The organism is Rhodococcus sp. MS13, from assembly GCF_013277835.1.
Classification (GTDB): domain Bacteria; phylum Actinomycetota; class Actinomycetes; order Mycobacteriales; family Mycobacteriaceae; genus Rhodococcus_F; species Rhodococcus_F erythropolis.
The window spans coordinates 742,723-970,153 of record NZ_VBTL01000004.1 but is presented as its reverse complement, the minus strand read 5'-3'; the positions used below and the strand labels follow the sequence as shown (position 1 = coordinate 970,153).

Sequence of the window (227,431 nt, the reverse complement as noted above, 5' to 3'; positions counted from 1 at the left end):
CGACGTTGAGGTAGAACTCGAAACCCTTTTGTGCGGCGATCTTGTCGAACAAGCGAGTGACCTGCTTGGTCTTCTGATGGTCCGGAGCAACGCCGGCGCGAACCAAGCCGTAAGGCACAGGAAGGCGATCGAAGACGTTGACCTGCACGTCAGGCTGAGTCAGTAACTCGTCCGCGGCGTACATCGCCGACGGTCCGGAACCGACGATCGCAACGCGCAACGGCGGTCGGCCCTTGTCGACGTGGGCTGCCGGGATGACCTTGGCGAGAAGCGGCCTGGGCCGCTCTTCCTTGTAGAAGTCCGCATTGATGGACAGGAAGACTCGCTGCGGGTCGGTCAGCTTCGACTCGGGGACGATGGCGTCGACCGGGCAGGCCGAGACACATGCGCCGCAGTCGACGCAGGCCTGCGGATCGATGTGCAGCATCTCGGCGGTGAGGAAGTCCGGCTCGTCCGGCGTCGGATGGATGCAGTTGACCGGGCAGGCGTAGACGCACGAGGCGTCGCTGCAACAGGACTGCGTGACTACGTGTGGCATGGCGCTATGAGTCCGATCTCGACTGTCCGGGAGCTACGCGGCGGCGTTGTGCGAGCTGCGGTGAGGTTCGCTACGGAAACGTGATGCGCGGCCGTCCATCTTGCAGGACTTCCAGACCAGGCGCGAGGCACGGTTCATCAGGCCGGTGTCGGTGGCCAGCATGCGGACGTCACCGAAGTAGTTGCGCAGGGTCTGGCGCGACTCGGGCAGATCCCAGAACAGGTCCTTCTTCACGGACTTCGGGATGTCGAATTGCTTCCAGAAGGACTTCGGCGGGATGACGATGGCGTCACAGAGAATGCGCATGACGATCGGGAACAGCAGCGAGAGGACGAACCGGTTCGGGCGTGACATCAGCGGGATGCGACGGCTCAGAAGCTTGTGCGCGAACGAGATGTGACGCGCTTCCTCGGCTACGTGGATGGCCATGACCGACTGCATGATCGGGTGGATCTGGCCGCCGGCACGCAGGATGCTCTTCTGAATGTGGTCGATCGGCTCTTCACCGGCGAGGACACCGACGAAGAACAGTTCGGGGAACGGACCCGCAGCGAGGGGAATGAAGGGTGCAAGCATCTTCATCGGACGGCTCATGCCGGGAGCGTCGGCACCGATGCGGTTGACCATCTCCTGGAACATCATCGTGTGGTTGCACTCTTCGACCGACTCGTGCGTGCAGTAGCGCGCCTCGGCCGAATCGTTGGGCAGCGAGAAGACGTACTGCATCATGCCGCGGATCAGAATGTTCTCGAACTGGAGACCGACCTTCGCGACATTGGCCTGGCGCCACATGCCGATTTCGATCTGCCTGGCCTCGGACTGCGACTGGTACCAGGGGTGAGCACCCAGCGGGTCTGTCTCGGCCGGGAGGATCCAGCGGCGATCGTTCGGGACGACGGCAAACTCGGGGGAGTCCCAGTCGATGTCGAGGTACGGGTCGAAGTGCTTGTGCACCGAGCCCTCGGACAGGAGTCGAAGCGTCTCGTTGTACGAGTCGTCGGATGCTTCTCCGCGCTTGTCGAGCGGCGATGTGAGCGTCATGGCGTCTCCTCTTCGTTTCGGTCACCGCTGGTATTTCTCGCGGTGTTCGGTGGAATCGAGGGCCGGTTGTGTGATCGCTGGCACTCGGTCTGGGTTTAATGTAACCCGAGGTATCAGGAAAAGCTAGTGGCAGATACTCCTGGATCTCGACGAATTCTTGACACGGTCGAAACGGCGCCATAACTTACTTTTGAGTAATTTCCGCGGTGCGCTCGAAGTTGGCTGTTCAGGGATGGGTTCGCACCGAAACGCACGCGAAGATCGAACCGAGGCCGATGTGATCAGAACGCTGCTCAGCAATATTGCCTTGAGTCCGCCGACGCGTCTGCGCTCTCTTGTTCCGTCACGCGGTGTCACGCTCTCCGACAAGACGATCGTTCTGACAGGAGCTTCCTCGGGGATCGGCGAGGCGACAGCTCATCTCTTGGCTCGTCGGGGAGCCGAGATGATCCTGGTCGCGCGCGGTGAGGAAAACCTCGAACACGTACGGGACGAGATCCACCGCAGGGGAGGGTGGGCGCACATCGTGCCTGCGGACCTCTCCCGCGGTGAAGCCGTCGACGAACTCGCGGAGACGATCGCGGATCGATTCGGGTCGGTCGACATCCTCGTCAACAATGCGGGTCGCTCGATCCGGCGTACCGCGTTGGATTCGGTCGACCGATTCCACGACTACGAGCGCACTATGGCACTCAACTACTTCGGACCTACACGACTGACGTTGCGTCTGCTGCCCGCGATGCTCGAGGCGAAGTCCGGACACATCATCAACGTCGGAACCTGGGGAGTCACTGCCGGCGTGATGCCGAGGTTCAGTGCCTACCACGCGTCGAAGTCTGCTCTCAGTGCCTTCGGCCGAAGCCTCGGCGCGGAATGTCACGGCACCGGTGTCGATGTCACCACAGTGCAATTCCCACTCATACGAACACCGATGATCGCGCCGACGGCGGATTACGTGAGCCAGCCGGCGCTGACGGCCGATCAAGCTGCATCGTGGATCTTGAGGGCGATCAATACGCGTCCCGTCGAGCTGTATCCACGGTACGCGGGGCTGTTACGAGCGATTGACGTTGTATCCCCTTCTGCCACTGACGCTCTCGTGCGAAGGGCCGGCATCTGAGGGGCTGGGATCTGAGGGGCTGGGATTTGAGGGGTTGGGATCTGACCAGAAACGTGCGCCAGCACCGGGGCATGGTTCGTCCCCGGTGCTGATGTATTCGATTGTCGCGATTCACGCCGCTGTGGGTGGGCTGTTCCCGCCGATCGGATGCTGGTGCGGATCAACCGACATCGGTGGATAGAACACCGTCTTCCGATCCGGTCCGATCTCCACCCGCCACTCCGTGTGATGCATCGTCCGATGATGATGGCCGCACAACAAGATCAGATTGTCGAGATCCGTTGGGCCACCATCATTCCAATGAACAATATGATGAGCATCGCACCACCCCGACGGAGTCCCACACCCCGGAAACGCACACCCACCATCACGAACCGCCAACGCCCGCCGCTGCGGCACCGTTGCTGTTCTCGCTTCCTTACCGCAGTCGAGCGGAACACCATTCTCATCCAACAAAATTCGGGTGACGGTGCAGTCGCACGCCAGCATCCGTGCGGTATCGATACTGATCGGACCCACCCAATCCGTCCACGCGAACCCCAACTCCTCCGTGGACGGCAACAGGTCTTTCAACGCTTGCAGGTCCGTCATGTCTTTCGCGGACGCGGTCACCGTGATGTGTGGTTTCACGCCGCCCTCGATCGGACCCAACCCCGCCCGCTCGTAGCGGCTCAACAACTCGCAAAACCCATCGGCCCGTCGTAATGCCGGCGTGCGGGTGTCCTTGACACCGTCCTTCTCCGGTGTCGGAGCGGACAGGCCCGACAACAACGTGATCAACCGTGCCCCGTTGACCGCATCCAGATCACCCTTCACAGACACCCGCCCGTACAAGCCTTTCGAGGCGTAGAACTCGTTACGTTCGGAATCCTCGCCGACCGGGACGCCATCCTCGCGCTTGCCGTACTGCTTCTCGATTCGGCGGATCGCTGCCCGCACTGCATCACAATCCGCGATGTTCTTCGACGCCAGGCCGAGCAGAATCCTGCGGGCCTTGTCCACGTCCGCCGGGGTCATGTTCTTTGGTGGATGCTGACAAAACGACGCCACCTGACGCGCCTTCAACGCATCAACATCACCCCGGTGAAACGCATCGCCCACAACGGGTTCGAGCATCAACAACCGCGCCAACCCGACCAGCAGACTGCACTCACCGATCTCCAGATTCGTCGAACCGTGCAACCACTGCGCGATCGCCCGAAAACCCTTCCCGCCGAGAACCTCACGGGAAAACATCTCCACAATCAGCAACACCAACCGCGACTGCAACTCGTGCCGGGCGCGCACCAGATCGAGAACCTCACCCTTGAGGCCCTCACCATCCAGTTGCCACGCATCCCGACTGTCCATGCCGAAAGCTTAATCGAACAAAGTTTCGAACACAAGAGAATGTGGATCGAAAATTGCTGCTATCAAATCGATTTCGACATTTCGGACATTCGGTTATAGGCGGGTCGCCGACGTAGTCCACGTGCGCCGACGAGTGCGAGCGCCACCATCAACCCGGAGCGCAACAGCATCACGGCGGTCTCGATGAACTGAAAATGCCAGTACCGGCTCTGCGGGTGATAGGCCACGGCATAGTGATCGATTCCCTGTTCTCGAAGGCAGTTGTCTGTCCCCGGCAAGCGTATGGGTCCAGCCGAGCACCAGGCCCAGGCGTGTCATCGCCAGCGTGATGGGAACGAAGACCACCAGGACCGCAAGAAATACCCTCGAACACGGCCGGTGGATTCGCGAAGATCGACGAGTAGTGGAAGCGCCGGATACAACGGACACCGATTTGTTACTCATCGGTCTGGTGTCGAGTGCGCATCTGCAGTCCCGAGCCAGAACCAATCTTCAGCGCTTCCGGCGGCCGAACAATACGCCGACAGCCGAGATCATGATCAGCGCCACAAGAACGACGACGATGTACGACCTGTCCGCGGCCGGTGCCACCGTTTCGCTTTCTTTGGTCACTGCATCAGTGAATGTACAGCTTATGCCTGGAGGGAACCATCCCCAGAAGTCTGTAATTCCTGCCGCTACCCTCTCCGCCCGGTCGGGAAGGAGATTATTGAATCGTGATGGGATTCCATAGTGATCAATGCACCAGCTGGGCTGATGTTGGAGGCGCAAAGAAAATGCGTCCAACAAATAGACCAAGGTTAGTGCGATCAGCGATATTGCTAAAGACGCTTGGCTTGCTCGTAATAATCGAATCTTCACGACTCGCCCGCAACAGTCACGTCATCATGAGGTGACGATGGTATTGGTTGCTGCGATCCACCGAATCCGGCCGTGCTCAAAATTGACCTGTCGACTTTGGGAGTCGCCGAACTCTCCTGACATCGGTAGTTCAAATCGACCATCCTCGTAGCCCTGCCTCCCATAGTCAGCAAAGATAGCACCGTGGACACTTTCTCCGTGCCGAGAAACAATCGATCGTGAGATCGGGGAAGTGGTTACTGCTAGTCCGCGACAAACAGCTCGCTATTCTCATCGAATGGATCAGGCAGTGTCGAACTCGCAGGCAACGAGAAGGTCCGGTGCTCTTCGTTGGGTTGGTTTGGTAAACGCACTTATCGCAGCGTCGGCGTCGGCGATGTATGTCGCAGCGAAATGCCATCTCACCTGGCCCGAACCTGGGGATAGTGCACTCTCGATCGCCGGTGCGATCGTTCTCTGGGTCCTCACCGCGACTGTTGCAATCGTGCTGCTCGGAGTGTGCTGGTGGCAGCGACGCCGATGGTTGTGGTCCGTTGTCGCTGTTCCGGTTCTCGTGGTGATCGCGCTCGGGATCGCGGCCGCGGGGCAGCCACATTTCGATCAGTATCGGGCAGACTTCGAAACCGTTGCACAGCAACTACTTCAAGAACCTGACGATCCCTATTCCGATGGGTATCATCGTGATCTACGAATCGGCAGATTCGATATCTCCTATGCCAACGTCAGCAGTGAAGGCCACGTCTATTTCTATGACGCACGAGATGGATTGGACATCTTGGACAATCCAGGCTGGGTGTACGCACCCGATGGCGTGTCCGACAAGACCTTCAATCAGCTCCAGTTGGAAGACATCGGGGGCGGATGGTACCGATTCCCTCATCTCGTCGTTGACACGTATTGATCCTCAAACCACCAGACCAGCATTCCGGAGGCGAAGGGAAGTAGGAGTACGAAAAGCGTCGTGAAGGTCAAGGCGGTGTCGGTGCGGCAACTGCCACCTCCGTCGTACCAGCGCGAGCAGACGGCCCCGAAGTTCCAACCCTCGCCCGAACGCTGAACGAACCAACCTGAAATCGCCGTTGTCAGGATCAGAAGGAATATCACCGCCGATGACCATCCGATCTGCCCTCGGCATTGCCGCCAGGTCGCTCAAGTCATCGGCGAATGCAGCTCGGTGAAGCGTGGATGCGTCTCATGATGAAACAATACTGTTCTTCTGGTTATCCGCACGGATTCCGAAAGCCGATACCCCGGAGCTTTGCCCGAGGTATCGGCCTGAGGTCAGAGGCAGAAGAAACTGAGCGAACTGATTGCCGCGTTCTGCTCGAGCTGGCCTGCGTCTCCGACGTTGCCGGCGGCGACTGACAGATCTTGAAGGGAGAGAATAGCGTCCATTGTCATTTCCTTTGTTGATCGGCGTTCTTGCCGATGGATTTGATCGATCGAGTTTGCTTGCGGTGTTGATTTAATTCCAGGTTTTTTGCCTGGTACTTCTGTGCTCCAATCTGCCGTGGGTGATAACTTCCGAACAATTAGGCGATGTGGCAGTTCGACGCGCACATCAGTGGAAACGACTGTCGGGCAGTTGCCGATCCGGTATGTCGGAGCAACGCCAGTATTCCTGCAGATCCGGTTGCCCAGTCGGTCGAGAGTCTCAGGTTCTGTTCACCTGGAAAGTGCAGTCCTCCTGCGTGATTGAGGCTGTGTAAGCCCAGAAGCTGGAACTGCTGGGTAAGCGTCTGCTCGCAATCGGCGCCGGCATATGGACTCTTGGAGAGTTCGCCGAGGAAGAGAATCAGCCCGGCTCGCCCGTTGAGTAGTCCGGCTTGGGCAGTGAATTCGACGGCGGCAGCTCGGGATATGGCAAGTAGCGCAGACGCGTAGCGCGGCTCGTCGACATGTCGAACAAGTTGAAGAAGTACCAGGCCCACGCCGACGGATCCCGATCCGAGGTACGGCATTGTGCGGCGCTCTTCTGTCAGCTGCATCGAACCGTCAGGGCACATCTGCATCACGGACAGGTCGATGTCGACAAGCTGTCGCGCGTGTTCCAGCGATCGAGGATCACCGGTCCGTTCGTAGTGGCGAGTCCAGAACAGTGCTTGCCCGCTCGGCCCTCTCATCAAGCCTCCGCGACCCGTTGTCGCCCAGGATGTTCCGTCGGTGAAGCGGACGTGTGCGCGAGCAGCAGGAAGGCGATCCCGCAGAGTCTCGGTGACGAGAGCGAGAGTTGACGATGCCGCCGGACATGACTCCGATTCCTCGAGTAGAAGGCACCCGATTCCGGAAAGGCCGCCGAAGAGGCTGGAGTCGAGATCGTCGAGTGGGACTCGACGCAAAGTCTCGGCCCACCTGTCGGCAGTCGAGTGTCGTCCTAGTTGCCGAAAGGTATGCACCGCACCCGCGAGCCCGTCGAAGAAACCGAACCGTGGTTGCGTATCCGAATCAACTTGATGTTCAGTCCATTCCAGAACTGTCTCCAAGGTGTCGGTGGGAAGATCATCGGCGAGTAGGTTTCCGCACGAGCCGTGAGCAATGCCGTAACCGTTTACTTCGAACTGGGCGATGTCGCCGGGAAAGAGTCGATCAGCGCGGGAGAGATCAAGTGAGGTGAGGATGCCGCAGCGCAATCGAGCGTCCATACGTTGCAAGGTTTCCCTCGACGACGTGTCCCAACGATGCGGGTGATCCTCCGGTTCCGGCGGCTGTGCGTCGAGCATCGAATAGAGCGAGGCACAGAAGGCACGAGGAAGATCGAATCGAGACACCGCGTAGCCGATGAGTTCGGGAATCTTGTTGCGATCGAGGGGGAGCAATGTAGTAAGTGGAACAAAGAGTCCCAGCTCGATGCATCCCAAGGAGTATCGATCTGCCTCGATTCCTGTCAACTGTTGCGGTGCGGTGTGCCCGGGAGCCCCGGTGGACCGGGGCGGTTGCTCGTCGATGTTGTGGGCCATCTCGAAATCGATGATCCGAATACCGGACGGTGAGCACATCACGTTGCCGGGGTGAAGATCGGCATGAACGATTCCGGCGTTGTGGAAGCTCTCGACTGCTGTGGTCAACTGTTGTGCGATGTCGAGCGCCCAGGTTCTGTATTCCGTTCGGGAGCTGAGTGTCTGATCCGCGCGTATCAGCGGATAGCGGAGCGCAATCTCCTGATTCAGGGGAGCGCCGGGAGCGCGCTCGGTGACAAGAAAGTGGTGTCCTTCGCGCTCGAACAAGTTGAGCGCGGAAGGTGAGTACGGGTTGTCGGCAAGGTGAGTCAGCGTGTCGTACTCGTTGCGGATGCGGTCGATTGCGTACCGGCCGTTGGCGTCCGGGGCGGTGAAGGGTCGACCCTCTTTGATGACCAGATTGATGCCGGCGTCGTCCAGCGCTGAGTAGATCCCCCCGCTGTTGCTGAAGTGCAGGGCTTCAGTGATCGAATAGGGGAAGGCGTCGCGTGATTTCAGCTTGTCTTGCTGCGCGCGAACGAAGTCCGGGATTTGTACCCAGTCTGGAGTTCTGAAGGAAGTGCCGCGCAGATCGGGTTCGAGCGATCCGTCAGGGCGCCGTATTGCCGGGACGCGATCGCCGAATGAATCGTTGGTGTGCATGGGCAGGTACGCGCCGTACCGTAAGTACAGTGGTCCCCGGTTCCATCGCACATCGCTGAGGATGTATGGCCCGTCGGCAGCCGTGACAAGCTCGTCCAGTTCGGTGATGACACGTTGTGTGGCAACGCTATCCGCCGGATAGATCGTGATGAATTTTCCGCTGGATGTTCGATTGGCCTGCTTGCTGTTGGAGAACATGAGGTCTGCTGCCGTCCGAAGAAATTTGAAAGGCACCAGATTGTGGCCGCAATACGCGGAGACGGTATCGAGCAGCTCCTGCGCGTTGGCTTGGGTAGCGGAGCAGTGAATCTTCCATCCCTGTTCTGGCAGCACGCTGTCAGGCGGTTGGAAGTAGTTCCACGGTCCGCTTTGGGGACCGCGTCGCCAGAGTGACCAGTCCACCGACTTTGCAGGCTTAAAGTGCTGGTCAGTCGGTGCGTCAGGTCGAGTGGCCGTTCTGATTCGGTCGTAGAAATGCGAGTCGGCACGTATGAATGCAACGTATCGCAGGTCCACGCTCTACCTCCGGGTCAGTCCCCCTGCGGTTTGTCATCGATTGGTGCCACGCCCCGAATCCCCTGTGGCTTGGATTGCTTGTGGCGGAAGGTTATCCGATTCCGGACATTTCGGGCGAAGATTGAAAACCTATCATTCGAAAGTACTAATGAAGGGCGTTGGTCAGGGGTTCCTGATCGTCCAACTTTTTTGTCCGTCCATATTTGCTTCGAGTTCGGTAGCCCTCTCTTGACGGACGGTCCGACTCGGTGGTAAGTGTTTAGCGAGCGCTAAGTCAGGATGCTCCCACGATCTCGGTCCGGCATCCGGTGCCACGAACTCGGGTGCCGGACCGCCCCAGCAATGCACGTCCTCGAAGGGAACGAAGATGACCAAGGCAGTGATCGTCGATGTAGTCCGGATCGCGTCCGGCAAGGGAAAGCCGGGTGGAGCGCTGTCCGGGACGCACCCTGTCGAACTGATGGCCCACGTTCTGCGTTCCATCACCTCGCGAAACGGCCTCGACCCCGCCCTGGTGGACGACGTGATCGGCGGTTGCGTCGGCCAGGCCGGTGAGCAGGCGCTCAACATCACCCGCAGCGCGGTCCTGTCGGCAGGGTTCCCCGAGTCGGTACCCGCCACCACGATCGATCGCCAGTGCGGATCAAGTCAGCAAGCTGCGCACTTTGCGGCGCAGGGCGTGATCGCCGGGGCCTACGACATCGTGATCGCGGCAGGCGTCGAATCCATGAGTCGTGTCCCGATGGGTACCACGACGATGGGGAAGGATGCTTCCGGTCCGGGCATCGCGGCTCGCTACCCCGAAGGCCTGGTCAACCAGGGAATCTCTGCAGAATTGATCGCCGCCAAGTGGAAGCTTGACCGCGACGCTCTCGACGCATTCTCCGCGCAGTCCCACCAGCGGGCAGCAGAGGCAGCGGCGAAGGGGCTCTTCGACAAGGAGATTCTGCCGATCTCGGTGACCAACGCCGCCGGTGAGACCGTCTCGCATATCGTCGACGAGACGGTTCGCGCGTCTACTACCGCCGAGGGACTCGCCGGTTTGAAGCCGTCGTTCTACTCGGAGAAGTACGCGCAGCGCTTCCCCGAGGCGCAGTGGTCGATCACTCCCGGTAACTCGTCGCCGCTCACCGACGGCGCGTCCGCAGCACTGATCATGAGCGAAGAAATGGCGTCGAAGCTGGGGCTGACGCCGCGAGCACGCTTCCACTCCTTCTCCGTTGCGGGCGACGACCCGATCTTCATGCTCACCGCACCCATCCCAGCCACCCACAAGGTGCTCGCTCGCGCGGGTCTGAGCATCGACGACATCGACACCTACGAGGTCAACGAGGCCTTCGCTCCCGTTCCACTCGCCTGGGCTCACGAGTTCGGCGCCGACCCGGCAAAGCTCAACCCGTGGGGCGGCGCGATTGCACTCGGCCATGCCCTGGGGTCCTCGGGTACTCGACTGTTGACCACGATGGTCAACCACCTCGAGGCCACCGGCGGACGCTACGGATTGCAGACCATGTGCGAGGGCGCCGGCATGGCCAACGCCACCATCATCGAACGCATCTGAAACACATAACCTTTCGAAAGGAACTCTCATGATCGTCAACGACAGCGTCGCCGTCGTCACCGGTGGAGCATCCGGCCTCGGCCTGGCTACGACCAAAGCCCTTCTTGCCGACGGTGCCAGCGTCGTCATCGTCGACCTTCCGTCGTCCAACGGTGAAGCCATCGCCAAGGAACTTGGCGACCGGGTCCGCTTCGCGGCTGCAGACGTCACCGACGAGGCTGCGGTCACCGCTGCACTCGACGTGGCCGAGTCCCTCGGACCCCTGCGCGTGGCAGTCAACTGCGCCGGAATCGGCAACGCAGTCAAGACTGTCAGCAAGAAGGGTGCTTTCCCGCTCGACGCGTTCAAGAAGGTCATCGACGTCAACTTGATCGGCACCTTCAACGTTCTTCGTCTTGCTGCGGAACGTATTTCGAAGACCGAACCCATCGACGGTGAACGCGGCGTCATCATCAACACCGCCTCCGTCGCAGCCTATGACGGTCAGATCGGGCAGGCTGCGTACTCCGCGTCGAAGGGTGGCGTCGTCGGTATGACGCTCCCCATCGCCCGTGACCTCGCGTCGCTGCTGATCCGCGTCAACACCATCGCTCCCGGGCTGTTCAAGACCCCGTTGCTGGCCGGACTGCCTGAAGCAGCCCAGGCGTCGCTGGGTCAGCAGGTGCCTCACCCCTCTCGCCTGGGCGATCCCAGCGAGTACGGCGCGCTTGCTGCGCATATCGTCTCCAACCCTATGCTCAACGGTGAGACGATCCGCCTCGACGGTGCAATCCGTATGGCACCGCGGTAATTTCGGCTATTCATGACTGGCGAGGTGGAGCCCGTGAATTCGGTGGCAGTGGACTGGAGGACTTTCCCGCCGCTGGTGATGACCGACATCCTGATGGCTTCGCTCGAGCTGTTCGACGAGAACGGTTACCACGGCACGACGGTGCGGCAGATTGCCAACCGTGTCGGGGTAACCGTTCCCGCGCTCTACTATCACCACGCGAACAAAGAGGCAGTCCTCGTCGCTCTGTTCGAGATCTCGATGAGTGAGCTGAATACCAGAACCGAAGCGGCAGAGGTGGAAGCCGGCGAAAATCCGGTACGACGCTTCGCCTTGGTGGTGGAGGCAATTGTTCTCTACATGACCCACCGGTCGCGGCATGCTGCGTTGGACACCGAGATTCGGCATGTCTCACCGGAAAGCCGAAGTCGATACGCCGCCAGTCGTAAGCGGCTCGAGTTGCTCATGCGCAGGATCGTCGACGACGGTGTGGCATCGGGAGATTTCGCGGTCACCGACACCGAGGAGACCGTCCGGGCCATACTCGGTATGGCGCAGTCACTGCCGCGTTGGTTCCAGACCGGCGGGCCGATGTCGCCGACGCAATTGGCGCAGAAGTACGTCGACATCGCTTTTCACACGGTCGGTTATCGTCCGTAAAGTGCATTGCTCGTTAAACGAAGGTGGGCAACAGATTGAAAACCTGTTGCCCACCTTCAGTATTCATGCTTCAGCACTCACTCCGTGTCAGAGGCGAGTGACTTCGAGTCCGCCTTCGTGGTAGTCGGCCCTCAGGCGCTTCTTGTCGAACTTGCCGACGCTCGTCTTCGGAACTTCCTGAACCACAGCCCAGTTCTCGGGGAGCTGCCACTTGGCTACCTTGTCCGAAAGATATTGCTGGAGTTCGGACATCGTGGTCTCGGATCCGGCGCGCAGAACAACCGCGACCAACGGGCGCTCGTCCCACTTCTCGTCCGGCACGCCGATGACGGCAGCTTCGGTGACGTCAGGGTGGCCCATGACGGCGTTCTCGAGGTCGACCGATGAGATCCATTCGCCGCCGGACTTGATGATGTCCTTGGAGCGGTCGGACAGGCTCAGGAAGCCGTCGGCCGTGATGGATCCGACGTCACCGGTCTTGAGCCAGCCGTCGTTGAACTTGTCTTCCGCATCGACGCCGTAGTACGACCCGGTGATCCAGGGGCCGCGCACTTCGAGCTCGCCGACGGAAACGCCGTCGTGTGCAACAACTTTGCCGTCATCGTCGATTAGACGTGCCTCGACGGATGCCGGGAAGCGGCCCTGAGAGTAGCGGTACTTCCACATCGCGTCGCCGGTGACACCGGCCGGCGGGCGGGCAACGGATCCGAGTGGGGAGGTTTCGGTCATGCCCCAGGCGTGCAGGACGGAGACGTTGTGGTCGGCTTCGAATGCGTGCATGAGGGCAGGCGGTACAGCGGAGCCGCCGATCAGAACCTCACGCATCGAGGAGATGTCCTGTGGGTTCTGCTCGAGGTAGAGGTGCAGGCCCTGCCAGATGGTGGGTACGGCCGCGGCGAACGTCGGCTTCTCGCTGGCGATGATCGCAGCCAACGGAGCAGGCTGGAGGAAGCGATCGGGCATGATCAGCGAGGCGCCGATCATGAACGCGGCGTAGGGAAGTCCCCACGACATGGCGTGGAACTGAGGCACTACGGCGAGTGCACGATCTCCCTGCGCGAGGTTGGGGCCGTCGCTCATGCAGACCTGCATGGAGTGCAGGTAGATCGAGCGGTGGGAATAGACGACGCCCTTGGGGTCGCCCGTGGTGCCGGACGTGTAACACATTGCGGCAGCACTGAGTTCGTCGACCTCGGGCCAGTCGAACTCGGTTGGCTGATCGGCGATCAAGCCCTCGTATGTGTGAACCTGCACGCCCTCGGGAGCTTCGAGTCCCGCAGTGGAGGAGCCGGTGACGATGATGTGCTTGACGGTTGTCAGCGACGGAAGCTGCGGAGAGAGAAGCGGAATCAGGGACGGATCGACGATGATCACGCGGTCCTCGGCGTGATTGGCGACGTGGATCAACTGCTCGGGGAACAGACGAATGTTCAGCGTGTGGAGCACAGCGCCCATCGAGGGGATCGTCAGGTACGCCTCGAGGTGCTCGGAGTTGTTCCACATGAACGTGGCGACTCGCTCGTCACCCTCGACACCGAGTCCGCGCAGGGCGTGCGCAAGCTGTGCGCAGCGCTTGCCGACGTCTGCGTATGACACACGGCGCGGGCCGGACTCGGTCCACGTGACAACCTCGGAAGCGCCGTGAACGGAGGCACCGTGGCGGAGAAGTTGAGCAATGGAGAGGGGGGCGTCTTGCATGGTGCTCAGCATGGGCTGCTCCTGTGTGGTGTGTGAGACCGGTGCTTTTGCCCACGGGCCCTCACAAACGATGTGCTGTGGCTGCCAGATTAGTCACAGCTCCGAAGTGCTCGCTAGTGACCCACTGCACTAGCGAAAAACCACGCTATGAGTAGCGCTCCCGGATCGACCACTCCGCGAGCGGCTTCGCCCACATAACTTGCACGTCCGCGGTTCGCGAGCATGGTTTCGGTCGACTCCGCGCCGGCCGCCGCCGCTGCCGCTGCGCTGGCCAGAGCGGCGTCCCGATCGGCTCCCGAGTTCACGGATTGCTCCAACGACTCGACCGCCGGAACTATCGCGTCGACCATCGTCTTGTCGCCGACGCGTGCGCCGCCGAGCGAGGTGATGTTGTCGAGCCCCGCCCGTGCTGCAGTCGCGATCGCACCGAGGTCGAGTTCGGAGTCCGCTGATTCTGCGGCGACGCGGAAGAAATGCCGGAACCAGATGCCGAACAACGCGCCGGACGTACCGCCGGCGTGACCGAGGTACGCCTGGGAGACTGCATCGAATATCGTTGCAGTGGAATAGGTGTCACGGATCGCCGAGATATCGAGCTGATCCAGTGCGGCCACCATGTTGGTCCCGAAGTCGCCGTCTCCTGCTCGTCGGTCGAGATCGGTCAGGGCAGGTTCCTGCTTCAGTACCTTCGCGGCCCAGTCCGCAATCCAGCCGCCGACGAAGCTGCTTTCGGCAGTGCGTGAGGTGTCGGGTGTGAATGTGGGACCGAATGATTCACGCTTGCCCATGCCGCTGTACTCACGTGCCATAGCATTCGGCCAGGCGGGCGCTTTTGTTGGTGCGTCCCATAATTCGAGGATTTCTTTGTTTGTGCGAACAAGGGTGATGGATGCTCCGGCCATGTTCAATGCAGTGACGAACGTTCCGATCAGCGTCCGCTCGATGTGAATTCCCTGGTCGGCCAGATAATCTCCGAGTTCGGCGAACAGTAGTTGCAGCTCCATTGGGTGGGTGGCCCCCAGCCCGTTGACGACCGTAATGACGTGATCACCTTCGGCGAGACTCAGGGACTCGATGATCGGATCCGTCAGCCGTCGCACCAATTCCGGTGCGGGCAGGGCGTCCACGCGTTCTGTGCCGCGTTCGCCGTGGATTCCGATACCAAGTTCCATCTGCCCGTCCGGTAGGTCGAACGACGGCTCGTCAGCCCCCGGCAAGGTGCATGGGCGAAGAGCGACGGCCATGCTGCGAGCCGAGTGCGCGACGTGTTGTCCGATCCGGGTCACCTCGGCCAGGTCGTCACCGCGGGCGGCCGACGCGCCGCAGACCTTCTCCACCACGATCGTTGCCGCAGTGCCGCGTCGCCCCGGGCCGCTACCGTCTGCGCGTTCGGTCGCGACGTCGTCGTCGACCAAGACGACGTCCGTGTCGATCTTGTCCTCGCGGAGTAGTTCCCGTGCGATACCGAAATTCATCACGTCGCCGGTGTAGTTCTTCACGATGTGCAGGACGCCGCCACCGGCGTCGGCAGCTTTGGATCCTTCATGGATCTGCAGTGCGTTGGGTGAGCTGAAGATCAACCCGGGACAGACGGCCGTGAGCATTCCTTCGCCGATGAATCCGGCGTGCATGGGTTCGTGACCCGAGCCGCCGCCGGAGACGAGCGCGACTCGCCCGCGTGGAAGGGGCTGTGCACGAGTGAGGTATCCGGGATCGGGGTTCCACGCGATGTCGTCGGTGGATGCGATCAACCCGCGGAGTGCGTCGGGAACAAATGTCTTTGCGCTGCGCATGAACATCACTTCAGAGTAGGTCTAACGTCGACTTCGGGCACGGATCGTGATCGACGAGAGGTGGACGGCGTGAAATTGGGGTTGGTACTTGCCGGTGGCGGCGTTGCGGGAATCGCCTGGGAAACCGGTTTTCTGTTGGGCGTTCAGGACAAATCGCCGGACGCTGCCGCAGCGCTGCTGGCAGCGGACGTATTGATCGGCACTTCTGCAGGTTCCACCGTGACTGCTCAGATTGCGGGCGGCGCGAGACTTCAGGAGCTTTTCGACGCACAAACGGCCGCTGCGACCGGTGAGATCGATCCGGAGGTAGATGTCGAGGTCCTCGGTCAGATGTTCGTCGACGCGATCGCGGGCTCCGCGGATCGGTCCGAACAACTTCGTGCGCTCGGCGAGGCAGCGATGGCCGCCGACACCGTCGAACCCGCCGTGCGTCGTGCGGTCATCGAGGCAAGGCTGCCCAATCGGTTGTGGCCCGAGCGGGAGTTGCGCATCCCGGCGATCAACGCACAAACCGGTGAGTTGAGGGTGTTCGGCAGTGCTGACGGCGTAGAACTGATCGACGCAGTCGGAGCAAGTTGCGCCGTACCAGGGGTGTGGCCGGTAGTCATGATCGAGGGCGACCGGTACATGGACGGCGGAATGGCAAGTGGCTCGAATGTTCATTTGGCTGCCGACTGCGATGTGGTCGTGGTTCTTTCACCTGCTGCCGATCCCGCCCCGAATCTGCTGGGCGGCAGCCTACGAGAGGAAATCGACGCGATGACGCAGTCACGGGTACTGGCGATCTTCGCCGACGACGCCGTCGTGGAAGCGATCGGAACCAACTCTCTCTCGCCGGCGACAAGGCGCCCGGCAGCTGAACTCGGACGCGAACAGGGTCGCCGAACAGCTGACGAGATCGCTGCGTTTCTGGTGACGGCATGAGCGCCGCACGGATTGCGATGGTCCTGCGTCCGGAGCAATCCCCGGAGGATCTGATCCAGCTTGGCAAATATGCCGACGAAGTCGGTATCGACGAGGTCTGGCTGTGGGAGGACTGCTTCTTCGGTGGAGGAATAGCCACTGCTGCAACTGTATTGGCCGAAACCACGCGCCTGGGAGTGGCGATCGGTGTGCTGCCGACGCCGATGCGCAACACCGCGATTACGGCGATGGAGATTTCGGCGCTGGCCAGAGTTCATCCGGATCGACTGCGTGTTGGCTTCGGTCACGGCGTTCAGAGTTGGATGCGGCAGATCGGCGCCAAGGTCGAATCGCCGTTGACCCTCCTCCGGGAGCAGTTCGGAGCACTCGAGCGATTACTGCGCGGTGAGTCGGTGACGGTATCCGGTCGATACGTGAATCTCACGGACGTCAAGCTGGCGTGGCCGCCCGAGAAGGTGCCGCAGTTGCTCGTCGGTGCCACGGGGCCAAAGACTTTGGCGCTCAGTGGTGAGTTGGCGCAGGGCACCGTGCTCTCGGGTGGGACGACCCCGGAAGGCGTTCGCCGGGCGATCGCTCATATCGGAGCGCAGGATCTCGAGGTGGTCGTTTACGTCATCTGTGCATTTGGTTCCAGCGGTCGTGAGCGCGCCCTTGCCGAGGCCGCAGCGTCAGGGTGCGAATCGCCTGCGGAAGCGATTGCCGTGGGGACCGCGGCCGACGTTGCGGCAGCAGCAGTGCGATGGGTGGACGCGGGTGCAACCACCGTGGTACTCCAACCGACCGTTGACGAGCCGGACGTCCGTGAGTTCATTCGCCTTGTCGCGCAGGAGGTTCAACCGCTGATGGTGTAGCTCAGGCGGCTAGTCGGGACAGAACCTCGTCGATGTCGGCAGTGCTCACGTCTCGATGTGTCACGAACCGAACCTTCCCGGCGACGGTGACCGCACCGACGTCGACGGCGGCGAGCTGAGCAACGGTGGCCGACGGATCGGCTGTGGCGGCGAGAACGATGTTGGTTGCGGGTTCGTCGACAGCCCAACCGCGTTCACGAAGGCCCGACGCCAGGCGTTGCGCATTGTCGTGATCGTCGGACAGGCGAGCTTGTGAGCGAAGCGCGACGATGCCGGCTGCGGCAAGCACCCCGCCCTGGCGAACGCCGCCGCCGAGCATCTTGCGGATCCTTCGGGCTTCGGTGATCAATTCAGGTGATGCGGCCAGAATCGAGCCGACCGGCGCACCGAGTCCCTTGCTCAGGCACACCTGGACCGTATCGGCGCCGGAAGTCAATTCGGTGGGCGAAACATCGAGTGCAGCAGCGGCATTCCAGAGGCGGGCGCCATCGAGGTGAATCTTCAAGCCGCGTGATCTCGCCGCGTCGACCAGTTTCGTCCACTCCGTCGGATTCATGACGGCGCCGCCGGCGAAATTGTGGGTGTTCTCGAGACAGAGCAGCGTGGTGTTCAACGTGAAGTACGGGCCGGGGGAGCCCGCCGCCTTCACGACGGTCTCGGGACTGGGACGTCCGGGTCCGCCGTCGTGCGGCAGCGCCATCGGCATTCCCTGTGCGAGCCAAGCAGCGGTGCCCAACTCTGACCCCAAGACGTGAGAGTGTTCCGGTGCGAGGAACTGATCGCCGCGGCGAAGGTGCAGCATCAGCGCAATCAGGTTGCCCATCGATCCGCTCGGTACCCACAAGGCCGCCGGAAAGCCCAGAGTATGTGCGACCTCTTCCTCGAGCGCCGCCATGGTCGGGTCGTGATCGAGGACGTCGTCACCGACCTCGGCGTCAGCCATCGCCTTCCGCATCTCCGCATCAGGCTTGGTGACGGTGTCCGAGCGTAGGTCGATGTACGACGAAGTCATGGCTCATTCGATCAAGCCGCGTGTTCCGGCGTCAAACCGCGGCCTTTGCTGGACGGCTACTCCGGCCTGATAAATCAATATCGCCGAGGATGCCTTCCGTGTGATGATGGGCGCCGGCAATCGTCGGTGAAGAGAACAAGAAGTGGAAGGGGACAGGCATGCGCGACTCGAAGCAAGCGTTGCACCTGCGCGGGCACTCACCCCGCGGCATTTCCCTTCCTGCATTCGGGGAACAGAGTGGCGCTGGATATATGCCGTTCCCCGTTTCTTGCATTTGCTCCTGACCCGTCTTCACGTCCAGGAGTTCCACTCCTCGACATGAACTGAGACGTCTCATGCGGAACCCGAACCGCGCATCTACCGCCGCTTCTCACAGCTGGATGAACCGGTCCGTCCGGGTACTCAACGCAACGTACGAGTACCTCGGTGAAGTGAGCGCCGATCGTGCGGTCGTCCTGATCGCCACCGGTTCTGCGCAGTCCACCGAAGACGTGATCCCGATAATTCCGGTGCGCTCCAAGCACGTCGAGATCCCACTGCCTCGGACGATCCTGCTTGCCGAGTACGTGTATGTCGCCCACCGGGTTACGGTCACCGATTCCAGCCGAGCGACCTTCGCCGGCATCTTCGACCGGGACGGTCGTCAATGTGCGTACTGCGCCGCCAGAGCAACGACCATCGACCACGTCCAGCCGCGAAGCCGCAACGGGCCCAACACGTGGGGAAATCTGGTGGCGTGCTGCAGTTCCTGCAATCAGCGCAAAGCGGATCGCACACCGGCTGAGGCCGGCATGCGGCTGCTGTGGGAACCGAAGGCACCTCGACGCATCGAGAAAGTGCAGCAGAAGATCTGGCGTGAATTGAGTCGGACGTGACGGTCCAAAGGAGTAAGTGATGTGCGCTGACGAAATCTCGAATCTGGCTGAGCTTCTGCCGATCTCGGACGACCGAACCTGGTGGCAGGCGGAATGTCGAGGAGACCCCGAGCCGGACCGCTGGTTTCCCTTTCCGTCCGAGGGATACGACTACGCGACCGACGTGTGCAACAGGTGCCCGATTGCGGAATCGTGTCGTGAATTCGCCTCTGCCACTGGTCAGACCGGAATCTGGGGTGGAGTGAAGTTCGAGCAGGGCAGGATCGTCGCGGCGTGAGGGATCAGATTCCCGGCTCCGCGGCGATCGTACCGGCCGATACCGCCCGGCACAGAGCGTCGTGGTCACGTTCGGTTTGATCGGCGTAGAGCCGAGCAAACCGGGTGAGGGCGGTGTCGACCGTGTCCGAGGTTCCCAGGTAACCGGAAATCAGTGACGCGCCACTGGTTCGTGCATGTCCCTTGGCCAGTAGGCGACCGCAGATCGCGACATAATCGGTCAAGGCTGCTGCATCGATATTGTTCAGGTCCACAGAACCTTTCATGTTCCGGAACTGACGGACGTAGTACTGGCGGTCGTCCACGGTGCACCACCCGAGCAGTGGATCGCTGACTGTCTGGAGAGCCTGCTGGTATTCCGCGACGCGTCGTCCTTGATGGTCGTGCCAGGCCGAGTCACCGTGCACGAAGGGGGCAACGACGGATCGGCGAGCCTGCTTGAGCTGCAAGAAGATGACGTCGTCCGGGATGCTCCCTTCGCACAGGGCGACATACGCACGCAGAGCGACGCTTCCGACTCCGACAACCCGGTGCGCAACGTCGATGACGTTGTATCCCGAGACGACTCGGCGCCAGTGTGGTGCAAGGGTTTCGAGATACTCGTCCAGACCCTCCAGGAGGAAGTCGGTGTCCTTCGGCGTGAGTCGTGTTGTGAGCGGCGGGTTCTCGAGCAACTGGCGCCGTCCGTGATCCTCGACAGTGAACCGAGGAACCGCGTGATCGCTCGTACGCCGTCGTGCCCGCTCCGCGGCGCGGCGGATCTCGGCCAGCAACCCGGGATCAGTGACGTGGTCGGTCAGTCCGTCGAGATCGACCCGGTCGAAGGAGCGATCGAACAGTGGACGCTCGGACAGCTTTGCCAAGTGGAGGCGATATGCGGACACACACGAGGTTGTCGCTGTTTCGCATTGAGCTTCGGTGAGACCGTTCTGCCGCCCGGCCACCCAGATGCTCGCAGCCAACCTTCTCAGGTCCCATTCCCAGGGGCCCGGATGTGCTTCGTCGAAATCGTTGAGGTCTATGACAAGTTCGCGTTCCGGGGACCCGTAGAACCCGAAGTTTCCGACGTGCGCATCCCCGCAGATGACGGGAGTGATGCCGGTGGACGGGAGCTGCGCCATGTCCTCTGCCATCAAGCCGGCGGTACCGCGCAGGAAACCGTACGGTGAAGCGACCATGCGTCCCACACGAATCGGAACCAACCAGTCGAGTCTTCCCTCGTGTGCCGTGTTGACCTGATCGACCGGATCGCGTCGGTTGGGCGGGGGCGTCCAATCACCGAGCGACGATCGTGCTACTCGCTTGCGCAGGCCCTTCCCGATTTTGCGACGCTCACTGCGGGGCGTCTGACGCGCCCGCAAAGTCGCCCTGCCGTCCGGTTCGTTCTCGAGAGCCAGCTGACCGGCAGGCCTGTTCACCGGGTCCATGTCGGGCTCTCTTTCGTCGGGCGTGCGAAACTCGCGCTCGATCCTATGCCCGCTGGATTGCGCGCCGCGCGACGAGTTCCTTAACTACCCGCCTGGGCAATCAACTCGACAGCGCGGTCGGCGCACAGTTCCGGGTCCGGCATTCTCCCGATACCGAGGCATTCGACAACGGCGAACGACGTATCCGGTGTCGTTTCCACGCCGAGCGCCCACCCGAAGTAGTGATTCCAGGCGAGTACGGCTCGGTGGCCACTGTGCTGCGGAATCTCGCTGCCCAGAACGAGTACTGCGTCGAACGCGGGGCCGTCGCACCAGATGACCGATTCGGCGAAGGTGGAGCTGGCGACGGCGACTACGTACCTGTGACAAGTCGATTCACTCGGAATGGCGATGTGTGCACGCATGGTCGCTCCTCCGGCTCGGTTGCGATCGGAGGGTTCCCCGTTGCCGGCGCCGAAAAAACGCTTGGCAGATTACGTCCCGGCCACAGATCTACGACGCAGACGGTGTCTGAGATGTTTTTGTGCTGCCCGCACGACCGAGCGAGTCGAGAGATACTGCTCGGCGGGTATCAACCGGGAACCGAACAAGTAGAACCTTTGGGCTTCGTCGTGGTCATGTGTGGCCGCGGAGATGAGCAGACGTTCGATCGCGGTGAACTTTCGCCCACCGGCGTAACCGCTCATGTAATCGATGTGTTTCGTCATACTTGCTCTGGCACTGCGGTATTCGGTCAAGCCAGCGTTCACGTTCCGATGCGAGTCGAGTGTGTGTGACGTCGTCTCCGTCAGCATTTGGGCGGTCGCGTCGACCAGCATCTGAGCGGTCTCCAGTGCCCACGAGCATCCGATGCCCCATAACGGGTCGTTGGTTGCCGCGGCGTCGCCGATGAGTGCGAACCCGTTACCTACCGGGTCGGTGAGGGTTGTGGAGAAGTGTTTGGTACCAACGATCTTCCCGACGATGTGCTCTCGGCGAACTGGCGGAGCGCCGGGTAATGCGTTGGCGTACGCGAGGAAAGCAGTAGACAGGTCGTCAGCGAACGGGCCGAGTTTGTCGAGGGCAGGGAAGACGACCAGCACGCTGATTCCGCCGTCGTTGGGGAGCAGATAGGCGACGTCGGGATCCATGAACCACGACAATGAAGATTCCCCGTCGGGTCGTTCGAGTCCGGAGAGTTGAGCGAAGTAGCTGAAGCGCCCGTTGGACGCACTCACCGAGTCGCAACGCGCGGATCGTGCGACGGTCGAATCCTTGCCGTCTGCTCCGACGGTCAATCGTGCTTCGACAGTGAAGGCCGAACCCTGCTCGGTGCCGTAGACGCCTGCAGTAGTGCCGTTCTTGGTCAGTAGTCCGGAAACACGATGTCCGAGAAGAAGGTCGACGTTCTGGTAGTCGTTCGCGAGTTGGCGCAGGAGGGGGTCGAGAGTTTCCCTTCGGACGTTGAATCCAGGCGGCGGTGAGTTCTCTGCAGCATCAGGGGTGATCATTCCCCACGGGGTCCAGAATTTCGGAACGGTTTCCACCATTCCCAGGGCGAGCAGTTTTTCCGTGGCGCCGAGTCGTTGCAAGATCGGGGCACCGCAGGGTTGTAGGTGGTGAGTGCACAGGACTTTGTGCGCCCGGATGTCGGAGCGAGCGTCGAGAAGCGCTATCCGCAGACCTTGCTGGGCGTACATGATTGCGGCCGCGCATCCTGCGATGCTCGCGCCGACAATCACAACGTCATAGTTTTCCCGTGCCTTCGAAGTCACTCGATCAGTTTAATGCATAAGGTTATAACTTAAATTTGACTGGATTTAGTCATCGTGTTCGGGCGTTAAGTCCCGAACCGCGGCCCGGATGGACTGTTCACGAAGCTCGTTCTCTCTGCGCAGTTCACGACGCCGACGACCGGCCTCGAATCGCTGCCTCGCGATTGTTCCGGTCGGCCGGAGTTGGGGTACCTGGGCCGGTTTTCCGTCGCTGCCCGTTGCGACCATCGTGAAGTAGCAACTATTGGTGTGTCGAGATTTTCCGAGAAGAATGTCTTCGGTTTCGACGCGTATTCCGATTTCCATCGAGGTGCGCCCGGTGTAATTGACGGAAGCGCTGAACGTGACGAGTTCTCCGACATGCACCGGTTCGCGGAACACCACACGATCCACCGACAGGGTCACGACGTACGTCTGGGCGTATCGACTCGCGCACGCATAGGCGACCTGGTCGAGAAACTTCAGAATCGTTCCGCCGTGAACGTTGCCCGAGAAATTGGACATGTCCGGCGTCATGAGGACGGTCATGGACAAGGTTTGTTTCGATGCTTGCTGCGATGCTTGCTTCAATTCGGGCAGGGAGTTCGATTCGGACATCGAGCGGGCCTCTTCGGGTCGGTGGACGGTGAAGAGACCGTATCCGGCCAAAAGGGTTACCCGCGCGTTCGGAAGAGCGCGGTGTCAGAGTTCGGGACAGTGCCAACGTGGAGGATGTATTCGCTGGTGGCGACGGGGCCGGCCGCGCTCGACCTGAGATAGGGCTCGAGCGTCGAGCGGAGGTGCGCTGACATCGAAGCCCAATTCCCTGTGCTTCGAACGGCCTCGCGAAAGTTCTTCAACGCCGGTGCCTGGTCGCACAGTTCCTCGACGGGATCCGATCCGGCTGGTAGTTGCCACTCGAGCAGGTGGGAGGCCGAGCTCACCGACTCCAATCCAGCTGCTGCCTTCTCGAATTCGCTCGAGCTCGACCATGTCGTCGGTAGCGGTGTGATGCCATTCCACGCCGAGGCGGCCTCTCTGCGGAGTGCTGCTGCCCACCCGTTCTCCGACCACGTCGCGACGCAGATCTTTCCGCCTGGCCGGGTCACCCGCATCATCTCTGCGAGGGCAATCGAGGGGTCGGGGCAGAAGATGATTCCGAAGATGCTGACGCAGGCGTCGGCACTCGAATTCGGCCAGGGTAAAGACTGCGCATCGCCGATCGCGAAGGTGGGTTGGGTAGTGCCGGGGTAGGGAATCCAGCGTTTGCGTGCGACCTCGAGCTGGCTGGCGGAGAGGTCGAGTGCGTGGACCGTCATGCCTGACTGAGCCGCCGGGAGCGCAAAGTTCCCGGTTCCGGCGCAGACGTCGTACACCGTGCTCACATGCCCGATCGAGCGCAGTGTCTCCGTCGATGCCGGTGAGAGTTGCTCGGCAAGAGGCGAATACGTCGTACCGTTCCAGTTTCCCTGATTCACGCCAAGCTCCTTTCGACTGCGTCGATGACCGTATCGAGCGCTGCGCCCGCCGCGCGCGCTGCTTCGTCGGGGTTGCGTTCCTCGATGGCAGCGATCAAGGGTCGGTGCTCGTCGACGTGGAAACCTGGACCGACACTGACGGCGGACAGCGAATCCGTCACGGCGGCAAGGACTCCCCGGTAGACGTCGATCAGTGCGGAATTGTGGGACGCCTCGACGATCGAAAGGTGCAGGGCCATGCCGGCTTCGACAGTGAAGCCGCCGACGTGACCGGGGTGGGCATTCCAGGCTGCATGTATCCGCGCGAGATCTTCGGGGGTGTGGCGCTGCGCTGCAAGTCGCGCGGCTTCGACTTCGAGTCCGCGTCGCAGGCTCAGTACGTCGAGAACGTCACCTCTGGCGAGCCTGCGCCCGAGTAGTCCTTCGACCGGCGACGCCGCCATGACGTACACGCCGCCACCGTGACGAACGGACAGAACTCCGGCGTGTGCAAGCGCCCGTACCGCTTCGCGCATGGTGTTTCGGGCGACTCCCAATTCCTCGACCAGTGCGGTCTCCGGCGGGAGTTTCGATCCGACGGGCCATCGGCCGGTCGATATCGCGTCCTCGATTGCCGCAGCGACGATGTCTACCTTGCGTCCGGAGTCGGACATGTGTGCCACCTCGGGTAAGTGAGTCAATGACTTTGTCCGAGGTTAGCGTGCTCTCACGAGTGGGTCAATGACTTGGGAATTATCCGCGTACGTCCAGGCTGCGGGCGTAGTGCTCCTTGAAAACCTCGAGATGCGCCCACGATTCCAAGCCGCTGACACCGTCGATGCCCCGGATTCGCTCGGACAGGGCATGGAGGTCGTTGGACGAGTTGGCGGCGACCGTCGCGATCACGTCGTACCGTCCCAGGGTCCGCGCGAGGAATTCGATTCCGGGCAGGGACTCGATCTCCGATACCGCGTTGTCGTCCCGTGAGCCCAGATTGACGCCGATGCCCATCGCCAGCGTCCGGCCACCACCTCGCCGCTTGACGACAGCGCCGACGCGCAGTGCCGTGCTCGCGATCAGGTGATTGACGCGATTGCGCACAGCGCTCGGCGACAGGCCGGTGTGTTCGGCCAGCTCGAGAAATGGCATGCGCCCGTTGCGTTCGAGCAGTTCGATCAAGGTGACGTCCGTCGAATCGAGTCGGATGTCGGCTTGTAAAGCGGTTTCGGGCATGAAGATTCCCTTGATGACGTCGACGTAGACCAGCGTGCTCACGGATCTGACGCCACGCTGTGAGCGGAGTTCGGCGATGGCGCGGTACAGATCGTCGTGGCTGGGCACCCGAAGTTCTGCGATCACGTTGTACTGCCCGCTGACTGCCGAGATGTAGACCGCAGCCTCGGATTCGATCAACGCGTCCAGTACCGGGGTCATCGGTCCGGACACGGCGATCGACACGTGTGCGAGTGCCTTCAGGCCGAGAAGTTCGGGGTGTGCGACGGCAACCACGGACACCGTTCCCGAGTCGAGTAGTGCCTGCACCCTGGTGGACACTGCCGCGCGTGGGGCATCGACCGCCACGGACAGTTCGCGGTACGTCGCTCGCCCATTGCGTTGAAGAGCAGCTATGAGCTTGGAATCGAGATCGACCGTCATGGATGCCCCAACTTTTCCAGAGATTTTTCTGTATGAGCTTCCTATTAGAACAGTCGCATGTGGGCATAGATGATGTGGATAAGTGCAGAAATGCTCGAAAACTTGTACAAAAAAGTTGTGTACCACCTGGTCTGAAACTTTGATGCATTGCATAGCTCCAGGTCAGGGCGTAGTTTTCGCTCAACACGCAGTGACCTGCACCACCATCTCGACGAAGGACCACCATGCGCAAGTTGCACACGCACGAAGCCTCGCCGCTCGACGCCACCGCCACGATCTTCACCGGCGCCAAGATCCACACCGTTGACGACAGCACGGCGGGAGCCGAAGCGTTCCTGGTGTTCGGAAACCGCTTTGCCGCGGTGGGGACACTCGAGGAATGCCGCACGGAGGCGCGACGCCTGAGCACTCGCACGACCGCGGTGGTCGAACTCGACGGCGCCACCGTCGTCCCCGGATTCGTCGATCCGCACGCACACCCGTTGATGTACGGACAGATGCTCAGCTGGGTGGACTGCGGGCCGGAGAAGGCGCACTCGATTCCCGGAATCATTGCCCTGCTTCAGGAAGCGGCACTCACAGCGCCTGCAGGTGTCCCGATTCGCGGATACGGCTATGAGCACCGCAACCTGATCGAAGGGCGTCATCCGCTCAAGGAAGAGCTCGATCAGGTGGCCACTGATCGCGAGGTCTACCTCATGAACGCGAGCGGTCACGGCGGCGTCGTCAACTCCTTCACTTTCGACAAGCACGGCATCGATGCGAGCACTGAGAACCCGGCCGGTGGCGAGTTCTTCCGAGACGCAGACGGCGAGTTGACGGGCGAGCTGTCCGACGCCGCGTGCAACATCCTCACCGGTGTCAACGGTGTGAAGGTCGGCCATCACGGACCCAACTTCCATCTCGAGGACGAGCCGGAAGAGCACCTTCGCCAGCTGTCGGTCGCTCAGGACAAGTTCCTGGCCGGCGGCGTCACCACCATCGGTGACTGCCAGGTGACGCGTCGTGAATTCGACATGTACCTGCGTCTGGCCGAGCAGGATCAGCTCAAGACGCGCGTCAGCATGTACATGCTCAGCCATCTCCTCGATCACGTCATCGACACGGGAATGCATGGCGCCTTCGGCAATTCGCGGCTCGCGTTCGGCGGCATCAAGTTCTACGCCGACGGCACTCTCGGAGGCTGGACCGCATACTTCCCCGACGGCTACGTGGGCGACCCGTGCCGCACCGGGCAGCTCTACCATGAGCCGGCGGACTACTCGGAGCTCATTGCCAAGGCACACTCCGTGGGTCTGCAGACCGCCACGCACGCACAGTCGCCGACCGCCATCGACATGGTGCTCGACGCCATCGAAGCAGCGCAGAAGGCTCACCCCGACGCCGACGCGCGTCACCGCATCGAGCACTGCGGACTCCCGACGGCCGAGCAGATCGCCCGGATGAACCTGGCCGGTGTCTACCCGGTGAACCAGCCGCAGCACTACTACAACTGGGGTGAGGGCGTCACCGCGGCGATCGGCACTCCGGGCGAGCGGTTCAACCCGCTCGGGGAGTTCATCGCTGCCGAGGTTCCCGTGACGATCAGCTCCGACGCCCCGGTCGCAGAGCCCAAGCCGCTCGAGGCCATTCAGGCGGCCGTCACTCGTGTGACGCGTCAGGGCCATCAGCTCGGCTCCGATGCACTCCGCATCTCCGCCGACCAGGCACTGCAGGCTCACACGCTCAACGGCGCGCGTGCGCTGGGCCGTGAAGCGGAACTTGGCAGCATCTCGGTCGGCAAGCGGGCCGACTTCGTGATTCTGGGCGCGGATCTCCTCGAGGTTCCGGCCGACGCGATTGCGCAGATCGAGGTCCGGGAGACCTGGATCGACGGCGAACTCGCACATTCAGGTTATAACCACCTATTGTCGAGCACTTCGACCACCGAGGAAAAGTAATGAACCGAGAGCAACAGATCGTGAAGGCCCGCAAGGCGGGATTTGCAGCCTTCGTCGGTACAACCATCGAGTGGTACGACTTCTACGTCTATGCCACGGCAGCCGCCCTGGTGTTCGGTGACATCTTCTTCCCGCCCGGAACCGATCGCCTGACCGGCGTTGCGGCGGCGTTCGCGACGTACGCCGTCGGGTTTTTCGCCCGCCCCCTTGGTGGAATCGTGTTCGGCCATGTCGGTGACAAGATGGGCCGACGCACCGCTCTTGTTGTCACCCTGACGCTGATGGGTGCAGGAACATTCCTCATCGGCATGTTGCCCACGTACGCGTCGATCGGGTTCTGGGCGCCGCTACTGCTGGTCGTGCTCCGCTTCGTCCAGGGCTTCGCCGTTGGCGGCGAATGGGGTGGCGCAGTCCTGATGGCCGTCGAGCATGCTCCCGAGGACAAGAAGACCTTCTACGGCGGATTCGCTCAGCTGGGCAACCCGGCCGGCGCCCTTCTTGCCACCGGTTTCTTCAGCATTCTCTCCACCTTCGGCGACGACGCTCTGCGCGAGTGGGCCTGGCGTCTGCCGTTCCTGTGCTCGGCGCTGCTGATCCTCGTCGGCTTGGTCGTTCGCCTGAAGGTCGAGGAGTCCCCGGTCTTCGAGTCCGAGGTGAAGTCCGCGGACGTTCCGGAGATGCTGCCGCTCAAGTACGCGCTGGTGACCAACTGGCGTCCGATCATCCTTGGTATCGGCATTCTGCCGGTCGCAGTCGGCGGCTACTACCTCGTGACGACCTTCATCACGGCATACGCGACCGACCCCGACGTCGGCTTGTCGGAGACGTTGATTCTCAACGCGCTCAGTGTCGCTGCAGTGGTCGAGTTGATCGCGACCCTGGGAGTTGCGTGGCTCGGCGACAAGGTGGGGCGCGTCCGCGTGGTCATCTGGGGTCTTGCTGCGGTCGCAATACTCGCAGCGCCGCAGTTCCTGGTGCTGAAGTCCGGATCCGTGTTCCTGATCTTCCTGACGTTTGCGGTCATGCGACTGGTGCTTGCTGCCACGTATGGTCCGATCGCCGCCGTTCTCTCGCAGATGTTCAAGCCGCAGGCGCGCTACACGAGCATCTCGTTGGCGTACCAGGGTGCCGGCGCGATCTTCGGCGGATTGTCTCCGCTGGTCTCGACGCTGATGTACAAGGCAACCGGCAGCATCTGGCCGGTCATCGCACTGCTGATCGGCATGTGCATCCTGAGCATCGTCTGCCTGCTCTTCGCTCCGCAGCACGTGGACGAGGCGACCGACACCGACGGTGTGCGGCAGGGCCTGAACAAGGAATCGGCTTCCGCCTGACAACTGCAAACACGAGGCTGGGGCAGTACACGATTTCCGTGTACTGCCCCAGTTGTCGTTTCAGGTCAGTAGTCGTTCAGCGACTGTTACGCGCCGACGAGATGGCGGTGAAAGTGATCGCTGCGTCGGTGGGCCTGGCTGAGATTCCTGATCTCGCGAAGCCAGAAGTGAGACGCCAGCGCGTTGTTGCTTCCGTAGCCGGTGCCGGAGGTGTCCTCGTCGATCAAGGCGACTAGCGCCTTGATCAGGCTGGTGACCTTGAGGTTGTTGGTCTGAGAATGTCGTACCAGCAGGTCGGCGGCTTCGTCGGTGCTGCAGCGGTAGAGCGTGCAGACAATTTCGAGAGCCCGTTCGCGGAGACGGCCCGAATTGGTCGGGATCCGTAGTCCGTTTGTCGGGACACTGTTCGTCTGGTTGTTCGTGTCGTCGGGGTGAATCATGGTGTTGTACAAGGTATTCCTTTGAACCACATGGGTTTTGGACCCGTGCGGTGTGTAGCGCATGTTGATACTGGTGCAGTCGGTACGCGATTGGCGGCGGACTCTGTCGGAGCCTTCGGCCTGGTCAACAATCTGCGGGACTGATGAAAGTGCGTAGTGATCAAAGGCGCGGATTTGCACCGAACTGGAAGTCTGCCCCTGGAACGAATATTGGAACTGTCGTTCCGGGCGAAGCGACCGGCTGCCTGACTGACGGCTGCCCTCTGATAACCCCACCGTACGTCATGGAGTTGGTTTCAGCTAATCCTTTTGCGGGCGATCATGCTCACAGTAGGCGGTTTCACCTGCTCAAGGAGTGTTTACGTGATCGATTATTGCTTGCTTGGTGATAGCCCAGGCGTTGGTTGTCGGGTTTCCGAAGTCGCCGTGGCCGACGCCGGGAAGTTCGATCAGATCGACCACGTCGCCTGCTGCTCGTGCGGCACGGGCATAGCGCCGGCTCTGTTCGACCGACACGACCTTGTCGCCGAGTCCGTGGATCGCCGTGACGGGGAGCCCGGTGGGGAGATGTTCGATCGGTGACGCGATGCGGTAACGGTCAGGGTGATCGACCGGCATGCCGCCCAGAAGATTTCGAACAAATCGATCTTTGCCCGCGGTTGCGGCGAGTGTCATGTCGAAGACGCCGGCCATGATCGTCGCCGAACGAATCGGCACGGTGAGGTCAGGCGCGGGAGCATCCGTGTCCTGTTGTGGTCGTGACGCGACCCACGCGGCCAGTTGTCCGCCCGCGGAGTATCCGGCGATGTGCACGCGGCCCAAATCCAGTCGCCCGGAGGCCTTTTCCTGAACGATGCCGGCAAGCGCGTTGGTCGCCGCAACGGTATCGGAGAGAGTAGTCGGCCAACCGCCCTGCCCACCTATACGTCTGTATTCGATGTTCCAGACCGCAATTCCGTAGGGGGTCAGCGTTTTTGCCCACGCACCCGCGTACTCCAGATTGCTCTTCTGCGCCCAGCCGCCGCCGTGGATCAACACGACGACAGGCAGGTCGCCGTCCGATCCGGCCGGAAGATACAAATCGCCGAAAGTGTCTGCGGCAGCGGCGTAAGCGATGCGCACCGGAGGGACATCGCGGTCGAGACCGGAGGCGCTGGCGACCGAGATCACGAGCGTGAAGATGCAGACGAGCGCTACGGCGAGGTACCTGGCCAAGCGGTCGCGGGAGCGGTGCGCGATGGCTTGATTCCTCTCGGTCTGCGACGGACGATTGTCAGGAAATCAGTCTATCGGTGCCGAGTGAATTCATGGGGTGAGCGAATGCGCCGTGCTTGCTCGTATGCGTAGTTCGCTACGCGTGTGGGTCGGCGCAGAGGGTTCGTCACCGTCGATCAGGGCGAGCAGTGCATCCACCGCCAAAGCTGCTTGTTCTTCGGGGAAGAAGTCGACGGCGGTGATCGGGGGATCGGAGATCAGTAGAGCGGGCTCGTCACTGTCCTGGGCGATCAAGATACTTCCGGGAATTGACAGGCCGAGATCGAGCGCCGCTCGTGCAGCGGCGGGGGCGCAACCGAGGATGACCGAGAGAATCGCGTCAGGGGGATTCTCGGATGTCAGTGCTTTGTGAGTCGCCGCGTATGCCGCGGAGACGAGTTGTTCGACGGAATTGACGCCCTCGAACGACGCCAGGTCGTCGGTGGCTCGGGGCGACACGCCGTGGATGCGGCACCATTCGAGGTAAGCGATGGTCGTTGCGCGAGTCCATGCCGAATCCATTCCGGGATTGAGGACAAGGATATCCGTTGCGCCCTGTTCGGTGAGGTGGTTCAAGAGCGTTTCGGTCGTGGCGAAGAGATCCGGCGAAATACTCCATCCGAATTGCTCAGGGTTGCCGGGACCCACTACGACAGAAGGTATTCCGAGTTTCTTCAAGATGTCGACGCGAGGGTCGTGCATCATCGGGTCGACGACGATCACACCGTCCATCTCGATGCGACGCAGTCCGTTCGGGTCCTTCATCGACGGCAACAGCAGGAGTGAGTGATCGGCGTGGAACGCTGCCTGTGTGGCGGCGGTCGCCACACGGCCGTACCAGTCGAAGTTGAGGTACTCGGCCGAGGAAGGCTCGTCCGGAGCCGGGAGCATCAACCCGAGGGTGGCGGTTCGACCCGAGCGAAGGTTTTGTGCCGACCGATTGGCTCGGTAACCCAAGCGATCCGCAACCTCTTGAACACGCGCCCGGGTGGCAGAGTCGACTCTGCCCTTGCCGTTGAGTGCGTAGGAAACTGTGGACACGGCGACGCCGGCGGCTGTCGCGACATCGCGAAGCGTCGGGACGTTCGGCGTGATCATCGGGGTCGCGTCCTCTAGTTGCTGGGCGGTTTCTACTCAAGAGTAACGCCCAATCGTTTCGGCAGGGGGAACCTGGCGGACGATTGTTCAGTCGGAGAAATTTCGCCGAATCGTTTCATCAGAGCTATTGACTATGCCGAAACGTTTCGGCACTCTCGTAGAACACCGGGACAACTTCGAGTGAAATTCGGTCGACCTCGGGCACCCTCATTCCCAGTCCATGCGCCTAAATACGACGATCCACGGAGTTACCCCATGAGAGAGAAAACCCGTCCACGTCGCGCGGGTGCTGCTGCCGCGTGGTCGGCCACTGGTGGTTTGGTCGAACGGCCGGGATTGATTCCGGGTGCACCTGAGATCTGGGTCTACGCAGACAAGTTCTCCTACTTCGCCGGCGACACCGTCTCGGTGCGGGTCCACACCACCGCTGACGAATACGACATCGAGGTGGTCCGTGACGGCGCGCGCCCACAGAGCATCGTCAAGTACATCGGGCTACCAGGAAAACAACAGTCGACGCCCGACGACGCCTATGCGACCGGGTGTGATTGGTCGGAATCCGTTGCCTTCACCGTTGCACCGAATTGGGCTTCGGGGATGTACCTGATCCTGGTTCGAATGCGCCACGAAGGTGTGGTCGTCGAACGTGAGGGCTTCTTCATTGTCAAGGCACGTGAACCCGAGCACGCTGACATGGTCCTCATCCACACCACGAGCACGATGTTGGCCTACAACGACTGGGGCGGAGCCAACAATTTCCGTGGTGCCCCGGACGGTTTCGGCGACGTGGCGACACCGATTTCGTCGACGCAGCGTCCCATCGCGCGCGGGATGTTGCGCAAACCCGAAGGTGCAGCGCGAAACATTCACACCGATATGCCGGGAATCGGATGGGTTCCGCGGCACCCGCCGTACGAATGGGCTTGGGTGAACGGATACTCGCGCCATCACGCCGACGCATTCTGGGCGACGTACGAACGCCCGTTCACGGTGTGGGCGGAGGAGCAAGCGTTTCTCGTACACCACATCACCCAGCACGACCTACATGAGGATCCTTCAGCGCTGCGCGGATATTCGTGTGCAGTCGTCGTCGGTCACGACGAGTACTGGTCGTGGGAAATGCGTGATCGTCTCGACGCATTTGTCGAAGGAGGAGGCGGCCTGGCGCGATTCGGCGGGAACTTCCTGTGGCAGGTACGCATCGAAGGTGACGCGCAGATTTGTTACAAGAACCCCTTCGACGATCCCATACGAGAAGTAGACCCCACCCGCGTCACCACGGCATGGGATTCCCCCGAGATTGCTCGGCCGGGCGCGTGGACGATGGGTTTGACCGCGATGGCGGGGGTGTACAACCGTTACGGTGCAACAACTCCGAGGTCATCCGGCGGCTTTACCGTATACCGGCCCGATCATTGGGCATTGAACGGAACCGACCTGTATTACGGTGACAACTTCGGAATCGCGCCGGTCTGTATTGCCGCCTTCGCAATGGACGGTGCGGACTACACGTTCAGGAAGGGTCTGCCGTACGCCACCGGTGTCGACGGTGCACCAGAGGATCTGGAAATCATCGCAATGGCGCCGGCAGTATCGGGGTCACGGGACAACTGGAACGGCACCGCTCCGATTGGTGTGCCCTTCGCCGAGTTGTCGGGAATCTTCGAAAGTGCCTATGGGAGAGAACTCCCCGAGCATCTGCGCGAGTTCGAATACGGTTCGGGAATGGTGGCGACACATCAGCGCGGTCTCGGAACCGTTTTCAATGCCGGGACGACCGAGTGGGTCAGTGGACTGATTCACCGGGATCCTTTCACCGAACGAATAACCGCAAACGTACTGAATCTGTTTGCTGCGCAACTGTCGAGTTTCACTGAGGAGACAAACTGACGGCGACGACCAGCGGTAGAGTTTGTTGCCCCGAGGATGATGGCGAAAGAGGATCCATACGTACGTATGTATGGAGATCTGAAATCGACTTGACCAGGGTTTTTAATCCAAACTACCGTAGTCTTCGCCGTTCAGTTGGATGACGGGTGAGTGTGGGGAGCTGCCGAACTTTGGCAGTCACGTGCGGATCTCCACGATCAGATCCGCACGTGACCTGGCCGCTGCGATTACGTCGGCGTTCGGTTGATCCACCCGCCTCACCCAGTCCGCGGCCGCTTCGGAACTCCTCCCGAAGCGGCTGTGGCGTTTCACCAACCGCTGCGTGCGTGTCGCCTCCGGAACCTCGAGGTACCAGACGGTGTCGATCGCCGCTCGTACTTGTGGCCAGCTGCCGTTTGGTAGGAGGAGGTAGTTTCCCTCGGTGACGATCAACGGTGTTCGAGGCTCGACAGCGGTTGCGCTGCCGATTGATTCGTCGATCTCGCGATCGAAGACGGGCGCGTACACAATGGAGTCTGCCGATCGGAGGCGGTGTAGAAGCGCCGCGTATCCGTCGGCGTCGAAAGTTTCCGGAGCGCCTTTTTGTCCACGCCTGCCGAGTCGGTCGAGTTCCCGATTGGCAAGGTGAAAGCCGTCCATCTCGACGACGGTGCACAGTGAGTCCAGTTTCTGCGCAATTGCCTGTGAAGCCGTCGATTTCCCGGCTCCAGGGGCTCCCGCGATGCCGAGGATGTATCGGCCGTTGTCGGTGATCAGTGAAGCGGCGCGTGAGGCAAGTTGATCGAGCGTCAGCGAGACGGTCGGCGGTGAGGTTCTCACTTGTTGCTCCGATCAGTCCGAGGTCCGGTGGATCGAGGGTACGCCGGAGGTCTTCAACCGTTGACAGTCTGAATGGACTGTGAAACTGTGAGCCATGCCACTCGAGAGACTGGAGGTGTGACCGTGACCCTGCGTGACGCGCAGCGCGAAGCCACGCGCCACCGGATTCTCGATGCGGCAACGGATTTACTGATAGCGGACGGGTATTCGTCGTTGACGACGCAGTCGGTTCAAACGGCTGCCGGAGTCAGTCGGGGCGCTCTCCTGCACCACTTTCCGAATATGCAGGAGCTCACTGCCGCGTTGGTGTCGAATATCGTCGTGCGGAACGAGGCGGCGGTGAGGTCGGCGATGTCTCGACAAGACCCGTCGGTGGATACGATCGAGAATTCGATCTCCGCTTTGTATTCGGCGTTGACTCAGCCGCCGTTCCAAGCGGAACTCGAACTGTGGTCGGCGGCTCGGACGGATCCGGTGTTGGCGGAGGTTCTCCGCGAATCGGAGCGCGTCGCCGGGCGGGATTTGCAGCGAGTTGTCCATGACGCGTTCGGGCCTGAAATTGTTGCTTCCGAGAACTATTCGCAAATTGCAGATCTAACCGTGCTGATGCTCCGTGGTTTGGCGTTGTCCCGGGCGGTACACAAGAGCGATGCCTCTGCGCGTCGTTCGATCAGTCAATGGGCGGGCGTCGTTCGCCTGCTGCTCACCCAGAACTAGCGCAACTCGTTTCGTTCGAGATGCGCTCGATCGACAGGACCGATGATGACAGATTTTGCGACCCTGAAATACGAGACCTCTGGTGGTAAGGCGTACATCACCCTGAACCGCCCCGATCGGCTCAACGCAATCGACGATCGGATGCCGTCGGACATCCGAAATGCAGTTGCGGCGGCCAATGACGACGACGACGTTCGCGTGATCATCTTGCAAGGCGCAGGCAAGGCGTTTTGCGCCGGGTACGACCTCAAGAAGTTCGCCGAAGGAGATCTCGACGGAAAGTGGAATCAAGGCCCGGTGTGGGACCCCATCAAGGACTTTCGGGGCATGAAGCAGAACACCGATGACTTCTTCACCCTCTGGCGATCGCTCAAGCCGACCATCTGCAAAGTTCAGGGTCATGCAGTCGCAGGCGGAAGCGATATTGCGCTGTCCTGCGACATGCTGATCATGGCTGACGACGCCCGCATCGGATACCCGCCTGCTCGCGTCTGGGGTTGCCCGACCACAGCTATGTGGGTGTACCGCCTCGGGGCGCAACGCGCCAAGCGAATGTTGTTGACGGGAGACACCATTGACGGTGTCACCGCCGCCGATTGGGGATTGGCGCTCGAATCGGTGCCGGCCGACGAACTGGACGCTGCGGTGGAGGCGTTGGCGGATCGCATCGCCGGTGTCCCGCTCAATCAATTGGCAATGCAGAAGATGATGATCAATCAGGCGTACGACAACATGGGGTTGCAGGGCACCCAGGTACTGGCAACCCTGTTCGACGGAATTACGCGTCACTCGCCGGAAGGGCGCTGGTTCAAGGATTTTGCCGAACGCGACGGATTTCACGCCGCGGTGCAGTACCGCGATTCCGGCCGCAAGATTCCAGACGGAGGCGGGCCGCTTCCCGAATCCGACACCCCTTCCGAAAAGAAAGTGGATGTGAGATGAGCAGTGTTCTCGAAACGTCGTACTTCCCCGCGGACGTGTCGGACCCGATAGTGGAACAAACGGTCGGCGGGCTGCTCCGAGAGTGCGCCGCGGACTCGCCGAACCTGATTGCAATCCGAGAAGTGGTTCCGACGCAATCGCATTCGTTGTCCGGTGCCTCCGAGACGGATCGCACCTGGACCTTTGCGGAACTCCTGGGTGAAGCGGAGGGGTGCGCGCACTACCTCTTGTCGCAGTTCGACCGCGGCGACCGGATAACGGTCTGGGCTCCGAACATTCCGGAGTGGATGATTCTGCAGTACGGCGCCGCGCTCGCCGGAATGGTTCTGGTGACTGCCAATCCGGCGTTGGGCGCCGAGGAGTTGGCGTACGTCTTGTCGCAGTCCCAGTCCCGCGGGTTGTTCCACACCGGAAAGTTTCGCGGCGGTGACATGGCGGCGGTGGCATCCGAGGCGATTTCGATTGCGGGAGCAGAAGTTCTGGCAGTGAACTTCGAGGACTGGGATCGTCAGGTTCGAGGTTGGGCCGGCGAACGGGGCGCACTGCCGGAAGTCTCTCCTGACGACAATGCGCAGATCCAGTACACGTCGGGAACCACCGGAGTTCCCAAAGGTGCGCTGCTGCATCACCGAGGACTGGTCAACAATGCCGATTTCGTCAGTCGGAGAGGTCAATTCCCCGAACGGGGTTCGGTGGTCTCGGCGATGCCGCTCTTCCACACCGCTGGGTGCGGCATCCTGGTCCTCGGCGCCGCACAGCGAAGAATGTCCATCGGTCTGATCCAGTATTTCGATCCGACTGCGGTTCTCGATGCGGCGGAACGCTTTCGGGCCGACGTGGTCAGTGGAGTTCCGACGATGCTGATCGCGATGATCAACGACGCCAGCTTCGCGAGCCGCGATTTCTCGGCCTGTTCGGTGGTCGTGTCGGGTGGGTCGTCGGTCCCGCCCGAACTCGTGAGCACGGTGGAATCGGCCTTCGGTGCGGGGTTCAGCATCGTCTACGGACAAACCGAGGCGAGCCCCGTGATCACGCAGACCAGCCCCGCCGACACCCCTGAAGACAAATCGGAGACGGTCGGTCTCGCGTTGCCGCAGGTCGAGGTGAAGATTTCCGACGTGGTGACCGGGGACAGCGTGCCACTCGGCGAACAAGGTGAGATCTGCGCGCGCGGGTACCTCGTCATGACCGAATACTTCCGCAACCCGGAGGCTTCGGCCGCCACCGTGGACAAGGACGGTTGGTTGCATACCGGCGACTTGGGGACGATGGATCACCGTGGATACGTCCGGGTGACCGGCCGGCTCAAGGACATGATCATCCGCGGCGGGGAGAACATCTATCCGCGAGAGGTCGAGTCCGTGATCTTCACGCATCCGAAGATCCTCGATGTGGCGGTCGTGGGTGTGCCCGACGAGGTGTGGGGCGAGCGGGTGGTTGCCGTCATCAGGTGGAAAGACGAGTCCGACCAGCCGACCGCAGCCGAACTGGTCGAGTTCTGCACCGAGCGACTGGCACGCCACAAAGCACCCAAGGAGTGGTTCAGTGCAGAAGCATTTCCTCTGACCGGCTCGGGCAAGATTCAGAAATATCGAATTGCAAGCCTGGTCGGCGAGGGCGCCTACGGCGTCGTCAGCTGACCCGAGCGCATAGCACGTCGGAGCGATTCTGTCTGGGTTATCCCCGTAAATCGCTCCGATGTGCCCTGTTTATCCTGGTGGCGTGAGTTCAACCTTCGGTGAAACCGGACATAAAGCCACCTCCAGCCGCATTCGCGCCACAGCCTTTGCGTCGAAGGTGATGGCCGCGTCCGACGCTGTGAAGTTCATTCACCCCGGCGACACGGTCGCGATCAGCGGTTTCGCAAGCGCCGGTACTCCCAAGGTGATCATTCCGGCACTGGCCGAGCGCATTCACCACACCCGCGGCAACGGATCGAACTTCACGATCAATCTCCTGACCGGTGCTTCGGTGTCCACCGAGACCGAAAGGCTGCTCGCCGAGGTCGACGGAATCGCGCTGCGTATGCCGTATCAGTCCGAGGCCACCGCGCGTCGCCGCATCAACGACGGTCGCATGGACTACGTCGACATCCATCTCTCCCACGTTGCTCAGCAGGTGTGGGAGGGCTACTACGGCAACGTCGACGTCGCGGTCGTCGAAGTCGCCGGTATCACCGAATCAGGTGAACTGATTCCCTCCGCGTCGATCGGCAATAACAAGACGTGGCTCGACGTCGCAGACAAGGTCATTCTCGAAGTCAACTCCTGGGTGCCCGAGGCGATGGAAGGCATCCACGACGTCTACTACGGCACCGCGTTGCCGCCGCATCGCAAGCCTCTCGAGATCACCCGCGTCGAAGACCGGATCGGCCAGACGACATTCCGAGTGGATCCCGCGAAGGTTGTGGCCGTTGTCGAGACCGACTGCCGAGACAGCGCGAGCCCTCTCACTGCACCCGACGCCGTCAGTGAGGCGATCGCCGGCCACGTCCTGGAATTCTTCGACTTCGAGGTGCGCGCCGGACGGATGCCGGCGGATACCTTGCTTCCGCTGCAAGCAGGCATCGGCAATGTTGCCAACGCGGTGCTCGGCGGTCTCGATCGGGGGCCGTACCGCGGCCTGACCTGCTACTCCGAGGTCATCCAGGACGGGATGCTCAAGCTGATCAAGGACGGAACCGTCGCGCATGCGTCGTCGACGGCTTTGGCGCTCACCGACGAGGGCATCGAAGAACTGACCGCGAACATCGACTTCTACCGCAACCACATCACGCTCCGTCCGCAGGAAATCAGCAACCACCCAGAGGTGGTGCGCAGACTCGGAATCATCGCCATGAACGGCATGCTCGAGGCCGACATTTACGGCAACGTGAACTCGACGCACGTCATGGGGACGAAGATCATGAACGGAATCGGCGGCTCGGGAGACTTCGCTCGTAACGGCTACGTGTCCATGTTCCTGAGCCCGTCGACGGCCCGCGGGGGTGAGATCTCGGCGATCGTTCCGATGGTTCCGCACGTCGACCACACCGAGCACGACACTCAGGTGTTGGTCACCGAGCAGGGGTTGGCCGATCTGCGCGGTCTGTCTCCGCGGCGACGCGCGCGCCTGATCGTCGACAACTGTGCTCACCCGGAGTTCCGGCCACTGCTCCGCGATTACATCGCTCGCGCCGACGCTCAGCCGGGCGCGGGGCAGACGCCGCACATCCTGGGCGAGGCATTCTCGTTCCATCAGCGGTACATCGACACGGGTTCGATGCGCTTGTCCTGACCTTCCGATCGGTGCTTGTACGATCTTCGGACGCCGAGCAAATCAGGAGTGAAGAGCGACATGGCTCGACCGTCGAAACCGTTGATCAGCCGAACCACCGCAGTTGCCGCAGCAATCTCGATTATCGATGCCGAGGGCTTGGACGCTTTCAGCCTTCCGCGTCTGGCTAAGTACCTCGACGTCAAAGCTCCGTCGTTGTATCACCATTTCTCCGACAAGAACGAGATTTTGACGGAGGTTGCGCGAGCAATCGTGTTCGAGACCAGGATTCCGCGTCAGCCCGCGTCAGGTGATTGGCAGGACTGGGTTGTCGCGTACGGCTTGAACTTTCGGGATGTGATTCTGCGTCACCGCAATGCCGCGCCTGTGATGTTGCAGTTTCTTCCGCGAGACCTCGTGACTGACATGTTCGAGGCTGCAGCAGATTACCTCGAGGGTTCGGGAGTTCCTGTGCGGCTGCATGTTCAGATCCTCGACGGCCTCGAGAAGCTGACCTTGGGTGTCACCCTCACTGAGGCGATGAGGCCCGAGGCCAAGCGTTCCGCCGTTTTTGCCAACGTAGATCGAATTGCCCATCCGGTTCTCGACGCCGCGCTGAAGTCGAATCAACGTACGCCCAGGCAGTTGTACGAACAGATGATGCGAAGTTTCCTCTACGGGGTTCTTCACGCCGACCAGGTGGATAACTCGATCTGATCAAGCGGCAGGTACAGATGCCTTTTCGCCGTCGACGGCAAGGGCGACTGATTCCTTGGTATTGCGAACCTGCGCGTATGCGATCGTTGCGGCGGCGAGCAGGGTCGGTACGACGAAGAGGAAGAAGATGGATTCCGTCGTCCAGGATCGGTCGACGAGTAGACCGATCCCCAACGGCGTCACGATACTTCCGATGCGGCCGAGTCCCGCTGCGATTCCGAGAGCGGAGACACGTGCTTCGGGGCGGAAGAGGATCGGCACCATGACATACAGGCCGGTGTAGGCCGCGGTCATACACAGCCCGAGCAGAGCTGACGCCACCAGCGCGGGGCTGAGTTGAGTCGAGACCAGAGCGAGGACGCCGAACAGTAGCGAGCCGGCGAGGATGAAGCCCATGGTGATCCACATCGAGGCGAATCGAAGGGCCAGGCCGGCGAAGACCAGCGTTCCGAGCGCGCCGCCGAGCGAGAACATCAGTCCACCACTGATTCCGGCGTTGTTGGACATGCCGGCAAGCTTGAGAAGTTTCGGTGTCCAGGTATTGCCGAAGAAGTATGCGATGTTGACCAGGCCGAAGACGATGCATGTCGTCGCCAGGGCCCAGGACTTCAGGTGAGCCGATCCGGAGACGTTCGGTGACCGCCGCACAGGTGTCGTGTGATTACCCGTGGCCGGGACTCCGGTCAGTTTCATCTTGGAAATCAGTTCGTCCAGCTTCTTTCGCGACGACTCGGTTCCCTTGGCGGCGAGGAAGTCCGGCGATTCTGGGATTCCGAAATAGGCCACACCCGCCATTATTGCCGTGACGACCGCGCCGAGCAGGAATGCGGAGTGCCAGCCGTACGTCGACATCAGCACCGCTGCTCCGGCGCCGCCGAGTACACCCCCGAGTGGAATGCCGATCGCGAACAGCGCGATGAGCGTCGAGCGCTTGCGTGCAGGTGCGTACTCGCCGACGATGATCGGCGAACTCGGGATGATGCCGCCCATACCGACGCCGGCCAGCAGACGCGCAAGCGCAAGTTGTGTGACGTCGCCGCTCGCTGCGGACAGTAGAAGACCGACTGTGATGACGACCAGCGAACCGATCAGCAGGGGGCGGCGCCCGTATCGGTCGCCGACCGGTCCCAAGGCGATCGAGCCGACCGCCATGCCGATGAGGCCGGCGCTGAAAAGCATGCCGGACTGGGTGCCGGATATTCCCCAGTCGTCCGTGATCGGCAGTATGGCGAGTGACATCGAAAGGATGTCGTATCCCTCGGCCATGTTGACCAGCGTGCACAGAAGGATTACCCGTATTTGGAGTCTGCTGAGTGGAGACGCATCGATCAGTTCGCGTGCTGAAGCCATCGTGTTCCTTAGTCGGAAGGGGTGGTTGCGGGTGTGACTTGGCTTGTGCGCTCGGGTGATGTTCACCAGCAGCAGTTTTCGAGTGGACACTGAATCGATGTGCCTCAAGTCACATCGGTTAATCTAACGCAGTTCGGTTAAATGGTCAACGCATGCGCCTTCGGTAAACCTAATGGCGTATGGTTTAGTGTACGAGACGGGATGATTCTGCTGAGTCTGTTCGACTGTTAGCTCTATTCTGTTGTTGTGCAACAGTTTTGCAGTTGTCGATGGTTGACAGGTCGGCCGGGGGAGCTTACGTTTCGCCGAGATGTAAACAGTTACTGACAACTTCCTGGGACGCTGCGGCCCGCAGGAAGGAAGGAATGGTTTCCCATGGCCCTCTCCGATTTCTTCGACCAAGGGTGGAGCGTCGATCCCGCTGCCATCGCATATCGTCACGGCGACGTCGACTGGACGTTCGAAGAAGCAGGTTCGCTGTCCTGTCGTGTCGCGAACGCGTTGCTGCGAGACGGAATGAAGCCGGAAACGAAGATCGGCGTTCTCTCTCCCAATGATCCAGCGGCGTGGTTATGCGTCATCGCTGCCTGGCGTGCCGGTGGAACCTGGGTGCCTCTCAATCCGAACAGTCCGATCACGGACAGCATCGGATTCGTCAACCAGTTCGATTGCGAGATTCTCTTCTATCACCCTGCGCTTGCAGCAGCTGTAGACGAGATTCACGCTGCAGTCGGCGACCGCATCCAGTACATCCGCCTCGAAGGAGAAGCGGACGCCGCCGAGTGTGTTCGTGACTACGCCCGCGCATTGACGGACTGGCTCGGCGATTCTCCGTCGACGCATCCGAGGGTCGACGTTCCGCAGGATTCCGTGGCGATGATTTCGCCGACCGGCGGTACGACAGGCGCTCCCAAGGGCGTGATGAACACCCACCGCAGCTTCTCGATGTGTGTTGCGCAGCTGATGCTTGCCATGCACTATCGCGCCGACGAGAAGGTGGTCAACCTCGCGGCTGCCCCCATTACGCACTCCGCCGGAATGCTGACCCTGCCGGCAACTGCCCGCGGCGGCGCCGTCGTCGTGTTGAAGCGGCCGGATCCGGAGACCCTGCTCGAGTCGATCGACCGATACAACGTCACCGACCTGTTCCTGCCTCCCACCGTGATCTACCGGTTGATCGAACATCCGGATCTGGCGAACTACGATCTCCCGTCGCTGCGGTACTTCCTCTATGGTTCTGCCCCGATGTCGGCCGAGAAGCTGCGCAAGTGCTTGAAGGTTCTGGGTCCGGTGATGATCGAATGCTTCGGCCAGACGGAAGCTCCCGGCTCCATCAGTTTCCTGCGCCCCGAGCAGCACTTTGTCGACGGCGAGATCGCCGACGACGCCCGATTGCTGTCTTGTGGTCGGCCGTCGCCGTTGATCAGAGTCGAAATCCGCGACGACGAAGACAACGCGCTTCCGAGCGGTGAGCGTGGCGAAATCTGCGTACGCGGAGACCTGGTCATGAAGGGGTACTACAACAACCCCGAGGCGACCGCCGACACCATACGTGACGGTTGGCTTCACACCGGCGACATCGGATACCTCGACAACGAAGGGTTTCTGACGCTCACCGACCGCAAGAAAGACATGATCATCTCGGGCGGATTCAACGTCTTCCCAGCTGAGGTCGAGCAGGTGATCTGGTCGCACCCCGCTGTGCAGGACTGTGCCGTCATCGGCATTCCGGACCCGGAATGGGGCGAGGCCGTCACCGCTGTCGTCGAGCTCAACGAGGGCGCAGAAGTAGGTGCCGACGAGCTGATTGCTCTGTGCCGCAACAAGCTCGGAGGTGTTCGTAGTCCCAAGCGAATCGACTTCGTCGAACGACTCCCGCGCAGCGTCAACGGGAAGGTCCTCAAGAAGGATCTCCGAGAACTCTACTGGGCTGATCAGGCTCGACGAGTCTGAAGAACAGGACTGACGAATAATGCACCCTTCGTTCGACGATGCCGCCCTGCGATGTGAAGGCACGAGCATCAGACTGCTGGCTTCGCAGTGCAGTCGGTGCGAGAACATCAGCTTCCCTTGCCGTGAGCGTTGCGCCAAGTGCTACGCCCCGGCGACCCAGATCGAACTGGCCGAGTCCGGTACCGTCTTATCGCATTGCACTGCAGCATTTCCGATTGCCGGAGCGCAACCTCCCGTGACCATCGCGCAGGTGCGTATCGGTGACGCCGACATCGAAATTCTGGGAGTCAGTGCCGATCCCGTTCGAATCGGTGATGTGGTTTCCGTTGTTCCCCGGAGTATGGGCACGGAAGACTCACTGTTCACGACATACGGTTTCGAAAAGGAGTCGCGCGATGCGTGAGGTATACATCTCGGGCGTCGGAATGACGCCGTTCGTTTCCAAAACGACGACACCGCCACATGTTCAGGGTGGACAGGCGTTGAACGCGGCCCTCGGGGATTCCGGACTGGACTGGGCTGAAGTCGGCCTGCTCGTGGTCGGTGCCGTCGGTACCGGAATGTCGACCGCTCCGCTGGTTCTGCACGAAATGGCGTGGACCGGGATTCCTGCTGTTGCGGTAGAGAACGCATCAGCTACCGGCACAGCGGCTTTCGAGCAGGCCCGCGCTGCTGTGGCATCGGGGCAGGTGGAAACTGCCGCGGTGGTCGGAGTCGGAAGCCTCGGTGCTCTCTTGATGAGCCGCGCTGCCGAAGGGGAACGTGAACCGGACTTGATTTCTGTATCCGGCATGGCAGTTCCTGCTGTTCCGTTTGCGTTGATGAAGCAGGCCCGCATGCATCGACACGGCGAATCGGCCGACGCCAGCCTCCTGGTGGTGGAGAAGAACCTCTTCAATGCAAGCCGAAACCCGATGGCGCAGCGTAACAAAGCATTGACGATGGACGAGTTGAAAGCTGCACCGATGCTGGTGGATCCGCTCCGGCGCGTCGAATCCTGCCCGATCGGTGACGGCGCAGCAGCAGTCGTCATCACCAGCAGAAAACTCGCGAACGCCAGTCGGGCCGTCCGAGTGGCTGCCGCCGTAGCGGAGACGGACAAGTGGCACGGGGCTGCCGCGTTCATGCCTGATCTCGGTGTGACCAAGCGGGTCTCCGCCCGTGCCTACGAGCAAGCCGACATTCGCCCCGACAACGTCGACGTCGTAGAGGTTCACGAGGCTTTCAGCGTCGAAGAACTGCAGTACATCGAGGATCTCGGGTTGGCGGCGGAAGGGAAGGCGTCGTTCGCGATGGCAGACGGCGATTTCCACATCGGAGGCCGTGTCGCGGTCAGCCCCAGCGGTGGACTGATCGGCCGTGGGCATCCCGGTGGAGCGACCGGCCTGTCCCAGTTCGTCGAGATCACGCAGCAGATTCGTGGGCAGTCCGGGGTCCGTCAGCACGACGGTGCGCGGATCGGATTCGCGCAGATGATCGGAGCCGGCGGAGTGAGTTACGCGCACATCCTGGTCGGCGAAGACTAGCGGTTCCGGTACGACAGTCCCCCCGCCTTCGGAACGTGGTGGAAGAATGCGGGGGGTGAACACAACCGGAGTACCCACAGAAGTGCTTTCCCGGGTAGCCGCGGCAGGGGCGGACGACGCCGGTGGCCTACCCGTCGAACTGCTGGGTGATTTCCTGGACGTGCTCAGTGTCGCCGTATGCGAGGGGAAGCCGCTGCAGCGTCGTCAGCTGCATCGTTTCCGTGCCCGCGGTGAAGAAGCGGCGCAGCAGGGTGTCGCCCTGCGAGCCCTGCTCGATCTGTATCTCTCCTCGGCTTGGCGCCTGTGGCGTGAGCTCCCCGCTGTTATTGCGGCACAATCGGATCCGACTGCCGTGGTCTCGGCCGGCGAAGTCATGCTCCGCGCCGTCGACGATGCCGTCGCCGAACTGGCCGAAGGATTCCAGTTGGCCAGGCGATCTCTGGTCCGCTCGCAGGTATCGGCACGCCGTGAGTTCGTCGACGACTTGTTGACCGGCGGAGCCGATGTCGTCGGATTGTTAGGTCGTGCTTCGGGATTCGGGCTCCATCTCAGCGGTCCGCATGCCGTCGCGGTCGTGACCGCGACGCGCGAGTTCACCGACGACAATCCCTTGGTGCGGGCCGTCGAACGTGCCGTGCTCGGCAGCAAGGGTGACGCCGACGCGTTGGTTGCCAGCAAGAGCGGCAAACTGGTCGTCGTTTTCGCGGCGCCGGACCGTGATGCCGTCGACCACGTGCTGGCGGGTATTCGGTCGGCTCTCGGACCGGGAACCGATGACGACGGGCGAGTTCAGTTGCAGCGGCGTGCTTTGGACGGCACCTGGCAGATCGCTGTCGGGCGCCCTCGCACCACCGCTTCGGGCGTCGTGGCGTCGTACCGGGAGGCGCTCGACGCACTGGACCTGGCGCAGCGCCTGTCGTTGACCGCACCGATCATCGATGCTCGTGACCTGCTGGTCTACCGCGTTCTGGTCAACGACAGGCCGGCGGTCACCGACCTGATCCACACCCTGCTCACCCCGCTGCTCGAGGCACGCGGCGGCGCTGGGCCGATGATCGACACCCTGCTCGCGTACTTCTCCGCCGGCGGCAATACGGCAAAGACCGCCCGAGACCTGCATTTGTCGGTCCGGGCGGTCACGTACCGCTTGGACCGTATCCGTGAACTCACCGGCCAGAACGTCAACGACCCCAATGACAGCTTCGCGCTCCACGCTGCCGTGCTGGGCGCGAAGTTGCTCGACTGGCCGGCCACGGAGCTGGCCTGATCAGCTGGTGCGCGCCCGTTCCTCGTAGGCAGCACGGGCCGCGGTGTCGACGTCGCCGAGAAACTGCGTCTCGACGCCGAACAGTCGGCTCAATGCCTCGTAAGGCCGTCGGGGCACGAAACCCTGTGCCTGGACAAGCAGTCCGGACACTCGCGTAATGCGCACGCGTGGTCGAGGTTTGGTGATCGAGCCGACGATTGCTTCGGCGATTTCCTCCGGCTGAACCTCACGGAAACCCTTCATTCCCGAAGTCCCGGAAGTGAGTTGGGTGTTGGTGAGCGTCGGCAGTACGGACGAGACGTTCACTCCGGTGCCACGAACTTCCTTGCGGACAGAATCGGTGAAGCCCAACACCGCATGCTTGGCGCCGCAGTACGTCGACAAACCGGGGCACGGGAGTTCGCCGGCAAGCGAAGCGATGTTGATGACGTGTCCACGTCCGCGTGGAAGCATCCGTCGCAGTGCGAGTTTGGTTCCCGTGATCACGCCGAGGACGTCGATCTCGATGATGCGTCTGGTCACGGTGTCGTCCTCGTCGACGATCCGTCCGACCGGCATGATGCCCGCATTGTTGACCAGTACGTCGATCGGGCCGAGTTCACCTTCGACGGTGTCGAGGAAGTCGAAGAACGACGCGGGGTCGGTGACGTCGAGACGCCCGAACGTACGGATGCCCAAATCTTTTGCAGCCTGCGCGAGAGTGGCTTCGTCGATGTCGCCGATCGCGACCCTCGCGCCCAGGCTGATGAGCCGTTTCGCGGTGGCGTATCCGATGCCCCTGGCGCCACCGGTGATGACCACTACCTGACCGTCGAAAGGCTTGTTCATATCGCGAGCGTCTCCAAAAACTAGAGGGATGGGATTGCAGTGACGTAAATCTGCAGCGACGTGAAACTGCAGTGAGATGTGATTGTGGACCAGTTGAAGTTGGGTAGATAGGCCTTGTTGGCCGAACCAAGGCGATAGATTTATGACTAAGTCACAATTCGGGGAGGCGCCATGGAAACATCGGAGTTGGACGGCTGGATTGCGAATCTCGCACCCATCTATCTCCAGCCGGAGGTGATCGACGGTTTCGTCCAACGCATCGACGACGCCATTGCCGAGGCCAATCCCGAGGTAGCGGCTGATCGGGAGCTACGACGCGATGTGGATGCGAGCACCGCGGCGCAGCTCCGCGTCATCGTGGCGGCGATCGCGGGCGGTTCCCAAGAGGTCACGCCGCCGGCGGAGTCGGTTGCGCTTGCACTCACCGTCGCTCGGCGCGGTATGGATCTTCGGGTCCTGCTCAAGATCTACGGCGCCGGACGCCTCGCGATGCTGGGTTTCGTCGACGAGTCGATAGAGGCACTCCCGATCGGTCCGGAACTCAAACGCGCACTTCTCGTTCGAGTGTGGGGTTCGGCGATGAGATGGCTGGAAGTGACCACCGAATTGTTGGTCGCGACGTACGCGAAGGAGCGGGAGAGCTTGGCGCGCGGCGCTTTTGCGCGTCGGTCCGAGACAGTGCACGCGATTGTCGCGGGCGAAGCCCTTCACTCCGACGAAGCGTCCCGGATCCTGGACTATCCGATGCGGCGCCACCACACGGCGTTTGTTCTCTGGACGGACGACACCGACCCGGCTGCAGACGTATTGGCGCGGTTGGACTCGTACGCCCGTACCTTTGTGGACGAGTCCAATGGCGAGCGTGTTCTGACTTTGCCTTCGGGCGCGCGTGAGCTGTGGTCGTGGGTCGCGCATTTCGACGGCCAGGAGTGGGCGTCACATGTTGATGCCCGGCATTCGGATCTTCGCGTTGCAGTGGGAGCGAGCGGTTACGGAATGGAAGGATTCGCTCGCAGTCATCGCGAGGCGCTCGCCGCGCAGCGCGTGGCGGTCCGTTCCGGGGGCTCGCCGGGTATCACCGTCTACGAGGATGTTCAGGTTCCCTGTCTGCTCACCGAAGATCTGGGCGAACTGCGTGAGTTGGTGGCTCGGGAACTGAAAGGCCTGGCCGGCGCGGACGGCGTCACGACGCGCATCCGTGACACCGTCCGGGTCTACTACGAGAACAACTGCACCGCGGCCGCTACTGCCGCAGCCCTCGGCCTGCACAAGAACACCGTGCGGTATCGACTCGATCAGGCCGAAAAGCTACTGGGTCGCAGCGTCGACCAGCGTCGGCTGCCGACGGAGTTGGCCCTCATCGCACTGGAGAGCTACGGAGCCACCATCGCGCCGGCGCCGTGATTCGCTACTGCATGTCATCGAGTCCGGGGAGCGAGTAGCCGGAGTTGTCATCCCAATCTGCGGGGGTGTCGTCGAGTGAAACGTCCCAGTCGGCGTCGGGCACCGCTCGCCGGAGTTCGGTCAGTGCGTTGAACCAGTAGACGAGTGACGGAATCACCTCGGTCGGATCGCTCGAGATCTTGGTCGAGCCGTTGAGCAGAGTGTTGGGGATATCCGACGGGTAGAGGTCCAGGACCTCGTAGTCGAACGGAAATTCGTCGTTGTGGACGGCGATGAGTCGGTCGACTTCGGCCTTCTCGTCGTCGGTCAGCGGTGTGGAGCGGACGGCGGAGTAGTACAACGAGGTGCTCATGTTTGCCAGGCTAGAACAAGTTGCCTTCCAACGGCGGTTTCGGATGCAACACCTTTAGATTGCATGATCTCGGCAACTTTAGATACAAAAGTCGTCGATATTTCGACAGGGATGGATAGAAGTCGGCAAGGAACACTGGAGAAGACGGCGAGACGGCCGTCCGAACCCAGTGAAGGAGCTCCCCGTGACCGCAGTCATCAGTGCCATTCGGGTAGGTGGTCAGCGATGAACGTTCCCATGTGGGCGTGGGCCGCGTTCGCCGCAGTCATCGTCGTCATGTTGCTCATCGACTTGCTCGCCCACCGCGGCGCGCATGTCATCGGCTTCAAGGAAGCGGCCTGGTGGAGTGCACTCTGGGTCGGTTTGTCTCTCGTGTTCGCGGTGGTTGTCACCCTGACCTTGGGGGTGAACTCGGGCGTCGAATTCACAACAGCCTGGCTGTTGGAGAAGAGCCTCTCGGTCGACAACCTCTTCGTGTTCGCCCTGATCTTCGGTTACTTCAAGGTGCCCCGTGAGTACCAGCACCGTGTGCTGTTCTTCGGTGTCATCGGCGCCCTGATCTTCCGCGGAATCTTCCTCGCTGCCGGCGTTGCCGTGGTCAGCAAGTTCACGGCCGTCCTGTTCGTCTTCGCCGCCATCCTGCTCTACAGCGCTTACAAGCTGCTCAAGGACGACGACGAGAGCTTCGATCCGGGTACGTCGCTGGCAGTTCGCCTGCTGCGCAAGATCATGCCGGTTCGCGAGGAATACGCGGGAACCAAGTTCTTCGTCAAGGAAGCCGGAAAGCGCGTCGCAACACCGCTGTTCGCCGTCGTCGTCGCCATCGAAGCCGCCGACCTCGTGTTCGCAGTCGACAGCGTCCCGGCAGTCCTGGCAGTGAGCGACGACCCGTTCATCGTGTACTCCAGTAACGCGTTTGCGATCCTGGGTCTGCGTGCCCTGTACTTCCTGCTCTCGGGTCTGCTCGAGAAGTTCCACTACCTCTCCAAGGGTCTGTCGATCATCCTCGCCTTCATCGGCGTGAAGCTGATCATGCAGGCCAGCCACAAGGTGATCAGCACGTCGATCCCCGAGATCCCCTCGCTGGTCAGCCTCGCGGTGATCATCGTGGTCTTGGCAGGCTCGATCATCCTGAGCCTCAAGAAACCGCTACCGCAAGAGCCTGAGGCCGAAGAGGTTGCGTCCGGTGATGCACCGGTCGACCTCGAGAAGACAGGCCCGAATGGGGGCGTCGAGTCTTCCGACATCGCGCTTGCTGCCGGCGAGCACGACGACGATGACGACAAGGTGGATGCTCGCAGTAGGAGCTGACGCCTGATCGGCTGAACCGAATCGAAAAGGGAGACCACACAACGAGGTGTGGTCTCCCTTTTCGTTTCTCACGACTTCTCGTAACCAAACAGACCACTGATCGGGAAGGTGTGTTCTCACTCGGCCGCGCGCGATCTACCTTGGCGGATGCCCGACGTCCGAGATCAGGAGTGCACATGACAATTCACGCGGAAGTCATCACCATGCTGGCCACGCTCAACGCCGCATTTCCGGATGTCACCAGCTTCGAGCCGTCGGAGTTGCGCGCTCTGCTTCGGAATCGACGCGCCCCGTTGGAGCGGCTTCCCGATTTGCGTACGGTCGAAGATCTCGCAATCGAGGGCCCCGGTGGAGATCTGGCGATCCGCGTCTACCGCCCGCACACTTCCTCCGACGCCGGACCGCTGGTCGTCTTCGCTCATGGCGGAGGCTTCGTGTTCTGTGACCTGGACAGCCATGACGAATTCTGCCGGTCCATGGCGGAAGGGGTTGGCGCCGTCGTCGTCTCCGTCGATTATCGTCTGGCCCCTGAGTACCCCGCGCCGGCAGCACACGACGACGTCTACGCCGCATTGGAGTGGGCGACGAAACACGCGGCACAGTACGGCGCAGACCCGAGCAAGATAGTCCTTGCCGGCGACAGCGCGGGCGGCAATCTTGCTGCGACAGTAGCCATCGCCGCTCGCGATCGTGGGGGGCCGGCGGTTGCGGCGCAGGTTCTCATCTATCCGGTGATCGACGACGATTTCGACACCGAGTCCTACCGTCTCTACGGTACCGACCACTACAACACGACCACGGCCATGAAGTGGTACTGGGACCAATATGCTCCCGAACGCCGAGATGACGTGCGGGTGATACCCACTCGGACAGAGTCGTTCGCAGATCTTCCAGCTGCTGTTGTCGTGACAGCCGAGCTGGATCCGCCGTGCTCGTCCGGTGACGAGTACGCGAAACTGCTTGCCTCGGCCGGCGTCCCCGTGCAGCATCATCGCTTCGACGGGTTGTTTCACGGGTTCCTCACTATTCCGTCATTGTCGCTCACAGAGCCGGCACGCCAGAAAGTTTGGGCGATGATCCGCGAGGTATCAGCCGCCGCTCGATAGGATCTCGTCGCCCAGTTCGCCGAAGGTATGGCAGATTCTTTCCCGCACAATGACTTCGGTGCATTCAGGATCGAACCATCGATCAACGACGCCCCAGTGGATCGGATGATCGAGGTATTGGGTCTGCAGTGATTCGAGGTCGGTGAACTCCTGCTCCCACACATGGGTCCACGGTGCTTCGTCACATGCGGGTGTTGCGCCGGTCGCCGCACTCACCCGACTGAGTCGCCAGGCAGCGATCGAGGAGATATGCCCGGGCATCTTCAGCAAGTCGCTTTCGAAGCGTTCGATTTCGTCCTCGGAGGTAGTGGGTTCAACGCGAATCAGCAACGCTCGATACACCCCGTTCGGGCCCGTGGCGCGCGAGCGACCCTCGGTTCCGGAAACGTACTCGGCGCCGTGAAAGCGTTCGATGGCATCGTGGTGAAGTTCGGCGTCGACGGAATCGCTAACGGCCCGCCACGCGGCTTCATTCGCGAACTGAAGATAAACGATCAGATCTCCGCCGTTGATGGCGCCGGGCAGAGTAGCGGTGACGAGATGGCGAACTGCGCCCGACGATTCTGCCACTGCTGCAATGGTGTTCACCGCATTCGCCCAGCCGTCCGAGTCCGGGCTGTCGGCAGCAAAAACAACCCTCGTGACGTTATACATCGGCCAGTGCCTCGACGTCGTCGGCAGCAGCAGCCATGGTGCGGCTACGTTCGCAGATGAGTGGTTCCATGGCATCCCACCACTGCCGAAGCGTGGTGTCGCCGCGACTCAGGCGAGTCATTGCCCACCAACCGGAGGTTCCGTCGACGGTCCACGTGATAGTCACGACGTTGGGTTCGTACTCGGACCACAACGGCGGACTGACAAGTATGTTGTCGAGGGTCAGGCTGCGTCGCCGGGCGTTCGGCAGGTAGCCGGCACGCCATTCGTCGACGAACTTCTGCCCGCATCCGGGATTCGTGACGATCCGGTCGATCACGTAGAGAGTCTCACCTGCCATGTGCGCAGGCTACGGTGCACCTAACCCTCTGCAGTACTTCCGATCTCACGCAGCGGGAGGTTGTTCGGAAGCGGACGGGGAGTGTGCCGGTCGCAGCCCCAGCCACCCCACAAGTCCCACCAGAACGAAGGCAACGCCCGCGGTCGCGAACGTGACGGTGAAGGCAGATTCGCTTGGCATCGCCGGAACACCTTCGGGGAGGTTCGCGATTGTCATCGACGCCAGAATCGTTGTCACTACTGCGCTGCCGATGGCGCTGCCGGTGGAACGTGAGATCGAGTTGATGCCGTTGGCGATGCCGCTCTGATGATGCGGCACATTGGACATGATGATGGCGGGCATGGCTGCATAGCCGAGGCTGAGGGCGGCGCCGATCACCATGCCCGCACCGATGACCGACGCGGTGTGCGTGTGGTCGAACGCGAGCCACGCAAACGGCACCGCGCCCAGGATCGCAGTGAGTCCCAGAACGAATCGCGGCCCACGGAGTCTGATGAGACGACCGCCGATCGGGGCGGCGATCAGCGAAACTATCGCGCCAGGCAGCAGGAATTCGACCGACGCACGCAGAATGCTCGCGTCGAAGCCGTATCCGGTGAGATCGCGGGGAAGTTGTGCGAGATACGAGATCCCGAGGAAGTTCGCGAACATGCCGAAGCCCACCACGACGCCGGCAAGATTTGCCATCATCACCGGGCGGTGGACGAACATCCGCATGTCGACAAGCGGCTCGTCGACGATCTTCTCGATCCACACCCAGACTGCGAACATCACGATCGAGGCCACAAAAACACCGACGGTCAAGGGCGACAACCACCCCCATTGGTGGCCTTGAGAAATCGCCAGAAGAAGCAGAAGTAGTGCCGCGCCCAGACTCAGCGCACCGATGAGGTCCACGCGCCCACCGCTTTTGTGCGTGGTGGGCGGGACCAGCGTGGCGACGGCAATCAAGGCCAGTACTGCGAATCCGGTGGCCATCCAGAAGGCGTTGCGGTAGTCGGCATCCGGAGCCGATGTGAGCAGACCCGTGGCCACGAGGGCGAGACCGCTGCCGAACGCGAGAGTTCCGCTGACCAGGGCCATGGCGCCGGGAAGCTTCTGTGGTCGTATCTCTTCGCGCAAGACCGAGAGTGCGAGAGGGAAGATCGCGGTGGCTGTTCCCTGGAGTACACGGCCGAGGATCAGCAGTGGCAGATTGTGCGCCAATGCCGCGACAATCGAACCGATCACCATGACGACGAGGACGCCGACCAAGGTGCGCTTCTTGCCGTGCTGATCGCCGTAGCGTCCCAGCAGGGGAGTGAAGACGGCAGCGGAAAGCAGGGTCGCCGTCGTCACCCAACTGACGCCGGCGGACGAGGCTCCGAGGTCGGACTGAATCCGTCCCAGGATCGGAACCGGCAGCGTCTGCATCATCGAGACGATCATCGCTGCCAGGCTCAAAGCGCCGATGATCACGGCCTCCCGGCGCGGCGATCTTGCTACGGACTGGTCCGGGGAATCGGTGGCAGTTGGCGTAGCGCTGGGGCTCGCGGCACTGCTCGTCGTAACTGTGTTCGTCAACGGGTCCTTCTCGGGAACAACAAGAGAAAATGCTTAATGTGGCGAAGTAATTTTCTCTGGATGGTAAGTCCGCGAGATCGATCCCGTCAATGCTGGTCAGCGACCGAGTGGGACGTGCCCTGTGAATTCGTTCTAGAAGGGGTATACCGGGAGTGCACTTTGCGCCGTCACCCATTGTGTTTCCGTGAAGGCATCGAGGTTTGCACCGATACCGCCGACACGGCCGCCGTTACCCGAAGACGCCATGCCGCCGAACGGGATGACGGCTTCGTCGCCGACCGTCTGATCGTTGATGTGGACCAGGCCGGTGGGAATCTGTTGGGCGAGTTCGAGTCCGCGCATGGCGTCGGAGGTCAGAATGCCCAGCGACAATCCGTACTCGGAATCGTTGGCTATGGCGACGGCTTGTTCGACGGTGGCGAAGGAGGTCACCGGTGCGACCGGCCCGAAGACCTCGTCGGCGAAGGCCGGCGCGGTGAGTGGGGTGTCGGCTAGCACGGTGGGCCGGTAGAAGAGATCCTCGTAGGTGCCGCCGGCAGCCAGTTTTGCTCCGGCCGCGATGCTTCCGTTGACCAGAGAGTGGATGTGGTCGCGTTGTTTGGCGTCGATGATGGGTCCGAGTGCGACCTGACCGGTGAACGGGTCGCCTACCGGAAGCTTGTCGGCGTGTTCGGCAAGGAGTGCGGTGTAGTCGGCGGCGATACTTTCGTGGACCAGTTGGCGGCCGGTGGTCATGCAGATCTGTCCCTGGTGCATGAACGATCCGAAAGCGCCGACAGATGCGGCCTTTTCGAGGTCGACGTCATCCATGACGATCAGCGCATTGTTGCCGCCGAGTTCAAGATGAGCGCGCTTGAGATGGCGGCCCGCCAGTTCGCCGACCGCGCGTCCAGCTCGGGTCGACCCGGTGAATGCGATGACGCGAACGCTCGGATGAACCACGATTGCCTCACCGGCGTCAGCGCCTCCCGGCAGCATGCTGAACACTCCGGCGGGCAGGCCTGCTTCTTCGAAGATGCGAGCGAGAACCACACCGCCGCAGATCGCCGTGCGCGGGTCAGGCTTGAGGATCACCGAATTGCCCAGCGCCAGTGCGGGAGCGACTGCACGGATCGACAAAATGATGGGGAAGTTGAACGGCGCGATGACGCCGACGGTTCCGACGGGTACGCGACGAGAGAAGCTCAGCCGAGGTTGCTCCGAGCGCAGAACCTCTCCGACAGGGTGTGCGGCCAAAGCTGCTGCGTTGTAGCACTCTTCGGCAGCGGTATGGGTTTCCAGCCCGGCCTTGGCCGGGATGCTGCCGGCCTCGCGGATTACCCATTCGCCGATTTCGTCGGCGTACTGCTCGAACAGTTGACCGGCGCGGCGTAGAACGGCGGCTCGTTCGGTATATGGCCTTGCTGCCCAATCCTTCTGAGCTGCAGTAGCTTTTGTTGCAGCGGCTGCCACGTCGTCGGGTGTTGCCGTGCCGACCGTCGTCAACTGCTTGCCGGTGGCCGGCTCGACGACAATACGATCGTCGGCGCTACCGCGAACCCATTCGCCGTCGAAGATCTTCGATTCCCACACAGGGTCGCTCAGCAAACGCGTCATGGCTGCTCCTCGGTAAAGGGATGCAACCGCGCGCCGCATCACATGGTTGCTCACCACGTTGCTCTGTGAGGGGGTCGATCGCCATCACACTTTCACTCAGTGAAAGACGGATTCATGGCGTCCTTGAGTGCTTGGATCAGATCGGCGAACTCGGTGGAGTGGGTAGCGCCGCTGCGGGTCACACCCGAGACGGGAATGCGCAAGCGGCCGTGCGATTCTCGCATGAAGCTGATTCCAGCGCGTGGAGATTCGCCTGCGGTGATCGAATAGAGCAGGGTCCAGGCGCGCGGGTTGGTGATCACGTCCAGCGTGGCTGTGTGATCGCTCGGAATTGCGGGGCCCAGTTGGACGCGTCGATCGATCTCGCGGAATGCGTCCTCGACGACTTTGTGAATGAGCACCTGACTTTGGCGCGGCGGCAGGAGCAGGGGATATGCGGCCAGATCATTGAGGTCGACGCTTTGCTGGCCGGCTAGGGGGTGTCGGCTCGACATGACGACCAGCAGATCTTCGACGCCGAGGTCCAAGGGTTCGAGTCCGGGGCGGTCGACGCCGCCGCGAATCAGGGCGATGTCCGCGTCACCGGAGGCCACAGCATCCATGCGGTGGGCAAAGCTCTTGATGACGAACTCGACGTCCAGGTCCGGATGAAGTTCGCGCACGTGTGCGATGGCGTCCAGCGTCTGAGCGGCAAAGCTCATGTTTCCGGTGATTCGGATCCGGGCTCTCGGGTCTCGTGCGACGGAGTACGCCATCGTTTCGAGACTGAGGACTTGCTGCGCGATGGGCACCAGTCGCGATCCTGCCGGGGCCAAGCGAACCGCCCGGGTCGAGCGCTCGAAGAGTGTCGCCCCGAGCTCCTTCTCCAGTCGTGCGACCTGATGGCTGATCGCCGACTGCGAGATGAAGCAGCGTTCGGCAGCGCGACTGAAGCTCAGTTCCTCGCTCACGACGAGAAAGTACTTGAGTTGGCGGAAGTCCATGAGGACAGCTTACTTATGAGCAATCGAGATAACAGTCTTGCGAATACTCCAGCTAGCTGGACCCGACCCATGATCAGTCCATACCGTAATAGTCATACTTTCAATTTGGTTGAGGAGTTCGTTGTGGATAGAACAGCTGCGGGTCGCGCCGACATCGACGCGACTGGACACGAGAAGACTCAGGTTGTGATCGTCGGTTCGGGATTCGGAGCCCTCGCCGCGGCCAAGACCCTCGCGAAGTCCAAGACGCCGTTCGTTCTCATCTCCGCCACCACCGAGCACCTCTTCCAGCCGTTGCTCTACCAGGTGGCGACGGGTGTCCTGTCGGCCGGCGAAGTTGCTCCGCCCATCCGCACGATCCTGCAGAAGTACCCCAACGCCGACGTCCGCCTCGGTCGCGTCGTCGAGGTCAACGCCGAAGAGAACACCGTCGTCTACGAAGCCTCGGGCACCCGCCACACGCTCGGGTACCGCTCGCTCATCGCAGCCACCGGTGCCACGCAGGCGTACTTCGGGCATGACGAGTTCGAAAAGGTCACCTACAAGCTCAAGACCGTCGAGGACGCCGAGGTACTGCGTAAGCAGATCCTGCGTTGCTTCGAGGAAGCGCACACCACCAACGACGCGCTGGTTCGCCGTAACCTGCTGAGCTTCGTTGTCGTGGGTGCCGGCGCGACCGGCGTCGAGCTCGCCGGACAGATCAAGGAACTGGCGCGTCGCTACTTTGCGAAGGCCATCAACAACATCAGTGCCGACGAGGTCACGGTCACCATGGTCGAGGGCGCCGGCGTTGCGCTTCCGGCCTTCGGCGGCAAGCTCAGTGAGTACACGCAGGCCTCGCTCGAGAAGTCGGGTGTCGAGGTAGTCCTCAACACCATGGTCACCGCCATCGACGAGCATGGTGTCACCGTCTCTTCGGCAAAGACCAAGGAAGAGAAGCGCATCGACGCCGAGACCGTCATCTGGTCGGCCGGTGTACGCGCCAACGACTTCGCCGCAGTGCTCGGAGAGGCGACCGGTTGTGAGAGTGACCGCGCAGGTCGTCTGCTCATCAATCCGGACTTGACCGTCGGCGGGTTCGCCAACGTCTTTGCCATCGGCGACATGACTTCGCTCAACGGTCTGCCCGGTCAGTCGCCCGTTGCGATGCAGGGTGGCCGTCACGCCGCGAAGACTGTGAACGGAAAGGTCAAGGCCGGAACGCCTTTCAAGTACTTCGACAAGGGCAGCATGTCGATCATCAGCCGATTCAGCGCTGTATGTCGCGTCCGCAAGGTCGAGTTCAAGGGCACGATCGCCTGGTTCATGTGGCTGGCCGTGCACGTGATGTATCTGGTGGGCTTCCGCAACCGGTACGTCGCTGTGATGTCGTGGTTCGGTTCGTTCATCGGTCACCGTCGTCCGCACTTCCACTACGCGCAGGAACCGATGAAGATCGAGGCCGCGCCGCCGGTGACCGAACGCGAACCGGAATTGGCGCACTCCGCGTAGCTACGCACCGCCTGAACACGTTTCGCCTGATGCCAGTCACAGTGGATTCTTAGTGGCACTGCCCTGTCACACTGTGTGAATGGCATCAGGCGACCGTTCGTTGATCGGCCGGGCATTTATCGTGCTCGGTGCCTTCGACGCGAAATCGCCGCGGTTGACGCAGTCGGAGATCAGTCGTCGCAGCGGTTTACCTCTGCCCACCGTTCATCGGCTGTGTGGGCAGTTGGTGGCTGAGGGCGCACTCGAGCGTCGGAGTGACGGCAAGTACCAGGTCGGAGTGCGGTTGTGGGAGATCGGCGCTCTTGCTCCCGGCGCTCACGGCCTGCGGCAGGTGGCGTTGCCGTTCCTCGAGGACCTGTACGAGGTCACCCGGGAGAACGTGCAGTTGGTCGTTCGTGAGGGTACCGAGGCGCTGTACCTCGAGCGCTTGTCCTCGCGTAGCGCTGTCACCGTTGTCGGTCGCGCCGGGGGAAGATTGCCGTTGCACGCGTCCAGCGGTGGACTGATTCTCCTCGCGCACGGCGGAACCGAACTTCTCGACGACGTTCTCCAGGCCGGTCTCGAGTCGTTCACTCCCAAAACCATTACGTCCGAGCGGATTTTGCGAGCAACTCTCGACGAGATCAGACGCACCGGATTTGTCGTCTGCCGTGAGTATCTGAACGTCGGAACCCTTGCCGTCGCCGCTCCGGTCCGCGAAGCCGGCGGCAATGTCGTCGCAGCGGTCTCGACAGTTGTTCCGGTGGAGCAGGATCCGGCTCCTTTACTGCCGGCCTTGGTCGCGGCCGCCCGTGGAATTTCACGCGGGCTCGGTGGCGGCGGACTTGGATAGCTCGTATTCGGTCTTTCACTGAGTGAAATTACAGCTGTTCAGGGGCGTGATCGTGGTCGATGGTGGTCTCAATCGTCACTCACCTCAGGAGTTCTCTGTATGTCTTCTTCGCGCACCCAGGTCGGAATCGTCGGTGGTGGTCCCGCCGGGTTGATGCTCTCGCATCTGTTGCATCTGAAGGGAATCGATTCGGTAGTCCTGGAATGTCGCACCCGTGAAGAGGTAGAAGGCACCATTCGTGCCGGCGTGCTCGAACAGAACACGGTTGATCTCATGGTCGAGACCGGACTCGGTGATCGACTGAAGCGGGAGGGCCTCGAACATCACGGAATCGAGCTGCGATTCGGCGGGCGAGGGCACAGAATCGCGTTCGACGAACTGACCGACGGGCGCGCAGTCACGGTCTATCCGCAGCACGAGGTGCTCAAGGATCTGATCGCGCGACGTCTCGCTGACGGCGCGGACATTCGGTTCGGAGTGTCCGACGCGCAAGTACACGATCACGAATCGGATCGCCCGAGCATCACTTTTGTCGACTCGGACGGAAACGACCAGAAGCTCGAGTGCGCCCTGGTGGCCGGTTGCGACGGATCACGTACGCAAACGCGAAAGCTGATTCCCGAACCGTCGATCCGAACGGATCATTTCCGCCAGTATCCCTTCGCGTGGTTCGGCATCCTGGCCGAGGCTCCGCCGTCATCGGAAGAATTGATCTACGCCAACCATGAGCGTGGGTTTGCACTGATCAGCACGCGGACGCCCGAGGTGCAGCGTCATTATCTTCAGGTCGATCCGGACGACTCCGTGGACAACTGGTCCGACGATCGAATCTGGGACGAGCTGCACATGCGCGTCGACGGCGAGGGCGCAGAGATCAAGGACGGCAGGATCTTTCAGAAATCGATCCTTCAGTTCCGCAGCTTCGTTTGTGAACCGATGCAGCACGGCAACCTGTTTCTTGCCGGCGATGCGGCGCACACCGTGCCGCCGACCGGTGCGAAGGGTATGAATCTCGCGATCGCCGACGTTTACGCTCTGGCGAAGGCAATGGACAGTTTCTTCACCTCGTCCGACCGAAAGATGTTGGACGGATACACCGAAACGGTGCTGCCGCGTGTGTGGCGGACGCAGCACTTCTCGTGGTGGATGTCCTCGATGCTCCATCGCTTGCCAGGCGACAGCGGTTTAGGGCATCGCCGTCAATTGGCCGAGTTGGACATGGTCACGCGTTCGGTCGCCGGACGAACGCTGATCGCCGAGAACTACGTCGGAACGCCCTTGATCTAGAGAGTTGTCGCAGATTTTGCGGTGCGTAATCAGTGGAGCGGGGTGCCTTGATGGTGTACCAGTTGCCATCCGGCCGGGGCGCGGCGCCACAGGGATGTGCGCCGCGCACGATGTCGATCGTGATCATCGCAGAGGTGGGTGTCGAGTTTCCAACATCCGTTCTCGGAGACTGTCGTAGATAGGTGCCGACCCTGACGCGGTGGCGACGAATACCGCTGCCGCAGTGGCAGCGAGCATCGGAATTAGCGTCGACGTCACCGCTGTCATCTCGACCACGATCACGATGCCGGTGAACGGTGCGCGCACTACAGCGCCGAAGAAGGCAGCCATGCCGATGGTGGCCATGGTGACCGTGAGCCCGGCGTCCACTCCGGGCACGAAGCTCGACAGTCCGGTGAAGATCGACCCCCAGAGTGCGCCGAGTGCGAGTAGGGGAGCGAACAGTCCGCCGGGAGTTCCAGCGGCATACGAGAGCGGGCCAGTGAAGAACCGAACCGCCAAGTACAGCAGCAGGATCGGCAGTACGAAGGTCCTTCCGCCGACGATCATCTGTGCAAGAACGTCGCCGCCCCCACTGGCCAGCGGGTCGAGGAACAGCGTCAGGCCGATGGTGGCGCCGATCGTTGCGCCGATGACAGTCGGCGGGATCCTGTCGAGTCGCGCAACGGCGTCGAGTAGACCCAGAATCAAGCGGTTGTAGGCGATACCGAGTAGCCCCGTGAGGATTCCGAAGACGACAAACAGTGGCAAGAGTGCGAGTTGAGGCGTCGGGACGGTGCCGACCTCGAAATCGGGTTGGTCACCGATGACAAGTCGTGCACAGCCCACCGCGACCGAAACACCGAAAAGTGTTGGCAGCACGGTGCGCAGCCGAAATGAGTGCGTCACCTCCTCGCAGACGAACAGTGCCCCGGCGATCGGCGCGTTGAACGCGACGGCGAGTCCTGCTCCGGCCGTGGATGTTTGCAGCATGGCGACGTCCGGTTCGGCAAGGCGGGCCCGCCGTCCCGCTTCTGCCCCGATCGCCGCACCCATGTGTACGGTGGGGCCCTCGCGGCCGAGAACCAGACCGGAGCCGATCGCCAAGAGGCCGCCGATGAATCTGGCAGGCACGAGATTGATTCCCGGCGGCTTCGCTTCGCCGCGGGACACCGCCTCGACGTGCTGGATGCCGCTTCCCTTTGCGAGGGGTACTCGTCTGACGATCAGTACGGCCAGTACGGTGCACAAGGCCACCAGGACGACCGGCACGAGCCACCCGACGTACGGAACGTGATGCGCCCAGTTCACGATCGTCCGACGGAGTTCGTCGGCCCTGATCAGACACCAGCGGAATGCGCCGCCGACAAATCCGACCCCGACGCCCGCGACCGCAGCGAGTAGACACAGCAAACTCAGTCCGCGGTTGGAGTCACGCGGTTCGGTGCCGCCGTCGTCCTCGGTCATCGTGATCAGCCCTACCTGATGGTCACAACTCGCGACAGGTGAATTGAGCTTCCTCACCTTGGACGGTAACCCATTCCGATACCCGCAGTGTCGGATCGAGGTTGTGCAGCCGAGTCACAATTCGACAAGCAGGCTGATTCCGAGAACCGCCATCATCACGGCGATCAGAGCGTCGAGAATCCGCCAGGCGTTGGGTTTCGCAAAAAGCGGCGTCAGCAGACGTGCGCCGTAACCGAGGGCGCTGAACCAGACCACACTCGCGGTGATGGCACCGGCCGCAAACCACCAACGTCCGATTTCGCCGCGACCGTTGGCAATTGAACCCATGAGCACCACGGTGTCGAGGTAAACGTGTGGATTGAGCCAGGTGAGAGCCAATGCCATCGTGACGGCGGCCAGCCTCGAACCGTTGCCGTGCTGATCCGGCGCCAGCGTCTGGGGTCGAAGCGCCCGCTTGGCGGCGAAGATTGCATAGCTGAGGAGGAAGACCGCACCGGCGATACGAACGAACGTGATCAGCGACGGTGCGTGTTCGAGGAGGGTCCCGATTCCGCTGATGCCTGCAAGGATCAGAATTGCGTCTGACAACGTGCACACTGCGACGATCGGGAGTACGTGCGATCGCGTCAGACCTTGGCGAAGAACAAACGCATTCTGGGCGCCGATTGCGACGATCAATGACAGTCCGACTCCGAAACCGACGAGGGCCGACGCAGGGTCGTTGGTGCTGAGCATGTTGTCGAGCCTGCCGCTCAGATTTCATTCAGTCCAGCTAATGATTCTTAGGACGCATCAGAGTAGCTTCAGATTATGTTGGATTTCGAGCAACTGAGGGCATTGCACGCTGCGGTCGACGAGGGAACCTTCGAGGCGGCGGCGCGGAAGTTACACATCACGCCTTCGGCGGTCAGCCAACGAATCAAAGCTCTCGAGACCTCGGTTGGCCGGATCCTGGTGCAGCGCAGCAAACCCATCCAGGTCACCGATTCCGGGAGAGAAGTCCTGCGTCTTGCCCGTCAGATAGACGCACTGTCGCGTGACACCGTGCGAGAACTCGGTTTGGAAAACGGTTCGAACACCTTCGCCCGCGTCTCGATCGCGGTCAATGCCGATTCGCTGTCCACTTGGGTTCTCGGGGCCCTCGCGGAGTTCACGCAAGAAGTCAGTTTCGATTTTCATCTCGACGATCAAGACCACACCACCGAACTGCTGCGCGACGGTTCGGTCATGGCTGCTGTCACGTCTGTTGCGTCACCGATTCAAGGGTGTACCTCCAGTCGGTTGGGCATCATGCGGTATCGGCCGATGGCGAGCGCAGAGTTCTGCCGTCGCTGGTTCGCAGATGGTGTTACGGCCGAATCTCTTTCGGAGGCGCCGCTGGTGGTGTTCAATCGCAAGGATCTGCTGCAGGATCGGTACCTCGATCAAAAGGTCGGCCACCCGGCAGATCCGCCTCGCCATCTTGTTCCGTCATCGGCAGACTTCGCGGACGCCGTCAGACGGGGATACGGGTGGGGGTTGATACCGGACCTGCAGTGCGGCGAAGACGATCGCGGCGGAGTGCTGATCGGATTCGATCCGGACTTCGTGGATGACGTTCCGCTGTACTGGCAGCAGTGGAAACTGTCGTCACCCGTCTTGCGCCGGATCTCCGAAGTGGTGACCCGACGCGCTCACGAGGTGTTGCATCAGCCCTCGATCTGATGTTCGCCGCCCTTGCGGCGTTGTGCTCAGGGAACAAAGAACCTGGATAAGTTGATCCCCTGAGACCGTTTCTTCGGCCGCAGGACGCCGATAGTGTTTTGAGTCACACACGAATGAAAGGTGCTGACTCTCGTGGCGGACATCGGATATCTGGCTTGGGATCTTGCGGAGAAGTACGGGAAGAAGCCGTGCCTGCGGGACGACCACGTCGAACTCACGTATGAAGAGTTCGCAGAGCGTACGGAAGCTGTTGCCGCGCAATTGGCAGGACTCGGAATCGGACTCGGTGACGTGGTGGCGATCATGCTGCCCAATCGCGCCGAGTTGCTGATCGCGATCATGGCTGCCTGGCGCATCGGTGCTGCAGCTACGCCCATCAATCCGATGTTCACCGCGAACGAAGCGGATTACCAGATCGCGGACTCTGGGGCCGAGTTGGTCATCACCGCTACTGCCGATGCGCCCTCGGGTGGCCGTGCGGTGTTGGTCGTCGACGATCTGGCGACAGTGCCGCCGACCGATCCCCGACCCGGAATCGATGTTGCAGCAGACGATCTGGCGTTGCTCATCTACACCAGCGGCTCCACCGGACGGCCCAAGGGAGTGATGCTCACGCATTCCAACCTGCAGTTCATGGCTTCGTCGATGGGCAAGAACATCGGTGTTACCGGCGCGGATCACTGCCTGCTGATTCTGCCGTTGTTCCATGTCAACGCGATCTGCGTCAGCGTCCTGACGCCCTTGCTTGTCGGCGGACAGGTGAGTGTCACCGGGAAGTTCTCGGTTTCGAGATTCTTCGACGACGTTGCGCGGCTTCGCCCCACGTATTTCTCGGCGGTGCCGGCAATCTACGCGATGCTGACCTCGCAGCCGGAAGACGCCTCGATCAACACGTCGTCCTTGAGGTTTGCCGTGTGCGGTGCGGCGCCGATCAGCAAGGAACTCCTCGAACGCGCGGAGCAGCGTTTCGGTTTCGTGATCGTGGAGGGTTACGGACTCACCGAGGGGACCTGTGCGTCGGCCTGTAATCCTGTGGAGGGCCTGCGCAAACTGGGTACGGTCGGCCCGGCGTTGCCCGGCCAGCAGATTGCCATTCTTGCCGAGGACGGAACCTTTGCTCCCGTCGGAACTGCCGGAGAGGTGGTCATCAAGGGCGGCAACGTGATGCGTGGCTATCTGGGCAAGCCGGAGGAGACCGCGAAGACCGTCAAGGATGGTTGGTTGCATACCGGCGACGTCGGGGTCCTCGACGAAGACGGCTACCTGACCCTGGTCGATCGCATCAAGGACATGATCATCCGTGGGGGCGAGAACATCTACCCCAAGGAGATCGAAAATTCGCTCGCCACACATCCTTCCGTGCTCGAGGCCGCCGTCATCGGCGCTCCGCACCAGGTCTACGGAGAGGTGCCAGTTGCCTATGTCGTTGCCTACCCCAACGCGCCCGTCACCGAAGGCGAACTGCTCGAACATGTCACGGCCTTGCTCACCCGAGTAAAGGTGCCAGTGGCGATCTACGTCGTCGATACGCTTCCCCGAAACCCGGTGGGCAAGATCGACAAACCCGGAATGAGACGAGCTCTGAGCGCAACTCCCGCTCACTAGTCCCTTCCCCGTAATACCAGCACAACTCGACGACGTGCGTCGAGTCGATCCGTCATGCCCACATTCCGTATTTCAGGAGCACATCATGGGATTCAAAGAAGGAAACTTCCCTCCCGTCGATCCGGCAACCTTCATGGACAAGCCGTTTCTCGAGCGTCTGCGTGACATGTCCACGCACTGGGTGGATTACGGCTTCGGTACACCGAAGATGGTCCACACCGTCTACATCATGAAACTGTTGTTCCTCTACCTGGCAGCTGGAACAGCCGTTGCCACTTTGACTTCCGGCCTCTCGTGGTTCGACATCGGATCATGGTGGAACCAGCCGATCGTCTACCAGAAACTCATCATCTGGACCATGATGCTCGAAATCCTGGGCCTGGCAGGGTCTTGGGGTCCATTGGCCGGCCACTTCAAACCGATGACCGGTGGAGTTCTCTACTGGATCCGCCCCGGCACGATTCGCCTTCCACCGTGGCCGGGCAAGGTGCCGCTCACCTCGGGTGACACCCGCACGGTGTTCGACGTCTTCATCTACGTCGCCGTAGTCGCCAATCTTCTTGTTGCCGTAGTTCTTCCCGGCGTTCACACCGCAGGAATCGATTCGGCAATCGCCGACAATGCCGGACTGGTACGCCCGACGGTCTTGTACTCCTTCCTCGTGCTCATGGTGATTCTCGGGTTGCGGGACAAGGTGCCCTTCATCGCTGCCCGTAGTGAGCAGTACCTGCCGGCGATCTTCTTCTTCACGTTCCTGCCCTTCGTCGACATGATTCTGGCGCTCAAACTGCTGATCGTCATGGTGTGGATCGGTGCCGGTGTCTCGAAGTTCGGCCGTCACTTCTCGCTGGTGGTCCCCCCGATGCTCAGCAATACGCCGTGGATCCCGTCGAAGAAGATCAAGCGTGCGCACTACCGGAATTTCCCGGAGGATCTGCGACCCTCGCACCTCGGCGGCGGGGTCGCACACGTGGCCGGAACGATGGTCGAAATCGTCACTCCGTTGATACTGCTGTTCTCGACGAACAAGACACTCACCATCCTCGCCGTGATCCTCATGGTCGGATTCCATCTCTTCATCGCGTCGACCTTCCCGCTGGCCGTTCCGCTGGAATGGAATCTTCTGTTCGCTTACGCCTCGGTCTTCCTGTTCCTGGGCTTCCCGGCGTGGGACGGCTACGGCCTCGGCGCCATGTCTTCACCCTGGATCACAGCGGGAATTATTGCAGCCCTTGCTTTCTTCCCCATTCTCGGAAACCTTCGACCCGATCTGGTGTCGTTCCTGCCGTCGATGCGTCAGTACGCCGGCAACTGGGCATCTGCGACGTGGGCATTCGCGCCGGGCGCCGAAGCAAAGATCGACCAGTACATCAAGCGTCCGTCGCCGGATACGCGTAATCAGTTGATGACGATGTACCCCGAAGATGTGTCCGATGTCGTTCTGCATCAGCTGTTGGGCTGGCGTTCCATGCACAGCCAGGGGCGTGCACTGTTCTCACTGATGATCAGGCACCTCGGCGACGACATCAACACGTACTCGCTGCGGGAAGCCGAGTTCATGTGCAACTCCATCGTCGCCTTCAACTTCGGTGACGGGCACCTGCACGACGCGAAGTTGATTGCCGCCATTCAGCGTCGCTGCAATTTCGCGCCCGGCGAGTTCCTGGTGACCTGGATCGAATCGCAGCCCATCCACAAGGGAACGCAGGAGTACCAGGTGATCGACGCAGCTCTCGGCGTCATCGAACGAGGTACTTTCAAGGTCGCCGACGCAGTTGCCGAACAACCGTGGTTGCCGAACGGGCCCATTCCGTTCGACGTTCAGTGGACACTGGACGTACGGGCCGACCGCGCGGCAACAGATCCGCAGGTGGTCTCCGAACCGAAGATGCGTACGAGGGTCAGCGGTAGCGAGCAAGAGGTGAGTAAGTGACAAAGGCCGTAGTCGTCGGTAGCGGGCCCAATGGGCTCGCTGCCGCGGTACACCTCGCACGTAGCGGTGTGGACGTGCAGGTGCTTGAGGCCGCCGACCAGATCGGCGGAGGCACCCGCTCCGGTCCGATCGACGTGCCGGGGTTGATTCACGATCACTGCTCGGCATTTCACCCGATGGGTATCGGCTCGCCGTACCTGTCCAAGCTGGACCTCGAGCGATACGGGCTGATCTGGAGATGGGCAGAGGTGGACTGCGCGCATCCGCTCGACAACGGGGACGCCGGTGTTCTGTACCGCTCGCTGGAGCAGACGGCGGCGGGACTCGGCGCGGACGGACCTCGATGGCAACGGATGTTCGGTGACTTGTCGACGGGATTCGATGCATTGGCGTCCGACCTGATGCGCCCGATCGTCAATGTCCCGCGGCATCCGCTGCGGCTCGCAGCTTTCGGTCCGCGAGCGCTGCTTCCGGCAACCGTGACCGCGAAGTTGTGGAAGACCGGCAAAGGGAAGGCGCTGTTCGGCGGGGTTGCCGCGCACGCCTTCTATCCACTCAACCGTCCGGCCACCTCGGCGGTGGGATTGATGATCACTGCTGCTGGTCACCGCTACGGTTGGCCGGTTGCCGAGGGAGGTTCGCGTTCGATCACCGACGCCATGGCCGCGATGCTCCTCGATCACGGCGGCAAGATCGACACCGGCATTCGGGTTCGCACGGCCTCCGAGATTCCGGACGCCGATGTTGTTCTGCTGGATGTCAATCCGGGGGGTGCGCTCGAGATACTGGGCGATCGACTCCCTGGCCGAGTGGCGAGAGCCTATCGAAAGTTCAAGCAGGCTCCCGGAGCGTTCAAGGTCGATTTTGCGATCGAAGGTCATGTGCCGTGGACCAATCCGGATTGCGCTCGGGCCGGAACTGTCCATCTGGCAGGTGGTTTCGACGAAATCGTGGCCGCTGAGCGTGAGACGAATTCAGGCCGCATGCCGGACCGGCCGTTCGTGCTCCTCGGTCAGCAATACCTGGCTGATCCCACCCGATCCGCCGGGAACGTTCATCCGCTGTACGCCTATGCGCACGTGCCACACGGATATGCCGGCGACGCTACAGAGGCGATCATTCGTCAGATCGAGAGGTTTGCGCCAGGATTCCGGGATCAGATCGTCGCGACAACGAGCAGTGGTACAGCTGACCTGGCACAAGACAATCCGAATCAGGTAGGCGGCGACATCATCGGAGGTGCCAACACCGAACTGCAGGTTGTCTTGCGTCCGCGCGTGGCAGTCGATCCGTACAGCACGGGGATCGCGGGCACTTACCTGTGCTCGGCCTCGACCCCGCCGGGTGCCGGAGCACATGGAATGTGCGGGTACAACGCGGCCGAATCGGCTCTGAAGTACCTGCGACGAAAGGGTGCGGAAGTTCTGTGAGTAGTCCATCGCACAAGGAGCGAGGCGCCGGCGCGATGCGGCGTCTCGCCCGAGTGCCTGCAGCCGCGGAGCCGGAAGTGCTTGCGGTGGTTGCCGAGTTGGCCCGACGACTCGACGAGCGCAGTGCCGACATTGCGCGTGAGATGGCCTTCATGATGGCTCACGAAATCGACCAATTGGATGCAGACGCCAAATTGCTCGAAATGCTCGAGGCCAGCGTGCAGGGAAACATCACGACGATCATCCACGTATTGGCCAACGACATTCCGATCGATCATCTCCAACCGACTACTGCCGCAGTGGAATACGCTCTGCGTCTGGCGCAGCGGGACGTTCCGTCCAACTCTCTCGTTCGGGCCTACCACATGGGCCAAGGCGATCTGATGCGGATCTGTCACGACGAGATCAGCACACTGGATATTCCGGCGCGACTCACTTTGGCTGTCCTGAAACACACTTCGGATGTGGTCTACAGCTACATCGACTGGATCACGCTCTACGTCTTCGACGCGTACGAGCGGGAACGCAGTCGATGGATGGCAGCGCAGGGAAACCTCCATTCGGCCGCGATCCACGCCCTCCTGTCCGGCACCAACGCAGATACCGCTGCTTTCGAAGCGGAGACCGGGTACCGCCTGGGTCAGAACCACGTCGCCCTGGTGGTTTGGTCGACGTGGGATGCGGACGTCATGGGCATCAACACGCTCGATCGACTCGTACGTGATCTCGGCGCAGCGGCGGGAGCGGACAAGCCGCCGATCATCACCGCCATCGATCGACGCACGGTGTGGGCGTGGCTGCCGTTCGGTCGCCGGGTGCCTGCGCCGGATCCGGAGGTTCTCGCTGCGGCAGTGCCGTTGGACGGCGGAGCGCGGGTGGCAATCGGACTGCCAGGGTCAGGGGTCGAAGGTTTCAAGCGATCTCACGAACAGGCAACCGCCGCCTATTCGGTTGCTGCCGTGCCGGATACGCCGCAACGGCCGGTGGTGAGCTTCGGGGACCGCGGCGTCGCTGTGGTTTCACTTCTGTCCGAGAACATCGATTCTACGAAGTCATGGGTCTGGGAGGTGCTAGGCCCGTTGGCGGACGATACGCCTTCTGCTGCATCCTTGCGGACGACGTTGAGCGTGTACTTCGCCCACGGAGAAAGTCATCTGCACACTGCCAATCACATGAATCTGCACCGGAATACAGTGAAGTATCGCATCAACAAGGCGCTCGGAGATCCAGTCGCTGCCGGCCGAGACAAGTTGGATCTCGCTCTGGCCCTGCAGGTTTGTGAGTTGTTGGGTAGATCGGTCCTGCGCCCCGCTAAAACCTCGTGAGCCGTGGATGCGACACGGCCTGTGGGCTCCGTATCGGGTTCTGATGTCCGATGCGGAGCCTGGCCGTGTTCTGTTGTGCCTGAGGTTCGTCCTCAGGTTTTGAATGTGGTGTTCGCGGGCCGTGGGTGCTGCTGCGGGTCGATCGAGGGTGGTGGGATGAACCAGGGTTTGTTGTCGGTGCCTATGCGAATCTCCCATTTCCCGACGAACCCGGATTTGCGGTGCATCAACCGATGATGCGAACGGCACAGCAGGACAAGGTTGTTCATCACGGTCGGCCCGCCGTTGGCCCAGTGCCGAATATGGTGTGCATCCGTCCAGGCGGGCACGCATGTGCAGCCGGGGAATGCGCAGCCTTTGTCTCGGGCGATCAGGGCCACTCGCTGTTCGGCGGACACTAATCGCTTTCCGGGTTTCGCATCGAGCGGCGCCCCGTGGTCGTCGAGCAGCACAGTGGACAGGAAGCAGTCACAGCCGAGAAGCCTGGTCTGCGATACGGACAGTGGTCCGAGCCAGGGCATGTGCCCGACGTCGAGATCCGACACAGTCGCTCCACCATCAGTTGGTGTTGCGGCGCAGTCCCGATGCTCCGCTAAATCACGGGCGTTGATGTGCACGTTCACGTGCGGCCGCTGGCCGCCATCGGTGCCAGTTTTGGCGCAGTCCAGATACCGCCGGATCAGTTCGGTGAACCCGTCCGCGGTCCGCTTCGCTGCCGACCGGGCGTCCGGGGTTCCATCCGGAGCGGGGGTGGGCATCGTCAGATTCGACAACGCCGACAACAACATTTCCCCGGTGAGAGCATCGAAATCACCGCGCACCACCACCCGACCATTCAACGTCGACGCGATCCGCAACTCATTCCGATCCACATCCTCGGCGGGCGGAATCTCATCGGACTCGAACACTCGCTCCAAGGTCGCGATAACACTCCGCACCTTCGTCGTCGTCGCCTCCACGCCCGATGCGGCAGCCAACAACAAATCGATACAGCGAGGCAACGCGGCGTCCGGCATGCCCTTCGGTGGTGACTCGCAGAACGCCACGATCAACACGGCATGATCGAACGAGCAGTCCCCGCCATCGAACCGGGCAGCCACCGCCGGAAAAGGCCGCAGCGCCGCACCCAGGGCGGCGATCTTCTTCCCGTCCCGAACCTGCAGCATCGTGTTCGCCGCCAACCAGCAACCCACCCCGCGGCTCGCAATCACCTGATCATCCGGCCGCAACGAGAGTTCGTCCACCACCGCCACCCGAACAGCCTCGAGACGAAGAATCTCCGCACTCGCCTCGATAGCAGCGGCCCGCAACTCCGCAGCCGTCAACCGCCACAGGCGTCCGCGCAAACCCACCGCAGAACCACAAACGACGTCAGATGATGTGTTGATACTCATTGAATCCCCCGATCCCCACCTCAAACCATATTCGAATATGTGTTCGAGTCAAGAGCTGATTCACTAAAGAATCGGCCTGACTCTGCGATGTCAGCGGGTTGTCATACTGTGGTCGAGTGACTTCGCCGTGGACAGCTGGGCAGGTGGCGTCGGTAGCTCCCGACGCCGCATCGCTGGCCGCTGCGCGCAAGTTGGCTGGTTCGTGGAGCCATGCCGGAAGTAGCGGTCTCGCGCTCTGGGGGCTGTGTCAGGGCAGCGGCTCGAAGCCGTATCAAGCAGTGATTGACCTGCGGGGCCCTGCATACAAGTGCTCGTGCCCCAGTCGAAAGTTTCCGTGCAAACATGCTCTGGGGCTGCTGGTGGAATGGTCGGAAGGGCGTGTGCCGTCGGCGGACGAGCCCGCCGACTTCGCGGCAGAGTGGTTGTCGCGCCGCGAGGAGAAGACCGAGAACACCGGCGAAAGCGGCGACGAGGCGCCCAAGAAGTCTCCCGACCCGGCGACAGCGCAGAAGCGCGCCGACCGCGTTGCGAGCGGGCTCGTCGAATTGGACCTGTGGATCACCGATCAGATCCGCGGTGGTCTGGCGGCGATGGACACGTCCTGGGCGGGCTTCGACGCGGTAGCCGCTCGCATGGTGGATGCTCAGGCGCCCGGTATTGCAGGCGCGCTTCGAGCATTGGCGGGAATCGTTGCGTCTACGGAGAACTGGCCCGAGAAGGTCCTCGACGAGTTGGCTCGGTTGCACCTGCTGGTCGCTGCGCATCAGAAGCTGTCCGAGTTGCCGGAAGATCTTGCCCATTCGGTGAAAGCGCACGTCGGCTATCCCGTCTCAACCGAGAGTGTGATGGAATCGATTCCGGTGAAAGAGAACTGGATGATTCTCGGTTCCGGGATCACCGAGGAGAAGCGACTGTTCACCCGAACCGTGTGGATGCTCGGCAGGAATTCGAAACGGTGGGCCATGCTGCTCGACTTCTCCCACGGGTCACCCAATTTTGCCACCGAAACGCCGCCAGTCGGGTTTCTGCTCAATGCCGATGTTCATTTCTATCCCGGTGCCGCGGCATTGCGGGCGCGGATGGGGGCAACGCACGGTGAACCGGAGCCCTTCACAACCATGCCGTTCGGAAGCATCGACGCTGCGTTGCAGCAGTTTACCGATGCCCTCGCCGCAGATCCCTGGTTGCGCTCGTGGCCGGCAGTGATCAGTTCGGTGGTCCCGTCGTTCGTCGACGGTTCCTGGTTTCTCGTCGACGAATCGGGCACAGCGCTTCGGGCAGAAGGTGATTCGGATCTTCTGTGGAAGTTGCTCGGTATTTCCGGCGGTTACCCGGTCACGGTCTGCGGAACGTGGAATGCGCTGGCTCTTACTCCGATCTCGGTTTTCACGGGAGGGCAGGTGATCGTGCTGTGAGCACTTTGATCTCGGCTGCTCTTCTCGGGACTGCCAGAACCTCGACAACATTCGAGGAGCTGCCGGCCGAAGTGCGAGGCCATGCCCGCGAACTCGACGGCGATCCTGCCGAGATGCTTCTGGCAGCAGCAGCGGTGGAGAGGGCGTACCGCCGTGGCGGTGCGGGCTCCACCACGGCGGCCGTGCCGACACCTGCTCCAGACGATGTGCGATTCACGCTGCCGGAATCCTCATCGGCGCACCTGCTGTCGATGCTCGCGGCCAAGGCGACCTTGCTCGACGAGTGGTTCGCAGTCGCGTTGGAGCGCAACTACCGTGCGCCTGATCATCTGGTCGCCGAGTTGCTTTCCTTTGCACGTGCGAGCGAAGCTCACCGGGAGAGCATCCTGCAGATCGTCGGCGAGCGTGGCCGATGGCTAGCCGCGCAAAACCCCGAGTGGAGCAAGCTCGTCCGAACCAGGGATGCAAATCCGGATGTCTGGCGTCACGGAAGTTCGTCCCAGCGCACGCAGTGGCTGATAGACACTCGCCGAACAGATCCCGCGCTGGCACTGGCCGAACTCAGAAAATCGTGGGGCACCGAGCGGGGCGAACAGAAGGCTGCATTTGTCTCGACTCTGGCAATCGGATCGAGCGCCGACGATCAACCATTGTTGGAGGAAGCCCTCGACGACCGTCGCAAGGACGTGCGACGCGCAGCAGTGGAGGTGCTCGGACGTATTCCCGAATCGGAGTTCGGGGAGCGAATGGCCGCGCGGGTTCAGAAATGGGCGCGGGTGGAGCGGAAACTGCTTCGATCCACGTTGGTCATCTTGCCGCCTGAGGAAGTCGATGCGGCGGCGAGGCGAGACGGCATCGAAGATCGGCCGAATCCACACACCGACTATCGTGCTGAGTACGTGCGTCAGGCGATCAGTTCTGCGCCGTTGTCTTTGTGGAACAATATGATCGGTGAACCCGGCAAGGTCTTGGGGGTGAGCGTTGACGAAGGCTGGGAGCCGATCCTTCACGACGCTTGGTCCACCGCTGCAGTCGCGCAGAACAATGCGGAATGGGCGCTGGAACTCTTTCGCATACGCGGCACGGCAACCGATCGACGCCTACTCCCGTTGGTGCCGGCCAAGGCGCTGGCTGACCTGTTGAGGTCTGGAAACGGCGACGCCAATGTTCTGAACCCGGGCCGGGCAGCGATCTACGACGCTCTGCGAGGTCCATGGCCAGACGACATCACCCGGGCAGTCGTGGCCCAGTGGGAACGAGTTGCGGCCAGACGCGCCGATGGGGGCGCCAAGGCCGGCGAATTCTCGCGCTACAAATACAGCGCATCGCTACGCCTAGCCGAGAGTCGATTTCCCTACAGCGCAGTAACTTTGCTCGATCGGGCTGCGGAGCGTGCACGTGACCCGGACTGGCGGCAGACCTTCGCCAGAACTGCCAGCGCCATCACCCACCGCAAGACCCTGCTCGAGGAGCTCACATGACTGACAGCGTAACCGTGCCCACCACAGAACCGGCAAAGCTGATGCGGCCCCACGCAGAGCAGGAGTACGCACTCGAACTCGAAGCACTGGCCGCGCAGGACACCCGTCCGCGTCCACCGTCGTGGAACTTGTCGCCCTGGGCCGTGGTTACGTATCTGTTGGGTGGCACACTCGACGACGGAACGGTCATTTCACCGAAGTACGTCGGTCCTCGGCGGTTGATGGAAGTGGCCGTCGCAACTCTTGCCACCGACCGGGCGCTACTGCTGTTGGGCGTGCCGGGTACAGCCAAGACCTGGGTCTCCGAACATCTTTCGGCTGCAATCTCGGGTGCGTCGACGCTCCTGGTTCAAGGCACGTCGGGTACACCCGAGGAAGCTATCCGCTACGGCTGGAACTACGCACGCCTTCTCTCGGAGGGGCCGACCGCCGGTGCGCTGGTGCCGTCACCTGTGATGACCGCGATGGAAACCGGGAAGATCGCCCGCGTCGAAGAGTTGACGCGTATTCCGGCCGACGTGCAGGACGCCCTCATCACCATTCTCTCCGAGAAGACGTTGCCGGTGCCGGAACTGGGCATCGAGGTGCAGGCAGCCAAGGGCTTCAATCTGATCGCTACCGCCAACGATCGCGATCGCGGTGTCAACGATCTGTCGTCCGCACTACGTCGACGGTTCAACACAGTTGTTCTCCCGTTGCCGGCCAGCGAGGAGGACGAGGTGGCTATCGTGGCACGCCGAGTCGAACAGTTGGGCGCAGCACTGGAATTGCCGACAACCCCCGCAGCAGCCGAGGAAATTCGCCGGGTCGTCACCGTGTTCCGGGAACTGCGATCAGGCACGACCACCGACGGCCGCACCAAGTTGAAGTCCCCGTCCGGAACTCTGTCGACGGCGGAGGCGATCTCGGTGGTCACCAACGGTTTGGCGTTGTCTGCGCATTTCGGGGACGGCGTACTGCGGGCATCCGACGTCGCTGCCGGAATCCTGGGTTCGGTGATCAAGGATCCGGTCGCAGACAAGGTTGTGTGGAACGAGTACCTCGAGGCAGTGGTGCGTGAACGCGGCGAGTGGTCCGACTTCTACCGGGCGTGCCGCGAGGTCACCGGGTGACCATCGTGATTCCGGACCTGCGTGTCCGGGTCTTCGGTATCCGTCACCACGGCCCGGGATCTGCTCGTTCGGTTCGGCAGGGCCTGGAAGAGTTTTCCCCCGACGTGGTCCTGATCGAAGGTCCTTCGGATGCAGACCCGTTGGTGATGCTGGCGGCATCGGAGTCGATGGAACCGCCGATTGCGTTGCTCGCGTACGCCACTGGCGAACCGTCGAAGGCGGCCTTCTGGCCGTTTGCGGTGTTCTCACCTGAATGGCAAGCGCTGCAGTGGGCTGCGAAGAACGGTGTGCAGGCAAGGTTCTGCGATCTGCCCGCGTTCAACGTGTTGGCGGATCAGGGGATTCGTACTGTCCGCGAGGGCGATCCTCTGTCTGAACTGGCCGCGGCCGCGGGTTTCGACGACACCGAACGCTGGTGGGATTCGGTGATCGAATCAAGCTCGGGCGCAGATTCTTTCGATGCGATCACCGAGGCGATGGAGGCGCTGCGTGAGACAGTGCCGATCGACGAGGAGACAGCGCATCGCGAAGCGTATATGCGGCAGGTGCTGCGAAAGACGTTGAAGGATGGCGCCGAGCGGGTAGCGGTCGTCTGCGGAGCTTGGCACGCGCCGGCGTTGGTCGGAGCCCTGGGGCCTGCGGCTCCCGACGCCCGCATTCTCAAGGGGATGTCCAAGGTCAAGACCTCGCTGACCTGGGTTCCCTGGACACATTCACGCCTGGCGTCGGCATCGGGTTACGGAGCCGGAATCACCTCGCCGGGCTGGTATCACCATCTGTTCACCGCGAACGACAAGACGATCACGCGGTGGCTCACCAAAGTTGCGAGGGTGCTCAGGGACGAGGACCTTCCCATCTCGAGTGCTCACGTCATCGAAGCTGTCCGATTGGCAGATACGTTGGCTGCACTGCGTTCTCGCCCGCTGGCCGGATTGTCGGAAGTTACCGAGGCTACGAGGTCGGTGATGTGCGACGGAAACGACGTTCTTCTGGATCTGATCACACGAAGACTCGTTGTGGGCGAAGCCCTGGGCACGGTGCCCGAAGAAACTCCGACGGTTCCGCTCGAAGCAGACCTGCGAGCACGTTCGAAGACTTTGCGGCTCAAACAACAAGCGGGAGTCAAGAATCTCGATCTGGACCTGCGACGCGATATCGACGTCGAGCGTTCCCAGTTCCTGCACCGACTGGGGATCCTCGAGATCGATTGGGGAACCCCGGCCGACAGTGAGGTCCGTTCCACCGGAACTTTCCGAGAGACTTGGGCGCTGCAATGGAAGCCCGAATTCTCGGTCTCGGTGATCGAGGCGTCGCTGTGGGGTACGACGGTGGCCGCAGCGGCGGCATCACGTGTCGTCTCGAAGATCAACGAGCCGGACATCACTCTCGCGTCACTGATCGGACTACTGGAGAACTCACTGCTCGCAAACCTCCCGGCAGCTTTGTCTGCGGTTTTGGAGAGTGTGAAAACAGTTGCGGCACTAGACCATGACGTGTCACATCTGATGGCGGCGCTACCGACGCTGACCCGAACGCTGCGATACGGCGATGTGCGCGGAACCGATGTGACGGCGTTGATCGACGTCGCCGACAGCTTGTTGATCCGGATCTGCACCGGCCTCGCAGTCGCCGTCACTGGACTGGACGATCCCAGCGCCGAGGAGTTTCGCGATCACCTCGACAAGGTTCACTCGGCAGTCATGGTTCGTGACGATCGCGATGCGAGCGCACGGTGGCTGCAGGCGATGGCCGGCGTGATCGACCGTGACGACGTCAACGGTTTACTCGTCGGACGGATGGTGCGGCTACTGCGCGACAGCGGTTCGATCACGGAAACCGCTGCAGCCCAGCGCTTGTCTCGGGCCCTGTCCGTGGGAAGCGCGCCGACCGCCAAAGCCGGGTGGGTCGACGGGTTTCTCGGTGGGGGAGGGCTTGTGCTCGTTCACGATCGAGCGTTGCTCACGCTGATCGACACGTGGGTCCGCCAACTTCGTGAGCAGGACTTCATCGACACGCTTCCGTTGCTTCGACGCACGTTCGGAGCCTTCGAGGCAGGGGAGCGTCGAGCGATCGGTCAGGCGGTCAGAGGTGGACGACGCGTCGAGACGACAGTGGAGACTGACGCGCGACGCGGCCGAGCGGCAATGGCGGTCGTTGCCGAGATACTGGGGGCGCGCGTATGAGCGACGACGATCAGCGCCTTCGGCGCTGGAGATTGATGCTCGGGGAATCCGCCGAAGAATCGACGGGAGGGCTGGGCCAACCGGGCGACAGTCGAATGGATGCAGCTCTCGCAGCGCTCTACGACTCGTCCGGCCCGACCAAGGGGCGCCGCCGCTCCGCCGGATTGGGGGCGTCGGCGCCGTCCGTCGCCAGATGGCTCGGCGATATCCGGACGTACTTTCCCAGCACGGTGGTGCAGGTGATGCAGAAGGACGCAATCGACCGACTGGGTTTGGCGCAGTTGCTGCTCGAACCGGAACTGCTCGATGCCGTCGAGCCCGATGTACATCTGGTCGGGACGCTGCTGAGCCTCAACCAGGTCATGCCGGAGGCCAGCAAGGCCACTGCTCGAATGGTCGTCGGGAAGGTGGTTCGGGAGGTCGAAGAGCGAATCGCGCAGAAAATGAAGGCCGCGGTGACCGGGGCACTCAATCGTTCGGCCAGAACGTCGAATCCGAAGTTGCGTGACATCGACTGGGACCGAACCATCCGAGCAAATCTGTCGCACTACCTGCCGGAGTATCGAACCGTCATCCCCGAGCGGCTCGTCGGATACGGCCGCAAGTCGAAATCTGTGCAGCGCGACGTGGTCCTGGCGATCGACCAATCGGGTTCGATGGCGTCCAGCGTCGTCTACGCGTCCGTGTTCGGCGCGGTGTTGGCGTCGATGCAAGCGCTGAAGACTTCGCTCGTGGTTTTCGACACCGCCGTCGTCGATCTGACGGACAAACTGTCCGACCCCGTCGACGTCCTGTTCGGGACCCAACTTGGTGGGGGCACGGACATCAACCGCGCAATCGCGTACAGCCAGTCGCTGATCTCGCGTCCTGCCGAGTCGATGTTTGTTCTGATCTCGGACCTCTACGAGGGCGGTATTCGGAACGAGATGCTGCGGCGCATGGCGGCCATGAAGAATGCCGGCGTTCAGGTTGTGGTTCTGCTGGCGCTCTCGGACGACGGCGCTCCATCGTTCGATCACGACAATGCAGCGGCGCTGAGTGCCCTCGGGATTCCCGCGTTTGCGTGCACGCCGGACAAGTTTCCGGAACTGCTCGCGGTCGCTCTGGAACGCGGCGACGTGTCGGCCTGGGCGGATCAACTCGCACTCGAACAGCGCTGACTCGAACGGCACTGACTCAAACAGCCTCGAACAGCCTCAAACAGCACTGACCGGTCTGCTTCGAAGACCTGAGCACCGGGTACACCCGCACGATGGGTGACGGACAGGTTGCTGGTTCGACTACGCAGGCGGGTTCGGGGCTGGTTCTCACGGTGTTGGCGAGCAGCCAGTTCCTGATGACCCTGGACAGCTCGGTCATGAATGTTTCGATGGCGACCGTCGCCGAGGACGTCGGCACGAGTATCACCGGCATTCAAACCGCGATCACGCTGTACACCCTGGTCATGGCGACTCTGATGATCACGGGTAGCAAAGTCGGTTCGATGATGGGCCGTCGCCGAGCCTTCGCACTCGGCTTGGTCATCTACGGCGCTGGTTCTCTGACGACTGCGCTCGCTCCGAATCTCGTGGTCCTGTTGATCGGTTGGTCGTTCCTCGAAGGCGTCGGCGCGGCGCTCATCATGCCCGCGATCGTTGCGCTCGTCGCCACCAACTTCCCGGCGGAGAAGCGTCCGGCGGCCTACGGCCTCGTCGCTGCAGCAGGCGCGATAGCCGTGGCAGTGGGGCCGCTGATCGGCGGCGCGGCGACGACATTTGCGTCGTGGCGTTACGTGTTCGTCGGCGAAGTCGTGATCGTCGTCCTGATCTTGCTGGTGCTCAGCAAGGTGGTCGACGTCCCACCGTCGAAGTCGCGCCTCGACTACTTCGGTTCGATCCTGTCCGTGGTGGGACTGGGAATGATCGTCTTCGGTGTGCTGCGTTCGAGCGAGTGGGGTTGGGTGCAGGCCAAACCTGGCGGGCCGCAGCTGGTGGGGTTGTCTCCGGTGGTGTGGCTGCTGATCGTCGGGCTCCTTGTCGTTTACGGATTCCTGCGATGGGAGGGGCGCCTGGCCGCTGCGGGGAAGGAGCCTCTGCTCGATCCGGCGATGCTGAGAAACCGCGAACTCAGTGGCGGGCTGTCGATGTTCTTCGCGCAGTTTCTGGTGCAGGCGGGCGTGTTCTTCGCGGTTCCTTTGTTCTTGTCCGTAGTTCTGGAGCTCAGCGCTCTCGAGACCGGAATTCGCATCCTGCCGTTGTCGGCGGCGCTCGTCGTGGCGGCGATCGGTATTCCGAAGCTACGGCCTACCGCGAACCCGCGACGCGTGGTCCGAGTCGGATTGTTGGTCATGGTCGTCGGCATTCTGATGCTCGTGGCAGGCATGGACCCCGGCGCCAATGCGGCGATCGTGATGATTCCCATGCTGTTCATGGGTTTCGGCTTGGGGTGCCTGTCTTCGCAGCTCGGAGCCGTCACGGTGTCCTCGGTCCCGGACGAACGCAGCACCGAGGTCGGCGGGTTGCAGAACACCGCCACCAACCTCGGCGCTTCCTTGGGAACTGCCCTGATCGGATCGGTTCTCATTGCCACTCTCACGACGTCGGCGATCGCCGGAATCGAAGACAATCCGGCGGTTCCGACATCGGTGCAGCAGCAAGCGAGCACCGACATGGCCTCGGGGGTGCCGTTCCTGTCGACGACGCAACTCCGATCCGCTCTCAGTGACGCCGGCGTCGCCGAGTCCACGGCGGATGCGATCGTGGACGTGAACGAAGAAGCCAGGCTGGACGCGTTGCGTGTCGCTTTTGCCGTGGCAGCGCTGCTCGCAATCGCCGCGTTGTTCCCGACCGCTCGAATCCCCCGCGTCGCGGTCGGCGACAAACGTGGTTCGAGCTAAGAATCAGCAATCGGGGATCGACCTGGACGATCGACGGAACGACCTCTGGATATAGTGATCTGCGCACAATCGATTCGTCAGATGGCTACCGTTGTGAAGGAAACAAGCAGCGAGTCTGAAACACTGACGTTTCACCGGATAAGGGTTCGGTGGGGAGCCAGGGGAGGTTCGGATGGCCAGGCGAGCGGATTCGACGCCCGCTAATGGCGCCTGCGCTGGTGTCGGGATGCCTCACTGATGAACCGTCTGAGTCGATTGAGTCGGCATGATCCTGCTTCGGAGACCGACTGCAACAGCCTGTTTCGCCGTCAGATCGACGAGGCTGCGGCCGTCGCGCCGTTCGCCAATCTTGCGTACATGGCGAGTTTGGTCGTGATTCTGACCTACACCGTCCCGCCTGGACGTCAGACGCTCAGGTGGTTGGGCGGCGCCCTCATCTTTCTTGTCCTCGCGAATTCGATTCGAGTATGGATACCGCTTCGCTGGCGACCGTCGAAGCACACACCGCGCTACGACTACGTGGGTCTGCTCGTCGAAGTGATCGTTGTCGCGACCCTAGACGTCGCACTTTTTGCCCTGCTCTTTCACGACATGGACGTCTCCCGCGACTTGGTTCTGATCGCGACGATGGCAGGAATCATGGGCGCCGGGACCGTGACGTTCTCCAGTCTGAGATCGGTGAGCCTGACCTGGATCTACATTCACGGCCTCGGCGTCTTCACTGTTCTCATCGTCCACGCCGAACCCCACTTTCGCGTACTTGCGATTCAGTTGTGCATCTACATGTTTGCGCTCACCGTGGGGGCGGTCTATCTGTCGGCCTCGTTCCAGAGACGTTGTCTCGCAGAGTTTCAGGCGGAATCCGAGCGTCAGACGGTGGCGTTGTTGCTCGACGGTTTCGAAGGCGGTTCCCGCGACTGGCTGTGGGAGTGCGACACCAACGGCCGGTTCTCCCACACCTCGGCACGTCTCGCCGAGGTCGCAGGTATGACGGTGGACGAGTTGCAGCAACTCACCTTCGGGCAACTCCTCACCAGACTCCAGATCGCGTCGAGTCCGGAGGGGCGTGCGGCCGCGGCCCAGATGATCGACAAACTCGAATCGAGTGCCCCCTTCCGGGACACCGTCGTGCCGGTGCATGTCGACGGTAGGCGGCGCTGGTGGTCTCTTTCCGGTAATCCACGGGTTCTCGAATCCGGCGTGATTCTGGGTTGGCGCGGTGTCGGTTCCGACATCACGGAGAGGTATGTCCACGAGCAGGAGATCCTTCGCCTTGCGGCCACCGACTCGTTGACCGGGTTGCCGAACCGTCGTGCGTTCGGTGTGGCGCTCGAGGAAGCGATCAATTCTCGGGCGCCGGACAAGCAGGTTCTCGTCGGGATTCTCGACCTCGACAATTTCAAATCGGTCAACGACACCCTTGGACATCCGATCGGGGACCAATTACTTCTCGAAGTCACGACACGCCTGCGCAAGGTCGTAGGTTCGGACATGTGCTCGCGGATGGGCGGCGACGAATTCGGGCTGATCGTCTGCACGTCGTCGCGCGACGATCCCGGAGTGATCTTCGATCGGTACCTGGAAGTGCTGCACGAACCATTCTTCGTCGAAGGCAATCGAATAGAAGTGCGGGCCACGATCGGTTACTCCAGCGCGCCCGAGGATTCAACAGACGCAGACGGATTGGTGATGCTGGCGGATCTGGCTCTGTACGAAGCGAAGTCGACGGGGCGCAATCGAGTAGGCAAGTTCTCACCGCTGCTGCGGGCGAGGGCATCGGCGCGGGCGACTGCGCTCCACGAGCTGGACAGAGGGATCGAGGAAGGGCAGTTCGATCTCCACTATCAGCCTCAGGTCGACACTCAGACCGGTGAAGTGGTGGCCTTCGAGGCTCTTCTACGGTGGAACCATCCCAGTCGCGGCCTCATCGGGCCCAGCCAGTTCATCTCGGTGGCGGAGGAAACCGGAATGATCATTCCCCTCGGCGCGCAGGCGATGGCGATGGCGACCGCGGCTGCTGCGGGGTGGCCGACCGGAATCGGTGTCTCGGTCAACGTTTCGCCAGTGCAGTTGGTGTCGCGAGAGTTCGGTGCGATGGTGAAGAAAGCTCTGACGGATTCGGGCTTGGCTCCGCATCTGCTGCAGCTCGAAATCACCGAGACAGGTGTTGTGGACGATCGCGCGATCCGGGATCTCTACAAGCTGCGTGAGCTCGGGGTTACCGTCGCGCTCGACGATTTCGGCACCGGCTATTCTTCCTTCGCCACGCTCCAGAGACTTCCAATCGACGTTCTCAAGATCGATCGCATGCTGGTCACCGACTCGGACGATCCGAAGATGTCCGTGGTGAAGTCCATTGTCGAATTGGCCGCGGCCCTCGGTATGAAATCGTTGGCCGAGGGCGTCGAGACCATCGAGCAGTTCCGCCGCGTTCAGTGGGTCGGGTGTGACCTGGTCCAGGGCTATCACATCAGCAAGGCTCTGACCGCTGAGCGCGTCGATGTGTATCTTGCCGCCACGGACACGGAAACCGGGCGCAGCGTCCACCCACTTACGTGGCTGTGAATCAGATCTGAGCCGAGCGGATCGTATTACCGCCTGCCGCTTTCGCTTGATACATCATCGAATCCGCGACGTTTGTCGCCGCCAGGATTGCGGAAGCACCGCCGCTCCACGCCTTCGATTCGGCGGTCATCATCACAGCTCCGACGCTCACCGTTGTGGGGATCGCGTCGGAACAATCCGACAGCGCCGCGTTTATCCCTTCGATCAACAGGGTTGTCGATTCGGGATCACCGGCAATGACAGCCAGATATTCTTCTCCGCCCGTACGAGCGATGATTCCGTGTTCGCCGAGATGTGTGCTCAATCGGTTCGCGGTTCTTCTGATGACATGATCGCCTTCGGCATGACCGTGAAGATCATTCACCGTCTTGAATTTGTCGATATCGACGACGACGAAAGCGAGAGACGAAGAATCGTCTCGGGTGCTCTCGAAGAGATCGCCGACTGCCCCTTCCAGTCCCCGACGGTTGAACAGGCCAGTGAGGGGATCGCGGTCCGAATACTGGGCATCGCGGTAGAGAGTGCGCCAGGTCAGGTGCGCAAAAATGGGAACGAGTGTGACAGCTCCGAAAAGAACGGTGCCACGGGCCAGAAGCGTCGTGATATCGACGTCGCCTTCTAGATAGGCAAGAACAAAAACGGTAGTCGTGATGGTCGTCGACCAAACGACATGAGCGACAAGCCACCTTGCGCTGACAAAAAGAGTCGCAAAGGTTCCGGTGACTGCGAAGACGGTGCAACCGAACGTCGCGGACGAGCGATCCGGCACCAGAAGGACTGCGGCCGCGATCCCGAGATCTGCGAATATCCCGAATGCAAGCAACCCCCGGCGTCCGGGAAATGGTTGTGTGAACCAGCACGCGGCGATTCCCACACACGTGCAGATCATGAAAATCGAAAGTGCTTTGCCGGGAGTGGTCGGCGGCGTATCCGGGCCGATCAATTTGTAGAACGCGGAGAGTCCGAAGATGATCGTCATCATTCCGAGCAAGGTTCGGAAGATCGGAATGATTGCTCGGCCGGATCTCTGGTGCTTTATCCACTCGTAGTCGTGTGGTTCGTTGAACCATTCGTGAAGTGTTTGCCAAGAACTGTGCCCTTCGGGGGCGATGACAGGGCTCGGCATGCTGTCTATTTTGCCTTGAATTTAGGTAAAGAGAAAATCTGTGTTCGACCGGTTCCACCGGTTCGATTTTTTCGGGGAAGAGGTTCTCTTATCGAGTCGAGCGCTTACTCGATGCTTGTTTCAAGCCTTCTTCGAACTGCTGTGTGCGTTGTTCGAGGCGGTCGCGAACGATACGACTTTTCGCGTACGAGACCTTTTCACGCTGTAAGCGACGAGGATGACTCCCAGCGCGACCAGGCTTTGGACGAACTCCGCGCGCGTCGGTTCGTTGAGACCCATTCCCACCAGGATCACGAGAATCAGGCCGGTGACCACTATCGGTAGGCCGGGATACAACCAGACACGGAATTTCAGAATCTCGGGACTTTCGCGTTCCCATCGGCGTCGGAGGCGTAGTTCGGATACACAGATCAGGATGTAAACGAACAAACAGATTGCGCCGGACGAATTCACGAGGAACAGGAAGATCGTGTCTGGCCAGATGTAACCGGCCGCGATACAGAAATACCCGGCCACGGTGCAGGCGAGTACGCCCTTCACGGGCACGCCGCGACTGTTGGTCCGTGTCATCCATGCCGGCGCGTCGTTGTAGACGGAGAGTGCGAAGAGCATCCGTGACGCCGTGTACAGGCCGGAGTTGAGGCAGGACAGCACAGCGACCAGAACCACGAGATTGAGAATGTCGGCGGCGCCGGGAATTCCGAGCAGGTCGAGTGCGGAGATGAACGGAGAATCGCCGACGACGAACGAATCCCACGGCAGCATCGTCACGAGGAGGAAGGTGGCGACAACGAAGAACGCGAGAATGCGGAAGACGACGGTGTTCGTGGCTCGTCTGATCGCTCCGGCCGGTTCGGCGGATTCCGCTGCGGCGATTGTGACCAGCTCGGCTCCGGTCATGGAGAAGATCACGGCGACAACGCCCACCAGCACGGGGGTGAAGCCGTTCGGCAGAAATCCTCCGTGGCCGGTCAGATTACTGAAATCGACTTCACTGCCGGGCCAGATGCCGAAGACGAACAGACTGCCGAGCACGATGAAGCCGATGATGACGGCGACCTTGATACCTGCAAACCAGTATTCGGCCTCACCGAAGTTGCTGACGGAGAGAAGGTTGACCCCGGTCATCACCAACAGGAGTGCTGCTGACATGAGCCAGAGCGGTACACCATGGATCCACCGGGAGAGCAGGGTAGCTCCGACGACGGATTCGATGCCGACGACGATCACCCAGAAATACCAGTAGAGCCAGCCCGTGGTGAAACCCGCCCAGTCGCCCAACGCCATTCGCGCGTACTCGGTGAATGATCCCGTACACGGCTTGGCGACGGCCATTTCACCGAGCATGCGCATCACCAGGAACACGATGATGCCGCAGATCGCGCAAGTGATGACTGCGCCGGGGCCGGCCTGGTTGATGATTCCGCTCAGTCCGACGAAGAAACCGGCGCCGATGACACCACCCATGGAAAGCATGGTCAGGTGGCGCTTCTTCAATCCTGTCTTGAGCGTCGAATGAACGCTGGCGGCTTCGGCTGTTTCGGTGCTGCTGTCGGGCATCTGGGCTCAGCTCCTATTGCATGACGCGATCAGTTCTTTCGGAGAGACGCTAAGCTCGTCGTGTGATCCAGAACATGGACCTGATGTACAAATTGGAACTGAAGACTGTCAGTTCTGTCCACTGCCTTCGGAGGTTCCGGTAATGCCGATGACTGTCCGGCGCTTGGCGGCTACCAACTCTCTCGGTCTCTCGGTTGTTGCAGGTCATGGCCACGTCGATCTGCCGATCAGTTGGGCGCACGCAATCGAGTTGCAGGATCCGAGTCGATGGCTCGCCGGTGGAGAGCTTGTCATGACGACGGGGCTGCACCTTTCGCGATCGGCGACAAAGCAGTACGAGTACGTCGAGCGCATTGCGCGGACCGGCGCCGTGGCACTGGCATTCGACACCGGCACCGTGCACGAGAAGGTGCCGAACGCGATCATCAGGGCCGGCGACGAACTGGGTTTTGCCGTGCTTTCCGTCGCCAAGGAGACGCCGTTCATCGCCATCTCGCGGGCCGTGATCGACGAGCTGACCGCCGACCAGATACGAACGGTGCAGGCGGTGGTCGATGCCCAGGAGAAGTTGGCGCGTGCCCTGCTCGACGGAGTGCCGGCCCTGATCGCTGCACTGGGTCGAGCGGTTCACGCAGCAGTGTGCGTTCTCGATCGGGACGGAGCGGTGCTCGCTCTGACGGAAAGTGCGAGTTCGTCTCTGCCCGAACGCATCAGGGAGCGATCAGGCAAGGAGCGCAGCCGGGTCGTGGTGGACGACGACGGCCATCTGGCCATTCACAAGCTTGCCGTGAGCGGCACGCTGGCGGTGGCGTCCGATGCTGCCTTGGATCAGTCCGAACGACTGCTGGTCGGCCACGCGGTGTCGCTGTTGACCATCGAGCTCGCCAAGCCGTTGCGGGTTGTCGATGCCGAACAACGGCTGAGGTTGGCGGTCGCGACGATGGTGCGCCAGGCTGGCGGCGAAGTAGACGAAAGTCTGTTGCGGTACTTCGGATTCGAATCCGGATCCCCGGTGGTTGCAACTGCCTTGACCGATGTCGGGCCTTTGCTGGCGGCAACCGATATCACTTCAGCGGCCCTCGAAGAAGTGGCGGTGCCGTACCTGTTGGCTCCACTGAATGACGGCACCGGCGTGTGGTTCGTCGTGAAAAGTGAAGTTGCGGAGAAGGTCGCGCGCAGTGTGTATGCGAGAGTGCGGGAGAATTCACGCCGGAGTATCAACGGCGGAATCGGTAGCGTCCGGCCGATGAGCGGTGTAGCAGCGAGTCTGCGCGAGGCCGTCTCTGCTGCCAAAGTGGGGCAGGTCGATGGACACACGCTCGTTCCGTTCTCGGAACTCGGGACTTTCAGTCTCTTGTTGAGTGTGCAGTCGAACGATGTTCTGCAGTCGATCGCGGCCGGCGGCCTCGGTGTGCTGGAAGGCTACGATGCCGAGAACGGTTCCCGTCTGGTGGACTCGATCGAAGCGTTCCTGCACCACAATGGACAATGGGAGTCCGCTGCAACGCAGTTGGGTGTTCACCGGCACACGCTGCGTAACCGCATGGACAAGGCCGCCGAGTTGATCGGCCGAGATCTCGATTCCGCCCACACACGGTCCGAGTTGTGGATCGCACTCAAAGCTCGTGAACTGCTGCAGGCGGAATCGAATTCAGATCACGCTCGGCCGCCCCTGAGATAGACGGTGGTGGTGTGAGTGAAGAACTCCCGCGCCGCGTCGCCTTGTTCCTTGGGCCCGTATCCACTCTTCTTCGCACCGCCGAAAGGTACGTGAGGATCAGCGCCTGCCGATTCCGAGTTGACGTGCAGGATCCCCACGTCCAGGTCATCGATACCGGCAAGTGCGCTGGTCAGGTCCTGAGTGAACAGCGCTGCGGACAAACCGAATTCGCCCTCGTTCGCCAAGCGGAATGCGTCTGCAGTTGTTGCTGCCCGCTGCACCGCAAGCACCGGGCCGAAAAGTTCCTCGAACCATAGTTCGGTGCTCGCCGACAGTTCCAGCACCGTCGGCCGGACGTAGTGGCCCGATTCCGGCGCTTCGGCGCTGGCCACAACTCTGGCGCCGCCGCCGACGGCTCGATCGATTCCCTCGATGATCGTTTGCTGTGCGTATGCGCTGACCACAGGACCTGTAGTGACGTCGGGATCGAGTGGATCTCCGACTCTCAATTCTTCGACCTCGACGGTCAGCCTCGCCAAGAATTCCTCGGCGATGGATTCGTGGAGCACCAGACGCGAAGTGGCCGTGCATTTCTGGCCGGTTGACCGGAATGCTCCCAACATGACCTGCTCGACTGCAAGCTCGAGATCTGCGTCGGCAAGTACGATGGCTGCGTTCTTTCCACCCATTTCCGCCTGGGCCGGAACTCCGCGCGCTGCAGCAGATCCCGCGATTCTTCGGCCGACGCCGGTGGAACCGGTAAAGGTGACGGCGTCGAGGTCCGGGTGGTCGACCAGCGCTTCACCTGCCGCGCTGTCGGCAAGGATCATGTTCAGGACGCCATCGGGTAGGCCCGCTTCGGTCAATGCCTGCGCGAGACGGAAGGCCAGAAGGGGCACCGCGGCAGCCGGTTTCCAGACAACAGTGTTTCCGTATACCAAGGCGGGCGCAATCTTCCACGCCGGGATCGCGATCGGGAAGTTGAACGGCGTGACGACGCCTACCACGCCGAGAGGTTTGCGAGTGACAAGAATTTGCTCGCCGCTACGTGGGGAGGAATACAACGTCCCGGACTCGCGGTCTGCGGCGTTGCCGTAGTAACGCAGAATCTGCGCAGCCCGGCGCACTTCTCCGATACCCTCGGCCAGCGTTTTCCCCTCTTCGCGGGTGAGTTCTTCGCCCCAGGCATCGGCGTTGGTTTCGATGATTTCCGCTGCGCGAGTGAGGTATGCGCCGCGTGCGGACATCGGTAGGCGCGCCCAGTCGTTCGCGGCGATGCGGGCGACGCGAACACCGGTCGCCATTTCAGATGCGCCGGCGCGGCCTCCGGTGGCGACAACTTCGTCGGGGCGAGCCGGGTTGGTGTCCGTCAGTGTGCCTTCGCTACCCGTGACCCAAGCTCCGCCGATCAAGCTGTGAACAACGACGCTCATCGGACTGCTGTCACAGCGTCGCGAAGGATGCCGAGTCCTTCGGCCAGCAATTCGTCGGAGATGCTCAGCGGCGGGAGGAATCGAACGACGTTTCCGTAGGTTCCGGCAGCGAGGAGAAGTAGGCCGTGCGCGTGGGCGTAGCTGACGATCTGGGCGACGGCCTCGCGATTGGGAGCCTTGTCTTCGCCGTGGATCAGCTCGATTGCAATCATGGCGCCGCGTCCACGAATGTCGCCGATTATATTTGTGTCCGAAGCGATTTCGGACAGCCCTGTGGTCAGGATTTCGCCGATGTCCTTTGCTCGGTCGAGGAGGCCTTCCACCTCGATCGTCTCGAAAACTGCCAGGGCGGCCTCGCAGGCCACGGGATTGCCGCTGTACGTACCGCCGATACCACCGGGATGCGCGGCGTCCATGACGTCGGCACGGCCGGTCACGGCGGCGAGTGGCATTCCGCCGGCGAGACCTTTTGCAGTTGTGATGATGTCGGGGACGAAGTCCTCACTCTCGCTGGCGAACCAGGCTCCAGTTCGTGCGATACCGGTCTGGACCTCGTCCGCGACGACGAGAATGCCGCGCTCACGGCAGAATTCGGCGATGCGCTTCAGGAATCCCGGAGCGGGAACGATGAAACCTCCCTCACCCTGAATCGGTTCCACGACCACAGCGGCTACCGATGCGGCACCGATCTGAGTGTCGATCGCAAGACGGAATTGGGCGAATGCTTCGTCGGCAGCGTTTTCGGGGCCGCTCGGCCAACGGTAGGGGTAGGCCATCGGAACCCGGTAGACCTCTGGTGCGAACGGGCCGAATGTGGCCTTGTACGGCTGGTTCTTGGCCGTCATCGTCATGGTCATCAGCGTGCGACCGTGGAATGCGTGGTCGAAGACGACAACTGCCGGGCGACCGGTGGCGGCACGTGCGTATTTCACGGCGTTCTCGAGCGCCTCGCTGCCGGTGTTGAACAGCGCTGTTCGCTTCTCGTGATCTCCCGGGGTCAGGCGGTTGAGCGCTTCGCAGACCTCGACGTACCCCTCGTAGGGGTTTGCGAGGAAACACGTATGGGTGAACTGACCGAGCTGGCGTGTGGTGCGTTCGACCACGCGCGGCGCACTGTTTCCGACGGTGGTCACGGCGATGCCGCTGCCGAAGTCGATGAACGAGTTGCCGTCGACGTCGACGACAACTCCTCCGCCCGCTGCAGCTACGTAAATGCTGGATCCGCTGGTCAGTCCGGCCGGCAGTGCGGCGCTCCGGCGCTTCGCCAAAGTGCGCGAGTTGGGGCCAGGCACTTCGGTGACGAGGCGTCGTATCTGGGGAAGGGTCGGTCCACCGGTGCACGTTTCCGTGCCGTGCTCGAGAATGGTCATCGCAGTGCCTCCAGTTGTTTTCCGAACTGTAGGACGGCGATTAACAGACCGGACATGGCCGGATTGTCGAGTGGCTTCTACTTCATAGGACGCCGCGTCCAGCTAGTTATTCGCGAAACTGCCGAGGAACCGCTGCAACAGTGGGTTGTAGATCTCGGGTGCTTCCCAGAACGCTGCGTGCCCGACACCGGGAATCACGTGGTAGGTGCCCTCCCAGAGATTCGCGAAGGTCAACGACGCGACATACGAGGTGTTCACGAACGGGTCCTCGGCGCCGTCGATCACCGCGAGAGGCACAGACGCCGTTGCAACCAGGGACTTCTGATCCGATTCGCGGCCCGCGCCGAATGCGTCGAACATGATCTTGCGAGCGCGCCCGTCCGTGCGTATCGCGGCGTCGAGGGCTGACTGCTCGAAGGGAACGGCGGTCATCCGTGCGTAGAGTTCGGCTTCCTGCGCGGTGATGACCTCGGTGCCGCCGATGGACAATCCGTCGCCGGCATTGAATGCGTCGCCGAGCGTCTCGGGATTTGCCGGTGGCGTACCGGTGATGACGACTCCGGTGAGCCCGGGGAATTTCGCGATCAACTCGAGGGCGATGTGTCCGCCGAGCGACCACCCGACGACAACCGCTCGTTCGACGCCGAGTTCGGCTAGAACATCGACGATGGCGTCGGCGTAACCGTTCTGCGTGTACGCGGCTTCGGGTTCGCTCGCGTCCTCGGAGTCGCCGTGGCCGAGCAGGTCCAGAGTGATCATGCGGTAGTCGCCCGCCCAGCCGGCGTCGACCTGATGACGGAAGATGGAGCGGCTGGCTGAGTTTCCGTGGATGAAGACAACCGGGAAACCATCGGTGGCACTGTCGTCGACTGCCATGACGCCATGCCGGGTTTCGATCTTGGTGGTTGTCATCGGAATCCTCATCGTTCGAAGTGCACGGTCAGCGGGTATCCACGCTACCGGGCATATGCGGCATAGAGTTCACCCGTGGACTTCGCATTGCGCTCGTGCAGTTGGCACGGTCACGAGACCTACGCTCCGGACGAACCTGAGCTGCGGGATCGACTTCATGTGGAGACAGCGGTAGGACAGGCTTGGCGGTGTCTACGTTGCGGCAACTTCGTCCCGGGAGCACCGCGAGCGTCCGGGCCGGCGGACGCCGCTCCCGAGGTTCCGCGGGGACGGCTGCTTCGCGACCGGTTGATCATGCGACTTCTTGCCACCGAGAGAATGTTCCGCGCTCTGGGGTTGGTTCTTCTGGCGATCGGGGTGTTCAAACTCAGATCGTCGAAGGGGCGCGTCGAGGACGCCTTCGAGAACGAATTGCCGTTGATCAGACCATTGGCCCGCCAGCTGGGTTGGAACATCGACGATTCCAAACTGGTCCATCACATCGAGCAGGCGTTTTCGTTGTCGGCGACGACGCTCACCTGGATCGCGGTCGGTCTGTTGGTCTACGCCGGCCTGCAAGTGATCGAGGCCGTCGGGCTGTGGATGGTCAAACGCTGGGGCGAGTACTTCGCAGTGGTGGCGACCAGCTTGTTCCTGCCCCTCGAAATCTACGAATTGACCGAGAAGATCACGTGGTTGAGGGCCGGGCTGCTGCTGGTGAACGTCGCCGCCGTCGTGTGGCTGATCTGGAGCAAGCGGCTATTCGGTGTCCGCGGCGGTGGCGCGGCGTATCACGCCGAACATTCGGAGGAGAGCCTGATGACGGTGGAGCGGGCCGCGGTCAAACAGGCTTCGTGAGACCGGCTTTCGACGCGGCAGCACCAGCCAGTGTTGCTGCCCCGATCGTGATCATGGCGGCGAGGAGGATGGCTGCGGGTTCACCGTCGCCCATCACCCCCAATTGAGTGCCCACCGTCACTGCGGCAACCGGTACTCCCAGTTGTGCGGCGGACAGCACGCTGAGCGGGAGCGGAAGACCGAGGACGCGTATCGCGGCGTGAACCACGAGAGTTGCTCCGCCCAAGACCAATCCGAGCCAGATGGCGGACGGATGAGTGACGAGGTCGCGCAGATTGATCGCCGCTCCCAACCAGACGAAGAAGAGGGGCGCGAAGAAGCCGTCGGTGATCGCGAAGAGTTGTTTGGCGAGGCGGCGGGGTTCACCGATTGCGGCCAGGACCAGTCCGAAGGCGAAGCCCGCGAGCATGATCGACACGTGAGTGCTGGAGGCCAGCGCTGCCAGAGAAAAGAGGATCACCAGATTGATCCGGAGTTCGAGTGCAAACTTTCGTTTCTCCGAGAATTTGTGGAGCTTTCGCCAATGGCCGGACCGGTGGAAGGCTCGCAGTACGAAGAACAAGGCAACCGCACACGCCGCCACCGCCAATGCGCCGACACCGGCACGAGGGGCATTGTCCGGATCGATCACCAGAGGCAGCGCGACAATGCAGACGGTGTCCGCGATCGCGACCTGGGCAGTCATCTGCAGAACCGAGGTTCCACCGAGCCCCAGCGAATCGACGATGGGGAGAATCAACGCCGCGGACGACGACGCGATCAGGACCGCGTACAGCGCGGCGTGACCGGTGCCGAATGCCGTCGCCGCACCGTAGCCGGCAACCACCGACAGGAGTCCGACGACAACCGAGCGAACGGCACCCTTGCCGATTGCCGCACGAACTGCCGGATCGCGGACCGGGACGTGTGAGCCGGCCACCATCATCGTGAGCGCGAACCCGATATCGGCCAGGAACGTGAAAGTCTGGTCCGAAGAGTCGAGCAGCCCGAAACCGGTGACACCGAAGACGACGCCCGCGGCAAGTTCGCCGACCACCACGGGGACATGCCAACTGACGCGAGCGCCGAGTAGCGGACCGAGGATGCCGGCCAGCGCGACGAGGGCAAGGATGCCGAAGGTCATCGACGACCTACGACGTCACTGTCGAGGGAGCGATCTTTGCAGGGATGCCGGTGTTCTCGTCCACGTGGTAGCTCGCACAGACACGGTGGTAGCCGTCGGCGATCTGCGCCGGTACTCCGGCGCGGAAGTCTCCCTGCACCAGCAGGATCGGAGACAGCGCGATCCCCTTGCGGATCTTCAACAGGTCGGCAGCAACGTGCGGGTTGTCGACCGGGAGCAGGGGTAGCCCGGCGGCCCGCAGGATGTCCTTGGCCTTCTTCGAGACCAGCGTCGCCGTTTTGAGGGCGTACACGAGAGCTTGGACCTGAACCGGTGTCGCGCCCAACTGGAGGTAATCGCGGGCCGCCGGGTAGTCGTGCTCGTCCGGCAGGTCCTTCCAGAGAACGGCAGGAGCCTTCTCGGCTACCTTCGGCTCTGCTGTCTTGGGAGCCTTCGGCTGGGCTGTCTTGGGAGCCTTCGGCTGGGCTGCCTTCGACGTTTTGCTCTTGGCCATCTGTGCTGTTTCCTTCAGTGTCGGTCCGCGAGTGGAGCTGGTGCAGAAATCGTGCACTATCAGCGCCGCAGGCACCACATCGGAGCTGTTTGGCCCCCTAGGCGGCGGGTAATCAGCAGACTGCGGGGGAACGAGCAGGAGGCGAAGCAATGAAGCGGATTCTCGCAGTGCTCGCAGCGCTGATCCTGGCGGTGTTCGCACTGACCGCGTGCAGTGACAACAACGATTCGTCGGACAACGATTCGGCCGATCACGACGGCATGGCGATGACCAGTATGCCGATGACCAGCATGCCGACCAGTATGTCGATGCCGAGCATGCCTCTGGGTATGTCGACGCCGGGAGCGTCGTCGATGGGAATCGTGATCAGCGGCTTCGAGTATTCGACGCCGGAGTCGGTGATGCCTGGACAGGTACTGACCATTCAGAACAACGACACCGTCGAGCACTCGGTCACGTCCGATACCGCAGGGTTGTTCAACGAGGACATCGAAGCGGGTGAGACCGAAACCATCACGGTGCCGAACGAGCCTGGAACATACACGTTCCACTGCACCTACCATCCGAGTATGCGCGGCACCTTGACGGTCAAGTAGAGGTCGTCTCCGTCCGGCGTAGCTTTTGCTCCGGAAACTTCGGCGGCGCGCACCCGATCAGACTGGTGGAGAACAGATCCGGGTGTACGGTTTTCAGGTGCGCCGGAGAATTGCGATCAGTGTCGTCACGCTCGTGGTTTGTGCCCTCGGCTTTTCGCCGCCGGCGCTCGCGGATCCACCGAACGGCTCGTATTCGTCACAGCTGCTGTACTTCTCGGTCGATGTCGGGCCTGAACTCTCGACGCCCTGCACCGTCGTCGGTGAACTTTTTGTTCCCGACGGCGTCGATGCGGACAACCCAGCGCCCGCGATCCTGACCACCAACGGGTTCGGTGGTTCGTACAAGGACCAGATTCCCGCTCTGCAGAACTTCGCCGAGAACGGGTATGTCGGACTGACGTATTCGGGATTGGGTTTCGGCGGCTCGAGTTGCAAGATCACACTTGATTCTCCCGCGTACGACGGCGTCGCCGCCTCCCAGTTGGTCAGCTTCCTCGGCGGCCAAGAAGGGATTGCCTTCACGGATCAGGCTCTGACGCAGCCCTATCCGGCGCTCACCGCGGTGGTACAGGACTCCGTCGATCACACCGGTGCACCGTCGACGAACGACCCGCGGGTCGGAATGACGGGTGGCTCCTACGGCGGCGGCATTCAATTCGCCGCCGCGAGTGTCGATCCCCGTATCGACACGATCATCCCCATGATCACCTGGAACGATCTCTCGTATTCTCTGGCGCCCAACAGCACGGGAATCATCTCCGGTGTGTCGACAGCGGAGCCGGGAGCTGCGAAGGTGCTCTTTGCATCGCTGCTCTTCGGCGCGGGCATCGCGAATCCCGGTGTGGACGGCTACATCGCGGATCCCGCACGGCTACCCGGCTGCCCGAACTACGTCCCTTACATGTGCAACGCGATCGCCGAGGCGGTCGTGACCGGCGACATCGGACCGCAGGTAGTGAGTGAGCTCCGAGCGTCGTCGGTCTCGTCGTTCGTCGACCGGATCAACATTCCGGTACTGCTTGCTCAGGGACAACAGGACACCCTGTTCGATCTGAACGAGGCAACCGCGACTTACGACGCGCTGAAGGATCGTGGCGTCGATGCCAAGATGATCTGGCATTCGTGGGGGCACAGCCACTTGGCCGCTGCGCCCGGCGAATTCAGCTTTTCCGCTCCCGACGAAGACGCGCAATACGAAACCGGTCGCTTCATGGACTGGTTCGATCACTACCTCAAGGACGAGAACACGGAGACGGGACCGGAATTCGCGTATTTCCGTAACTGGATCGACTACGAGGGAAACGCGGCGCCGGCATACGCGACGTCCGACACCGTCGATGTCGGGACCGCCCGCGCCTTCCATCTGTCCGCTGACGGGGGACTGCTGCCGGACGGCACGCCGGTGATACCTGGTCCGAAGACGATCGTCACGGCACCGGGTGGGCTGCCGACGGGCATAGAGCCGCTCAATATCAATCCGGCCGGAGACATTCCGAATGCACAGATTCCGGGAACCGAGGCGCTCTGGACCACTGCGCCGATGACCGAGGCGATGGACGTGGTGGGAGCTCCCACTCTGACGCTGCGTGTTGCGGCGCCCGGACAGCCGGTGGTGTTCGCGAAACTCTACGACGTGGCCCCGGACGGAACTTCCTCGCTGATCAACGGACTGATTGCGCCCATACGCATCAGTGATCCGTCCCAGCCGGTCCCGGTGACGATGCCGGCGATAGTGCATCGATTCGAGCCAGGGCATTCCGTGCGTCTCGCGATCACCGGTGGCGACATCAGTTTCCGTGGGGGACTGCAAGGTATGCCGGTGACGATCTTTGCCGACGGTTCCGGCCCCCTCGAACTTCCCGTCGTGAGCTGAAACACCGTGGGCTGAATTTCAGCGGGTGATGGTTCGACTGTCGCCGCGGAACTCGGCCACGACGGTGTCGCCGTTGCGAACGGTCACGTCGTAGATCCCACTTCGACCGCCTCGTGCCTTCTCGGTGGCGACCGCGGTCAAGGTGTCGCCCAGACGGGTCGGACGTAGAAATCGGATGTCCGCGCGCGCTGCAACGGCTGAATCCTCGTAGCCGTTGCAGGCGAGCGCAAACGCGGTGTCCGCGAGCAGGAAAACATAACCACCGTGTGTGATTCCGTGACCGTTCACCATGGTTTCGCCCACGGTGACGGTCACGGTTGCGCTACCGGGCGCCAGCTCGGAAATCTCGATACCGAGTGCCTGCGACGCCTGGTCCGCGTCGAACATCTCTCTGGCGGTGATGCTTCCTGTACTCACGAGACAACTCCTGTGGGATCGGAGAATTGCAGGGGTCTAGAGGACCGAGACAACTTCCTGGACGTACATGTCGACTGTGCCGGTGGCAAAGTTTGCGACATCTTTTCCAGCGGCGCCCATCTCCGGGGACTTCAGGCCGCTCTGCATCGTCTCGAGATCGGGAAACACCAGGTTGGCGACGGCGTAGAAGACTGGATCGGAGCCGTCAAGCGTCGAGCACTTGCTGAACGTGAAGTCCGAGAGTCCTGGCACTGCGCTGGCGAGCGGGACGTGGATCTCGTTGTAGTACTTGTCGAAAGCCTCCGGATCGGTGGGGCGTCCGTAACATACTGCTACTCGATAGGTCATGTGCTTTCAATTCCCTTCGGGGCGAGTCTTGGCTACCAGAGTCAGGACGTCGTATGTCGCGACCGGATCGTTGTCCTGGTTCGTCACCACGGCATCCCAACGAACCTCACCGTAGTCGGCGCTGCTGCGAGGTGTGATGGTCTTGGCTGTGAGGGTGACCGTCAGGCTGTCTTCGGCTTTCACCGGGGTCAGGAACCTGAGGCTGTCCACGCCGAAGTTCGCGAGAACCGGGCCGGGAGCCGGGTCGACGAACAGACCGGCAGCGAGTGAGACAACCAGATAGCCGTGTGCGACGATGCCGCCGAACAGCGGGTTCGCCGCTGCGGCCACCGGATCGGTGTGTGCGTAGAAGGTGTCACCGGTGAACTCTGCAAAATGATCGATGTCTGCGAGTGTGACCTGGCGCGGACCGCCGACAACGGTGTCGCCGATCTTCAACTCGGCGAGACTCTTTCGGAATGGATGTTCGGATCCGGTCGTGCGCGCTGACCCGCTGAACCAGCGCTCGCCGACCGCGGTGAGCACGTCGGGTGTGCCCTGCACGGCCGTCCGCTGCATGTGGTGTAGAACTCCGCGGATGCCACCCAGCTCCTCACCGCCGCCGGCACGGCCCGGACCGCCGTGTACGAGGACTGGAAGGGGAGAGCCGTGGCCGGTGGATTCCTTGGCGTCGTCGCGGTTCAGGACGAGCACTCTGCCGTGAAAAGCTGCGAGGCCCAGCACCAGTCGACGTGCGATGTCGGTGTCGGCAGTGACCACCGAGGCGACGAGGCTTCCCTCGCCACGGGCCGCGAGTTCGATCGCATGATCGATGCCGTCGTATCCGATGACGGTGCTGACGGGTCCGAAGGCCTCCAGCTCGTGTACCTCGTGCGCATTCTCTTCCGCCCGGAGAAGGACAGGGGAAAGGAAGGCCCCTGACTGGCCGTCGGCACCGACCACGTCGACGTTGTCCGGGTCTCCGAATACGATAGTTGCCGACTTCGTCAGACCGCGAATGGATTTCAAGACTTCATCGCGCTGCTCGATGCTGGCGAGAGCTCCCATCGTGACGCCGTCGGCATCGGGGTGTCCCACGACCACTTTGTTCAGTCGCTCGGATGCGGCATCGACAACGGCGTCGACCAGCGAGACCGGCACCAGGGCGCGCCGGATCGCCGTGCACTTCTGACCCGCCTTGACTGTCATTTCGGTGACGAGTTGTTTGACGTACAAATCGAATTCGGGCGTTCCTGGTACGGCGTCCTCGCCAAGGATCGACGCGTTGAGTGAATCGGCCTCGGCATTGAAATGGACGCCCTTGCCGACGACGTTCGGGTGAGCACGCAGCGTTGCGGCGGTGTCGGCGGATCCGGTGAATGCCACTGAGTCCTGCCCGCCGAGGTGATCGAGGAGGCCCCGTGCACTACCGGAGAGCAGTTGGACGGAACCCTCCGGGAGCAAGCCTGATTCGATGATGCGCCGGAAGACGAGTTCGGTGAGATATGCCGTGGAACTGGCAGGTTTGACGATGGACGGCACACCCGCGATGAATGCCGGTGCCAGCTTCTCCAGGAACCCCCACACCGGGAAATTGAAGGCGTTGATCTGTACGGCGACGCCGCGGCGTGACGTATAGATGTGTTGCCCGAGGAAAGTTCCGCCCTTGCCCAGAGCTTCGACGTTTCCGTCCAGAAAGACTGTGCTGTCGGGCAATTCGCGCCGAGCCTTGCTTGCGTAGCTCAGCAGGGTTCCGAATCCACCGTCGATGTCCACGCCGGAATCTCGCGTCGTCGCGCCGGTGGCAGTGGAGAGTGCGTAGAACTCGGCTTTTCCTGCCATCAACGTGAGGGCGAGAGCCTTGAGCGCGCCGGCACGTTCATGGAAGGTCATCGCAGACAGTGCAGGCCCGCCGACCTCGCGTGCGTACGTAACCATCTCGGCGAGGTCGACGCCGGTTGCGGAGATCCGGGCCACCTCCGATCCGTCCACTGCGCTCGGCAACGGGGTACCTGCGTCCGGTGCGGCGTACCAGCGACCGGCTACATAGCTTTCCAACAGTCTGCTCACGACAACTCCATCTCACCGTACGTTCGGTCGGTAATTACGATCGCCCGGTAACGCCGCGTTGTCAAGGATTCGGCAGAACTGCCTGGAATCAGGCCTTGCGAAGTCCGTCGAAAGTGACGGCGACGACCGCGTCGGCAATGTCGGAGACGGACTCGCCCGCTCGGGGTTTGTACCACTCGATCAGTGAGTTGACGGTGCCGAACATCAGCTTGCTGGCGAGGGCCGGTTCGATGTCCGGGCGCAGGTCTCCCTCCGCTGCGGCGGACGAGACGAGGCCTCCGACAAAGTTGTCGAATTCGCGTCGACGGGCGAGTGCGGCCCGCTCGACCGTCGTGTTGCCGCGGACGCGCAGGAGCAGGGTGACGTACGGAAGCTCTGCGACCAGCACCTCTACGCTGCGCCGGACCAGGTATTCGAGCCGGTCGATGTACGGACCGGTGGTGGCGCCTTCTTCGGTCGTGACCGCAAACAGGGCGTTGAGTGCACGCGAAAGTGCGAGTTCGAGAAGTTCCGACTTGCCGGACACGTGGTGGTAGATCGAGGACTTCGTGATGCCGAGCTTCTTGGCGAGCACCTCCATGCTGGCGCCGTCGTAGCCCTTGTCGTTGAACACCTTTACAGCCACGGCTAAGAGCGAATCGAGGTCGTAGCCGGGACGTCCGGGGAGGCCGGTGCGTCGAGTGGGGCGTGCCGTAGTCATGCCCCCATCTTCTCAGTTCGGGCAAAGCTGTGCACCAACCTCGTTTTCACCCTTGCCAAACGACCGAATGTTCGGTTATTAATGTAAGAGAGCGAGAAGGAGCGAATGTGAACACCCTGCACGTGGACGAGCGCGAGGATCGCGTCGTGGTCACCCTCGACAGGCCCGCGCAACGCAACGCGATCAACGCGGAAATGATCGACGAACTGCATCAGGTTTGTGGACGCCTCGAACGGGATCCGAAGCTGCTCCTGCTTGCCGGGCGCGGAGACCACTTCGCGGGCGGCGCTGACATCGCGGAGCTCCGAGCGCGCGGACGAGAGGAAGCGTTTGCGGGTATCAACCGGACCCTGTTCGACCGTATCGGAAAGCTCCCGCTGCCCACCGTGGCCGCCGTGAGCGGCTATGCGCTCGGCGGCGGGGCAGAGTTGACCTACGCCTGTGACATTCGCGTCGCGACAACGACGGCGGTCTTCGGTAATCCCGAGCCCAATCTCGGCATAATGGCAGCCGCCGGCGCCAGCTATCGGCTGCCGAAGCTCGTCGGAGTCTCGATCGCGAAGCAAGTGCTCCTCGGTGCCAGGAACCTCGACGCCGAGCAGGCGCTACGAGCGGGCCTGGTTGTCGAGGTGACCGAACCGAACTGCCATGTCGATGCAGCGCATCGGCTGCTCGACCGTATTTCCCGACTGTCCCCGCTGGCACTGCGATTGACGAAGATCATTGTCGACGCGCCGGGATCGCATCCGTTTGCCGACGACATCGCCCAAGCTGTCCTGTTCGAGAGTTCGGACAAGCGTGATCGCATGACGGCCTTCCTGGAGAAGAAATCATGACTGAAGCAGTTGCACCGAAGACCGTCGGAGTCATCGGCGGTGGACGTATGGGTGCAGGTATCGCCCAGGTGTTCGCCGGTCTCGGCGGGGCGGTCACCATCGCGGAGAGTGGCGACGCCGAGGCAGCGTTACAGCGTGTTTCCACCGGCCTCGACCGCGCCCACGAGCGAGGGAAACTCGGCGACCAGGATCCCGCGACGGTCCTCGCGCGCGTGAGCGTCGTAGGCGCAGTGAGCTCCTTACCCCCGTCGCTCGACCTGATCGTCGAGGCGGTCCCGGAAATTGCGGCCCTCAAGGTCGAGGTGCTCGCCGCTGCGGAAACCGTTGCCGGAGAACGCACCGTGATCGCCAGCAACACCAGTTCCATGTCGATCGCCGAACTCGGCGCAGCGCTGACGGATCCGAGCCGGTTCATCGGTATGCACTTCTTCAATCCAGTCCCGGCGTCGTTGTTGGTCGAGATCGTCCGGGCACCTCAGACCCGCCCCGAGGTTGTCGACTCGGTACGGGCATGGGTGTCGATGCTCGGCAAGGCCGAGGTGCTCGTCAACGACTCACCTGGTTTTGCAACCAGCCGGCTTGGCGTCGGTCTCGGGCTCGAAGCCATCCGCATGCTCGAAGAAGGTGTGGCGGACGCGGAATCGATCGACCGGGCCATGGAATTGGGGTACCGGCATCCGATGGGGCCGCTTCGTTCGACAGATCTGGTCGGGTTGGATGTGCGCCTGGCGATCGCCGAACACCTCGCGAGCACTCTCGGTGATCGATTTACTCCTCCAGCATTGCTGCGAGAGAAGGTGGCTCGCGGCGAGTTGGGGCGCAAGACGGGACAGGGTTTTCACACATGGAGCTGAACCGAACTGCCTGCGAAAGGAACATCGATGACTGACGTGATCCGCTTGGAGATCGAGCGAGGTTTGGCGACAATCACTCTCGACCGGCCTGAGGCAGCCAATGCCGTCAACGGCGAAATGAAGTCTCAGCTGCTCGAAGCGTTGCTGCAGGTCCGCGCGGACGCAGGCGTTCGAGCGGTGTTGATTCTCGCCGAAGGCAAGAACTTCTGCGTCGGTCAGGATCTGGGCGAGCACGCGGCAGCGTTGAATGCTGATCCGGCGCACGCGATGGATACCGTCGCCGCGCACTACAACCCCATCGTCACGGCGCTGTCGACGCTCTCTGTCCCGGTAGTGGTGGGTATCGGTGGGGCCTGCGTCGGGGCCGGGTTGGGGATCGCGTTGGCCGGAGACATCCGGGTCGTGGGGGCTCGCGCGAGCTTTGCGACGGCATTCACCGGCATCGGTCTGGCCAGTGACTCCGGGCTCAGTCATGCGCTCGTGCACGCGCTCGGACCTAGCCGTGCCAGTGGCCTGATGTTGCTCGGCGACAAGTTCGACGCGCAGAGCGCACTGGAGTGGGGCTTGGTTCATCGCGTGGTGGCCGACGAGGACGTCGCAGCTGAGGCTCGGGTACTCGCGCGTCGGCTTGCCGACGGACCCACCGCGGCCTTCGCCCACGTGAAATCGCTGATCCGTGCCGTTGCTCCTGGGCTTTCCCAGGCGCTGGAGGCCGAGGCGAACGCACAGGTGGAGCTGGGTTCGACGGCAGATCATCAAGGCGCAGTCACGGCTTTCCTGTCGAAGCAGAAGCCGGTTTTCGAGGGCCGCTGATTTCTGGTGCGTCGAAAGATTCTCTTGTGCGCTGGGACACCTCGGTGCATACTAGTTACCAACCGATCATTCGGTAATAAAAGGTAGGTACGATGACCAACGTGGAAGCTCCACAAGACCTGCAGAACCTGTTCGACGAGACGATCGCGGCAGACCAGCGCATCGAGCCTCGCGACTGGATGCCGGACGGCTACCGCAAGACTCTGATTCGTCAGGTTGCCCAGCATGCCCACTCCGAGATCATCGGAATGCAGCCCGAGGGAAACTGGCTCACCCGTGCGCCTTCGTTGCGACGCAAGGCGATCTTGATGGCGAAGGTCCAGGACGAGGCCGGGCACGGTCTGTATCTCTACTCCGCGGCCGAGACGCTCGGTGCCGATCGTGGCGATCTGACCACCAAACTGATCGAGGGAAAGCAGAAGTACTCCTCGATCTTCAACTATCCGACGCTGACCTACGCCGACGTGGGTGTGATCGGCTGGCTGGTCGACGGAGCCGCTATCTGCAATCAGGTTCCGCTGTGCCGCAGCTCCTTCGGGCCGTATGCGCGCGCGATGATCCGTGTGTGCAAGGAGGAATCGTTCCATCAGCGGCAAGGCTTCGAGTTGTTGGCGACGATGATGCGCGGCACGGAAGCTCAACGTGCGATGGTGCAGGAAGCCGTCGACCGATGGTGGTGGCCCGCTCTGATGATGTTCGGGCCGCCGGACGACGAATCGCCGAACACCGAGCAGTCGATGAAGTGGCGCATCAAGCGGCACACGAACGACGAACTGCGGCAGCGATTCGTGGACATGTCGATACCGCAGGCCGAGGTACTCGGTGTGACCTTCCCTGATCCCGACCTGCGCTGGAACCCCGAGCGTGGCGCACACGATTTCGGCGAGCCGGACTGGAGCGAATTCATGGATGTGGTCCGCGGCAACGGAGCGGCGAGCGTCGAGCGGATCACCAATCGGAAAGCCGCACACGACAACGGGGCCTGGGTTCGCGACGCCGCCCACGCCTTTGCACAGCGCGAGAGACTCGCGCACGATCGCACGACTGGGGAAATATCATGAGCGAGAACGATCAGGTGCGGGGCGAATGGCCTTTGTACGAGGTATTTCTGAGGGGAAAGCGCGGACTGAACCACGTGCATGTCGGATCCCTGCGCGCGGCAGACGACCAGATGGCGCTACGCCACGCGCGCGACGTCTACACCAGACGTAACGAAGGCGTGAGTATCTGGGTCGTGCCATCCGCGAAAATCGTGGCTTCGAGTCCGGCAGAAAAGGATCCGTTCTTCGCGCCGAGCGGCGACAAGGTCTACCGGCACCCGACCTTCTACGACATCCCGGACTCCGTTCCCCACATGTGAGAATCACTTCGACTTCGAGGACCAACAGATGAACGATCACGACAGTGCCTACGACGGCCTGGTCGACGGTGACGGCCACGGTCAGTGGGCGTTCGGAACCAGCTTCGACGACCCCCTCGCCGGAGTCGACACCACGGTGCCCGGCGACGTCGATCTCGGTGCGCTGGCGCGCTACTGCCTCATGCTCGGTGACGACGCGCTCGTCAGTTCGCAACGACTCGCCGAATGGTCCACGCGAGCACCGGAACTCGAAGAAGAGGTAGCTCTCGCCAACGTCGGCCTGGACTTGATCGGGCAGGCCAGGCTGCTGCTGGCTCGCGCGGCAGCAGCCGATTCCACTGTGGTTCCGTTCATCTCCGATACGTCACCGGTGCCGGCCGAAGATGCGCTCGCCTTCTTTCGTGATCAGTTCGGTTTCCGCAACGTGAGACTGGTGGAACTCGCCAACGGCGACTTCGCGCACACGGTCGTTCGGCTACTCGTGTTCTCGACCTGGCGGCTGGCGCTGTTCGATCGGCTGCGCATGTCGCGCGATCCGGTTCTCGCAGCTGTGGCGAACAAAGGTGTCAAGGAACTGACCTATCACCGCGACTACGCGGCAAGATGGGTCGTCACCTTGGGCGCCGGCACGGCAGAATCCAAGCGTCGGACGGCCGACGCTTTGCTCGAGATCTTCCCGTTCGTGGACGAACTCTTTGTTCCCACTCAGGACGAACTCGTTTTGGCAGAAGTTGGCGTCGGAGTGGATCCGCGTACTGTTCGGCCGGAGTTCGACGCTGTTCTTGCCCAGGTCCTCCATGCGGCCGAAATGGAAGAGCCGCCTTCACGTTTCTCCGGTTTCGTCGGTGGCCGCGGCGGACGTGCCGGACTGCACACCGGGGCGCTGGGACTTCTTCTTGCCGAAATGCAGAGCGTCGCTCGGGAGCACCCGGAAGGGGTGTGGTGACCGTGGCTGCCACCACCGTCTCTTCCGCGCAGGAGATCGTCGCCTCGGTGATGGATCCGGAGATGCCACTGCTTACTCTGGCCGACCTCGGCGTCATCCGATCGGTCGACGTCGAAGCGAACTTCGTCTGTGTGACAATCACTCCCACCTATTCCGGGTGTCCCGCGATGGCGACGATGCGAGACGACATCGAGCACAAGCTGAACGATGCGGGATACGGCAGCGTCCAGATCAAGACTCAACTGTCGCCGCCTTGGAGTTCGGATTGGATCAGCGAGGAGGGGCTCGCGAAACTTCGAACGGCTGGGTACTCGGTGCCGGGGGCAGCGCCGCGCCGCACCTCGGGGCCGATCGCATTGACCTTGACGGCCAAGCCCCGCGACATCCTCTGCCCCCAGTGCGGTTCGGCAAACACCAGACTGAGTTCGGAATTCGGTGCGACCCTGTGCAAAGCGCTGTATCGCTGCCTCGACTGCCTCGAGCCGTTCGATCACGTGAAGGAGATCTGAACAGATGAGTACCGCAACGACGAACCGGAACAAACCCTTTCACCCGTTGACGGTTGCCGGTGTCGAATCACTGTGCGACGACGCAGTTGCCGTCACCTTCGACGTGCCTGCCGATATCGCCGATCAATTCGATTTCGGCGCCGGGCAGTCACTGACACTGCGGCGGATGATCGACGGCGTCGAACACCGTCGTTCCTACTCGATCTGTGCACCGGTCGGGGCGTCTCCACGTGTGGGGGTTCGCGAAGTAGCAGACGGACTCTTCTCCACCTGGTTGGTGCGCGACGTCAAGGCCGGGGATCAAATCGACGTCCAGGGTCCTTCGGGCAATTTTGTCGCCGATCCGGCACTGGGTGGACGGCACGTTCTGATCGCGGCGGGCTCTGGCATCACGCCCATGCTGTCCATCGCTGCAACACTTTTGGCGAACCCCGAGGCCGATGTCACCCTGCTGTACGGGAACAGGCGTACTCGTTCGGTGATGTTCGCCGAAGAAATCGCCGACCTGAAGGACCGGTACGGTGCACGCCTGGACGTCATTCACGTTCTCTCTCGCGAGCCGCGGGAGGTCGAGTTGTTCTCGGGCCGTCTCGACGCCGACCGGTTGCGTGAGATCTTCACCTCTCTCGTGCCGTGCGACCAAGTCGACGGCTTCTGGTTGTGTGGCCCCTTCGGGATGGTCAACGACGCCCAGGAAGTGCTGGCCGGCTTGGGAATTGCCAAGGATCGCATCCATCACGAGCTGTTCTACGTCGACGACGTCGCTCCGCCGGTCGCGGTGCATCGTGAGCGCGGAATTGTCGGACCGAGCAGCGAGGTGACTATTACTCTCGACGGTCGATCGACCACCGCGACGTTGCCACGCGACCAGTCGATTCTCGATGCGGCCGAACAGTACCGCTCGGATCTGCCCTTCGCCTGCAAGGGCGGAGTGTGCGGAACCTGCCGCGCCAAGGTCACCTGCGGTGATATCGAGATGCGCAGGAACTACGCACTCGAAGACTACGAAGTCGACGCGGGTTTCGTGCTGACCTGCCAGACCTTTCCTGTCGGTGAACAGATAACAGTCGATTTCGACGCCTGACCGCCCGCACAGCGCCCTCACTGAGCCCACCGGAGACAATCATGACCGAACTCGCCACTGCTACTTCGCAAGAAATCGAATTTGCCAGCCGGGACCGCATTTCGACGCTCCAACTCGAGCGGATGCAATGGTCACTGATGCACGCGTACGCCAATGTTCCGCACTACCGCAAAGCTTTCGACGACGCCGGCGTCCACCCGAGCGACTTGAAGGATCTGAGCGATCTCGCGAAGTTCCCCTTCACCACCAAAGCGGATCTGCGTGAGAACTATCCGTTCAAGATGTTTGCGGTGCCCCAGGACAAGGTCTCGCGAATTCACGCGTCTTCGGGGACCACCGGTCGCCCGACGGTGGTGGGGTACACGAGCAACGACCTGAACAACTGGGCCGATCTCATCGCGCGCAGTCTCTCGGCCGGCGGCGTGCGGTCTTCGGACAAGGTGCACGTGGCTTACGGGTACGGTCTGTTCACCGGCGGGTTGGGAGCACACTACGGTGCGGAGCGTTTGGGCTGCACGGTCATTCCCATGTCCGGTGGCATGACCGAGCGGCAGATCCAACTGATCGAGGACTTCGAACCCGACGCGATCATGGTGACGCCGTCGTACATGTTGACCATCGTGGATGCGATGATCAAGAAGGGTATTGATCCTTCGAAAACCTCGCTGCGGGTTGGAGTTTTCGGAGCGGAGCCGTGGACCGAACAGATGCGTACCGAGTTGGAACAACAACTCGACATGCACGCCGTCGACATCTACGGACTCTCCGAGATCATGGGCCCGGGCGTGGCAATGGAATGTGCGGAAACCAAAGACGGGCTCCATATCTGGGAAGACCACTTCTACCCGGAGATCATCGACCCGGTCACGGGTGAGGTGCTGCCGGACGGAGAGGAAGGTGAGCTCGTTTTCACCTCGCTCACCAAGGAAGCGCTGCCTATCGTTCGCTACCGAACCAGGGACCTGACCCGTCTGTTGCCCGGGACGGCGCGCTCGATGCGACGGATGCAGAAGGTCACCGGCCGGACCGACGACATGATCATCCTGCGTGGGGTCAATCTGTTCCCCACACAGATCGAAGAGCTGATCCTGACCGTCCCCGCCCTCGCGCCTCAATTCCAGTGTGTGCTGGAGCGTCCGGGTCGTATGGACACCCTGACAGTGCGCGTCGAGGCTCGCCCCGACGCGGCAATTTCGGACCATGCGGCAGCGTCGTCTGCATTGCAGAAGCTGGTGAAGAACAAGATCGGTGTCACGGTCGAGGTGAACGTTCTCGAGCCCGGCGGACTCGAACGCTCGATCGGTAAAGCGCGTCGGCTGATCGACCAACGCCCGAAGGTCTGAAACTACTCCAGGGCCATGCGGGTGGCGAAGATTCCGAGAATGCCACCCGCAAGCCACTTCTGAGCCCGCATCCATACCGGACGTGCCACGAGGAAGGTCGACACGGCCGCCGCACAGCACACGATCAACGCATTGACGGTGACTGCGACCAGGATCTGCACGCCGCCGAGTACGAGTGCCTGTTGCCAGACCGGGCCCGCAGTGGGATCGACGAACTGGGGGATCAGGGCCGCGTACATCAGCGCAATCTTGGGATTGAGCAGATTGGTGGTCAACCCCATCCCGAACAGACGGCCGCTACCGTGGCGGTCGACTTCGCCCACCTCGAAGGCGGACTTTCCACCTGGTCGGAGCGTCGACCAGGCGAGATAGGCCAGATACAGGGCGCCGCCGATTTTCACCGCGGTGAACACCGTGGGTACGGCGAAGAGAACCGCTGTCAGTCCAGCGCACGTGGCGGCGAGGTAGACCAGGAAACCGGTTGCGACTCCGCCGAGCGAGATCAAGCCTGCCCGGCGGCCCTGGCTGATGCTGCGTGACACCAGGTAGATCATGTTGGGGCCCGGTGTCAGAACCATCGCCAGGGCTATCAGCGCGACTCCCGTCATCGACGCTGACGTGATCATGTCGGTCTCCCACTACTCGGTACGTATGTTTCGTCGAGTACACAAGGGATTACCGTGGCGCGCCAAGGTCCAGTTCGCAGGCAGTGGTCCGCTCAGGTATTGGCCCAGCTGTCGGGCCCGAAGACCTCGTAGTGGATATTCTGTGCCGGAACATCCCTTTCGAGCAACGATGCGCGCATCGCCAACATGAACGGCATCGGCCCGCAGAGGAAGGCTTGGGTATCGGGCTCCACTGCAATGTCTTGCAAATCCGCCCGTCCTTCGTGAACCGATCCGAACGCCACGTGCGTGCCGAGATCCTCGTACCAACGATGCAAAGTTGCGGCGGGAATCTTGTCGACGAGTGTGCTGAGTTCCGCTCGGTGCGCATGATCCGCGATGGATCGATCAGCATGAATGACAGAGACCGAACGCTCGGCGCCGGTGTCCACGAGATGATTGAGCATCCCGATCATCGGTGTGCAACCGATTCCGGCCGACGCGAGTAGGAGAGGTGAGTTGTCATCCGGCATGGTGAGATCACCGAAAGGCGTGGTGACGGAGAGTTCCTGACCTTCGAATACGTTGTTGTAGAGGAAGTTCGACACTTCGCCATCAGGAGTGCCGGAGATTCGCTTGACGCTGATCCGCCAGTCTGCGCTGCTCGGTATCGAACACAGGCTGTATTGGCGGATCTGGCGAGCGCCGTCGGGCAGCGTAACCCCGACCGAAAGATACTGTCCGGGCGCGAAGGTGGGGAGTGCACTGCCGTCTAGCGAAGTGAGCGTCAGTGAGACAGTATCGGCGGACTGAAGAACTCGTTCGCTGATCCTGACCGTGCGCCAGACGTCACCGGCGTCGACGCCGGCGAGTTGGTAGAGGCCACGCTCCATCGTGATGAGGGTTTCCGCCATCAGCCAGTAGACCTCGTCCCAGGCTGCTGCGACGTCGGGAGTGACTGCATCGCCTAGTATTTCGACGATCGCGGCAAAGAGGTGTTCGTGCACGATTGCGTACTGGTCGGGCGTGATTCCCAGCGACGCATGCTTGTGCGCGATACGTGAGAGTATGAGATCGACCTTGGCGCTGTCCGGCTCGAGCTGAAGCGTCGCGAATGCCGCGATGGCGCCGGCGAGAGCCTTCTGCTGTTCGCCCTGTTTCTGATTGCCGCGATTGAACAAATCACGTTCGAGTTCAGGATGTGCGTCGAACATCTTGCGGTAGAACAGGGTTGTGATATCGCCGATGGCGGCGCCGACCACGGGAAGGGTGGCGCGAATGACCTCGGTTGACTGTGGGGAAAGCATGAGCTGCTCCGTTCGGTCGAAATTCGATTGATCAGCCTGCTTCGTCGCTCCGGGTGGTGAGGCGTAGCAGGACAGTTTTGGACGGCTGCCGGATGACGTCTTCGATCGTGACCGCGTCGAGTGAAACGAAAAACGCTTCCTGTGCTTCGCGCAAAGCGCTCCGAAGGAGGCAGCCGCCGCGAAGTGGGCACGGTTTGTCGCCTTCGCAGTCGACGACTTCACCCGGGCCTTCGAGGCGTCTGGCCAGCCAGCCGATGGTGGCGGTGCGGCCGAGTTCGGTGATGGAAAGCCCACCGCCGCGACCACGCCTGGTTGTGACGATGCCAAGCTCACCGAGCCGTGTAACCACCTTGGTGGCATGGGAGTACGACACGTTGAGCTGCTGCGCAACATCCCGGGTACTGGGGGAGGCATCCGCGTCGAGTACGGCCAACCGCATGACGACGCGCAATCCCAGATCGGTGAACTGCGTCAGTTGCATGATCTGAACCTACATAATTCGCATCTGAGATGACTATTTATGTGAGGGGGATCTCGAGGGGTCCCAACCAGGGCGAACGGTACGTTCGGCGCCTCCAGTGCGCTGAACGTACCGTTCGCTCAGAGTCGGGCGGCCGAACCCCCGGCAACGACGCCGAGAAAGTGGGGTGCTCGCCAACCCCGCGCCGCAAAGTCGCGGCTCACCGACGCGATGACCTCCGCATGACTTCCTTCCGGAACCAATGCGATGGCCGAACCTCCGAATCCGCCGCCGGTCATCCGCGCACCGATCGCGCCGCCGCGTCGTGCTGCGGCAACGGCGACGTCGAGTTCTTCACACGAGACCTCGAAGTCGTCGCGCAACGACGCGTGAGAATTGTCGAACAGCTCGCCGACGTCGCTGAATCTGTTGCTGCGCAGAAGCTCTGCGGTCTTCCGTGTCCGTTCGATCTCGGTCACGACGTGCCGTGCCCGCGCCCGGAGGATCGGGTCTCGCACTGTCTCGGCTTGGTCTGCAGAAGCCTCTCGCAAGCTGCCGACGCCGAGAGCTGCTGCTGCATCGATGCATTGAGAGCGTCGCAACCCGTACTGTCCGTCTGCGAGCGAGTGTTTGACCCGAGTGTCGATGACGATCAGTTCGTACCCCGCACCGTGGAGTTCGAAAGGGATGGGTTCGGTGGATCCGTCCAGACAGTCCAAGAGGAGCGCAGTCGAGGGTCGGGCAAAGAGGGCAATGGTTTGATCCATCCCACCGGTCGGTGCGCCGACGCCGTCGTTCTCCGCCTGGATGCACACCTGTACCAGTTCATCGCGGGTGAATGGTGAATCGTGAAGTTCATTGACGGCCAACGCAACCGAACAGGTGAGGGCAGCGGAACTCGACAGCCCGGCCCCGACCGGTACCGACGAGTCGACTGCCAGATCGATTCCTCCGAGCGGGAGGCCTCGGCGCGCAAGAGACCACAGAACGGCTGTGGGGTAGGCGGCCCATCCTGCTGCGATGTCGCCGAGGGGCCCGGTGTATGTCTCGTCGGATTGCCGACTGTGCACGCGGACGACCCCGTCGCTGCGCAGTGCGACGGCAACCAGCGTTCGCTGCTCGAGAGCGACCGGTAGGCACAATCCACCGTTGTAGTCCGTGTGTTCACCGATCAGGTTGACTCGACCGGGTGCCGCCCAGGCTCCGGTTGCCGGATAGCCATAGGCGTCGCGAAACTGTTGGAGCACAGATTGTTTCGAGACGGTATCCACTATTTCAACTCCCGTAGGCGGGCCGCGACTGCCTCGGGAATGGTGTCGTTCACCCAGGCGCCCATGGCGGACTCGGACCCGGCGAGGTATTTGAGCTTGCCTGGTGCGCGCAAGATCGAGAACAGCTGAAGATGCAGTCGACCCAGAGGTCGGTCGATGCGGACGGGAGCTTGGTGCCAGGCCGCGATGTACGGTACCCGATCGACGCCCGGATAGAAGCGATCGATACGGCGCAGGAGATCTTGGTAAACGACCGCAAGCTCTTCGCGCTCTTGGTCGTTCAACGAGGGAAGGTCCGGGACGTCTCGGTGCGGTGCCAGGTGAATCTCGATGGGCCATCGTGCGGCGGTCGGGACGTAGGCGCTCCAGTGATCGCCGTCGTAGATCAACCGGGTCCCGTCCTCGCGCTCGAACGCCAGAACATCGGCGAGCAGTGAGCGACCGGTGCGCTCGAAGTGTTTGTCCGCCTGCGTCAACATCGATCGGGTGCGTGACGTGACATACGGGTATGCGTAGATCTGTCCGTGTGGATGGGTGAGTGTCACCCCGATTTCTTCGCCGCGGTTCTCGAAGCAGAACACCTGTTCCACAACCGGATCCGCCGACAACTCTTCGGTCCGAGAAATCCATGCACCCACAATCGTACGCATGCGTTCGAGTGGAAGCTCGCCGACGGACGCCGTGTGATCGCTCGAGAAACACATCACTTCGCAGTGGCCGACAGCTGGGCGATCGCCCACACCGTCTCCGGGACCGTCAATGGCTTCCTCGGGTGCCGCGGCAAAGCTCGGAAACCGATTCTCGAACACCGCGACGTCGTAGTCTCCGTCGGGTATCTCTGTGGGCGTGCGTGTTTCGTTGGTCGGGCACAACGGGCATTCGGCGGCGGAGGGGAGATGTGTCCGTGTCATGCGATGCGAAGCCATGGTGATCCACTCCCCGGTGAGAACGTCGAACCTCATCCGAGACGAGTGGTCGAGAGCCGGCAATTCGCGGGAATCTCGCGCAGAGTGGGCGCGGGTACGGCCGGCATCGTCGAAGTAGAAGATCTGACGCCCGTCGGCGAGGGTACGACGGGTCGGATCCGGCTTGGGTGTCATGCGTCGACTTCCCATTCCAGAACACCCTTGCTGACAACGGGTTTCCACACTCCGATCGTGGATCCTGTTTCCAACGCTGCGGCATGGGCGCCCAACATGACCGAGATGGACGCCCAGATCGGACCGCCGTTGTCAGTGGCGTCCGACGCATACTCGGTCACACAATGATGGAGTGCGCCGTTTCGTGTGTCCACGAAGTAGTGGTACTCGTCCAGTCCGGCAAAGGGAAGGAACGAGGGGATGAACATGGTTGCGGCAGTGCCTGCGTCGCGTTGATCGTGTCGATCCATCTCGTCCTCCGCGTAGAGGTCCGGATTCTCGTAGATCGTCTCGTCCCACGTTTCGAGCAGAGTGAGTCGAACTTCGGTTGCGACGTCGATGGGGTAGAAGAACTTGTCGGGAAGCACGCTGCCGAGAAAGAGCCCGGTCCGGTCGTCGTGGGTCAGGCTGCCGTTGTGCACCCGATACAGCTCGCGAAGTTCCTGGGGCCACGTGACGCCGGTCGACGCTTCGAATTCCTCGATAACGGCGTCACCGAGCCCTGGCTGAAACGCTGCAGCCGTCACCGGTGCGTGTGTACGGCACCACGCTTCGATTCGGCTCCATTCGTTTGCAACGCTCATGGGCTTTACGATACGTCCGAGTCAGGACCCGTGAATCAGGTACTGCAGTGTGTCCACGAGCTTTCGGTCCGAAGCCTTGGACTTTCGGCCGGTGATTCCCGATCGGAGAATTGCGGAACCCTCGAGCAGGCTCACGATGGTCTGCGCTGCCGCGCCCAGGTCCGCCGCATCCAGATCCGGTTGCGCACACGCAACAGCGCGCTCTACGTGTGCGATGTACTGCGCGTAGAAGTCTCGAACCACGACCGCCACTTCTTGGTCCGCCGCCGCAATGGCCCATACTTCGACGTACAGACGCACCGTGGCCTGGTCGTCCTGTTCTCCGAGCAGGACTCCGATGAAGTGTTCGGATTCCTCACGGGAAAGACTCTGATCCGTATCCGTGACGACGGCAAGGCGATCCAGTGAGCGGGTCAATGCCCGTGACATGACTGCGCGGATGAGATCTGCACGGGTGGGGTAGTAGTGCTGCAGGTGCCCCACCCGCACTCCGGCTGCGGCTGCGAAATCGCGCATCGCCGAGTTGGCATTGCCCTGCGTGGCGAGGACCTGTTCTGCTGCGTCGAGAAGTGCTTCCGCGCGGGCGGCGCCCTTGGAGGGGGTCATGCCCGCAATACTGCCACCCCGAAGCTCTCCAACTCGGAGACGGTGCGGCGCGGGTTCGGAAGCGACTCGGGGAAAGTGACTCCAGGCTGGGCATCGTCCGCCAAGGCTTGTCTGACGGCAAGCGCGCCGCCCACCGCGGTGAGGTGAGCTTGGCCCTGCGGGTCGACGATTGTTGCGCTTGTCGTGCCGCTCGGGCCGGTGACGTCGATGCGTACTTGCGCGCTCCCGCCCTTGCCAGGCGAGTACAGGAGTCCGCGTCGTAGCGGTGTGAAGCGGTCGCCGCGACCCCAACGGAACAGACCCACCTTCTTGGCGGCGAGCAGCGCAGTTGTGGATGCATGCGAACTGAAACCTATTCGAGTGCTGGCAGTTTCGGCGCCCAGGGTCATGGGGAACGTGAATTGTTCCGGAGTGTCGATTCTTCCGACCTTGGTGCGCGATCCGGGGAAGTCGACCCAGCGTGTATCCGTCAACGGGCTGACGGTGATCGGGTTTCCTTGCTGCATCACCTCGAAATCCTGGCCGAGGCGATCAATGAAGTCGACGGAGTCGAGCCCGGCAATGTCGTTGACGTCGTAGCGAATCGAGACGTCGATCGTGCTCGCGCCACCCAGTTCCTCGGCCAGCGCTGCGGCGACGACATTGGTGACTCCGCCCATCCATCCAGACGACAGGTACACCGGTGCGCTCGGCGACTTCTGACCCGCCAGAGTGGCGGCGCGAGCGACGCGGGTTGTCCAGCGGGTGATGTCCACGTAGGGAATTCCGGCCTCGACGGCGGCGGACAGGACACGATCGTGGGGATCGTTGACCGTCGACACGACCGCGCGTACGGACGCGTCGAAGGGCGTCGGGTCGAGGAGGTCCCAGCGGCGAACGGAAGCGCCGTGACGGCTGGCCAGTTCGTTGCCGCGCTCGGGGGTGCGTCCGGTGAGGAGTAGTGGGAAGTCGGGGGCGAGCAAGGCGGTCAGGGCGCTGCCCACGGTTCCGTATCCGCCTGCTACGAGGATCGGGCCGTCGGCTGAATACTGCAATGAATCGGTCATGCACTCAACTCTAGGTCAAATGACCTAAAACGTCGAATGGGGTCTTTCCAGTGCTCAGTCCCGGTGTCGCACGATGTTGACGACGTTGCCGTCGGGCGCCCGGACGAGGAATCGGCGAACACCCCACTCTTCGGTCGTAATGGGGTGCACGATTTCGTAGCCGCGCCTTCGGGCCTCTTCGTAGGCGCCGTCGACGTCGTCCGTGTGGACGGAGATGACCGAGTCCTCGGCTGCAGTGGCGTCGTGCGTGACGAGTTGTACGTTCGCGCCGGTGTCGGGAGAGGTGTAGCGAGCGACCCACCCCATGTTGAACTCTTCGGTGCTCAGGCCGAGATAGTCGGAGTAGAAATTCTTGGCGGCTCCGACATCGGCGACTTTGAGATTGGCGGTGATCCGTCGTGCACGCATGTGGTTCTCCTACCCTCGGCAACAGATGTGCTCGATGATCGTCCGAAAGCGGAGTCATGTCGACTATGCCGTCCGAAGATGCGGGCTAACTGGCTGATTCGATCTGTCACTGCGGATCGAACGAGCCCACGGTGCCCCACCGGGAGAAGGGAAGGACGATCAATTGAACCTTGCCGATGACATTGTCGATCGGCACCGTTCCGCTGCGTTCGTCATCGAGATGGAAACGTGAATCCTTCGAATGGGCGCGGTTGTCGCCCATCACCCACAGGTTCCCGTCGGGAACCGTGACCGGCCCGAAATACCTTCCTTGACAAGAGGTACCGTTGCCCGGAATGCGATTGTCGATGTACGGCTCGGTCAGCGGCTTGTCGTTCACTCGAAGCCCCTCTTCCTCGGACAGGCACTGCACGGTTTGCCCACCGACCGCGATTACCCGCTTCACGAGATCGTTCTCGTCCGGCGGGACCAAACCGACGATGGATCCGAGTCCTTGAAGTGCCCGGACCACGGAGTTGTCCGACCGAATGGATTGATACTCGTCGTTCCAGGATTCGGGTCCCTTGAACACGACCACATCCCCAGGTTGCGGATCCCCGAATCTATAGCTGATTCTGTCGACGAAAATCTTGTCTCCCGTGCAGCCGGTGCATCCGTGAAGCGTCGGTTCCATGGACTCCGACGGGATCAGAAATATGCGTCCGACGAAGTTCTGGATGACAACACTCAGGACAAGTGCGACGACAACGAGGATGAGAATCTCACGCCACAGTGGACGTTTTCTCGGGTGATCAGCCGTCGTCGATTCAGTCGAGTCTTCGTGGGCGTCGGATTCCGTCACATTCCCGACAATAGATGGCGCAACCAGTCGGCGGCCCGATACCGACGTTCTCGATTCGAGGGTCTACTTTGTCGGCCGATTTGCTTCAGAATCGGATCACATCACCCACACGGATCTGGTCGGGATCGGCAATCCACGCATTCATGACCCAAACATCCTGCCAACGAATACCTTTCGCAGCAGCAAGGTTGAACAACGTATCGCCCTCGGAGACTGTCACCGTGTCGCCCGCTGAACCTACCGACGATCGAGCCGAGGTTGTCGAATCAGGGGTGGTGCCGCCCCAACCTAGGTAAGCACCGCATACCGGCCACGCGCCGATGCCTTGAGCTGAGAGGGTTGCTTCCGCGGCCGCGACTTGATCGGCTGTCGACGCCAAGTCGGCGCGGGCCGGTGCACCTGCCGGTTTGTATGCATCCCACGTCGACTGCGTGAATTGAAGTCCGCCGTAGAAGCCGTTGCCGGTGTTGATGTTCCAGTCGCCGGAACTCTCGCACATGACCACCTGCGACCAGTCGTGCGCACTGGCTACGCCGGTGTTGACGATTGCACCGCCAATTGTCAGAACGCCTGCTCCTGCGGCTATCGTGACGAATCGTTTGGTGTGTGAACGTTTGTTTTTCCGGTGGTTTCCCATGATATTTTCCTTGATCGGTCTGACGGGACAGCGATCTCGGCTCGGCGTGCGGCTCGAGTGTTCTGCTGCATGTCGCGGTAGACGAAATCGTCAGTGCTGAAATGTGATTGAGGTGGACAGACTGTGAAGGCCTCGTCTCCAGATTTCAGTTCGGAGGCGTGACTAGATTCGCGGTCTCACACGCTTGCCGACAACGACTCAATTACCCCGTTACATACCTGTTTTGCGGACCGATACAAAACGTCGGTGTACTCGGTGCTGAGCGGAAACAGGTAGTTGAACAGGCCATTCGACCCATGTGCAGACGAGCGCCGATTGGCATGCTGGAACAACACCGAAACAGGGTCTCTCCGAGATTCAAGCTTGCGGCACGCCGACGCCTCCTGTTGATCGATTGGCGCACCCTTATGAGGGAGATGTGTCGCGCCCCGGGCCGCTGTCTGCGCCCCGGGATGAGCCCTCCTGCGGAATCCAGAGAATCGGATACCGCAGGAGGGCATTCTCTCGACCTTCGATTGACCGCACGAAAACCGGACGTTTGGGGGACAATGATCTGGGGCGATCACCTGGGGCGAGAAGTCGAGGAGATGTACATGTCCGAGGCCAAATCCGAAAGCACCGAGTCTCTCGCTGGAACGACACCGCCGGCAAAGACACCGCCGGCCAACACACCGCCGACGGAGCCGTCGAAACAATCGGTGCTCAGGCGGTACTACCCGGCTGCGGTGCCCGTCATCCTCGGCTTGATCATCTATTTCATGCCGGTTCCGGACGGTGTGGACCCCAAGGGCATGCACATGCTCGGAATCTTCGTCGGCACCATCGTGGCGTTGATTTTGCAACCACTGCCGACGGGTTCGGTGGCGCTGGTGGGCCTGTCGATCGCCATGATCACCCAGACGGAGACGCCGACAGAAGCGTTGTCCGGCTTCAGTAACACCACGATCTGGCTGATCGTCGCGTCGTTCTTCATCGCCGAGGGCTTTCTGGTCACGGGGCTCGGCAAACGGGTTGCACTCATGTTCGTGACCAAACTCGGCAAGTCGAGCCTCGGATTGTCGTACGGAATGGCGTTGACGGACTTGATACTTGCTCCTGCGACACCGTCGAACACCGCCCGCGCCGGTGGCGTCGTCTATCCGATCATCGTCTCACTGAGCAAGTTGGAGGACTCCAATCCCGAGCCCGAGGACTCTCGCAAGAAGCTCGGAGCATATCTGCTGCTCACGTCGCTGCAAGTCAACGTCGTGACCTCCGCGATGTTCATTACCGCCATGGCGGGTAACCCCGTCGCCGTCGATGCGGCGGCCAAGATCGGCATCGACATCTCGTGGGGCAAATGGGCGCTGGCAGCATCGGTTCCGGGAATTGCAAGTCTCATCGCGATCCCGTGGGTGATGTCGAAGATCTTCCCGCCCACGATGTTGAAGACTCCGAAAGCGCCCGAGCAAGCCAGGGAGGAACTGCGCAAGGCAGGTCCGATCAGCCGCAACGAGAAGATCATGGCTGCCACCTTTGTTCTGCTGCTGGTGCTCTGGTGCCTGGGCTCGCAGCTCAACGTCAATGCCACTACAACAGCATTTGTCGGAATCGGCATCCTGTTGGTGACCAAGGTGCTGACGTGGAACAACCTGGTCCACGACACCGGGGCGTGGCAGACGCTCGTGTTCTTTGCCGTGCTGGTCGGTATGGCAAGCCATCTCGAAGAACTCGGCGTGATCTCGTGGATCGGAACCCAGGTCTCCTCGAGTGTCGACGGTTTGCCGTGGATCTGGGCTTTTGCGATCCTGACCTTGGTGTACTTCTACGCGCACTATCTGTTTGCGTCGAACACCGCGCAGATCGTCGCGATGTACGCGGTGTTTCTCGGCGCGGCGGTGGCAACCGGTGCACCGCCGCTGTTCTCAGCCCTGGTATTCGGCTTCATCGGCAGCCTGTTCGGCGGTATCTCGCACTACGCGTCCGGTCCGGCCGGAGTGATTTACGGTTCCGGATACATCAAGACCTCGGAATGGTTCCGAATCGGTTTCGTGATGAGCGTCGTGATCATCCTGATCTGGACGATCATCGGCGGCGCGTGGATGAAGCTGATCGGCGCCTGGTGAGGCTCAGTTGTCCTTGCGCCGCAATCCGAATCGCATCGATTCCTTGTTGACAGCGGCAATCGCGGTCAGCGGTATCTCCGCGGGACACACCTCCGCGCATTCACCGTAGGTCGAGCACGGCCCGAAATCGGCCTCCATCTGGTGCGACATCGCTCGGGCCCGCTTGCCACGTTCGTTGCGTCCCTGCGTGACGAGGGACAGGTGGGTCAGTTTGGAACCGGTGAAGAGGTGCGCGGCACCGTTGGGGCAGGCTGCTACGCAAGCGCCGCAGCCGATGCACGCGGCGAAGTCCAGTGCAGCTTCGGCACTTTGATGCGAGAGCGGCTGGCTGTCTGCGTCCGGTGCAGTTCCCGCATTGACCGATACATAGCCACCGGCTTCGAGGACCCGGTCGAGAGCCGAACGATCGACCACGAGGTCGCGGACCACCGGAAAAGCGGCGGAGCGGAACGGTTCCAGTTTGATTCGGTCACCGTCGGAGAAGCTGCGCAGGTGCTGACGGCACGTGGGAGTGTTCGCAACCGGCCCATGGGGAACGTCGTCGACCGTGATGCCGCAGGACCCACAGATCCCTTCTCGGCAGTCGGAATCGAAGGCGATGGGTTCGTTGCCGCTCTCCACGAGTTGGTCGTTGAGTCGGTCGAGAAGTTCCAGCAGTGACATCTCCACTGTCGCGTCGTTTACTTGGTAGGTGTCGAATGCACCGGACGACTCCGGTCCGGATTGGCGCCACACGTCCACGGTGATTTTCATACGTAGTTCCTCGTCTGCAGTGGAACAGCGGTGAAGGACAACGGCTCGTCGTGTCGAATGTGGCTGCCGTCCTTGGCGGTTTCCCACGCGGAGACGAAGCACCAGTCTTGATCGTTTCGCTGTGCTTCGCCGTCGGGAGTTTGATGTTCGGCCCGAAAGTGCGCTCCACAGGACTCGTCACGATCGAGAGCATCGACGCACATCAGTTCGGCGAGTTCGAGGAAATCGGCTACCCTGCCGGCCCTTTCCAGCTCCTGGTTGAACTGGTTTCCGCTGCCGGCGACTCGTAGGTTCGACCAGAAATCGCCTCGTAATGCTCGGATTTCGGAGATGGCCTTGGTCAAGCCTTCGGCCGTTCGGGTGACACCGCAACCCGCATAGAGGATCTCGCCCAGTTGTCGATGAAACCTGTCGGGGCCGTGTGTTCCGCCGACCGAGAGCAGCAGGTCCACCCGACCGCTCACGTCACTGAGCGTCGACGTCACTGCGGGATCGGAAAGTTCGAGAGGTGCTGATCCGAGTAGCGGCGCAAGATAATTCGGAATCGCGTACGGGAGGGTGAACCAGCCGTCGACGCATGCCGAAAGCAGCGAATTGGCGCCGAGGCGGTTGGCCCCGTGGTATCCCCACCCTGCCTCACCACCGACGAACAAGCCGGGGATGGAGGTCATCTGGTCGTAGTCGTTCCACAGTCCTCCCATGGTGAAGTGGGCTCCGGGGGCGATGCGCATCGGCACCGTATAGGGGTCTTCGCTGGTGGCGTCGCGATACATCGAGAACAGATTTCCGTATCGCTCCTCGATGGTCTTGCGGCCGAGCCGTGCCAGTGCATCGCGGAAATCAAGGTACACACTGTTTTTCAGAGGGCCGACGCCGTGACCGGAGTCGATTTGCTCGCGGGCGGCCCGTGAAGAGACGTCGCGGGGAGAGAGGTTCCCGAACGCCGGATATTTGCGCTCGAGGTAGTAGTCGCGCTCATTTTCGGGAATGTCGCCTGGTTCGCGATCGTCTCCGGGCTTGGCCGGTACCCAGATCCGGCCGTCGTTGCGTAGTGATTCGCTCATCAGAATGGTTTTCGACTGCCACTCGGAGTTGACGGGAAGTGCCGTCGGATGGAATTGGATGAACGAGGGTGAGGCAATCAGCGCGCCGCGTCGGTGCGCTCGCCATGCGGCGGTGGCGTTGGAGTTCTTCGCAAGTGTGGACTTGTGGAACACGGTGCCGTACCCACCGGAGGCCAGTACGACGGCATGGCCTGTGGTGGCGCCGATCTCACCGGTCACGAGATCGCGTGTGACTATCCCTTGTGCTCGGCCGTCCGAAACGATGAGATCGAGCATCTCGGTTCGGGTGTGGAGGTTGACCGTTCCGGCTGCGATCTGACGTTGCAGTGCCTGCGACGACGCTATCTGCAGCTGCTGGCCTGTCTGCCCGCGCGTGTAGTACGTGCGCGACACCTGTACGCCGCCGAAGGATCGGGTAGCGAGAGTGCCGCCGTACTCACGGGCGAACGGTGCTCCGATGGCATTCATGTGATCGATGACGCGTACGGATTCCTCTGCGAGTCGGAAGCAGTCGGCCTCGCGGCCGCGGAAATCGCCGCCCTTGACGGTGTCCTTCACGAAGCGGGCGAGACTGTCGTTGTCCACCTTTCGGGCACGAGCGGCGTTGATGCCGCCCTGCGCGGCGACGCTGTGTGCACGGCGCGGTGCATCGTGGAAGGTGAAGGATTCGACGTGGTAGCCCAGTTCACCAAGTGAGGCGGCGCAGGCCGCGCCGGCGAGTCCGGTACCGACGACGATGACCGTGAACTTGCGCCGGTTGAGCGGGCTGACGAGCTTGTAGTCGAGTTTGCGAGTGGGCCAGGCTGTCTCCGGATCGCCGGCCGGGACCTTACCGTCCACCGGCGTCCCGATGCTGCGCAGATCGTCGAGTTCGAAGCTGTTCACTTATGACGCTCCTGTCTTCGAGATGACGCCGGTCATCACCGCGATGGGGATCGACATGTTTCCGACCATCACGACGAGCGCAAAGATTCCGGAGAGTGCAACGGCAATCTGGCGCAGCCGTTGGCCGGTCACGCCGAGATCGTTGACCGCACTCCAGAGTCCGTGCGCGAGGTGCATTGCCAGCAGAGCCATCGCGACGATGTAGAACGACGCCACCAGTGGACGCTCGAAGCTGGCGATCAGGTTGTCGTATGCGTAACTCTGCGTGCGCGTGGCCGCTTCGTACTCGGTGCTGCCGATGGGGCGGGTTCCGGTGGTGAGGTCGAGTATGTGGAAGATGACGAACAGCAGCAGCACTGCTCCGGTGACGGGCATTGTGCGCGCGGTAAAGGACTTGATTCCCAAGCTTTTACGTCGAAACTTCCCTCGAGCTCGGCGGCCACGGACGGTGAGCAACCAGGCGCACCAGACGTGTGCGACCAATGACGCGAGCAGGACGATGCGAAGAATCCACAGAAGTCCCTCGTATGGCAGGAAGGGTTCGAACACTGTGCGTAGCCAGTGTGCGTAGTCGTCGAAGTGATCGGCCCCGGTGTAGACCTTCAGGTTTCCGATCATGTGGACGAGCACGAAAGCGGCGAAGATCAGTCCCGTCACGGCCATCAGAATTTTGCACGTGATATTGGACGGCCGCGGTCGAGCGCGAGGTGAATCGCCGGTAGCTCGCGATACACGGGTCGGAGCACTCACAGACAAACCTCCCACGCCAGACTTGCCGGACAGGTGCCGTCAGCCTAAGCCCGATCGAGGTTTTCGGCCAACGGATCGGTGCCCGACTTGTCGGTTAATGCAGGTGAATGGGAGTGTAGGGGTGCTCATTACCCGAAAGTAAGGAACCTGTGAACGATGTTTGACTCGACGTGGCGACGGTGGTCATGGCGCGCCGGAACGGCATCGGCCCTGGCAGTGGCCTTGTTTGCGGTGGGGTCGCCGGCTGGTGCGCAGGAGACCGTCGACCTGGCCGACGTGTTCAACCCGTTGGTCGTGAAGGCACTTCAAGGCGCTGATATCTCTACCGAATTGACGCCACTCGGGCTCTCGTCCGACGATCCGTGGTTCGACGAGCCCGAAATCGAGCCCGGCACCGCCCCCGGAACTCTTCTCAAAGCGCGTCCGGTCAGTGTTCAGGTCTACCAGGTCCGCCCGGACGTGGTCTCGGCTCACCAACTCATGTACACAACCACTGATCACTTCGGTCGCCAGGTGATCAGTACCGGAATTCTGATGATTCCCGAGGACGGAACTGCGCCAGGCGATCGCAAGATCATCGGATACGCCGAAGCGAACGACAGCCTGGGGGCGAACTGCGCACCAAGTCACCAGTGGACCGGCGGCAATCAGAGCGACCCGGCGATGTTCTCGGCGCTCGGCCCGGTGGCCCAGATGTTCGGTCACGGCTGGGCAGTGATGATGAGCGACGTCGGCAACGACGGCGACACTTCTCCCCATCCGTTCTCGATCGGACAGTTCTCGGGCAAGGCAACGCTCGACGGCGTTCGGGCAGCACTCGCGCTTCCGGAGGCCGGTCTCGAATCAGACACCCCTGTGGGCATCTACGGTGTCGCCGGCGGCGGTGTCGCAGCGGGCTTTGCCGCGGAACAGGCGCATGACTACGCGCCGGAACTGAACGTGCAGGCCAGCGCCATCCAGGCGATGATGATCGACCCGGCAACCTTCGAGGAGACGGCGGCCGGTGGGATCGGTTCCGGCTTCGTCTTCTCGAGCATTCTCGGATTCGACGCGGGCTACCCCGACGTTCGGCTCGACGATCATCTCACTCCGATCGGTCACAACGTCGCCGCAGCATTCCGCGCGTCCTGCCAGGCGCTCTACCTCGGACTCCCGTTCGTTCCCTTCGACGTCCTGCTCACCAATCCGGCGCCCCGAACGATCCCGGCACTGGCCGCGGCGTACGCGGACAACACGTTGGGAAAGCAGGCGCCGGCCTCGAAGCTTCTGATTTCTTCCTGTGAGGACGACTTCCTCGTTCCCTTCAGTGAGGCAGAGCAATTGGCGCAGACATATCGAGCAGACGGCGGCGACGTGGACCTGCTCCCGTCGCAGTGCGGGCCGCTCGATTACGTGACCAACCTGTACAAGACGGTGACCGATCAGCTGGGTATGCAGGACATCGCCTGGCTGGCGAAGACGTTCGACGAAGCCGAAGGGAAATGAGTATGCGGAAGTCTTTGACACGCAGGGATTTCGCGCGCACAGTTCTCGTCGCTTCGGCAGGCATCGGCGGTGCGGTCGTACTGGGAGGCCGGGCGTCTGCGGGTACTGGTGAACTCGACAGGTACCTCGACCTGGAAGCGGTGAACGCAAACGCCGAAGCCGCGGGGGGTCTGCATCCTTCACTGCCGTCGGATTCCGCGACGCTGCGGAGTTTGGTCGATACCGCCCGAGCATCGGGAGTGGCTCCGCACCGCTATCAGACACTGCTCAAGCAGTACTGGCTCGCAGTCGGGACGGAGTCGGCAGGTATCGATCTCGCTTCGTGGACTCCCTTCGACGGTGTGCACGCGAATCTCGGAAACCTCACCAACACTTTCCAGTTCTACGAGCGACTGCAGCTCGAGCATCAAGAACTGCAGTGGGCAGGCATGGGCGGAATGGTCGGGCCCGCTTTTGCCGGTGGACTCCTCGACTTGGACTACGGGCGGGTTGTGCTGGAAGTCCAAGCGATCAGCGAAGCGATGGCACTGGTGTGGCGAGAGATCGACCGCATCGGGTCGCCGGTCGCAACGTCGATGGGAGCACCCGAGGACGTTGCGGCGCTGCTCCAGGTCGGCCACGACATCCGCCCCGAGGACGTGATGTGGTTCCAGGGGAAAGTGATTGCGATGAGCAAACACATCTTCTCGGATCTGATTCCCATGCACATGGCGTGGGTTCACGACGGTGTCGACGGCATCGCCGAGCTCGATCGGGCAGGGCTGCTCGACGAGAACGCCCGTATCGCGTGGGACAACATTGCTTCGGGGACACCGGAGTCGGTCTTCGACGGCAATGTGCGTCTGCTGCGCCGTGAGCAGTACCAGTCGGTGGGTGATCAGTGGGACGAGGCGAAGGCCTACCGCGGCAGCGTCGGTCGCTCGTTGACCTACCTGACCACCTTCGCCGCATCACCGTCCATGCCTGGCGTCGTACCGCCGCGTGAGTCGAACCCGCTCTCGTTCGCGGTGGGCAATGCCGTTGTGCAAACACCGCTTCCGGACTTCAACTGGGCGGACCGGGACGGTCGTTGGACCTACATCAACGGTCAGCTGCTCCCGGTCTACAACAACCTGATGAACAATCAACCGGAACTGTGGCGAGCGACGCTGGCAGCGCCCGTCTCCGTTCGGATAACCGAGCAGAGAATGATCGCTCGCTTGCCGGACATGTTGCGGTCCATGCTGGCAACTCTGGCGATCACGGTCAACTGAACTCGGCGGTGGCGGGGCCTCGGGGCCCGCCACCGCCGTGAACTCCTGGGTCAGGCCTGGCTCAGCTCCGCTTGCATACGCGCGGCGTCCTTGCCGACAGTGCGAGTGGCCAGGTAGATGAATACCGCAGTGAGCGCCAACATGATCGGCACGAGATACATGGCCGAGTTCAACCCGTCGCCGGCGTACTGAGCCAACTTCCCGGTACCGGCATCGGCAAGCGCGCGCTTGGCGAACCAGTCCGAAATCGCGCCCACGGCAACTGGTCCCGAGAATCCGCCGAGAAGATACATGGCAGCGAAGAACAACGCCGTCGCAGTGCCTCGGAGCCTGGGAACCACGACGTCGTGAATGGCAGGGTAGACGCTGATGTAGAAGCCGTAGGCCAACAACCACCCGGCCGAGAACAAGAGCGTGAACATCACGACGTTCCCGCCGTGCTGCAACAGTGCCAGTGCCGTCAAAGGTGCTGCCAATGCCGAGGTTCCGACACCGATCATCAACCGTGCGCGCGGTGAGCGTGCGCTGGCCTTGTCAGCGTAGCGAGCGCCGAGAAGCAATCCGATCAGGCCCGTGATTCCGACGATGATGCCGGTGACCGATGCCGCAGCAGTCAGTTTCAGGTGGTACTGGCGCATCAGAAGCGGGACGACAAACGAATTCACTGCGTAGGCAGCGAAGTTGAACGTCAGTCCGGCAAGGATGAGCCAACGAAGCGTGGGAATTGCGAGCAGACGACGGATCGGACGGGTGATCGGTGCCTGTGAAACAGCGGCTGCGCGGGCCTCCGGACTTTCGGAACCTCCACGAACCGGATCTGCCATGCGGTAGAGCACGACTGCCAGCAGGACACCGGGAATCGCCGCGAGGAAGAACGGTGCACGCCAGCTGTCGAATGCCTCGGCGATCTTGCCGACGGTGAAGTAGGCGAGCATGAGGCCAATCGGCAAACCGAGCATGAAGACACCAAGTGCGCGTGAGCGTCGTTCTGCCGGGTAGATATCACCGATCATCGAGTTGGCTGCGGGTGTAAAGGTCGCTTCGCCCACACCGACGCCTAGACGCGCGAGGATGAACAGCACATAGCTGCCGGCGGCACCGGTTGCTGCCGTCAGTCCGCTCCACACCAGGAGTCCGATCCCGATGATCTTGGGACGGTTCTTCGTGTCGGCCAACCGGCCCAGAGGCAGACCTGCGACTGCGTAGACGAGGGTGAATGCAGAGGTGATCAATCCCAATTGCAAGTCGCTGAGCGAAAACTCGTTCTTGATCGGCTCGGCAACGACCGAGGGGATCGCCCGGTCGAAGAAGTTGAGCATGTTTGCGAGAAACAGTGCGACGAGTGTGCCGCCGAGAAGTTTGTCGCGTGTTCCGACAGGGGCGCCGTCGATGGACGGCAGCGGCGGAGCGTCTCGTTGAATTGACATGATTGTTCCACCCTTTTCGCGAGTGCTGAATGAATTGTGTTGGGGGAGAGGCTCAGGACAGAGCGTCGGCGACGGTTTTGCCGATCGCCTGCATCCCGGCCGCAGTGGGATGCAGTGGAACCGCCGGCTGGGTAGGGACGATTCCGGTGTAGTAAGCAGTGGCAGGGTCAGTGCAGATGTCATGCCCGGCAGTGGCTTCGGTGATGTCGATGTACTCGACGCCGTGACGGGCCGCCGTTGCTGCCATGACCGTGTTGCCGTAGTCGATCACACTCTGGAGATAGTCGGCGTCGCGCGGCCAGAACGGCTGGGTGCCGGGGCATCCGTCGGCGGCGATGTATGTTCCGTATCCGATCACGACGATGCGCGCCGAGGGCGCCCGGTCGCGAACCGATTCGAGCATGGAACTCCAACCTGCGGAGGCATTTTCGACCAACTGTCGCTGTTGGTCGACGCCGCCTGCGGTGAACTTGTCACGGCAGGACGTTCCGGTGGGTTCGGGGAGAGGATTTACGCAGCTCAGAACTGTCGGGAACAACGAGATGTCGTTGGCGCCGATTGTGATGGTGACGAGGTCGGTATCGGGCCCCAATGCTGTTTCCTGCGGCGGTACTTGACCGGAGAACGTCGATTGTGCGGTGTCCGTGACGTTGGCGGATCGCGCCGACGAGCAGGTCACATCCGTGAGGTGAGCGTCGAGTCTTTGCGCCACCACGGAAGGGTAGTTGCCTAGTGATCGTAGGCAGCCCGGCGCCGATGAATCTTGTTCGGCGACCAGCGGGCCGGCCGCCGCGGAATCGCCGAGAGCGACGTATTGGATGGGGCTGGCATGCGTTTCGGCATGTGACACACCGGTCCCGAGTGCCGCGAACGAACCGGCAGCCACGACGCCTGCCAGAATGGCTGCGCTGTGCGTTTTCCACGTCACTCGAGGCTCCTATTTGGTCGAAGGTGGGGCTTCCAGGTACGCCGCTGATTGTGAATTCGAGAGTGGCGTGGGTTACATAGTGATAGGAAAAAGGCAGGTCGGCCTTGTGGTGGCAATTCAATTCTGTGGAGGGTTTTGTGTCAGGAAACAAAGGTCTGCCGTTCGAACCGATAGTGGTTGGCGGCAGATCTCTAGCCGACCGATTGGCGCAACGCACCCATCCGCTGGTCAATGCGACGGTCGATCTGGTCCACCGCGACGTCACCTTCTACCGGTTGCTTCCGGACGAGGCGTTGCGTAACGACGTGACGACCATCGTGAGGCGAAATTTGGAACTGTTCATTTCGATGCTCCGGACGGGCGCAGATCTGGCGCCCGAGTTGCTCGCCGACATCAGCGAATCGGCTCGTCAACGGGCGCAGGAATTGGTTCCGCTCAGTGAGGTACTGCGCGCATATCACCTGGCAGCAGGGTTGTGGTGGGAGACGATCAGCGAATGGGCGGTCCCGGAAGACGGTGTTGCACTTGCCCGCACCGGACGACTCCTGAATGCATACACCGCGGCCTCCACGTCCGCGGTTCTTGCCGGCTACGGTTCCGACCACGCCACCCAGACGGACGAGGATTCGGCGCGAAGGTCCCTGTTCGTAGCACTTTCGACGGGTGTCGACGTGGATCGCGTCTCCGACGAGGTGGGAATCAGGTTGGCGCGCCTGTACTGGGTGGTGGCTCTGCACGTCGAGCGGAATGACGACGAGTCCTCGACCGAGGTGGACACTGCCGTCGCCGAGCGGAGGAAGGTGCGCCACCTGCAACGAGAGCTCGATCAGGTGGGACGTGACAAAGCCCTCGGGGTGCTCGGGAGCAGCGGCGGAGCCGTACTGATTCCCATTGTGGAATCGGAACCTGCAGAGGGAAACTGGGCGTCGAGTCCGCAGTATTTGTCATTGTGTCGACGTTTGGGTGATCTCGAGAAGGTCATCGGTGCATCGACGGTTGCCGCTGTACACGTCGCGGCGCCCACGGCAATTCCAGCGGCGGTCACGCAGGCGCGCGAGGTGCTGAACGTTGCCCGAAAGTACGGACGCACCAGTGGGGTCGTCCGTCTCGAGGATCTTGCAGTGGAGTATCAACTGACCCGCTTCAGTGCTGCGCTGCCGATACTCGCAGATGTGTTGTTGCCGTTGGAGTCCGATAGCGCGGTACTCGAGACGCTCGAATCTTTCATCGACTCCGGATTCGATCGAGCCGCCACCGCCCGGCAGCTACACGTACATCCGAACACAGTGGTGTACCGCCTGCGAAAGGCGAGTTCCCTGACGGGACTTGACCTGTCGTCTCCGAAGGATCTTGTGCAAGTCACCATGGCGCTGGGAGCGCGTCGCGCAATCGGCATGGAGGCGGACTCTTCCCAAACGTGATGCGTCTGTGGTTCTCGGTGAACGAGCCGGAGGGCTGGCGATCCGGCCGGGAGACATGGCCAGGCGCCGTATGTCGGGCCACCCACACACGGTTCGGGTGGTCCGCCCGTCGACGACCCGGCAGAGCGGGTCGGTTCGCGAACCCTGAATTGATCTTCGACACCTTGGACGGGACGGGGCGGGAACACCTGGATGCAACATCGTGATCTGTGACAACGAATTGTTGCCGTTCCGCGTTGTCAACCTTCTCGGTGACTCTGCTGCTCAGATAGGTAATGCGGCGGGCGCGTAGATTCGAGATGCTGGTAGATGACGGTTTCGAACCCGAATTGTTGCCCAATATTTATGTTTAGTCTGTGTGACGGTCAGTGAACAGTAAATTTGAGTCAAATGATGCAACCGTGGCGAAATGTTCGCTACCGTGTGCTGGACAACCGACAATCTGGGGGTTCGGCTACATGGCAAATGTTCGCAGGTCTGTGACGAAGGGATTGATCGCTGCTTCGGTGATCGCCGCAGCTGGCGTGGGCCTTTCGCCGGCGACAGCGAGCGCCGACATCACGCCGACCACGGTCGTCAACGGTATCTTGTCGACTGTCGGCGGCTGCCAGACGCCGGTGCGGTCTCTCATCCTTGCGTGCACGAGTGCTGAGACGCTGACGCGCCAGTCGCCCGTGCTGCTCGACCTCAACCCGGTGGGTACCAACATCGTCGTCTTGGGCGCCGGCCTCTTCGACGACGGCACGATGCGTCCGATGCTGGTCGACCGACTTCAGGCGGCGCTGCAGCTGGCTCGTCAGTACCCGCAGTCTCCGATCATCACGAGCGGTGGGGCGCCGAAGGCCGGAGTGACGGAAGCCAGGGCGATGCGCGAGTGGCTCGTCGCCAACGGCGTCGACCCGGGCCGGATCACCGAAGAAGGAACGTCGTGGTCCACGGTGGAGAACGCGCTCAACTCTGCTCGGATTCTCGCCGATCGAGGAGCAACGGGCGTGGTTGTGGTCTCGAGCGCCAATCACGTGGAACGCGCGATGGTGGACTTCCGGGTTGCAGTTCTCGGCCGGATCCCGGTCGCAGGCGTGATCGCTGCGACCTGACGCACCCAGCTGCCCATACAGTTCCGCGTACCGCCGGAATCACCCGGACGGTACGCGGAACTGTTTCTGGGTTGCTACTTTCGTCGTTGCAACTCGTCGTCACCTTCGGTCAGAAGCGCAAGTTCGGCATCGACGGTGTCGGAATCGATCTCACCGGGAACGGCGATCTTCGCCAGGAGTTGCTCGTCACCACTTTCCGTCCGAAGCGCCTTCTCCCTGATGAAGGCGATCGCGATCAGACTCAACAGAGCCAGGATTCCGGCGATGAGGAAGACCCGTGCGGTGGCATCGCCGTACGCAGCGCGGACCACATCCTGGATCGCTTCGGGTAGTTCGTTGAGGTTCGACAGCCCTGCGCCGGATCCTCCGGACGCACTCAGATCGACCCCGATTGCGCTGAGGCCCTTGGTCGTCAGATCTGCAACGTGAGTGGAGAGCACTGCGCCGAGGACGGACACGCCTGCCGCGCCGCCGAGTGAGCGGAAGAACGAGACCGTCGAACTTGCGGTGCCGAGATCGCTAGGCGCGACGGTGTTCTGAACTGCGAGAACAAGATTCTGCATCACCATGCCCATCCCGGCGCCGAGCACGAAGAGGAACAGTCCGACCCAGAACATCGGCGTCGCGTGATCGATGGTCGAGAGGAGGAAGAAGCCTGCCGACATTGCGACGGCACCGGCGATCAGGAAGCCCTTCCAGCGCCCGAACTTCGTGATCATTGCCCCGGACAGGCCGGCGGAGAGCATGGAACCGATCACCATGGGCAGTGTCAGAAGACCTGCGGCAGTGGGAGAGTAGCCGCGGGCAATCTGGAAGTACTGACCCAAGAACACTGCTCCGCCGAACATTGCGACGCCGACGGCGATGCTTGCCAGCGTCGCCAGCGTGGTAGTCCGATCTCGGAAGAGGCGGAGCGGAATGATGGGTTCCTTGACCTTGCTTTCCACCCACAGCGCTGCGGCGAGCAGCACCACGCCGAGTCCGACGAGGAAGAACGACATCGCAGAAGCCCACTCGAAGTTCTTACCTGCCAAAGTGACCCAGATCAAAAGAGTGCTGACACCGGCGGCAATGAGGGTTGCACCGACGTAGTCGATGCTGACGTCCTTCTTGACGATCGGGAGGTTCAACGTACGCTGCACGACGATCAATGCGATGACTGCCAGCGGCACGCCGACGAAGAACGTCCAGCGCCAGCCGAGCCAACTAGTGTCCACGATCAGGCCGCCGATCAGCGGGCCGGCGACTGTCGCGACGGACATGACGGCTGCGATCGGTCCCTGGTATCGACCACGCTCACGCGGGCTGAACATCGCCGCGATCACGATGATCACGAGGGCTTGCAAGCCGCCGAGGCCCAGTCCCTGAACAGCGCGGAAACCGATCAGCATGCCGACCGATTGCGACATGCCCGCAAGTATCGAGCCGATCGTGAACAGCGTGATAGACAGCTGGACCAACAGCTTCTTACTCACCAGATCCGAGAACTTGCCCCAAATGGGAGTTGTTGCGGTGGAAGCCAACAGCGTTGCCGTCACGACCCAGGTGTACTGATCCTGGGTGCCGTGTAGTTCGGTGATGATGGTGGGGAGTGCATTCGAGACGATCGTCGATGACAGGAATGCGACGAACATGCCGAGTAGGAGCCCGACAAGTGCCTCGATCTTCTGCTTGTGGGTCATCGGCGCATCGGTCGATGACTGAGATGGTGGAACGTCGGTAGACGTGAAAGAACTCATGAATGTCCTTGCATCGGAGAATGATTCGATCTGATCGTGCAGTGTCGGTCAGTGCGCCGCGTGGGACTCTGGGCAGGTCGATCGGCGTAGTCGATCGAGTGCGCATGCGACGTCGATGGCGTCGTCTTCGGTCCATCCGTCGAGATGGTCGATGAGTCGCTGCGCCTGGGCGCGGCGATGGAAGACCAGGGTCTGGACGCCGAGTGGAGTCAAGGACAGGAGCGATGCCCGTCCGTCGTCCGGGTCCGGTCGCCGCTGAATGTATCCACAAGATTCGGCGTGAGTGATCTGTCTGCTCAGCGTCGAGACTGTCACTCTCAACTTTTCCGCCAGATCCGTCGATCTCGTGGAATCTGCGGCCGACAGCTGCGAGAGGAGGGCGCCCAGTGGGTCCGGCAACATGTCGGGGGACGGTTGACGTGAGCCGGTCGACGAAACCTCGCGGTGGCGCCGGACGAGGGCGCGAAGGTTGTCGAGGATTGCCTCGGCACTGTCGTGAGTGATCACGGCCACCTCCTCGAATAGTTGATATTTGCAACTATAGATCAAGTTGGTTGCACTGCACAACTACTTTGTTGTCAGTCCTCGGAACTGCCCAGTCGGTGCAGCAAGGCCGTCAGCGTGGTGATGTCGTCAGTTTCCCATTTTGCGAGTCGGGCGCGCCAACGATCGATCTGATGATTGCGGATCGTCGTGAGCTTCGTCCGAGCCTCAGGGGTCAGGGTCACCAGCTTCGCGCGAGCGTCGTCGGGGTCGGGGATCCGTTCCACCAGGCCGAGCCGAGCTGCGGCATCAATTTGCCTGGTCAGGGTGGACTTCTCGATATCGAGCGTGGAGATCAGGTCGGACATCCGCACGGCATCGGAACGGTTCAGGATGACAAGAACCGGGTAGAGCGCCGGATCGAGTTTGGGATGAATTGCACGCGCATAGGTGCGCGCCTGGGCGCGTCCTCGTTGCCACATGTCGGCAAGTTCCATCTCCAGGCCCGTGATCGGATCTGAAACCACTGTCGTTCCCCTTTGGTGCGATTCGTTCGGTGTTCATCAAACCAGAAGGGGGCCGGAGTGATTTGGGTGAAGTCACGCTGAGCGAAAGGTACGTTCGGCGTACTGAAGGCGCTGAACGTACCTTTCGCTCGGAAAGTGGGTGGGTCAAGCCACCGCATACGCCCGCACGCAGGTGTTCAGGTCGCGGGTGAGATCGGCCGCTGTACTGGTCGGAGAACCGAATTTCACGACGGACCCGTCGCTCCCGTGGAACAACAGCGTCGGAAACGAAGTGGCGCCGAGCCTGCGTGCCCGGACGAAATCGGCGCGGGCGGCGTCCTTCGAATCTGTGGTGAACAGGGAAGACACTGCGGCAGATGGGTCGAGCCCGAGCGATTTCGCTATGGCTCGGTAGGTCTCGGGATCGGAGAGGCTGCGACCGTCTCGGTAGAACGCGGTCTGCATGGCCTCCGCGATGTCGAGTGCGCGTGTCGGATCTTGTGTGCGAAGCGCGGCGAGTCCGATCGCAGCATCCGTCGAATCCATGACGAACTGCCCGTCAGACACCAGTTGTGAATATCCGTCACCGAAAACGGCGCCGGTCTGGGCTGCGATGGTGGCGTTGGCCGATTTCAGGTACGGAGCCGAAGACATGGGTGCGACGCGTTCACCGGTGAACAGTCCGCCGCTTACCACGGACAAGTTGATGGAATCGGCATTTTGACGGACGAACTCCGTCAAAGCAGGGCCGAAGCCGAAACACCACCCGCAATAGGCGTCGAAGACGTAGGTGAGTTGCGTCGTGCCTGCTGTTTTCGAGCCTGTCGATTGCACTGTTGATTCCTATCCGAGCGCGAACTGATTGATACTCTGACGGTATGTCGCATTCGGGTATTCGGTCACGGTGAAGATGAGTCCCGAACTAGTGAAAAACAGACAAGTACCCGTCCGGGACGTCGGGTACGCGTCTTCGGTGGCTGACGCGACCGAGATCGAAGTACTCAGCCTGGACACCATTCGCATCAACGGGGGTAGTGCAGAGTTCGTCGGCCCCCAACGCCCGCAGTTTCACTTACTCGCGCTGGTGACCGAGGGTTCGGCGCTACACACCATCGACTTCGTCAACTACGCGGTGAGCCCGGGGACCGTGTTCTGGGTCAGACCGGGGCAGGTGCAACAGTGGGGGCGAATCCAGGATTTCGAGGCGATGGTTGTTCTGTTCACACCCTCGTCGCTCGATGCCGTCAGCCAGCAGTTGTTGGACGGGAACGCTCACAGTCGGCAGGCAGCGTGGCAGTTGTCCGGCGAGAACCTCGAGACCATCAGCGCAGGTATGAAACACCTGAACTTGAATTACGGTTGTCCGGATACTTCTGCGCCGGTCGTTCGCGCGGCCATTCTGCGGCACACGTTGACGGCAATTCTGTTGAAACTGACCCACCTCGGTGGACAGGAACAGAGTTCCGTGCTGGCACACAATGACGTGTTCGAAAGGTTTCATGCCGTTGTGGAACGTGACTTCGCCACGGTCCGTTCGGTTTCGGAGTACGCCAACAAGATCGGGTACTCCGAGAAGACTGTATTGCGGGCTACCCGAGCTGCTGCCGGAATGACGGCAAAGCAGTACATCGATCAGCGTGTGGTGCTCGAAGCGAAACGTCTGCTGTCTTTCGGCACGGACACGGTCACCCAGGTGGCGTCGAAGCTGGGGTTCGACGATTCTGCGAACTTCACAAAATTCTTCGCCACCCGGGTGGGTGTTTCTCCGCTGACCTTCCGTCAGGACGTCAGAGCGCGCTGAACGCCGCCCATCGCGCGTCGGCGCTGTCGAGGGTTCCGATGCTGTTCTGCCCCTTGCCATGTGCGATGCCGTCCAGATCCTGGATGATCCAGTAGATGGCAAAAGGATGGCTGCCGAACCAGAGATCGCCGCTGACGTCCAATGCGTGCGCCGGGTCGGGTGTCAGGTTGTCGAACAGTGGAGTGTTTCGCACGATGGATGCGTCGTACTGCTGCCCGGAAAGTACGGCGACGGTCTGCGCCGCATGCTCGGGTAGGAGTTCAGGTGAGACGGGCGAAATCGTGCCGGTGTCTTGATTGTTGGTCGCGTTGACTTCCGATACCGGCCTGGTGAATCCGGCCTCGGTGACCAGTGTGGAGATGGGAGTGGTCGGAGGCACAGTGAACAGGTTTCCGCTGTAGCCGAGAAGGATCGCAAGGCTCTGGCCGGCAGCCGCGGACTTGACGTCTTCGAGGCCGGATTCCAGCTTTCCGATCATGGCGGTTGCTTCGCTGCCTCGATCGAGCTGTGCCCCAGCTTGTTCGAGCACATCACGCCACGGCGCCGAGTACGGGAGGACCAAGGTTGGCGCCACGGAATTGATCTGCGCGAACAGGCTCGGTAGTGGACCGGCATTGCTCATCAGGATCTCATCGGGTTCGACGGACGCGATCTCTTCGACGGCGGGGTTGGCGAAGAAAGTCGGCTTGTCGAGAACTTCGACGCCCTGCTCGCGCAGAATCGACTTGGCGACGTCCGATCGCAGGGTGCTGTAGACGACGGTGGGCTTCACGCCGAGTGCGAGTGCACTCAGCCCCGCGTACTCGTCGAGCGCGAGAATGCGCTGCGGTGAGGCCGGAACTTCGACGGTGCCGAGTTCGTGTGTGACGGAGCGAGTTGCAGAAGCGGTTTCGGACTCGGCGGAGCTGCTGCACGCGCTTGCGCCGGCAACGGTGAGGAGAAGCGCCGAGACGATGCCGAATGTGGTTCGGGTGGTGAACATCTGAGGTCAACGATCCATTCGTGGGAAGAAGAAGGACAGGAGGGTGCCGGCCAGCAGTAGGCCGGAGCAGACGAAGAGGGCTTGGGAGTATCCGGAAACCAGTGCTTCGGTCGGTGCGCTGTCCGAGTGCGACGTCGAGGAAGCGGCGACGCTCACGAGAACGGCTAGTCCGAGTGAACCGCCGATCTGACGCGATGTGCTCAGTAGCCCTGATGCCATGCCGACTTCTTCGGGGGGAGCGTCGGCGGTGGCGACGTTACTGAGCGGCATGAACGACAGACCGATGCCGATGCTTGCCAGAAGCGAAGGCACCAGGATGACGGCCCAGAAGGGGCTGTCGAGGTTCATGGTCGAAAACATGAAAGTCCCGATTGCGGCGACTGCTGTTCCGACCACGAGCAGCGGTCGAACTCCGTAGCGCGGAAGGAGTTTGGTGGACGCGAGGATGCCGATCACCAGGCCGAAGCAGAAAGGCAGGAAAGCCAGACCGGTGGTGGTCGGTGAATAGCCCAGCCCGCGTTGCAGGAAGAGTGAGACGAAGAAGAACGCGCTGAACTGGGCCGCACACACCAGGCACATGATGGCGTTGGCCAGTCCGATTCGGGGTCGAAGCAGGGTGGACAGTCGTACCAGTGGTGTGGCGCAGCGGCTTTCGACTACGACAAAGGCAGTCAGCAGGACGACCGTGAGTGCGAATCCACCCAGCACGTAACCCGAAGTCCAGGAATGTGATTCCGTGGCGATCACTGTGCCGACAAGGGCGGTGATTCCGGCCGTCGCCAAGATGGCTCCGGGGAGATCGAGGGAGCCACCTCGGGCGGCTTGGCCGGCCGGCAGGCCACGGGCACCTGCGACCGCGGCGATCAGGGCCACCGGTGCGCCGGCGAACATCACCCATCGCCAACTGAGCCCTTCGGTCAAAATGCCGCTCAAGACGACACCGAGTGCGCCGCCCAGTGCTGATGACATTGCGCCGATGCCGAATGCCTTGGCCCTGGCGCGTCCGGTGGGAAAGGCCTGACTGAGGGCAGCGAGCCCGGCCGGCGCGATCAGTGCAGCGCCGACGCCTTGAAGCGCCCGAGCTCCGACAAGCATTTCGGCGGACACGGAGAAGGTGCCGACGATGCTGACGAGGGCGAACAGCAGAAGCCCGGAAACCAGAACTCGACGAGTGCCCATCACGTCGCACAGGCGACCGCCGAGAAGCAGTAGTCCGCCGAAGGCGAGGGCGTACGCGTTGACGACCCAGGACAACCCGGCGTCGGAAAAGTTCAGCGATTCCTGGATGTCTGGCAGCGCGACGTTGATGACCGACATGTCGAAGGCCACCAGGAACTGCGCTGCCGCGGCGGCTGTGAGGACCAGAGCCGGTGCAGCTACCGCTCGAGTTGTTGTTGTCATTGCAGGTACCTAATTTGTATACGCGTTCTCATAAGTAGTTAGGTTTACCTTGCTGACGACTGAGATGCAAGGGGTTCCCCGGGCGAGAGCGTCGTAGCAGGGGCGCGCACAATCGACGGATGGCCGAAAAGATGGAACCGAGATCACCGCGGCTCGGACGTCCCCCGACGATCACGTCGGAGCAGATAGTCGACGAGGCGAAACGGCAACTCCAGTCCGGCGGCGCCGACGCGTTGAGCATGCGCGCGTTGGCGAAGTCGCTCGGCACCACCCCGATGGCGCTGTACCGGCACGTGGGCGACAAGGAACAGCTGATCAGCGCGGTTCTCGATGTGTACTCGCAAGATCTCGGCGCGCTGGTCCTGCCGCAGGATCAGGTCGAACGGCTTCGCACGATCTTCAGCGCGATCTTCGAAACGCTGGCATCGGAGCGCTGGATCATCGAGTTGCTTCAGCGAGGTGGGCGCGGCGGGGGCGGCGCTGTGGTCTTGGTCGATCGGGCAATGGCCGCGTGTGTCGAACTCGGGATGTCGCCGCGCCGCGCACTGTTGGTCTATCGAGCGCTGTGGAACTACACACTCGGTGCACTGCTCAACATCTACGACACCACCACACGACCGGAAGGCAGTGTGTCACCTCTCGCGGTCAAGATCCGAGAAATCGGTCCCGAGAAACTGCCGGTACTCAGTGAGGTGCTCGAGGACTGGCCGGGAGGGACGACCACTGAGAGTTACCTGGAAGGTCTCGAGGTCTTGATCAGCGGATACACAAATTCCGACTGAGAGTGATTACAACAGCCCGTGCCTCGGTGGGATTGTCCCCGACAGCGTCCACCGGCCGATGTGTTGGACCTTCCACCTCGTCGGATCGTGCAGAGTATGCGTGCGTGCGTCACGCCAGAATCGCGAGAGGTTCGCTGATTCGCCCGCGCTTCTGGTGCCACCGATCTCGAACAGCGTGCTCGTGGCCGCCAATGACGCCCTGGCACCGACCACTTTGGCAGTTGCAGCGTCGATGGATGCTCGGGCCGTGGAGTCCTCGGTGGGACTAAAACGCGCCACGTCGATCGATCGCGCCGCTTCCGCCAAGAGGGATCTGGCAGCGCGAACCTCGATTGCCGCTTCGCCGGCGAGTTGAACGAGCAGTGGATCCTCCACCGCTGTATCGACTTTCGCCTCGAAGAAGGGCCGCGCCTTTGCTGCGAGTTTCACGGATTCGCGCAATGCGGCCGACGCGATGCCGGTGTCGATCGCCGCGTGCAGAATCTGGGCCTGTGCTCCGTAGGTGGTCGGGTGAGTGAACAACGATGTGAAGGGTACGACGTTGAACCGCGGCACCGACACGGATTCGAGTGTCACGGTTCCGCTCGCAGTTGTCTTCTGCCCCATGCCGTCCCAGTCGTCGACGATCGACAGTCCGGGAGTACTCCGGGGTAGGTAGACCGCGGATTTCACCTGTGCCCCGGTCTCGGTGAACTGATCCGCATTGGCGGCACGCACCACGATCCAATCTGCGAAAAGCGCTCCTGTGCAATAGAATTTTCGACCTTCGAGCACAAAGTCTTCCCCGTCGGGGGTGAGAGTGGTGCCGTCAATGTCGATGGTCTTGTTGCCGCGCTCGCTCTGGGCGTTGGCGAACTGCTTACCCGACAATGCTTCGGCGTAGAAGAACTGCTTCTGCTCGTTAGACCCCTGGTACCGGAGCGCTTCCAGGAAAGTGAAGTGGCTGTGCGGAATCTGCGCGATACTGGGATCGCCCTCGGCGAGTAGGCGGAAGACCTCGGCCAACGTCTCGGTGCTCGCGTCGATGCCACCGAACTCCTTCGGCACCGACAGCCCCAGCAGACCGGACTGCGCCAGGGTGCGAACCTCGTCGTGGGGAAGGAGGCGCTGCGCATCGCGGACGCCGGCACCTGCCGCGAACTCGTCGGACAGCTGTGACGCTACCGAGAGCGCCTCGTCTTCACTGGTGATGCGGTGCGCGATCTCCTGAATGTCCACAGCAGTCATGCTGCCACCGTTTCACAGTCGTAGCACCCACCCAACACTTACAACCTGTGTGATCGCTACCCTGGAAACCCCCGGGAACTGCATGTTTGCTGGATTCATGTCTACTGAACGTATCGCCGACGAGATCAAGTTCGCCTACTGGGTGCCCAATGTCAGTGGTGGTCTGGTCACCTCCGACATCGAGCAGCGGACCAGCTGGGACTACGAGTACAACAAGAAGTTGGCGCAGACCGCCGAGAACAACGGCTTCGAGTACGCCCTGAGTCAGGTTCGTTACGAGGCGAGCTACGGTGCCGAGTTCCAGCACGAATCCACGAGTTTCAGCCTTGCGCTGCTCCTGGCCACCGAGAAGCTCAAGGTCATCGCCGCCGTGCATCCCGGACTCTGGCAGCCGGCAGTGTTGGCGAAACTGGGCGCTACCGCTGACCACCTGTCGAACGGTCGATTCGCCGTCAACGTCGTCAGTGGTTGGTTCAAGGACGAGTTCACTCATCTGGGCGAGCCGTGGCTCGAGCACGACGAGCGCTATCGGCGTAGCGCCGAGTTCCTTCAGGTTCTTCGGAAGATCTGGACCGAGGACGACGTCGATTTCCGCGGCGACTTCTACCGCATTCACGACTTCACGTTGAAGCCTAAGCCTCTGAACACTCCGGAGCGACCCAATCCCGAACTGTTCCAAGGTGGTAACTCGGCGGCAGCCCGTGAGAACGCCGGTCGCTATTCGGATTGGTACTTCAGTAACGGCAAGGACTACGACGGCGTCACCGAACAGTTGGTCGACGTCCGCCGTGTTGCTCGCGAGAACGATCGGGAGGTCAAGTTCGGACTCAACGGGTTCATCATCGCCCGCGACACCGAGGCCGAAGCAAAAGACACGCTGCGCGAGATCATCGCCAAGGCGAACCGTCCCGCAGTCGAGGGTTTCAAGAATGCAGTCCAACAAGCCGGCGCGTCGACTTCCTCCAAGGACGGGATGTGGGCAGATTCGACGTTCGAGGACTTGGTTCAGTACAACGACGGCTTCCGCTCACAACTGATCGGCACACCGGAACAGATCGCCCATCGGATCGTCGAATATCGCCGTCGCGGTGTCGATCTGATTCTCGGCGGATTCCTGCACTTCCAGGAAGAGATCGAGTACTTCGGGGCCAAGGTGCTCCCGCTGGTTCGTGAACTCGAAGCAGCCGACAGTGACGAGCAGGTGCTCGTCACCGCCGGCTGATCGCCTGGCCTCTCAGGACTTTGCGTGGCGCTTCGCCAGCATCCAACGAGAGATCTTCATGTCCCGAGCTTTTCGTTCGATGGTCAGCAGGTCCAACGGAGCGCTGAATTTCTGAACGGCCAGTGATTTCACACTGCTGAACTCACGCAGCCCATCGGCTCCGTGGATACGCCCGAACCCGGAATCGCCGACCCCGCCGAACGGCAGGGCGGCGATTCCGGCGAATCCGAGAACCGAATTGACCGTGACGACACCGCATTCGAGCTTCTCGGCAATCGCTCGACCCTTCGACGAACTCTTGGTGAACACCGAGGCGCCCAAGCCGTACTTCGACGCATTGGCACGCTCGATCCCCTCGTTAATGTCGGCGACCTTGTTCACCACGACGCTCGGGCCGAACGTTTCTTCGGTGATCGCCGTGGAATCCTCCGGAACATCCGTCAGGATGATCGGATCGATGAACGGACCGTTGAACGAATCAAGTCCGCCGAGTACAGCTTTCGCGCCGCGACCGAGAGCGTCTTCGATCTGGCCTCGGACTATCGCAGTCTGCTTTCCCAGCGTCATCGGCCCGTAGGTCGAGCTGTCGGTGGCGCCGGCGTGGGCGTCCCGAAGCGCGGCGGTGAGCTTGGACAAGAAGGCGTCGTACACGGGCGCTGCGACGTAGATTCGTTCGACGCCGGCACAGGTTTGTCCGCCGTTGCCCACTGCCCCGAATGCAGCGAAGCTCACGGCCGCATCGAGGTTGGCGTCGGAGTCCACCAGCATGGCGTCCTTGCCGCCGCATTCGGCGACCAGGGGAGTGAGGGTGTCCGCGCAGGCGGCCATCACGCGCTTTGCGGTAGCCGTCGAGCCGGTGAATGCGATCTTGTCGACACCGGACGAACACAGAAGTGCACCGGTTTTTCCGTCACCGGTAATGGTCTGCAGGACAGGGTGTCCGGGTGCGGCGATGTTCCACAGCCGGGCCAATTCGACGCCGACGCCTGGTGAGAGTTCGCTCGGTTTGAAGACGACGGCGTTGCCGGCGGCCAGTGCGTAGCCGATCGACCCCATCGGTGTGTACAGCGGATAGTTCCAGGGGCCGATCACACCGACGACGCCCATCGGCCGGTAGCCGACGGATGCAGACTGGTTGGCGCTGATCAGTCCTGCACCGACGCGTCTGCGGCGCAATACTTTCTGTGCGTTGCGTGCCGCCCAGTCGAGATGTTCGACGGCCAGCATGACTTCGAGAAGGGCGTCGTCGCTGGGTTTTCCGGTCTCGGCGGAAATGATCGCCGCCATCGATTCGGCGTGAGTGGCGATCGCGGCGCGGAAATTGCCGAGCACCTTCCGGCGGCCTTGGAATCCGAGTTGATCCCACCACTTCGACGCCGTGCGTGCTGCGGCGACCGCTTTCTCGATCTCTTGCTGATCTGCAATGGGGTGCTGCGCGACCACGGAATCGTTGCGAGGGTCGAGGCTCGCGAAGGTGTGATCGTCCGATTTCGGATCTGTCGACGTGGAGGTGCTCTGGCGGCCGAGCTGTTCTGTCATGTTCTTCAGATCCTCCACATGTCGGTGCATCACATATATGTGATGTGATTTACTGTGCTGGTAGTCACAGTATGCGTCGGACCGAGCTCCGACAAGCCTCCAGCCTCATCTCACTCGGGAGTTTTCGATGTACATGGATTTCACGCAGGAGCAGTCTGATTTCGCCAAGTCGGTAGCGTCGTTCTGCAAGAAGGAAAGTGGTACCCGTGAGCAGCGAGACCTGCTGACCGATCATGGCGCCCATAACCACAACCAGGCGTTCTACGAGAAGATGGCGGAATTGGGTTGGCTCGGGCTGACTGTCCCGGAGGAGTACGGCGGATCTGCCGGAAGCACGGTCGACCTGTGCATCTTCCTGGAGGAAGCCGCCAAGGGCATGGCGCCGATCGGTGGACTCGGCCCGACCGTCATCACCGGGGCTGCATACGAGAAGTTCGGCAGTCCGGCCCAGAAGGAGGCAGTGCTCGGCGGGATCGTCCGTGGCGCGTCTCAGTCGATCTCGATGTCCGAACCCGAAGCGGGCTCCGACGTGGGAAATTTGAGTTGCCGCGCCGAGAAGGTCGACGGTGGGTGGCTGATCAACGGCCAGAAGACGTGGTGTTCCAACGCGCACTTCGCCGAGAACATCCTTCTGGTGGCTCGCACATCCCGAGGTGCAGGCAAGCATGAGGGCCTGACGATGTTCCATGTCCCGGCCGACATCTCCGGATTGAAGATCAGTGGAATCGACACCATGGGCGGCAAGGAGGTCAACGATCTCTACTTCACCGACACATTCCTGCCCGAGGACGCGGTGGTTGGGGAAGTCGGCAACGGCTGGCGTCAACTCATGGCCGGACTCAACATCGAACGCCTCATCCTCGCGGCGATGATGCTCGGGACCGCGCAGCGCGCTTTCGACGACACCCTCGAATTCGTCACCACGCGTAAGCAGTTCGGCCGTCCGGTCGGATCGTTTCAGGCGCTTCGCCACCGGATCGCGGATCTCGCCACGGAGATCGAATGCGGCCGTCTGCTGGTCTACAGCGTTGCCCGAATGGTCGACGCCAACCCGACCAAGATGTTCCCGCGGGAAGCGTCGATGGCCAAGCTGAAGCTGACCGAGACCGCCAAAAAGGTCGCGCTCGAGGGGATGCAGATGATGGGTGGGTACGGTTACGCGACTGAGTTCGACATGGAGCACCATGTGCGAAAGACTCTTGTGTCCTCCATTTATGGTGGTACCAACGAGATTCAGCGAGACATCATCGGCAAAACGTACGGACTGTGAGGATCGGTTGTGGCAACGTCTGCACGCACTCGGAGGGCGACATCTGAGCTGAGGAGACGGCCACAGTTGTCGGAGGACGTGGCCAACCACGTTCGTAACCTGATCATGTCCGGCGCTGTGCGTCCGGGCGAGTTCGTCAGATTGGACGAAACCGCAGCCGACCTCGGTGTCAGCGTGACGCCGGTGCGAGAAGCCCTCGTCGCATTGCGCGGCGAGGGAATGGTCGAGTTGGTTCCGCATCGCGGCTATCTCGTCTCGCCCCTCAGTCGCCAAGACATCGAAGACATCTTCTGGTTGCAGGGGCAGATCGCAGTCAAGCTGGCTTTGCGGGCGATGGACACCATCGCAGCTGATCAACTGGTGGAACTCACGGAACTCAACGCCGATTTGCGAGCGGCGGTGGACGCCTCGGATGCAGCTGCGATCGAGCAGTGCGAATTCGAATTCCACCGCTTGATCAATCGCGCTGCGGGTGGTGCGAAGCTGGCATGGTTCCTGTTCGGCGCGATTCGGTACACCCCTGCTCGTCTCTACGCGACGGATCCAGGCTGGGGTGAGCTTGCGGTATCGAGCCACGACGCTTTGATCGAGGCGTTCGAGAAGCACGATCGAGAACAGGTGGACGCGCAGATGAGTCTGCAGTTCTCCGACGGCGCTGCTCGACTTCTCGCTCACCTCGACAACATCGGGATCTGGGACTGAATCAGGAGCTCAAGACGGAGGTAGGGCGGGAGCGAGCAGGATCGCTGCACATTCGGCGACCAGTTCTTCTTCCGTCACGTCGATGTATCCGTCCAGCCATGCACTGAGGGTCTGCGCCAGGCCGCCGACCAGGAAGGTTGCCGTCAGCGTCAAGTGGCCGCTGTCGTTCAATCGGTAGAAGGTCTTGGCGTTGGCGGCCAGGAGACCGATGAATATCGTCGTCGACGCTCGTCGTTTCTCAGCCAGGACAGGGCTCGTCAGGGCGCTGGAGAACAGTAGACGTCCGCGACGGGGATCCCGCGCGATCGTGCGGACGATGTTCGCGATTCCGGCGAGCGCCTTGCCTCGTTCGGTCTCGGCGGCGTCCACCGCGGCCTGGGTTGAAACGGCGATGTCCGTGATGACGGTGTCGTAGACGGCCGACATCAGAGCATCACGATCGGTGAAGCTCTCGTAGAAGTACCGCGCCGCGACACCGGCCTTCTTGCACACTCCGCGGACTGTCAGTTCGGGCTCGGCGGAGCCCATGAGTTCCAGACCGGCCTCGATCAGCGTCTCTCGTCGTTGGGCTACGCGGAGCGCGCCGTCGACGCCACCGTACGAACGCGGTTGGTCATTCATGAAGACCATCTTTGCATCCCGAGATTGCTTGACATCTCGGCATTTCGGCGTTTCACTCATCTGAGAACATGCGTTCGCAGATATCGACTCGAAGGGGTTCTGCCATGACGGTGAGTAGGGATTCGATGGACGGGCGCGAGGAAGCGGTGACGGGCGGCATCGGAGCGGTCGGCGTCCAGGCGGTCGACATCGACGCCGAGGTCGAAAAGGCGATGTCCGGGCTCGGACTGTTGGCCGCAGGCGCCAACGTCATCATGCAGTTGGCGCGCCCGGCGGTGGGGTACGGCGTGTATGAGAGCAAGGTCGAGACGGGTCGGTTGGATCGGCATCCGGTGAAGCGAACCCGGACGACGCTGACGTATCTCGCCGTCGCGAGCCTGGCGACGGACGAAGAAAAGAAGCTGTACCGACGCGCAGTCAACGGCTCTCACAAGCACGTTCGCTCCGATGAGAACAGCGCGGTCGAATACAACGCGTTCGATCCCGAACTGCAGTTGTGGGTAGCCGCCTGCCTGTACCGAGGCTTCGAGGACGTCTACAAAATCTTGTACGGGGATCTCGATCCGCTCACCCAGGATGCGTTCTATCAGCGAAGCGCCACGTTCGGTACAACCCTTCAGATGCGACGCGACATGTGGCCGGCGGACCGGGATGCGTTCGAGGTCTACTGGAACGAGAACCTCGGCAAGGTGGCGATCGACGAGACGATTCGTGAGCATCTCTACGGGATCGCGTCGGCGACCTTCACGCCGAAGCTGTTGCATCCCGTGGTCGGTCCGCTCAACCGATTTGTCACCACCGGGTTCCTGCCCCAGGCCTTTCGTGAGGAAATGCGGCTCCCGTGGTCAGCGCGTCAGCAGCGCAACTTCGACCGATCCATGCGGGTCGCCGCGCTGGTCAATCGGTTCAGCCCGAAGATTCTGCGGATGTTCCCCTACAACTTCTATCTCTGGGATCTGCGTCGGCGCATCGCCAAGGGAATCCCGTTGGTCTGAGCCGACTCTGACACTTGAAGTGATTGACACCACAGGTAAATCGGACACATACTCAACACAGTTGAAGTTGACGTCAAGTTTTAACTTTCCTGTGGAGGCTGTCAGTGGCGAACATCGAAGGCGTATGTGACCAGCGATTCTCTGGCTTGAAGGAGGCGCTGGCACACAATCTCGATTCCGGCGAGGACGTCGGGGCAGCGATCGCACTGACGATCGACGGCGAATCCGTCGTCGACACGTGGGGCGGTTGGGTCGACGTCGAGCACACTGCTCCTTGGGCCCGCGACACCGTCACCAACGTCTGGTCCTGCAGCAAGACCGTGACCGCACTGGCCGCGCTCATGCTCGTCGACCGCGGGTTGCTGGATGTCGATGCCCCGGTCGCGCAGTACTGGCCCGAGTTCGCAGCAGCGGGTAAGGACCGTATTCAGGTCCGGCAACTGTTGTCGCACACATCAGGCGTTTCGGGGTGGGATCAACCGTTCACCTTGGAGAACATTTGCGACGACGAATACGCCACAGCCCGGTTGGCGACGCAGGCTCCGTGGTGGGAGCCGGGTACCGCATCCGGATATCACGCCCTCAACTACGGCCACCTGATCGGCGAGGTCGTCAGGCGCATCGACGGTCGAACCCTCGGCCGCTTCATCGACGAGGAAATAGCCGGTCCGCTCGATGCTGATTTCCGCCTGGGCTTGCCGAAGTCCGAATACGGGCGAGTCTCGAATGTGATTGCGCCACCGCCGTTGCCGATCGACATCGCGGCACTCGGGATGGACAACATCATGGTGAAGACCTTCACCGCGCCGCCGGCCGACGCGACAGGTTCGTGGACCGACGGGTGGCGAGCCGCCGAGATCGGTGCGGCCAACGGTCATTCGAATGCGAGGGCGCTCGCAAGGATCCAATCGGTGATTGCGTGCGGTGGCAAGGTCGGTGACGTTCGCCTGCTGTCGGAGGAAACGATCGACAAGATCTTCGAGGAGCAGTCGTACGGGGTCGACCTCGTCCTCGGTGTGCCGGTCCGCTTCGGCGTCGGATTCGGATTGCCGACGCCGGAGTCCGTCCCGTTCATTCCGGAGGGGCGAATCTGCTTCTGGGGAGGTTGGGGTGGCTCGCAGATCATCATCGACACCGAGAAGCGCATGACCTTCTCGTACGTGATGAACAAGATGGGGCCGGGCCTGCTCGGTTCCGAGAGATCGGCGCAGTACGTATCGGCTGCCTACGACGCACTGAGCTGATCGATGTGACTGCGTTTGATCGAGATGACAGGGAGGGCGAAGCGCTACTCAAATCCTTGCTGAGTAGTAGCCGAGGGGGCTGGGTATAGGCCCGATTGCTAATCCGGCGGAACGGTTGGTTTGTCTGCTGCAGCTGACTATGCTGCCGGATATGCCAGTGTGCTCCGGGGGGAAATCAGCTTGTCCGCTACGTCGAAGTGTGCCCGAAAGTTGCAGACCTGCATCGGCTGACCGGCGATGAAGGGTTTCGTCGAAGTTGTCATGCGCTGGTGGCAGTTGCCGGACCAGTTCCATAGTTTCAGCAGGTACCTCGAAGACCGCGGGTTCTTGACTTCCTGCCGGGCGCTGGTCGGCGGAACGGCACTCTGGATGGGGTTGGTGTTGCTGTCGGCGCGATTCAGTGACGTCGGTCCGCAAGGTACGTTCTGGCGAGCGGTCAATCTCATGGTCATAGTCCTGTGCGTCGGCGCGGCCCTGATCTGGTGGTTGTTTCCGCCGACGCCGCTGTGGTCGTACACCTTTGTCGTGGGTTCCGACGTTGCGATTGCGGCGGCCGCCGCAACCGACTCGGAACCGATGGGACGGCTCATCGCGTGCGTCGTGTTTGCGTCGATCGGCGGCTATATTGCGTTCTTCCACAATCCGAAACTCCAAGTCGGTCACTTGGTCTTCGCCTCGATTGTCACGGTGCTTTCGGGGTGGACTTTGTTGTTCGGACCAGCAGCGGACGTCGGCTTGGGGTTGGCGAAAATCGCGGTCGTGATGGCCACCATCATTGTGATTCCCGTGGTGTCCCAAATGGTTCTGGCAGTTCTGGGATCCGACGCCACTACTTCCGACATCGACCCGTTGACCGGTCTGCTCAACCGTCGCGGACTTTCGCGTCGTGTGAAGGATCTGATGGGGCCTCCGGTGACCGAGGCCGACGCGGTTCTCGTAGTGGTGATCGATCTCGACCGATTCAAGACGATCAACGACGTTTACGGCCACGACGTTGGGGACAGCACGATCCTGCGAACGGCGCTGCGTATTCGCCTGTGGACAACCAAAGCTGCACTGACCGCCCGCGTGGGCGGTGACGAGTTCGTCGTGGTCGAGCGGGTGCCGGTCAGCGTGATAGCGAGGCTGGAAGGACAGATCCGCTCGGCAATGGACGGGGCGACCGATGATCCACCGACGAGCGCGAGCATCGGAATGGCGGTCCGCACCGCGCCCCGGCATCCGGGTGAGTCCGTCGACGAAGTCTTTGCCGAACTCTTCCGCGTCGCGGACACGGTGATGTACGAAGCGAAGCGCGAAGGTGGCAACCAGGTTCGGGCGAGCCTGGTCTGATGTGAGAGCTCAGTCGGCGAAGCTCAGGCCGCGTTCGGCGAGTGCTTCACGCAGAATCCTCAGAGCCTTCGGTCCCATCCCGTGCAGAGCGCCGAGTTCCTTCTCGGACACGGACGTCAATTGCGCGAGATGGGTGTAGCCCGCTCCGATCAGCGCGCGCTGTGCGGGAGCTCCCGTTTTCGGGAAGTCGGTTTCCACTGTGCCCGGATCCGGTTCTGTCACTGGCCAACTCCTCCGTGTGGGTTTTCCACAGTTTAGCGAGCGTCGTGAACGATTTCGGGGCTGTCGATTTTGTCGGGCGTTCGCGGAAGCGCGCGAGCTGCCACGGCAATGCCGATGATCGCGATAGCGGCGAAGGTGAGGAGAAGCAATTGCGCAGAACGAAGCGTCGACGGTTCGCCTATGTTCACCAGCACTCCGGCCAGGGCTGCGCCGAAGGCATTGGCGATCAGCTGAACGGTGTTGATGGCAGCGGAGGCACGCGCACCTTCTCCGGGATCGGTGACCGCGGTCATCGCACCGACTGCAAGATGGGGCCAGGCGATGCCGATTCCGACGCCGGCGACCAGCAGTCCGATCACCCACGCGACCATCGCACCGGCGCCGGCGTGCTCCGTGAGAAATGCTGCCATGATGCCCAACCCGATCGCGACGAGGATCGGACCGCTGACAACGATTCGTCGCACGATACGAGGGGTAGTCGCCGAGGCGCTCGGGATTTCGCCGAGAGTCCAGCCGAGAGCGAGTGCGGCCCCGAGGAATCCGGCCGCGAGCGGTGCCAGTCCGGCAAGTCGTTGGCCGAAGAGTGGAATGAACGTCTCGACGGTCGACGCAACAGCGAGGACGACGATGGTCAGGTACACCCATTTGAGCGACGACGCGTTGAACGTCGATGGCGGTAGTACGCCGTGGCGCGAGCGACGGTCAGCGGCGACAAAGGCGATCAGTAGCAGCACAGCGACGAGAACCATTGCTGCGGTCACTGCGAGGTTGGACAGAATTCCGGCAACGCTGACCAGCAAGGCTGCCGCAGTCAGCAATGCCAGGGAGAGGACCGGCACCGGGCTACTGGTCGTGCTGCCCGGTTCATGTGCCGGTAGCGCGCTGGGGACGAGAGCTGCGACTGCGATCGTCGCGACAACCAGAACGCCGAAAGCCCATCGCCAGGCTCCGAATTGAGCAAAGACGCCGCCGATTGCAGGGCCGGCGAAGGTGCCGACTCCCCACATTGCCGAAACCAGCGCGGCCCCGCGGGTCCACAGATGTCTGGGGAGCGCGGCATTGATGACGGCGTAACCGAGACCAGCCAGCAGGCCACCTCCCGAACCCTGGATCGTGCGGCCGACCAACAGCAATTCCATGGTCGGGCTGACCGCACAGACGACGGTGCCGAGCGCGAAGATCGCGAGGCCGATCAGGTAGGCCCCGCGCGGTCCCCTGGCGGCGAGGACGTTGGTGACCAACATCGAGGAGATGACGGAAGCGATGAGGAAGACCGTCGCGGTCCAGGCGTAGTACTGCTGACCGCCGATGTCGTCGATGGCAGTCGGAAGCAGGCTGGTCGTCAGGTAGACGTTGGTCGCGTACAGCGCGACGCCGCCTGCGAGGACGGTAGCGGTGCCGAGGTATCGACCGCTCAGGAGCTGCCGCCAGGTTCCGGCGGGAGCATCGGTGGGGGAGTGCATGTTGTCGAAGGTAGAATCTCAAGTGCGCTTCAGGTCAATGTCGCGCAGCCATTGGGAGGCAGAATGATCCGTAAGAGTGACGAACTTCTCTCGATCGGTGAGGTATCGGCGCGCACCGGCGTCGCCGTGTCGGCGGTGCGCTACTACGAAACACTCGGTCTGGTTCCTGCGGAGCGGACGGCAGGAAATATGAGGAAGTTCCCGCGCCACTCGATCCGGCGGGTGTCGCTGATCCAGTTGGCAGTCAGGTTCGGGATACCTCTGGCCGAAGTCGCCGAAGTATTCGGGTCGTTGCCGCAGGGGCGAACGCCGACGAAGAAGGACTGGCGCAAGATTTCGACGGAGTGGAATCAGCGCCTCGAGGATCGCAAGCAGGCCATCAGCCGGATGCAGGACGAACTGACGGGCTGTATCGGCTGTGGGTGTCTGTCACTCAAGACATGCAACCTGCTCAACCCTGGAGACGAACTGGGCCGGGAGGGGCCCGGCGCCAGACGTCTCTGAAACTACTGTCGGTCACACTCTTTCGCGTGGCCGCGACTGAGCATTCCACCGACCACCACGACGCTCGATCTCGATGGGATGCGAGAAGCACTCGCTGATGTTCTGGGTGGTGATCACATTCTCGGCGAGGCCGCTGGCGGTCACGACGCCGTCCTTGATCAGGAGAGCATGTGTGGTGGTGCTCGGAATCTCTTCGATGTGATGCGTCACGAGGATGCTGGCAAGTGACGGGTTCTGATTGCGGAGATCGTCCAGAGCCGTCAAGAGCTGTTCGCGCGCAGCAAGATCGAGCCCGGTCGCCGGTTCGTCGAGCAGGAGCAGGCGTGGTTCCACCATGAGTGCACGGGCGATCAGGGCTCGCCCCCGTTCGCCCTGGGACAAGTTGGGCCACAGTGCGTCCGAACGCGGACTCATCCCGAGTAGATCGATCAGTGCGTCGGCATGAGCCTCTTGCTCCGGCGTCGGCGACCACCGCGGCATTACCTCGGTGGTGTTGGTGAGGCCGGTGATCACGACGTTGCGGACGGTGATCGGAATTCCGATCGTGTGACGCGGGTTCACGTGCCCGATGTCCATCCGCAGTTCCCTCATGTCGACTCGGCCCAGCTTGTGCCCGAGGACGTAGACGGAACCGCGAGTCGGGTGGGCGGTTGCTCCGAGAAGGCTCAGTAGGGTGCTCTTGCCTGCACCGTTCGCGCCGAGGAGTACCCAGTGTTGCCCGGGTTCGATCGAAATGTTGATGTCTTTCAACAAGTATCGGCCGTCGCGGACGAGATCCACGTGTTCGGTCGACAGAACTGTGCCGTTGGGGTGTCGCACGAGAACTAACCTCTCTTAGGCGTCGAGCACACGCAACCGCCGTAAGACGGTGTCGATATTTGCTCGGGTTGCCGCTACCGCGGCTTCTGGGTCGGCGTCTTGAAGGGCCTCGACCAACTGATCATGGGCATGTGAGGTGTCGGGGACGCCGGCCTCGTGGGCCATCATCTCGACGAGGGATTCACGAAGGAGTGGACGCACCGACGTGAACAGCGAGAGCAGAACCGCGTTTCCGGACAACCGAACGACCTCGGTGTGGAAGTCGAGGTCGACGTCGACGAACTTCTCGACGTCACCCTCGAAATGACTGTGTCGCATGGTCAGTCGCCGCCGCAGGCCGTCGAGGTCCTCGGGTTGTACCCGCTCCGCGGCCAGTCTGGCGGCCTCGATCTCGAGTGCGCGACGGACTTCGAAGACCTCCAGGATGCGTGAGCGTCGAAGTAGCTTGGTGAATTCGTCGACGTGCTCGAGTTCGGACGCGGCAGCCACGAAGGTGCCGACGCCGTGTCGGACTTCGAGTAGTCCGTCGCGAGCGAGGAGGCGGATTGCCTCGCGAATCGAGGAACGCCCGACGCCGAGTTCGACGGCAAGGGCCGCCTCGCTCGGTATGCGCTCGGACGGCGCCCACGTTCCTTGCCTGATTCGCCCGCGAAGCAACTGTTCGAGTTGCGGCACCAGCGGACCACTGCGAAGTGTGAATCCTGTGTGGTCGTCGGACACGGCTTGCCTCTCGTGGGGGTACCGACAGCGTAACAACTCATCAGACGTCTGAGGACTCGGGTGGGCCGTGTGTCGGAGCAGCGCTCACGCAGTCGATACCGTCAGTTACGGGTGACGCCGAGGAGCAGTGCGATCAGGTCGAGGGCCGTCTCGATCTCCGCCTTTTCCCGCCCGAGTAGAGGGGCGTAGAGGTGCACGTCGCAGATGCGAACGAGAGCTTCGCCCAGCACTTGCGGCGAGAGCGTGATCGTCAGTTGGCCGGCGTCGACCTGGGACTGCAAGATTTCGGCGGTGATGGAAGCGGAGATCGATTCGATGGAGCCGGGCATCATCGCGAGTTTGATGAACACCATCGGTTCGCGTTTCGTCAGAGCTCGCAGTTCGGTCGACGATTCCACCGACCGCATGACGCGTCCGAAGACGTCGAGGATGTACTCCGGACCTTGCCCCGACGCCTGTGACATCGCCTTCCGGTATGTCCGTTCGGTGGCCTCGGCCAGCACTGTTCCGAGCAGTTCGTCGCGATTGCCGACCCAGCGGTAGAGCGTCGCGCGGCCTACTCCGAGACGTTCGGCGAGCAGTGACATGTCGAGTGGTTCCTCCGCGAGGTACATGCTCGCGGCGGTGTCGATCGCGCGTCGGCGTTCGAGGTCGGTAGGCATCGGGACATTCTCTCCGGTTGTCCGGTACTGCACAATTTCGGCGGTCGAACAGAGGTGGGCTTCGGGTGGATCGAACCTATTGACGAACCAAGCGACGTGAGACACACTAGCTCATTGTCTCATGTTAGTGATGGCGATCACAGTCAGGGGTTCGATCGATGAGTTCAGTACAAACCGTTCGTGGGCCGGTGGACACAGCCGATCTGGGAAAGGTGTTGATGCACGAGCATGTCTTCGTTCTGGGGGAGGAGATGCGTCAGAACTATCCCGACTACCCGGAGCCTTGGGACGAGGAGGCTCGAGTAGCCGATGCGGTGACCAAGCTGTCCGAACTGAAGTCGCGAGGGATCAGCACGATCGTCGATCCCACGGTCATCGGACTCGGTCGCTACATCCCGCGTATTGCGCGGATCAACGAGCAGGTCGATCTCAACATCATCGTCGCCACCGGCGTCTACACGTACAACGACATTCCGTTCCAATTCCATTACACCGGTCCAGGTTTGCTGTTCGACGTGCGCGAGCCGATGGTTGATCTATTTGTGAAGGACATCAAGGACGGCATTGCCGGCACAGACATCCGCGCGTCATTCCTCAAGTGCGCCATCGAAGAACCTGGTCTGACTCCCGGTGTCGAGCGTGTGATGCGAGCGGTCGGTCAGGCGCAGGTCGAAACCGGGGTACCGATCACGGTTCACACGAACCCGCACACGGAATCGGGCCTCGTTGCGCAGAAGGTTCTGGCCGAGGAAGGTGCAGATCTGAGCAAGGTCGTCATCGGGCACTCGGGTGATTCGACCGACCTGGACTACCTGTGTGCACTTGCCGATGCGGGTTCGCTACTCGGGATGGACCGTTTCGGTCTCGATGTTCTGCTCCCGTTCGAAGAGCGGGTGAACACCGTCGTGGAACTGGCCCGCCGAGGCTATGCCGAGAAAATGGTTCTGGCACATGATGCCTCGTGCTTCATCGACTGGTTCTCGAGTGAGGCCAAGGCAGCCGCAGTGCCGAACTGGAATTTCACCCACATCAGCGATCAGGTCATTCCCACGCTGCTCGAACGTGGCGTCACCGAAGATCAGATCAACACCATGCTGGTGGACAATCCGCGTCGGTACTTCGAGAGCTGAGTTATGACCAACGTGTACGAGAGCAAGCCATGGCTCGCCAATTACGACGCCGACACTCCGCCGAATGTGGACATCGAGCATGTCAATGCCCTCGCGATGTTCCGTGCGTCGCTGGAGCGCGATCGCACCGCCCCGATCATCAGGTACTTCGACAGGACCGTCAGCTTTGCCGAGCTCGACGAGATGTCGGACGCGCTTGCGGTAGCCCTCGCCGTGGACGGAATCGGGTTCGGCGACAGAGTTTCCTTTGTCCTGCAGAATGTTCCGCAGTTCGTCATCGCGACGGTCGCAGTCTGGAAACTCGGCGCTGTCGTCGTTCCGGTCAATCCGATGTACCGGGACCGTGAGCTGTCCACCGTACTCTCGGACAGCGGCGCGGTAGCAGTCATCTGTCTCGAGTCCTCGGCCGAGACCGTGGCGACTGCGTCCGAGGGCACCGAAGTGCGACGGGTCATCACTACGTCGGAACAGGATTTTCAGTCGCGCGACGATGAACGGATCTTCGGTTCGGCGTCCAGGATTCGTCATGATGGATTTCCGGACCTATTGGAACTGATCGAGGCTCATCGAGGACAGAAGCCCGAGAAGGTCGATCTGTCCCCGGAAGACCCTGCCTACCTTCCTTATACGTCGGGGACGACCGGCCCGCCGAAGGGGTCGATGAACACGCACGCAAATGTCGTGTTCGCAGCGCAGATCTATCGGGACTGGTTGGGGCTGCGCCCCGGCGGCGCGATGTTCGCGGTGGCGCCACTGTTCCATATCACCGGGTTGATCGGGCACGTCGCGGCTCCACTCCTGGCCGGCGCGCCCACGATTCTGACCTGCCGATTCCATCCCATCGTTGCAGCGGAGTCGATTTCGGAGCATCGGGCTACCGCGATCATCGGAGCGATCACCGTATTCATCGCGTGGACGGACAGCGCCGCAGTCTCGAAGGAATCGTTGAGCTCTCTCGAGTCGGTGTATTCAGGTGGCGCGCCGATCCCGCACGCGGCGTTGGAAGCGTTCCGGGCGAAGTTCGGTCACTACATTCACAACGGCTACGGGCTGACCGAGACGAACAGCCCGGCGATCGTGGTGCCGAATTCGCGTGAAGCGCCGGTAGATCCGGCGTCGGGGGCCGTTGCTGTCGGCGTTCCGGTATCGAATACGTACGCCGAGGTGGTGGACGAGAACGACAGGCCGGTACAGATCGGGGAGTACGGCGAGATCGTGGTCTCCGGTCCCCAGGTTGCACTCGGATACTGGAACAAGCCGGACGAGACCGCACATGCGATGCCGGACGGGCGTTTTCACACCGGCGACATCGGATTCATGGACGGCGACGGTTGGTTTTACATCGTCGACCGGATGAAGGATCAGATAAATGCCTCGGGCTTCAAAGTGTGGCCACGCGAAGTGGAAGATGTTCTCTACGAACACCCTGCCGTACGAGAGGCTGCCGTCGTCGGTGTCATGGATCCGTATCGCGGCGAAACCGTGAAGGCCTTCGTGTCTTTCAAGGACGGTGCCGAGGCGACCACCGAGGATCTGGTCGAGTTCTGCAAGGAAAGGCTTGCAGCATACAAGTATCCACGCATCGTCGAGGTCATGAATGACCTGCCGAAAACAGTGAGCGGCAAGATTCTTCGTCGTGAACTGCGGGTACCGAACTAGATCTGCCTGACAAACGAATTGCCGGCCGCCGACAAGGTGAGCCGGCCATTCGTCGTGGTGATCGGCGAGCATCGATAGGGGATTTAGTCCCTTATGCGGCAATGCATTTCAGTGATTGACATCACTCTTTTTGTATCGCAGACTGATCGCAACGCCACAGAGTTGAAGTTGGTGTCAGTTTCTACTTCTGGCCCGGTTTCACTTCTCAACTCCCGGCGCGACGAGCGTCCGACCCATCGAGGAGTAACCCATGACGAGATCGGCAGTGGATTCGAACACGCAGGCAGGGGGCCTGTCCGATCAGGAACGGAAGAAGAAGAAAGCGCACCGCAAACTTCTCGGCGCGGGACTGCTCGGCAGTTCCATCGAGTGGTACGACTTCTTCTTGTACGGAACGGCTGCGGCACTGGTCTTTCCGCATGTGTTCTTCCCCGATTCATCCGCACTGATGGGCACATTGCTCTCGTTCAGTACGTTCTGGGCCGGCTTCGTTGCCCGCCCCATCGGCGGTTTGGTCGCCGGACACTTCGGCGACAAGTACGGACGCAAGCCCGCCGTCGTCACCTGCCTGTTGCTGATGGCTGTCGCGACATTCCTGATCGGCGCGATTCCGAGTGCGTCGGCAATCGGCGTCGTCGCTCCGATTCTTCTGGTGACACTGCGATTCATCCAAGGTCTCGCCTGCGGTGGCCAGTGGGGCGGAATCGTCCTTCTCCTCACCGAATCCGCGAGTCCCAAGAAGCGTGGATTCTCAGGCACTTTCGGTCAGATGGGTGTCTCGTTCGGTGTAGTGCTGGGCAACCTGGTCTTCCTCGTCGCGACCGCGACCATTTCCAACGAAGCATTCCTGAGCTGGGGTTGGCGGGTTCCGTTCTTCGCCAGCGCGCTGCTCTTCCCCGTGGTTCTGTACATCCAGACGAAGGTCGAGGACACGCCGGAATTCCTCGAGTTGCAGGAAGACGCCAAGAAGAACCAAAAGGACGTCGTCGTTCAGGCTCCACTGGCGCAGGCGCTCAAGGATCACTGGCGCAAGATCCTGCTTGGCTGCGGACTTCTGGCCGCCACCAATGCACTGTTCTACATCAGCATTGCCGGCGTACTCAGCTACGGCACAACCGAACTGGGGTTGAAGCGGAACTCACTGCTCATCATCTCGCTCCTGAGCGCGTTGCTGACAGTCGGCGTGGTGCTGTGGTCCGGGAAGATGTCCGACAAGATCGGTCGTCGTCCGATGATCCTGATCGGCGCCGCGGCGATCGTGGTCTGGGCATTCCCGTACTTCTGGTTGATCAACACCAAGTCCCTGCCGCTGTTCTTCATCGCAGTCACGGTCGGCAGCGTGTTCCAGTCGATGACCTACGGGCCTATCGCGGCATACATGGGTGAACTGTTCGCACCCAACGTGCGCTACTCGGCAGCATCGTTGGCCTACCAGTTGGCTGCGATCACGGTCAGCGGCGGCACCCCGTTCATCATGACAGCACTTATCGCGAAGACCGGAACCACGACATGGGTTGCCGTGTTCGTGGCACTCATGGGCTTGGTGACCTTCTTCAGCGCTTGGGTGCTGAAAGAGACCAACCCGAAGGAAGTTCGGGACGATCCGAACGCAATTCCGGGCGCGCACCTCTACGCCAGGTAATACCTTCGGTCTCGAACAGGCGCCCGCTATCGGTCACCGGTAGCGGGCGTCTGACGTATAACTGGAGCATGGCTGCAGCACGCACAGGCTCCGAAGATGCTTCGTCGACAGTGTCACGGGAACTCCCCTCCACTCAGCGTGGTTTGCGTACGCGTCGAGCGTTGATCGATGCGGCTCGCACCGTCTTCGAACGGACCGGTTATCTGGACTCGCGTCTGATCGACATCACGGTGGAGGCGCAGTGCTCGGCCGGTACCTTCTACACCTACTTCGCAAGCAAGGAGGAGATCTTCGCGGCTGTGATGGAGCTGGCGCGCGAAGACATGATGCATCCGGGAATGCCGCACACTCCGAAAGGCGCGGATCCCGCTGAGGTCATCGCGGCGAGCAACCGCGCGTACCTCGAGGCGTACCGACGTAACGCGAAGCTGATGGGACTGCTCGAGCAGGTCGCAAGCATCGATCCGGAGTTTCGGGTTCTCCGCCTCGAGCGTGCTGACGCGTTTGTGCGACGCAACGCGCGCAGTATCGAGAAGCTGCAGAAAGCCGGTCTGGCGGACGCGAACCTGGATCCGCTACTGACGTCTCGGGCACTCTCCGGGATGATCAGTCGACTTGCGTTCGGGTACTTCGTATCCCGCGGCGGCGAGGACGGCGCCGCCGGAGTGACTTTCGATGGTCTGCTCGATACGGTCAACCGGTTGTGGATCAACACTTTACAATTCTCGCTGCGCCAAAACTGATGTTGACGCCGGGTTCATGTTTGGTGTCTGATGGAGCAATGACACCTACGCGTACGGCAGTGCTCGTCGATTTCGGTGGAGTTCTCACCTCCAGTGTTCTTCAGGCCTTCGAAGATTTCGGGGCCTCGCTTGGGGGAGACCCACGACTTCCGTTGGCCCTGCTCTCCCGCGACGACGTCTCGAAGAGGCTGCTCTCCGATCACGAATCCGGAAAGATCGACCAGGAGGCCTTCGAGGCCGGATTCGGAGAACGTCTACGAGCGCACGGCGCAGTCGTCGACAGCGTTGGATTGGTCGACCGTATGCAAGCCGGGCTGATTCGAGACGAGGAGATGGTGCGTCTGCTCGCAGACGTGCGGGCGGCGGGACACCCTGTTGCGCTCGTGTCCAATGCTTTCGGGCGTGATTGTTATGCGGGTTTTGTTCTCGAGGACCTGGCCGACGAAGTGGTGATCTCCTCGGAAGTCGGGATTCGTAAGCCCTCCCGTCAGATCTACACCATCGCGTGTGAGCGCCTGGGCGTCGCGCCCGAAGATGCCGTGATGATCGACGATCTGCAACAGAATCTCGACGGTGCGGCACGATTGGGGATCGCCGGCATTCTCCACACCGACGCGGAAAGCACTCGCAGGCAATTGGCATCGACGTTCGGACTACTGCCCACGCAGTGAAACTGTAGGTTTCTCGGTAACACTCGAATACTGCTGGAACACTTTTGGAGGAACGAATGATTGCTGTCATCGCGGATATCACCGTCAAGGACGGAAGCGGCGAGCAGTTCGAAGCCGTAATCGCCGAACTTGCGGAGAAGGTGCGCACGGAGGAGCCCGGAACGGTTCTGTATCAACTGATCCGATCGAAAACGGATGCGAATTCCTACAAGTTCATGGAGCTGTATCAGGACGGTGCTGCCATCAAGGCTCACGGAACGTCCGAGCATTTCCAGGCTGCAGGAAAGGCGATGGCACCCTTCCTCGCCGGCGCCCCGCAGATCGAGTACTTCGACGCTCTCTGAGCGCATGGACGGGGCTCTCTGAGCGAGTGAACAGGTGAGCCCCGGCGAAATCTCGCCGGGGCTCACCTGTGTTTTCAGTTCTGCTTCTGGGCGAGGAGTTCGGTTCGGTCGATCGATCGCTTGAGGATCTTTCCTGTCGAACCCTTTGGGAGTGCGTCGATGAACTGGACGACTCGGGGAATCTTGTAGGCGGAGAGACGTTCCCGAGCCCACGAAGTGACGGCGTCTACTTCGAGGTCGGAGCCTGGACGCACGGCCACCACTGCGGCAACCTCCTCCCCGTAGTAGTCGTCGGGTATGCCGATCACTGCGGCTTCGATGATGTCGGGGTGCTGGTAGAGCACCTCTTCGACCTCGCCCGGATAGACGTTGTATCCACCACGGATGATGAGGTCCTTCACTCGGTCGACGATGCGAAGGTCCCCGTCGGGATCGGTCTCACCGAGGTCTCCGGTGCGGAACCATCCGTCGTCGGAAAGAACGGCGGCGGTGTCTTCAGGGCGCTTCCAGTAACCCTTCATGACCGTCGGTCCTTTGATGAACACCTCGCCCACTGTGCCTGCCTCGCAGACATTTCCGTCGTGATCACGCACCTCGACCTCGGTGCGCGGTACGGCGCGGCCGGTGTATCCGATCTTTGCGACGCGGTCGATGCTGTTGAAAGTCCCGAACGCGCTCGTCTCGGTCAGGCCGTAGCCCTCGAGGATCGTGCAGTTGAACCGTGCTTCGAAGGCGCGAGCGACTTCACCGGGAAGTGATGCGCCACCGGAGATTGCGATCCTGAGTTGTTCGAAGTCGGAGCTGTCCACGTCGGCGGCGGCGTGCAGCATGGCATTCCACATGGTGGGGACACCGGCCATGATGGTGAGCTTGTCCCGGCGGACCAGGTCGAGCATGGCAGCGGGGTCGAACCGGGCGAGCAGGGACAGTGATCCGCCGCCGGTGAAGGTTGCCATCATGACCGAACCCTGGCCGAAGATATGGAAGAGCGGCAGTCCGGTTCCGGTGCGGTCCGAAGGATTTCCGCGGCTGCTCTCGGTGCCGATCTCACCGGCGGACAACAAATTCCCGACGGTCAGCTGAGCGCCCTTCGGGCGTCCGGTGGTGCCGGAGGTGTAGAGAATCGCCGTTGTGTCTGCTGCGTCACGGTCGACCACAGTTGCGGGTGCATGATCGGCCTTCGCCGATTCTTCGGTGAGTGTCCACACCGGGACACCGCGCGCACTCCCTGCATCCTGGACTGCGGGACCGAGTTGATGCCACGCGATGGCCAGGGAAATCTCCGCGTCGTCCAGAACGTACTCGACTTCGGGTTGCGCCGACATCGTGTTGATCGGTACCACGACACAACCTGCGGCCTGAATTCCCATGTACGCCACGACGAATTCCGCTACCGACGGCGCCGCTAGGAGAACCCGATCGCCTACGCTCAACCCGGCATCGCGAATGCGGCCGGCGAACGCCAGGGATGCGTCGTGGAGCTGCCGGTAAGTCCAGTGTTCATCCGTGCCGCGGATCGCAGTGCTGTTTCGAATTGCGATGTTGTCCGGAGTGACTTCCGCGTGACGGGTCACCGGGTCGAGAACGCTAACCATGGTTCTGCCTTTCGGGAGGAATCGACCGATTGTGTGTCCTGGGTCTCACCAGAGCGTACACTTGAATCCGGCGTCAACATCGAGTCTGCTGGGATTGTCCCGAAATGATGTTGGCTCGGAAGGATGGGGAGCGCACCGTGCTCGATGACGAATCGCGAATTGCCGCCCTGCCGGTGGCTCCGCCTGCGCTGCTCCGAGATCGGCCCACCACCGAGCGGGGAACCCGCACGCGCGCAGCGCTGATTGCCGCTGCCCGGACGGTATTCGAGCGTAGTGGCTATCTCGATGCCCGTCTGATCGACATCGCCAAAGAAGCCGGCTGCGCGACGGGATCGTTCTACACCTACTTCGCGAACAAGGAAGAGGTCTTCGCCGCCGTCCTCGAGGTCGCGCGAGACGACATGATGCACCCGGGCATGGGACGCGTGGCGGGCGCAGACGATCCGTACGCCGTGCTCGAGGCAAGTAATCGAGCGTATCTGGCGGCGTATCAACGCAATGCGAAATTGATGGGGCTCATGGAGCAGGTTGCTCACATCGACCCGGAGTTCCGAAAGTTCCGCAGCGAGCGTGCCAATGCGTTCATACGCCGTAATGCCCGCGGGATTGCAGATCTGCAGAGTCGTGGTATCGCGGACACGACGCTGGATCCAATGACAGCGTCAATTGCTCTGTCCGGCATGGTGAGTCGGCTCGCCTACAGTCTGTTCACCCTCCATGAGGGTGAGGTGGACGGGCGTTCGCCGGAGTTCGATCAGATTGTCGCCACGGTGACAGACCTGTGGGCTAACGCGCTGAAGTTCCCTGACCGATCCTGAAGCGGCAGGTCGCCCCGGCCGTATCGACGTTCGAGCGGCCGGGACGTGCCGAGTCTTGTTTCAGCTTTTCTCTGTTCAGCTTTTCTCGACGACGCGAGCGACGGATTCGGCCACGACGACTGGCTTGTCGGAACCTTCGCGCTCAACCACCTGGCTCATCTTCACCTGGATTCCGCCGGGCAACTGCTCCGCGGACGCAACGGTTGCACGCATGCGGACCCGGGATCCCACGGGAACGGGAGCGGGGAAGCGAACCTTGTCGTAGCCGTAATTGAGGCTGTGGGCGAAGCCGTCGAAGTGGATGAGTTGGTAGGAGAACTGTGGGCCCAGCGAGAGGCTGAAGAGTCCGTGCGCGATCGTGCTGCCGAGCGGGCTCGATGCGGCTCGTTCCGGGTCGACGTGAATCCACTGATGATCGTTTGTGGCTTCGGCGAACGCGTTGATGCGCTCCTGGGTGATGTCGTACCACTCCGTCGGGCCAAGTTCCTGGCCGATGAGCTTCTCGAGCTCGGCGAAGGTGGACGGGCGGACGGGCAATTGGTTTTCAGTCATCGTTGATCCCTTTACTCGCAGTTCAGGAGGACGGAACGGGCCGTTCGGGTGACCGTCGCGATTCGACGGTTGAAACTGACGCCGGATTCAACTATACATGAGGGGAGACGTGGATCACTGTCAGCGCGTAGGTATGACGCAAGCGAGAGGAATCGCTCATGAAGGTTGCCCAGAAGGTAGCAATTGTCACCGGTGGCGGCGGGGGGATCGGCGGTGCGTTGGCGCAGCGACTGGCCGCAGAGGGCGCTCGCGTCGTAGTAGCCGACCTCGACGGGGCGGCAGCTTCGGCAGTGGCAGAGGCGATCAACATGGAGCATCCCGGCGCAGCAGTGTCTGCGGGTGGCGACGTCTCCGACGAGACGGTCATTGCGGGCCTCATCGCGCAGGCGGAAAAGGAATTCGGCCCGGTCGACCTCTACTTCGCCAATGCCGGCGTCACCGGAGGCATGGGCCTCGACATCAGTGAGGACGTCTGGGACACGACGATCGACGTCAACGTTCGCGCCCACATTCGTGCCGCCAGGCTCCTGGTCCCTGGTTGGACCGAGCGCGGGGAAGGCTACTTCATCAGCACTGCCTCTGCTGCCGGCTTGCTCAGTCAGGTCGGGTCCGCCGCGTACTCGGTGACTAAACATGCCGCGGTCGCGTTTGCCGAGTGGCTCTCGATCACCTACGGAGATCAGGGCGTTCGCGTCAGTTGCCTGTGTCCGATGGGTGTCAACACCAAGCTTCTCTACGAAGGCGAGAACTCCGGCGATCCGGTCGGCAAGGCCGCAACCGGGGCCGTGCTTGCGGCAGGCAATGTTCTCGAGCCTGCTGAATGCGCCGAAATCGTTCTTGCCGCAGTAGATGCCGAGGAATTCCTCATCCTTCCGCACAAGAACGTTCTGGACATGTACCGGCAGAAGGGCGCCGACTACGACCGTTGGCTGCGCGGTATGCGCCGGTACCAGGCGTCGCTGCTCGCGGGAACGCGATGACCGAGGAACTCGTCCTCTCCGAGCAGAGAGGAGCGGTGCTGGTCCTGACATTCAATCGGCCCCGCGTTCTCAACGCGTGGACCAACGAGCTCGAAGATCAGTACTACGACCTTTTGGCCGCAGCAGACGAAGATCCCAGTGTCCGAGCAATTGTTGTCACCGGCTCCGGTCGAGGATTCTGCTCGGGGGCTGACCTCGGCAATTTGAAGAACGTCGGCGACGTCTCCGAAAGTGATCTTGTCCGACCACGGGACCGTGATTTCCCGACCACCGTTCGCAAGCCGCTGATCGCTGCCGTCAACGGCGTCGCCGCAGGGCTCGGAATGGTCGAGGCTCTGTACTGTGACGTTCGTTTCGGTTCGAGCGCAACGCGATTCACTACCGCGTTCGCGCGTCGAGGCCTGATTGCGGAGTACGGCATCTCCTGGATGTTGCCCCGCTTGGTCGGTCACAGTCGAGCAGTCGATCTTCTGCTTTCCAGCCGGATGGTGGATGCCGACGAGGCGTACCGTATCGGTTTGATCGACCACCTGGTCAGCGGCGGTGACGTTCTGGATGCGGCGATTGCTTACGCCGAGGACATCGCGGCCAACTGCTCGCCGACGTCCCTCTCCGTCATCAAGTCTCAGATGAGTGCCGACGCGCACTCGACCTTCACCGATTCCGCCAGGCGTGCGGAATCGCTGATGCTGAATGCATTTCACGGCCCGGATGTCGTCGAGGGCGTCAACAGCCATCTCGAACATCGAGCCCCCAATTTTCCTTCCCTCTCTGTCAGGAGTTCACATGTCAGTGTTTGAGTTCTCGGATCGCACCAAGAAGTACCAGGCCGAACTGCTCGATTTCATGGACAAGCACGTTTACCCGGCCGAAGCGGTCTACGAAGAGCAGATGCGTGAGTCCGGTAACCCGCACTTCCAGCCGCCGATCATCGACGACTTGAAGAAGGAAGCCAAGGCGCGCGGGCTGTGGAACCTCTTTCACCCGCATCCCGAATGGGGCCCCGGCCTGACCAACCTGGAATACGCACCGCTCGCGGAGATCATGGGCCGCAGCCACCTGGCTTCCGAGGCCACCAACTGCGCCGCTCCGGACACGGGAAACATGGAGGTGCTCACGCTCTTCGGCACCGACGAGCACAAGGAGAAGTACCTCAAGCCGCTTCTCGAAGGCGAAATCCGTTCTGCTTTCGCGATGACCGAGCCCGAGGTTGCCAGTTCCGACGCCACCAACATCCAGCTTCGTATGGACCGTGACGGCGACGAGTACGTACTGAACGGCCGTAAGTGGTTCGCTTCCAACGCTTTGCACCAGAACTGCAAGGTTCTGATCGTCATGGGCAAGACCGACTTCAATGCCGCCACCCACCGTCAGCAGTCGATGATGGTCGTTCCGATCGATGCTCCCGGCGTCACGATCCTGCGCAACCTGCCGGTCTTCGGCTACCAGGACCGCGAAGGACACGGCGAGATCACTTTCGAGGACGTGCGCGTCCCGGCCAAGGACATTCTCGCCGGCGAGGGCGAAGGATTCGCGATCAGCCAGGCCCGCCTCGGCCCCGGCCGCATCCACCACTGCATGCGTGCAATCGGAATGGCCGAGCGCGCACTGGAACTGATGTGCAAGCGCGCATCCACCCGCATCACCTTCGGAAAGCCCGTCAGCGACAACGCGAATATCCAGGACTGGATCGCCGAGGCTCGTATCGACATCGAGATGGTTCGACTCCTCACGCTCAAGGCCGCACACATGATGGACACGGTGGGCAACAAGGAAGCGCGCACCGAGATCGCAGCCATCAAGGTTGCAGCGCCGAACATCGCGCTCAAGATCATCGACCGCGCCATCCAGGTTCACGGCGGCGGCGGCGTCACGGACGACTTCCCGCTCGCGATGGCTTACGCCCACATGCGCACCCTTCGCCTGGCTGACGGCCCGGACGAGGTGCACAAGCGCGCCATCGCCAAGCAGGAACTGCGCAAGTACCGCGAAGTCAAGGCGAACTGACATGGCAGGACTGGATCTCACCGGTAAGACGGCAATCGTCACAGGCGCATCGCGGGGCATCGGCCTCGCGACCGCGCAGGCGATTGCGGCGGCGGGCGGAAACGTCGTACTGACTTCGCGCTCACAGGAATCCGCAGATGCGGCTGCCGCGCAGGTGAACGGCAACGCGATCGGCGTCGGCGCTCACGCGACGGACGAGGATGCTGCCAGCAAGTGCGTCGAGCAGACGATCGAGCGTTTCGGCAGTCTCGACATCTTGGTGAACAACGCGGGCACCAACCCGTCGTTCGGGCCGATCATCAACCAGGATCACTCGCGCTTCGCCAAGACCTTCGACGTCAACGTGTGGGCTCCAGTCCTGTGGACCGGCCTGGCAGCGCGGGCCTGGATGGGCGAGCACGGTGGTTCCGTGGTCAACACCGCCTCGATCGGCGGCATGGCGTTCGAGGCCGGGATCGGCACGTACAACGCGTCGAAGGCTGCTCTGATCCACATCACCAAGCAGTTGGCGCTCGAGTTGTCACCGAAGATTCGTGTCAACGCCGTTGCTCCGGGAGTGGTGAGAACCAAACTCGCCGAAGCTCTGTGGAAAGAACATGAAGAAGCGGTGTCCGCGTCGACCGCTCTCGGACGCATCGGTGAACCCGAGGACGTGGCCGCTGCCATCGCCTTCCTGGTTTCGGATGCAGCCCAGTGGATCACCGGAGAGATCATGACCATCGACGGTGGCCAGTTGTTGGGTGATGCACTCCCGTTCCGGCAGGGAGCGTCCGTCGGTGGCTAGCGTCGGAGTAGTGGGACTCGATACCGAAGCGGTCACCGGGTGGATAGCAGGCCTGGGGATCGACTTCACCGGGCCGTTGTCCTTCGATCGAATCGGCCTGGGGCAGTCGAATCTCACGTACCTGGTTCGCGATCAAGACGGCAATCGCTGGGTGCTACGACGCCCACCGCTGGGGCACCTGCTGGCCTCGGCTCACGACGTGGCGCGCGAAGCTCGAATCTTGAGCGCTCTCGAATCCACCGACGTGCCTTCGCCGCGAGTATTCGGGTTGACCGAGGATCCAGCTGTCACCGAAGTTCCGCTGCTCCTCATGGAATTCGTGGACGGCGAAGTGGTGGACCGAATGCCTCTTGCGGAGGCGTTGTCGGAAGATCGTCGCCGGGCAATCGGAATCTCGCTCGCTCAGACGCTGGCGAAGATACACGCCGTCGACCTCGAGCAGGCCGGTCTCGACGACCTGGCAAGCCACAAGCCTTACGCTGCACGGCAGCTGAAGCGCTGGGGCGGACAGTGGGAACAGTCGAAGACGCGGGAATGTCCTGACCTGGACGATCTCACCCGACGTCTCATTGCAGCTCAGCCGGCTCACACCGAAACCACGTTGGTGCACGGCGACTTTCACCTACGCAACGTGATCACCTCCGCTGAGAACGGCGAAGTTGTCGCGGCCCTCGACTGGGAACTCTGCACACTCGGTGATCCGTTGGCCGATGTCGGAAGCTTGTTGGCGTACTGGCCGGCGGCCGGGGAGGACACTGGTGGCGATTTCCCGGCGTCAGCGCTCCCGGGATTCCCTTCGCGAGAGGAGATCTCCCGGATCTATCTCGAGGCCACCGGACGGGATCCGGCTGCGCTGAAGTTCTGGCACACCTTGGGGCTGTGGAAGATCGCCGTGATCGCCGAGGGCGTGATGCGTCGCGCCCGCGACGAACCGCAGAATGCCGCCGAGAGCGGAACTCCCACAGTGGAACGTATTGACGCCTTGGTAGCCAAAGCCAGGGAAATTGCAGATCAGGCCGGGATCTGACGAGATCGTCCGGTGTCCGTCGAATCACGAAATTATGGAGGGCCAGTGAGCCAGGAACGTAGAACCGCAATTGTCACGGGTGCAGCACGCGGAATCGGTGCGGCAGTGGCCAAGCGACTGTCGGAAGACGGCTTTGCCGTTGCCGTGCTGGACCTCGACGAAGCAGCGTGTGCCGGAACCGTCGACGCGATCAAGGCCGCAGGCGGCCAAGCACTGGCCGTGGGCGCTGACGTCTCCGACGAGGCTTCGGTTGCTGCAGCGGTGGATCGTGTGGCCGCAGAACTCGGTGCACCTACCGTGCTGATCAACAATGCCGGCATCACTCGCGACAACCTTCTGTTCAAGATGAGCGTCGCCGAGTGGGATTCGGTGATGAACGTCCATCTGCGCGGAGCGTTCCTCATGTCGCGTGCGGTGCAGAAGTACATGGTGGAAGCGAAGTTCGGCCGCATCGTGAACCTCTCGAGCACGTCGGCTCTCGGCAACCGCGGACAGGTCAACTACTCCGCAGCCAAGGCCGGCATGCAGGGATTCACCAAGACATTGGCCTTCGAATTGGGCAAGTTCGGCGTCACCGCCAACGCCATTGCCCCCGGATTCATCGAAACCGAGATGACCGCCGCAACGGCAGAGCGCATGGGAGTCGGCTTCGAGGACTTCAAGACCGCTGCCGCTTCGCAGATTCCGGTCAACCGCGTCGGTCAGCCCGAGGACATCGCGCACACCGCGTCGTTCTTCGTCAGTGAAGGCGCGGGCTTCGTTTCCGGTCAGGTCGTCTACGTCGCCGGTGGACCCAAGGACTGACCGTCCGCTCACCGCTCGAACCGAAGGAATGGGCATGGCTTTCGACGAAGAGGCAGTATCGCGTGATCTCACCGAAAAGGTGAACACGCTTCTCGCGGAGAACGATCCGAACAGTGTGTCGGTGTCGGATTTCCTCGGCGCACGATTCGACGCCGGACTGGCGTGGGTTCATTTCCCCGAAGGTCATGGGGGACTCGGTGTACCGCAGAGCTTTCAGCGTCAGGTGAACGCTCAGCTGGAGGCCGCCGGCGCACCCGGCCCGGCCACCGGCAAGAACGGCATCGGACTGGGCATGGCGGCACCGACCATCGCCGCCTTCGGTGCCGAGGAGCAGAAGCAGAAGTTCCTGCGCCCGTTGTGGACTGCGGAGACGGTCTACTGCCAGCTGTTCAGTGAACCGGGCGCAGGGTCGGACCTCGCGGCCGTCGCTACCCGCGCCGTCCGCGACGGCGACGACTGGATAGTCAACGGGCAGAAGGTATGGACGTCGGGCGCGCAGAATGCGCAGCTGGCGATTCTCGTGGCCAGGACCGATCCGTCACGTTCCAAGCATGCGGGTCTGAGCTACTTCATCTGCGACATGACCGACCCGGGCGTCGATGTCCGGCCGCTGCGTCAGATCACCGGCGAGGCCGAATTCAACGAGGTATTCCTCACGGACGTCAGGATTCCGGACGCCAATCGCCTCGGAGCCGAAGGCCAGGGGTGGAAGGTTGCGACAACCACCCTGAACAACGAGCGTGTTGCCATCGGTTCGGGCGCACCGCGTGAGGGAGGCATGATCGGAAAGGTCGCTCAGGCCTGGCGTGACGAGCCCGAGCTGCGTAATCCGGCGATGCACGACGAGTTGATGCGGCTCTGGACCGAATCCGAAGTTGCGCGTCTGACCGGTGAGCGACTGCGCCAGCAGCTCGCCGCCGGCCAGCCTGGCCCCGAAGGCTCGGGAATGAAGCTCGCGTTTGCCGGTTTGGCTCAGCAGATTTCGGGTTTCGACCTCGAGCTGCACGGCGAAGCCGGTCTGCGCTACGACGACTGGACGCTGCGTCGACCGGATTCCGTCGACTTCACCGGGCGTGAACCCGGATACCGGTACCTGCGAGCCAAGGGCAATTCGATCGAGGGCGGAACGTCGGAGATCCTGCGCAACGTCATCGCAGAACGTGTACTCGGGTTGCCGCCCGAGCATCGCGTCGACAAGGACATCGCCTGGAAGGACCTACCCCGATGAGCGCCGATCTGCTGTACTCCGAGACCGAACAAGATCTGCGAGCTAGCGTCAGACGACTGCTGAGCGAGCGGGCCGGCGCCGACACCGTGGTCACGGCGTACGACGACGTGTCCGCCGACTTCACCGGGCTGTGGAAGTCGCTGGCGTCGGAACTCGGTTTGGCGGGACTGCTGGTACCCGAGGAACTGGGCGGTGCAGGTGCGTCGACGCGTGAGGCGGCGGTCGTGATGGAGGAGATCGGACGTGCGGTCGCTCCCGTTCCGTTCTTCACCAGCGCGGTGCTGGCGACGACGGCGTTGCTGAAGGCCGGCGAGACCGAGGTGCTCGGTCAATTGGCAGCGGGGGATTCGACGGCTGCTCTGGTCGTCCCGTTGTCCACTGCACCAGGAACTTTCACACCTACTGTCAAGGTAACGGCGAGTGGACTCGTCGGCAGCGTCACGACGGTTGCCGGCGTCGCCGAGTCCGATGTTCTTGTTGTTCCGGTTGCCGGTGAGAGCGGCCTTGAGCTGCACACCGTTCGGATCGCCGACGCTACCGTCACGCCGGTTCTGTCCCTGGACATGACGCGCCGATTGGCGGACGTCGAGTTCTCGGGTTCGTCGTCGGTCCGTGTCGACAGCGGCAATGCGGCGCAAGCGGTCGAGGAAGCGTTGCTCTGCGGAAGCGCACTTCTGGCGTCCGAACAGTTCGCTGTAGCTCAGTGGTGCCTCGAAACGACTCTCGCGTATGTGAAGGAGCGCAAGCAGTTCGGCCGGGCGATCGGTTCGTACCAGGCGATCAAGCACCGCCTCGCCGATCTCTGGCTCGAAGTCAGCTCCTCGGGAGCGGCAGCACGATATGCGGCGGACACCTATGCGCGCGGCGACGCCGATGCGGCGATCGCAGCGACGGTGGCCCAGGCATTCTGCAGCGGCGTCGCGGTTCATGCTGCGGAGGAATGCGTCCAACTTCATGGTGGTATCGGAATGACGTGGGAGTATCCGGCGCACCTGTACCTCAAACGGGCGAAGAGCGATCAGCTGTCGCTGGGAACCGCGTATCAGCATCGGGCACGCCTCGCCGAGTTGGTCGACCTCCCGATCTCGTCCTGAAACTCACCCACTATCTGTCTGGAGAATTGCTGTGAAGGCTTGGCGCGTCAACGAACTCGGTCAACCCCGCGATGTGCTCGCGTTGGAGGAGACCGCGGATCCCACCCCGAATGCGACGGAGATGTTGGTCAAGGTGCTGGCGGCTCCGGCCAACTTCCCCGACGTCCTCATGTGCCGGGGTGAGTACCAGATCAAGCCGCCGCTGCCCTTCACACCCGGTGTCGAACTGTGTGGTGAAGTGGTCTCGGTCGGTGAATCGGTGACCAAGTTCGCAGTGGGGGACCGGGTGATCGGTAATCCGAGTCTGCCGTCCGGCGGATTCGCCGAGTACTCGGTACTGGATCAGAACAACACGTTCCCGGCGCCGTCGGCTCTCGACGACGCGGAAGCATCCGCTCTGAGCATCGGCTATCAGACAGCGTGGTTCGCTCTGCATCGCCGCACCCAACTGCTCGAGGGTGAGACGTTGTTGGTCCACGCTGCTGCGGGTGGTGTCGGTAGTGCGGCAGTGCAACTCGGCAAGGCGGCAGGCGCCAAGGTCATCGGTGTCGTCGGCGGCCCGGACAAGGCCGAGTACGCGCGCAAGCTCGGCGCAGACCTCGTCGTAGACCGTCACAGTGAAGACTTCGTGGCAGCGGTCAAGGAGTTCACCGGCGGCAAGGGCGCCGACGTGGTCTTCGATCCGGTCGGCGGCGACGCCTACGCGAAGTCCACCAAGTGCATCGCCTTCGAGGGACGGATCGTCATCATCGGCTTCGCCGGTGGCACGATCCCGCAGCCGGCCCTCAATCACGCTCTCATCAAGAACTATTCGATCATCGGACTGCACTGGGGGCTGTACAAGGCCTACAACCAGCAGGCCATCGACGACTGCCACGTCGAGCTCACCAGGCTCGCCGATGCCGGCTTGGTCAAACCACTGATCAGTGAGCGGTTGTCGTTGACGGACGTTGCCGACGGTATCGGTCGCCTCGGCGACGGCACCACTGTCGGTCGCGTCGTTTTCCAGCCCTGATTCTTGCTGTGCGCCTTTATTAACCCCCGGCGGTTAATAAAGGCGCACAGCACTTCGTGTTCGACGAAAGGTTTCCCCGATGAGGCAAGCTGTCATCGTTTCCACCGCCCGTACCCCGATCGGTAAGGCGTACCGCGGCGCGTTCAACAACACTCAGGCTCAAGAGCTTGCTGCACATGCCATTTCGAATGCAGTTCAGCGCGCGGGCCTCGAGGGCGGCGAGGTCGAGGACGTCATCCTCGGCGCCGCGCTGCAGCAGGGATCTTCCGGCGGCAACGTCGCACGGCAAGCGGTGCTGCGGGCCGGGCTTCCGGACTCGGTTTCCGGAATGACGATCGATCGTCAGTGCTCGTCCGGGCTCATGGCCATCGCGACCGCAGCAAAGCAGATCGTGGACGACGGAATGCAGATCGCGGTCGGCGGCGGAGTCGAATCGATCTCGTTGGTCCAGAACGATCATATGAACAACTTCCGCGCGGCTGATCCGTGGCTGAAGGAAAACAAGCCGTCGATCTACATGCCGATGCTGCACACGGCCGAGATCGTCGCCGAGCGCTACGGAGTGACCCGCGAGCAGCAGGACGAGTTCGCGCTCGTCTCGCAGCAGCGAACCGCAGCAGCTCAGAACGCAGGTCGGTTCGATCTCGAGATCGTCCCGCTGCCCTCGATCAAGCAGGTGCAGGACAAGGAGACGGGTGAGATCCGCAGCGAGTCCGTGACGCTGACCCTGGACGAAGGCAACCGCGCTTCCACCACATTGGAAGGGCTGTCGAGTTTGCGACCGGTTCTGGCCGACGGGACTGTCAGTGCGCATTCCTCCATCACTGCGGGCAACTCGTCTCAGCTCTCGGACGGTGCCTCCGCTTCGGTGCTGATGGAGGCAGGCGAGGCGGAACGCCGCGGGTTGGCTCCTCTCGGTATCTACCGTGGGATGGCTGTCGCGGGTTGTGCTCCCGACGAGATGGGCATCGGACCGGTGTTCGCGATTCCGCGTCTGCTGGATCTTCACGGACTGAAGGTCGACGACATCGATCTCTGGGAACTCAACGAGGCCTTCGCCTCTCAGGCCCTGTACTGCCGCGACAAGCTCGGGATCGATCCCGAGAAGTACAACGTCGACGGCGGCGGTATCTCCGTCGGCCATCCGTACGGAATGACGGGTGCTCGTCTGGTCGGCCATGCTCTTCTGGAAGGAAAACGGCGCGGAGCCAAGCTCGTGGTGGTGACCATGTGCATCGGCGGCGGCATGGGTGCTGCCGGGCTTTTCGAGGTCGCATGAGCTTGATCGAGGGACTGTTCGACGTCAGTGGCAAGACCGTTGTGGTCACCGGTGGATCACGCGGCATCGGATACATGATCGCTCGCGGATTTGTCGAAGGCGGAGCGACGGTCGTCATTTCGGCCCGAAAAGCCGAAGCCTGTGACGAAGCCGCGCGAGAGCTTTCGGAGTTCGGCACCTGCATTTCGCATCCGGCCGATCTGTCCACGGACGAGGGGATCGAGAGCCTCGCTGCGAAGGTCGCCGAGATTTCGCCGACGCTCGACGTACTGGTCAACAACGCCGGTGCCACGTGGGGAGCTTCCGTCGACGATTTTCCGGCCGCCGGCTTCGACAAGATTTTCGACATCAATGTCAAGGCAATCTTCCTCTTGACGCAGAAGCTGTTGCCGCAGTTGCGTTCTGCAGCCACTGCGGAAGATCCCGCGCGCGTGATCAATATCGGATCGATCGACGGACTCGTGGTGTCGGGTTCGGAGAACTTCTCGTACGGAGCCAGTAAGGCTGCGGTGCACATGTTGACGCGCAAGCTCGCGGCAACGCTTGCGGGGGAACAGATCACGGTCAATGCCATTGCGCCGGGCCCGTTCCCGTCGAAGATGATGGCATTCCTCCTCGAGGACGAGCAAAGTGCAAAGGCTGTGGCAGACTCGGTCCCGTTGGGCAGGGTCGGAACTCCCCAGGATGCTGCAGGTCTTGCCATTTTCCTGGCTTCACGTGCCGGGGCTTATCTGACCGGCGCGGTGATTCCACTCGACGGCGGTGCGAGCGGAGCGCGCTGACCTACTGACTGATCTTCTCTGTCCGAAAAGGCCTGAAAGTCTGAACTACTATGACTTTCAGGCCTTTTCGCGTCTTTGTCTGATTGGGTTATCTGTGACTGCAGTTGCTAGATTGTCCGAGGTTCGGGGGGAACGACGACGACAACACCAACAATCCCGGCCATGGGGGAGTCATGTTTCGCGCGGGGAGATCGTTGGGGGTGTTCGGGGTAGTTGCTGCTCTGGCAGCTGCTGCCGTCACGGCGGTGGCTTCGCCGGCGATGGCTGCGCCGGGATGCGTCGGAGTCAGTGGCGTCGGTAGTAGTGGAGGTCCGGCCAATGCGGCGCCGTGGCTCAACGGCAACACCGGAGGGTTGCCAGGTCTGTCCGGTCGTACTACCGCGATCGAAAAAATCACCGGCACATACAGTCCCAACAAGACGGTTGATCGCTTCAATGTCCTGGGAACCGACCTGGGCATCATGTGGGACAACGGTGCGGGGCAGATTCTGACCGCTTTCGGCGATACCACCGGGCTCAGTCGTAACCCCACCTGCGACGGTTTGGTGGGCGAGTGGCGAAGTAATGTGCTCTTCCGCAGCTCGGATCGGGTACTCGCCGACGGGATGCGCATCGACAGCGCGCCGAAGGACGGTACCGGTCAGGCGCGTGAGATCATCTCCGGTCTGAAGATTCCGGGCGTCGAGGCTTCCAGTATCCCCACGAGCGGCATAGCAGTGAACGGTGTGCAGTATCTGAGCTACATGTCGGTGCGCAACTGGGGCGAGGCCGGGCAGTGGAGTACAAACTACTCACAGATTGCCACCTCCTCGGACAACGGCGAGACGTGGACCACGCGTCCGGAGACGCTGCGCCCCAACATCGGTGGGGTTCTTCCCGCGGGTGTCGCCCCCGTCGCCGGTAGCGAGAACTTCCAGATGAGCTCGATGGTGAAGGACGGCGGGTTCGTCTACAACTACGGAACCCCCGCGGGACGATCCGGCGAGGTTCGACTTTCTCGCGCGCCCGAGGGGGCGATCCTCGATCTTTCCGCCTACGAGTACTGGAACGGAAACGGCTGGATCCGTGCCGATCCCGCTGCGGCCGTACCCGTCATGGACGGCCGCATCGGGGAGATCTCCGTTCAGTACAACGAGTTCCTCGGCAAGTTCGTGGCGATGTACGCCGACGCGTTCAGTTCGATCGTGATGCGAACCGCTACCAGTCCGGTCGGTCCGTGGACGGCACCGGAAACATTGGTCAATCTGGTCGAGGTTCCCGGTATCTACGCTGCATACATCCACCCGTGGTCCAGTGGTTCGGATCTGTACTTCCTTGCCACCACGTGGGCCGACTACAACGTCATGTTGATGCGTACGACGCTCGTTCGCTGATCCGACTCACGTTTGCGCTGACTCAGGTTTGCGCCGAGTTACATTTGCGTTGGTTGGAGGTACACGATCTCCTCGGTGATCGGCGCGTCGTCATCGGCGTCGGTCGGCGGTTCTTGTCGGCGGCGCCACCAGATGGTGAACAAGACGGCTCCGATCACCAAGGCAGCCAGAGCGATTACCGCCACCCAGAATTTCGGCCCGTAGTATCCGACTAGGACCATACGCATGGCGTTGCGCGCCCACGTGAGTGGCATCAGAGCGTGCAGCCACTGCAGAACCGTCGGCATCTGTTCGATGGGGTACACCGCGCCGAAGGCGAAGATCTGAATCATCAAGGCGCCCAAAGCGATGAAGGTTCCGTTGACGGCTCCGAACACAACGGTGAAGAGCCTGCCCGAGCTGACCGCGGCGGCACCCACCAGGATCATCACTGCGATCATCGCCAGAACACTAGGTGGTTCGACGTTTGCCACGGTCAGTGACACCACCGACAACACGAGCGCCGCGACCAAGGTGACCAGGGCGGGAATGCGGTAGCGGCGCAGCCCCTCACGCACCACGCTGGTGTTCGAGTTCAGTGAACGTCCGCGTCGTGGACGGACGACGAACCACGTGAGAATTCCGCACAGGAACAGTGCCACCGAGATTACGGCAGGGACGGCTCCCGGTCCGAAACCGGCTGCGGGATAGTTGTTCCGCGCGTCGACGGCAACCGGGGACGAGAGCAGATTGGCTGTGGTGGCGCGTTCGTCGTCCGAGAACTGCGGCACCTGGGCGGCGCCGTCGGACAAACCGGTGGCGAGTTCTGCGCTGCCCGCGTCGAGCTCGCCGACGCCGGCCGATAGCTGCCCGAGACCGTCACGGAGCGCAATACTTCCGGTGTCCAACTGCCCGAGGCCGGTGGAGAGTTCCAGTGCGCCGGTAGAGAGTTGGCCTGCGCCGTCGGACAGTTGGCCTAGTCCCGTGTTGAGTTCACCTGCACCGGCCGCCGCGGCAAGAAGCCCGCCACGGTAGTCGCTGCTCGGATCGGTGAGTTGGCGCGAGATCTCCCGCGCACCGTCGCGAAGCTGGCCGAGCTGACCGATCACGTCGTCGTCCGACGGTTGTGCAGTCAGGGAAGCCCGCAGTCCATCCAGGGCTTCGACGAGTCCGGCGGAGACCGGATCAGCCGAGTTTCGAAGCATCGACGTGAGGGCGTCGATCTGACCGACGACGGCGTCCGAGGACCCCGCGAGGTCGAGTACCGGGGTGGTGACCATGTCGACCACTTCGCTGATCTGAAGGGCTCCTGCGCCGAGTTCGTCGGTTCCCCCGACCAACTGGTTGAGTCCGCTGCTCAGCTCGCCCGAGCCTGCAGCAGCTTCGTTCGCTCCAGCAGCCAGCTCGCCGGCTCCGGCGGCCAGCTCCTTGCCGCCTTGATTCGCTTCACCCATGCCGGTGGCGAGTTCCTTGCTTCCGGCGTAGAGCTCGTTGGTTCCGGCGAGTGCTTCGGAGGATCCGTCGGAGAGTTGTTGCGCGCCAGCGGCTGCTTCACCGAATCCTGTTCCGAGTTCACCCAACCCGACCAGCACCTGGTCGATGGACTGCTCGCCGATCGACTCGGAGACCGCCGAGCGCACCTGAGCGATGATGCTTTCACCGACCGGGCCGGCGACCAGACTGTTGTAATCGTTGTACAAGACGTCGAGTTCGGCCTTGCGGCCCGAACCCGATGCGGCACTGGCCACGTCTGCGCTGAAAGTCTTGGGAATGACGACCGAGAAGTAGTAGGTGCCGTCGTTGACGCCGTCGGCGGCTTCCTGTTCCGAGACGACCTTCCATGCAACGTCTCCGCTCTCGACGAGCGCGGCAACAACTTCATCGCCGGCTTGCAGACGTGTTCCGTCGAGTTCTGTGCCGGCATCGGCGTTGACGATGGCGACGGGCAAGCGGTTGACCGTGTCGCCCGGATCCCACAGTGCCCACATGTAGAACGCCGCAATCGACAGCGGTGCGATGACGAGGACAGCGAGAACTGTCCGGATGATGTGCGTGCGTCGCGTCGTGGCCGCGTTGTCGACTACGGGTTGTGGCGCCATGTGGAGCTCTCTTCTCGTGGACCGAAGCAGGTGTGGCACGAAAGGAAGCCACCAAAACTGCTGGACATACGTCCAGCTCGGTCACGATACAAAGCAAACGGCCATCTTGTGACCGTTTTCGAAGAATTGGGCGTTATCGGCCGCCGTGCTCTGCCTCGATCTTTGCCCACTCCCACCCTCGGAAGTTGGCCAGACGAAGCTCCTCTGCTTCGTCGAAGGTGTACCACTCGGTGCTCGGCGCATCAGGGAGAGTGCCGCGCAAGTATTCGCCCAGGTAGTGAAGTGGGCCTTCCCAGCCGGTTCCGACGCCGTAGCAGCCGGTGTCAGGGTCGTTGCGGAAGACATCGGCGACGGAGGCGTGCTCCAACTCGAGCCAGGTGGCGTCGGGGCCGTCTGCAGTCAGCCTGATCTCGACCTGATCGCTGTATCCGCGATCGCCGGGCGGTGTCCACTGCAGTCGCAGCAGGCGTGGGGCGTCGCAGGCCAGGATCTCGCCACTTGCCTGGCCTGCGAAGGCGTACGAGCCGCCCACCTGGAAGTCTCCGCTCACCGGAAGGAAGAAACGGTTGATGCGGTCAGGGGTCGTGATGGCGTCCCAGACGTCGTCGACCGACGCGTTGTAGCGGCGCTTGAGTACGGCAGTTCGAGCCGCACCTTCTGCGATGTCGCGGTTGCCCATGCTCCGCTCCACCGCGGTGAGGCTGGTGTCCTGGTTCGCGATCTCGGTCATTGTGAGTCTCCTTCGTCGGAAGAATTCGATTGTGAAGATCTGCTCCGCTCGGAGCCGCGTCGTTTCCCTCGTGCGAGTTCTGTGGCCAATGCGTCGAGAGGACCGCTCCAGAACTGCCGGAATCCGTCGAGCCAATGGTCCACTTCTTGCAATGGCGCGGGCTCGACGGCATAGAGACGCCTGGTGCCTTCGCTGCGGACTGTGGCGAATCCGTTTTCTCGGAGCACTCGCAGGTGCCCGGACGCGGTCGGTTGCGAGATTCCGAACTCCGCTGCCACGACTTCGGCGATCTGACCCGCCGAGCGCTCGCCGCTGGACAGGATCTCCATGATTCTTCGCCGAACTGGGTCTCCGAGAACGTCGAACGCATGCACCAGTCATTTATATCGGCAATGGCCAATATAGGCAAGCGCCGAAACTTGATTCGGGCGTCGGTCAGTCCGAGAGCGCGAACTCGTCGGCGTCGAAGAGTTCACCGATCAGCCCGCCGAGATGGCGTCGATGTTCGGCCGACAGTGTCGCTGCCGCCTCGGCATCGTGGTCTGCGCACAGCTCGATCAGCTTGTTGTGATGGTCGACGGAGTCCTGGCTGCCGAGAAGGCTCGAGAACTTGCGGTAGTAGATGCGGTGAATTTGTGGGTGAACCTGGTGAATCAGCTTCTTCAACAGCGGATTTGCCGCAGCGTCGATGATGACGCTGTGTAGGCGATCGTCCGCGGTCAGCGCTCGGCCTATGTCGTTTCGCTTGACGGCAGCGGCGAAGTCTTTGTTGGCGGAGCGCATCGCCCCGATCATCTCGTCGGTGAGGTTCGGTACAGCGGTGACGACGGCCAGTTGGTCGAGAGCTTCGATGACTGCGAGTGTTGCCTCGACGTCGCCGCGGTCGAGGGTGGTGATGCGCGTGTACGCACCGGGCTTCGCTTCCACGAGTCCGGTGTCGACCAGCCTTGCGAGCGCTTCGCGGACCGGAGTTCTGCTCAATCCCAGATACTCGGCGAGTTCGCTGTCCTTGATCTTCGAGCCCGGCGCCAGTTCACCGGTGACGATCGCTTCGCGAATGCGTTCGAGAGCGATGTCGCTCATTCGTGCTCGCTCAACCGGTTTACCGCCACGCAACATACTGGATATCGTACTCTGCACGTTGCTTGTCGCAGGTCAGCCCAGGTCGGCCAACGACGCGTGTTTCCGGGCATCCGCAACGCGTAGGAGCAGCGCGCGGGCGAGAATTGTTGCCGGATCGATGATCTGACAGGTTGTGGCGTCGGCGGGCAGTCCGAGCGGAATCTCGGTGCATCCGGCCACGACGACCTGCGCGCCCGATTCGACGAGAAGATCGGCGGCCCTGACGAGTTTGTCGGTGGTCTCGTCTCCGACGTTGCCACTCTTGATTGCTCGGATCGCCGGCATCACCAGTTCGTCCTGGATCGCAGGTCCTGGCACCAGGACGTCAATCGAGTATTCCGACAGCCATTGTTGATACAACCCGGTGCGGACCGTCCCCGTGGTGGCCAACAGTCCGACGGATGTGACGGCGGGTGAGAGCGTCCGGATGTGCCGAGCAACTTCGTCGATCATGTGGACGACGGGAAGTCCCAGTTGGGATGAGATGGCGGGCAGGAAGGCGTGGGCGGTATTGCATGGGATGGCGAGCGTCGTTGCGCCCGACTCTCGGAGGACGCGCGCACCTCGGAGCAGCCAGGGGGTGGGGTCCGGGCCGTCCTCGGTGAGTGCCAATGTCCGGTCGGGAACCGTGGGATCGGCCCAGATGACAACTTTGGGGTGCTCCTGATCCGTCGAACCTGGCGTCAGGGCAACGAGTTTGGAGTAGAAGTCCGCAGTAGCGGCCGGCCCCATGCCTCCGAGTATTCCGATGACGGGTTCGCTCATGCCCGCCGGAGAGTTGGCGCTCTGCCGTATTCGTTGCACCTTCATGTTGCAATCCAACCTTTCGCATCCAATATATTGGATACTCGTAATGTTGACTACAGTGAAGGAGGTTGAAGGTAGTTGTCAAGTAGGGCGCGGCGTTCCCGGAATTGCGAAGTTCGAGATCTCGCTCGATCAGCAGGGGTTGGGTTCGCCGATCTTGACGGCTGAGAGCACGGCTTCAATTTCACCGAAAGGGCTTCCGGCAGAAGGTGTCTGATCGACAACAATCCAGTTGGAATCGACCAGTTGGCGTCGACCCGCGCCAGTTGCGTCAGCACTTCTGGAGAAGAAGACTCCGGCCGACTGAATGGTGTCCTGCGCGTCTTGAAGATTCATGCACACGACGTTGGGCATGATCGCAGGAGTTGCAGGGGGCGTCACTTCTGCGGTGACTGGGGTGGTGGCCAGTGGAGTATTCGTCGGACCGGCCACCGAGGTGGTCAATGGAGCCTGAGTCGTCGTGGGTTGAGTTGTCGAGGTTGCAGTGGTGGTCGCGGTGGATGTTGATTCGGCCTCGCTGTCGGTGCTTGTCCCTGAGCATGCGGCAAGAGACGCCAAGGCGAATGCGCTGAGTGCGATGCGAACGGCAGTTGAGGACGGGCGAATCGATGTCGAAAAGAGTTGTGGTGCGCGCACAGACGTTCCTTGTCGGTAAAGGGGCGATGAAAAGGGGAGATTCGAGTCAGAGCACATCCGACGCCGTCGATGTGCCTTATGTCGAATAGAACCATAGGCTTTCGGCACCGGATTCGAGAGGAATTGCCTAATGCATTTTCTGGAACTACGACACGCGCAGTGTGAACCCCCAGCGGCGTATTCGCCTGTCCTGGAGAGCTACGGAGATGTGCAGACCGTTCTTCTGGGAACCGACCCGCTTCCCGCCCATCGACGGTTCGACGCCGTGATCGTGATGGGCGGGCCGATGGGCGTCGGCGATCAGGGCGAGGTCGAGTGGTTGGCATCCGAGATCGAATACATTCGCGATCTGGTCGAGAACGATGTCCCGGTGTGGGGAGTGTGTCTGGGTTCGCAGTTGCTCGCCGCGGCGCTGGGTGCTCGCGTCTACACGGGCGCTGTGCCCGAAGTCGGAGTTGAGGAGATCACCTTGACTGTCGAGGGCCGGCAAGATCCCGTGTGGGGAGATCTGCCCTCCACATTTCCTGCAATGCAATGGCATTCGGATACCTTCGACATTCCGAACGGCGCGGTGCGGCTCGCTGGTTCTGCCAAGTATCCGAATCAACTCTTCCGATACAAGCAGAGTTACGCCGTTCAGTTTCACCTCGAAGCGTCCTCCGAGGTGGCGCGCGAATGGATGGAACTGGCCGAGTACCGCGACTCGCTGCATGCTTCACTGGGAGCGGACGGTCCGCGCATCTTCATGCATCAGTTGAGTGCTGCCGAGTCTCAGGGGCTCGAGATTGCCGCAGCGGTGATGGAGAAGTGGTTGAAATCGATCTCTGTTGAATAAGGCCGTTTTGTCCTGATTGACTGATTTACCTGTTACCTTGTGTTGTCGTGGGTGGATGAACCGATCCGGTCGAGCAAGACACCTCGTAGAGTCCGGATCTCCCCCGCGAAAGGGGAGCGATGCGCCGGATACGGAAGATATCGACAGCTGCAGTGACGTGTGTACTCGCGTCGACCGCGGTCTTGGGGGCGACCCAGGCTCATGCATCCCCGTGGGATTGCAACGTCACCGGCAGCTTGGATCAATCAGGTGGGCCGACCAATCCGATTCCCTGGCTCAACGGAACGGACGGGAAACTTCCGGAATTGCAGGGCCGCACCTCGGCGGTCGAGTACATCACCGGCGCGCTCAGCCCCAACCAAACCGTCGAGCGTTTCAACGTTCTCGGCACGGATCTCGGCATCATGTGGGACAACGGCGCAGGTCAGGTCCTGACAGCCTTCGGCGACACCGTCGGCATCGGATCTGACCCCCTGTGTTCCGGGGTGGTCGGTGACTGGCGCAGCAACGTCCTGTTCCGTAGTTCGGACGGAAATCTGTCCGACGGCATGAACATCGACTCCTCACCGACCGACCGGCCGAATCACTCACGCGAGATCATCGGAAGTCTGAAAGTCACCGGCGTCGAAACCAGCAGCATTCCGACGACGGGTATCTCGGTTGGCGGCGTTCAGTACGTCAACTACATGTCGATTCGTTCGTGGGGAGGGTCGGGCGAGTGGGTCACCAACTTCTCGCAGATCGCGTCCTCGCACGACAACGGTGAGACCTGGCAGGTCGAACCGGCCTCGTCCCGGCCCAATCTGCCGTTGACGGGTAACGACAACTTCCAGATGGGTTCCTTCGTCAAAGACGGTGGTTACGTCTACAACTTCGGTACCCCCGCGGGACGTTTCGGCGAGGGGCGCCTCTCGCGGGTCAAGGAAGCCTCCATCGCGGACGTCGCGGCGTACGAATACTGGGACGGAAAAGCATGGGTCCCCAACAATCCCGCTGCCGCTGCAGTAGTTCTCGACGGGGATGTCAGCGAACTGTCGGTGCAGTACAACGACTATCTCGGCAAGTTCGTCGCGATGTACTCCAACGAGTGGGGAGCGCTGGTGCTGCGGACGGCGTCGGACCTGACCGGCCCGTGGAGTGCGCCCGACGTAGTGATCGGCACCGACGAGGTTCCGGGACTCTACGGCGCGTACATGCACCCCTGGTCACAGGGGCAGGACCTATACTTTCTCGCCACCACCTGGTCCGACTACAACGTGATGCTCATGAAGACCACGCTGAACCAGTGAACCGGATGGTTATCGTTGAACGGTGAGCACCACCGACAACGCGCTACTGATCACCGCCCTTCGCGATGTATTGGTAGGGCCACTACCCGAAATCGGCCGACGATTTTCGACGTTGATCGCGGACATGGCGCCGCACACTTCCCTGGTGATCTTCACCCGTGAATGCACCGGTAGGCCGCGCAAGGTCGCCGGGGATCCAGCCGTCGTCGATCGTGTGACCATCGCCGAACTCGACCGTATCCGTACGGATCTCACTGTCGGACAGATCTTTCGGGGAAAATGCGCTGTCGCCGGCCGGGACCGTGAAGTGCTTGCGATGCTTGATCGAACCGATACGCTTCTCGTTTTGACACCGCACCCCGTGCCGGTGAAGACAGCATCCCTCGAATTGATCCAGGCACTGTTCGCAGTGACTGCAACCGGAATTCAGCTCCAGGTCCGGAACGCGAGCCCGGCATATCTCGCCGAGTCACGGGCAGCGTCGTCGGAGCGTGCACGCACCGTGGCGGAGATGACGGAGGTGCATGCGGCCACCCTCGAGACGATGCTGGCGACGCTGCGCTCGGCGGATCTCGACGACACACGTGCGCGAACCTCGGCCAGGGAGACTGCGGCTTCGGCCCTGATCGGCCTGCGTTCAGCCGTCGACGTGCACCGCGAGTTGGCCGAGGAGTCGACCACCACGGCTTTTGCGCGGATGCGTGGGGAATTGCGTTCGCTGCTCAAGCATCGGGAAATCGCGTTGGAGTTGGTGGAGCCACCCGTCGACGGGCGTGGGTTACCAGGTGAAGTGGCGCACGGCGCCCGCGCGGTCGTCCGCGGCGCGGTCTTGGCCTTGTCGGATCAGCAGATGCTCTCGCGTATCCGGGTGGCCTGGACGCTCGACGCGGCTTCACTCTCGATCGACATTCGCGACGACGGCGGCGGCGAAGCCGACGTGGTTGACGTTGAACGCCAATTGCGTTCGAGGGTAGAGACTTTGGGTGGAACCGTCGAATCCGAGTCGACGCCCGGGTGGGGGAACCGGATCAGCGCAACCATCCCGCTCGACGCCCCCGTCGCCCTACCGAACCGCGACGTCCTCACCGAACTGGCTCCGCGGGAGTTCGAGGTACTCGAGCATCTGGTGGCCGGACGGCGCAACAAGGCGATCTCGGAGCGCCTCGGCGTCAGCGAGAGCACAGTCAAGTTTCATGTTGCCGGGGTCCTGCGGAAATTGGGCGTCGAGAGTCGGGGTGCGGCGGCCGCCGCGGGCGCGGAGGCCGGCGTGAAGCCTGCACCCTAGTCCTTTCGGCCAGGTCGGTCAGTCAGTTCGACCAGGGTTGCGGGCACCTGCTTCGGGCTAACCTTTCAACGAGTGCACATATCGCAATGTGAAAACACGGCGCCATGTGACGACACGTCCTCAATCGCACGAAGCCAGGAGCAAGCCATGCCACAGCAGGTACGCGGCGTCATCGCCCGATCCAAGGGTGCCCCCGTCGAAATCGTCCCCATCACGATTCCCGATCCCGGTGCCAACGAGGTAGTGGTCGCCATTGCAGCGTGCGGTGTGTGCCACACCGACCTGACCTACCGCGACGGCGGAATCAACGACGAGTACCCGTTCCTGCTCGGGCACGAGGCGTCGGGCATCGTCGAGAGCGTCGGCCCCGGTGTCACTCACGTCGAGGTGGGCGACTTCGTCGTCCTCAACTGGCGTGCCGTGTGCGGGCAGTGTCGTGCGTGTAAGCGTGGCCGCCCGCAGTACTGCTTCGACACGTTCAACGCCGAGCAGAAGATGACGCTCGAAGACGGCACCGAACTGACGCCGGCACTCGGCATCGGCGCATTCGCAGACAAGACGCTGGTTCACGAAGGCCAGTGCACCAAGGTCGACGCCTCGGCCGATCCGGCCGTGGTCGGACTGCTCGGTTGCGGTGTCATGGCCGGCATGGGTGCCGCGATGAACACCGGCAACGTCGGACGCGGTGATTCAGTGGCCGTGATCGGGTGTGGCGGCGTCGGCGACGCAGCGATCATGGGTTCACGCCTGGCCGGTGCCAATACCATCATCGCCATCGACCGGGATCCGCGAAAGCTGGAGTGGGCCACGGAACTTGGTGCCACGCACACGATCAATGCCACCGAGGTCGACGACGTCGTCGAGGCAGTCCAGGAGCTGACCGGAGGTTTCGGTGCCGACGTGGTTGTCGACGCAGTCGGTCGCCCGGAGACCTGGAAGCAGGCGTTCTACGCCCGCGACCTCGCGGGAACTGTAGTGCTGGTGGGTGTTCCGACGCCGGACATGAAGCTGGAAATGCCGCTGGTGGACTTCTTCTCGCGCGGCGGAGCCCTCAAGTCGTCGTGGTACGGCGATTGCCTGCCCGAGCGTGACTTCCCCGTTCTGGTCGACCTGTACCAGCAGGGGCGTCTGCCGCTCGAGAAGTTCGTCAGTGAGCGCATCAAGCTCGACGAGGTGGAGAAGGCCTTCGAGACGATGCACCGCGGCGAGGTCCTCCGTTCGGTGGTGGTCCTGTGACATTGCGTGTCGATCGCGTCGTCACCTCGGGCACGTTCAGCCTCGACGGCGGAACATGGGACGTCGACAACAACATCTGGCTGATCGGTGACGACAACGAAGTGGTAATCGTCGACGCAGCTCACACCGCGCAGCCGATCATCGACGCTGTCGGCGGACGCAAGGTGATCGGAATCGTCTGCACCCACGGTCACAACGATCACGTCACGGTTGCGCCGGAGCTGGCCGAGAAGCTCGACGCTCCGATCTACCTGAACCCGGCCGACGATGTGCTCTGGGAGATGACTCACCCCGGGGTGAAGCATCTGAGCTTGGAAGATGATCAGCGTATTGCTGTGGCGGGCACGGATATTCTGGCCATCCACACACCCGGCCATTCCCCGGGGTCGACGTGCCTCTACCTGCCGGAGGCCGGCGAACTGTTCAGCGGCGACACCTTGTTCTCCGGTGGACCCGGCGCAACGGGGCGGTCGTACTCAGACTTCCCGACCATCATCGGGTCCATTCGCGACAAGCTGTTCGCGCTCCCCGCCGAGACCAAGGTTCACACCGGTCACGGTGACGGCACGACGATCGGCACCGAGGCGCCGCATCTCGAAGAATGGATCCGCGCCGGATCCTGATGTGATCAGAAGTGAAGTGGGGACGCCGGTACCGGCGTCCCCACTTTTTGTCACAACGCTGATGCCCAACCGGCGGTGTCGTTCTCACCCGGGATTGCCATCAGGCCGTGCCACAGTTCGAGGATCTCGAACCATTCTGTCTCGGATCGGCTGAGGGGACGTACAGATTCGTAGCCGGCGCGCAGGCTCTGCCGTACCGCGATCGGGGTCGGTCGCCAATCGGTGAACAGGGTGCCCAGATAGACGCTTGCCTTGGCCAGGTCGCTCACCCGGTGGTCGATCACCACGTCGTCGAAGTCGAGTACTCCGGTGGTCCGAGAGTTTCGAGTCAAGATGTTGGCTGCACGGAAGTCGTTGTGTACCAGTTGAATTTGGTCATCGAGCTCGGACGCACGCGCCAGGAGGCCCCCGAGCCTACGCGTTGCCTCAGGCGCGAACCCGCGGTCGAAATTCTCGAGCCAACCACCGATGCGCTCCTTCAACCCGGTGCTGCGCGACGAGAAAACCGATCCGTCGACATGGGTGGCGCCGAGCGTTCGGTGTATTTCTGCCAGACATGCTCCTGCCGAACGGACCGCCGCGTGGTCCTGCACGTCCAACCAATCTCCCGCCAACTCCGGCAGTACGGTGAACGACACTGCGCACGAAGGACCTTCCAGTGTTTCCCAGGCCAGCAGTGTTTCCCGGACCAGCAGTGTTTCCCGGTCCAATCCGTTCAGGGACGTGATCGGCGACGGAACGGGCACGCCCTGCGCGGCGAGTGCGCTCAGCAGGCGCGTCGACGCCTCCAGGTTCTCGAAGCGCTCTGTGGCGCGCGACCACTTCACCACCAGCCCACCTCGGTCGCTCGCAACCCACACAATCGCGTTCTGGTCACTGATCGCCATTCGCGAGCACTCGAGGGCCGTCAATCCCCAAGTCTGCTCGAGTACCGCCGAGACCCAATGGGTGGCTGCGCCAAAGCTGTTGAATCCGAATCGCTCCTCCAGAGCGGCTTCCGGCTCCACCGACTCCCAGAGCATGGACAACCCGAGTGGCAACATGCTGTCCGACTTTAGTGGGATGAACACAGTCATCTCATGCGTCAGGAGCAGGTTTGCCCGATTGTGTAGCTGCGTTTTCGAGCATCTCGATTCGGTTGTTGAGCCGCTCGATCGTCATACGCACACTCCAGATGAGTTCGACGAGGCTTTCCTGCATGACGGGGATGCCCATGATGTCCGACAACTGGCGCCACAGCGCCATAGTCGACTTTCGATGGGAATCGTATGTGACTTGTAGCGCCGCCAACTGCACCTCTGCGGGTACTTGATCCTTGACATGCGAACCGAAGGGTGGGGGTTCCTGGTCAACCCACGGTGACCATCGCGATTGGACTTCTGCCTCCGTCATCTTGGACAGTCTTTCCAGTATCTCGCGGCATGCGGCGGGTGAGGAGAACACCGTTTCGAGGCATCGGTGGTAATCCGGGGGTTGCATTTGCTTGTGTTCCGACATTGATCAGCGCTCCGCGTACTCCGTCCGGAGACGAAGGTTACGAGAGTACACCGAATCGGCCTTGGCGACAGCTGCAGTTCAGCCGCCTTGACTCAGTTCGCTGAAGATCAGGTTGGTCTGTGTATTGGCGATAGCCGGATCGTTGAGGTGTGCGCTGACGAAATCGCGAAGCCGAGTGGGGGATTCACACGACACGTGCACCAGGAGATCACGGTCCCCACTCATCAGGAACACTCGCTGAACGGAATCCAGTCCGCTCAGGTGCTCGGCAATTTCCGTCATCCGGCTCCTGGCGTGGGAGTGAATCAGAATCGACACCATCGCCGAGATCTCGAGGCCGAGTAGCTCGAGGTCTATGTCTGCATGAAACCCCTTGATGACGCCCGATTCGCGTAGAGCGCGCATCCGCGCCAGAGCGGTCGACGGCGCTATCCCGACCTTCTCGGCGAGTGCATTGTTGGGGATGCGTGCATCCCGGACGAGTTCGCGGAGAATCGCCGTATCGACGTCGTCGAGCCGAACATGATTCGGCCGAGCTTCGGCAGCGGCCCGTTCGATCGCATTTATCATCCGATTTCTCCCTGCCGTCGCGAAAATATTCAGCATCTATTGACCGCGCCCGTCGATGATTCTAGCTTTTGCCAAACACATCGAATTATCAAACGGTCGAGATCGACACAGTCGACTGTTGCGACGAAGGGGTCCGGATGGTTCCGAGGATCGGCCGACACACGGGCGATTCGGGGGCGCGGTTGATCGACATCAGCCCGCCGATCTCCGAATCGACGCCCGTGTGGCCAGGTGATACCGCTTTCACCCGAGCTGTCACGTCAGACCTCGGCGGCAGTGACGCCGTCACGATCAACCGAATCACCACCACTCCGCATATCGGTGCTCACGCCGATGCTCCGGCGCACACCCGCATCGACGGTGCGCCCATCGGTTCTGTTCCCCTCGAGCCCTATCTCGGCGAAGCACTGGTGGTCGACATGACGGGCGTCGACGGTGCCGCATGCATCAGGCCCGTCGAAGAGACGGTGGAGCGACTCGGCGGCCATCTGCCGCAGCGGTTGATTCTGAGGACTTACCCGAAGTACCCGCGCGAGTGGGACAACGACTTCGCCGGCGTTTCTCCGGAGCTGACCCACTGGTTCGCCGACCGCGGTGGAGTTCTGATCGGAATCGACGGCGCCTCGTTCGATCCGATGGACAGCAAGACCATGGACGGGCACCACGCGGCAAGCGATCGTAGCGTCGCGATCCTCGAAGGACTTTGCCTCGACGACGTCGACGAAGGCTACTACGAGTTGATCGCACTGCCGCTGAAGTTCCTCGACCTCGATGCCAGCCCGGTACGGGCCGTGCTCCGGACTCTGCCTTCATCACCCTCAACGCCGACACATGCAGGAGAAGAATCGTCATGACATCGACAACCACACTTTCGTTGGAAGACTGCGTCAAGGCCGACGCAGTGGATCCCCTGAGGGAGTTCCGCCGCGAGTTCGCGATTCCGGAGGGCGTTCTCTACTTCGACGGAAACTCGCTCGGCGCGCGTCCCATTGCCGCGCAGGAATGCGCCGCGAGAGTGATCGGCGACGAGTGGGGCAACGGCTTGGTTCGCAGTTGGAACGAGGCTGGATGGTTCGACCTCCCGGTCCGCCTCGGTGACAAACTTGCCCCGTTGCTGGGAGCAGGTGAAGGCGAAGTGGTAGTAACGGATTCGACGTCGATCAACCTGTTCAAGGCATTGGCCTCCGCGCTGTCCATCGCGGCTGCTCAGGATCCCAGCCGGAAGGTGATCGTCTCCGAGCGCGACAATTTCCCCACTGACCTCTACATTGCGGAGGGCATCATCTCGCTGCTCGATCAGGGATACGAACTACGCCTGATCGACCAACCGGGCGACCTCACCGAAGCAGTAGGACCGGACACCGCCGTAGTGATGTTGTCGCACGTCAACTACCGCACCGGAAACCTGTATGCGATGACGGAAGTCACTGCAGCAGTGCAGGAACGTGGCGCCCTCATGATCTGGGATCTCGCACACTCGGCCGGCGCCGTCACTGTCGATCTGAGCGGTGCCGACGCCGACTTCGCGGTGGGGTGTACGTACAAGTACCTCAATGGTGGTCCGGGTTCACCTGCATTCATCTGGGTCAACCGTCGCCATCAGAACACCGGAATCCAGCCGCTGTCCGGGTGGTGGGGGCACGCGCGACCGTTCGCGATGGAGTCGGCCTACGAACCCGGCGCAGGAATACGACGGTTTCTGAGTGGTACTCAACCCATCACGTCGTTGTCACTCGTCGAGTGTGGTCTCGACGTCATGCTCAAAGCTGACATGGCCGACATCCGCAGCAAGTCGCTCGCGCTGGCCGATCTCTTCATCAGCCTCGTCGAGGAGCGTTGCGCTGATTACGGTTTGCAGTTGATCACGCCGCGCGAACACGAGAGTCGTGGATCGCACGTGAGTTTTGTTCATCCCGAGGGCTATTCCATCATGAAGGCTCTCATCGCGCGGGGCGTCATCGGCGACTACCGCGAACCAGGAGTGCTGAGGTTCGGTATCACTCCGCTCTATCTCGGATACGCCGACGTGTGGAACGCCGTCGACGTGTTGCGAGACATCCTCGAGAACAAGTCCTGGGATCGCCCCGAATTCCGCGAGCGCGACGCAGTCACCTGATTCTTCCAAGTTTCCGCGGACCGGGAGGTACCGCCTTTCGCAAGGAGCTTTCATGAGTGATTTCAAAAACATTCAGCAGCGAGAATCAGGTCTCAAACGCGAACTCGGCCCCAAGCAGATGAGCATGATCGCGCTCGGCGGTGCAATCGGCACCGGACTCTTCCTCGGCAGTAAGTTCGCCATCGGATTTGCCGGCCCGAGCGTCATCATCAGTTACGCGATCGGCGGGTTGATCGCCCTCCTGCTGATGGGTGCCCTCGCCGAAATGACTGTTGCACATGCGACATCAGGTTCGTTCGGTGCGTACGCAGAGTTCTACGTCGGACCGTTGATCGGCTTCCTCGTTCGCTATCTCTACTGGTCGTGCATCGTCCTCGCGGTCGGTACCGAGGTCACCGCAATCGGTGAGTATATGCAGTTCTGGTTCGCCGACGTACCGTCATGGCTGTGGATCGTGTTGTTCTCCGGAGTGCTGATCGGCGTGAACATGTTCAACGTCAAGGCCTTCGGAACGATGGAGTACTGGTTCTCGACGATCAAGGTCTTCGCGATCGTGGCGTTCATCGTGATGGCAGCGTACGTAGTGTTCGGTAGCGGGAACCCGGACTACGGATTTCACAACTACACGGCCGGTGGCGGATTCTTCCCGAATGGTTTGTCCGGCATGTGGTTTGCCGTGATCGTATCGATCTTCAGCTACTTGAGCATCGAGATGATCGCCATTGCAGCCGGTGAGGCGGAAAACCCCGCGGTGGCGGTGAAGAAGGCGTTCCGTGTGACGATCGTCCGACTGTTCGTCTTCTACATCGCAACGCTTGCCCTGATTCTGGCAATCGCTCCGATGGACAAGATCTTGAGCGGCGGAAGTCCCTTCGTCACGGTGATGCAGGTTGTGAAGATTCCGGGCGCAGACAGTGTGCTGAACTTCGTGGTGATCATCGCCGCGCTGTCCGCGATGAACAGTCAGCTGTACGTGTCTTCGCGAATGATGTTCTCGCTCTCCCGTGCTGGTGACGCGCCGGCCATTCTCGGCAAGGTCAGGGCCAACGGCTCACCGGTCAATGCCTTGCTGCTGTCGACGTCGGGTATCGCCGTCGCAACCATCGTCTACGTGCTCTTTCCCGAGCAGGCATTCACCTTGATGATCTCGCTGTCGATGTTCGGGGCGATGGCGACGTGGCTGCTGATCTTCGTGACGCACTGGTTCTTTCGCAAGCGGATGGCGAGCGAAGGACGAACCCTCTCGTTCACGATTCCGTTCTTCCCGGTGGGGACGATACTGGGTGGTGTCCTCATGGTCGCGATCCTCGTCACGACATTGTGGGTCGAGGATTTCAAGATGACCTTGGTGTTCGGGGTGCCGTTTGTTCTTGCCGTGATCGGCATCTACTACTTCACCCGATCACGTCGGGCGCAGAGTCGAGCGGTAACGGCTGAACAGGTTCAGGACGAGATCACCGGCACGGTGGTCAAGCGGGTTCCCTGACTTACATTGGCAATCACAGGGTTTCGGCGAAAAACTCCATAGTGCGGGTCCAGGCGAGGGCAGCAGAATCCGGGGCGTAGTGGCTGGTCGAAGTGTCGTTGTTGAACGCGTGGCCGGCGTCGGCATAGCGGTACACCCGGGCGAGATCGGACGCGGTTGCGCGCAATTGCTCGACGCTCTCCGGCGGGATACTCGGATCGAGGTCGCCGTAGTGACCGAGCCACGGGACCTGCAGTTGCGCTGCAAGTTCGGTGCCTGCGGCAATCCCATCCCATCGGGCTTCTGCAACGCCGCCACCGTAGTACGTGACAGCGGAATCGACGAGGGGTACGGCGGCACACCACAGGGATGCGGTGCCGCCCATGCAGAATCCGAGGGAGCCGACTTTGTCTGCTCCCTCGGATCGGCTGTAGTCGACGGCGGCACGTACGTCGTGGCCGATGCTTGTGCTGTCGAGTGCCATGAGCGCATCCTTCGCGGACGGGAAGTCGGTGAAGGAGGTCTGTGCGCCGCGGTGGTAGAGATGCGGGGCGACGGCAAGGTAGCCGGCATCGGCGAGGCGTTCGAGGATGCTCTCGATGTGTTGGTTCACGCCCCACGCTTCTTGGAGAACTACTACCGCATGTCTCGGTTCACTCGGCGAATCCGGTCGGCTGACGGTCAGCGGTACATCACGTGTGGTCGTCGTGAAAGTTCCCATGTCCCGACTGTATGCGAGCCCAGCCTGTAGGTGCACGGTCGAACTAGACTCGTCAAATGTTGAGTTCCGCCGTTCCGCCGATCAGCTTGGGCAGTTGGCCGACGCCCGTCGAACCTCTGGCGCGTTGCGCGCAGGCACTCGGATTGGGGCCGGAAGATCTGTGGATCAAACGTGACGACGTCACCGGCCTGGGCGGCGGCGGCAACAAGATCCGAAAGCTGCAGTACACCTGCGCTCAGGCTTTGGCCGTCGGCGCGACGACTCTGATCACTACCGGTGCACCGCAAAGCAATCACGCTCGCTTGACTGCGTCGGCAGCAGCCCGTTTGGGATTGCGTTGTGTGCTGGTGCTCGGTGGTGCCGAGCCGGAATCCGCGCAGGGAAATCTCGTTCTGGATGCACTCGCGGGCGCTGAGATCGTCTGGGCCGGTGGGGACACGGCATCCGCGCTCGACGCCGCGGTGCAGGCCGTCGCGGACTCGGGCGGTGTACCTTTTGTCATTCCCTTCGGTGGTACCAGCGCGGTGGCTGCGCAGGGATACGTGGACTGCGCACGCGAGATCGAACAGCAACTCGCCGGCGTCGATCGCGTCGTGGTTGCACTCGGATCGGGTGGAACGATGGCAGGCCTTGTCGCGCATCTGGGCGTCGACAGAGTTGTGGGCGTCGACGTCGGGGCTGTTGCCGACCCGGTGTCGACTGTCGCTGGGTTGTTGGACGAGATGCCTGGTCCGACCGCGCGAGCCGCAGATCTTCAGATCCTGCGAAACCAAGTTGGACAAGGATATTCGACGCTCACGGAAGCATCAGCCGGCGCGATCCGATGTTTGGCTCGTACTGAGGGCATCTTCCTCGACCCGACGTACACCGGCCGAGCCTTTGCGGGATTGATCCAACTCGTGAAGGACAAAGCCATCACGGCGGGATCAAAAACGGTCTTCCTGCACACCGGTGGGTTGCCTGGCCTGTTCGGACATCCCGAACTGTCGACGCTGCGGTGAGCGAGCAGATCGACTACCCGCTCAGCAGTCCGCTCGACGAACTGTCCGAGTGGCAACGCGTAGTGCGACCGCTGCGCGTCAGTGCCGACGGGTATTTGCGTTTGGCGACCAATCGGCTGTCAGTCGACTCCGACTACACGTGGGAGATGCACCGCCACAGCGATCACGAATTGCTGTGGGCGATCGACGGTGTTCTCGAGGTCCGTACTCCGGAGACTGTGTACACGGTGCCGAGCGGGGTCAGTCTGTGGATCCCGTCCTATGTTCCCCACGAGGTGACGGCGCGTAGCGGCACAGAATTGTCGTGCACGTGGTTGGTGGCATCCGATGTGACCGGGTTGGATCGTGTGGTGGCCTTGTCCACCCCTCCGCTGCTCGAACAAGTACTCGATCACCTCACCCGAGACGACTTGACCGACGCGGCTCGTCGACGAGCCGAGGCGTTTGCAATCGACCTCGTCGAACCCGTTCCGCGACTGATTTTCGATGTACCGCTGCCGACGACGCCGTGGCTTCGGCAGATCGCAGATCAGTTGGTCGCCAGCCCGGCCGACACCCGATCGGTCGAGGAGTGGGCCACCGACGCGAAGGTCAGTACGAGGACTCTCACACGAAGGTTTCCGGCCGAGACCGGATTGACCTTCTCGGAATGGCGTATGCGATTGCGGGCTCATCACGCGATGCAACTTCTGGCACTCGGTCGAAGCATCTCGTTTGTGGCGCGGAAGACGGGTTTTCGTTCCGAAAGCGCGTTCGGTGCGGCTTTTCGTCGAACGATGGGCGTGACACCGGGGGAGTTTGCAAGCCTGATCGATCATCCGCGCGCGCCAATGACCGATTGGCTACAGGACTAGTCCGAACAGCGACTCAAAGCATCTCGATCGGACTTGTGCCGTGCCGCAGAATGAACTTAGGGTTGGCTAAACAATCACCCTGTAGGAGTTCTGCGTGCGCGCAATTCGATCATTTTCTTTCGGTTCCAGAGTCATTGCAGCGGCGGCGGTTGCCGTCGTAGGTGCGATGGTGGTGACCGGCTGTTCCTCGTCGTCGGCCGACTCCGAGCAGACGGACGTCCGGACCGTCGCGTCGGCGTACGGGGACATCGAGGTTCCGGTTTCACCTGAGCGCGTCGTCGCCGCGTCGTACGACACTCCTTGGCAGCTCATGTCCCTCGGAGTGAAACCGGCTGCTGTGCAGGACTACGGCAAGTGGATCAGTGAATTCACGCCGGAGCAGCAGGCCTTCGTCGACGGGCTCCCGACCATCGGGCCTTTCGGGGAAATGAACTTCGAAGCGATCGCTGCGGCGGATCCCGACATCATTGTCGGCGACGCCGACGAGGTGGACCAAGCGGCGTTCGACCGTCTGTCCGGCATTGCACCCACCGTCATCGTCAAGGGAGAGAGCCGAGGCGACTGGAAGAAGATCACCACCGAGCTTGCTGAGGCAATTGGCAAGACCGACGTGCTCGAGTCGACGCGGACTGCTTACGAAGAGAATCTCGAACGTGTCCGTGGCGAGTACGCGGACGTGATCGCGAACAACAAGTGGATTCACATTTCACTCGGAGACGCGCCCGGCGCTTTCTCGGTTCAGCAGCCCACCGGTGCGATCGGCAATTTGGTGGTCAACGAACTCGGATTGGCGTACGGGCCCGGTGTTCCGACCAATTACACCGATGCCGGATACGCGTCCTATCCGATGGAGCAGTTGGCCGACATCCTGAACGGCGTGACGGTCGCGCTGTATCCGCTGAACGCGGACGGGTCGACCAGTGCGGCGGTTCAGGCGGTCCTCGACGACAACCTCTTCACGAGGCTGCCGGCGGCGCAGGCCGGGCACGTCTTCGGATTGCAGTCGAGCGTCACAGACTTCGTGACCGCGAACGGTTGGCTGAACGAAGTGAAAACGAAGGTGTTTGCAACGCTCTGACGCTTGCTCACCTTTTCACTGCGTGCCCGCAACTGACCAGTTGAGGGCGCGCAGTCTTTTTGGTCGCCACTACGAGCGGAAATCCTGTCCTCTGCTTATGATTTCTGTCACTGCCGGTTACCGTTACTTCGACGAGGGCGACGCGGTTCGACCTTGCCTTGGCAGGGATCATCGATCCTCGGCGACGTGCGGAGGTGGTCGCCATCCCCGCAGATCCGTGGGGTATTTTGTCCGTATCTACTGTCGGGGTGAGCAGTGATGTGCGGGGGAGTTTCTGGTGAGTACAAGCGCTCGTGCCGTCTTTCGAGCAGGGCGCTCTGGATTTCGGGACCATACCCGTCCGGGCATTAGTTCTGGTTTGCTGAGCGTGAACGGTGCGTGGGGCGAATCGTTCGAGGGGACGAAAGGCGAGATCGGCGAATGACAGCGACTTCCGACGCACGGCGTACCGAATCGAACGCTGTCCAGAACACCGACTCGCCGTCCGGCGAAAATCCGCGCTGGCGCGACCGCAAGAGGTACCTGTGGCCGCTCGGATTGCTGATTCCACTCAGCCCGTTCATCTCCTGGTTTCTCGTCGACAACCTTCGTCTCGGATTGTTCTGGGCGACCGGCGCGTGGCTACTGGTCATCGTCATCCCGATCATCGACATGCTGGCCGGTGAAGACGGCGAAAGTCCGCCGGACGATGCGATCCCACGACTGCAGAAGGACCGCTACTACCGCTGGTGCACTTACGCGTTCCTCCCCTTGCAATACGCCGGTCTGGTCTTCGCCTGCTGGTGCTGGATCAACGCTCCGATGGGAATCGCGGAGAAGATCGCGATGTCGTTCACGGTGGGCGTCGTCGCCGGCGTCGGTATCAACGCGGCCCACGAGCTCGGCCACAAGAGCGAGAAGATCGAACAGTGGCTCGCGAAAGTGGCGCTTGCGCAATCTCTCTACGGGCACTTCTACGTGGAACACAATTTCGGCCACCATGTGCGTGTAGCTACTCCGCAGGACCCGGCCAGCTCACGGTTCGGTGAGAGCTTCTGGAGGTTCTTGCCACGAAGTGTGTTCGGCGGGCTGCGTTCGGCATGGCGCATCGAGAGCGCTCGACTCCAGAGGAAAGGCAAACGAACCTGGAGCTTCGAGAACAATATTCTCAACGCTTGGGCGATGAGTGTTGTCCTCTTCGCGACGCTGATCGGTATCTTCGGTTGGGAGGTCGCGCCCTGGCTCCTGCTGCAGGCAGTTGCCGGATTCACCTTCCTCGAAGCCGCGAACTACCTCGAGCATTACGGCCTGCTGCGTGGCAAGCGTGCCGACGGCTCGTACGTTCGCTGCAGCCCCGCTGACAGTTGGAACAGCGATCACGTCGTGAGCAATCTGTTTCTCTACCAACTGCAGCGGCACAGCGATCACCACGCCAACCCGAAGCTGCGGTACCAAAGTCTGCGTAGCGCGGCCGAAGCGCCGCAACTTCCGGCCGGCTACGCAGTGATGATCGTGATCGCGTGGATTCCACCGCTGTGGCGCCGGGTGATGGATCAGAGATTGTTGGACTACTACGACGGCGACACAGAACGAATCAACGTCGGCTGATCCGCATCCCTCTCTGAACTGTTCGGAGTTGCCGTCTCAGCGACCGTCGTCCCACACGGTGTTGCCGCTTGCAGTCGTCGACGGGTAGTCCTGGACGGCGTCCCAATGCTCGACGATTTTGCCGTTCTCGTCGAATCGGAAGATGTCCATCGAGCCGCTGCCGGCCGTTCCCTCACCGGACGAAGCGAAGGTCTGAACAAAGACGAAGTCGCCCTCGGCTACCGTCCGTGGAAACTTGGTGGCCTTGTCTTCGGTAACGGGTTCGATCCCGGCCAGTGCGGTGACAAATGCGTCCTTGCCGTCAGCGAACGAGGGGTTGTGCTGCGTGTAGGTCGGACCGACCAGCTGGTCGGCAGCCTCGGCGGCTTTGCCTTCGTTGAAGGCGAGCTGCAGGAACGTCAACGCGTTGGCCGTGTTGCGCTCCAAGACTTCTGACGACTTGGACGGCGACGAGGTGGGTCCGTCGAACATCGTGTTCGGATTCGCGGACGTTTCCGGCACGTCTTGAATGGCATCCCAGTGTTCGACGATCTTGCCGTTGTCGACGCGGAAGATGTCGAATACCGCCTGGCCGCGGTCGCCGGGTGCAGACGTGGTGTGGGACTGGAGGGCAACCAGATCGCCCTCGGCGAAAACGCGAGTGATCTCGGCATGCAATCCGGGTGTGGCCTCGACGTAACCGCCTATGCCGCTGACAAATCCGGCTGCCCCATCGGCGGCGGTGGGGTTGTGCTGGATGTAGACGTCGCCAAGGTACCGGTCGGCGGCTTGCTGAACCTGACGGCCGTTGAACGCCAGTTCGTAGAAGTCCGTGACGACGGTCTTGTTGGATTCGAGTTGATCGCCCTGTTCGGCAACAACGCTCGTGGACGTCGTAGAACTGCTGGGCGTTGCGGATTCCGCGTCGTTGGAGCACGCGGTGAGCAGGAGTGCGGCGGCAGCGGGAACAGTCATCCAGGCTGCGCGCCTACGAAGGTTGCTCATATTCAGTGTGCGACGGTGAAACGCTGGCGACGGTGGGCCGGAGTCTCGATCTCGTCGACAAAAGCGTGTGCGTAGTCTTCGCCCGCGATGGCGGAGTTGCCCTCGGCGTCCGTCAGGAGAATGTCGCCACCCAACTGGAACGATCCCTTCGGGGCGACGCCGGCATGGGCACCGAACGCAGCGGCCGGGCTCACGTAGAACCAGTCGACATTGCTGTCGGTCGCGCGGAGCGCATCGAGGACGTCGGCGTGAGCGAGTGCCTCACCCTTGTATGCGTCCGGGAAGTCGGGGGTGTCGACGACGCGTGGCCCACCCTCGGAGACCAACAGGCTGCCGGCGCCACCGACTACGGCAATGCGAGCACCGTTGCGTGCGGCGGCATCTGCGAGGGGAGTGACGGCGTCGAGCAGGCGCTTGCCGTCGATCTCGCGAGCGGGGATGGCAACGACAACGACGTCGTTGTCTGCCGTGATCTGCTCCACGATCGTGTTGTCGTGAACAGAACCCTGCACGACATTCGTGTCGGTTCCGGACTGCGCGCTGCGAGCGACGACGGTTACCTCGTGGCCGCGTGAAGCGGCTTCTTTCGCGATTGCGCTTCCTGCAAAACCGTTTCCACCGAATACTGCGATCTTCGACATGGGGTGTGCCTTTCCTTGATGTCGTCGTTGTGCTTGTAGTAGTAAATTTATTCACCCCGAGGTGCATTGTCTCGGTCAGATGCGGGCATTCCTTGGTGAAAAACAGACATCATGATGACGATGGGCCGACTGCTTCGGGTCGAAGTTGCGAACCGTAGGGTTGGTACATGACTCTCACCGCCGACAACAACGCAGGTCCGCTGGCAATCGAGCGCTCGGATGTCGAAGCCGCACGGACTCGTATCGCAGGACTGGCGCGGCGTACTCCCATCTTTCGAACTGCGGTGCCGACACCACACGGTGAGGTGCCGGTTCTGTTCAAGCTCGAGTACCTCCAACACGGCGGCTCCTTCAAGGTGCGCGGCAGTCTCAATGCAGTGGAACGAGCGGTCGCCGACGGCACCATGCCTGACGCAGGCGTGGTGATCGCGTCCGGCGGCAACGCTGCGATCGGCGCTGCGTGGGCCGCGCGGCGCCGAGGACTCACCTGCACAGTGGTGGTGCCGGAGACAGCGCCCGAAGCAAAGGTGAAGGCACTTGGGGAGCTGGGTGCAACCGTTCACAAGGTCGGCGACCGGTATGCACTCGCCGCTGCCGCTGCGGCGGACATCGCACGCTCGAGCGGTGCGCTCGAACTGCACGCCTACGACCTGCCAGACATCGTCAGCGGAGCCGGGACCATTGCTCTCGAGATCGAGGACGACGCATCCGGACCGATCACGTATTGCGTTGCAGTCGGCGGCGGCGGGTTGGTCTCTGGAATCGTCGCGGCGGCTCGTCCCGAAGATCAAGTGGTAGCCGTCGAGCCGACCGGGGCTGCCACCTTGCACACCTCGCTCGATGCGGGGCGTCCGATCGATATCGAAGTGGACAGTATCGCCGGGGACTCATTGGGGGCCACACGGATTGGCGCCATCGCCTGGGAGACGCTGCATGAGAGTTCGGTTAACAGCGTTGTGGTCGACGATGATTCGATCCGGCAGGCGCGGGCGTTCCTGTGGCGGGAGTTCCGGATCCTGGTGGAGTTGGGAACCGCGGCAGCAATGGTTCCGGTTCTGAACGGAACGGTGACGCCGCCGTCCGACGGTGAATTGTGCGTCGTTTTGTGCGGCGCCAACACGCATCCGACCGACCTGTAATTTTTGCGTATTTCTTTGCCTGCGTGTGAGAAAGTCCCAGGTGGGTACCTCTCGCAGTATGAGTACCAGCAGCATTATCTGGATAATTGTTGCCGTGGTCGTGGTGATAGCGATCGTGGCCGCACTCCTGTGGGTGGCGCGAAACAGGCGCGACGAGCGTCGTCACATCGAGGCAGAACAGATCCGCGAAGACGTCGCAGACAAGTCGCTGCAAGTAGGCGAGCGCGAGGCGCGGGCAGAAGAGACAGCAGCCAAAGCGCGCATGGTGCAGGCAGAGGCCGACGCCAAAGCGGCGGAAGCGTCTGCGCTGCAACATCATGCAGCGCAACATCGGAAAGAGGCGACGAGTTCTCGCGAGGAACTGAACCAGCAACGAGATCATGCAGACACGATCGACCCCAAGGTTCCCAACCCCGAAGAACCGCGGTCGACGCCGGATCAGAACCCTCGAAACCCTTGATCTCGAAACACTTGATGCAGGCGTTCGAGGGAAGCGTCTGCCCGTATATGGTTCGACGATCATGATGAACAAAGAATCGTCACCGCAGGACCAGAAAAGTGTCACGTCCACGGCGGCTGACGTCGCACAGAACAATGTCTTCGAGCGCTTTGCCCGCGCAGGATTTGTCGTCAGCGGTGTGGTTCATCTGCTGATCGGATATATCGCGATCCGCCTTGCTCTCGGTGGATCCGGGTCTGCGGACCAATCGGGTGCGATGGCCGAGTTGGCAGGAAAACCAGGGGGTGTCTTCGCTCTGTGGGTCGGCGTCGTGGCCTTCCTTGCGATGGCGTTGTGGAGATTGGCCGAAGCTGCGTTGGGAAGCTCGTCGTCGCCGTCCTCGGACGACAAGAAGAAGGAGTTCTTCAACCGCGCAAAGGCTCTAGGCATTTCGCTCGTCTATTTCGGTTTTGCTTTCACTGCATTCGGATTCGCCCGCGGAAGCGGGAAGTCCAGCAGCGGTCAGAGTGCGGGAATCACGGCGCGTTTGATGGAGAACACGCTGGGGACTATCGCATTGGTGATCGGCGGGATCGCGATCATCGCTGTTGGTGTTTACCACGTGTACAAGGGCGCGAGCCAGAACTTCCTGGATGATTTGAAAGGCACACCCAGCAACTTCGTGCGCCGACTCGGAACCGTCGGGTACGTCGCCAAGGGCTTGGCCATCGCGGCTGTCGGCGTTCTGGTTCTTCTCGCGGTCAACAGTTCCGAACCCGGCAAGTCCTCCGGACTCGACGGAGCGTTCAAGACGCTGGGTGCGCAGCCGTACGGAGTGGCCCTGCTGATCCTTGCCGGATTGGGCATCATCACCTACGGGCTCTACTGCTTCGTGATGGCACGCTCGACGAAGATGTAGCGCCCGCGGGTAAGTGGGTCTATCCGAATGACCCGGTCTGGAAACCGGCGTCGCTGCCCGACGAACTTCCCGTCGAGCTACCGAATATCGGTCGTCTCGGAACCAGATCATGCATCAGGTTCACTGCTGCAGGGTCGATCATCGCCGCATTTCCACCGTTCGCAAGAATCGTGATCGACCAACCGCTGTCGGGAACCAACAGGGTGATGCAGTTGGATCCCGAGCTGTCTCCGTTCTTCTTGGCGAACCGTTGTGGGAAGTTCGGCGTCGGGGGTTGGAGCTGCCACGCCATTCCCATTCCGAATGCAGGATTCTCCGGAGCTTGCGTGTCGATCTGCTCGAGCATCGAGGTCAGGACCGGTTTGAGCGGATTGTTGCCATAGCCGAGAGTTGTTGCGGCCCAGATCGACATGTCCTCGGCGGTGCTGACGAGGCCACCCCCGCCTGCGATCGCACCCGTGTTGTTCCACAGAGGGGCTCTTGTGCCGTCGAGGTAGTACGGAACGGCCAGGTCGGTTGCTTTGGTCTCGATCACGGTACCCATCATCCCGAGCGGGTCGGTGATTTCGCGGGCGACTGCTGCCGCGAAAGGCGGCTTCTTCTGTCCCGGAATGATCTTGTCTGCCATGAGTGTGCCGAGCAGTCCGAACCCGAAGTCCGAGTACAGCCAGTGGCTACCGGGGGCGAACTCCAAGGCCCCGGGAGCCCGGAGTCCTTCCCAGAGCATGTCTCTCGTGTACTTCGCTTTCTCGTCCGTGCACGATTGTGTGGGATCGGCACACCCTGCCGAAAGATTGGGTGGGTCGTCGCTCAGACCGGAACGGTGGGTGACCAGTTGGCGAAGCGTGATCTCCTCGCCACCGCTGCCTTTTGGCAGCGGGTTGCCGTCCGAATACTTGCTCGCCAGGTCGTCCAATCCGACTTCTCCCCGAGCGATCAGTTTCGCCAGTAGTGCAGCGGTGAAGGTCTTGGTCTCCGAGGCGATCTCGAATTGCGTTCGTGGAGTGACTCTCACGCCGTTTTCGACGTCGGCCTGGCCGTAGTGGTACGTAGTGGTGACACTCGCTTTGCGGTTCTTCTCATCCGGTTTGACGATGGCGAAGGCAAGGCCGGGGACTCCGCTGTTCAGCAGTGTCTCTGCGACGCGCTGTACCGCTTGGGCTTCTGCAGGATCGCCGACCCGCGAACCTGGATTGGGTGCCGTGGGGCCGGCGGCGCTGGCGGTCGAGGAGGTCGCGAGGGTTATGACGGCGGTTGCCGCCAGTCCTGCAACGCTGATGAACTGTCGTCGTGACGTCCGGGCGGACCCTCGATCCTGGTTTTCCATTGTTTGCACATTACAACCAAAGTCGACTGGTTTGACTGTTTTGTCGGAATTGCCAAGGTGTGGTCCTTAGACGATGGATTTGCTAAATCACGCCGCCGTTGACGTAGATGACCTGGCCGTTGACCCAACGAGCTGGGCCGGCGAGAAACGCGACAGCCTCCGCGATGTCCACCGGTGTGCCGAGGCGTTCCAGGGGAGCCAGCTTGGACAGGTTCTCCACTGTAGCTTCGTCTTTCCCGTCCAGGAACAGATCGGTGGCCGTGGGGCCTGGGGCTACGGCGTTGACCGTGATATCGCGTCCCCGTAGCTCTTTCGCGAGAACCAGAGTGATCGCGTCGACAGCACCTTTGGTGGCGGCGTACGCGGCATAAGTCGGAAACGCCAGCTTCTTCACGGAGGTGGAGAAATTGATGATCGCACCACCGCGCCGGACACATCTGGCTGCCTGCTGGTCGACCACGAAGGTCCCTCGGACGTTGGTCCGATGCATCCGATCGAAATCGTCGAAGTTCAGTTCTGCGACGGTGGAGAGAATCATGATTCCGGCTGCATGGACGACGACGTCGATGCCTCCGAATTCCTCCTCGACCGTATCGAACAGGGCCGCGACTTCACCTTCGTCGGCGACGTCGGCATGCACCGCGATGGCGCGACCGCCCGCTGCGACGATGGTGTCAACTGTTTCCTGGGCGCGTTGAAGGTTTCCTGAATAGTGCACGGCGACAGCCATTCCGTCGGCGGCGAGCTTCTCGGCAGTCTCTCGCCCGATGCCGCCGGAAGCTCCGGTGACGATGGCGACGCGGGTGGTGGTGTCAGTCATGATGTAACTCCTGAACTGGTTTGGGTGCATCGGACAGCTTGCGGAGCCACTCCCGTAGTAGGCCGACTTCGTTGGTGGAGAGGGAAGTTGAATCTGCGGCGGCGAGTTGGGCGTCGAGAGTGGATGCAACTCTGTTGAGGGAGGCGTCCGGGTGGGCGTCGGATTCGTCGATGATGGACGCGAAGATTCCGTCGCGAACTCGCTGTGACAGCGTCGGATCGGGGTACTGTTCCGGCCTTACGACGAGCATCAGAGCGACACCCGCATTGGCGGACATCACCATCTGCGTAGCCACGTCGACCGATACGGTCAGAACGCCTGCCGCAGCGCATCGTTCGAGAACGGATCGAAGTAGCGCCTGGGCTTGCAAGGCGGTGTCGGCACTCTGGGCGGAAGGTGAGTGCATCAGTCGGTAATGAGCGGGATGTGCGAGCGCGAAGGCTGTATGCGCATCCCAGCCGGCCCGTAGATCGGCGACGGGGTCATCGGAAGGTGTCGCAGCGCGTTTGCCTTCGAGGTATTCGGAGAAACCTGCCTCGACGACGGCTGCGAGCAGTCCGTCCTTGTCGCCGAACTGACGGTAGAGCGCGGGGGCGCCGACGCCGGCCATCTCGCACACGGCACGGGTGGAGATGTCACCGTTGGGGGAGGTGTTGAGCAGCTCGGTCGCTGCGGCCAGAATCTTTGCTCTCGAACTCATGAAAACAACGCTAACACAAATATGTAATCGTTGCTATCGCCGGTTTGGTCGTGCGAACGAACTACAGACACAGGCACCAGAACTTGATCAGATGAGTGAGCCGGTCCGGCCACGGTTCTGTGTGGAGTGACGGCTAGAGCCGTTCTGTTGTCACACTCTGAACGAAGGAATCCTGGTGATCGACTCGGAAACTACTGTTGCGCCGAATGATTCGCATTCCGGTTATCTGGGGTGGATTCTGCGGGTCATCAGTGTCGTGGCGTGTGTTGCGGTTGCAACGGTCGTTGCCTCGCTGACGCTCGCGCCGCCATTCGCACGGGCCTGGGCACAGTGGGTTGCTCGTCATCTAGGTGGGGACTTCGAGACGGGAGTCGTTGTCGGATTTGTGACTGGGCTTTTAGGCATTGCTGTGACTTTGTTCGCAGCGCTGATGAGTTCGTTGGCGTGGCGGCGCCGAGGTGGCCCGGCATTGTCGCTTGGTATCGGTGCTATTGCCTTGCTTGCCGTTCTTCCTGGCGCAGTGAATTTGAGTATCGCGGTCGGTGCAGCAGGACCCGGGGTAAGGGCGGCGGGGAGGATCCTCGACGTCGACGGGCCGGCGTTTCGTGGAGCCTGGGTAGCCGGATCAGTGGCGGGACTGTCGCTGTATATGGTCGGGGCGCTGCTGTTAGGGAGGAGCCTTCGTTCGGCATTCGGGCCTGTCAGGCAGGTGGTGTCGCCGCCGCCAGGGGTGGTCGGCGGTACGAATGCCTTGGCCATCGTCGCACTGGTACTTGGAATCTTCGGTGGGGTTCTTGCTATTCCGGTGGGCCATGTGTCGCTGAACCAGATTCGCCGTTCCGGCGAAAGTGGGCGCGGATTGGCAGTGGCCGGCCTCGTTCTCGGCTATCTGTCGCTGGTCGTCATCGTAGGTGTCGTACTAGTGGCTGTGCCCGCGGCCTTTCGATAATTTGGGTCGCGCGTCAGAGTTGGGTGGGCTGGAGTGGCTCGATGTCGTAGGCGCGGGGTCCGAACAGGTTCGCCGTCCGGGTGCGAATGGACGGAAGTGCTTCGTAGAGGCTCCCGCCGAGGCGGTGGAGGGAGTTGAACGATCGCGATTCCCAAACCGGAAACTCTCCGTCGGTGTCGCGTGATGCTGTGTCCCACAGGAGGGCGTCACCGTTTTCGCTCCATCCGAAAACCTGCAGCGAGTCGGGGAGTGACCAATCGCCGTCGGGTTCGATCATCCAATCGAACTCGTCATCCTGTCCTTCTGTGTAGACCGAATGAAGATGAGCGGTGAGGTTGCGGGCGCGCCCTTGCCAGCCGTCGGCAAATCCGGGAAGGACGGGCGGATAGATGAGCCAGAGTCCGAAGGTCCGCGCCCGCCCTGCGTGCCGGATGAATGCGCGATATGAATCGGGGAAGCCCTGCCGGTCGGGAAATCGAAAAGAATCCAAAAAGGTGAAATCTATGTGTTGAAGCGTCGGTTGGCCTTTTACCGTCAGCGCGTTGGGTCCCGTGACAAACACGTCATCAACACTAGCAATGCGAGTCCGTGGGGGATCTCGGGCGGGAGGTCTTGGCTGGTTGTTCCCCGAGTTCGTCGGATCAAATACCTTCAATGACCCGCAAGATTCACCACCAATCGAATCACCAACTCGCCGTCCACCTCTCGGGTCCGTTTCTCGCAGATCACGTTCATCAATGCGGTGCCCTCATCGATGCCGAGTTGGTGTGTGAGTAGCGTGTCGATCGTGTCGTCGGCGCTCGTCAATGCAGCTGCAGCGGAGGCGAGTTGGTGGTTCGTGACTCCTCTGTTGCCCGTCAAGGCAACGCGCAGAGAGCCCCTGGTGAACGTCGTGATCGCGGGTGGTGTCGGTCCACCCGTGTTGGCTTGTCGCACCCCGGCGATGTCCACCCCGGGTAACAAATCGGACGTGGCCTTGGCCGGCACTCCACCAATCGGATGCACGGAGACAACTCGATCGCCGAGGCGTTCCAGAGCGGTGTCGATCGACGCTACTGTGCCGGCGCGGTGAGTCGCGACCAGCACGGCGACCGAGCCTGTGGTTTCGCGTACCCAGTTCTCGGTAGCGAGCGAGTTGACCACGGATGGAAAGTGATTTGTCGTCCACTCCATGCCGAGTTCGGTGCGGTGGACCATTACTACTCGGACGGTTGGGAAGAGAACGGAGGGTGCGAGGGCCGCAGCCAGATTTCCGATGAGACCGTCGCCGAAAATGAGCAGCGTCCCCGGTGACTCACGGGAGAGGCAGGAGAGCGCATACCTGACGACGGCGTACGGTTCGACGAGAGTAGCGCGTGCGCTGGAAAGTTCCAGTGGCAACGGCGTGACCAACCCTCCACTCACCGCGGGCACGCCGATGATGACGCGTTGTTGAAACAACCCCTCGACGTTGTGGCCGAGAAGAAACGATGAATCATGCGGATGCGTCGGGTTGACCACGACTCGATCACCTACCTCGAAGCCGGTGACGCCGTCGCCCACTTCGACGACGCGGGTAGCGCCTTCGTGGCCGACGATGGGCGAGGGGTCGTCCCTGTCTCCGCGCACAATCTGAATGTCAGTCCCGCACAGGCTGACTTTCTCGGGGGCGACGAGAAGTTCGCCGGGTCCGGGAGTTGGAGTCGGCCGCTTTTCGACGCTCGACCGACTGCCCCTTCTCACGATTGCGCGATGGGTGAGTTGCGTTGTCATGAATCCTCTTTCACAGCTTGCTTACGCGGAGGCGACCGGCGGCAATATCGTCGGCACCGGACAGGGTGTCGATGTCGTGAGGACGGCACAGGTATATCGTCTTACGGATTCTCTCGGGAGTCAGTGACGTGTCCGCGTACGATCGCACCAAGGCGAGTTGGGAACAAAGTTCCCTCTCGTACATCTCGGACAGACCTTCGGCGAGCCCGCCACCGATCCCGATGCGATCCAGTCGTGGATCGAGGGCGATCATCGTTCTGACCAGCTCGGCGATCGGCTCGACGACCACGCTCAACAGAAGTGATGCACCAGGGGCGCCTGACTCGAGTGCTGGACCGAACGAATCTCTGTCATAGGGCAATTCGAGAGCCGAGGCGACAGCAGCCAACGCCGAGCCGGACGAGATCGCCGCGACATGTCCGATGCCTCCACATGCGCAGGGCAACTGTCGCACTGTATCCGGCCCCGACGTCACTGCACGAAGGTGGCCGACCTCACCTTGCAACCCCAATGCGTCCACTGGAATCACTCCCTCTCTTGCATCAGCTATCCGCAGTGCGATCCCGCTGCTGATGGTGAGGTAGGCGATGCGCCGATCGGTGGGACGTGTAAACCCACGAGCGAATGACGCCAACCCTGCCGTCACGTCGTTCACGAGTGTCCATCGAACGTCCGGGCGGTGGGATTCGAGGAGGCGCAGCAACGGAATCTCACCGGCAGGAGTGCCGCCCCACAATGGGCCGGATCCATGGGCGACGCCCTTCTGTTCGTCGAGCGCGGCCCCGCACGCCATGTTCACTGCGGCACCCGGCGGTAGATATCGATCCAGTGTCTCGATCAGCTCGCGCAGGAGTTGATCGGGAGTGGCAGACGGTTGTCGGAGCACGCTGGGCGATGGCAGCCGTTCGGTTCGCTCACCGCTGCGGATGCGTAGCCACGTACCTCCCAGATCGACCGATACGGTATCCGTCATAGTTCCGGTACCACGTCGATTACGAGCTCCGATCTCTCTCGGGAGAGTCGTAGTGAAGTAAAATTATTCACTCTCAAAAGGTTTCGTCCGGGCTCGGCTCCGATTGCAACGCATGATGCGCCGGAATCGGCCGCAGCAGCCATGCCGGCCGAGGAGTCTTCGAATACGGTGCAGGAGTCGGCGGAAACCTTCAAGCGCGCCGCCGCTGCAAGAAAGCCCTCGGGATCTGGCTTGCCGGCGCGCACGTCCTCAGCGCATACCGACGCGTGTGGAAGCGGGAGGCCCGCTTCAGTGAGCCTTCGCACCATCATCGATCGAGGGGCCGACGTGACAATCGCCCATTGCTCCCGGGGCACAGACGCCAGAAAGTCCTTGGCGCCGGCGATGGCGCGAACTGGATGCGAGTTCTGCTCTTCGCTTTGCCTGATCCAGTTCAGTTCGGATTCGACGTTTGCTCGATTACCGAGAACCCGAACGATGATGTCGGAAGCGATGCGGCCTGGAAGTGCCTGCGCTACCACCGCCCGATCAACGCCGTGCCGGTCCGCGAATTCGAACCAGACAGCCTCGATCGACGCCTGCGAATCGACGAGGGTTCCGTCCATGTCGAACAGCAGTGCCGAGGTCGAAATGGATTGTCGAATCAAGCTGGGCCGCAGAGTCATAAGACGGCCACCCGACTCATTCCCAAACTTTCGCCGGCAATGCGAATCAGATCGAGATCGTGGTCGGTTGAGCGACGCAGTCGCTGGTCGCCAGGATCGGTATCGAGCACAATCGTCTGTGCACCGATCTCAGACAGAAAATCGATGTCGGCACGTATCTGGTTGATGGTTCCGTACCCGAGTGGACGGTCTGGTGATTCGACAGATCTTTCGGTGGGGAGAAAGTAGATGCGGGGGACGAACTCACGCCCGGGGGCGAGTGAAGCGACTCCAGCGATGCATAGGCCCCGGGTAGGGTGCAATGGGTGCCATGCAGTGCCTAATCTGTTGGTTCGGTCGATCGCAGCGGGTCCGTTGCCGCCGATCCACAACGGAGGGTGTGGTTGCTGCAGCGGTAGAGGTCCGTTGTGCACGCGATGTGTTCCGGCCGAGCCCGGTGCGTCGTATGTCTCCGACGTCCACGCTGCGATCAGGGTTTCGAGAGTGGTATCCGTCAGTCGGCCTCGACGTGTGAACGGAACGCCGAGGACGTCGAAAGCCTGTGCAGTCCAGCCGACCCCGATGCCCACGATCAACCGTCCGCCGCTGAGTCGATCAATCGTCGCGGTCGCGTGGGCGAGGTGGGCCGGGTGTCGGTGACTGCCGATCAGCACGCCGCTGCCCAGGCGAATCGACTCGGTACCCGCTGCGAGCCAGGACAGCGTGGCCAGGCACTCGTAAAACGGAGCGGGAGAGCGGCGATTCGCGTCGTCGGTTAACACCACGTGATCCGAGAGTAGGACATTGTCGAATCCGGCACCTTCCGCTGTCCGGGCCCACGCGAGAATCCCCTCGGGGTCGATCTGCGGCCCGAAGTTGGGGAGATTGATTCCGTACTTCACAGCGAACTCGGAATCAGTCGCGCGGCGCCCCCGTGGCGGAACGTCAGGAAGTTTCCCCCGTTGGCGGTCAAAGGGCGAGGGGCCTCCTGCCGGCCGATGTGGTGCTCGAACAACTCGATGTTCAAGTCGCCGACGGATACCATCGCCATCCGGGACGTTCCTTCGACGTCGAGATCGAACTGTGCCGTCATGAACCCGCGATCCGCTGCGATGTCGGTGCGGAGCACCTCGGTTCCCGAATGGGCGGTCACCAGACGCGCTATCGCGGCGTCGAGGTCCGGGACGCTGTAGCCCGTGTGATCCAAACCGCGGCAGGTCGGGAGAAGGGCTGACGCGATGTCCTCTCGTCTGTGGTGGAGTCGGGCCTGGGTCTCGTGGAAGTATCCCGGCTCCTCGGGCCACTGCTGAAGTTCGAAGAGATCGCCCCACGGCGACCGGAAGTACACCCACTTGTTGCCCGCAATCGGACCCTCGGGTACCTCGATCACGTCGCCGAGGACTGTCACGTCGCTTCGCGAATCAAGGTAGCTCACAGCGAGTTCGATATCGCCGACAGTGAAGCAGAGATGGTTGGTACCGATGTCGACCAACCGCGGTGGGGGTTGATGGGGCCAATCCGCTGATACGAAATCCACGACCCCCGACAATCCGATCGGTACGGAGACACGTCCGGGGTATCTTACGACGCGGTTCGCACCCAGGAGTGAAGCGAAGAAGTTGGCGGCGGCGTCCGCATCGGGAACGGTGACACCGACTGTGGACAAGGCATCTTCGACATTCGCGGTCACGGTCATGGGATCAGCAGTACCTTTCCTCGGGTTCCGCCCGCGGCCAGCAGAGCGTGGGCTTGGGGTGCTTCGTCGAACCGGAATGTTCGGGCGCCAGGGACGGTGACCGAACCGGTCGATACCAGTTCGGCGAATGATTCGAGGCCCGAGCCGTCCTCGTCGACATAGCTTTTCGCCGGTGTGATTCCACGTTGCGGTGCGGGTTGCTCGTTGTCGTCGATGGAGATGAAGGCGCCGTCGTCTCGCACACTGTCGACGGATTCGGCAATACCCGCCGTGTCGACGATGGCGTCGTACTCCTTCTGCGGCAGGTCGACGGGACTCGCTATGACCCGGCTGAGGCTGAGGGCCAAGAGTTCGTCAGTGTCGCTCTCGCGAGCGAGGGCTTCGACGCGGTGTCCCCGCGAGATCAGCAGCGCCGACGCTATTCGGCCCACCGCGCCGGCAGCACCGGTCACCAACACCGTGGATTCTGGTGCAAGGTCGAGTTTCTCGAGGCATTGCACAGCGGTGAGCGCTGCGAGTGGGATCGCAGCAGCGTGCTCGAGGGTGACGTTCGACGGAGCGGGTGCGAACAAGGACTGGTCGGCGGTGACGCGTTCGGCATAGGTTCCGTAGCGGTGTGCCGGTTGCGCGATCATTCCGATGACGCGGTCTCCTGGCGTGAAGCGTGTTACCGCGGATCCGACTGCGATAACAGTTCCGGAGACGTCCCATCCCAATACGGCTGGGAAGTGCAACTCGATGGGCAAGAACCCCGAACGGGTCTTCAGATCGACAGGGTTGACGGCAGCGGCTGCAACGGAAACAGTGACGTCTCCGGGGCCGGATGTCGGCTCGTCAACCTCGGTGAGAGTGAGAACGCTTGGGTCGCCGATGGCTTCGATTGCGATGGCTTTCATTCGATTCCTTTCATGAGACCTTGCGTTGGAGAATGATCGACGGCGTAGCGGGCATTCGCTTCGGCTGCAGTCAGAACCAGTCCGCCGTCGACGGTAACGGTGGTCCCCGTGAGATAGCTCGAACCGGACCCGGCGAGGAACGCCGCGGCTGCTGCGACCTCGTGCACACCGGCCGGACGCCCCAACGGGATAGCGGGGCGATCGATGTCCGCATACGAGGATTCGTCATCGATGCCGTTCATCGCGGTGGCGGTTTCTCCCGGTGCGACGGAATTGACGCGCACTCCGTGGGGCGCGAATTCGAGGGCGAGGACACGACTCGACGCCGCCAATGCGGCCTTGCTGGCGCAGTAGATTGCACCGCCGGTGATGGGGACCGTGTCATGGATCGATGTGATGTTGACGATCGATCCTGCGATACCTCGCGCGATCATCCGGCGCCCCACCGACGAGGCCAACGCAAGTGGGGTGATCGAATTGACGGCCATGACCTCGCGCATTCGATCGATGGCGAGTGCATCTGCGGGTGATCGATCGTTGATTCCGGCATTGTTTACCAGGCAGTGGATCTCACCCAGTTCATCTGTGCATCTCAGAACGGCGTCGACTGTCGATTCGGCATTGCGCAGGTCCAGTTGCAGGGGAACGACGTCGATGCGGAACTGCGCATTTAGTTCGCTCACCAACCGTGCGATGCGATCGAGACCATTGCCGTATCCGAGGACGAGGTTGTGACCCTCTTTCGCAAGCGCGAGCGCGATTGCCCGGCCGATACCACTACTCGCTCCGGTTATCACTGTGTATTCGAGCTCACTCAACAGAGATCACCACCTTCGGCCGTGTCCTGTGGCCTTCGAGACGATCGAATGCGGACTGTGCTTCGGTCAGAGGAACCACACTGTCGATCAATGCGGTCAATGCCGGGCGAATCAGCGGGAACAGTTCCGCGGCTCGGCGGTAGTGATCTACCCCGTGACGTACTCCGATGATCGAAATGCCGGCCAGCGCAACCGCTCCGGGATCGATCGATTCCGTGTGCGCCGCGACGCCTACGAGGATGCACTTGCCTCCCGGACGGAGAACGCCTACGGCGGTACCCAGCGCACCGGCGCCGCCAGACGCCTCCACGACCACGTCGTACTGCCCGGTCAGGTGTGTGGCATCGGTGAAACTGTGTGTGACGGTGCCGGAGTCGAGGTGTTCGATCGACCGGGGTTCGAGAACGTCGACGGTGATCGGGTATCGACTCAGCATGGCGATGGACAAGCTGCCGATCGTGCCCGCGCCGACGACGAGAACCCGATCACCCGGCGACACCGAAGCAGCGTCGAGCGCCTCGAGCACCGTCACGAGCGGCTCGATGAGAACGTGCTCCGGTTCGACTGTGACGCGACCAAGTGAAACGACCGTGCGCCGCGGCATGCGGAGGAATTCGGCTGCGGCACCAGGATGTTCGTATAGCCCGACCTCACGCAGATCGGAGCATTGGTTGCGTCGTCCGGCCCCGCAGGCCGAACACGCCTGGCAGAAAATCATCGTGCTCCCGGTGACTACGTCACCCGCCGACAAATCGTGAATATTCGGGCCGGTCTGCTCTACGGTGCCCACCCATTCGTGCCCGAAGTGATGCGGAAACGACGTAAGGCCATCAGTGAGGTATGACGACGTGCCGTGCAACAACTCCAGATCCGTACCGCACAGACCGACATAGGCAACCTTGACGACGACATCGTCAGGCCCGCAGTTGGGACGGTCGATCGTCACGATCGACACGGAACGGGGAGCGTCGATCATCGCAGCTCTCATGGCTTTCACGTCACGCTCCGAGCAGTGCGCCGACTGACGAACAGCAGCAGTACTGCGCCCGCCGCGAGGACTGCCCCGATAGCAGGCAGGACTGCAACGCTGTTGCCGCCGGACAGAGCGATCGAGCCGATCCACGCGCCGGCAGCATTCGCAAGTTGGAATCCTGCAATGTTGACCGTGGCAGCAAGGTGCGGGGCTTCGCTTGCAGCACCGATGAGTTTCGAGGCGAGCGGCGGAATAATGGAAAAACCGGTAGCACCGAGTACGAACATCCAGGCGAAGGCAAACCAAGACGTTCCGCCGAAGACGAAGAGAGCGAGAAGTGCCAACGCGAGCGCGGTCAACGCGATGTACAGCGTTTTGTCCAGGTCCTTGTCTGCGTAGTAACCACCGAGTTGATTGCCGACAACAGACCCGACGCCGAATACGAACAACACCACCGTCACCGTCGACACCGAGATGCCGGCATGCTCGGTGAGATACGGCGAGATGTAGGTGAACACCACGAAAAGCGCTGCCTGACTGAGAGCGGTCAGCCCGATCGCCCACAGAACTGGGCCCCGGGTGAACACCCGTAGCTCTGAGCTGACGTTGCCGGTCTGGTGCGAGGGAGCGGCGTTGCGCGTCGAGGCGATCAGCGCAGCGGTGACCAGCAGTTGGAAAACGGCGATGATCGCAAAAGACCAGCGCCAACCCAGTTGTGTACCGATGAGAGTTCCCAAGGGGACGCCGAGGACCGTCGCCAGGTTCAGTCCGAGGGTGACGCGGGCGATCACACGCCCTTGGAATTCAGGCGCCACCAACGACGTCGCCAGCACCAGGCACAGAGCGAAGAACGTCGCGTGTGGCAGAGCAGTGATGATCCGAAATATCACCATGGTTGCGAAGTTCGGTGCCAGCGCAGTTCCGATGTTGCCGATGACGAAGAGAGCCATCAGAGCCGCGATGAGAGGTGTCCGCGGCACCCTGGTGGTAGCGATCGTCAGTAGAGGGCCACCGATGACCACTGTGACGGCATAGATGGTGACGAGCAGTCCGGCTGTGGAGGTGCTGACCCCGAGGTCGGTGGAGATGTCCGGAAGTACGCCGGCCACAAGGTATTCGACAGTGCCGACGCCGAACACTGCCAGGAGCATCCAGATTATTGCGGCATTCGCGTTGGTAGAGCGAGCCGTTGTCGTCAATTCGTGCGGAGTTTCGACCACCATGGCCTATCCCTTCTCGTATCCGGTGTATTCGACGACTGCGCATCCCCATGTGAACCCGACGCCGATGCCGGTGAGCATGATCCGGTCTCCGGGGTGCAGGGCCTTGCTGCGGCGGAGCAGGTCGAGGCCCAGTAGTGGGTCGGCAGCACCGGTGTGGCCGATGGTTCTGCCGAGTTCGACCAAGGTCTGCTCGGCGCGGATCTTCAGCGGCTCGAAACATTGTTTGCGGAGTAGGACGTTGCCGAAATTCGGTACGATCCAGGTGGCGATGTCACCGTGATGAGTGGCGGCATCACCCAAAGCTGTTTCAGCGCATCGAGACAGAGCGGCCGCGTTGCGTGACCAGAACTCGTCGATGGAGTGAGTCTCGGTGAAGCCCCCCACCCGTGCTCGGAGATCGATCGGGTCGGCGGTGCCGTAGACAGGCATGCTTGTGCGCTCGTGCCCGCGGTGCATCTGCTCGAGGTGTGCATCAGTGACTACGGAAGTCGAAAGAATACGAAAGGGACCCGGATCCGGGCCGATGACAGCAGCGGCCGCGCCGTCTCCGTAGGCGAGACCGCTGTCGGAATTCCACCGGTCGAACAGGGGGAGACGCCAAGCGTCGGATGCAGTTACCAGGCCTTTGCCGTGTCCGTCGAACCAGCGGCCGATCAGTTCGATTCCGACGATTGCTCCGGCGCAGGCTGTTCGGATCTCGATCGGCAGGCAGTCGTCGATGCCAAGTTCGTTCTGAATGTAGGCGCCGCAGTTCCACGCCTCCAGGCCGTTGTGCAGAACCACTGCATGCACGAGTAGGTCGATTTCGTTGCTGCTGATTCCGCTGTCGGCCAACGCAGCTCTGCCTGCGAAGACTGCCATCTCCGGCGCGGATTCGCCGATATCAGGGTCCGACACTGCAACCGAAGTCTGTCCGGTCTTCTGCTGTTCGACGGGATCGAACCGTCCTTCGGTCACCATGTCGGAGGCTTGTTCCCGCCTGTCCGGTAGGTATGAGCCGAAGCCTTCGATGTAGAGGCCGCCCCACCTCATGACGCGACCTTCGTCACCGACGTCTCACGGACGCGTAGCTCGTCGCTCTTCCTGTTCAAAAGGGCGGAGGCAGAGTTGATTCCGTCGATCGTGACATCATTGACGAAGTGGTGTCCACCGATCCCGACCGGCAAAGGCAGCCGTTGCCGCCCGTCCCGATGACGCACTGTGTCGGCCAATGCGGCGCCGAGGACGCCCGGTGTGGACAAGACGTCGTTCCAGGTGGGAAGGCCGAGGCGCCTCATTACAGTCAGGACGCGATCAAGTTCAGCTTCACTGATACTTCCCCGCAAATAACCCAGTGCAGACGTCAATGCCATGTCGACAGTTACGGCTTCACCGTGCAGAAGTTCCGGTAGTGCTTCCATCTCGAGCGTGGGCGAGAATGTGTGGCCGTAGTCGACGCAGCGTTCGAGGCAGGATTCCCACAGATTGGGCTGCAGTTCCTCGAGCATCAGGTGGATCGACTCGGCGATGACTTGTGTTGCTGCTGTGTCGAGTTCGTCGGAAGAGCCCTGAAACCTGTCATCGATCAATCGTTCCCCGAAGATTTCCAGCAGTTCGAAGAGGTCGAGGGATTTGATCAAGGCCATCTTGAGTATCTCGGCAAGGCCGTTGGACAAGTGTCGGTTGTCGAGGGTACGCAGGAATGCTCGGTCGACAAAAGTTGCCAGGGCCGGTGCATACGTCCCCAGTCGATTCTTGCCCATGCCGTAGTTGACTCCGGTCTTGACACCGACCCCGGCGTCGACGAGGCCGATCAGTGTGGTGGGGACCCGGATGTACGGCGTTCCGCGGCGGTAGACGCTCGCGGCGAAACCGACAATGTCGAGTAGAACACCCCCGCCGATCGCGATTACCGGCTCCCTGCGTCGGTCGATGCCGAATCCGTTCATCGCGTCGACCACCCGCACCGCAGAACCCCACTCTTTGACCGTCTCGTCGGCTCGCATCGGTACGAAGGATGCTCGTATTCCGTGGTGTTCGAAGTAGCCTCGAATTCTATCCCCGTGAATTCGGTCGACGTTCGCGTCGATGATGATCAAGCGTCGGTCTCCGCGGTGTAGCGACGCTGCGCTGCACCCGTCGAGTAGTCGAGTGCTGTCCTTGGCGAACAGATTTCGTGCGGCAATCACGTGATACTCGACCTGTTTGACCGCTTCGACCTTCCATGTCGAATCGGTGGCCGCGCTGTGGCTGAGACCCAGTTTGAATGAAGCGGCACTACGCATGTCGATCCCCCTAGACGGTGTGAAAGAGCGTTCGCGAGCTGTGTCAGCAGTACGGCGGTACTTCAGTGAACGAAATGAACTTTCGAGGAGAACAGTAGGACATTCGCATAGTGATCGCTACAAGAGTAGAATAGATCACATTTGGATCGGTAGATGCTGCGGAATTGGGAGGTTGCATGGCCGGGGTGCCGGGACAAGGGCGGAAGTTCGACGTAGACGCGGCCTTGGACAAGGCGATGTATGCCTTCTGGGAGCACGGCTACGAGGGGACATCCGTTGCCATGTTGACTGCTGCGATGCAGATAAATCCACCGAGTCTCTACAGTGCTTTCGGCGGCAAGGAAGGAGTGTTCTTTGCCGCCGTCGATCACTACAACGCGACTCGCGGCGACTTCATGGACCGGGCGTTCGCCGAAGAGCGCGAGGCATCCGAATTGATTCGCCGCCTCTTGAACGACGCGGCGTCCCATTACACCGACGAGTCTTGTCCGGGTGGTTGTCTGATCATCAGCGCGGCGGTCAGCGTGACCGACGCCAACAGTCACATAGCAAACCGATTGCGCGACATGCGAAATGCCAACGTGGTGTTGCTGTCGCAGAGGATCGCAGCCGATATCGCCAACGGACTCATGCCCGCTGACTCCGATCCCGAGGACCTTGCCGAGTTCATCGGTGTAGTCATCCAAGGCATGTCTCAGCGCGCCCGAGACGGTGCAACACAGAGGCAATTGGAACTCGTAGCGAACAGGTCTTTCGACTCGCTGAACTTCTCGAAAGACCTCATCGGCTGAACGGATTTCAGTTGACGGTCGGGGGTCGAGCTGGATTGGGCGATGGAGAGCATCGAGGTCGGTCCTAGTGACCTTCTATCCCAATGTAATTCGTCACTGACCGTGATGGCTGTCGGTTCGTTGGAGGAAGGGGCGGGGCCAGGCGCCGAGTGCGAGAACGGCGAGGATCGTCTGGACTAGTCCGGTGGTGAAGAAGATGCCCTGCAGCGGCGACCAGGCGAGAACGATGGCGATCTCGACGAAGATCCAGATCATCATGGTCAGGCCGGCGGCCGCGTGCAGGCCCCACGTCAGACGGAACCTGTTGTGCTGAGCGAAGAGCGCGGCGGCCTGGATGCCTCCGACGACGACGCCGAGGAGGATTCCGGGCAAGAAATATGAAGGGAAGACGGTTCCCTCGATCCACTCCGGAGGCAGGCCCATCCCGCTGCCGATCGTCAGGCCCGCCATTCCTACGAGCGCAGAGAGCAGGTTGAGCCACGCGATGGCGGACAGACCGATCCGGAGACCCCGTGGAGGGAGCGATGTGGACGTCATGCCTGACAACGATAGAGAGGGTCAGTCGAGCCCGTCCATGTTCCTGCGCGTTGCCGCGCTGGCAGCGTCGGCATCACCCGCGACGATTGCTTCCACCAGATCTCGGTGGGCAGCGGCTTCGTCGTCGATGGATTGGGGGTTTCGTGCCGTGACGTCGGTGATAACGTCCAGGGCCGAGTTGCGGAGCGTTTCGATGAATGAATCGAACACCATCGACAACACGCTGTTGTGCGCAGCATTCACCACGGCGCGATGTAGTTCCATGTCAGCGTCGACAAATTCTGTTGGTGTCGAAGCATTTTCACGGGCTTCGAGTGCCACCCGTAACAGGTTGACGTCGGCGGAAGTTCGACGCATGGCAGCCAGACGGCCCGCTTCCACCTCCAGGAGTCTGCGCACTTCGTAGACTTCGCGGCGGTCCGAGCGTTTGAGTTCTCGCTCGAGTTCTGTGACCGGAGTCGAGGACATGACGTAGGTGCCGGATCCTTGATGAGAGTAGAGCTGTCCCGACGCGATCAGTGCACGCACGGCTTCCCTGCCGGTCGAACGCCCGACTCCGAGGAGCGTGCTCAGATCCTGCTCGTTCGGGATTTTCGTCCCGACCGGCCACTCGCCGTCGCCGATGAGGCGCGCAAGTTCGTCTGCGGCTTTCTGTACCAGTGACTGCTGCTTGACCTGGCGCACTGCCATGTGTCTGCTCCTGACTGACTCGGTGAACCGCCGTGGAGCGGCCCACCGAGTGACACTTCATGTCCTCCGATGAATCTTCAGACTACGGTGCAGTCTGTCGGGTTATCGAAGGGCGATGACGTCCAGTTCGCGCTCCGTCTCGTCTTCCGGGTCGAGGCGTCGATCGCGCAAGGTGAATGCGATGACGGCTCCGACCAACAGCACTGCAGTTGTCGCCCCGATCGCCATGCGCGGTCCGAAGTGATCTGCCAGGTAACCGAACAGCGGAGAGGCGATGCCTCCCACTGACATTGCGAGTCCGAGGGTCACCCCACTTGCCGTGCCTGGGCGGTTCGGTAGGTAGTCCTGCGCCAACGTCACCTGTGGCGCGAAGGGCAAGAACATCGCGAATCCGAGACACACGATTCCAAGTTCGGCAATTGCCACGTTCGGAGCCGCGGCGAGCAATGCCAGTGAAGGTACCGCAAGCAGGTAACCGAGTCGGATGGATGCACGTCGACCTCGACGGTCCGCGAGGACTCCGCCCAGTAGCGTGCCGGCCGCTCCCGCCAAGGTGAAGGAGGACAACACGATTGCTGCACTCGAGGACGATCCATTCAGTCCGTTGAGTACGTACGGTGAGACCAACGACAGCGTGGTCACATATGGAATTGACCAACACACCGTTACCAGCACGAGTCGGGTGAACGAGCGCCAATCATCTGACACGGGACCGTTCGCTGCTAGCTGCGAACTCAACGACTGGGCTGATTCGGCGTCCGTGCCCGTGCCGGCCGATCGTGATTGGGCGACGATCCACCAAATAGCCGCTACCACTGCAGGAACTGCGAGCAGGTAGCCGCCGGACAATCCGAGCGAGCCGACCACGAGCGTGACGAACGGTGGCGCCAGTGAGGCTCCCAACGTGCCGCCCACGGAGAACACGCTCATGGCCTTCTGCGAGTGACCTCCAGCTGCGCGTGCCAAATTTGTGGCGGGCGGATGGTATGCGGCAATGCCGATGCCGGCCAAAGCAATTGCCAGCCAAGTAACGATGTAGGTGGTGCTCATCGCGGCCACGACAATTCCCGTTGCGGCCGTCACAAAACCTGTGGGTACCAGCCAATTCCGGCTCTTTCGATCGACCAGCATGCCGAATGCGGGTTGCACGACACTGGATAGTCCGGTCGCGGCGAGCGTGATTCCGGCAACCGCGGAGTAGGAATATCCGCGTTCCAGCATCATGAACGGCAACAGTGCAGGTACAGCCCCCTGGTACAGATCGTTCACGACGTGTGTGCCGGTGAGAAACGCAACTTGCCCCTTCTTCATCTCCTTGGGCATCCCTTCGTTCAGGTCTTCAAGTCCTCAGGTCCTCTGAGGACTTGAAACCTACATGAACCCACGGACGCACGGTTGTGTTGGAGACCTGGATCTCATTCACAACGACTGCCTAACTCGCAGCAGTCGCGGCATTGCGGGCGGCGAGTTGTGCGAAAGCGTGGGTCAGTTCTGCCGGTCCGACGACATCGATGTCGGTGTCGAATCGGTTGAAGGAGGCTGCCAGCGCCGCCCAGGACCATGATCCGGCTTCGAGGCTGCACTGGTCGGGGCCAAGATCTTCGACGGCGCCGTCCTCGACAAAGGGAAGAACATAACTGGCTGGTCGATGGAGAACGACCTTGCCGTGGCACGGCCATTTGACCTTGCCGTGGCACGGCCATTTGTTGATATGTTCCGATCCCTTGAAGCGCGCGGCCACGTATTCGCTCACGTCACCGCCGGGGATCCCCTTCGGTGTGAACCGCGGGCCGTTCGGGGTGCGTGGAGTGATGCGATCGGCGCGGAAGATTCGCCAGTCGTCTCGCTCGAGATCCCACGCGACGAGGTACCAGCGACGCTTGGAGGTCACCAGATGATGTGGCTCCACGCGGCGTGGGGGTGTTATTTCGATGTTGTCAGTTGAGCGGCCGTTCGAGTAGTCGAAGCGGAGCACCTCGCGAGCGCGCACCGCTGCGGAAATCGCTACGAGCACCTCAGGGGACACCGAGTCTGCGTCGCTGGAATCGGTCGAAATCGTGGTGAACGTGAGTGCGTCGAGGCGATGGCGCAGACGCGACGGCATCACTTGCCGCAAGGTGGTCAGCGCACGCACTGCGTCCTCTTCGATGCCGACGCCGGTCAGCGTCGCCGCCTGCAGAGCGACTGCCAAGGCGATGACCTGATCGTCGTCGAACAGCAGGGGTGGTAGCTCGCTGCCGGCGTCGAGTCGGTATCCGCCGTCCGGGCCCATGGTCGCCGCAATGCTGTAACCCATCTCCCGGAGCCGGTCGATGTCGCGGCGGACCGTGCGGTGGCTGATGTCGAGCCGCTCGGCGAGTAGAGCGCCCGGCCAGTCGCGCCTCGTCTGCAAGAGGGACAGCAGATTCAAGAGCCGAGTGGTGGTCGCCATGTCGTGAGACTACGACGAGTCTAGGACGAAAACAGTCCTATACGGCTGTGAGAGTCGACGTTGTCAGGGAAAACCCGGGCGACGTTCGTACTAGGAGCAGACATGAGCATCAAGACAACGACCCACCTCAACTTCCGCGGAGACGCCCGCGCGGCTCTGGAGTTCTACCAGTCCGTCTTCGGTGGCCAGGTCACGATCGCAACCTACGGCGACTTCGGAATGCCCAAGGATGTGCCTGGCGCTGAGAACATTGTGTTCGGCCAAGTCGAAACCGCGGACGGCTTCAGCGTGATGGCGTACGACATCCCAGGACAGTCGGGCGGTTCGACCGCCAATGCCGGCACGACGCACCGTGAGAACGGCACCACGATCACCGACCAACCGTTCTTCGTCTCGGTTCGCGGTGAATCGCTCGAAGAGGTGCAGGGTTACTGGGCCAAACTCTCTGTCGGTGGATCCATCATCGAGGGTCTTGCCGCGGCGGCGTGGAGCCCCGGATTCGGCATGCTCACCGATGCGTTCGGGGTGACGTGGATCCTCGACGTCGCTGCCGGCGAAAACCCGGCCTGATCATTCAGACGACAAAGCCGCTGGCACCGAAAGGTGTCCAGCGGCTCCAGCGCGTCGGTGCCCGTCTTGCGCCTCTCGGCAAGTGGCCACTCGAAGTGGCAATTCTGGGGTGGTACCCGGGGCAAAGAACCGAACACCGACACCATCTCCAACGAACCTCCACACGGAGTTATTCCATGCTGAATTGTGCCGCGGTCAATTGTGGTCCTGCTCATCGCTCAGCTCCAGCAGAGCTGGCGACAACGGCTTCGATTGTCTGAGGTGCGCGTCGTAGCACCTCGAGGATTGCCTGGGTATCGAGATTCCCTGGTCAGTAGGCGAAGCACGAGAACGGCTCAGGCCCCCATCTCGGTGTGAGATAGGGGCCGACGTGAGAGTCGGAATCAGCCAGTGACGCCGGTCAATTCGTTCGGGGCGTGATCGAGGGTGGTCTCGGTCAGGATGCTGCCGTCCTCGAGGTCGACGGCGATCAGCTTCTTCGAAGTGGGATCGGTGACGTACGCGGTGTGGTCTTCCACGAAGAGTGCCGGCCTGGGCTCTTGCCACTTGGTGGGCTCGGTCCATGCGTCGATGACGGCGATCTTCTTGGTGACGACGCCGGTGTTCGGGTCGATGACGTGGATGGCGCCGTCGGTGCCGAGCACCAGTGCCTCTCCGTGCGGTCCGCGGCTGAGTGAGCGGAAGGTGTAGCTGGTGCCGAGGTCGACGAGCTTGAGTTCGGACGTCGTCGTGTTGGTCAGCGAGACCCGTTGCGGACGTTCGAGTTCGGCGTCCTTGTCAGTCTTGTAATCACCCAGGACGATGTCCGACTCCTCCGAACCTGCTTGATTTCCGATGCGGCCGTATGCATCCGGACTCTGGACCTTGGTGATCGCTCCGTTCTTGTACACGAGCAACCCGTCCTGGCAGCCCAGTACGATGGCTTCGCCGGCAGCGACTGCTTCGCCGTGGACACCGGGGCACTGTTCGTTGCGCAGGATTTCCTTGCGGTCGGCATCGAGGATTGCAATGCCGTTGCGGGACTCCGAATTTCCGATGGTCGTCAACAGGCTGCCGTCGGCAAGTGCGACCGCAACGCCGTGATGGGGTTCTGGCGTGGTGTACGTCTCGACGCGAGGTTGGCGCTTTGCCAGTTGCGCCGGATCGAAGATCTCGACGAGTCCCGAGCCGTCGTTGAAGAGGACAGTCTTTCCGGCATGGCGTACAACGTGTCCGGGTTCGTTGGCTGCGAACTCGACCTCGGACATCGCGGGATCGGCTGTGTAGTAGTGGGAATGGTCGCCGTGGGCCGAGGACCACGTGCCGGTATCGAGCACCTTGAATGCCTCACCCGACGAGATCATGACGTGGCGACCGTCGCCGGCCGGGTTGAGTCGCGTGAAGCCGTCGATCTTGGTCTCGCCGACCACGTCGAGCGACGTTGCATCCAGCACCAGGACGCCACCGTCGTAGGAGACTGCGAGACGCGGTGTTGCCGAGGCCTGTTCGGTGGGTGCGGACGCGGTTGTCGTGGTGGTCTCCGGCGGGGCCGAGTCCTTGTTGTCGGACGAGCAGCCCGTAACGAGGGCGAGTGAGAGGCCAACTGATGTGGCAAGGGTGAGGCGCCGCGACATGCGGGTGTTGAGGTGCATGGGTATAGATCTACTGCTTAATGTAAATGATTGTCAAAGTCGAGTATGCGAATGTTCGCATGCCAGGGCAGTCGTCACGGGATCAGGAATGTACTGGAGATCGCCTGGCGTGCGCCGAATATCCGGTGCTGGTGCGTTCACTTTGGGTATAGCGCTAGTTCAACTAGGCATTAGTGCACCGATGTCGGCAGGAACATGCTGTAGATCACATCGGTCGATCGAAAGCTGGAGAGCAATGGCGCAGTTCATGTTGATTCATGGCGCAGGACACGGAGCCTGGTGCTGGGACTATGTGGTCGAGGCGCTGGAGAGACGTGGGCACACGGCTCTGGCTACCGATCAACCGGGCTTGGGTCGAGACACGACGAAAGCTGAAGAAATAACTTGGGAATCAACGCTTTCCAAGCTGTCGGCTGAGCTGGTTCAACTGCCTGGGGACGTGATACTTGTCTGCCACTCGATGGGCGGAACACTGACGGCACAACTGACAGAAATGCATCCGACGCGTGTTGCTGCTGCCGTCTACCTGGCCGCGACCCTGCCTGGGGACGGGGAATCCTGCCTTAGTAGTTCGCAAGAGGACAGTAGCGCTGCGCGGTTGTTCTTCGCCTGCGATGAACTCGGGATCGACCCTGAGGTTGCCTTGAAGTTGTACCCGATGCTCTTGTTCGGGGACTGCGCCGACGAGGTGGCGCGAGAATCGATGTCAAACCTTCGCCCGCAACCGATGAGTGTTTTCAGTGGTTCGGTGTCGCTGACGCCGGAACGGGAAGGGTCTGTGCCTCGCTACTACATTGAAACCCTTCGCGATCTTGTCATCACTCCTGCACATCAACGTGAGATGGTCTCCCGGCGCTCCTGTGAGAGGGTATTTACTTTGACGACGGGGCATTCCCCCATGCTCGCGGCGCCCGAGGATGTTGCCGATATCCTCGACGAAATCGCCCGAGGTCTGCCGAATTCAACTCGTTCCTGAGATCCTGACCCGGTCGAGTAGGGCGGACTCGACATCGCGAGTCCGCCCTACCTGCCGAGGGGGTTACCGGTTCTTGAAGAACGAGACGTCGTCGTTGCCGATGAGGTCAGGGACCGTCCAGCCGTCGAGGTCGTATTCACTCAGGCACTGCTCGGCCAGTCCCTTCATGGAACTTGCGTGTCCACGATTCTGGGCTGCGAACAGCAGTTCCGCTTTGACGTTCTCGTGATTGCCGGAGTAGTTGCGCTCGTAGAGCTCGTGGCGCCCGCCGAACTCGGTGCCGATCGAATCCCACAGAGCCTTCATGACTTTCACGCGGTCGACGGCGGTGATGCCGTCGGAACCGCGAACGTACTTGTCGAGGTACGGACGCACGTCCGGGCTCTTGAAGTCGAGTGAACTCGAAGGCAGGTAGATCAAGCCCGACGCGACGTCCTGTTCGATGATCTCCTTGATCCGCGGGTACCCCTGGATCATGAACATTCGATAGGTGAGGCCGTACTCGAGCTTCGGGATCACCGAATCGCCGACCCACTGTTCGGGATCGCGTGCCATCGATTCGGTCAACGACCAGAAGAGGTTTCGCCACCCGATCACCTCACCGACACGGGTCTGGACTCCGCGGAAGCCGCCGGCGCCGGTGGCTTCGAGTGCCTTCATCAACAGTCCGGCGATGAAGTCGAGCTTGACGGCCAGGCGAGTGCAGCCCTGAAAGGTGAAGCGCGGCAGGAAACCCGATTGAGGGAAGAATGCGTTGATCCGGTCGACGTCGCCGTACATGAAGACGTTCTCCCATGGAACCAACACCTTGTCGAAGACGAAGATGGTGTCGTTCTCGTCCATGCGGCTCGACAGCGGGTAATCGAACGGACTGCCCATCACCGCAGCATGTTCGGTGTACGAGGTGCGGCAGATCAGCTTCACACCCGGAGCGTCCATCGGTACCGTGCAGATCAAGGCGAACTGCTTCTTCTTGATCGGCAGACCGTAGTGAGCGATGAAGTTGTAGTTCGTGATCGCCGATCCGGTGGCGACCACCTTGGCTCCGCTGACGATCAAACCGGCGTCGGTTTCCTTCTCCACCTTCATGAAGACGTCGCCGACTTCGTCCGGTGGAAGTTGGCGATCCACCGGGGGATTGATGATCGCGTGGTTCCAGTACAGAACCTTCTCCTGCGATTCGCGGTACCAGCGCTCGGCGTTGTCCTGGAACGGTGCGTACAACTCTTTGTTGGCGTGGAGGGTTCCCAGGAAACTTGCCTTGTAGTCGGGGGAGCGGCCCATCCAGCCGTAGGTCATACGTGCCCACGTCGCGATGGCGTCGCGTTCCTTGAGTAGATCAGCCGACGACGTCGGAGTGCGGAAGAACGGCATGGTGACACCGCCGTTGCCCGTGTCCGTCGGAACGGTCAAGGCGTCTACGTGCTCGCCCGTGTGCAGAGCGTCGTACAGCCTTGCGGTCATGCGGATCGGATTCCGGAAGGCGGGGTGCGTCGTGACGTCCTTGACGCGATCACCGTGAAGCCAGATCTCGCGACCGTCCTGCAGGCTCGAGATGTACTCGTCGCCCGTCATCGGCCGGGTGGCGAAGTTCTTCGTGCGGTTGGCTTCGCTGTCGGCGGCCGGATTGACCTGTGGCGCTCCGGAATCTGCGGGGTCGACGCCGGTGGGAGGAATTTCGGTGGTCGTCATGGCAAAGCCTTTCAGATCGTTTGGGGTGCGGGCTGAAGATGAATCGGGGTGAAGGAAGTGGTGGCGTCGAACCATCCGCTGTGGGGGTCGTCCTGACTGCCGTTCCAGACTGTGGTCGACGAGGTGGCGCCTAGGTCGTGAAAAGTGCTTCGGTAGAACAGAAGCGGATCCTTGCCACTCGACTGCGCATCGACGATCTCACCGATGAAGATGATGTGGTCACCGCCGTCGTACTCCTTCCACGGGACGCACGAGATGGTTGCTGCGGCGCCGTCGAGCAGGGGGGCGGTCGGTCCGTCGATCCACTTCGGTTCGGTGCGCTGCGGTCGGCCGGCAAAATGCATGGCCGTGTCCACTTGGTCGGCGGCAAGGATGTTGACGGCAAACGGCGCGTTGCCGAGGTAGCCGCACGCCTTGGACTTTCGCGTCATCGTGATCTGGCACAGGCGTGGTTCCAGGGAGATTGCCGTGAATGCGGTGACGGTGGCTCCGTGTGGCTGACCGTCGGCGTTGGTGCAGGTGATGACGGTGACGCCGCTGGCGAATTGGCCGAAGATGCCTCGAAGCTGATTTTGTTCCATGACCGGACCTCCTTGTCGGATGGCTGGTGAGTGAGGGTGCCGCGAAGTGCGGGAGGCGGAGGTGCTGGACGACTCGCGCCGGGAGTGAAGACAAACGTACGGCGAGCGCGGCGTTCGGTCGATCCGTACAGCGCGGTGTCTATCCGGATTGCGCACCCGATCGAAGCCTGTATCCGTTTCCTCTTGGAAGTGACCGGGGACACAGTGTTCAATGATGTTCAGCGCTCATACTCGGCAATGTGGCTGGTCACGGGTTTGGAAGGTGAAGAATGGCGATGGTCGACTCCATGATCGGTACAGCTCCCCGCGACTGGGACGAGGCGTGTGATGCGGTTTCGGACGCCTATTTTCCGCACACGCTCACGCCGTTGTCACGGCACGCGGCCAGCGGAGTCGGGGTGTGCACCGCCGAGTTGGGACCGCTGAGGATCGCTCATATTCGATGGGGAGCAGACGTCGCGGTCGAATCCGAGCATCCCGGTGCCTACGGGGTGAACATCCCGCTCTCGGGCGAGCTCGAGTCGGTGTTCGCGGGCTCGCACGTGCTCTCGACGGAGGGCGTTGCGACGGTGTGTCCGCCCGACATCACCACAAGAATCACGCGGTGGAGCGCGGACTGCGAAATTGTCGGAGTCCGGATGGACCGTCAGTACCTCGACCGCGAGATGGAGAAGGTACTCGGCCGGCCCGGAATGCACTTGCCTGATCAGGTGGATCTTCGGGGAGACGACGGAGCCAGATGGCTGAAATTTGTTCGCTCACTGTCGGATCAGATACTCGGCCCGGTCGGGGTGCTGCACAACGAACTGGTGGCAGCTCAGCTCTCCGGTGCCGTGGTCACGGCATTCGTCCTCGCTGCAATGCCCGAAAGTGAGGACGCGGTGCGACACGCCAGGCCACGCATCGTCAAGCGGGTGCTCGACGAGATGCACGACGACCCGGCCCGCGTGTGGACCGCAGCAGAGATGGCCGAGGTGGCGGGCGTCAGCGTACGGAGATTGCAGGAGGGATTTCGGCAGTACGTGGGCCGGAGTCCGTCGGAATGCCTGCTCGACATCCGCCTCGAGCGGGTCCACGCAGATCTGGTGGATGCCGACGACTCGACGACGGTCACCGATGTCGCTGTGAGATGGGGTTTTACGCACACCGGACGATTCGCGTCGTCTTTTCGGCGTAAGTACGGTGTGTTGCCTTCCGAAGTATTGAGAAGTTAGCTCCGGTACCCCATGTCCGCGCTGAGCTGATTCGCCTTCTCGACGAGGAACGGTGCGACGTCGGTGCGAAAGGCTTCCGGGGTTGTGCGTCCGGCCGAGGTAGAACACGCTGCCACACCGACGACGCTTCCGCCGGCGTCGCGGACGGGGGCGGCGAGGGAAATCAGGCCGTCTTCCAGTTCCTCGGACGTGAGTGCGTAACCCTGCTCGCGCACCACTCGAAGTGCGGTGTGGAATGCGCCTTCGTCGGTGATCGTGGTGGGTGTGAGGGCGTCGAACGTGGAGTTCGCGATGACTTTGTCGACGATTTCGGTTGGCGCCCAAGCTAGCAGGGCGCGGCCCATGGAGGTCGCATATGCAGGCACTCTGGTACCGACGCTGACGTTGATGCTCATGATCCGGCGTACGGGTACACGCGCGGCGTAGACCACGTCGACGCCGTCGAGCACGCCCAGCGACGCCGACTCGTGAGTGTGTTCTGCGATCTCCAGCAGGCGGGGAAGCGCCGCCTCGGTCAGGGCATGCGATGCCGAGAAGTGCTGGCCGATGCTTAGAACGCGCGGGGTGAGCGACCACCGACTGTTGTTGCCGGTGACGTATCCGAGTTTCTGCAGGGTGAGGAGGATACGTCGGACCGCGGGGCGGGAGAGCCCCGTTTCGGCGGCAAGATCTGCGAGCGACGGGTTGGGGTTCTTCTCGTCGAAGGCCATCAGCACAGCGAATCCACGCTCGATGCTCTGGATGTAATCGCGATCGTTCTCGCTCACGAAATGACCTTTCATCTGCAGGTATGCCTGATCAGTGCCCTCGAAGGTTGACAAACCCTGTGACTGGGCGCACAGTACAAGCGTACGCAGAGCGTAACAGATGTACGCAGAGCGTACAACCAGACTTGGGAAGCCGACTCAGCCCAGCAGTACGGCACCCACCCGGTAACAGCCACATACGGCCCCGAGGAGGACCACATGACCACTTCCGAGAGCCCCACCGCAGTAGGTTCGGGCACGGCCGCCACCGACAAGTTCCTCCAGGAACGAGTCAGCGCGGACACCCCGCCCGAGCGCGTCTCGGCCATCGCCAAGGACGTGCTCGAGGCACTTGCCGGCGTCATCGACAAGCACGGCATCACCTACCCCGAGTACCGCGTACTCAAGCAGTGGCTCATCGACATCGGCCAGTTCGGCGAGTGGCCCCTGTGGCTGGACGTCTTCCTCGAGCACAACGTCGAGGAGGTTGCGTACCGCGGCCAGCACGGCACCAAGGGAAGCATCGAGGGCCCCTACTACGTCGCCGACGCCAAGACGTTGCCATCCAAGTGTGAACTTCCGATGCGTGACAACGAGGTTGGATCGAAGCTGGTCTTCGAGGGCCAGGTTCGCGATCTCGACGGCAACGGGTTGGATGGGGCCACCGTCGAGCTGTGGCATGCGGACGACGAGGGCTACTACTCCCATTTCGCGCCGCACATCCCCGACGGTAACCTCCGCGGAACGATCGTTGCCGATGGTGAGGGGCGCTTCGAGATCACCACGATTCAGCCTGCGCCGTACCAGATCCCGACCGACGGCCCCACCGGCTGGTTCATCGAGAAGGCCGGCTGGCATCCGTGGCGTCCAGCGCACCTGCACCTCATGGTGAAGGCTCCCGGTAAGCGCACGATCACTACCCAGCTCTATTTCAAGGACGGTGAGTGGATCGAGAACGACGTGGCAACTGCCACGAAGCCCGAACTGATTCTCGATCCGAAGCCGGGTGCCGATGGAATCAACCGGGTCACGTACGACTTCGTGCTCGACCCGGCCTGATCCACAACTGTTCGAAAGAAAGTGATTTGATGACAGACCTGTCGATCGTCTCCATCGAGACGGCCATCCTCGACGTTCCGCTGGTTCGCCCCCACAAGTTCGCCACCACGTCGATGACGGCGCAGCCGTTGTTGCTGGTCGCGATTCGCACCTCCGACGGTGTTATCGGATATGGCGAAGGTGTCGTTCCGGGCGGTCCGTGGTGGGGCGGCGAATCGGTGGAGACGATGCAGGTCATCATCGAGAAGTACATCGCGCCGGTGGTGGTCGGCAGGCGCGTGGATCAGATCACCGCGATCATGGCCGACATCGAAAAGGTTGTTGCCAATGCACGATTCGCGAAGGCCGCCGTCGACGTGGCGTTGCACGACGCCTGGGCACGTAGCCTGGGAGTTCCCGTGCACACGCTCCTCGGCGGGGCTTTCCGCGAGAGTGTCGACGTCACGTGGGCGCTGGGTGCTGCGCCGGCGGACGAGATCATCGAAGAAGCTCACGAAAAGCTCGAATCCCGGCTCAATTTCAGCTTCAAACTCAAAATGGGAGCACTCGATCCGGCGGTCGACGTCGCGCGCATCGTCAGCATCGCGCAGGCGCTCGACGGCCACGCCGGCGTCCGCGTCGACGTCAACGCGCGGTGGGATCGTTTCACGGCGCTGCGGTACCTGCCACAACTCGCAGACGGTGGAGTCGAACTGATCGAACAGCCCACTCCGGCAGACCAAATCGAGGTCCTCGCCGAACTCAGCAGGCTACTACCGATTCCGATCATGGCCGACGAGAGTGTGCAGACCCCACACGACGCTCTGGAAATCGCCCGCCGGAGCGCCGCCGATGTCATCGCCCTCAAGACCACCAAGTGTGGTGGCCTCCAGCGCAGCCGCGACATCGTCGCAATTGCCAAGGCCGCCGGTATCGCGTGCCACGGTGCGACGTCCATCGAAGGCCCGATCGGCACCGCCGCTTCGTTGCACTTCGCGTGCGCCGAGCCTGGAATCAACTTCGGAACAGAGCTTTTCGGCCCACTGCTCTTCAGCGAAGAGTTGCTTCAGGAACCCCTGAAGTATTCCGAGGGTCAGTTGCACCTCCCCGCCGGACCTGGACTGGGAGTCGAACTGAACATGGACGCCGTCAAGACCTGGACCAGGAACTAGAGGATAGAAGAACATGGCACTGTTTCACGTACGGATGGACGTCGATATTCCACGCGATCTGGATCCGGCAGTTCGCGCCGATACCGTCGCAACGGAGAAGGCGTACTCGCAAGACCTTCAGCGACAGGGAAAGTGGGTGCATCTGTGGCGAATTGTGGGACAGT

At 61.8% G+C, this 227,431-nt stretch carries 215 protein-coding genes (2 of these 215 running past the window's edge); 108 read left to right on the top strand and 107 right to left on the bottom strand.

What is annotated here, in order from left to right; genetic code table 11:
- Both FEZ59_RS13085 and FEZ59_RS13080 read right to left on the bottom strand, forming a co-directional pair.
- Positions 1-538: the 5' portion of an FAD-dependent oxidoreductase gene (locus tag FEZ59_RS13085; protein ID WP_134998971.1), read on the bottom strand. Its footprint begins 1,190 nt before the window's first position; 538 of the gene's 1,728 nt are visible here — the first part of the coding sequence; its start codon is at positions 536-538; its stop codon lies beyond the left edge, outside the window.
- 33 nt (positions 539-571) lie between these two features.
- Entirely contained in the window at positions 572-1,579 is a 1,008-nt protein-coding gene (locus FEZ59_RS13080; protein ID WP_134998970.1) for a diiron oxygenase, read from the bottom strand.
- 232 nt (positions 1,580-1,811) lie between these two features.
- Here FEZ59_RS13080 and FEZ59_RS13075 point away from each other — a divergent pair, with 232 nt between their 5' ends.
- A complete protein-coding gene (locus FEZ59_RS13075) occupies positions 1,812-2,699 on the top strand; it encodes an SDR family oxidoreductase (RefSeq protein WP_019745837.1) in 888 nt (295 codons plus the stop codon).
- 111 nt (positions 2,700-2,810) lie between these two features.
- On the opposite strand, the gene FEZ59_RS13070 is transcribed toward FEZ59_RS13075, so the two are convergent.
- Positions 2,811-4,049, bottom strand: a complete 1,239-nt coding sequence (locus FEZ59_RS13070) for an HNH endonuclease signature motif containing protein (protein ID WP_172932730.1) — start codon at positions 4,047-4,049, stop codon at positions 2,811-2,813.
- Positions 4,050-5,187: 1,138 nt separating this feature from the next.
- Between FEZ59_RS13070 and FEZ59_RS13065 the strand changes: the two genes are divergently transcribed.
- The gene (locus tag FEZ59_RS13065) at positions 5,188-5,811 is read left to right on the top strand and encodes a hypothetical protein (RefSeq protein WP_070795496.1); all 624 of its coding nucleotides are present in this window, start codon (positions 5,188-5,190) and stop codon (positions 5,809-5,811) included.
- 631 nt (positions 5,812-6,442) lie between these two features.
- Here FEZ59_RS13065 and lanKC read toward each other — a convergent pair.
- The gene (gene lanKC / locus FEZ59_RS13060) at positions 6,443-9,025 is read right to left on the bottom strand and encodes a class III lanthionine synthetase LanKC (RefSeq protein WP_172932729.1); all 2,583 of its coding nucleotides are present in this window, start codon (positions 9,023-9,025) and stop codon (positions 6,443-6,445) included.
- A 367-nt stretch (positions 9,026-9,392) separates the two neighbouring features.
- Here lanKC and FEZ59_RS13055 point away from each other — a divergent pair, with 367 nt between their 5' ends.
- The 3 genes from FEZ59_RS13055 to FEZ59_RS13045 are packed head-to-tail and all read left to right on the top strand — an operon-like array spanning position 9,393 to position 12,015.
- Positions 9,393-10,586, top strand: a complete 1,194-nt coding sequence (locus FEZ59_RS13055) for an acetyl-CoA C-acyltransferase (RefSeq protein ID WP_172932728.1) — start codon at positions 9,393-9,395, stop codon at positions 10,584-10,586.
- A 28-nt stretch (positions 10,587-10,614) separates the two neighbouring features.
- Entirely contained in the window at positions 10,615-11,376 is a 762-nt protein-coding gene (locus tag FEZ59_RS13050) for a 3-hydroxyacyl-CoA dehydrogenase (RefSeq protein WP_172932727.1), read from the top strand.
- Positions 11,377-11,388: 12 nt separating this feature from the next.
- Entirely contained in the window at positions 11,389-12,015 is a 627-nt protein-coding gene (locus FEZ59_RS13045; RefSeq protein WP_020909537.1) for a TetR/AcrR family transcriptional regulator, read from the top strand.
- An 87-nt stretch (positions 12,016-12,102) separates the two neighbouring features.
- Here FEZ59_RS13045 and FEZ59_RS13040 read toward each other — a convergent pair whose 3' ends face one another.
- Together FEZ59_RS13040 and FEZ59_RS13035 are read right to left on the bottom strand one after the other, a co-directional pair.
- Positions 12,103-13,725 carry a long-chain fatty acid--CoA ligase gene (locus FEZ59_RS13040; protein ID WP_019745828.1) on the bottom strand — a complete coding sequence of 541 codons (1,623 nt, stop codon included), beginning with the start codon at positions 13,723-13,725 and terminating at the stop codon, positions 12,103-12,105.
- A 101-nt stretch (positions 13,726-13,826) separates the two neighbouring features.
- Positions 13,827-15,512 (bottom strand): dihydroxyacetone kinase family protein, encoded by a 1,686-nt coding sequence (locus FEZ59_RS13035; RefSeq protein ID WP_172932726.1) that lies wholly within the window; start codon positions 15,510-15,512, stop codon positions 13,827-13,829.
- Positions 15,513-15,566: 54 nt separating this feature from the next.
- Between FEZ59_RS13035 and FEZ59_RS13030 the strand changes: the two genes are divergently transcribed.
- Positions 15,567-16,430, top strand: coding sequence for a patatin-like phospholipase family protein (locus FEZ59_RS13030; protein ID WP_172932725.1), 864 nt, complete (start codon positions 15,567-15,569; stop codon positions 16,428-16,430).
- Entirely contained in the window at positions 16,427-17,281 is an 855-nt protein-coding gene (locus tag FEZ59_RS13025) for an LLM class flavin-dependent oxidoreductase (RefSeq protein WP_172932724.1), read from the top strand. Before FEZ59_RS13030 ends, FEZ59_RS13025 begins: the two co-directional genes overlap by 4 nt.
- 1 nt (position 17,282) lies before the next feature.
- Here FEZ59_RS13025 and FEZ59_RS13020 read toward each other — a convergent pair whose 3' ends face one another.
- Positions 17,283-18,293, bottom strand: a complete 1,011-nt coding sequence (locus tag FEZ59_RS13020) for a GntG family PLP-dependent aldolase (RefSeq protein WP_019745824.1) — start codon at positions 18,291-18,293, stop codon at positions 17,283-17,285.
- 335 nt (positions 18,294-18,628) lie between these two features.
- On the opposite strand from FEZ59_RS13020, the gene FEZ59_RS13015 reads away from it, so the two are divergent.
- Positions 18,629-19,168: an HNH endonuclease gene (locus tag FEZ59_RS13015; RefSeq protein ID WP_172932723.1), complete on the top strand. Its 540-nt coding sequence runs from the start codon at positions 18,629-18,631 to the stop codon at positions 19,166-19,168.
- Positions 19,169-19,187: 19 nt separating this feature from the next.
- Positions 19,188-19,445, top strand: coding sequence for a WhiB family transcriptional regulator (locus FEZ59_RS13010; RefSeq protein WP_003943196.1), 258 nt, complete (start codon positions 19,188-19,190; stop codon positions 19,443-19,445).
- A 4-nt stretch (positions 19,446-19,449) separates the two neighbouring features.
- Here FEZ59_RS13010 and FEZ59_RS13005 read toward each other — a convergent pair whose 3' ends face one another.
- The 7 genes from FEZ59_RS13005 to FEZ59_RS12975 form a co-directional block, all read right to left on the bottom strand.
- Positions 19,450-20,871 carry a DUF2252 domain-containing protein gene (locus FEZ59_RS13005; RefSeq protein WP_021345906.1) on the bottom strand — a complete coding sequence of 474 codons (1,422 nt, stop codon included), beginning with the start codon at positions 20,869-20,871 and terminating at the stop codon, positions 19,450-19,452.
- 80 nt (positions 20,872-20,951) lie between these two features.
- Positions 20,952-21,275: a DUF6292 family protein gene (locus FEZ59_RS13000; RefSeq protein WP_019745820.1), complete on the bottom strand. Its 324-nt coding sequence runs from the start codon at positions 21,273-21,275 to the stop codon at positions 20,952-20,954.
- Between the two features lie 69 nt (positions 21,276-21,344).
- Positions 21,345-22,625: an NAD(P)/FAD-dependent oxidoreductase gene (locus FEZ59_RS12995; protein WP_346343230.1), complete on the bottom strand. Its 1,281-nt coding sequence runs from the start codon at positions 22,623-22,625 to the stop codon at positions 21,345-21,347.
- A 45-nt stretch (positions 22,626-22,670) separates the two neighbouring features.
- The gene (locus FEZ59_RS12990) at positions 22,671-23,153 is read right to left on the bottom strand and encodes an acyl-CoA thioesterase (protein WP_172932752.1); all 483 of its coding nucleotides are present in this window, start codon (positions 23,151-23,153) and stop codon (positions 22,671-22,673) included.
- Between the two features lie 125 nt (positions 23,154-23,278).
- Positions 23,279-24,082: a class I SAM-dependent methyltransferase gene (locus FEZ59_RS12985; RefSeq protein ID WP_069145390.1), complete on the bottom strand. Its 804-nt coding sequence runs from the start codon at positions 24,080-24,082 to the stop codon at positions 23,279-23,281.
- Positions 24,079-24,735 carry a FadR/GntR family transcriptional regulator gene (locus tag FEZ59_RS12980; RefSeq protein WP_069145391.1) on the bottom strand — a complete coding sequence of 219 codons (657 nt, stop codon included), beginning with the start codon at positions 24,733-24,735 and terminating at the stop codon, positions 24,079-24,081. The genes FEZ59_RS12985 and FEZ59_RS12980 overlap by 4 nt, the downstream gene beginning before the upstream one ends.
- Before the next feature lie 79 nt (positions 24,736-24,814).
- Positions 24,815-25,717 (bottom strand): Lrp/AsnC family transcriptional regulator, encoded by a 903-nt coding sequence (locus FEZ59_RS12975; protein WP_020971171.1) that lies wholly within the window; start codon positions 25,715-25,717, stop codon positions 24,815-24,817.
- A 224-nt stretch (positions 25,718-25,941) separates the two neighbouring features.
- Here FEZ59_RS12975 and FEZ59_RS12970 point away from each other — a divergent pair, with 224 nt between their 5' ends.
- Both FEZ59_RS12970 and FEZ59_RS12965 read left to right on the top strand, forming a co-directional pair.
- Positions 25,942-27,657, top strand: coding sequence for an amidohydrolase (locus FEZ59_RS12970; RefSeq protein WP_020909525.1), 1,716 nt, complete (start codon positions 25,942-25,944; stop codon positions 27,655-27,657).
- Positions 27,657-28,991: an MFS transporter gene (locus FEZ59_RS12965; RefSeq protein ID WP_070795505.1), complete on the top strand. Its 1,335-nt coding sequence runs from the start codon at positions 27,657-27,659 to the stop codon at positions 28,989-28,991. Before FEZ59_RS12970 ends, FEZ59_RS12965 begins: the two co-directional genes overlap by 1 nt.
- Before the next feature lie 86 nt (positions 28,992-29,077).
- On the opposite strand, the gene FEZ59_RS12960 is transcribed toward FEZ59_RS12965, so the two are convergent.
- From FEZ59_RS12960 to FEZ59_RS12950, 3 genes are all read right to left on the bottom strand, one after another.
- Positions 29,078-29,443: an ANTAR domain-containing protein gene (locus tag FEZ59_RS12960; RefSeq protein ID WP_029537179.1), complete on the bottom strand. Its 366-nt coding sequence runs from the start codon at positions 29,441-29,443 to the stop codon at positions 29,078-29,080.
- 336 nt (positions 29,444-29,779) lie between these two features.
- On the bottom strand, positions 29,780-30,646 hold the full coding sequence (locus FEZ59_RS12955; protein WP_172932722.1) for an alpha/beta fold hydrolase: 867 nt from the start codon (positions 30,644-30,646) through the stop codon (positions 29,780-29,782).
- A gap of 90 nt (positions 30,647-30,736) precedes the next feature.
- Positions 30,737-31,783, bottom strand: coding sequence for a LacI family DNA-binding transcriptional regulator (locus FEZ59_RS12950; protein ID WP_172932721.1), 1,047 nt, complete (start codon positions 31,781-31,783; stop codon positions 30,737-30,739).
- 255 nt (positions 31,784-32,038) lie between these two features.
- Here FEZ59_RS12950 and FEZ59_RS12945 point away from each other — a divergent pair, with 255 nt between their 5' ends.
- Complete coding sequence (locus FEZ59_RS12945; protein WP_172932720.1) at positions 32,039-33,673, top strand: N,N-dimethylformamidase beta subunit family domain-containing protein; 1,635 nt, start codon at positions 32,039-32,041, stop codon at positions 33,671-33,673.
- Positions 33,674-33,850: 177 nt separating this feature from the next.
- Here the strand turns inward: FEZ59_RS12945 and FEZ59_RS12940 are convergent, their stop codons facing one another.
- The gene (locus FEZ59_RS12940) at positions 33,851-34,492 is read right to left on the bottom strand and encodes a nucleoside/nucleotide kinase family protein (protein WP_020909520.1); all 642 of its coding nucleotides are present in this window, start codon (positions 34,490-34,492) and stop codon (positions 33,851-33,853) included.
- Between the two features lie 117 nt (positions 34,493-34,609).
- On the opposite strand from FEZ59_RS12940, the gene FEZ59_RS12935 reads away from it, so the two are divergent.
- The 5 genes from FEZ59_RS12935 to FEZ59_RS12915 all read left to right on the top strand — a co-directional run bounded on the left by FEZ59_RS12935 (position 34,610) and on the right by FEZ59_RS12915 (position 40,123).
- Positions 34,610-35,209 (top strand): TetR/AcrR family transcriptional regulator, encoded by a 600-nt coding sequence (locus tag FEZ59_RS12935; RefSeq protein ID WP_021331692.1) that lies wholly within the window; start codon positions 34,610-34,612, stop codon positions 35,207-35,209.
- A gap of 45 nt (positions 35,210-35,254) precedes the next feature.
- Positions 35,255-36,151, top strand: a complete 897-nt coding sequence (locus FEZ59_RS12930) for a crotonase/enoyl-CoA hydratase family protein (RefSeq protein WP_241840798.1) — start codon at positions 35,255-35,257, stop codon at positions 36,149-36,151.
- Positions 36,148-37,791 carry an AMP-binding protein gene (locus FEZ59_RS12925; protein ID WP_021331694.1) on the top strand — a complete coding sequence of 548 codons (1,644 nt, stop codon included), beginning with the start codon at positions 36,148-36,150 and terminating at the stop codon, positions 37,789-37,791. The genes FEZ59_RS12930 and FEZ59_RS12925 overlap by 4 nt, the downstream gene beginning before the upstream one ends.
- Positions 37,792-37,873: 82 nt before the next feature.
- On the top strand, positions 37,874-39,427 hold the full coding sequence (locus FEZ59_RS12920) for an acetyl-CoA hydrolase/transferase family protein (protein ID WP_020909516.1): 1,554 nt from the start codon (positions 37,874-37,876) through the stop codon (positions 39,425-39,427).
- Positions 39,428-39,487: 60 nt separating this feature from the next.
- A complete protein-coding gene (locus FEZ59_RS12915; protein WP_031333860.1) occupies positions 39,488-40,123 on the top strand; it encodes a TetR family transcriptional regulator in 636 nt (211 codons plus the stop codon).
- On the opposite strand, the gene FEZ59_RS12910 is transcribed toward FEZ59_RS12915, so the two are convergent.
- Positions 40,124-41,473 carry an MFS transporter gene (locus FEZ59_RS12910; protein WP_020971159.1) on the bottom strand — a complete coding sequence of 450 codons (1,350 nt, stop codon included), beginning with the start codon at positions 41,471-41,473 and terminating at the stop codon, positions 40,124-40,126.
- Between the two features lie 375 nt (positions 41,474-41,848).
- On the opposite strand from FEZ59_RS12910, the gene FEZ59_RS12905 reads away from it, so the two are divergent.
- The 4 genes from FEZ59_RS12905 to FEZ59_RS12890 are packed head-to-tail and all read left to right on the top strand — an operon-like array spanning position 41,849 to position 46,219.
- Positions 41,849-43,426 (top strand): AMP-binding protein, encoded by a 1,578-nt coding sequence (locus FEZ59_RS12905; protein ID WP_172932719.1) that lies wholly within the window; start codon positions 41,849-41,851, stop codon positions 43,424-43,426.
- A gap of 19 nt (positions 43,427-43,445) precedes the next feature.
- The gene (locus FEZ59_RS12900; RefSeq protein WP_069145399.1) at positions 43,446-43,829 is read left to right on the top strand and encodes a hypothetical protein; all 384 of its coding nucleotides are present in this window, start codon (positions 43,446-43,448) and stop codon (positions 43,827-43,829) included.
- Entirely contained in the window at positions 43,822-44,952 is a 1,131-nt protein-coding gene (locus FEZ59_RS12895) for a thiolase family protein (RefSeq protein WP_003942932.1), read from the top strand. Before FEZ59_RS12900 ends, FEZ59_RS12895 begins: the two co-directional genes overlap by 8 nt.
- Before the next feature lie 55 nt (positions 44,953-45,007).
- The gene (locus FEZ59_RS12890) at positions 45,008-46,219 is read left to right on the top strand and encodes a PucR family transcriptional regulator (protein WP_024487576.1); all 1,212 of its coding nucleotides are present in this window, start codon (positions 45,008-45,010) and stop codon (positions 46,217-46,219) included.
- Here the strand turns inward: FEZ59_RS12890 and FEZ59_RS12885 are convergent, their stop codons facing one another.
- On the bottom strand, positions 46,220-47,047 hold the full coding sequence (locus FEZ59_RS12885) for an SDR family oxidoreductase (RefSeq protein WP_172932718.1): 828 nt from the start codon (positions 47,045-47,047) through the stop codon (positions 46,220-46,222).
- Between the two features lie 171 nt (positions 47,048-47,218).
- On the opposite strand from FEZ59_RS12885, the gene FEZ59_RS12880 reads away from it, so the two are divergent.
- Positions 47,219-48,451, top strand: a complete 1,233-nt coding sequence (locus FEZ59_RS12880) for a helix-turn-helix domain-containing protein (RefSeq protein ID WP_019745802.1) — start codon at positions 47,219-47,221, stop codon at positions 48,449-48,451.
- A gap of 4 nt (positions 48,452-48,455) precedes the next feature.
- Here the strand turns inward: FEZ59_RS12880 and FEZ59_RS12875 are convergent, their stop codons facing one another.
- The gene (locus FEZ59_RS12875) at positions 48,456-48,803 is read right to left on the bottom strand and encodes a hypothetical protein (RefSeq protein ID WP_020909514.1); all 348 of its coding nucleotides are present in this window, start codon (positions 48,801-48,803) and stop codon (positions 48,456-48,458) included.
- Positions 48,804-49,028: 225 nt separating this feature from the next.
- Between FEZ59_RS12875 and FEZ59_RS12870 the strand changes: the two genes are divergently transcribed.
- Both FEZ59_RS12870 and FEZ59_RS12865 read left to right on the top strand, forming a co-directional pair.
- Entirely contained in the window at positions 49,029-50,114 is a 1,086-nt protein-coding gene (locus tag FEZ59_RS12870) for a TerC family protein (RefSeq protein WP_019745800.1), read from the top strand.
- 176 nt (positions 50,115-50,290) lie between these two features.
- Positions 50,291-51,220 carry an alpha/beta hydrolase gene (locus FEZ59_RS12865; RefSeq protein WP_020971152.1) on the top strand — a complete coding sequence of 310 codons (930 nt, stop codon included), beginning with the start codon at positions 50,291-50,293 and terminating at the stop codon, positions 51,218-51,220.
- Here FEZ59_RS12865 and FEZ59_RS12860 read toward each other — a convergent pair.
- From FEZ59_RS12860 to FEZ59_RS12840, 5 genes are all read right to left on the bottom strand, one after another.
- Entirely contained in the window at positions 51,203-51,874 is a 672-nt protein-coding gene (locus FEZ59_RS12860; protein ID WP_084325884.1) for a Dabb family protein, read from the bottom strand. The genes FEZ59_RS12865 and FEZ59_RS12860 overlap by 18 nt on opposite strands.
- Complete coding sequence (locus FEZ59_RS12855; protein ID WP_020909511.1) at positions 51,867-52,214, bottom strand: hypothetical protein; 348 nt, start codon at positions 52,212-52,214, stop codon at positions 51,867-51,869. The genes FEZ59_RS12860 and FEZ59_RS12855 overlap by 8 nt, the downstream gene beginning before the upstream one ends.
- Before the next feature lie 45 nt (positions 52,215-52,259).
- Entirely contained in the window at positions 52,260-53,777 is a 1,518-nt protein-coding gene (locus FEZ59_RS12850; protein WP_020909510.1) for an MFS transporter, read from the bottom strand.
- Between the two features lie 132 nt (positions 53,778-53,909).
- Positions 53,910-55,373 (bottom strand): benzaldehyde dehydrogenase, encoded by a 1,464-nt coding sequence (locus tag FEZ59_RS12845; RefSeq protein WP_084325885.1) that lies wholly within the window; start codon positions 55,371-55,373, stop codon positions 53,910-53,912.
- Positions 55,374-55,465: 92 nt separating this feature from the next.
- Positions 55,466-56,356, bottom strand: coding sequence for a LysR family transcriptional regulator (locus tag FEZ59_RS12840; RefSeq protein WP_003943104.1), 891 nt, complete (start codon positions 56,354-56,356; stop codon positions 55,466-55,468).
- A 123-nt stretch (positions 56,357-56,479) separates the two neighbouring features.
- On the opposite strand from FEZ59_RS12840, the gene FEZ59_RS12835 reads away from it, so the two are divergent.
- The 3 genes from FEZ59_RS12835 (at position 56,480) to FEZ59_RS12825 (ending at position 59,966) form a co-directional block, all read left to right on the top strand.
- On the top strand, positions 56,480-57,847 hold the full coding sequence (locus FEZ59_RS12835; protein ID WP_019745793.1) for an NAD(P)/FAD-dependent oxidoreductase: 1,368 nt from the start codon (positions 56,480-56,482) through the stop codon (positions 57,845-57,847).
- Positions 57,848-57,926: 79 nt separating this feature from the next.
- The gene (locus tag FEZ59_RS12830) at positions 57,927-58,679 is read left to right on the top strand and encodes an IclR family transcriptional regulator (protein WP_019745792.1); all 753 of its coding nucleotides are present in this window, start codon (positions 57,927-57,929) and stop codon (positions 58,677-58,679) included.
- 99 nt (positions 58,680-58,778) lie between these two features.
- Complete coding sequence (locus FEZ59_RS12825; RefSeq protein ID WP_172932717.1) at positions 58,779-59,966, top strand: 4-hydroxybenzoate 3-monooxygenase; 1,188 nt, start codon at positions 58,779-58,781, stop codon at positions 59,964-59,966.
- Between the two features lie 123 nt (positions 59,967-60,089).
- On the opposite strand, the gene FEZ59_RS12820 is transcribed toward FEZ59_RS12825, so the two are convergent.
- A complete protein-coding gene (locus tag FEZ59_RS12820; protein WP_172932716.1) occupies positions 60,090-61,412 on the bottom strand; it encodes a ClC family H(+)/Cl(-) exchange transporter in 1,323 nt (440 codons plus the stop codon).
- Positions 61,413-61,526: 114 nt separating this feature from the next.
- Positions 61,527-62,147 carry a LysE/ArgO family amino acid transporter gene (locus FEZ59_RS12815; protein WP_172932715.1) on the bottom strand — a complete coding sequence of 207 codons (621 nt, stop codon included), beginning with the start codon at positions 62,145-62,147 and terminating at the stop codon, positions 61,527-61,529.
- 75 nt (positions 62,148-62,222) lie between these two features.
- Here FEZ59_RS12815 and FEZ59_RS12810 point away from each other — a divergent pair, with 75 nt between their 5' ends.
- The 5 genes from FEZ59_RS12810 to FEZ59_RS12790 all read left to right on the top strand — a co-directional run bounded on the left by FEZ59_RS12810 (position 62,223) and on the right by FEZ59_RS12790 (position 69,409).
- Positions 62,223-63,116: a LysR family transcriptional regulator ArgP gene (locus FEZ59_RS12810; protein WP_172932714.1), complete on the top strand. Its 894-nt coding sequence runs from the start codon at positions 62,223-62,225 to the stop codon at positions 63,114-63,116.
- Between the two features lie 132 nt (positions 63,117-63,248).
- Complete coding sequence (locus FEZ59_RS12805) at positions 63,249-64,721, top strand: AMP-binding protein (RefSeq protein ID WP_172932713.1); 1,473 nt, start codon at positions 63,249-63,251, stop codon at positions 64,719-64,721.
- 85 nt (positions 64,722-64,806) lie between these two features.
- Positions 64,807-66,654 (top strand): DUF3556 domain-containing protein, encoded by a 1,848-nt coding sequence (locus tag FEZ59_RS12800; RefSeq protein WP_134998964.1) that lies wholly within the window; start codon positions 64,807-64,809, stop codon positions 66,652-66,654.
- The gene (locus FEZ59_RS12795) at positions 66,651-68,084 is read left to right on the top strand and encodes an NAD(P)/FAD-dependent oxidoreductase (protein WP_134998963.1); all 1,434 of its coding nucleotides are present in this window, start codon (positions 66,651-66,653) and stop codon (positions 68,082-68,084) included. The genes FEZ59_RS12800 and FEZ59_RS12795 overlap by 4 nt, the downstream gene beginning before the upstream one ends.
- Positions 68,085-68,119: 35 nt before the next feature.
- A complete protein-coding gene (locus FEZ59_RS12790; protein ID WP_019745783.1) occupies positions 68,120-69,409 on the top strand; it encodes a helix-turn-helix domain-containing protein in 1,290 nt (429 codons plus the stop codon).
- Positions 69,410-69,501: 92 nt separating this feature from the next.
- Here the strand turns inward: FEZ59_RS12790 and FEZ59_RS12785 are convergent, their stop codons facing one another.
- Positions 69,502-70,803: an HNH endonuclease signature motif containing protein gene (locus FEZ59_RS12785; protein ID WP_172932712.1), complete on the bottom strand. Its 1,302-nt coding sequence runs from the start codon at positions 70,801-70,803 to the stop codon at positions 69,502-69,504.
- A gap of 116 nt (positions 70,804-70,919) precedes the next feature.
- On the opposite strand from FEZ59_RS12785, the gene FEZ59_RS12780 reads away from it, so the two are divergent.
- The 7 genes from FEZ59_RS12780 to FEZ59_RS12745 all read left to right on the top strand — a co-directional run bounded on the left by FEZ59_RS12780 (position 70,920) and on the right by FEZ59_RS12745 (position 82,434).
- Positions 70,920-72,218 carry an SWIM zinc finger family protein gene (locus tag FEZ59_RS12780; protein ID WP_283567245.1) on the top strand — a complete coding sequence of 433 codons (1,299 nt, stop codon included), beginning with the start codon at positions 70,920-70,922 and terminating at the stop codon, positions 72,216-72,218.
- Positions 72,215-73,699 carry a DUF5691 domain-containing protein gene (locus FEZ59_RS12775; protein WP_172932711.1) on the top strand — a complete coding sequence of 495 codons (1,485 nt, stop codon included), beginning with the start codon at positions 72,215-72,217 and terminating at the stop codon, positions 73,697-73,699. The genes FEZ59_RS12780 and FEZ59_RS12775 overlap by 4 nt, the downstream gene beginning before the upstream one ends.
- Positions 73,696-74,811, top strand: a complete 1,116-nt coding sequence (locus tag FEZ59_RS12770; protein ID WP_020909497.1) for an AAA family ATPase — start codon at positions 73,696-73,698, stop codon at positions 74,809-74,811. Before FEZ59_RS12775 ends, FEZ59_RS12770 begins: the two co-directional genes overlap by 4 nt.
- Positions 74,808-76,994: a DUF5682 family protein gene (locus FEZ59_RS12760; protein ID WP_346343229.1), complete on the top strand. Its 2,187-nt coding sequence runs from the start codon at positions 74,808-74,810 to the stop codon at positions 76,992-76,994. The genes FEZ59_RS12770 and FEZ59_RS12760 overlap by 4 nt, the downstream gene beginning before the upstream one ends.
- Positions 76,991-78,154 (top strand): VWA domain-containing protein, encoded by a 1,164-nt coding sequence (locus tag FEZ59_RS12755; protein ID WP_172932709.1) that lies wholly within the window; start codon positions 76,991-76,993, stop codon positions 78,152-78,154. The genes FEZ59_RS12760 and FEZ59_RS12755 overlap by 4 nt, the downstream gene beginning before the upstream one ends.
- Positions 78,155-78,246: 92 nt before the next feature.
- Positions 78,247-79,869: an MFS transporter gene (locus tag FEZ59_RS12750; RefSeq protein ID WP_020971136.1), complete on the top strand. Its 1,623-nt coding sequence runs from the start codon at positions 78,247-78,249 to the stop codon at positions 79,867-79,869.
- Positions 79,870-80,106: 237 nt separating this feature from the next.
- Positions 80,107-82,434: an EAL domain-containing protein gene (locus FEZ59_RS12745; RefSeq protein ID WP_113682723.1), complete on the top strand. Its 2,328-nt coding sequence runs from the start codon at positions 80,107-80,109 to the stop codon at positions 82,432-82,434.
- 1 nt (position 82,435) lies between these two features.
- Here the strand turns inward: FEZ59_RS12745 and FEZ59_RS12740 are convergent, their stop codons facing one another.
- A complete protein-coding gene (locus FEZ59_RS12740; protein ID WP_202022762.1) occupies positions 82,436-83,560 on the bottom strand; it encodes a GGDEF domain-containing protein in 1,125 nt (374 codons plus the stop codon).
- Positions 83,561-83,680: 120 nt separating this feature from the next.
- Positions 83,681-85,120: an amino acid permease gene (locus FEZ59_RS12735; RefSeq protein WP_172932708.1), complete on the bottom strand. Its 1,440-nt coding sequence runs from the start codon at positions 85,118-85,120 to the stop codon at positions 83,681-83,683.
- A 148-nt stretch (positions 85,121-85,268) separates the two neighbouring features.
- Between FEZ59_RS12735 and FEZ59_RS12730 the strand changes: the two genes are divergently transcribed.
- Positions 85,269-86,801 (top strand): PucR family transcriptional regulator, encoded by a 1,533-nt coding sequence (locus tag FEZ59_RS12730; RefSeq protein ID WP_223258042.1) that lies wholly within the window; start codon positions 85,269-85,271, stop codon positions 86,799-86,801.
- On the opposite strand, the gene FEZ59_RS12725 is transcribed toward FEZ59_RS12730, so the two are convergent.
- The 3 genes from FEZ59_RS12725 to FEZ59_RS12715 form a co-directional block, all read right to left on the bottom strand.
- A complete protein-coding gene (locus tag FEZ59_RS12725; protein ID WP_020909489.1) occupies positions 86,777-88,213 on the bottom strand; it encodes an aldehyde dehydrogenase family protein in 1,437 nt (478 codons plus the stop codon). The genes FEZ59_RS12730 and FEZ59_RS12725 overlap by 25 nt on opposite strands.
- Positions 88,210-89,583, bottom strand: a complete 1,374-nt coding sequence (gene gabT, locus FEZ59_RS12720; protein WP_172932707.1) for a 4-aminobutyrate--2-oxoglutarate transaminase — start codon at positions 89,581-89,583, stop codon at positions 88,210-88,212. The genes FEZ59_RS12725 and gabT overlap by 4 nt, the downstream gene beginning before the upstream one ends.
- 102 nt (positions 89,584-89,685) lie before the next feature.
- Positions 89,686-90,495, bottom strand: a complete 810-nt coding sequence (locus FEZ59_RS12715; protein ID WP_041815359.1) for an alpha/beta hydrolase — start codon at positions 90,493-90,495, stop codon at positions 89,686-89,688.
- A 75-nt stretch (positions 90,496-90,570) separates the two neighbouring features.
- On the opposite strand from FEZ59_RS12715, the gene FEZ59_RS12710 reads away from it, so the two are divergent.
- The gene (locus tag FEZ59_RS12710; protein WP_172932706.1) at positions 90,571-91,332 is read left to right on the top strand and encodes a DUF2127 domain-containing protein; all 762 of its coding nucleotides are present in this window, start codon (positions 90,571-90,573) and stop codon (positions 91,330-91,332) included.
- On the opposite strand, the gene FEZ59_RS12705 is transcribed toward FEZ59_RS12710, so the two are convergent.
- Together FEZ59_RS12705 and FEZ59_RS12700 are read right to left on the bottom strand one after the other, a co-directional pair.
- On the bottom strand, positions 91,316-92,455 hold the full coding sequence (locus FEZ59_RS12705) for a cation:proton antiporter (protein ID WP_029256509.1): 1,140 nt from the start codon (positions 92,453-92,455) through the stop codon (positions 91,316-91,318). The two genes, FEZ59_RS12710 and FEZ59_RS12705, sit on opposite strands and share 17 nt — an antisense overlap.
- A gap of 7 nt (positions 92,456-92,462) precedes the next feature.
- A complete protein-coding gene (locus tag FEZ59_RS12700) occupies positions 92,463-92,825 on the bottom strand; it encodes a hypothetical protein (RefSeq protein WP_029537164.1) in 363 nt (120 codons plus the stop codon).
- Positions 92,826-93,097: 272 nt separating this feature from the next.
- Here FEZ59_RS12700 and FEZ59_RS12695 point away from each other — a divergent pair, with 272 nt between their 5' ends.
- Entirely contained in the window at positions 93,098-93,544 is a 447-nt protein-coding gene (locus FEZ59_RS12695) for a cupredoxin domain-containing protein (protein WP_029256507.1), read from the top strand.
- 97 nt (positions 93,545-93,641) lie between these two features.
- Positions 93,642-95,417: a CocE/NonD family hydrolase gene (locus FEZ59_RS12690; RefSeq protein WP_346343228.1), complete on the top strand. Its 1,776-nt coding sequence runs from the start codon at positions 93,642-93,644 to the stop codon at positions 95,415-95,417.
- A gap of 18 nt (positions 95,418-95,435) precedes the next feature.
- Here FEZ59_RS12690 and paaI read toward each other — a convergent pair whose 3' ends face one another.
- The 4 genes from paaI to FEZ59_RS12670 all read right to left on the bottom strand — a co-directional run bounded on the left by paaI (position 95,436) and on the right by FEZ59_RS12670 (position 98,931).
- A complete protein-coding gene (paaI, locus tag FEZ59_RS12685; RefSeq protein ID WP_046380079.1) occupies positions 95,436-95,804 on the bottom strand; it encodes a hydroxyphenylacetyl-CoA thioesterase PaaI in 369 nt (122 codons plus the stop codon).
- 66 nt (positions 95,805-95,870) lie between these two features.
- Positions 95,871-96,182 (bottom strand): EthD family reductase, encoded by a 312-nt coding sequence (locus FEZ59_RS12680; protein WP_003943191.1) that lies wholly within the window; start codon positions 96,180-96,182, stop codon positions 95,871-95,873.
- 6 nt (positions 96,183-96,188) lie between these two features.
- The gene (gene paaZ, locus FEZ59_RS12675) at positions 96,189-98,231 is read right to left on the bottom strand and encodes a phenylacetic acid degradation bifunctional protein PaaZ (RefSeq protein ID WP_172932704.1); all 2,043 of its coding nucleotides are present in this window, start codon (positions 98,229-98,231) and stop codon (positions 96,189-96,191) included.
- Between the two features lie 88 nt (positions 98,232-98,319).
- A complete protein-coding gene (locus tag FEZ59_RS12670) occupies positions 98,320-98,931 on the bottom strand; it encodes a TetR/AcrR family transcriptional regulator (RefSeq protein WP_019745762.1) in 612 nt (203 codons plus the stop codon).
- A gap of 107 nt (positions 98,932-99,038) precedes the next feature.
- On the opposite strand from FEZ59_RS12670, the gene FEZ59_RS12665 reads away from it, so the two are divergent.
- The 9 genes from FEZ59_RS12665 to paaK all read left to right on the top strand — a co-directional run bounded on the left by FEZ59_RS12665 (position 99,039) and on the right by paaK (position 106,676).
- On the top strand, positions 99,039-99,767 hold the full coding sequence (locus FEZ59_RS12665; RefSeq protein ID WP_031330720.1) for an enoyl-CoA hydratase/isomerase family protein: 729 nt from the start codon (positions 99,039-99,041) through the stop codon (positions 99,765-99,767).
- Entirely contained in the window at positions 99,764-100,621 is an 858-nt protein-coding gene (locus tag FEZ59_RS12660) for a 3-hydroxyacyl-CoA dehydrogenase family protein (protein WP_019745760.1), read from the top strand. The genes FEZ59_RS12665 and FEZ59_RS12660 overlap by 4 nt, the downstream gene beginning before the upstream one ends.
- 27 nt (positions 100,622-100,648) lie before the next feature.
- Positions 100,649-101,434, top strand: a complete 786-nt coding sequence (locus FEZ59_RS12655) for an enoyl-CoA hydratase-related protein (RefSeq protein ID WP_172932703.1) — start codon at positions 100,649-100,651, stop codon at positions 101,432-101,434.
- A gap of 92 nt (positions 101,435-101,526) precedes the next feature.
- Positions 101,527-102,495, top strand: coding sequence for a 1,2-phenylacetyl-CoA epoxidase subunit PaaA (paaA, locus tag FEZ59_RS12650; protein ID WP_019745758.1), 969 nt, complete (start codon positions 101,527-101,529; stop codon positions 102,493-102,495).
- Entirely contained in the window at positions 102,492-102,794 is a 303-nt protein-coding gene (gene paaB / locus FEZ59_RS12645) for a 1,2-phenylacetyl-CoA epoxidase subunit PaaB (RefSeq protein ID WP_019745757.1), read from the top strand. Before paaA ends, paaB begins: the two co-directional genes overlap by 4 nt.
- Before the next feature lie 28 nt (positions 102,795-102,822).
- On the top strand, positions 102,823-103,740 hold the full coding sequence (gene paaC, locus FEZ59_RS12640; protein ID WP_007730623.1) for a 1,2-phenylacetyl-CoA epoxidase subunit PaaC: 918 nt from the start codon (positions 102,823-102,825) through the stop codon (positions 103,738-103,740).
- 50 nt (positions 103,741-103,790) lie between these two features.
- Positions 103,791-104,249, top strand: coding sequence for a 1,2-phenylacetyl-CoA epoxidase subunit PaaD (paaD, locus tag FEZ59_RS12635; RefSeq protein WP_044480149.1), 459 nt, complete (start codon positions 103,791-103,793; stop codon positions 104,247-104,249).
- A 4-nt stretch (positions 104,250-104,253) separates the two neighbouring features.
- Entirely contained in the window at positions 104,254-105,333 is a 1,080-nt protein-coding gene (paaE, locus tag FEZ59_RS12630) for a 1,2-phenylacetyl-CoA epoxidase subunit PaaE (RefSeq protein ID WP_070795522.1), read from the top strand.
- A gap of 41 nt (positions 105,334-105,374) precedes the next feature.
- A complete protein-coding gene (gene paaK / locus FEZ59_RS12625) occupies positions 105,375-106,676 on the top strand; it encodes a phenylacetate--CoA ligase PaaK (RefSeq protein WP_172932702.1) in 1,302 nt (433 codons plus the stop codon).
- A gap of 2 nt (positions 106,677-106,678) precedes the next feature.
- Here the strand turns inward: paaK and FEZ59_RS12620 are convergent, their stop codons facing one another.
- The 11 genes from FEZ59_RS12620 to FEZ59_RS12570 form a co-directional block, all read right to left on the bottom strand.
- Positions 106,679-107,302, bottom strand: a complete 624-nt coding sequence (locus tag FEZ59_RS12620; RefSeq protein ID WP_019745753.1) for a LysE family translocator — start codon at positions 107,300-107,302, stop codon at positions 106,679-106,681.
- A 92-nt stretch (positions 107,303-107,394) separates the two neighbouring features.
- Entirely contained in the window at positions 107,395-108,588 is a 1,194-nt protein-coding gene (locus FEZ59_RS12615) for a globin domain-containing protein (RefSeq protein WP_020971120.1), read from the bottom strand.
- A 31-nt stretch (positions 108,589-108,619) separates the two neighbouring features.
- Complete coding sequence (locus FEZ59_RS12610) at positions 108,620-109,069, bottom strand: Rrf2 family transcriptional regulator (protein ID WP_003943059.1); 450 nt, start codon at positions 109,067-109,069, stop codon at positions 108,620-108,622.
- Between the two features lie 119 nt (positions 109,070-109,188).
- The gene (gene galK, locus FEZ59_RS12605) at positions 109,189-110,319 is read right to left on the bottom strand and encodes a galactokinase (protein ID WP_172932701.1); all 1,131 of its coding nucleotides are present in this window, start codon (positions 110,317-110,319) and stop codon (positions 109,189-109,191) included.
- Positions 110,319-111,419: a galactose-1-phosphate uridylyltransferase gene (gene galT / locus FEZ59_RS12600; protein ID WP_172932700.1), complete on the bottom strand. Its 1,101-nt coding sequence runs from the start codon at positions 111,417-111,419 to the stop codon at positions 110,319-110,321. Before galT ends, galK begins: the two co-directional genes overlap by 1 nt.
- A complete protein-coding gene (locus FEZ59_RS12595) occupies positions 111,416-112,042 on the bottom strand; it encodes an SMI1/KNR4 family protein (RefSeq protein WP_042953173.1) in 627 nt (208 codons plus the stop codon). The genes galT and FEZ59_RS12595 overlap by 4 nt, the downstream gene beginning before the upstream one ends.
- Positions 112,043-112,063: 21 nt before the next feature.
- Positions 112,064-112,648, bottom strand: a complete 585-nt coding sequence (locus FEZ59_RS12590) for a TetR/AcrR family transcriptional regulator (RefSeq protein WP_060937834.1) — start codon at positions 112,646-112,648, stop codon at positions 112,064-112,066.
- A complete protein-coding gene (locus FEZ59_RS12585; protein WP_021345842.1) occupies positions 112,645-113,694 on the bottom strand; it encodes a saccharopine dehydrogenase in 1,050 nt (349 codons plus the stop codon). Before FEZ59_RS12585 ends, FEZ59_RS12590 begins: the two co-directional genes overlap by 4 nt.
- 54 nt (positions 113,695-113,748) lie before the next feature.
- Positions 113,749-114,102, bottom strand: coding sequence for a glyoxalase superfamily protein (locus tag FEZ59_RS12580; RefSeq protein ID WP_133727260.1), 354 nt, complete (start codon positions 114,100-114,102; stop codon positions 113,749-113,751).
- A gap of 106 nt (positions 114,103-114,208) precedes the next feature.
- Positions 114,209-114,874, bottom strand: coding sequence for a signal peptidase I (lepB, locus tag FEZ59_RS12575; RefSeq protein WP_229756754.1), 666 nt, complete (start codon positions 114,872-114,874; stop codon positions 114,209-114,211).
- Positions 114,875-115,028: 154 nt separating this feature from the next.
- Positions 115,029-115,580: a transglycosylase family protein gene (locus FEZ59_RS12570; protein ID WP_031330723.1), complete on the bottom strand. Its 552-nt coding sequence runs from the start codon at positions 115,578-115,580 to the stop codon at positions 115,029-115,031.
- A 593-nt stretch (positions 115,581-116,173) separates the two neighbouring features.
- Between FEZ59_RS12570 and FEZ59_RS12565 the strand changes: the two genes are divergently transcribed.
- Positions 116,174-117,685, top strand: a complete 1,512-nt coding sequence (locus FEZ59_RS12565) for an anion permease (RefSeq protein WP_047889067.1) — start codon at positions 116,174-116,176, stop codon at positions 117,683-117,685.
- A 3-nt stretch (positions 117,686-117,688) separates the two neighbouring features.
- Here the strand turns inward: FEZ59_RS12565 and FEZ59_RS12560 are convergent, their stop codons facing one another.
- Genes FEZ59_RS12560 through FEZ59_RS12550 form a run of 3 tightly spaced genes read right to left on the bottom strand, consistent with a single transcriptional unit; the run spans position 117,689 to position 121,137 of the window.
- Positions 117,689-118,438: a succinate dehydrogenase/fumarate reductase iron-sulfur subunit gene (locus FEZ59_RS12560; protein ID WP_047888993.1), complete on the bottom strand. Its 750-nt coding sequence runs from the start codon at positions 118,436-118,438 to the stop codon at positions 117,689-117,691.
- A complete protein-coding gene (locus tag FEZ59_RS12555; protein WP_113682711.1) occupies positions 118,435-120,387 on the bottom strand; it encodes a fumarate reductase/succinate dehydrogenase flavoprotein subunit in 1,953 nt (650 codons plus the stop codon). The genes FEZ59_RS12560 and FEZ59_RS12555 overlap by 4 nt, the downstream gene beginning before the upstream one ends.
- Entirely contained in the window at positions 120,388-121,137 is a 750-nt protein-coding gene (locus tag FEZ59_RS12550; protein ID WP_084325459.1) for a succinate dehydrogenase cytochrome b subunit, read from the bottom strand.
- A gap of 156 nt (positions 121,138-121,293) precedes the next feature.
- Here FEZ59_RS12550 and FEZ59_RS12545 point away from each other — a divergent pair, with 156 nt between their 5' ends.
- The gene (locus FEZ59_RS12545) at positions 121,294-122,622 is read left to right on the top strand and encodes a lipase family protein (protein WP_172932699.1); all 1,329 of its coding nucleotides are present in this window, start codon (positions 121,294-121,296) and stop codon (positions 122,620-122,622) included.
- Between the two features lie 2 nt (positions 122,623-122,624).
- Positions 122,625-123,875 (top strand): Tat pathway signal protein, encoded by a 1,251-nt coding sequence (locus tag FEZ59_RS12540; protein ID WP_225989586.1) that lies wholly within the window; start codon positions 122,625-122,627, stop codon positions 123,873-123,875.
- A gap of 50 nt (positions 123,876-123,925) precedes the next feature.
- Here the strand turns inward: FEZ59_RS12540 and FEZ59_RS12535 are convergent, their stop codons facing one another.
- Both FEZ59_RS12535 and FEZ59_RS12530 read right to left on the bottom strand, forming a co-directional pair.
- Complete coding sequence (locus FEZ59_RS12535) at positions 123,926-125,302, bottom strand: MFS transporter (RefSeq protein ID WP_020971108.1); 1,377 nt, start codon at positions 125,300-125,302, stop codon at positions 123,926-123,928.
- Positions 125,303-125,354: 52 nt separating this feature from the next.
- Entirely contained in the window at positions 125,355-126,230 is an 876-nt protein-coding gene (locus tag FEZ59_RS12530; RefSeq protein ID WP_172932698.1) for a GDSL-type esterase/lipase family protein, read from the bottom strand.
- A 137-nt stretch (positions 126,231-126,367) separates the two neighbouring features.
- On the opposite strand from FEZ59_RS12530, the gene FEZ59_RS12525 reads away from it, so the two are divergent.
- Positions 126,368-127,651: a PucR family transcriptional regulator gene (locus FEZ59_RS12525; RefSeq protein ID WP_060938237.1), complete on the top strand. Its 1,284-nt coding sequence runs from the start codon at positions 126,368-126,370 to the stop codon at positions 127,649-127,651.
- Positions 127,652-128,019: 368 nt separating this feature from the next.
- On the top strand, positions 128,020-128,748 hold the full coding sequence (locus tag FEZ59_RS12520) for a YdcF family protein (RefSeq protein ID WP_029256486.1): 729 nt from the start codon (positions 128,020-128,022) through the stop codon (positions 128,746-128,748).
- 74 nt (positions 128,749-128,822) lie between these two features.
- Here the strand turns inward: FEZ59_RS12520 and FEZ59_RS12515 are convergent, their stop codons facing one another.
- The 4 genes from FEZ59_RS12515 to FEZ59_RS12500 all read right to left on the bottom strand — a co-directional run bounded on the left by FEZ59_RS12515 (position 128,823) and on the right by FEZ59_RS12500 (position 132,310).
- A complete protein-coding gene (locus FEZ59_RS12515) occupies positions 128,823-130,487 on the bottom strand; it encodes a DHA2 family efflux MFS transporter permease subunit (RefSeq protein WP_046379462.1) in 1,665 nt (554 codons plus the stop codon).
- Positions 130,488-130,535: 48 nt separating this feature from the next.
- Positions 130,536-130,994: a MarR family transcriptional regulator gene (locus tag FEZ59_RS12510; RefSeq protein WP_134998945.1), complete on the bottom strand. Its 459-nt coding sequence runs from the start codon at positions 130,992-130,994 to the stop codon at positions 130,536-130,538.
- A gap of 71 nt (positions 130,995-131,065) precedes the next feature.
- A complete protein-coding gene (locus FEZ59_RS12505; protein WP_019745731.1) occupies positions 131,066-131,497 on the bottom strand; it encodes a MarR family transcriptional regulator in 432 nt (143 codons plus the stop codon).
- Positions 131,498-131,641: 144 nt separating this feature from the next.
- The gene (locus FEZ59_RS12500) at positions 131,642-132,310 is read right to left on the bottom strand and encodes a DsbA family protein (protein WP_172932697.1); all 669 of its coding nucleotides are present in this window, start codon (positions 132,308-132,310) and stop codon (positions 131,642-131,644) included.
- Positions 132,311-132,449: 139 nt separating this feature from the next.
- On the opposite strand from FEZ59_RS12500, the gene FEZ59_RS12495 reads away from it, so the two are divergent.
- Positions 132,450-133,277, top strand: coding sequence for an AraC family transcriptional regulator (locus tag FEZ59_RS12495; protein WP_020971101.1), 828 nt, complete (start codon positions 132,450-132,452; stop codon positions 133,275-133,277).
- Here the strand turns inward: FEZ59_RS12495 and FEZ59_RS12490 are convergent.
- Complete coding sequence (locus FEZ59_RS12490) at positions 133,264-134,259, bottom strand: ABC transporter substrate-binding protein (protein ID WP_021331741.1); 996 nt, start codon at positions 134,257-134,259, stop codon at positions 133,264-133,266. The genes FEZ59_RS12495 and FEZ59_RS12490 overlap by 14 nt on opposite strands.
- 6 nt (positions 134,260-134,265) lie before the next feature.
- On the bottom strand, positions 134,266-135,660 hold the full coding sequence (locus tag FEZ59_RS12485) for an MFS transporter (RefSeq protein WP_172932696.1): 1,395 nt from the start codon (positions 135,658-135,660) through the stop codon (positions 134,266-134,268).
- Between the two features lie 119 nt (positions 135,661-135,779).
- On the opposite strand from FEZ59_RS12485, the gene FEZ59_RS12480 reads away from it, so the two are divergent.
- On the top strand, positions 135,780-136,442 hold the full coding sequence (locus FEZ59_RS12480) for a TetR/AcrR family transcriptional regulator (protein ID WP_052740987.1): 663 nt from the start codon (positions 135,780-135,782) through the stop codon (positions 136,440-136,442).
- A gap of 6 nt (positions 136,443-136,448) precedes the next feature.
- On the opposite strand, the gene FEZ59_RS12475 is transcribed toward FEZ59_RS12480, so the two are convergent.
- The gene (locus FEZ59_RS12475; protein WP_092764830.1) at positions 136,449-137,669 is read right to left on the bottom strand and encodes an SfnB family sulfur acquisition oxidoreductase; all 1,221 of its coding nucleotides are present in this window, start codon (positions 137,667-137,669) and stop codon (positions 136,449-136,451) included.
- 97 nt (positions 137,670-137,766) lie between these two features.
- On the opposite strand from FEZ59_RS12475, the gene sfnG reads away from it, so the two are divergent.
- Positions 137,767-138,891, top strand: coding sequence for a dimethylsulfone monooxygenase SfnG (sfnG, locus tag FEZ59_RS12470; RefSeq protein WP_024487492.1), 1,125 nt, complete (start codon positions 137,767-137,769; stop codon positions 138,889-138,891).
- A 12-nt stretch (positions 138,892-138,903) separates the two neighbouring features.
- Here sfnG and FEZ59_RS12465 read toward each other — a convergent pair whose 3' ends face one another.
- The gene (locus FEZ59_RS12465; RefSeq protein ID WP_070796039.1) at positions 138,904-140,430 is read right to left on the bottom strand and encodes an aldehyde dehydrogenase family protein; all 1,527 of its coding nucleotides are present in this window, start codon (positions 140,428-140,430) and stop codon (positions 138,904-138,906) included.
- 127 nt (positions 140,431-140,557) lie between these two features.
- On the opposite strand from FEZ59_RS12465, the gene FEZ59_RS12460 reads away from it, so the two are divergent.
- Positions 140,558-141,700 (top strand): acyl-CoA dehydrogenase family protein, encoded by a 1,143-nt coding sequence (locus FEZ59_RS12460; protein ID WP_172932695.1) that lies wholly within the window; start codon positions 140,558-140,560, stop codon positions 141,698-141,700.
- A gap of 9 nt (positions 141,701-141,709) precedes the next feature.
- On the top strand, positions 141,710-142,402 hold the full coding sequence (locus FEZ59_RS12455) for a GntR family transcriptional regulator (RefSeq protein ID WP_172932694.1): 693 nt from the start codon (positions 141,710-141,712) through the stop codon (positions 142,400-142,402).
- A 9-nt stretch (positions 142,403-142,411) separates the two neighbouring features.
- On the opposite strand, the gene FEZ59_RS12450 is transcribed toward FEZ59_RS12455, so the two are convergent.
- On the bottom strand, positions 142,412-143,032 hold the full coding sequence (locus tag FEZ59_RS12450; protein ID WP_070795536.1) for a TetR family transcriptional regulator: 621 nt from the start codon (positions 143,030-143,032) through the stop codon (positions 142,412-142,414).
- Between the two features lie 116 nt (positions 143,033-143,148).
- Between FEZ59_RS12450 and FEZ59_RS12445 the strand changes: the two genes are divergently transcribed.
- The 3 genes from FEZ59_RS12445 to FEZ59_RS12435 all read left to right on the top strand — a co-directional run bounded on the left by FEZ59_RS12445 (position 143,149) and on the right by FEZ59_RS12435 (position 146,594).
- Complete coding sequence (locus FEZ59_RS12445) at positions 143,149-144,018, top strand: oxygenase MpaB family protein (protein WP_069145432.1); 870 nt, start codon at positions 143,149-143,151, stop codon at positions 144,016-144,018.
- 104 nt (positions 144,019-144,122) lie between these two features.
- Positions 144,123-145,262, top strand: a complete 1,140-nt coding sequence (locus tag FEZ59_RS12440) for a serine hydrolase (RefSeq protein WP_172932693.1) — start codon at positions 144,123-144,125, stop codon at positions 145,260-145,262.
- Positions 145,263-145,499: 237 nt separating this feature from the next.
- Positions 145,500-146,594, top strand: coding sequence for a GGDEF domain-containing protein (locus FEZ59_RS12435; RefSeq protein WP_042953148.1), 1,095 nt, complete (start codon positions 145,500-145,502; stop codon positions 146,592-146,594).
- A 9-nt stretch (positions 146,595-146,603) separates the two neighbouring features.
- Here FEZ59_RS12435 and FEZ59_RS12430 read toward each other — a convergent pair whose 3' ends face one another.
- Together FEZ59_RS12430 and FEZ59_RS12425 are read right to left on the bottom strand one after the other, a co-directional pair.
- On the bottom strand, positions 146,604-146,816 hold the full coding sequence (locus FEZ59_RS12430) for a hypothetical protein (RefSeq protein ID WP_020971089.1): 213 nt from the start codon (positions 146,814-146,816) through the stop codon (positions 146,604-146,606).
- A gap of 32 nt (positions 146,817-146,848) precedes the next feature.
- Positions 146,849-148,279, bottom strand: a complete 1,431-nt coding sequence (locus FEZ59_RS12425) for an MFS transporter (RefSeq protein WP_069145434.1) — start codon at positions 148,277-148,279, stop codon at positions 146,849-146,851.
- Between the two features lie 63 nt (positions 148,280-148,342).
- Here FEZ59_RS12425 and soxR point away from each other — a divergent pair, with 63 nt between their 5' ends.
- Positions 148,343-148,783 carry a redox-sensitive transcriptional activator SoxR gene (soxR, locus tag FEZ59_RS12420; RefSeq protein WP_020909439.1) on the top strand — a complete coding sequence of 147 codons (441 nt, stop codon included), beginning with the start codon at positions 148,343-148,345 and terminating at the stop codon, positions 148,781-148,783.
- Positions 148,784-148,795: 12 nt separating this feature from the next.
- Here the strand turns inward: soxR and FEZ59_RS12415 are convergent, their stop codons facing one another.
- The 3 genes from FEZ59_RS12415 to FEZ59_RS12405 form a co-directional block, all read right to left on the bottom strand.
- The gene (locus tag FEZ59_RS12415) at positions 148,796-149,602 is read right to left on the bottom strand and encodes an ATP-binding cassette domain-containing protein (RefSeq protein WP_172932692.1); all 807 of its coding nucleotides are present in this window, start codon (positions 149,600-149,602) and stop codon (positions 148,796-148,798) included.
- A 15-nt stretch (positions 149,603-149,617) separates the two neighbouring features.
- Positions 149,618-150,322, bottom strand: coding sequence for a FadR/GntR family transcriptional regulator (locus FEZ59_RS12410; protein ID WP_019745713.1), 705 nt, complete (start codon positions 150,320-150,322; stop codon positions 149,618-149,620).
- A 101-nt stretch (positions 150,323-150,423) separates the two neighbouring features.
- A complete protein-coding gene (locus tag FEZ59_RS12405) occupies positions 150,424-150,984 on the bottom strand; it encodes a QsdR family transcriptional regulator (RefSeq protein ID WP_003943195.1) in 561 nt (186 codons plus the stop codon).
- Between the two features lie 158 nt (positions 150,985-151,142).
- Between FEZ59_RS12405 and FEZ59_RS12400 the strand changes: the two genes are divergently transcribed.
- The 6 genes from FEZ59_RS12400 (at position 151,143) to FEZ59_RS12375 (ending at position 157,173) form a co-directional block, all read left to right on the top strand.
- A complete protein-coding gene (locus FEZ59_RS12400; RefSeq protein WP_019745711.1) occupies positions 151,143-152,114 on the top strand; it encodes a phosphotriesterase in 972 nt (323 codons plus the stop codon).
- A gap of 3 nt (positions 152,115-152,117) precedes the next feature.
- Positions 152,118-153,773 carry an AMP-binding protein gene (locus FEZ59_RS12395; protein WP_172932691.1) on the top strand — a complete coding sequence of 552 codons (1,656 nt, stop codon included), beginning with the start codon at positions 152,118-152,120 and terminating at the stop codon, positions 153,771-153,773.
- Between the two features lie 250 nt (positions 153,774-154,023).
- A complete protein-coding gene (locus tag FEZ59_RS12390) occupies positions 154,024-155,415 on the top strand; it encodes an MFS transporter (RefSeq protein WP_019745709.1) in 1,392 nt (463 codons plus the stop codon).
- A 68-nt stretch (positions 155,416-155,483) separates the two neighbouring features.
- Positions 155,484-156,158 carry a TetR/AcrR family transcriptional regulator gene (locus tag FEZ59_RS12385; RefSeq protein ID WP_019745708.1) on the top strand — a complete coding sequence of 225 codons (675 nt, stop codon included), beginning with the start codon at positions 155,484-155,486 and terminating at the stop codon, positions 156,156-156,158.
- A 38-nt stretch (positions 156,159-156,196) separates the two neighbouring features.
- Positions 156,197-156,829, top strand: coding sequence for an HAD family phosphatase (locus FEZ59_RS12380; RefSeq protein WP_172932690.1), 633 nt, complete (start codon positions 156,197-156,199; stop codon positions 156,827-156,829).
- 56 nt (positions 156,830-156,885) lie between these two features.
- The gene (locus tag FEZ59_RS12375; protein WP_019745706.1) at positions 156,886-157,173 is read left to right on the top strand and encodes a putative quinol monooxygenase; all 288 of its coding nucleotides are present in this window, start codon (positions 156,886-156,888) and stop codon (positions 157,171-157,173) included.
- A 74-nt stretch (positions 157,174-157,247) separates the two neighbouring features.
- On the opposite strand, the gene FEZ59_RS12370 is transcribed toward FEZ59_RS12375, so the two are convergent.
- Entirely contained in the window at positions 157,248-158,768 is a 1,521-nt protein-coding gene (locus tag FEZ59_RS12370; RefSeq protein WP_172932689.1) for an AMP-binding protein, read from the bottom strand.
- Between the two features lie 137 nt (positions 158,769-158,905).
- On the opposite strand from FEZ59_RS12370, the gene FEZ59_RS12365 reads away from it, so the two are divergent.
- The gene (locus FEZ59_RS12365) at positions 158,906-159,586 is read left to right on the top strand and encodes a TetR/AcrR family transcriptional regulator (RefSeq protein WP_024487498.1); all 681 of its coding nucleotides are present in this window, start codon (positions 158,906-158,908) and stop codon (positions 159,584-159,586) included.
- 75 nt (positions 159,587-159,661) lie between these two features.
- On the opposite strand, the gene FEZ59_RS12360 is transcribed toward FEZ59_RS12365, so the two are convergent.
- Positions 159,662-160,138 carry a MaoC family dehydratase gene (locus tag FEZ59_RS12360; RefSeq protein WP_172932688.1) on the bottom strand — a complete coding sequence of 159 codons (477 nt, stop codon included), beginning with the start codon at positions 160,136-160,138 and terminating at the stop codon, positions 159,662-159,664.
- A gap of 158 nt (positions 160,139-160,296) precedes the next feature.
- On the opposite strand from FEZ59_RS12360, the gene FEZ59_RS12355 reads away from it, so the two are divergent.
- The 12 genes from FEZ59_RS12355 to FEZ59_RS12300 all read left to right on the top strand — a co-directional run bounded on the left by FEZ59_RS12355 (position 160,297) and on the right by FEZ59_RS12300 (position 172,511).
- Complete coding sequence (locus FEZ59_RS12355; protein ID WP_020909431.1) at positions 160,297-161,118, top strand: SDR family oxidoreductase; 822 nt, start codon at positions 160,297-160,299, stop codon at positions 161,116-161,118.
- Complete coding sequence (locus FEZ59_RS12350) at positions 161,115-161,918, top strand: enoyl-CoA hydratase-related protein (protein WP_019745702.1); 804 nt, start codon at positions 161,115-161,117, stop codon at positions 161,916-161,918. The genes FEZ59_RS12355 and FEZ59_RS12350 overlap by 4 nt, the downstream gene beginning before the upstream one ends.
- Entirely contained in the window at positions 161,905-163,125 is a 1,221-nt protein-coding gene (locus FEZ59_RS12345) for an acyl-CoA dehydrogenase family protein (protein ID WP_019745701.1), read from the top strand. The genes FEZ59_RS12350 and FEZ59_RS12345 overlap by 14 nt, the downstream gene beginning before the upstream one ends.
- A gap of 1 nt (position 163,126) precedes the next feature.
- Complete coding sequence (locus FEZ59_RS12340) at positions 163,127-163,909, top strand: SDR family oxidoreductase (protein ID WP_019745700.1); 783 nt, start codon at positions 163,127-163,129, stop codon at positions 163,907-163,909.
- Positions 163,902-164,936, top strand: a complete 1,035-nt coding sequence (locus FEZ59_RS12335; protein WP_084325450.1) for a phosphotransferase family protein — start codon at positions 163,902-163,904, stop codon at positions 164,934-164,936. The genes FEZ59_RS12340 and FEZ59_RS12335 overlap by 8 nt, the downstream gene beginning before the upstream one ends.
- A 45-nt stretch (positions 164,937-164,981) precedes the next feature.
- Positions 164,982-165,740, top strand: coding sequence for a 3-oxoacyl-ACP reductase FabG (gene fabG / locus FEZ59_RS12330; protein WP_020909429.1), 759 nt, complete (start codon positions 164,982-164,984; stop codon positions 165,738-165,740).
- Between the two features lie 34 nt (positions 165,741-165,774).
- Positions 165,775-166,968, top strand: coding sequence for an acyl-CoA dehydrogenase family protein (locus tag FEZ59_RS12325; RefSeq protein WP_134998936.1), 1,194 nt, complete (start codon positions 165,775-165,777; stop codon positions 166,966-166,968).
- Positions 166,965-168,062 carry an acyl-CoA dehydrogenase family protein gene (locus FEZ59_RS12320; protein ID WP_021345810.1) on the top strand — a complete coding sequence of 366 codons (1,098 nt, stop codon included), beginning with the start codon at positions 166,965-166,967 and terminating at the stop codon, positions 168,060-168,062. Before FEZ59_RS12325 ends, FEZ59_RS12320 begins: the two co-directional genes overlap by 4 nt.
- A gap of 31 nt (positions 168,063-168,093) precedes the next feature.
- A complete protein-coding gene (locus FEZ59_RS12315; RefSeq protein WP_003943088.1) occupies positions 168,094-169,077 on the top strand; it encodes an NADPH:quinone oxidoreductase family protein in 984 nt (327 codons plus the stop codon).
- Positions 169,078-169,156: 79 nt separating this feature from the next.
- On the top strand, positions 169,157-170,356 hold the full coding sequence (locus FEZ59_RS12310; protein WP_029256469.1) for an acetyl-CoA C-acyltransferase: 1,200 nt from the start codon (positions 169,157-169,159) through the stop codon (positions 170,354-170,356).
- On the top strand, positions 170,353-171,138 hold the full coding sequence (locus tag FEZ59_RS12305) for a RhlG family 3-oxoacyl-ACP reductase (protein ID WP_172932687.1): 786 nt from the start codon (positions 170,353-170,355) through the stop codon (positions 171,136-171,138). Before FEZ59_RS12310 ends, FEZ59_RS12305 begins: the two co-directional genes overlap by 4 nt.
- A 173-nt stretch (positions 171,139-171,311) precedes the next feature.
- On the top strand, positions 171,312-172,511 hold the full coding sequence (locus FEZ59_RS12300; protein WP_134998935.1) for a DUF4185 domain-containing protein: 1,200 nt from the start codon (positions 171,312-171,314) through the stop codon (positions 172,509-172,511).
- 38 nt (positions 172,512-172,549) lie between these two features.
- On the opposite strand, the gene FEZ59_RS12295 is transcribed toward FEZ59_RS12300, so the two are convergent.
- The 6 genes from FEZ59_RS12295 to FEZ59_RS12270 all read right to left on the bottom strand — a co-directional run bounded on the left by FEZ59_RS12295 (position 172,550) and on the right by FEZ59_RS12270 (position 177,884).
- On the bottom strand, positions 172,550-174,589 hold the full coding sequence (locus FEZ59_RS12295; RefSeq protein WP_172932686.1) for a YhgE/Pip domain-containing protein: 2,040 nt from the start codon (positions 174,587-174,589) through the stop codon (positions 172,550-172,552).
- Between the two features lie 133 nt (positions 174,590-174,722).
- The gene (locus tag FEZ59_RS12290) at positions 174,723-175,319 is read right to left on the bottom strand and encodes an SRPBCC domain-containing protein (RefSeq protein WP_172932685.1); all 597 of its coding nucleotides are present in this window, start codon (positions 175,317-175,319) and stop codon (positions 174,723-174,725) included.
- Positions 175,316-175,693, bottom strand: coding sequence for a metalloregulator ArsR/SmtB family transcription factor (locus FEZ59_RS12285; RefSeq protein ID WP_021345802.1), 378 nt, complete (start codon positions 175,691-175,693; stop codon positions 175,316-175,318). Before FEZ59_RS12285 ends, FEZ59_RS12290 begins: the two co-directional genes overlap by 4 nt.
- Before the next feature lie 61 nt (positions 175,694-175,754).
- On the bottom strand, positions 175,755-176,438 hold the full coding sequence (locus tag FEZ59_RS12280) for a GntR family transcriptional regulator (RefSeq protein ID WP_019745689.1): 684 nt from the start codon (positions 176,436-176,438) through the stop codon (positions 175,755-175,757).
- Positions 176,439-176,474: 36 nt separating this feature from the next.
- Positions 176,475-177,251 (bottom strand): amino acid racemase, encoded by a 777-nt coding sequence (locus tag FEZ59_RS12275; RefSeq protein WP_020971074.1) that lies wholly within the window; start codon positions 177,249-177,251, stop codon positions 176,475-176,477.
- A 129-nt stretch (positions 177,252-177,380) separates the two neighbouring features.
- Positions 177,381-177,884 carry a hypothetical protein gene (locus FEZ59_RS12270; protein ID WP_172932684.1) on the bottom strand — a complete coding sequence of 168 codons (504 nt, stop codon included), beginning with the start codon at positions 177,882-177,884 and terminating at the stop codon, positions 177,381-177,383.
- A 130-nt stretch (positions 177,885-178,014) separates the two neighbouring features.
- On the opposite strand from FEZ59_RS12270, the gene FEZ59_RS12265 reads away from it, so the two are divergent.
- The 5 genes from FEZ59_RS12265 to FEZ59_RS12245 all read left to right on the top strand — a co-directional run bounded on the left by FEZ59_RS12265 (position 178,015) and on the right by FEZ59_RS12245 (position 183,152).
- Positions 178,015-178,719 carry a type 1 glutamine amidotransferase gene (locus FEZ59_RS12265; RefSeq protein ID WP_029537140.1) on the top strand — a complete coding sequence of 235 codons (705 nt, stop codon included), beginning with the start codon at positions 178,015-178,017 and terminating at the stop codon, positions 178,717-178,719.
- 119 nt (positions 178,720-178,838) lie between these two features.
- Entirely contained in the window at positions 178,839-180,008 is a 1,170-nt protein-coding gene (locus tag FEZ59_RS12260; RefSeq protein ID WP_172932683.1) for a DUF4185 domain-containing protein, read from the top strand.
- A gap of 22 nt (positions 180,009-180,030) precedes the next feature.
- A complete protein-coding gene (locus FEZ59_RS12255; RefSeq protein WP_019745685.1) occupies positions 180,031-181,293 on the top strand; it encodes a LuxR C-terminal-related transcriptional regulator in 1,263 nt (420 codons plus the stop codon).
- 147 nt (positions 181,294-181,440) lie between these two features.
- The gene (locus FEZ59_RS12250) at positions 181,441-182,529 is read left to right on the top strand and encodes an S-(hydroxymethyl)mycothiol dehydrogenase (RefSeq protein ID WP_007730860.1); all 1,089 of its coding nucleotides are present in this window, start codon (positions 181,441-181,443) and stop codon (positions 182,527-182,529) included.
- Positions 182,526-183,152 carry an MBL fold metallo-hydrolase gene (locus FEZ59_RS12245; protein WP_007730862.1) on the top strand — a complete coding sequence of 209 codons (627 nt, stop codon included), beginning with the start codon at positions 182,526-182,528 and terminating at the stop codon, positions 183,150-183,152. Before FEZ59_RS12250 ends, FEZ59_RS12245 begins: the two co-directional genes overlap by 4 nt.
- A 50-nt stretch (positions 183,153-183,202) precedes the next feature.
- Here FEZ59_RS12245 and FEZ59_RS12240 read toward each other — a convergent pair whose 3' ends face one another.
- The 3 genes from FEZ59_RS12240 to FEZ59_RS12230 all read right to left on the bottom strand — a co-directional run bounded on the left by FEZ59_RS12240 (position 183,203) and on the right by FEZ59_RS12230 (position 185,219).
- The gene (locus tag FEZ59_RS12240; RefSeq protein WP_019745684.1) at positions 183,203-184,195 is read right to left on the bottom strand and encodes a phosphotransferase; all 993 of its coding nucleotides are present in this window, start codon (positions 184,193-184,195) and stop codon (positions 183,203-183,205) included.
- A gap of 34 nt (positions 184,196-184,229) precedes the next feature.
- Positions 184,230-184,544: a hypothetical protein gene (locus FEZ59_RS12235; RefSeq protein ID WP_139120551.1), complete on the bottom strand. Its 315-nt coding sequence runs from the start codon at positions 184,542-184,544 to the stop codon at positions 184,230-184,232.
- Positions 184,545-184,727: 183 nt separating this feature from the next.
- Positions 184,728-185,219, bottom strand: a complete 492-nt coding sequence (locus FEZ59_RS12230) for an Lrp/AsnC family transcriptional regulator (protein WP_172932682.1) — start codon at positions 185,217-185,219, stop codon at positions 184,728-184,730.
- 137 nt (positions 185,220-185,356) lie between these two features.
- On the opposite strand from FEZ59_RS12230, the gene kynB reads away from it, so the two are divergent.
- The 3 genes from kynB to FEZ59_RS12215 are packed head-to-tail and all read left to right on the top strand — an operon-like array spanning position 185,357 to position 188,821.
- On the top strand, positions 185,357-186,073 hold the full coding sequence (gene kynB / locus FEZ59_RS12225; RefSeq protein WP_172932681.1) for an arylformamidase: 717 nt from the start codon (positions 185,357-185,359) through the stop codon (positions 186,071-186,073).
- Positions 186,070-187,335 (top strand): kynureninase, encoded by a 1,266-nt coding sequence (gene kynU, locus FEZ59_RS12220; RefSeq protein ID WP_030536021.1) that lies wholly within the window; start codon positions 186,070-186,072, stop codon positions 187,333-187,335. The genes kynB and kynU overlap by 4 nt, the downstream gene beginning before the upstream one ends.
- A 52-nt stretch (positions 187,336-187,387) precedes the next feature.
- Positions 187,388-188,821, top strand: a complete 1,434-nt coding sequence (locus FEZ59_RS12215; RefSeq protein ID WP_003943087.1) for an amino acid permease — start codon at positions 187,388-187,390, stop codon at positions 188,819-188,821.
- A 13-nt stretch (positions 188,822-188,834) separates the two neighbouring features.
- Here the strand turns inward: FEZ59_RS12215 and FEZ59_RS12210 are convergent, their stop codons facing one another.
- Positions 188,835-189,521, bottom strand: coding sequence for a dienelactone hydrolase family protein (locus FEZ59_RS12210; RefSeq protein WP_019745675.1), 687 nt, complete (start codon positions 189,519-189,521; stop codon positions 188,835-188,837).
- A gap of 56 nt (positions 189,522-189,577) precedes the next feature.
- Between FEZ59_RS12210 and FEZ59_RS12205 the strand changes: the two genes are divergently transcribed.
- The 4 genes from FEZ59_RS12205 (at position 189,578) to FEZ59_RS12190 (ending at position 194,041) form a co-directional block, all read left to right on the top strand.
- Positions 189,578-190,522 (top strand): D-cysteine desulfhydrase family protein, encoded by a 945-nt coding sequence (locus FEZ59_RS12205; RefSeq protein ID WP_172932680.1) that lies wholly within the window; start codon positions 189,578-189,580, stop codon positions 190,520-190,522.
- Positions 190,519-191,376, top strand: a complete 858-nt coding sequence (locus FEZ59_RS12200) for an AraC family transcriptional regulator (RefSeq protein ID WP_064443631.1) — start codon at positions 190,519-190,521, stop codon at positions 191,374-191,376. Before FEZ59_RS12205 ends, FEZ59_RS12200 begins: the two co-directional genes overlap by 4 nt.
- 94 nt (positions 191,377-191,470) lie before the next feature.
- Positions 191,471-192,454: an ABC transporter substrate-binding protein gene (locus FEZ59_RS12195; protein ID WP_172932679.1), complete on the top strand. Its 984-nt coding sequence runs from the start codon at positions 191,471-191,473 to the stop codon at positions 192,452-192,454.
- Between the two features lie 420 nt (positions 192,455-192,874).
- Positions 192,875-194,041 carry an alkane 1-monooxygenase gene (locus FEZ59_RS12190; protein WP_030536015.1) on the top strand — a complete coding sequence of 389 codons (1,167 nt, stop codon included), beginning with the start codon at positions 192,875-192,877 and terminating at the stop codon, positions 194,039-194,041.
- 36 nt (positions 194,042-194,077) lie between these two features.
- Here FEZ59_RS12190 and FEZ59_RS12185 read toward each other — a convergent pair whose 3' ends face one another.
- Together FEZ59_RS12185 and FEZ59_RS12180 are read right to left on the bottom strand one after the other, a co-directional pair.
- Positions 194,078-194,995, bottom strand: coding sequence for a nuclear transport factor 2 family protein (locus FEZ59_RS12185; protein ID WP_225320166.1), 918 nt, complete (start codon positions 194,993-194,995; stop codon positions 194,078-194,080).
- Between the two features lie 32 nt (positions 194,996-195,027).
- Positions 195,028-195,666 carry an NAD(P)H-binding protein gene (locus FEZ59_RS12180; protein ID WP_030536013.1) on the bottom strand — a complete coding sequence of 213 codons (639 nt, stop codon included), beginning with the start codon at positions 195,664-195,666 and terminating at the stop codon, positions 195,028-195,030.
- A gap of 167 nt (positions 195,667-195,833) precedes the next feature.
- Here FEZ59_RS12180 and FEZ59_RS12175 point away from each other — a divergent pair, with 167 nt between their 5' ends.
- The 3 genes from FEZ59_RS12175 (at position 195,834) to FEZ59_RS12165 (ending at position 198,163) form a co-directional block, all read left to right on the top strand.
- Entirely contained in the window at positions 195,834-196,805 is a 972-nt protein-coding gene (locus FEZ59_RS12175; RefSeq protein WP_172932678.1) for a serine/threonine dehydratase, read from the top strand.
- A 58-nt stretch (positions 196,806-196,863) separates the two neighbouring features.
- Positions 196,864-197,265 carry a hypothetical protein gene (locus FEZ59_RS12170; RefSeq protein WP_020971062.1) on the top strand — a complete coding sequence of 134 codons (402 nt, stop codon included), beginning with the start codon at positions 196,864-196,866 and terminating at the stop codon, positions 197,263-197,265.
- Positions 197,266-197,326: 61 nt separating this feature from the next.
- Entirely contained in the window at positions 197,327-198,163 is an 837-nt protein-coding gene (locus FEZ59_RS12165; protein WP_019745667.1) for a DUF1206 domain-containing protein, read from the top strand.
- Positions 198,164-198,182: 19 nt separating this feature from the next.
- Here FEZ59_RS12165 and FEZ59_RS12160 read toward each other — a convergent pair whose 3' ends face one another.
- The 3 genes from FEZ59_RS12160 to FEZ59_RS12150 form a co-directional block, all read right to left on the bottom strand.
- Positions 198,183-199,490, bottom strand: coding sequence for a serine hydrolase domain-containing protein (locus FEZ59_RS12160; RefSeq protein WP_172932677.1), 1,308 nt, complete (start codon positions 199,488-199,490; stop codon positions 198,183-198,185).
- Positions 199,491-199,572: 82 nt separating this feature from the next.
- Positions 199,573-200,310, bottom strand: a complete 738-nt coding sequence (locus FEZ59_RS12155) for an SDR family oxidoreductase (RefSeq protein WP_172932676.1) — start codon at positions 200,308-200,310, stop codon at positions 199,573-199,575.
- On the bottom strand, positions 200,303-201,010 hold the full coding sequence (locus FEZ59_RS12150) for a TetR/AcrR family transcriptional regulator (protein ID WP_172932675.1): 708 nt from the start codon (positions 201,008-201,010) through the stop codon (positions 200,303-200,305). The genes FEZ59_RS12155 and FEZ59_RS12150 overlap by 8 nt, the downstream gene beginning before the upstream one ends.
- Positions 201,011-201,185: 175 nt before the next feature.
- Here FEZ59_RS12150 and FEZ59_RS12145 point away from each other — a divergent pair, with 175 nt between their 5' ends.
- The gene (locus FEZ59_RS12145) at positions 201,186-201,959 is read left to right on the top strand and encodes a DUF4190 domain-containing protein (RefSeq protein WP_172932674.1); all 774 of its coding nucleotides are present in this window, start codon (positions 201,186-201,188) and stop codon (positions 201,957-201,959) included.
- 13 nt (positions 201,960-201,972) lie between these two features.
- Here the strand turns inward: FEZ59_RS12145 and FEZ59_RS12140 are convergent, their stop codons facing one another.
- From FEZ59_RS12140 to FEZ59_RS12085, 12 genes are all read right to left on the bottom strand, one after another.
- On the bottom strand, positions 201,973-202,449 hold the full coding sequence (locus tag FEZ59_RS12140) for a hypothetical protein (protein WP_172932673.1): 477 nt from the start codon (positions 202,447-202,449) through the stop codon (positions 201,973-201,975).
- A gap of 161 nt (positions 202,450-202,610) precedes the next feature.
- Positions 202,611-203,711, bottom strand: a complete 1,101-nt coding sequence (locus FEZ59_RS12135) for an alcohol dehydrogenase catalytic domain-containing protein (protein WP_019745661.1) — start codon at positions 203,709-203,711, stop codon at positions 202,611-202,613.
- Between the two features lie 10 nt (positions 203,712-203,721).
- The gene (locus tag FEZ59_RS12130) at positions 203,722-204,684 is read right to left on the bottom strand and encodes an ROK family protein (RefSeq protein ID WP_046379430.1); all 963 of its coding nucleotides are present in this window, start codon (positions 204,682-204,684) and stop codon (positions 203,722-203,724) included.
- A complete protein-coding gene (locus tag FEZ59_RS12125; protein ID WP_019745659.1) occupies positions 204,681-205,349 on the bottom strand; it encodes an HAD-IA family hydrolase in 669 nt (222 codons plus the stop codon). The genes FEZ59_RS12130 and FEZ59_RS12125 overlap by 4 nt, the downstream gene beginning before the upstream one ends.
- Positions 205,346-206,230 (bottom strand): TIGR03619 family F420-dependent LLM class oxidoreductase, encoded by an 885-nt coding sequence (locus FEZ59_RS12120; protein ID WP_021345785.1) that lies wholly within the window; start codon positions 206,228-206,230, stop codon positions 205,346-205,348. Before FEZ59_RS12120 ends, FEZ59_RS12125 begins: the two co-directional genes overlap by 4 nt.
- Positions 206,227-207,024, bottom strand: coding sequence for a VOC family protein (locus FEZ59_RS12115; RefSeq protein ID WP_019745657.1), 798 nt, complete (start codon positions 207,022-207,024; stop codon positions 206,227-206,229). The genes FEZ59_RS12120 and FEZ59_RS12115 overlap by 4 nt, the downstream gene beginning before the upstream one ends.
- Entirely contained in the window at positions 207,021-207,920 is a 900-nt protein-coding gene (locus FEZ59_RS12110; RefSeq protein ID WP_172932672.1) for an NADP-dependent oxidoreductase, read from the bottom strand. The genes FEZ59_RS12115 and FEZ59_RS12110 overlap by 4 nt, the downstream gene beginning before the upstream one ends.
- Positions 207,917-208,738, bottom strand: coding sequence for an SDR family oxidoreductase (locus tag FEZ59_RS12105; RefSeq protein WP_021345784.1), 822 nt, complete (start codon positions 208,736-208,738; stop codon positions 207,917-207,919). The genes FEZ59_RS12110 and FEZ59_RS12105 overlap by 4 nt, the downstream gene beginning before the upstream one ends.
- A complete protein-coding gene (locus FEZ59_RS12100) occupies positions 208,731-209,726 on the bottom strand; it encodes an alcohol dehydrogenase catalytic domain-containing protein (RefSeq protein WP_020909399.1) in 996 nt (331 codons plus the stop codon). Before FEZ59_RS12100 ends, FEZ59_RS12105 begins: the two co-directional genes overlap by 8 nt.
- A 5-nt stretch (positions 209,727-209,731) precedes the next feature.
- Positions 209,732-210,934, bottom strand: a complete 1,203-nt coding sequence (locus tag FEZ59_RS12095) for an MFS transporter (RefSeq protein WP_020971053.1) — start codon at positions 210,932-210,934, stop codon at positions 209,732-209,734.
- Positions 210,935-210,937: 3 nt separating this feature from the next.
- Positions 210,938-211,966 (bottom strand): ketoacyl-ACP synthase III family protein, encoded by a 1,029-nt coding sequence (locus FEZ59_RS12090; protein WP_020971052.1) that lies wholly within the window; start codon positions 211,964-211,966, stop codon positions 210,938-210,940.
- Positions 211,963-213,198 (bottom strand): sedoheptulose 7-phosphate cyclase, encoded by a 1,236-nt coding sequence (locus tag FEZ59_RS12085; RefSeq protein ID WP_020971051.1) that lies wholly within the window; start codon positions 213,196-213,198, stop codon positions 211,963-211,965. The genes FEZ59_RS12090 and FEZ59_RS12085 overlap by 4 nt, the downstream gene beginning before the upstream one ends.
- Before the next feature lie 176 nt (positions 213,199-213,374).
- Here FEZ59_RS12085 and FEZ59_RS12080 point away from each other — a divergent pair, with 176 nt between their 5' ends.
- Positions 213,375-213,989 (top strand): TetR/AcrR family transcriptional regulator, encoded by a 615-nt coding sequence (locus FEZ59_RS12080; protein ID WP_020909395.1) that lies wholly within the window; start codon positions 213,375-213,377, stop codon positions 213,987-213,989.
- Between the two features lie 93 nt (positions 213,990-214,082).
- Here FEZ59_RS12080 and FEZ59_RS12075 read toward each other — a convergent pair whose 3' ends face one another.
- From FEZ59_RS12075 to FEZ59_RS12060, 4 genes are all read right to left on the bottom strand, one after another.
- Positions 214,083-214,526, bottom strand: coding sequence for a hypothetical protein (locus FEZ59_RS12075; RefSeq protein WP_020971050.1), 444 nt, complete (start codon positions 214,524-214,526; stop codon positions 214,083-214,085).
- Positions 214,527-214,547: 21 nt separating this feature from the next.
- Complete coding sequence (locus FEZ59_RS12070) at positions 214,548-215,216, bottom strand: FCD domain-containing protein (protein ID WP_046379429.1); 669 nt, start codon at positions 215,214-215,216, stop codon at positions 214,548-214,550.
- Positions 215,217-215,318: 102 nt separating this feature from the next.
- A complete protein-coding gene (locus FEZ59_RS12065) occupies positions 215,319-216,527 on the bottom strand; it encodes an MFS transporter (protein ID WP_020971048.1) in 1,209 nt (402 codons plus the stop codon).
- A gap of 121 nt (positions 216,528-216,648) precedes the next feature.
- Entirely contained in the window at positions 216,649-217,647 is a 999-nt protein-coding gene (locus FEZ59_RS12060) for a WYL domain-containing protein (RefSeq protein WP_020971047.1), read from the bottom strand.
- 102 nt (positions 217,648-217,749) lie between these two features.
- Here FEZ59_RS12060 and FEZ59_RS12055 point away from each other — a divergent pair, with 102 nt between their 5' ends.
- Positions 217,750-218,217: a VOC family protein gene (locus tag FEZ59_RS12055; RefSeq protein ID WP_019745645.1), complete on the top strand. Its 468-nt coding sequence runs from the start codon at positions 217,750-217,752 to the stop codon at positions 218,215-218,217.
- A 383-nt stretch (positions 218,218-218,600) separates the two neighbouring features.
- On the opposite strand, the gene aztD is transcribed toward FEZ59_RS12055, so the two are convergent.
- Positions 218,601-219,848 carry a zinc metallochaperone AztD gene (aztD, locus tag FEZ59_RS12050; RefSeq protein ID WP_172932671.1) on the bottom strand — a complete coding sequence of 416 codons (1,248 nt, stop codon included), beginning with the start codon at positions 219,846-219,848 and terminating at the stop codon, positions 218,601-218,603.
- A 235-nt stretch (positions 219,849-220,083) separates the two neighbouring features.
- On the opposite strand from aztD, the gene FEZ59_RS12045 reads away from it, so the two are divergent.
- Positions 220,084-220,824, top strand: coding sequence for an alpha/beta fold hydrolase (locus FEZ59_RS12045; RefSeq protein ID WP_172932670.1), 741 nt, complete (start codon positions 220,084-220,086; stop codon positions 220,822-220,824).
- Between the two features lie 63 nt (positions 220,825-220,887).
- Here the strand turns inward: FEZ59_RS12045 and FEZ59_RS12040 are convergent, their stop codons facing one another.
- Positions 220,888-222,516 (bottom strand): 4-hydroxyphenylacetate 3-hydroxylase N-terminal domain-containing protein, encoded by a 1,629-nt coding sequence (locus FEZ59_RS12040; protein WP_020971036.1) that lies wholly within the window; start codon positions 222,514-222,516, stop codon positions 220,888-220,890.
- An 11-nt stretch (positions 222,517-222,527) separates the two neighbouring features.
- The gene (locus tag FEZ59_RS12035; protein ID WP_019745631.1) at positions 222,528-223,097 is read right to left on the bottom strand and encodes a flavin reductase family protein; all 570 of its coding nucleotides are present in this window, start codon (positions 223,095-223,097) and stop codon (positions 222,528-222,530) included.
- Positions 223,098-223,372: 275 nt separating this feature from the next.
- On the opposite strand from FEZ59_RS12035, the gene FEZ59_RS12030 reads away from it, so the two are divergent.
- Positions 223,373-224,311, top strand: a complete 939-nt coding sequence (locus FEZ59_RS12030; protein WP_021345772.1) for an AraC family transcriptional regulator — start codon at positions 223,373-223,375, stop codon at positions 224,309-224,311.
- Here FEZ59_RS12030 and FEZ59_RS12025 read toward each other — a convergent pair.
- Positions 224,308-225,078: an IclR family transcriptional regulator gene (locus FEZ59_RS12025; RefSeq protein WP_020909385.1), complete on the bottom strand. Its 771-nt coding sequence runs from the start codon at positions 225,076-225,078 to the stop codon at positions 224,308-224,310. The two genes, FEZ59_RS12030 and FEZ59_RS12025, sit on opposite strands and share 4 nt — an antisense overlap.
- Positions 225,079-225,276: 198 nt before the next feature.
- Here FEZ59_RS12025 and catA point away from each other — a divergent pair, with 198 nt between their 5' ends.
- The 3 genes in view from catA to catC are tightly spaced (at most 29 nt apart) and all read left to right on the top strand, a layout consistent with a single transcriptional unit that may run on beyond the window.
- Positions 225,277-226,116 carry a catechol 1,2-dioxygenase gene (gene catA, locus FEZ59_RS12020; protein WP_021331787.1) on the top strand — a complete coding sequence of 280 codons (840 nt, stop codon included), beginning with the start codon at positions 225,277-225,279 and terminating at the stop codon, positions 226,114-226,116.
- Between the two features lie 29 nt (positions 226,117-226,145).
- Positions 226,146-227,267, top strand: a complete 1,122-nt coding sequence (locus tag FEZ59_RS12015) for a muconate/chloromuconate family cycloisomerase (protein WP_172932669.1) — start codon at positions 226,146-226,148, stop codon at positions 227,265-227,267.
- A 13-nt stretch (positions 227,268-227,280) separates the two neighbouring features.
- A protein-coding gene (gene catC, locus FEZ59_RS12010) for a muconolactone Delta-isomerase (protein ID WP_021331788.1) crosses the window boundary here: on the top strand, positions 227,281-227,431 show its 5' portion. The gene runs 131 nt beyond the window's last position; only the first 151 of its 282 coding nucleotides appear in the window; it begins with the start codon at positions 227,281-227,283; the stop codon falls past the right edge of the window.

What these genes read in the sequence shown, in the direction of transcription:
- FEZ59_RS12855 (WP_020909511.1), bottom strand. Translation starts at nt 52,214, where the DNA reads ATGGCAGGTGAGACTCTCTACGTGATCGACCGGATCGTCACGAATCCC.
- kynU (WP_030536021.1), top strand. Translation starts at nt 186,070, where the DNA reads ATGACATCGACAACCACACTTTCGTTGGAAGACTGCGTCAAGGCCGAC.
- FEZ59_RS12740 (WP_202022762.1), bottom strand. Translation starts at nt 83,560, where the DNA reads ATGCCGAGCCCTGTCATCGCCCCCGAAGGGCACAGTTCTTGGCAAACA.
- FEZ59_RS12375 (WP_019745706.1), top strand. Translation starts at nt 156,886, where the DNA reads ATGATTGCTGTCATCGCGGATATCACCGTCAAGGACGGAAGCGGCGAG.
- FEZ59_RS12925 (WP_021331694.1), top strand. Translation starts at nt 36,148, where the DNA reads ATGAGCAGTGTTCTCGAAACGTCGTACTTCCCCGCGGACGTGTCGGAC.
- FEZ59_RS12950 (WP_172932721.1), bottom strand. Translation starts at nt 31,783, where the DNA reads ATGATCACGCCGAACGTCCCGACGCTTCGCGATGTCGCGACAGCCGCC.
- FEZ59_RS12580 (WP_133727260.1), bottom strand. Translation starts at nt 114,102, where the DNA reads ATGCGTGCACGACGGATCACCGCCAATCTCAAAGTCGCCGATGTCGGA.
- FEZ59_RS12460 (WP_172932695.1), top strand. Translation starts at nt 140,558, where the DNA reads ATGTACATGGATTTCACGCAGGAGCAGTCTGATTTCGCCAAGTCGGTA.
- FEZ59_RS12480 (WP_052740987.1), top strand. Translation starts at nt 135,780, where the DNA reads ATGGCCGAAAAGATGGAACCGAGATCACCGCGGCTCGGACGTCCCCCG.
- FEZ59_RS12900 (WP_069145399.1), top strand. Translation starts at nt 43,446, where the DNA reads ATGCACCCTTCGTTCGACGATGCCGCCCTGCGATGTGAAGGCACGAGC.
- FEZ59_RS12165 (WP_019745667.1), top strand. Translation starts at nt 197,327, where the DNA reads ATGATGAACAAAGAATCGTCACCGCAGGACCAGAAAAGTGTCACGTCC.
- FEZ59_RS12590 (WP_060937834.1), bottom strand. Translation starts at nt 112,648, where the DNA reads ATGACCCCCTCCAAGGGCGCCGCCCGCGCGGAAGCACTTCTCGACGCA.
- FEZ59_RS12280 (WP_019745689.1), bottom strand. Translation starts at nt 176,438, where the DNA reads ATGTTGCGTGGCGGTAAACCGGTTGAGCGAGCACGAATGAGCGACATC.
- FEZ59_RS12745 (WP_113682723.1), top strand. Translation starts at nt 80,107, where the DNA reads ATGAACCGTCTGAGTCGATTGAGTCGGCATGATCCTGCTTCGGAGACC.
- FEZ59_RS13015 (WP_172932723.1), top strand. Translation starts at nt 18,629, where the DNA reads ATGCGGAACCCGAACCGCGCATCTACCGCCGCTTCTCACAGCTGGATG.
- FEZ59_RS13035 (WP_172932726.1), bottom strand. Translation starts at nt 15,512, where the DNA reads ATGTTCATGCGCAGCGCAAAGACATTTGTTCCCGACGCACTCCGCGGG.
- FEZ59_RS13040 (WP_019745828.1), bottom strand. Translation starts at nt 13,725, where the DNA reads ATGCTGAGCACCATGCAAGACGCCCCCCTCTCCATTGCTCAACTTCTC.
- FEZ59_RS12045 (WP_172932670.1), top strand. Translation starts at nt 220,084, where the DNA reads ATGGCGCAGTTCATGTTGATTCATGGCGCAGGACACGGAGCCTGGTGC.
- FEZ59_RS12570 (WP_031330723.1), bottom strand. Translation starts at nt 115,580, where the DNA reads ATGGGAAACCACCGGAAAAACAAACGTTCACACACCAAACGATTCGTC.
- FEZ59_RS12905 (WP_172932719.1), top strand. Translation starts at nt 41,849, where the DNA reads ATGGCCCTCTCCGATTTCTTCGACCAAGGGTGGAGCGTCGATCCCGCT.
- FEZ59_RS12535 (WP_020971108.1), bottom strand. Translation starts at nt 125,302, where the DNA reads ATGTCAATTCAACGAGACGCTCCGCCGCTGCCGTCCATCGACGGCGCC.
- aztD (WP_172932671.1), bottom strand. Translation starts at nt 219,848, where the DNA reads ATGCACCTCAACACCCGCATGTCGCGGCGCCTCACCCTTGCCACATCA.
- FEZ59_RS12370 (WP_172932689.1), bottom strand. Translation starts at nt 158,768, where the DNA reads ATGGTTAGCGTTCTCGACCCGGTGACCCGTCACGCGGAAGTCACTCCG.
- FEZ59_RS12770 (WP_020909497.1), top strand. Translation starts at nt 73,696, where the DNA reads ATGACTGACAGCGTAACCGTGCCCACCACAGAACCGGCAAAGCTGATG.
- FEZ59_RS12345 (WP_019745701.1), top strand. Translation starts at nt 161,905, where the DNA reads ATGTCAGTGTTTGAGTTCTCGGATCGCACCAAGAAGTACCAGGCCGAA.
- FEZ59_RS12450 (WP_070795536.1), bottom strand. Translation starts at nt 143,032, where the DNA reads ATGGTCTTCATGAATGACCAACCGCGTTCGTACGGTGGCGTCGACGGC.
- FEZ59_RS13010 (WP_003943196.1), top strand. Translation starts at nt 19,188, where the DNA reads ATGTGCGCTGACGAAATCTCGAATCTGGCTGAGCTTCTGCCGATCTCG.
- FEZ59_RS12265 (WP_029537140.1), top strand. Translation starts at nt 178,015, where the DNA reads ATGCATTTTCTGGAACTACGACACGCGCAGTGTGAACCCCCAGCGGCG.
- FEZ59_RS12725 (WP_020909489.1), bottom strand. Translation starts at nt 88,213, where the DNA reads ATGAGCGTCGTTGTTCACAGCTTGATCGGCGGAGCTTGGGTCACGGGT.
- FEZ59_RS12095 (WP_020971053.1), bottom strand. Translation starts at nt 210,934, where the DNA reads ATGGTGGTCGAAACTCCGCACGAATTGACGACAACGGCTCGCTCTACC.
- catA (WP_021331787.1), top strand. Translation starts at nt 225,277, where the DNA reads ATGACCACTTCCGAGAGCCCCACCGCAGTAGGTTCGGGCACGGCCGCC.
- FEZ59_RS13075 (WP_019745837.1), top strand. Translation starts at nt 1,812, where the DNA reads ATGGGTTCGCACCGAAACGCACGCGAAGATCGAACCGAGGCCGATGTG.
- FEZ59_RS12275 (WP_020971074.1), bottom strand. Translation starts at nt 177,251, where the DNA reads ATGAAGGTGCAACGAATACGGCAGAGCGCCAACTCTCCGGCGGGCATG.
- FEZ59_RS13055 (WP_172932728.1), top strand. Translation starts at nt 9,393, where the DNA reads ATGACCAAGGCAGTGATCGTCGATGTAGTCCGGATCGCGTCCGGCAAG.
- FEZ59_RS12325 (WP_134998936.1), top strand. Translation starts at nt 165,775, where the DNA reads ATGGCTTTCGACGAAGAGGCAGTATCGCGTGATCTCACCGAAAAGGTG.
- FEZ59_RS12240 (WP_019745684.1), bottom strand. Translation starts at nt 184,195, where the DNA reads ATGTTGCCACTCGGGTTGTCCATGCTCTGGGAGTCGGTGGAGCCGGAA.
- FEZ59_RS12205 (WP_172932680.1), top strand. Translation starts at nt 189,578, where the DNA reads ATGTTGAGTTCCGCCGTTCCGCCGATCAGCTTGGGCAGTTGGCCGACG.
- FEZ59_RS12170 (WP_020971062.1), top strand. Translation starts at nt 196,864, where the DNA reads ATGAGTACCAGCAGCATTATCTGGATAATTGTTGCCGTGGTCGTGGTG.
- FEZ59_RS12250 (WP_007730860.1), top strand. Translation starts at nt 181,441, where the DNA reads ATGCCACAGCAGGTACGCGGCGTCATCGCCCGATCCAAGGGTGCCCCC.
- FEZ59_RS12160 (WP_172932677.1), bottom strand. Translation starts at nt 199,490, where the DNA reads ATGGAAAACCAGGATCGAGGGTCCGCCCGGACGTCACGACGACAGTTC.
- sfnG (WP_024487492.1), top strand. Translation starts at nt 137,767, where the DNA reads ATGTCTACTGAACGTATCGCCGACGAGATCAAGTTCGCCTACTGGGTG.
- FEZ59_RS12895 (WP_003942932.1), top strand. Translation starts at nt 43,822, where the DNA reads ATGCGTGAGGTATACATCTCGGGCGTCGGAATGACGCCGTTCGTTTCC.
- FEZ59_RS12980 (WP_069145391.1), bottom strand. Translation starts at nt 24,735, where the DNA reads ATGTCCGACTCCGGACGCAAGGTAGACATCGTCGCTGCGGCAATCGAG.
- FEZ59_RS12310 (WP_029256469.1), top strand. Translation starts at nt 169,157, where the DNA reads ATGAGGCAAGCTGTCATCGTTTCCACCGCCCGTACCCCGATCGGTAAG.
- FEZ59_RS12030 (WP_021345772.1), top strand. Translation starts at nt 223,373, where the DNA reads ATGGTCGACTCCATGATCGGTACAGCTCCCCGCGACTGGGACGAGGCG.
- FEZ59_RS12215 (WP_003943087.1), top strand. Translation starts at nt 187,388, where the DNA reads ATGAGTGATTTCAAAAACATTCAGCAGCGAGAATCAGGTCTCAAACGC.
- FEZ59_RS12340 (WP_019745700.1), top strand. Translation starts at nt 163,127, where the DNA reads ATGGCAGGACTGGATCTCACCGGTAAGACGGCAATCGTCACAGGCGCA.
- FEZ59_RS12435 (WP_042953148.1), top strand. Translation starts at nt 145,500, where the DNA reads ATGAAGGGTTTCGTCGAAGTTGTCATGCGCTGGTGGCAGTTGCCGGAC.
- FEZ59_RS12885 (WP_172932718.1), bottom strand. Translation starts at nt 47,047, where the DNA reads ATGAACAAGCCTTTCGACGGTCAGGTAGTGGTCATCACCGGTGGCGCC.
- FEZ59_RS12540 (WP_225989586.1), top strand. Translation starts at nt 122,625, where the DNA reads ATGCGGAAGTCTTTGACACGCAGGGATTTCGCGCGCACAGTTCTCGTC.
- FEZ59_RS12705 (WP_029256509.1), bottom strand. Translation starts at nt 92,455, where the DNA reads ATGACCTTCGGCATCCTTGCCCTCGTCGCGCTGGCCGGCATCCTCGGT.
- FEZ59_RS12970 (WP_020909525.1), top strand. Translation starts at nt 25,942, where the DNA reads ATGCGCAAGTTGCACACGCACGAAGCCTCGCCGCTCGACGCCACCGCC.
- FEZ59_RS12615 (WP_020971120.1), bottom strand. Translation starts at nt 108,588, where the DNA reads ATGCTTTCCCCACAGTCAACCGAGGTCATTCGCGCCACCCTTCCCGTG.
- FEZ59_RS12405 (WP_003943195.1), bottom strand. Translation starts at nt 150,984, where the DNA reads ATGCCTACCGACCTCGAACGCCGACGCGCGATCGACACCGCCGCGAGC.
- FEZ59_RS12390 (WP_019745709.1), top strand. Translation starts at nt 154,024, where the DNA reads ATGACGAGATCGGCAGTGGATTCGAACACGCAGGCAGGGGGCCTGTCC.
- FEZ59_RS12300 (WP_134998935.1), top strand. Translation starts at nt 171,312, where the DNA reads ATGTTTCGCGCGGGGAGATCGTTGGGGGTGTTCGGGGTAGTTGCTGCT.
- FEZ59_RS12290 (WP_172932685.1), bottom strand. Translation starts at nt 175,319, where the DNA reads ATGACCGAGATCGCGAACCAGGACACCAGCCTCACCGCGGTGGAGCGG.
- FEZ59_RS12350 (WP_019745702.1), top strand. Translation starts at nt 161,115, where the DNA reads ATGACCGAGGAACTCGTCCTCTCCGAGCAGAGAGGAGCGGTGCTGGTC.
- FEZ59_RS12975 (WP_020971171.1), bottom strand. Translation starts at nt 25,717, where the DNA reads ATGACGGTCGATCTCGATTCCAAGCTCATAGCTGCTCTTCAACGCAAT.
- FEZ59_RS12655 (WP_172932703.1), top strand. Translation starts at nt 100,649, where the DNA reads ATGACTGACGTGATCCGCTTGGAGATCGAGCGAGGTTTGGCGACAATC.
- FEZ59_RS12965 (WP_070795505.1), top strand. Translation starts at nt 27,657, where the DNA reads ATGAACCGAGAGCAACAGATCGTGAAGGCCCGCAAGGCGGGATTTGCA.
- FEZ59_RS12135 (WP_019745661.1), bottom strand. Translation starts at nt 203,711, where the DNA reads ATGACAACGCAACTCACCCATCGCGCAATCGTGAGAAGGGGCAGTCGG.
- FEZ59_RS12485 (WP_172932696.1), bottom strand. Translation starts at nt 135,660, where the DNA reads ATGACAACAACAACTCGAGCGGTAGCTGCACCGGCTCTGGTCCTCACA.
- FEZ59_RS12815 (WP_172932715.1), bottom strand. Translation starts at nt 62,147, where the DNA reads ATGCTCAGCACCAACGACCCTGCGTCGGCCCTCGTCGGTTTCGGAGTC.
- FEZ59_RS12130 (WP_046379430.1), bottom strand. Translation starts at nt 204,684, where the DNA reads ATGACGGATACCGTATCGGTCGATCTGGGAGGTACGTGGCTACGCATC.
- FEZ59_RS12875 (WP_020909514.1), bottom strand. Translation starts at nt 48,803, where the DNA reads ATGAGCACCTCGTTGTACTACTCCGCCGTCCGCTCCACACCGCTGACC.
- FEZ59_RS12860 (WP_084325884.1), bottom strand. Translation starts at nt 51,874, where the DNA reads ATGTATAACGTCACGAGGGTTGTTTTTGCTGCCGACAGCCCGGACTCG.
- FEZ59_RS12090 (WP_020971052.1), bottom strand. Translation starts at nt 211,966, where the DNA reads ATGAGGTGGGGCGGCCTCTACATCGAAGGCTTCGGCTCATACCTACCG.
- FEZ59_RS13045 (WP_020909537.1), top strand. Translation starts at nt 11,389, where the DNA reads ATGACTGGCGAGGTGGAGCCCGTGAATTCGGTGGCAGTGGACTGGAGG.
- FEZ59_RS12870 (WP_019745800.1), top strand. Translation starts at nt 49,029, where the DNA reads ATGAACGTTCCCATGTGGGCGTGGGCCGCGTTCGCCGCAGTCATCGTC.
- FEZ59_RS12560 (WP_047888993.1), bottom strand. Translation starts at nt 118,438, where the DNA reads ATGAAAATCACCGTGGACGTGTGGCGCCAATCCGGACCGGAGTCGTCC.
- FEZ59_RS12305 (WP_172932687.1), top strand. Translation starts at nt 170,353, where the DNA reads ATGAGCTTGATCGAGGGACTGTTCGACGTCAGTGGCAAGACCGTTGTG.
- FEZ59_RS12190 (WP_030536015.1), top strand. Translation starts at nt 192,875, where the DNA reads ATGACAGCGACTTCCGACGCACGGCGTACCGAATCGAACGCTGTCCAG.
- FEZ59_RS12360 (WP_172932688.1), bottom strand. Translation starts at nt 160,138, where the DNA reads ATGACTGAAAACCAATTGCCCGTCCGCCCGTCCACCTTCGCCGAGCTC.
- FEZ59_RS12680 (WP_003943191.1), bottom strand. Translation starts at nt 96,182, where the DNA reads ATGACCTATCGAGTAGCAGTATGTTACGGACGCCCCACCGATCCGGAG.
- FEZ59_RS12735 (WP_172932708.1), bottom strand. Translation starts at nt 85,120, where the DNA reads ATGCCCGACAGCAGCACCGAAACAGCCGAAGCCGCCAGCGTTCATTCG.
- FEZ59_RS12210 (WP_019745675.1), bottom strand. Translation starts at nt 189,521, where the DNA reads ATGGGAACTTTCACGACGACCACACGTGATGTACCGCTGACCGTCAGC.
- FEZ59_RS12465 (WP_070796039.1), bottom strand. Translation starts at nt 140,430, where the DNA reads ATGACAGAACAGCTCGGCCGCCAGAGCACCTCCACGTCGACAGATCCG.
- FEZ59_RS13020 (WP_019745824.1), bottom strand. Translation starts at nt 18,293, where the DNA reads ATGACTTCGTCGTACATCGACCTACGCTCGGACACCGTCACCAAGCCT.
- FEZ59_RS12585 (WP_021345842.1), bottom strand. Translation starts at nt 113,694, where the DNA reads ATGACCGATTCATTGCAGTATTCAGCCGACGGCCCGATCCTCGTAGCA.
- FEZ59_RS12150 (WP_172932675.1), bottom strand. Translation starts at nt 201,010, where the DNA reads ATGAGTTCGAGAGCAAAGATTCTGGCCGCAGCGACCGAGCTGCTCAAC.
- FEZ59_RS12185 (WP_225320166.1), bottom strand. Translation starts at nt 194,995, where the DNA reads ATGACTGTTCCCGCTGCCGCCGCACTCCTGCTCACCGCGTGCTCCAAC.
- FEZ59_RS12840 (WP_003943104.1), bottom strand. Translation starts at nt 56,356, where the DNA reads ATGGACTTCCGCCAACTCAAGTACTTTCTCGTCGTGAGCGAGGAACTG.
- FEZ59_RS12060 (WP_020971047.1), bottom strand. Translation starts at nt 217,647, where the DNA reads ATGGCGACCACCACTCGGCTCTTGAATCTGCTGTCCCTCTTGCAGACG.
- FEZ59_RS12825 (WP_172932717.1), top strand. Translation starts at nt 58,779, where the DNA reads ATGTCTTCTTCGCGCACCCAGGTCGGAATCGTCGGTGGTGGTCCCGCC.
- FEZ59_RS12620 (WP_019745753.1), bottom strand. Translation starts at nt 107,302, where the DNA reads ATGATCACGTCAGCGTCGATGACGGGAGTCGCGCTGATAGCCCTGGCG.
- FEZ59_RS12670 (WP_019745762.1), bottom strand. Translation starts at nt 98,931, where the DNA reads ATGACTACGGCACGCCCCACTCGACGCACCGGCCTCCCCGGACGTCCC.
- FEZ59_RS12930 (WP_241840798.1), top strand. Translation starts at nt 35,255, where the DNA reads ATGACAGATTTTGCGACCCTGAAATACGAGACCTCTGGTGGTAAGGCG.
- FEZ59_RS12545 (WP_172932699.1), top strand. Translation starts at nt 121,294, where the DNA reads ATGTTTGACTCGACGTGGCGACGGTGGTCATGGCGCGCCGGAACGGCA.
- FEZ59_RS12945 (WP_172932720.1), top strand. Translation starts at nt 32,039, where the DNA reads ATGAGAGAGAAAACCCGTCCACGTCGCGCGGGTGCTGCTGCCGCGTGG.
- FEZ59_RS12865 (WP_020971152.1), top strand. Translation starts at nt 50,291, where the DNA reads ATGACAATTCACGCGGAAGTCATCACCATGCTGGCCACGCTCAACGCC.
- FEZ59_RS13005 (WP_021345906.1), bottom strand. Translation starts at nt 20,871, where the DNA reads ATGGACCCGGTGAACAGGCCTGCCGGTCAGCTGGCTCTCGAGAACGAA.
- paaA (WP_019745758.1), top strand. Translation starts at nt 101,527, where the DNA reads ATGACCAACGTGGAAGCTCCACAAGACCTGCAGAACCTGTTCGACGAG.
- FEZ59_RS13065 (WP_070795496.1), top strand. Translation starts at nt 5,188, where the DNA reads ATGGATCAGGCAGTGTCGAACTCGCAGGCAACGAGAAGGTCCGGTGCT.
- FEZ59_RS12115 (WP_019745657.1), bottom strand. Translation starts at nt 207,024, where the DNA reads ATGACCGTGACCGCGAATGTCGAAGATGCCTTGTCCACAGTCGGTGTC.
- paaB (WP_019745757.1), top strand. Translation starts at nt 102,492, where the DNA reads ATGAGCGAGAACGATCAGGTGCGGGGCGAATGGCCTTTGTACGAGGTA.
- FEZ59_RS12260 (WP_172932683.1), top strand. Translation starts at nt 178,839, where the DNA reads ATGCGCCGGATACGGAAGATATCGACAGCTGCAGTGACGTGTGTACTC.
- FEZ59_RS12595 (WP_042953173.1), bottom strand. Translation starts at nt 112,042, where the DNA reads ATGAGCGTTGCAAACGAATGGAGCCGAATCGAAGCGTGGTGCCGTACA.
- FEZ59_RS12880 (WP_019745802.1), top strand. Translation starts at nt 47,219, where the DNA reads ATGGAAACATCGGAGTTGGACGGCTGGATTGCGAATCTCGCACCCATC.
- FEZ59_RS12425 (WP_069145434.1), bottom strand. Translation starts at nt 148,279, where the DNA reads ATGCACTCCCCCACCGATGCTCCCGCCGGAACCTGGCGGCAGCTCCTG.
- soxR (WP_020909439.1), top strand. Translation starts at nt 148,343, where the DNA reads ATGATCCGTAAGAGTGACGAACTTCTCTCGATCGGTGAGGTATCGGCG.
- paaK (WP_172932702.1), top strand. Translation starts at nt 105,375, where the DNA reads ATGACCGAACTCGCCACTGCTACTTCGCAAGAAATCGAATTTGCCAGC.
- FEZ59_RS12125 (WP_019745659.1), bottom strand. Translation starts at nt 205,349, where the DNA reads ATGACTCTGCGGCCCAGCTTGATTCGACAATCCATTTCGACCTCGGCA.
- FEZ59_RS12820 (WP_172932716.1), bottom strand. Translation starts at nt 61,412, where the DNA reads ATGACCGAGGACGACGGCGGCACCGAACCGCGTGACTCCAACCGCGGA.
- FEZ59_RS12040 (WP_020971036.1), bottom strand. Translation starts at nt 222,516, where the DNA reads ATGACGACCACCGAAATTCCTCCCACCGGCGTCGACCCCGCAGATTCC.
- FEZ59_RS12085 (WP_020971051.1), bottom strand. Translation starts at nt 213,198, where the DNA reads ATGCGTAGTGCCGCTTCATTCAAACTGGGTCTCAGCCACAGCGCGGCC.
- FEZ59_RS12800 (WP_134998964.1), top strand. Translation starts at nt 64,807, where the DNA reads ATGGGATTCAAAGAAGGAAACTTCCCTCCCGTCGATCCGGCAACCTTC.
- FEZ59_RS12110 (WP_172932672.1), bottom strand. Translation starts at nt 207,920, where the DNA reads ATGAAAGCCATCGCAATCGAAGCCATCGGCGACCCAAGCGTTCTCACT.
- FEZ59_RS12055 (WP_019745645.1), top strand. Translation starts at nt 217,750, where the DNA reads ATGAGCATCAAGACAACGACCCACCTCAACTTCCGCGGAGACGCCCGC.
- FEZ59_RS12385 (WP_019745708.1), top strand. Translation starts at nt 155,484, where the DNA reads ATGGCTGCAGCACGCACAGGCTCCGAAGATGCTTCGTCGACAGTGTCA.
- FEZ59_RS12065 (WP_020971048.1), bottom strand. Translation starts at nt 216,527, where the DNA reads ATGAAGAAGGGGCAAGTTGCGTTTCTCACCGGCACACACGTCGTGAAC.
- FEZ59_RS12790 (WP_019745783.1), top strand. Translation starts at nt 68,120, where the DNA reads ATGCGGCGTCTCGCCCGAGTGCCTGCAGCCGCGGAGCCGGAAGTGCTT.
- FEZ59_RS12810 (WP_172932714.1), top strand. Translation starts at nt 62,223, where the DNA reads ATGTTGGATTTCGAGCAACTGAGGGCATTGCACGCTGCGGTCGACGAG.
- FEZ59_RS12755 (WP_172932709.1), top strand. Translation starts at nt 76,991, where the DNA reads ATGAGCGACGACGATCAGCGCCTTCGGCGCTGGAGATTGATGCTCGGG.
- FEZ59_RS12155 (WP_172932676.1), bottom strand. Translation starts at nt 200,310, where the DNA reads ATGACTGACACCACCACCCGCGTCGCCATCGTCACCGGAGCTTCCGGC.
- FEZ59_RS12235 (WP_139120551.1), bottom strand. Translation starts at nt 184,544, where the DNA reads ATGACGGAGGCAGAAGTCCAATCGCGATGGTCACCGTGGGTTGACCAG.
- FEZ59_RS12175 (WP_172932678.1), top strand. Translation starts at nt 195,834, where the DNA reads ATGACTCTCACCGCCGACAACAACGCAGGTCCGCTGGCAATCGAGCGC.
- FEZ59_RS13070 (WP_172932730.1), bottom strand. Translation starts at nt 4,049, where the DNA reads ATGGACAGTCGGGATGCGTGGCAACTGGATGGTGAGGGCCTCAAGGGT.
- FEZ59_RS12070 (WP_046379429.1), bottom strand. Translation starts at nt 215,216, where the DNA reads ATGGCAGTGCGCCAGGTCAAGCAGCAGTCACTGGTACAGAAAGCCGCA.
- FEZ59_RS12910 (WP_020971159.1), bottom strand. Translation starts at nt 41,473, where the DNA reads ATGGCTTCAGCACGCGAACTGATCGATGCGTCTCCACTCAGCAGACTC.
- FEZ59_RS13025 (WP_172932724.1), top strand. Translation starts at nt 16,427, where the DNA reads ATGAGCGCCGCACGGATTGCGATGGTCCTGCGTCCGGAGCAATCCCCG.
- FEZ59_RS12715 (WP_041815359.1), bottom strand. Translation starts at nt 90,495, where the DNA reads ATGACAACCACCAAGATCGAAACCCGGCATGGCGTCATGGCAGTCGAC.
- FEZ59_RS12730 (WP_223258042.1), top strand. Translation starts at nt 85,269, where the DNA reads ATGACTGTCCGGCGCTTGGCGGCTACCAACTCTCTCGGTCTCTCGGTT.
- gabT (WP_172932707.1), bottom strand. Translation starts at nt 89,583, where the DNA reads ATGACCATTCTCGAGCACGGCACGGAAACGTGCACCGGTGGACCGACC.
- FEZ59_RS12660 (WP_019745760.1), top strand. Translation starts at nt 99,764, where the DNA reads ATGACTGAAGCAGTTGCACCGAAGACCGTCGGAGTCATCGGCGGTGGA.
- FEZ59_RS12490 (WP_021331741.1), bottom strand. Translation starts at nt 134,259, where the DNA reads ATGTTCACCACCCGAACCACATTCGGCATCGTCTCGGCGCTTCTCCTC.
- FEZ59_RS12845 (WP_084325885.1), bottom strand. Translation starts at nt 55,373, where the DNA reads ATGACGCGTTTGCTGAGCGACCCTGTGTGGGAATCGAAGATCTTCGAC.
- FEZ59_RS13080 (WP_134998970.1), bottom strand. Translation starts at nt 1,579, where the DNA reads ATGACGCTCACATCGCCGCTCGACAAGCGCGGAGAAGCATCCGACGAC.
- FEZ59_RS12445 (WP_069145432.1), top strand. Translation starts at nt 143,149, where the DNA reads ATGGACGGGCGCGAGGAAGCGGTGACGGGCGGCATCGGAGCGGTCGGC.
- FEZ59_RS12990 (WP_172932752.1), bottom strand. Translation starts at nt 23,153, where the DNA reads ATGACCGTCCTCATGACGCCGGACATGTCCAATTTCTCGGGCAACGTT.
- FEZ59_RS12295 (WP_172932686.1), bottom strand. Translation starts at nt 174,589, where the DNA reads ATGGCGCCACAACCCGTAGTCGACAACGCGGCCACGACGCGACGCACG.
- FEZ59_RS12515 (WP_046379462.1), bottom strand. Translation starts at nt 130,487, where the DNA reads ATGAGTTCTTTCACGTCTACCGACGTTCCACCATCTCAGTCATCGACC.
- FEZ59_RS12230 (WP_172932682.1), bottom strand. Translation starts at nt 185,219, where the DNA reads ATGATAAATGCGATCGAACGGGCCGCTGCCGAAGCTCGGCCGAATCAT.
- FEZ59_RS13050 (WP_172932727.1), top strand. Translation starts at nt 10,615, where the DNA reads ATGATCGTCAACGACAGCGTCGCCGTCGTCACCGGTGGAGCATCCGGC.
- paaE (WP_070795522.1), top strand. Translation starts at nt 104,254, where the DNA reads ATGAGTACCGCAACGACGAACCGGAACAAACCCTTTCACCCGTTGACG.
- galT (WP_172932700.1), bottom strand. Translation starts at nt 111,419, where the DNA reads ATGACACCCAAGCCGGATCCGACCCGTCGTACCCTCGCCGACGGGCGT.
- FEZ59_RS12830 (WP_019745792.1), top strand. Translation starts at nt 57,927, where the DNA reads ATGGCATCAGGCGACCGTTCGTTGATCGGCCGGGCATTTATCGTGCTC.
- FEZ59_RS12015 (WP_172932669.1), top strand. Translation starts at nt 226,146, where the DNA reads ATGACAGACCTGTCGATCGTCTCCATCGAGACGGCCATCCTCGACGTT.
- FEZ59_RS12915 (WP_031333860.1), top strand. Translation starts at nt 39,488, where the DNA reads ATGGCTCGACCGTCGAAACCGTTGATCAGCCGAACCACCGCAGTTGCC.
- FEZ59_RS12075 (WP_020971050.1), bottom strand. Translation starts at nt 214,526, where the DNA reads ATGACGTCCACATCGCTCCCTCCACGGGGTCTCCGGATCGGTCTGTCC.
- FEZ59_RS12400 (WP_019745711.1), top strand. Translation starts at nt 151,143, where the DNA reads ATGAGTTCAGTACAAACCGTTCGTGGGCCGGTGGACACAGCCGATCTG.
- FEZ59_RS12785 (WP_172932712.1), bottom strand. Translation starts at nt 70,803, where the DNA reads ATGAGTATCAACACATCATCTGACGTCGTTTGTGGTTCTGCGGTGGGT.
- paaD (WP_044480149.1), top strand. Translation starts at nt 103,791, where the DNA reads ATGGATCCGGAGATGCCACTGCTTACTCTGGCCGACCTCGGCGTCATC.
- FEZ59_RS12355 (WP_020909431.1), top strand. Translation starts at nt 160,297, where the DNA reads ATGAAGGTTGCCCAGAAGGTAGCAATTGTCACCGGTGGCGGCGGGGGG.
- FEZ59_RS13000 (WP_019745820.1), bottom strand. Translation starts at nt 21,275, where the DNA reads ATGCGTGCACACATCGCCATTCCGAGTGAATCGACTTGTCACAGGTAC.
- FEZ59_RS12080 (WP_020909395.1), top strand. Translation starts at nt 213,375, where the DNA reads ATGGCCGGGGTGCCGGGACAAGGGCGGAAGTTCGACGTAGACGCGGCC.
- FEZ59_RS12750 (WP_020971136.1), top strand. Translation starts at nt 78,247, where the DNA reads ATGGGTGACGGACAGGTTGCTGGTTCGACTACGCAGGCGGGTTCGGGG.
- FEZ59_RS12380 (WP_172932690.1), top strand. Translation starts at nt 156,197, where the DNA reads ATGACACCTACGCGTACGGCAGTGCTCGTCGATTTCGGTGGAGTTCTC.
- paaI (WP_046380079.1), bottom strand. Translation starts at nt 95,804, where the DNA reads ATGTTCGACGCGGACCAGGCGTCGCAGGCACTCGGTATCGAGATTTCC.
- FEZ59_RS12320 (WP_021345810.1), top strand. Translation starts at nt 166,965, where the DNA reads ATGAGCGCCGATCTGCTGTACTCCGAGACCGAACAAGATCTGCGAGCT.
- paaC (WP_007730623.1), top strand. Translation starts at nt 102,823, where the DNA reads ATGAACGATCACGACAGTGCCTACGACGGCCTGGTCGACGGTGACGGC.
- FEZ59_RS12565 (WP_047889067.1), top strand. Translation starts at nt 116,174, where the DNA reads ATGTCCGAGGCCAAATCCGAAAGCACCGAGTCTCTCGCTGGAACGACA.
- FEZ59_RS12100 (WP_020909399.1), bottom strand. Translation starts at nt 209,726, where the DNA reads ATGAGAGCTGCGATGATCGACGCTCCCCGTTCCGTGTCGATCGTGACG.
- FEZ59_RS12035 (WP_019745631.1), bottom strand. Translation starts at nt 223,097, where the DNA reads ATGGAACAAAATCAGCTTCGAGGCATCTTCGGCCAATTCGCCAGCGGC.
- FEZ59_RS12395 (WP_172932691.1), top strand. Translation starts at nt 152,118, where the DNA reads ATGACCAACGTGTACGAGAGCAAGCCATGGCTCGCCAATTACGACGCC.
- FEZ59_RS12695 (WP_029256507.1), top strand. Translation starts at nt 93,098, where the DNA reads ATGAAGCGGATTCTCGCAGTGCTCGCAGCGCTGATCCTGGCGGTGTTC.
- FEZ59_RS12610 (WP_003943059.1), bottom strand. Translation starts at nt 109,069, where the DNA reads ATGCAACTGACGCAGTTCACCGATCTGGGATTGCGCGTCGTCATGCGG.
- FEZ59_RS12475 (WP_092764830.1), bottom strand. Translation starts at nt 137,669, where the DNA reads ATGACTGCTGTGGACATTCAGGAGATCGCGCACCGCATCACCAGTGAA.
- kynB (WP_172932681.1), top strand. Translation starts at nt 185,357, where the DNA reads ATGGTTCCGAGGATCGGCCGACACACGGGCGATTCGGGGGCGCGGTTG.
- FEZ59_RS12180 (WP_030536013.1), bottom strand. Translation starts at nt 195,666, where the DNA reads ATGTCGAAGATCGCAGTATTCGGTGGAAACGGTTTTGCAGGAAGCGCA.